The sequence below is a fragment of the Nonomuraea rubra genome, from assembly GCF_014207985.1.
GTDB classification, from domain to species: domain Bacteria; phylum Actinomycetota; class Actinomycetes; order Streptosporangiales; family Streptosporangiaceae; genus Nonomuraea; species Nonomuraea rubra.
This window is the reverse complement of record NZ_JACHMI010000001.1, coordinates 5,582,700-5,812,011: the sequence shown is the minus strand read 5'-3', so window position 1 is coordinate 5,812,011 and position 229,312 is coordinate 5,582,700. Positions and strand designations below refer to the sequence as shown.

Annotated in this window: 204 protein-coding genes and 2 pseudogenes (2 of these 206 only partly in view); 103 read left to right on the top strand and 103 right to left on the bottom strand. The window is 71.9% G+C overall.

All coding sequences use genetic code 11. From position 1 onward, the window contains the following. Positions 1-752, top strand: the 3' portion of a protein-coding gene (locus HD593_RS26330; protein ID WP_185104760.1) for a hypothetical protein. It extends 247 nt beyond the left edge of the window; 752 of the gene's 999 nt are visible here — the last part of the coding sequence; the start codon falls outside the window, past its left edge; the stop codon is at positions 750-752. 31 nt (positions 753-783) lie between these two features. Beyond that, positions 784-1,167: a RidA family protein gene (locus tag HD593_RS26325; RefSeq protein ID WP_246546734.1), complete on the top strand. Its 384-nt coding sequence runs from the start codon at positions 784-786 to the stop codon at positions 1,165-1,167. A 4-nt stretch (positions 1,168-1,171) separates the two neighbouring features. On the opposite strand, the gene HD593_RS26320 is transcribed toward HD593_RS26325, so the two are convergent. The 10 genes from HD593_RS26320 to HD593_RS26275 all read right to left on the bottom strand — a co-directional run bounded on the left by HD593_RS26320 (position 1,172) and on the right by HD593_RS26275 (position 9,207). Beyond that, positions 1,172-2,164 carry a DUF5937 family protein gene (locus HD593_RS26320; protein ID WP_185104758.1) on the bottom strand — a complete coding sequence of 331 codons (993 nt, stop codon included), beginning with the start codon at positions 2,162-2,164 and terminating at the stop codon, positions 1,172-1,174. Between the two features lie 219 nt (positions 2,165-2,383). Next, complete coding sequence (locus HD593_RS26315) at positions 2,384-2,983, bottom strand: HD domain-containing protein (RefSeq protein WP_185104757.1); 600 nt, start codon at positions 2,981-2,983, stop codon at positions 2,384-2,386. 285 nt (positions 2,984-3,268) lie between these two features. Continuing rightward, positions 3,269-3,610 (bottom strand): RICIN domain-containing protein, encoded by a 342-nt coding sequence (locus HD593_RS61800; protein WP_246546733.1) that lies wholly within the window; start codon positions 3,608-3,610, stop codon positions 3,269-3,271. Then, positions 3,555-4,034 (bottom strand): protein kinase family protein, encoded by a 480-nt coding sequence (locus tag HD593_RS26305; RefSeq protein ID WP_246546732.1) that lies wholly within the window; start codon positions 4,032-4,034, stop codon positions 3,555-3,557. The genes HD593_RS61800 and HD593_RS26305 overlap by 56 nt, the downstream gene beginning before the upstream one ends. Before the next feature lie 308 nt (positions 4,035-4,342). Further along, positions 4,343-4,774 (bottom strand): ATP-binding protein, encoded by a 432-nt coding sequence (locus tag HD593_RS26300; protein WP_185104756.1) that lies wholly within the window; start codon positions 4,772-4,774, stop codon positions 4,343-4,345. Positions 4,775-4,794: 20 nt separating this feature from the next. Then, a complete protein-coding gene (locus tag HD593_RS26295) occupies positions 4,795-5,073 on the bottom strand; it encodes a hypothetical protein (protein WP_185104755.1) in 279 nt (92 codons plus the stop codon). A gap of 443 nt (positions 5,074-5,516) precedes the next feature. Further along, a complete protein-coding gene (locus HD593_RS26290) occupies positions 5,517-6,023 on the bottom strand; it encodes a hypothetical protein (RefSeq protein WP_185104754.1) in 507 nt (168 codons plus the stop codon). 41 nt (positions 6,024-6,064) lie between these two features. Further along, positions 6,065-7,150, bottom strand: a complete 1,086-nt coding sequence (locus HD593_RS26285) for a serine hydrolase domain-containing protein (protein WP_185104753.1) — start codon at positions 7,148-7,150, stop codon at positions 6,065-6,067. A 177-nt stretch (positions 7,151-7,327) separates the two neighbouring features. Beyond that, positions 7,328-8,554 carry a sensor histidine kinase gene (locus HD593_RS26280; RefSeq protein WP_221524968.1) on the bottom strand — a complete coding sequence of 409 codons (1,227 nt, stop codon included), beginning with the start codon at positions 8,552-8,554 and terminating at the stop codon, positions 7,328-7,330. Beyond that, a complete protein-coding gene (locus HD593_RS26275; RefSeq protein WP_185104752.1) occupies positions 8,551-9,207 on the bottom strand; it encodes a response regulator transcription factor in 657 nt (218 codons plus the stop codon). The genes HD593_RS26280 and HD593_RS26275 overlap by 4 nt, the downstream gene beginning before the upstream one ends. 164 nt (positions 9,208-9,371) lie before the next feature. On the opposite strand from HD593_RS26275, the gene HD593_RS26270 reads away from it, so the two are divergent. Then, entirely contained in the window at positions 9,372-9,872 is a 501-nt protein-coding gene (locus HD593_RS26270) for a serine hydrolase domain-containing protein (protein ID WP_185104751.1), read from the top strand. Between the two features lie 179 nt (positions 9,873-10,051). Here the strand turns inward: HD593_RS26270 and HD593_RS26265 are convergent, their stop codons facing one another. After that, the gene (locus tag HD593_RS26265; protein WP_185104750.1) at positions 10,052-10,438 is read right to left on the bottom strand and encodes an STAS domain-containing protein; all 387 of its coding nucleotides are present in this window, start codon (positions 10,436-10,438) and stop codon (positions 10,052-10,054) included. A 1,127-nt stretch (positions 10,439-11,565) separates the two neighbouring features. Between HD593_RS26265 and HD593_RS65180 the strand changes: the two genes are divergently transcribed. Further along, positions 11,566-11,820 (top strand): MerR family transcriptional regulator, encoded by a 255-nt coding sequence (locus HD593_RS65180; protein WP_185112128.1) that lies wholly within the window; start codon positions 11,566-11,568, stop codon positions 11,818-11,820. 382 nt (positions 11,821-12,202) lie between these two features. Here HD593_RS65180 and HD593_RS26255 read toward each other — a convergent pair whose 3' ends face one another. From HD593_RS26255 to HD593_RS26245, 3 genes are all read right to left on the bottom strand, one after another. Further along, positions 12,203-13,012 carry a hypothetical protein gene (locus tag HD593_RS26255; RefSeq protein ID WP_185104749.1) on the bottom strand — a complete coding sequence of 270 codons (810 nt, stop codon included), beginning with the start codon at positions 13,010-13,012 and terminating at the stop codon, positions 12,203-12,205. A gap of 86 nt (positions 13,013-13,098) precedes the next feature. Continuing rightward, a complete protein-coding gene (locus HD593_RS26250; RefSeq protein ID WP_185104748.1) occupies positions 13,099-13,374 on the bottom strand; it encodes a hypothetical protein in 276 nt (91 codons plus the stop codon). A 378-nt stretch (positions 13,375-13,752) separates the two neighbouring features. Continuing rightward, the gene (locus HD593_RS26245; protein WP_185104747.1) at positions 13,753-14,121 is read right to left on the bottom strand and encodes an STAS domain-containing protein; all 369 of its coding nucleotides are present in this window, start codon (positions 14,119-14,121) and stop codon (positions 13,753-13,755) included. A gap of 192 nt (positions 14,122-14,313) precedes the next feature. Between HD593_RS26245 and HD593_RS26240 the strand changes: the two genes are divergently transcribed. After that, the gene (locus HD593_RS26240; protein WP_185104746.1) at positions 14,314-14,661 is read left to right on the top strand and encodes an ArsR/SmtB family transcription factor; all 348 of its coding nucleotides are present in this window, start codon (positions 14,314-14,316) and stop codon (positions 14,659-14,661) included. A gap of 82 nt (positions 14,662-14,743) precedes the next feature. Here the strand turns inward: HD593_RS26240 and HD593_RS26235 are convergent, their stop codons facing one another. Genes HD593_RS26235 through HD593_RS26225 form a run of 3 tightly spaced genes read right to left on the bottom strand, consistent with a single transcriptional unit; the run spans position 14,744 to position 17,677 of the window. Continuing rightward, a complete protein-coding gene (locus HD593_RS26235) occupies positions 14,744-16,069 on the bottom strand; it encodes an alpha/beta fold hydrolase (RefSeq protein WP_185104745.1) in 1,326 nt (441 codons plus the stop codon). A 2-nt stretch (positions 16,070-16,071) separates the two neighbouring features. After that, complete coding sequence (locus HD593_RS26230) at positions 16,072-16,404, bottom strand: ArsR/SmtB family transcription factor (RefSeq protein WP_221524967.1); 333 nt, start codon at positions 16,402-16,404, stop codon at positions 16,072-16,074. 46 nt (positions 16,405-16,450) lie between these two features. After that, a complete protein-coding gene (locus HD593_RS26225) occupies positions 16,451-17,677 on the bottom strand; it encodes an MFS transporter (protein WP_221524966.1) in 1,227 nt (408 codons plus the stop codon). A 56-nt stretch (positions 17,678-17,733) separates the two neighbouring features. On the opposite strand from HD593_RS26225, the gene HD593_RS26220 reads away from it, so the two are divergent. Beyond that, positions 17,734-18,096, top strand: a complete 363-nt coding sequence (locus HD593_RS26220; protein ID WP_185104743.1) for a winged helix-turn-helix transcriptional regulator — start codon at positions 17,734-17,736, stop codon at positions 18,094-18,096. 17 nt (positions 18,097-18,113) lie between these two features. On the opposite strand, the gene HD593_RS26215 is transcribed toward HD593_RS26220, so the two are convergent. Genes HD593_RS26215 through HD593_RS26185 form a run of 7 tightly spaced genes read right to left on the bottom strand, consistent with a single transcriptional unit; the run spans position 18,114 to position 30,080 of the window. Further along, positions 18,114-20,189, bottom strand: a complete 2,076-nt coding sequence (locus HD593_RS26215) for a hypothetical protein (protein ID WP_185104742.1) — start codon at positions 20,187-20,189, stop codon at positions 18,114-18,116. A gap of 3 nt (positions 20,190-20,192) precedes the next feature. Further along, positions 20,193-21,047, bottom strand: coding sequence for a carbohydrate ABC transporter permease (locus HD593_RS26210; RefSeq protein ID WP_185104741.1), 855 nt, complete (start codon positions 21,045-21,047; stop codon positions 20,193-20,195). Then, entirely contained in the window at positions 21,044-22,009 is a 966-nt protein-coding gene (locus HD593_RS26205) for an ABC transporter permease (RefSeq protein ID WP_185104740.1), read from the bottom strand. Before HD593_RS26205 ends, HD593_RS26210 begins: the two co-directional genes overlap by 4 nt. 3 nt (positions 22,010-22,012) lie before the next feature. Then, positions 22,013-23,620, bottom strand: a complete 1,608-nt coding sequence (locus HD593_RS26200) for an extracellular solute-binding protein (protein WP_185104739.1) — start codon at positions 23,618-23,620, stop codon at positions 22,013-22,015. A 24-nt stretch (positions 23,621-23,644) separates the two neighbouring features. Further along, positions 23,645-26,923: a glycoside hydrolase family 38 N-terminal domain-containing protein gene (locus HD593_RS26195; RefSeq protein ID WP_185104738.1), complete on the bottom strand. Its 3,279-nt coding sequence runs from the start codon at positions 26,921-26,923 to the stop codon at positions 23,645-23,647. Beyond that, a complete protein-coding gene (locus tag HD593_RS26190; RefSeq protein WP_185104737.1) occupies positions 26,920-28,437 on the bottom strand; it encodes an FAD-dependent oxidoreductase in 1,518 nt (505 codons plus the stop codon). Before HD593_RS26190 ends, HD593_RS26195 begins: the two co-directional genes overlap by 4 nt. Further along, positions 28,434-30,080 carry an FAD-dependent oxidoreductase gene (locus HD593_RS26185; protein WP_185104736.1) on the bottom strand — a complete coding sequence of 549 codons (1,647 nt, stop codon included), beginning with the start codon at positions 30,078-30,080 and terminating at the stop codon, positions 28,434-28,436. The genes HD593_RS26190 and HD593_RS26185 overlap by 4 nt, the downstream gene beginning before the upstream one ends. A 127-nt stretch (positions 30,081-30,207) precedes the next feature. Here HD593_RS26185 and HD593_RS26180 point away from each other — a divergent pair, with 127 nt between their 5' ends. Both HD593_RS26180 and HD593_RS26175 read left to right on the top strand, forming a co-directional pair. Then, on the top strand, positions 30,208-31,281 hold the full coding sequence (locus HD593_RS26180) for a LacI family DNA-binding transcriptional regulator (RefSeq protein ID WP_312903713.1): 1,074 nt from the start codon (positions 30,208-30,210) through the stop codon (positions 31,279-31,281). A 94-nt stretch (positions 31,282-31,375) separates the two neighbouring features. After that, a complete protein-coding gene (locus HD593_RS26175) occupies positions 31,376-32,152 on the top strand; it encodes a CPBP family intramembrane glutamic endopeptidase (RefSeq protein WP_185104734.1) in 777 nt (258 codons plus the stop codon). A 131-nt stretch (positions 32,153-32,283) separates the two neighbouring features. On the opposite strand, the gene HD593_RS26170 is transcribed toward HD593_RS26175, so the two are convergent. Next, positions 32,284-32,883: a TetR/AcrR family transcriptional regulator gene (locus HD593_RS26170; protein WP_185104733.1), complete on the bottom strand. Its 600-nt coding sequence runs from the start codon at positions 32,881-32,883 to the stop codon at positions 32,284-32,286. Positions 32,884-33,010: 127 nt separating this feature from the next. Between HD593_RS26170 and HD593_RS26165 the strand changes: the two genes are divergently transcribed. Together HD593_RS26165 and HD593_RS26160 are read left to right on the top strand one after the other, a co-directional pair. Then, positions 33,011-33,751, top strand: coding sequence for an SDR family NAD(P)-dependent oxidoreductase (locus HD593_RS26165; RefSeq protein ID WP_185104732.1), 741 nt, complete (start codon positions 33,011-33,013; stop codon positions 33,749-33,751). A 17-nt stretch (positions 33,752-33,768) separates the two neighbouring features. Further along, positions 33,769-34,518 (top strand): SDR family oxidoreductase, encoded by a 750-nt coding sequence (locus tag HD593_RS26160; RefSeq protein ID WP_185104731.1) that lies wholly within the window; start codon positions 33,769-33,771, stop codon positions 34,516-34,518. A gap of 25 nt (positions 34,519-34,543) precedes the next feature. On the opposite strand, the gene HD593_RS26155 is transcribed toward HD593_RS26160, so the two are convergent. Then, complete coding sequence (locus HD593_RS26155) at positions 34,544-35,002, bottom strand: DUF6632 domain-containing protein (RefSeq protein ID WP_185104730.1); 459 nt, start codon at positions 35,000-35,002, stop codon at positions 34,544-34,546. A gap of 107 nt (positions 35,003-35,109) precedes the next feature. Here HD593_RS26155 and HD593_RS26150 point away from each other — a divergent pair, with 107 nt between their 5' ends. The 6 genes and pseudogenes from HD593_RS26150 (at position 35,110) to HD593_RS26130 (ending at position 42,353) form a co-directional block, all read left to right on the top strand. Further along, positions 35,110-35,775 carry a winged helix-turn-helix transcriptional regulator gene (locus HD593_RS26150; RefSeq protein WP_185104729.1) on the top strand — a complete coding sequence of 222 codons (666 nt, stop codon included), beginning with the start codon at positions 35,110-35,112 and terminating at the stop codon, positions 35,773-35,775. Positions 35,776-36,027: 252 nt separating this feature from the next. Beyond that, positions 36,028-36,276: pseudogene (locus tag HD593_RS61790) on the top strand (Dabb family protein); the annotation flags it as partial. Between the two features lie 267 nt (positions 36,277-36,543). Beyond that, positions 36,544-37,008 (top strand): (2Fe-2S)-binding protein, encoded by a 465-nt coding sequence (locus HD593_RS61785; protein WP_312904449.1) that lies wholly within the window; start codon positions 36,544-36,546, stop codon positions 37,006-37,008. Beyond that, positions 37,005-37,988: an FAD binding domain-containing protein gene (locus HD593_RS26140; RefSeq protein ID WP_185104727.1), complete on the top strand. Its 984-nt coding sequence runs from the start codon at positions 37,005-37,007 to the stop codon at positions 37,986-37,988. The genes HD593_RS61785 and HD593_RS26140 overlap by 4 nt, the downstream gene beginning before the upstream one ends. Beyond that, positions 37,985-40,183, top strand: a complete 2,199-nt coding sequence (locus HD593_RS26135) for a xanthine dehydrogenase family protein molybdopterin-binding subunit (protein ID WP_185104726.1) — start codon at positions 37,985-37,987, stop codon at positions 40,181-40,183. Before HD593_RS26140 ends, HD593_RS26135 begins: the two co-directional genes overlap by 4 nt. Positions 40,184-40,277: 94 nt before the next feature. After that, entirely contained in the window at positions 40,278-42,353 is a 2,076-nt protein-coding gene (locus HD593_RS26130) for an ATP-binding protein (protein ID WP_185104725.1), read from the top strand. A gap of 38 nt (positions 42,354-42,391) precedes the next feature. Here HD593_RS26130 and HD593_RS26125 read toward each other — a convergent pair whose 3' ends face one another. Further along, a complete protein-coding gene (locus tag HD593_RS26125; protein ID WP_185104724.1) occupies positions 42,392-43,594 on the bottom strand; it encodes a hypothetical protein in 1,203 nt (400 codons plus the stop codon). A 190-nt stretch (positions 43,595-43,784) separates the two neighbouring features. On the opposite strand from HD593_RS26125, the gene HD593_RS26120 reads away from it, so the two are divergent. From HD593_RS26120 to HD593_RS26090, 7 genes are all read left to right on the top strand, one after another. Beyond that, the gene (locus HD593_RS26120; protein WP_246546729.1) at positions 43,785-44,363 is read left to right on the top strand and encodes a hemerythrin domain-containing protein; all 579 of its coding nucleotides are present in this window, start codon (positions 43,785-43,787) and stop codon (positions 44,361-44,363) included. A gap of 257 nt (positions 44,364-44,620) precedes the next feature. After that, positions 44,621-45,919 (top strand): hypothetical protein, encoded by a 1,299-nt coding sequence (locus HD593_RS26115; RefSeq protein WP_185104723.1) that lies wholly within the window; start codon positions 44,621-44,623, stop codon positions 45,917-45,919. A 132-nt stretch (positions 45,920-46,051) separates the two neighbouring features. After that, the gene (locus HD593_RS26110; protein ID WP_185104722.1) at positions 46,052-46,600 is read left to right on the top strand and encodes a YciI family protein; all 549 of its coding nucleotides are present in this window, start codon (positions 46,052-46,054) and stop codon (positions 46,598-46,600) included. An 80-nt stretch (positions 46,601-46,680) separates the two neighbouring features. Further along, positions 46,681-47,370, top strand: coding sequence for a carbonic anhydrase (locus tag HD593_RS26105; protein WP_185104721.1), 690 nt, complete (start codon positions 46,681-46,683; stop codon positions 47,368-47,370). Between the two features lie 165 nt (positions 47,371-47,535). Further along, a complete protein-coding gene (locus HD593_RS26100) occupies positions 47,536-48,270 on the top strand; it encodes an SDR family oxidoreductase (RefSeq protein WP_185104720.1) in 735 nt (244 codons plus the stop codon). A 323-nt stretch (positions 48,271-48,593) separates the two neighbouring features. After that, a complete protein-coding gene (locus tag HD593_RS26095) occupies positions 48,594-49,601 on the top strand; it encodes a PQQ-dependent sugar dehydrogenase (protein ID WP_221524965.1) in 1,008 nt (335 codons plus the stop codon). Positions 49,602-49,824: 223 nt separating this feature from the next. Further along, complete coding sequence (locus HD593_RS26090) at positions 49,825-50,277, top strand: LuxR C-terminal-related transcriptional regulator (RefSeq protein WP_221524964.1); 453 nt, start codon at positions 49,825-49,827, stop codon at positions 50,275-50,277. Between the two features lie 95 nt (positions 50,278-50,372). Here the strand turns inward: HD593_RS26090 and HD593_RS26085 are convergent, their stop codons facing one another. From HD593_RS26085 to HD593_RS26070, 4 genes are read right to left on the bottom strand one after another with little or no spacing between them, the layout of a single operon-like run. Then, positions 50,373-50,708: a DUF4387 domain-containing protein gene (locus HD593_RS26085; RefSeq protein WP_185104718.1), complete on the bottom strand. Its 336-nt coding sequence runs from the start codon at positions 50,706-50,708 to the stop codon at positions 50,373-50,375. Then, positions 50,701-52,083, bottom strand: coding sequence for an acyclic terpene utilization AtuA family protein (locus tag HD593_RS26080; protein ID WP_185104717.1), 1,383 nt, complete (start codon positions 52,081-52,083; stop codon positions 50,701-50,703). The genes HD593_RS26085 and HD593_RS26080 overlap by 8 nt, the downstream gene beginning before the upstream one ends. 19 nt (positions 52,084-52,102) lie before the next feature. After that, positions 52,103-53,038: an NAD(P)-dependent oxidoreductase gene (locus HD593_RS26075; protein WP_221524963.1), complete on the bottom strand. Its 936-nt coding sequence runs from the start codon at positions 53,036-53,038 to the stop codon at positions 52,103-52,105. Between the two features lie 11 nt (positions 53,039-53,049). Then, positions 53,050-54,330, bottom strand: a complete 1,281-nt coding sequence (locus tag HD593_RS26070; RefSeq protein WP_185104715.1) for an MFS transporter — start codon at positions 54,328-54,330, stop codon at positions 53,050-53,052. A gap of 109 nt (positions 54,331-54,439) precedes the next feature. On the opposite strand from HD593_RS26070, the gene HD593_RS26065 reads away from it, so the two are divergent. Then, the gene (locus HD593_RS26065) at positions 54,440-55,180 is read left to right on the top strand and encodes a GntR family transcriptional regulator (RefSeq protein ID WP_185104714.1); all 741 of its coding nucleotides are present in this window, start codon (positions 54,440-54,442) and stop codon (positions 55,178-55,180) included. Positions 55,181-55,197: 17 nt separating this feature from the next. On the opposite strand, the gene HD593_RS26060 is transcribed toward HD593_RS26065, so the two are convergent. Then, the gene (locus HD593_RS26060; protein WP_185104713.1) at positions 55,198-56,319 is read right to left on the bottom strand and encodes a tartrate dehydrogenase; all 1,122 of its coding nucleotides are present in this window, start codon (positions 56,317-56,319) and stop codon (positions 55,198-55,200) included. Between the two features lie 173 nt (positions 56,320-56,492). Here HD593_RS26060 and HD593_RS26055 point away from each other — a divergent pair, with 173 nt between their 5' ends. The 6 genes from HD593_RS26055 (at position 56,493) to HD593_RS26035 (ending at position 59,798) form a co-directional block, all read left to right on the top strand. Continuing rightward, complete coding sequence (locus HD593_RS26055; RefSeq protein ID WP_185104712.1) at positions 56,493-57,416, top strand: LysR family transcriptional regulator; 924 nt, start codon at positions 56,493-56,495, stop codon at positions 57,414-57,416. Positions 57,417-57,610: 194 nt separating this feature from the next. Next, a complete protein-coding gene (locus HD593_RS26050) occupies positions 57,611-57,802 on the top strand; it encodes a hypothetical protein (protein ID WP_185104711.1) in 192 nt (63 codons plus the stop codon). A 10-nt stretch (positions 57,803-57,812) separates the two neighbouring features. Beyond that, on the top strand, positions 57,813-57,938 hold the full coding sequence (locus HD593_RS63585) for a hypothetical protein (RefSeq protein ID WP_281402473.1): 126 nt from the start codon (positions 57,813-57,815) through the stop codon (positions 57,936-57,938). A gap of 489 nt (positions 57,939-58,427) precedes the next feature. Then, positions 58,428-58,799 (top strand): hypothetical protein, encoded by a 372-nt coding sequence (locus tag HD593_RS26045; RefSeq protein ID WP_185104710.1) that lies wholly within the window; start codon positions 58,428-58,430, stop codon positions 58,797-58,799. Between the two features lie 31 nt (positions 58,800-58,830). Further along, positions 58,831-59,409, top strand: a complete 579-nt coding sequence (locus tag HD593_RS26040) for a hypothetical protein (protein ID WP_185104709.1) — start codon at positions 58,831-58,833, stop codon at positions 59,407-59,409. 26 nt (positions 59,410-59,435) lie between these two features. Continuing rightward, on the top strand, positions 59,436-59,798 hold the full coding sequence (locus HD593_RS26035; protein WP_185104708.1) for a hypothetical protein: 363 nt from the start codon (positions 59,436-59,438) through the stop codon (positions 59,796-59,798). 73 nt (positions 59,799-59,871) lie between these two features. Here the strand turns inward: HD593_RS26035 and HD593_RS26030 are convergent, their stop codons facing one another. The 4 genes from HD593_RS26030 to HD593_RS26015 form a co-directional block, all read right to left on the bottom strand. Further along, the gene (locus HD593_RS26030; protein WP_185112124.1) at positions 59,872-61,119 is read right to left on the bottom strand and encodes an MFS transporter; all 1,248 of its coding nucleotides are present in this window, start codon (positions 61,117-61,119) and stop codon (positions 59,872-59,874) included. Positions 61,120-61,180: 61 nt separating this feature from the next. Continuing rightward, on the bottom strand, positions 61,181-62,161 hold the full coding sequence (locus HD593_RS26025; protein WP_185104707.1) for an ABC transporter substrate-binding protein: 981 nt from the start codon (positions 62,159-62,161) through the stop codon (positions 61,181-61,183). Then, a complete protein-coding gene (locus HD593_RS26020) occupies positions 62,158-62,955 on the bottom strand; it encodes an ABC transporter ATP-binding protein (RefSeq protein WP_185104706.1) in 798 nt (265 codons plus the stop codon). The genes HD593_RS26025 and HD593_RS26020 overlap by 4 nt, the downstream gene beginning before the upstream one ends. Further along, positions 62,955-63,992 (bottom strand): FecCD family ABC transporter permease, encoded by a 1,038-nt coding sequence (locus HD593_RS26015; protein ID WP_425262873.1) that lies wholly within the window; start codon positions 63,990-63,992, stop codon positions 62,955-62,957. The genes HD593_RS26020 and HD593_RS26015 overlap by 1 nt, the downstream gene beginning before the upstream one ends. 183 nt (positions 63,993-64,175) lie before the next feature. Between HD593_RS26015 and HD593_RS26010 the strand changes: the two genes are divergently transcribed. The 5 genes from HD593_RS26010 (at position 64,176) to HD593_RS25990 (ending at position 70,385) form a co-directional block, all read left to right on the top strand. Then, positions 64,176-65,159, top strand: coding sequence for a permease (locus HD593_RS26010; RefSeq protein WP_246546724.1), 984 nt, complete (start codon positions 64,176-64,178; stop codon positions 65,157-65,159). Then, complete coding sequence (locus HD593_RS26005) at positions 65,156-65,845, top strand: TIGR03943 family putative permease subunit (RefSeq protein ID WP_185104705.1); 690 nt, start codon at positions 65,156-65,158, stop codon at positions 65,843-65,845. The genes HD593_RS26010 and HD593_RS26005 overlap by 4 nt, the downstream gene beginning before the upstream one ends. 85 nt (positions 65,846-65,930) lie before the next feature. Beyond that, positions 65,931-67,736 carry an ABC transporter ATP-binding protein gene (locus HD593_RS26000; RefSeq protein ID WP_221524961.1) on the top strand — a complete coding sequence of 602 codons (1,806 nt, stop codon included), beginning with the start codon at positions 65,931-65,933 and terminating at the stop codon, positions 67,734-67,736. Next, positions 67,736-69,493 carry an ABC transporter ATP-binding protein gene (locus tag HD593_RS25995; RefSeq protein ID WP_185104704.1) on the top strand — a complete coding sequence of 586 codons (1,758 nt, stop codon included), beginning with the start codon at positions 67,736-67,738 and terminating at the stop codon, positions 69,491-69,493. The genes HD593_RS26000 and HD593_RS25995 overlap by 1 nt, the downstream gene beginning before the upstream one ends. 49 nt (positions 69,494-69,542) lie before the next feature. Further along, entirely contained in the window at positions 69,543-70,385 is an 843-nt protein-coding gene (locus HD593_RS25990) for a class I SAM-dependent methyltransferase (protein WP_185104703.1), read from the top strand. On the opposite strand, the gene rpmF is transcribed toward HD593_RS25990, so the two are convergent. The 4 genes from rpmF to rpmG all read right to left on the bottom strand — a co-directional run bounded on the left by rpmF (position 70,312) and on the right by rpmG (position 71,288). Then, complete coding sequence (rpmF, locus tag HD593_RS25985; protein ID WP_185112120.1) at positions 70,312-70,479, bottom strand: 50S ribosomal protein L32; 168 nt, start codon at positions 70,477-70,479, stop codon at positions 70,312-70,314. The two genes, HD593_RS25990 and rpmF, sit on opposite strands and share 74 nt — an antisense overlap. Before the next feature lie 2 nt (positions 70,480-70,481). Further along, on the bottom strand, positions 70,482-70,781 hold the full coding sequence (gene rpsN / locus HD593_RS25980) for a 30S ribosomal protein S14 (protein WP_185104702.1): 300 nt from the start codon (positions 70,779-70,781) through the stop codon (positions 70,482-70,484). Continuing rightward, complete coding sequence (rpmB, locus tag HD593_RS25975; protein WP_185104701.1) at positions 70,781-71,017, bottom strand: 50S ribosomal protein L28; 237 nt, start codon at positions 71,015-71,017, stop codon at positions 70,781-70,783. The genes rpsN and rpmB overlap by 1 nt, the downstream gene beginning before the upstream one ends. 106 nt (positions 71,018-71,123) lie before the next feature. Continuing rightward, on the bottom strand, positions 71,124-71,288 hold the full coding sequence (gene rpmG, locus HD593_RS25970; protein WP_185104700.1) for a 50S ribosomal protein L33: 165 nt from the start codon (positions 71,286-71,288) through the stop codon (positions 71,124-71,126). Positions 71,289-71,360: 72 nt separating this feature from the next. On the opposite strand from rpmG, the gene HD593_RS25965 reads away from it, so the two are divergent. The 7 genes from HD593_RS25965 to HD593_RS25935 all read left to right on the top strand — a co-directional run bounded on the left by HD593_RS25965 (position 71,361) and on the right by HD593_RS25935 (position 78,660). After that, complete coding sequence (locus HD593_RS25965; protein WP_221524960.1) at positions 71,361-72,503, top strand: CobW family GTP-binding protein; 1,143 nt, start codon at positions 71,361-71,363, stop codon at positions 72,501-72,503. Further along, positions 72,500-72,727 (top strand): 30S ribosomal protein S18, encoded by a 228-nt coding sequence (gene rpsR / locus HD593_RS25960; RefSeq protein WP_185104698.1) that lies wholly within the window; start codon positions 72,500-72,502, stop codon positions 72,725-72,727. The genes HD593_RS25965 and rpsR overlap by 4 nt, the downstream gene beginning before the upstream one ends. A 158-nt stretch (positions 72,728-72,885) precedes the next feature. Further along, entirely contained in the window at positions 72,886-73,266 is a 381-nt protein-coding gene (locus HD593_RS25955; protein ID WP_185104697.1) for a DoxX family protein, read from the top strand. Between the two features lie 35 nt (positions 73,267-73,301). Then, complete coding sequence (locus HD593_RS25950; protein ID WP_185104696.1) at positions 73,302-73,748, top strand: ester cyclase; 447 nt, start codon at positions 73,302-73,304, stop codon at positions 73,746-73,748. 37 nt (positions 73,749-73,785) lie between these two features. After that, positions 73,786-74,979, top strand: coding sequence for a cytochrome P450 (locus tag HD593_RS25945; protein ID WP_185104695.1), 1,194 nt, complete (start codon positions 73,786-73,788; stop codon positions 74,977-74,979). A 190-nt stretch (positions 74,980-75,169) separates the two neighbouring features. After that, complete coding sequence (locus HD593_RS25940) at positions 75,170-76,891, top strand: ABC transporter ATP-binding protein (protein WP_185104694.1); 1,722 nt, start codon at positions 75,170-75,172, stop codon at positions 76,889-76,891. Next, positions 76,888-78,660 carry an ABC transporter ATP-binding protein gene (locus tag HD593_RS25935; RefSeq protein ID WP_185104693.1) on the top strand — a complete coding sequence of 591 codons (1,773 nt, stop codon included), beginning with the start codon at positions 76,888-76,890 and terminating at the stop codon, positions 78,658-78,660. The genes HD593_RS25940 and HD593_RS25935 overlap by 4 nt, the downstream gene beginning before the upstream one ends. Positions 78,661-79,148: 488 nt before the next feature. On the opposite strand, the gene HD593_RS25930 is transcribed toward HD593_RS25935, so the two are convergent. Beyond that, positions 79,149-80,405, bottom strand: coding sequence for an extracellular catalytic domain type 1 short-chain-length polyhydroxyalkanoate depolymerase (locus tag HD593_RS25930; protein ID WP_379478742.1), 1,257 nt, complete (start codon positions 80,403-80,405; stop codon positions 79,149-79,151). A gap of 497 nt (positions 80,406-80,902) precedes the next feature. Here HD593_RS25930 and HD593_RS25925 point away from each other — a divergent pair, with 497 nt between their 5' ends. Next, positions 80,903-82,345, top strand: coding sequence for an endo-1,4-beta-xylanase (locus HD593_RS25925; RefSeq protein ID WP_185104692.1), 1,443 nt, complete (start codon positions 80,903-80,905; stop codon positions 82,343-82,345). Positions 82,346-82,475: 130 nt separating this feature from the next. On the opposite strand, the gene HD593_RS25920 is transcribed toward HD593_RS25925, so the two are convergent. The 6 genes from HD593_RS25920 to HD593_RS25895 all read right to left on the bottom strand — a co-directional run bounded on the left by HD593_RS25920 (position 82,476) and on the right by HD593_RS25895 (position 90,362). After that, on the bottom strand, positions 82,476-83,360 hold the full coding sequence (locus HD593_RS25920; RefSeq protein WP_185104691.1) for a carbohydrate ABC transporter permease: 885 nt from the start codon (positions 83,358-83,360) through the stop codon (positions 82,476-82,478). Then, a complete protein-coding gene (locus tag HD593_RS25915; RefSeq protein ID WP_185104690.1) occupies positions 83,357-84,286 on the bottom strand; it encodes a carbohydrate ABC transporter permease in 930 nt (309 codons plus the stop codon). Before HD593_RS25915 ends, HD593_RS25920 begins: the two co-directional genes overlap by 4 nt. A gap of 80 nt (positions 84,287-84,366) precedes the next feature. After that, on the bottom strand, positions 84,367-85,731 hold the full coding sequence (locus tag HD593_RS25910; protein ID WP_185104689.1) for an ABC transporter substrate-binding protein: 1,365 nt from the start codon (positions 85,729-85,731) through the stop codon (positions 84,367-84,369). A 153-nt stretch (positions 85,732-85,884) separates the two neighbouring features. Then, entirely contained in the window at positions 85,885-88,023 is a 2,139-nt protein-coding gene (locus HD593_RS25905; RefSeq protein WP_185104688.1) for an alpha/beta hydrolase, read from the bottom strand. A gap of 184 nt (positions 88,024-88,207) precedes the next feature. Continuing rightward, entirely contained in the window at positions 88,208-89,197 is a 990-nt protein-coding gene (locus tag HD593_RS25900; protein WP_185104687.1) for a LacI family DNA-binding transcriptional regulator, read from the bottom strand. Positions 89,198-89,351: 154 nt separating this feature from the next. After that, positions 89,352-90,362: a LacI family DNA-binding transcriptional regulator gene (locus HD593_RS25895; protein WP_246546722.1), complete on the bottom strand. Its 1,011-nt coding sequence runs from the start codon at positions 90,360-90,362 to the stop codon at positions 89,352-89,354. A gap of 208 nt (positions 90,363-90,570) precedes the next feature. Between HD593_RS25895 and HD593_RS25890 the strand changes: the two genes are divergently transcribed. Genes HD593_RS25890 through HD593_RS25875 form a run of 4 tightly spaced genes read left to right on the top strand, consistent with a single transcriptional unit; the run spans position 90,571 to position 95,319 of the window. Next, on the top strand, positions 90,571-91,896 hold the full coding sequence (locus HD593_RS25890) for an ABC transporter substrate-binding protein (protein ID WP_185104685.1): 1,326 nt from the start codon (positions 90,571-90,573) through the stop codon (positions 91,894-91,896). 3 nt (positions 91,897-91,899) lie between these two features. Further along, positions 91,900-92,787 carry a carbohydrate ABC transporter permease gene (locus HD593_RS25885; RefSeq protein ID WP_312903708.1) on the top strand — a complete coding sequence of 296 codons (888 nt, stop codon included), beginning with the start codon at positions 91,900-91,902 and terminating at the stop codon, positions 92,785-92,787. Beyond that, entirely contained in the window at positions 92,771-93,655 is an 885-nt protein-coding gene (locus HD593_RS25880; protein ID WP_185104684.1) for a carbohydrate ABC transporter permease, read from the top strand. The genes HD593_RS25885 and HD593_RS25880 overlap by 17 nt, the downstream gene beginning before the upstream one ends. Positions 93,656-93,693: 38 nt before the next feature. Further along, the gene (locus HD593_RS25875; RefSeq protein WP_185104683.1) at positions 93,694-95,319 is read left to right on the top strand and encodes a GH39 family glycosyl hydrolase; all 1,626 of its coding nucleotides are present in this window, start codon (positions 93,694-93,696) and stop codon (positions 95,317-95,319) included. Between the two features lie 44 nt (positions 95,320-95,363). On the opposite strand, the gene HD593_RS25870 is transcribed toward HD593_RS25875, so the two are convergent. Genes HD593_RS25870 through HD593_RS61780 form a run of 9 tightly spaced genes read right to left on the bottom strand, consistent with a single transcriptional unit; the run spans position 95,364 to position 111,324 of the window. Next, a complete protein-coding gene (locus HD593_RS25870) occupies positions 95,364-98,846 on the bottom strand; it encodes a lectin (RefSeq protein WP_185104682.1) in 3,483 nt (1,160 codons plus the stop codon). 32 nt (positions 98,847-98,878) lie between these two features. Further along, entirely contained in the window at positions 98,879-99,712 is an 834-nt protein-coding gene (locus HD593_RS25865; protein ID WP_185104681.1) for a sugar phosphate isomerase/epimerase family protein, read from the bottom strand. A gap of 38 nt (positions 99,713-99,750) precedes the next feature. Beyond that, a complete protein-coding gene (locus HD593_RS25860) occupies positions 99,751-100,956 on the bottom strand; it encodes a substrate-binding domain-containing protein (protein ID WP_185104680.1) in 1,206 nt (401 codons plus the stop codon). Next, on the bottom strand, positions 100,943-101,893 hold the full coding sequence (locus tag HD593_RS25855; protein WP_185104679.1) for an ABC transporter permease: 951 nt from the start codon (positions 101,891-101,893) through the stop codon (positions 100,943-100,945). The genes HD593_RS25860 and HD593_RS25855 overlap by 14 nt, the downstream gene beginning before the upstream one ends. Next, positions 101,890-102,897: an ABC transporter permease gene (locus tag HD593_RS25850; protein ID WP_221524959.1), complete on the bottom strand. Its 1,008-nt coding sequence runs from the start codon at positions 102,895-102,897 to the stop codon at positions 101,890-101,892. The genes HD593_RS25855 and HD593_RS25850 overlap by 4 nt, the downstream gene beginning before the upstream one ends. Next, positions 102,898-104,385, bottom strand: coding sequence for a sugar ABC transporter ATP-binding protein (locus HD593_RS25845; protein ID WP_379478743.1), 1,488 nt, complete (start codon positions 104,383-104,385; stop codon positions 102,898-102,900). After that, the gene (locus HD593_RS25840) at positions 104,378-106,105 is read right to left on the bottom strand and encodes a ThuA domain-containing protein (RefSeq protein WP_185104678.1); all 1,728 of its coding nucleotides are present in this window, start codon (positions 106,103-106,105) and stop codon (positions 104,378-104,380) included. Before HD593_RS25840 ends, HD593_RS25845 begins: the two co-directional genes overlap by 8 nt. Positions 106,106-106,116: 11 nt before the next feature. Then, entirely contained in the window at positions 106,117-108,927 is a 2,811-nt protein-coding gene (locus HD593_RS25835) for a PQQ-dependent sugar dehydrogenase (RefSeq protein WP_246546719.1), read from the bottom strand. 45 nt (positions 108,928-108,972) lie between these two features. Next, positions 108,973-111,324, bottom strand: a complete 2,352-nt coding sequence (locus HD593_RS61780; RefSeq protein ID WP_185104677.1) for an RICIN domain-containing protein — start codon at positions 111,322-111,324, stop codon at positions 108,973-108,975. A gap of 315 nt (positions 111,325-111,639) precedes the next feature. On the opposite strand from HD593_RS61780, the gene HD593_RS64510 reads away from it, so the two are divergent. After that, positions 111,640-112,380 carry a FadR/GntR family transcriptional regulator gene (locus HD593_RS64510; protein WP_185104676.1) on the top strand — a complete coding sequence of 247 codons (741 nt, stop codon included), beginning with the start codon at positions 111,640-111,642 and terminating at the stop codon, positions 112,378-112,380. A gap of 80 nt (positions 112,381-112,460) precedes the next feature. On the opposite strand, the gene HD593_RS25820 is transcribed toward HD593_RS64510, so the two are convergent. Genes HD593_RS25820 through HD593_RS25805 form a run of 4 tightly spaced genes read right to left on the bottom strand, consistent with a single transcriptional unit; the run spans position 112,461 to position 116,604 of the window. Then, positions 112,461-113,609 (bottom strand): mandelate racemase/muconate lactonizing enzyme family protein, encoded by a 1,149-nt coding sequence (locus tag HD593_RS25820; RefSeq protein ID WP_221524958.1) that lies wholly within the window; start codon positions 113,607-113,609, stop codon positions 112,461-112,463. A 25-nt stretch (positions 113,610-113,634) separates the two neighbouring features. Beyond that, on the bottom strand, positions 113,635-114,462 hold the full coding sequence (locus HD593_RS25815) for a carbohydrate ABC transporter permease (protein WP_185104674.1): 828 nt from the start codon (positions 114,460-114,462) through the stop codon (positions 113,635-113,637). Continuing rightward, the gene (locus HD593_RS25810; protein WP_185104673.1) at positions 114,462-115,352 is read right to left on the bottom strand and encodes a carbohydrate ABC transporter permease; all 891 of its coding nucleotides are present in this window, start codon (positions 115,350-115,352) and stop codon (positions 114,462-114,464) included. The genes HD593_RS25815 and HD593_RS25810 overlap by 1 nt, the downstream gene beginning before the upstream one ends. A gap of 4 nt (positions 115,353-115,356) precedes the next feature. Then, entirely contained in the window at positions 115,357-116,604 is a 1,248-nt protein-coding gene (locus HD593_RS25805) for an ABC transporter substrate-binding protein (RefSeq protein ID WP_221524957.1), read from the bottom strand. A gap of 150 nt (positions 116,605-116,754) precedes the next feature. Between HD593_RS25805 and HD593_RS25800 the strand changes: the two genes are divergently transcribed. After that, positions 116,755-117,525: a FadR/GntR family transcriptional regulator gene (locus HD593_RS25800; protein ID WP_185104671.1), complete on the top strand. Its 771-nt coding sequence runs from the start codon at positions 116,755-116,757 to the stop codon at positions 117,523-117,525. A gap of 773 nt (positions 117,526-118,298) precedes the next feature. Continuing rightward, the gene (locus HD593_RS25795; RefSeq protein ID WP_221524956.1) at positions 118,299-119,282 is read left to right on the top strand and encodes a lectin; all 984 of its coding nucleotides are present in this window, start codon (positions 118,299-118,301) and stop codon (positions 119,280-119,282) included. 63 nt (positions 119,283-119,345) lie between these two features. Here the strand turns inward: HD593_RS25795 and HD593_RS25790 are convergent, their stop codons facing one another. Continuing rightward, entirely contained in the window at positions 119,346-122,132 is a 2,787-nt protein-coding gene (locus HD593_RS25790; protein WP_246546717.1) for a glycosyl hydrolase family 95 catalytic domain-containing protein, read from the bottom strand. 889 nt (positions 122,133-123,021) lie between these two features. On the opposite strand from HD593_RS25790, the gene HD593_RS25785 reads away from it, so the two are divergent. From HD593_RS25785 to HD593_RS25720, 14 genes are all read left to right on the top strand, one after another. Then, the gene (locus HD593_RS25785) at positions 123,022-125,736 is read left to right on the top strand and encodes a beta-L-arabinofuranosidase domain-containing protein (protein WP_185104668.1); all 2,715 of its coding nucleotides are present in this window, start codon (positions 123,022-123,024) and stop codon (positions 125,734-125,736) included. Next, complete coding sequence (locus HD593_RS25780; RefSeq protein ID WP_221524955.1) at positions 125,733-127,748, top strand: family 43 glycosylhydrolase; 2,016 nt, start codon at positions 125,733-125,735, stop codon at positions 127,746-127,748. Before HD593_RS25785 ends, HD593_RS25780 begins: the two co-directional genes overlap by 4 nt. Positions 127,749-127,763: 15 nt before the next feature. After that, complete coding sequence (locus HD593_RS25775; protein WP_312903706.1) at positions 127,764-129,215, top strand: non-reducing end alpha-L-arabinofuranosidase family hydrolase; 1,452 nt, start codon at positions 127,764-127,766, stop codon at positions 129,213-129,215. 145 nt (positions 129,216-129,360) lie between these two features. Then, a complete protein-coding gene (locus tag HD593_RS25770) occupies positions 129,361-130,740 on the top strand; it encodes a serine hydrolase domain-containing protein (protein WP_185104667.1) in 1,380 nt (459 codons plus the stop codon). Between the two features lie 36 nt (positions 130,741-130,776). After that, entirely contained in the window at positions 130,777-132,378 is a 1,602-nt protein-coding gene (locus HD593_RS25765) for an ABC transporter substrate-binding protein (RefSeq protein WP_185104666.1), read from the top strand. A gap of 2 nt (positions 132,379-132,380) precedes the next feature. Beyond that, complete coding sequence (locus tag HD593_RS25760) at positions 132,381-133,385, top strand: ABC transporter permease (protein ID WP_185104665.1); 1,005 nt, start codon at positions 132,381-132,383, stop codon at positions 133,383-133,385. A gap of 1 nt (position 133,386) precedes the next feature. Then, positions 133,387-135,285, top strand: coding sequence for a dipeptide/oligopeptide/nickel ABC transporter permease/ATP-binding protein (locus HD593_RS25755; RefSeq protein ID WP_185104664.1), 1,899 nt, complete (start codon positions 133,387-133,389; stop codon positions 135,283-135,285). Next, complete coding sequence (locus HD593_RS25750) at positions 135,282-136,070, top strand: ABC transporter ATP-binding protein (protein ID WP_185104663.1); 789 nt, start codon at positions 135,282-135,284, stop codon at positions 136,068-136,070. Before HD593_RS25755 ends, HD593_RS25750 begins: the two co-directional genes overlap by 4 nt. After that, entirely contained in the window at positions 136,067-137,452 is a 1,386-nt protein-coding gene (locus HD593_RS25745) for a serine hydrolase domain-containing protein (RefSeq protein ID WP_185104662.1), read from the top strand. Before HD593_RS25750 ends, HD593_RS25745 begins: the two co-directional genes overlap by 4 nt. Positions 137,453-137,454: 2 nt before the next feature. Beyond that, positions 137,455-138,579, top strand: a complete 1,125-nt coding sequence (locus HD593_RS25740; protein WP_312903704.1) for a M20 family metallopeptidase — start codon at positions 137,455-137,457, stop codon at positions 138,577-138,579. Next, complete coding sequence (locus HD593_RS25735; RefSeq protein ID WP_221524954.1) at positions 138,576-139,424, top strand: GNAT family N-acetyltransferase; 849 nt, start codon at positions 138,576-138,578, stop codon at positions 139,422-139,424. Before HD593_RS25740 ends, HD593_RS25735 begins: the two co-directional genes overlap by 4 nt. Then, entirely contained in the window at positions 139,421-140,545 is a 1,125-nt protein-coding gene (gene menC / locus HD593_RS25730; protein ID WP_185104661.1) for an o-succinylbenzoate synthase, read from the top strand. Before HD593_RS25735 ends, menC begins: the two co-directional genes overlap by 4 nt. A gap of 47 nt (positions 140,546-140,592) precedes the next feature. Continuing rightward, complete coding sequence (locus tag HD593_RS64505; protein ID WP_221524953.1) at positions 140,593-142,242, top strand: PucR family transcriptional regulator; 1,650 nt, start codon at positions 140,593-140,595, stop codon at positions 142,240-142,242. Between the two features lie 46 nt (positions 142,243-142,288). Then, positions 142,289-142,765, top strand: a complete 477-nt coding sequence (locus HD593_RS25720) for a T6SS immunity protein Tdi1 domain-containing protein (protein ID WP_185104660.1) — start codon at positions 142,289-142,291, stop codon at positions 142,763-142,765. A 17-nt stretch (positions 142,766-142,782) separates the two neighbouring features. Here the strand turns inward: HD593_RS25720 and HD593_RS25715 are convergent, their stop codons facing one another. From HD593_RS25715 to HD593_RS25685, 7 genes are all read right to left on the bottom strand, one after another. Continuing rightward, positions 142,783-143,265, bottom strand: a complete 483-nt coding sequence (locus HD593_RS25715) for a GNAT family N-acetyltransferase (RefSeq protein ID WP_185104659.1) — start codon at positions 143,263-143,265, stop codon at positions 142,783-142,785. Between the two features lie 164 nt (positions 143,266-143,429). Then, a complete protein-coding gene (locus tag HD593_RS25710; RefSeq protein ID WP_185104658.1) occupies positions 143,430-144,182 on the bottom strand; it encodes an SDR family NAD(P)-dependent oxidoreductase in 753 nt (250 codons plus the stop codon). A 128-nt stretch (positions 144,183-144,310) separates the two neighbouring features. Continuing rightward, the gene (locus HD593_RS25705; protein ID WP_185104657.1) at positions 144,311-145,465 is read right to left on the bottom strand and encodes a M20 family metallopeptidase; all 1,155 of its coding nucleotides are present in this window, start codon (positions 145,463-145,465) and stop codon (positions 144,311-144,313) included. After that, complete coding sequence (locus tag HD593_RS25700; RefSeq protein WP_185104656.1) at positions 145,462-146,127, bottom strand: DUF1028 domain-containing protein; 666 nt, start codon at positions 146,125-146,127, stop codon at positions 145,462-145,464. The genes HD593_RS25705 and HD593_RS25700 overlap by 4 nt, the downstream gene beginning before the upstream one ends. Then, positions 146,124-148,160 (bottom strand): FAD-dependent oxidoreductase, encoded by a 2,037-nt coding sequence (locus HD593_RS25695; protein ID WP_185104655.1) that lies wholly within the window; start codon positions 148,158-148,160, stop codon positions 146,124-146,126. The genes HD593_RS25700 and HD593_RS25695 overlap by 4 nt, the downstream gene beginning before the upstream one ends. After that, complete coding sequence (locus HD593_RS25690; RefSeq protein WP_185104654.1) at positions 148,157-149,653, bottom strand: aldehyde dehydrogenase family protein; 1,497 nt, start codon at positions 149,651-149,653, stop codon at positions 148,157-148,159. The genes HD593_RS25695 and HD593_RS25690 overlap by 4 nt, the downstream gene beginning before the upstream one ends. Next, a complete protein-coding gene (locus tag HD593_RS25685) occupies positions 149,650-151,080 on the bottom strand; it encodes a purine-cytosine permease family protein (protein WP_185104653.1) in 1,431 nt (476 codons plus the stop codon). The genes HD593_RS25690 and HD593_RS25685 overlap by 4 nt, the downstream gene beginning before the upstream one ends. A gap of 199 nt (positions 151,081-151,279) precedes the next feature. Between HD593_RS25685 and HD593_RS25680 the strand changes: the two genes are divergently transcribed. After that, positions 151,280-152,122: a carbon-nitrogen hydrolase family protein gene (locus tag HD593_RS25680; protein ID WP_185104652.1), complete on the top strand. Its 843-nt coding sequence runs from the start codon at positions 151,280-151,282 to the stop codon at positions 152,120-152,122. Positions 152,123-152,139: 17 nt separating this feature from the next. Continuing rightward, entirely contained in the window at positions 152,140-153,792 is a 1,653-nt protein-coding gene (locus HD593_RS25675) for an amidohydrolase (RefSeq protein ID WP_185104651.1), read from the top strand. 48 nt (positions 153,793-153,840) lie between these two features. On the opposite strand, the gene HD593_RS25670 is transcribed toward HD593_RS25675, so the two are convergent. Next, positions 153,841-154,746 carry a LysR family transcriptional regulator gene (locus tag HD593_RS25670; RefSeq protein ID WP_185104650.1) on the bottom strand — a complete coding sequence of 302 codons (906 nt, stop codon included), beginning with the start codon at positions 154,744-154,746 and terminating at the stop codon, positions 153,841-153,843. Continuing rightward, positions 154,743-155,393 carry a TetR/AcrR family transcriptional regulator gene (locus tag HD593_RS25665; protein WP_185104649.1) on the bottom strand — a complete coding sequence of 217 codons (651 nt, stop codon included), beginning with the start codon at positions 155,391-155,393 and terminating at the stop codon, positions 154,743-154,745. Before HD593_RS25665 ends, HD593_RS25670 begins: the two co-directional genes overlap by 4 nt. A gap of 142 nt (positions 155,394-155,535) precedes the next feature. Here HD593_RS25665 and HD593_RS61770 point away from each other — a divergent pair, with 142 nt between their 5' ends. From HD593_RS61770 to HD593_RS25640, 5 genes are all read left to right on the top strand, one after another. Beyond that, the gene (locus tag HD593_RS61770; protein ID WP_185104648.1) at positions 155,536-157,062 is read left to right on the top strand and encodes an APC family permease; all 1,527 of its coding nucleotides are present in this window, start codon (positions 155,536-155,538) and stop codon (positions 157,060-157,062) included. Further along, positions 157,059-158,996, top strand: coding sequence for a primary-amine oxidase (locus HD593_RS25655; protein WP_185104647.1), 1,938 nt, complete (start codon positions 157,059-157,061; stop codon positions 158,994-158,996). Before HD593_RS61770 ends, HD593_RS25655 begins: the two co-directional genes overlap by 4 nt. Positions 158,997-159,077: 81 nt before the next feature. Further along, positions 159,078-160,331, top strand: coding sequence for a flavin-containing monooxygenase (locus HD593_RS25650; protein WP_185104646.1), 1,254 nt, complete (start codon positions 159,078-159,080; stop codon positions 160,329-160,331). A 128-nt stretch (positions 160,332-160,459) separates the two neighbouring features. Beyond that, positions 160,460-161,137 (top strand): DUF2306 domain-containing protein, encoded by a 678-nt coding sequence (locus tag HD593_RS25645; protein ID WP_185104645.1) that lies wholly within the window; start codon positions 160,460-160,462, stop codon positions 161,135-161,137. A gap of 2 nt (positions 161,138-161,139) precedes the next feature. Then, the gene (locus HD593_RS25640) at positions 161,140-162,300 is read left to right on the top strand and encodes a metallophosphoesterase (RefSeq protein ID WP_185104644.1); all 1,161 of its coding nucleotides are present in this window, start codon (positions 161,140-161,142) and stop codon (positions 162,298-162,300) included. A 33-nt stretch (positions 162,301-162,333) separates the two neighbouring features. Here the strand turns inward: HD593_RS25640 and HD593_RS25635 are convergent, their stop codons facing one another. The 5 genes from HD593_RS25635 to HD593_RS25610 form a co-directional block, all read right to left on the bottom strand. Then, positions 162,334-163,440: a hydroxymethylglutaryl-CoA lyase gene (locus HD593_RS25635; protein WP_312903702.1), complete on the bottom strand. Its 1,107-nt coding sequence runs from the start codon at positions 163,438-163,440 to the stop codon at positions 162,334-162,336. A gap of 79 nt (positions 163,441-163,519) precedes the next feature. Beyond that, a complete protein-coding gene (locus HD593_RS25625) occupies positions 163,520-163,954 on the bottom strand; it encodes a hydantoinase/oxoprolinase N-terminal domain-containing protein (protein ID WP_246546716.1) in 435 nt (144 codons plus the stop codon). A gap of 16 nt (positions 163,955-163,970) precedes the next feature. After that, positions 163,971-165,167 (bottom strand): CaiB/BaiF CoA transferase family protein, encoded by a 1,197-nt coding sequence (locus tag HD593_RS25620; protein WP_185104643.1) that lies wholly within the window; start codon positions 165,165-165,167, stop codon positions 163,971-163,973. Continuing rightward, positions 165,164-165,787 carry a GntR family transcriptional regulator gene (locus HD593_RS25615; RefSeq protein WP_185104642.1) on the bottom strand — a complete coding sequence of 208 codons (624 nt, stop codon included), beginning with the start codon at positions 165,785-165,787 and terminating at the stop codon, positions 165,164-165,166. Before HD593_RS25615 ends, HD593_RS25620 begins: the two co-directional genes overlap by 4 nt. 139 nt (positions 165,788-165,926) lie before the next feature. After that, positions 165,927-166,673 (bottom strand): SDR family NAD(P)-dependent oxidoreductase, encoded by a 747-nt coding sequence (locus HD593_RS25610; RefSeq protein WP_185104641.1) that lies wholly within the window; start codon positions 166,671-166,673, stop codon positions 165,927-165,929. A 92-nt stretch (positions 166,674-166,765) separates the two neighbouring features. Here HD593_RS25610 and HD593_RS25605 point away from each other — a divergent pair, with 92 nt between their 5' ends. Continuing rightward, positions 166,766-167,326, top strand: coding sequence for a TetR/AcrR family transcriptional regulator (locus HD593_RS25605; RefSeq protein ID WP_185104640.1), 561 nt, complete (start codon positions 166,766-166,768; stop codon positions 167,324-167,326). A gap of 58 nt (positions 167,327-167,384) precedes the next feature. Here the strand turns inward: HD593_RS25605 and HD593_RS25600 are convergent, their stop codons facing one another. Beyond that, positions 167,385-168,617: a DUF5685 family protein gene (locus HD593_RS25600; RefSeq protein ID WP_185104639.1), complete on the bottom strand. Its 1,233-nt coding sequence runs from the start codon at positions 168,615-168,617 to the stop codon at positions 167,385-167,387. A gap of 103 nt (positions 168,618-168,720) precedes the next feature. On the opposite strand from HD593_RS25600, the gene HD593_RS25595 reads away from it, so the two are divergent. Together HD593_RS25595 and HD593_RS25590 are read left to right on the top strand one after the other, a co-directional pair. After that, entirely contained in the window at positions 168,721-168,951 is a 231-nt protein-coding gene (locus HD593_RS25595) for a hypothetical protein (protein WP_185104638.1), read from the top strand. Then, complete coding sequence (locus HD593_RS25590; protein WP_185104637.1) at positions 168,951-169,313, top strand: hypothetical protein; 363 nt, start codon at positions 168,951-168,953, stop codon at positions 169,311-169,313. Before HD593_RS25595 ends, HD593_RS25590 begins: the two co-directional genes overlap by 1 nt. Positions 169,314-169,325: 12 nt before the next feature. Here the strand turns inward: HD593_RS25590 and HD593_RS25585 are convergent, their stop codons facing one another. From HD593_RS25585 to HD593_RS25565, 5 genes are all read right to left on the bottom strand, one after another. Further along, the gene (locus HD593_RS25585; RefSeq protein WP_185104636.1) at positions 169,326-170,786 is read right to left on the bottom strand and encodes an alpha/beta fold hydrolase; all 1,461 of its coding nucleotides are present in this window, start codon (positions 170,784-170,786) and stop codon (positions 169,326-169,328) included. 97 nt (positions 170,787-170,883) lie between these two features. After that, positions 170,884-171,189: an FAD-dependent oxidoreductase gene (locus HD593_RS25580; protein ID WP_312903700.1), complete on the bottom strand. Its 306-nt coding sequence runs from the start codon at positions 171,187-171,189 to the stop codon at positions 170,884-170,886. A gap of 45 nt (positions 171,190-171,234) precedes the next feature. After that, complete coding sequence (locus HD593_RS25575; RefSeq protein ID WP_185104635.1) at positions 171,235-171,675, bottom strand: spore-associated protein A; 441 nt, start codon at positions 171,673-171,675, stop codon at positions 171,235-171,237. Between the two features lie 132 nt (positions 171,676-171,807). Continuing rightward, a complete protein-coding gene (locus HD593_RS25570; RefSeq protein ID WP_185104634.1) occupies positions 171,808-173,097 on the bottom strand; it encodes a hypothetical protein in 1,290 nt (429 codons plus the stop codon). A 19-nt stretch (positions 173,098-173,116) separates the two neighbouring features. Beyond that, complete coding sequence (locus HD593_RS25565) at positions 173,117-174,511, bottom strand: AlkA N-terminal domain-containing protein (RefSeq protein WP_185104633.1); 1,395 nt, start codon at positions 174,509-174,511, stop codon at positions 173,117-173,119. Between the two features lie 111 nt (positions 174,512-174,622). Between HD593_RS25565 and HD593_RS25560 the strand changes: the two genes are divergently transcribed. Then, a complete protein-coding gene (locus tag HD593_RS25560) occupies positions 174,623-175,912 on the top strand; it encodes an MFS transporter (RefSeq protein ID WP_185104632.1) in 1,290 nt (429 codons plus the stop codon). Here the strand turns inward: HD593_RS25560 and HD593_RS25555 are convergent. Continuing rightward, complete coding sequence (locus HD593_RS25555; protein WP_185104631.1) at positions 175,868-177,268, bottom strand: alpha-amylase family glycosyl hydrolase; 1,401 nt, start codon at positions 177,266-177,268, stop codon at positions 175,868-175,870. The two genes, HD593_RS25560 and HD593_RS25555, sit on opposite strands and share 45 nt — an antisense overlap. Positions 177,269-177,643: 375 nt before the next feature. Between HD593_RS25555 and HD593_RS25550 the strand changes: the two genes are divergently transcribed. From HD593_RS25550 to HD593_RS25535, 4 genes are read left to right on the top strand one after another with little or no spacing between them, the layout of a single operon-like run. Next, on the top strand, positions 177,644-180,082 hold the full coding sequence (locus tag HD593_RS25550; RefSeq protein WP_185104630.1) for a tetratricopeptide repeat protein: 2,439 nt from the start codon (positions 177,644-177,646) through the stop codon (positions 180,080-180,082). Between the two features lie 33 nt (positions 180,083-180,115). Beyond that, positions 180,116-180,880 (top strand): cupin domain-containing protein, encoded by a 765-nt coding sequence (locus tag HD593_RS25545; protein WP_185104629.1) that lies wholly within the window; start codon positions 180,116-180,118, stop codon positions 180,878-180,880. Further along, entirely contained in the window at positions 180,877-181,545 is a 669-nt protein-coding gene (locus tag HD593_RS25540; protein WP_185104628.1) for a phosphoheptose isomerase family protein, read from the top strand. The genes HD593_RS25545 and HD593_RS25540 overlap by 4 nt, the downstream gene beginning before the upstream one ends. A 4-nt stretch (positions 181,546-181,549) precedes the next feature. Then, a complete protein-coding gene (locus HD593_RS25535; protein ID WP_185104627.1) occupies positions 181,550-182,911 on the top strand; it encodes a glycosyltransferase in 1,362 nt (453 codons plus the stop codon). Here HD593_RS25535 and HD593_RS25530 read toward each other — a convergent pair. Then, entirely contained in the window at positions 182,880-185,708 is a 2,829-nt protein-coding gene (locus HD593_RS25530) for an AfsR/SARP family transcriptional regulator (RefSeq protein WP_185104626.1), read from the bottom strand. The two genes, HD593_RS25535 and HD593_RS25530, sit on opposite strands and share 32 nt — an antisense overlap. 319 nt (positions 185,709-186,027) lie before the next feature. On the opposite strand from HD593_RS25530, the gene HD593_RS25525 reads away from it, so the two are divergent. Beyond that, positions 186,028-187,128: a HesA/MoeB/ThiF family protein gene (locus HD593_RS25525; RefSeq protein WP_185104625.1), complete on the top strand. Its 1,101-nt coding sequence runs from the start codon at positions 186,028-186,030 to the stop codon at positions 187,126-187,128. After that, positions 187,125-188,381: a hypothetical protein gene (locus HD593_RS25520; protein ID WP_185104624.1), complete on the top strand. Its 1,257-nt coding sequence runs from the start codon at positions 187,125-187,127 to the stop codon at positions 188,379-188,381. The genes HD593_RS25525 and HD593_RS25520 overlap by 4 nt, the downstream gene beginning before the upstream one ends. Here HD593_RS25520 and HD593_RS25515 read toward each other — a convergent pair. Beyond that, positions 188,378-188,569: a hypothetical protein gene (locus HD593_RS25515; RefSeq protein ID WP_185104623.1), complete on the bottom strand. Its 192-nt coding sequence runs from the start codon at positions 188,567-188,569 to the stop codon at positions 188,378-188,380. The two genes, HD593_RS25520 and HD593_RS25515, sit on opposite strands and share 4 nt — an antisense overlap. 143 nt (positions 188,570-188,712) lie before the next feature. Between HD593_RS25515 and HD593_RS25510 the strand changes: the two genes are divergently transcribed. From HD593_RS25510 to HD593_RS25500, 3 genes are read left to right on the top strand one after another with little or no spacing between them, the layout of a single operon-like run. Next, the gene (locus tag HD593_RS25510) at positions 188,713-189,639 is read left to right on the top strand and encodes a cucumopine synthase-related protein (RefSeq protein ID WP_312903698.1); all 927 of its coding nucleotides are present in this window, start codon (positions 188,713-188,715) and stop codon (positions 189,637-189,639) included. Next, the gene (locus HD593_RS25505; RefSeq protein WP_185104621.1) at positions 189,636-190,739 is read left to right on the top strand and encodes an NAD(P)/FAD-dependent oxidoreductase; all 1,104 of its coding nucleotides are present in this window, start codon (positions 189,636-189,638) and stop codon (positions 190,737-190,739) included. Before HD593_RS25510 ends, HD593_RS25505 begins: the two co-directional genes overlap by 4 nt. 5 nt (positions 190,740-190,744) lie before the next feature. Continuing rightward, entirely contained in the window at positions 190,745-192,049 is a 1,305-nt protein-coding gene (locus HD593_RS25500; protein ID WP_185104620.1) for a cytochrome P450 family protein, read from the top strand. Here the strand turns inward: HD593_RS25500 and HD593_RS25495 are convergent. Both HD593_RS25495 and HD593_RS63575 read right to left on the bottom strand, forming a co-directional pair. After that, positions 192,046-192,960 carry an ABC transporter ATP-binding protein gene (locus HD593_RS25495; RefSeq protein ID WP_185104619.1) on the bottom strand — a complete coding sequence of 305 codons (915 nt, stop codon included), beginning with the start codon at positions 192,958-192,960 and terminating at the stop codon, positions 192,046-192,048. The two genes, HD593_RS25500 and HD593_RS25495, sit on opposite strands and share 4 nt — an antisense overlap. Further along, positions 192,953-193,594 carry a TetR/AcrR family transcriptional regulator gene (locus HD593_RS63575; RefSeq protein WP_185104618.1) on the bottom strand — a complete coding sequence of 214 codons (642 nt, stop codon included), beginning with the start codon at positions 193,592-193,594 and terminating at the stop codon, positions 192,953-192,955. The genes HD593_RS25495 and HD593_RS63575 overlap by 8 nt, the downstream gene beginning before the upstream one ends. Positions 193,595-193,738: 144 nt before the next feature. Here HD593_RS63575 and manA point away from each other — a divergent pair, with 144 nt between their 5' ends. Then, the gene (manA, locus tag HD593_RS25485; RefSeq protein ID WP_312903696.1) at positions 193,739-194,911 is read left to right on the top strand and encodes a mannose-6-phosphate isomerase, class I; all 1,173 of its coding nucleotides are present in this window, start codon (positions 193,739-193,741) and stop codon (positions 194,909-194,911) included. Positions 194,912-194,971: 60 nt separating this feature from the next. Next, the gene (locus HD593_RS25480; protein WP_312903694.1) at positions 194,972-195,637 is read left to right on the top strand and encodes a flavin reductase family protein; all 666 of its coding nucleotides are present in this window, start codon (positions 194,972-194,974) and stop codon (positions 195,635-195,637) included. Here HD593_RS25480 and HD593_RS64500 read toward each other — a convergent pair. Then, positions 195,618-197,222, bottom strand: a complete 1,605-nt coding sequence (locus HD593_RS64500) for a bifunctional NAD(P)/FAD-dependent oxidoreductase/class I SAM-dependent methyltransferase (protein WP_185104617.1) — start codon at positions 197,220-197,222, stop codon at positions 195,618-195,620. The two genes, HD593_RS25480 and HD593_RS64500, sit on opposite strands and share 20 nt — an antisense overlap. A 94-nt stretch (positions 197,223-197,316) precedes the next feature. On the opposite strand from HD593_RS64500, the gene HD593_RS25470 reads away from it, so the two are divergent. After that, positions 197,317-197,895, top strand: coding sequence for a helix-turn-helix domain-containing protein (locus HD593_RS25470; protein WP_312903692.1), 579 nt, complete (start codon positions 197,317-197,319; stop codon positions 197,893-197,895). Between the two features lie 7 nt (positions 197,896-197,902). Here HD593_RS25470 and sigJ read toward each other — a convergent pair whose 3' ends face one another. The 4 genes from sigJ to HD593_RS25450 form a co-directional block, all read right to left on the bottom strand. After that, on the bottom strand, positions 197,903-198,787 hold the full coding sequence (sigJ, locus tag HD593_RS25465; protein ID WP_185104615.1) for an RNA polymerase sigma factor SigJ: 885 nt from the start codon (positions 198,785-198,787) through the stop codon (positions 197,903-197,905). 70 nt (positions 198,788-198,857) lie between these two features. Beyond that, positions 198,858-200,246: an amino acid permease gene (locus tag HD593_RS25460; RefSeq protein WP_185104614.1), complete on the bottom strand. Its 1,389-nt coding sequence runs from the start codon at positions 200,244-200,246 to the stop codon at positions 198,858-198,860. Between the two features lie 57 nt (positions 200,247-200,303). Beyond that, positions 200,304-201,830, bottom strand: a complete 1,527-nt coding sequence (locus HD593_RS25455; protein WP_185104613.1) for an AMP-binding protein — start codon at positions 201,828-201,830, stop codon at positions 200,304-200,306. Positions 201,831-201,934: 104 nt separating this feature from the next. After that, entirely contained in the window at positions 201,935-202,507 is a 573-nt protein-coding gene (locus HD593_RS25450; protein WP_185104612.1) for a CGNR zinc finger domain-containing protein, read from the bottom strand. 74 nt (positions 202,508-202,581) lie between these two features. Between HD593_RS25450 and HD593_RS25445 the strand changes: the two genes are divergently transcribed. The 5 genes from HD593_RS25445 (at position 202,582) to HD593_RS25425 (ending at position 207,368) form a co-directional block, all read left to right on the top strand. Beyond that, complete coding sequence (locus HD593_RS25445; protein WP_221524951.1) at positions 202,582-203,793, top strand: MFS transporter; 1,212 nt, start codon at positions 202,582-202,584, stop codon at positions 203,791-203,793. A gap of 60 nt (positions 203,794-203,853) precedes the next feature. Then, the gene (locus HD593_RS25440) at positions 203,854-204,450 is read left to right on the top strand and encodes a TetR/AcrR family transcriptional regulator (protein WP_185104611.1); all 597 of its coding nucleotides are present in this window, start codon (positions 203,854-203,856) and stop codon (positions 204,448-204,450) included. A 49-nt stretch (positions 204,451-204,499) separates the two neighbouring features. After that, positions 204,500-205,291, top strand: coding sequence for a maleylpyruvate isomerase family mycothiol-dependent enzyme (locus HD593_RS25435; RefSeq protein ID WP_185104610.1), 792 nt, complete (start codon positions 204,500-204,502; stop codon positions 205,289-205,291). A gap of 102 nt (positions 205,292-205,393) precedes the next feature. Then, on the top strand, positions 205,394-206,161 hold the full coding sequence (locus HD593_RS25430) for an alpha/beta hydrolase (protein ID WP_185104609.1): 768 nt from the start codon (positions 205,394-205,396) through the stop codon (positions 206,159-206,161). 76 nt (positions 206,162-206,237) lie between these two features. Next, positions 206,238-207,368, top strand: a complete 1,131-nt coding sequence (locus HD593_RS25425; protein WP_185104608.1) for a hypothetical protein — start codon at positions 206,238-206,240, stop codon at positions 207,366-207,368. Positions 207,369-207,384: 16 nt separating this feature from the next. On the opposite strand, the gene HD593_RS25420 is transcribed toward HD593_RS25425, so the two are convergent. Then, complete coding sequence (locus HD593_RS25420; protein WP_221524950.1) at positions 207,385-208,374, bottom strand: phospholipase D-like domain-containing protein; 990 nt, start codon at positions 208,372-208,374, stop codon at positions 207,385-207,387. Between HD593_RS25420 and HD593_RS64495 the strand changes: the two genes are divergently transcribed. Beyond that, entirely contained in the window at positions 208,367-208,663 is a 297-nt protein-coding gene (locus tag HD593_RS64495; RefSeq protein WP_221524949.1) for a hypothetical protein, read from the top strand. The genes HD593_RS25420 and HD593_RS64495 overlap by 8 nt on opposite strands. Positions 208,664-208,789: 126 nt before the next feature. Here the strand turns inward: HD593_RS64495 and HD593_RS25415 are convergent, their stop codons facing one another. Beyond that, the gene (locus HD593_RS25415) at positions 208,790-209,014 is read right to left on the bottom strand and encodes a hypothetical protein (protein ID WP_185104606.1); all 225 of its coding nucleotides are present in this window, start codon (positions 209,012-209,014) and stop codon (positions 208,790-208,792) included. A 77-nt stretch (positions 209,015-209,091) separates the two neighbouring features. Then, positions 209,092-209,892 (bottom strand): SDR family oxidoreductase, encoded by an 801-nt coding sequence (locus tag HD593_RS25410; protein WP_185104605.1) that lies wholly within the window; start codon positions 209,890-209,892, stop codon positions 209,092-209,094. Between the two features lie 146 nt (positions 209,893-210,038). On the opposite strand from HD593_RS25410, the gene HD593_RS25405 reads away from it, so the two are divergent. The 3 genes from HD593_RS25405 to HD593_RS64490 are packed head-to-tail and all read left to right on the top strand — an operon-like array spanning position 210,039 to position 213,503. Further along, positions 210,039-211,433 carry a family 2B encapsulin nanocompartment shell protein gene (locus tag HD593_RS25405; protein ID WP_185104604.1) on the top strand — a complete coding sequence of 465 codons (1,395 nt, stop codon included), beginning with the start codon at positions 210,039-210,041 and terminating at the stop codon, positions 211,431-211,433. Positions 211,434-211,460: 27 nt separating this feature from the next. After that, positions 211,461-212,606 (top strand): family 2 encapsulin nanocompartment cargo protein terpene cyclase, encoded by a 1,146-nt coding sequence (locus HD593_RS25400; protein WP_221524948.1) that lies wholly within the window; start codon positions 211,461-211,463, stop codon positions 212,604-212,606. A 39-nt stretch (positions 212,607-212,645) separates the two neighbouring features. Next, complete coding sequence (locus HD593_RS64490) at positions 212,646-213,503, top strand: geranyl diphosphate 2-C-methyltransferase (RefSeq protein ID WP_185104603.1); 858 nt, start codon at positions 212,646-212,648, stop codon at positions 213,501-213,503. Positions 213,504-213,559: 56 nt separating this feature from the next. On the opposite strand, the pseudogene HD593_RS25390 reads toward HD593_RS64490, so the two are convergent. Then, positions 213,560-214,960 (bottom strand): annotated as a pseudogene (locus HD593_RS25390) (MFS transporter); the annotation flags it as partial. A 37-nt stretch (positions 214,961-214,997) separates the two neighbouring features. After that, positions 214,998-215,867, bottom strand: coding sequence for an MBL fold metallo-hydrolase (locus HD593_RS25385; protein WP_185104602.1), 870 nt, complete (start codon positions 215,865-215,867; stop codon positions 214,998-215,000). A gap of 58 nt (positions 215,868-215,925) precedes the next feature. Here HD593_RS25385 and HD593_RS25380 point away from each other — a divergent pair, with 58 nt between their 5' ends. Further along, positions 215,926-216,702, top strand: a complete 777-nt coding sequence (locus HD593_RS25380; protein ID WP_185104601.1) for an SDR family oxidoreductase — start codon at positions 215,926-215,928, stop codon at positions 216,700-216,702. A gap of 70 nt (positions 216,703-216,772) precedes the next feature. On the opposite strand, the gene HD593_RS25375 is transcribed toward HD593_RS25380, so the two are convergent. Continuing rightward, positions 216,773-217,627: an alpha/beta fold hydrolase gene (locus HD593_RS25375; RefSeq protein ID WP_185104600.1), complete on the bottom strand. Its 855-nt coding sequence runs from the start codon at positions 217,625-217,627 to the stop codon at positions 216,773-216,775. A gap of 157 nt (positions 217,628-217,784) precedes the next feature. Between HD593_RS25375 and HD593_RS25370 the strand changes: the two genes are divergently transcribed. After that, the gene (locus HD593_RS25370; RefSeq protein WP_312903690.1) at positions 217,785-218,438 is read left to right on the top strand and encodes a Dps family protein; all 654 of its coding nucleotides are present in this window, start codon (positions 217,785-217,787) and stop codon (positions 218,436-218,438) included. Between the two features lie 64 nt (positions 218,439-218,502). Here the strand turns inward: HD593_RS25370 and HD593_RS25365 are convergent, their stop codons facing one another. Continuing rightward, positions 218,503-218,967: a VOC family protein gene (locus tag HD593_RS25365; protein ID WP_185104598.1), complete on the bottom strand. Its 465-nt coding sequence runs from the start codon at positions 218,965-218,967 to the stop codon at positions 218,503-218,505. Positions 218,968-219,127: 160 nt separating this feature from the next. On the opposite strand from HD593_RS25365, the gene HD593_RS25360 reads away from it, so the two are divergent. Further along, entirely contained in the window at positions 219,128-219,784 is a 657-nt protein-coding gene (locus HD593_RS25360; RefSeq protein WP_221524947.1) for a GNAT family N-acetyltransferase, read from the top strand. A gap of 157 nt (positions 219,785-219,941) precedes the next feature. Here HD593_RS25360 and HD593_RS25355 read toward each other — a convergent pair whose 3' ends face one another. After that, complete coding sequence (locus HD593_RS25355) at positions 219,942-221,216, bottom strand: serine hydrolase domain-containing protein (RefSeq protein ID WP_185104597.1); 1,275 nt, start codon at positions 221,214-221,216, stop codon at positions 219,942-219,944. Between the two features lie 239 nt (positions 221,217-221,455). Between HD593_RS25355 and HD593_RS25350 the strand changes: the two genes are divergently transcribed. The 3 genes from HD593_RS25350 to HD593_RS25340 all read left to right on the top strand — a co-directional run bounded on the left by HD593_RS25350 (position 221,456) and on the right by HD593_RS25340 (position 224,167). Beyond that, positions 221,456-221,866 carry a DUF7144 family membrane protein gene (locus tag HD593_RS25350; RefSeq protein WP_185104596.1) on the top strand — a complete coding sequence of 137 codons (411 nt, stop codon included), beginning with the start codon at positions 221,456-221,458 and terminating at the stop codon, positions 221,864-221,866. Positions 221,867-221,930: 64 nt separating this feature from the next. Further along, positions 221,931-223,115, top strand: a complete 1,185-nt coding sequence (locus tag HD593_RS25345; RefSeq protein ID WP_185104595.1) for a cytochrome P450 — start codon at positions 221,931-221,933, stop codon at positions 223,113-223,115. Between the two features lie 38 nt (positions 223,116-223,153). After that, complete coding sequence (locus HD593_RS25340; protein ID WP_185104594.1) at positions 223,154-224,167, top strand: NAD-dependent epimerase/dehydratase family protein; 1,014 nt, start codon at positions 223,154-223,156, stop codon at positions 224,165-224,167. On the opposite strand, the gene HD593_RS25335 is transcribed toward HD593_RS25340, so the two are convergent. The 4 genes from HD593_RS25335 to HD593_RS25320 all read right to left on the bottom strand — a co-directional run bounded on the left by HD593_RS25335 (position 224,157) and on the right by HD593_RS25320 (position 228,956). Continuing rightward, positions 224,157-225,371, bottom strand: a complete 1,215-nt coding sequence (locus HD593_RS25335) for a cytochrome P450 (RefSeq protein ID WP_221524946.1) — start codon at positions 225,369-225,371, stop codon at positions 224,157-224,159. The genes HD593_RS25340 and HD593_RS25335 overlap by 11 nt on opposite strands. After that, entirely contained in the window at positions 225,371-226,432 is a 1,062-nt protein-coding gene (locus HD593_RS25330) for a ketoacyl-ACP synthase III family protein (protein ID WP_185104593.1), read from the bottom strand. The genes HD593_RS25335 and HD593_RS25330 overlap by 1 nt, the downstream gene beginning before the upstream one ends. A gap of 26 nt (positions 226,433-226,458) precedes the next feature. After that, positions 226,459-227,322 carry a phytanoyl-CoA dioxygenase family protein gene (locus HD593_RS25325; RefSeq protein WP_185104592.1) on the bottom strand — a complete coding sequence of 288 codons (864 nt, stop codon included), beginning with the start codon at positions 227,320-227,322 and terminating at the stop codon, positions 226,459-226,461. A gap of 119 nt (positions 227,323-227,441) precedes the next feature. Next, on the bottom strand, positions 227,442-228,956 hold the full coding sequence (locus HD593_RS25320) for an FAD-dependent monooxygenase (protein WP_185104591.1): 1,515 nt from the start codon (positions 228,954-228,956) through the stop codon (positions 227,442-227,444). Positions 228,957-229,160: 204 nt separating this feature from the next. Here HD593_RS25320 and HD593_RS25315 point away from each other — a divergent pair, with 204 nt between their 5' ends. Beyond that, positions 229,161-229,312 carry the 5' end (the start) of a cytochrome P450 gene (locus HD593_RS25315; RefSeq protein ID WP_185104590.1) on the top strand. The gene runs 1,081 nt beyond the window's last position, so only the first 152 of its 1,233 coding nucleotides appear in the window; it begins with the start codon at positions 229,161-229,163; its stop codon lies off the right edge, out of view.

Here is a 229,312-nt window from a genome sequence, read left to right as displayed (position 1 = left end):
TGGCTCAGATAGGCCTCGGTGTCGCGCTGGCCTTCCGCCGTACCGCTCTGCTCGGCGCCGCGGGCACGGTGCCGCTGCTCGGTGGGATCGCCGTGCTCGACCTCTCGTACGCGATCGCCCTCGACGCCATGCTGATCGCCCTGATCGGCGCCGGCTGTGCCGCGTACGTGCTGTGGCGGCACCGGGCAGAACTGGCCGCGGTCTTCTGGAAGAACGGCCAGGACGCTTCCTGGAAGAACGGCCAGGACGGCGGCGCTCCCCCGCCGCCTCGCACGCGGCGCCGCTGGGTGCCTGCCGGTGTCCTGGTGCTTCTGCTCGCGCTGACGTCCTCGTGCTCGTTCTACGTCGCCAACTACAACAACCGCGTGCCCACGCCGCTCGACGGGACCTGGGACGTGACCGCGGGCAGTTTCCGGCCACCGGGACTGCCGGGCCCCGCCGAGCGCGTCTACTTCGAGCGCAATCGCGCCTTCCAGGCGGTGTTGCGCAGCGGCCAGACCTGGCAGACGTACCACTTCGAGGTCGATGCAGCCACCACCACGATCAGGCTCTGGCGGACCTGGTTGAGCAAGGGCGAGCAGCTCCTGTCCGGGACGTACTCGCTCGGCACGGGCCGGCTGACGATCACCGGGAACGACCTCGTGACGGGGCGGCCGCTGGTGCTGGAGCTGCGCAGCGTCCCCGTCGCTCGGCTCCGCCCGGTTCAGCTGGGCCACTCCGAACGATTTGATGAATCCTCGAAGTATTTGTGACCCGTGTGGCCGCGTCCCTATCGTCGCCGCCATGGAGATCTTGCCTCTCGATCCCGCGACGCTCCCGGACGCGATGGGTAACTACACGCATGGCACCTTGGTGGCCGATGTCCGGCGCACTGTGTTCGTCAGTGGCCAGGTGCCCTGGGCCAGGCAGGGCGTGGTTCCCGGAGACTTTGACTCCCAGTGCCGCTTGACGTGGCGGAACGTCTTCGCCGTGCTGGCCGAGGCCGGCATGGGCGTCCACAACCTCGCCAAGGTCACGACGTACCTCTCCGACCGCAGGTACCGGGAAGCCAACAGCCGCATCCGCCAGGAGATTCTCGGGGATCACCGTCCTGCTCTCACCATCATCATCACCGACATCTATGCCGAGGAGTGGCTGCTGGAGATCGAGGCGATCGCCGTCGAATGACCGGTCACCCGATGTGCGCGTCCAGCAGGTGCCGGCCCAGCGGAGTCAGCTCGTGCCGGGCCGTCCGTGCCGCCCGGGTAGTGACGACCAGCCCGGCACGTCGCAGGTTCGCCACATGTGTCGAGGCGGTCGCCGGCGTGACGCCCAACGCCGTGGCGAGGTCCGTGGTGCCGCAGCCGGGGCGATCGGCAAGAGCCCGCAAGGCCGCCGCGCGGCGCTCACCGATCACCCCGGCCAGACGCCCATCCGGCCAGCTGCGTCCACCGTTGTCACGCCAGAACGCCCCGGCCGTGCGCGCCGGGTAGAAGAGCATCGGCTGCTGCCGGTCGTTGAGCTGCCGGTGCACACCATCGGTCAGGAACATGCTCGGCACCAGAATCAGCCCGCGGCCGCCGAGGGCGAAATCGGGCGCGCCCGGCCCGTCGAATCCCAGATGCGGATACTCCCAACGCACATGTGGAGGGCACAAGGTGGCGAGCATGGCGTCCAGGCCATGCTGTGCCGCGAGCCGGGCACGATAGGCCACATCCGCCGCCAACTGGGCGTGCAGCCGTGGCCAATCGGGGGCCAGTACCGCGTGGTGGAACGCCGTGAAAGCGTGCCTCAACGTTCGCCGAGCACGGTCGGGATGGTGCAGCAGCGTGTCGATGACCACCGGAACGGTCTCCAGTACGCCGGCGAACGCAGCCGTGTCCTGTTGCACCGGCGCGGATGAGTCGTCGAGCGCCGCGTGAAGTTCGTCCTCGAACGACATCGAGTCGGCGGCGGGCTGCGGCGTCAGAAAGTCCGGCAGATGCCGGGTGTGCGCCGAGCACAGCGTCACCACCGGCCGAGCCATCGCGGGCAACACCGCACGGCTGGCACGACGCCACGCGGCCAGACCGGGCGGCGGCTTCGGCAGTCCGAGGCCACGCGCCGCTTTCAGCGTTTCCTGGAAGGGCAGGATGGCGAATCGGACACGACCGAGGTCCAATTCCGAGAACACCAGGCGCGGCATACGCCGAAGGCTAGCAACGTGCCCGCTCAGGTCGGCCCGTCATCGGCGCAGGCGCAGGCGGGCGCGTAGATCTCACCGCCTGACCTTGCTGTACTTCACCGGGCACGGGCTGAAGGACGACGCCGGGCGGCCGTACCCGGCGATGACCGGCACCCGGCGTGGCGGTCGCGCCGTCGGTGCTGACTGACCGGAGGCTCGTCCACGGATTCCGGGGTGGCGTCAGCGGCTGATGGGTGGTGGGCGGCTTTCGAGCGGATTGGCGGCGATCCGCCCCGCGACGTCGTTCCTGACCGATGCGGCGGCGGCGCTGTCCGGCTTGCGCCTCGTCTGGTCCTCGAAGCACGCCAGGAACTCCGCGCCGAATCCCAGCCGAGGGTAGCGGGCGAGCAGCTCGGTCCTGGCGTCCGGCGGGAACTCCTCCGGATGCCGGCCGACCACCTCCCAGCTTGAGGCGACCTGCAGCAGGTGGGACTCGGGGTCGGTGGCCGCAGACACGTCGTCGCGCATGTGCAGCGTGATGATCTCGGTGACCCTGGCGGCCCGCTCCACCGGCCAGCCGGCCGCCACGCCGAAGACCCAGGCCAGTTGCCCTCCCGCCTCCTCGAACGGCAGCCGATGGCTGTCGAAGGCCTCCGTCAGCCCGAGGTCGTGGAGCAGCGCAGAAACGTAGTAGAGCTCGTCGTCGAAGGCGATCCCGTGCGCCGCGGCGTACACCGTTCCCCACAGGTAGGAGCGGACGCAGTGGTTGAGCAGCGCCGGCGAGTAGAAGCGGGTGGCCACCGACAGCGCCGCCGCGGCGGCGGGAGTCTCCGGAAACATGCGTCCAGCCTTCCATCTGGGCGTACGGTCTCGATGTCCGATCTCGGCCGCGTTCCCGTGGTGGTACCCGACGCGGGGGTCGCGCTGGTCGAACCCGCGCCGCTGTGCCCAGCCGATGGCCCTGCCTTGGCGGATGGCCGACCTTCGTACCGGTGGTCATGCCCACGGGGCGAAGCCCTCGTGCCGGACCGTCCAGCCGCCGTCGCGAGGGAAGCCGGGGCAGTCGCCGTCGGCGCCGACGTCGAGCGCAAACGCGGCAAAATCAAGAACTCGCCCAGCACCAGGTCATCCGCTCCAGCGCTGGCCGGTGTAATTCCCGCAGGGCTTGAGCACCAGGGCGACGTAGTTGGCCGGGGTCCCGGCCGTGTCCAGACATAGGCCGCTTGTGAGGTTGGTGAGCCTGCCCGTGCTCGGGTTGTACCGCCATTGCTGGCCGCTGAAGTGGCCGCAGTCACGAACTTGCACCTGCACACCAGGCCCCTGGGGGCCGTCGGTGTCGATGCACAGTCCGCTGGCGGTGTTGGTGATCGGGCCTGGTCCCAGGGAAGGCGGTCGTGTGCTGGGTTGCGGGTCAGATGCCGGCGCGATGTAGCCGGGGGTGCCGATGACCGTCCCTGAACGCGTCAACTGCCCGGTGGCGTCCAGAGCGCGGACGATCCCGAAGTCGATGACCCGCGGGCCGACCGGTGACAGCAGCACGTTGGAGGGTTTGAGGGTCGCGATCTACCACCTTGGCCTGGTGGATGGCGGTCAGGGCCGTCGCGATGCCGACCGCGAGCGCGTCGAGATCGGCTCCACGCAGCGGGCCGTTGGCGGACACCGCCTCCTGCAGGCTCGGGCCGTCGATGAAGTCGGTGGCGACCCACAGCGGGTCCTGGTCCAGTCCGGCGTCCAGAACTGGCCCGGTGCAGAACCGCCGCACGCGCCGCGCCGCTGTCGCTTCCTGCCGGAACCGCTCCCGGAACTCGGGCTCACGCGCCAGTTCGGCGTTGATGACCTTCACCGCGACCCGCCGTCCGCCGCGGTCTTCGGCAAGCCACACCGTGCCCATCCCGCCGCGGCCAGCCGACGGACAACGCGATACGGCCCGATCATCTCGACCATGTCCACAGCATTGCAGAACATTCGTGTGAAGGAATGCTTGCCATCTTCGAAGGGCGAGCCGCTCCGGAGCTCTTGGGCTGGGGCCCGGGCCAGAGTGGCGCCGCTCGGCTCGGAGGAACGGATCTGGTGCGGGTGCAGGCGTGCGAGGCGGTGGTGGCGATGGTGTCGTTGCTGGAAGGCGAGGACGCCGATGCCGGCGTAACTCTGCAGGACGCTCCAGGCAGTCGGGACGAGGTGGCGCGACCGGCTCTTGCTTCACGCTGACACGCGACGACCGCCGTTCTGCCGGGCGCGAAGGTGGAAGCGCAGATGCAATCGCGTGCTGCCGTCGCTGTCGTCGAGGCGGATCTCGTCACACAGTCGCCGCAGCAGCCAGAAGCCGATGTCCTGGCCGCCGAGCAGGTCGGGGCCGGCGTCGACGGTCCAGTACGCCATGGTCAACGCGCCGGTCACGTCCACGATCTCCAGGCTCACGCCACCCGCGTCGCTCCAGGCGATCAAGGTGCCGCCTCCGCCGTGCTCCAGCACCTTGGTGGCGGCCTCGCTCGCCGCGATCATCAGGTCCATCAGCCGCTTGCCGGTCAGTCCGGCACCGGTGCCGAAGGCCCGCACTCCCGCACGCAGGGCGGCGACATCGTCCGTGATCGGCCATTCCAATCGGAAACCCGACAACACGTCGATCGCCACCCTTCGCCAGTGGGGTCTGCCTACGCAAACCCCTGCCCCGTCGGCAACGTGATACACGGAGGGGGCCAGTGACCTACGGCGATACCGGCGGCCGGAGCCTCAGGCGCGAAGCCGAGCACGGCTTCCACGGCGCACACGGCCGCGAGCGCGAAGACGATGAAGGTGATCACGGCGACGGCTCCGTGCGTCGCCATCCAGGCGTTGCCGATGAATTCACCGGCCCAAACCTGGATTCGCCTCTCGCGCCGATCCGGCCGCTCACCTCCGAGCAGAGCGCGGATGTTTGCCTTGCCCGTCAAGATCCTTTGCCCAGCGCGGGTCTACTCGGGGATGACGGCTGGGGGCAGCCTGCTGCCTTACGTGATATCTGCGCAGTCACAAGCCGTCACATCGCTGGCATGATCAACAGTCGCCGCGCATAGTCGCGATGCCGTCGGGTGGGCGGGCGGCCTCGGGATCGCGGGTCAAGGCGCGTACCCGCCGGCCCGCGCCCACCGGTCAGTCCCCCACGCGCCGGCCGATGTCGCCCGTCACGCCCGTCACCAGGATTGACCCTGTCCCTCCACCGCTTGCCGGATGGAGGCGACGGGCCGCCGCCGAGCATGCGGCGGTCGTGGTCGCTCAGCGCTGGGGTGCGGGCGACGAGGTCGAGGAACGCGGCGGCGTCCGAGACGGCGGTCGCCCGCAGGCGTGGGTCAGCAGCCAGCCCCGTCTGTCTTGCCGTCGATGGCGGCCATCGGCATCAAGAGCCTCCCGGGCCGGCGGCAGCCGACTCCTTCTGGCACTTCTGCTCGGCTGCCTTGAGATCGGGGTCCTCGGCGGCCTCCTGGGTGATGCGCATCATGCTGCCCTCTGGGTCGGGATAGGACTCCACGCCGTTGTCGCGCATGCATTGGGCGAGCTTGCGCAGGTTCTCGGCCATCTCGGGGTCGTTGCGGATCTGCTGCCCGCCGCTGGGGGCGTACTGCCGGCACGCTTCCTGCGCCGCCTGGACCTTCTCCTGCGGCCCGCCGAACGTCATGGTCATCTTGCCGCCGGCATCGGGGTCCGGCATGTCGACGCCGTTCTCGCGCATGCACTGGGCGAACTTCAGCGCCTTCTCCTGCGGGTCCGCGCTCGGCGGCGCGCCTGCCGTGGTCTGCTTGCCGGCGCCGCTGACCGAGGCCACGTCCGCCCCGCCTTCGTCGCCGGAGCCGCAGCCGGTCAGGACCAGGGTGAACGCGATCGCGCCGAGGATTCGTCGTCTCACGGAAGCTTTCCTTGTCTGTTGGAAGGGCGGATGGCCCGCGGTCACTGGCCGGGGCAGAGTACGGCCGCGGCGGCCTTCTTCATGGCGTCTCCGACGGCCATGGCCTTCTCGTTGTCGACCTTCAGCGTGGCGGCCAGCGCGAGCTGGGTCCGGCCGTCGGCCGAGGAGAAGGTGACGGAACTGATTCCGGGCAGGCCGCCCGATGCCGAGGAGACCGTTCCGCCGCACAGCTCGGGGAAGGGCCGCGGCAGCTGCTTCTGCAGCTCCGGTGGCACCAGCTTGCCCTGGTTGAACGCGCGGAAGAAGGCGCTGACGTCGTGCGCGGTGGAGATCGCCCCTTCGGCGCCGTAGCTGGTGGCGTTGAGCCGGTCGACGTCGCGCGGCCGGCCCTGGGCGTCGGGGTGGTAGCCGTGTCCGTGCGGGCCCTTGATCTGGTCGGACACCTTGGTGGCCAGATAGGTGCTCTTCATGCCGAGGGGGGCGAACAGCCGCCGCTGGAACTCGGCGGCCCGGTCGTGGCCGGTCACCCTCTCGATGATCATGCCGAGCAGCACGTAGTTGGTGGTGGAGTAGCGGTACTGCCCCAGCTCGCCCTGAGGCAGTGCGCGTGCGGCTCTGACCAGGTCGATCGGCTCGTAGGCGGTGGTGAAGTCGAAGACGTCGAACCTCCCGCCTTCGGCGAAGTCGGGGATGCCGGAGGTGTGCCGGATCAGATCCCGTACGGTGATCTTCCCGGCGCCCTCCACATGGTCGTGTCCGGCCACCCCGGGCAGGAGGCTGCTGAGCTTGTCGTCCAGGCCGAGCTTGCCCTCCCCCACCAGTTGCAGGACGACCGTGGCCTCCATCAGCTTGGTCTGGGACGCGATGCGGTAACGGGAAGCGGGGGGAATGCGCCCGCCCTTGCCGCCGAGCAGGCGCGTCCCCGCGCTTCCCTGCCCCTTGCGCCGGCCGTCCACGTACAACTCGCCGATGGCGCCCACCACGCCGTCGGTCCTGGCCAGGCTGTTGATCGCCTGCTGGACGTCTCCCGGCCCGACCTCGGCGGCCGCGGTCGCGGGTGCGTGGAGACCCAGCGCCAGCAAGGCCGATGCCAGCCCGGTCATGCCGGACGCTCGTGCACGGCTCATCTCCTGTGATCCTCCCTTTGGGAACGTCGAGGGTGATCACATTTACCGGCCGGCGCCTATCGGCAGGCGATCGGCGCACCATATGCGGGCCATAGGTGGGTGCCTGCGGTACTGCCCGGATGCGTGTGCACGGGCGGAGAACCGCTGGACCGCTCTACGAGATCGCCGGCATGACGATCACCGGGCTCGCCCCTCCCCCGCCACCCCTACGGACGCCGGCTGTGCGGTGATCTCAGCAGGTCGCGGTGCCGGCCGGGAGTGGTGCGGGAGATCGATGGTGATGTCGAGGCCGCCGCCCGGGCGGGCCGTGATCGCGAGGCGCCCCTGATGGGCATGGGTGATCGCGCGCACGATGGACAGCCCCAGGCCCAGCCCAGGGCTGTCGGTACGGACCCGGGTGCCCTGCCCGTGCACGAACGGTTCCAGCAGCGCCTGCGCTTCCTCGGGCACGATCTCGCGGCCGGTGTTGCGGATCCGCAGGACGGCGCGTGCACCCGCCGTGTACGTCTCGACGGTGAGCCGCCCGTCGGCGTGGTTGTAGCGGAGCGCGTTGTCGACCAGGTTACCGGCCAGGCGTTCCAGCAGGACGGGCTCGCCGGTGACCAGCGCGGGCCGCAGCCTTGCGCGGATGGCGATGCCGGCGGCTGCCGCTTGCTCCTCGGCCGTGTCCAGGGCGGCTGCCGCGATGGACGCCAGGTCGGCCGGCTCCCGCGTGCCGGTTCCGGCCTGGCTGCGGGCCAGCAGCAGGAGCCCGTTCAGGACGCGCTGCATGTGGGCGACGGCGTCGCGCACGTCGCCGGCCATCGCGAGCAGCTCGTCCCGGCTGGGGTGGCCGTCCAGGGTGACGTCGATCGCGGTACGCGCGGTGGTCAGCGGCGTGCGCAGCTCGTGGGCGGCGTTGGCGGTGAACAGCCGCTGGCTGTCCAGGATGCGGTCGCGCTCGGCGACGCCGCGCTGGATGCGGTCCAGCATGTCGTTGACCGTGCAGGCCAGCGCCGACAGCTCGTCGGCCGGGGTGGTGACCGGGACCCGCTCGGTGAGGTTCTCGGCCGACATCCGCCGGGCGGCCGAGGAGATCACGCGGATCGGCCGCAGCACCCGGCCGGCCACCAGCCAGGCCAGTACGGCGGCCAGAACGGTCACCACGACGAGCGCCAGACCGGCCTGGGGCAACAGCGCGGACAGGGTGTCGGCCTGTACCTGGTCGGCGAGATCGCGCAGGTCCTGCGGCTGCGGGATCGGCTGGAGCGTGCCCTCCGGGCCGGGGCCGTCCGGGTCCAGGTGGGTGACGAGCGCGGGGCGCCGCTGCATCAGCAGGTAGGTCAGCCCGGTCAGCGCGGCCCCGGCGGCCAGCACGAGGGCGGTCTGCAGGATGGCGAGCCGGGCGCGGGCGGTCAGCCTCACGGCCCGATCCGGTAGCCCGCGCCGATGACGGTCTCGATCACCGGCGGGTCACCGAGCTTGCGGCGCAGCGTGCCGACGGTGATCCGGACCGCGTTGGTGAACGGGTCGGCGTACTCGTCCCACACCTTCTCCAGCAGCGTCTCCGCGCTGACCACGTCACCGCCGGCGGCCAGCAGCTGCTCCAGCACCCCGAACTCCTTCGGCGTCAGGCGCAGCAGCCGGCCGTCCCGCTCGGCGCTGCGCCGGCCCGGATCCAGCACCACGCCGCCGCCGCGCAGCACCGGGGGGCGGGCCGGGGCGCTGCGCCGTACCAGGGCGTGCACGCGGGCGACCAGCTCGGAGAACGCGAACGGCTTGCCGAGGTAGTCGTCGGCGCCCAGCATCAGCCCGCCCACCCGGTCCTCCACGGCGTCGGACGCGGTCAGCATCAGCACCCTCGACTCGCCCCGCTGGACGAGCCGGCGGCACACGGCGTCGCCGTGCACCTCCGGCAGGTCCCGGTCCAGGACCACCACCTCGTACGGGGTGAGCGCACATTTGTCCAGCGCGCTCCGGCCGTCGAGGGCGACGTCGACGGTGAAACCGTGCTTGCGCAGCCCCGCCTCGATGTACCTGGCGAGGGGCTGCTCGTCTTCGACCAAGAGCACACGCATCCGCGCAGTATCGCAACGTCCGTATATGGACCACATATGGTCCGCCGATCGCCTGCCGACAGGCGCCGGCCGGTAGATGTGATCACCCTTGACAGCCCGACCCCGCCCCCTCTTGAAGGGAATATCTCCATGGTTGTCAGCCGTAGGGCCCGACGTGGACGTCCTTGACGCAGGAGATCGTCAAGCAGCCGCTGACGTCCGAGCCGGGCACGAGGATGCGGTACAGCAACGCCGGCTACATCGTCCTGGGCGCGACCATCGAGCAGGTGGGCAAGCAGGACTACGCCGGCTACGTCCGCAGGCACATCCTGACGCCCGCGCGGATGCGCGACACCTTCCTCGGCCCCTGGACGCCCGACGGGGGCTCGCCCGCCGGTGGCGCCGTCTCCACCGTGGGCGACATGCTCAGGTTCGCCCAGGCTCTGCAGGGGCACCGGCTGCTCAACGCCAAGCTGACCCGGACGGTCATGGAGGGCAAGGTACAGGGCCTGAACAAGGACAGCAGTGGCGGACGGGGCCGCATGACCGAGACGCTTCCCGGATGGTTGCTGCGGCTGCGCGCGGACGGCACCCGCCCGCGTCCCTGCCTGGCACCGTGGCCTTCGCCCGCGACAGCCTCGGGCAGGACCCCCTCGGGTGGGCGGTGGAGACGGCCGTGTGGATGACCCGGGAGGTCATCGAGCAGGTGCCGGCCTACGGCGGCGGGCGCAAGCCGTTCGGGACGCTGCGCCGCTCGGTGGAGGCTGGCGTGCTGGCGGCGCTGGTCGGGCTGCCGGTGGACGTGCGGCCGGCGACGGTCGCGGGGCGCGGATGTCGTGCGCGGTGGCGGTCTCGTGGCGCCGACCTACGGCCGGTGCTCCGGCAGGGGCGCCGGCGCGGTACCGGCGGCCGACAGCGCCGCGGCCACGCTGGCGTACAGGGGCAGGGCGGGCCCGCCGTGTCCGATCATCAGCGCGATCAGCCGGCGCAGGGCGGGCGGTGCCGCGGCGATGGCCAGGTGGCCGTTCACGGCCTGCAGGGCTCGGTGGGCGAGGGCGAGCTGGTGGAGTCCGCGCAGGTCGCAGAACCACAGGTCCTGCGCTGCGACGATGACGTGCCTGACCGGCGTCCGGGGCAGGGGGTCGAGAAGGGCGGCCAGCATGCGAGTGGTCGTCGCGTCCAGCTCGCCGGTCAAGGTGATCACGAGCGTGGCATCGCCGACGGGGACCAGGCGTACCGCGAGGTGCATCATCGTGAGCTCCACACGCCGGTGCGGGTCAGGGGCTCCTTGACGGTGTAGGCCAGTTTCAGCGTGATCGGCACCCACTGATACGGCACCTGTCCGGGCGAACCCAGCACGGCAGGCCTGACGCGAGCCGGCCGACGATGATCTGACATGAGTACACACTCCCAGGGGGCCGGAAATCGCCCCTTTCCTCGGTGGCGGTCGGCGCTGTTGCGCATGTCCGGTAACCGGACCGCTCACCCCTGAGACGGGTGTTCTCGAACGGCCAGCGGGAAGGCGCACCTCGTTACGCGACCCGCTCGCCGGAAGCGGCGGCACCTGTTGTGCCGCCCGGCTCCGGCCGGATCAACAAACACGTGGTCGAGCACGGTTGTCCCCCACGCTACCTCCCGGCGGGGATAGGCCCACCTCATCGGCACCCACCCCCGCCTCGCGGTTTCCCATCACGTCAGGGCGAGGACTGGTTCTTGCCCCCCGCAGGCAGAAAATCTGTTGCCGTCATGGTAGATATTCGCGCCGGATGGGGGTAGAGTCTCTGACATCGCAAGGATGGATCCACGAGGGCAGTGCAGTACGAGCACCATGACGAACTGCCCGGACGGACGTGGAGAGCAGTGCCGGAAACGATGAAAGGCAAGGAGGCAGAAGGTCGGACTGCCGCGGCCAGTGCAGTGGAAGAGGGCCGGGGCGGTGGACGCGCTGCCGTTGCACGAAGTCGACGCTCACTGTCGACGCAGGAAACCGGAAAGGAGTGTTGAACGCCATCAGGATCGCCCGTTGCCGGCTGGATGTCATCGCCGCACGGGTACCGCAGCTCCACGAAGAGGACGGTGGTCTACGGTCACGCTTACGCGATCCCCGCACCCCCGCCGGATCAGGCGGCTGGTGCGGAGCAGGTGAACCGGCCGGATGGCCGGTCGATGGTGTTAAACCTCATTCGGGCCCCGGCGCGTCCATGCGCCGGGGCCCCTGTTCGCGTTCAGGAAGGTTGAATGGATCAAACACACCAAGTGCCGCACTCCGGGCGAGACCGGCCCCGCAACACCCGCGACACGACGGCCGGCAAGACGACCGCCGCCTCGGCCGGCAGTCCCGGGCAACGGCTCGATGACGAGGACTACCCCGCCTACAGCATGGGCCGGGCCGCCGAGATCCTCGGCGTCAGCCCGGCGTTCCTGCGCAGTCTCGGCGCCGCCAAACTGATCGAGCCGCTGCGGTCGGAGGGCGGCCACCGGCGCTTCTCCCGCTACCAGCTGCGCCTGGCTGCCCGGGCCCGTGAACTCGTCGATGCCGGCACCGCTCTGGAGGCGGCCTGCCGCATCATCGTCCTGGAGGACCAGCTCGCCGAGGCGCTGCGCATCAACGAAGAACTGCGCCGGCGCGACTGACCGCTGTCTGCCGGCCCCGGCACCGCCCGGGGTCATCAGGACCCCGCCGCACAACGGGAACTGTTCAGCGCGGCAGCCTCGCGTGACGTGGGGCCTGGCACCGCGGCAGGCACTGATGCCGGCCGCTGTCTGCCCTCTTGTCGCGCATCGTGCCCGCGCCGACACGCCGACGGGACGCCGACGGCTAGGCTGGCGGCGTGGGTGAACTTCTGTTCCAGCCCTGTCCGGATCAGCAGTATGCGTCCTGCGCCCGGATCCGCATGCCCAGACCTGCACACAACGGGGCAGGGCCGACACGACGTCGTCCACACACCACCTGCCACGTCCACGTGGCTCACCGCGCGATTCCAGCCGGCACCTGTCGTCAGCCAGGCGACGCAGATCAGCACGCCGGCGCGTGACCGTCGGCGGGACGGCACTCCGGCGCCGGAGGCCGGTCGACCGGCGCGCTGTGCTGCGGCTCCGGCACCGTACCGACGGGGCTCGGGCTCCGCACTGGAGGTGGGACGTCGGCTTGGGGGGAGCCGGTAGCGCCGACCATGCCGGTGGGCGCAGGCGTGGGAGTGGACGCAGCAGGCGGCGTTGACGCCGAGGGTGCCGTGGTTGCGGACAGCGCCGGAGTGAGCGCCGGAGTCACGGGAGCGGTGGCGGAGGGGCTCGGGGACGGGCTTGCCGAGGGGCTCGCCGTGGTCCGCGTCGGGCGCGCGGTCGCGCCAGGTGCCGCGTGCTTGTCCCTCCCGGTCGCCGGCTTGGCGCGCATCTGCTTCCGTGTGGGCTTGCCGGTGAGCTGCTCGGCCACGGTCCGGTCTGCCACGGTCTGGTACGTCAGGATGCTGCCCATGCTGATGGCGAACACCAGCCCAGCGGCGGCGGCCACCCTGGTCCACCGCAGCCTCCTGCGTGGCTCCTCCCCCACGGCCGGCAGGGTGGACGATCCGCCGATCCCCGCCCCTTCACTGGCATGCCCGCGCCGGGCGTTCGCCGTGTGCTGCTTGACCTTCTCACCGGTGCGCTTGAGATAGTGCGCGCACACGGCGGTGCCCACCGTGGTGCCGACGCTCACCACCGCCGCGCCGAGCACGGTGCCGGCCACCCCGAGGTAGGACGCCGTGACCGCAGCGGTCGCCGCGGCCAGCGCGCCGCCACCGATCTGCGGCGCGGTCAACTCGAACTTCCGCTGAACGCCGCCCATGCCCGGCCCCAGTCCCCTTCTTGATCATTGGTCATGCCCATGAGATCGATGCAGGCAGGTCTCGTGCGAAGCCCGCCACCACTGCCCTACCGGCTGTGCGACTTCCACCGGCGCTGGACGGCGCCCCACGTGAGGGCTCCGCGTTGTCGCGCCTCCGCGGCCAGGTCGCGCATGCCGCCTACGGGACCTTGCGGATGCCGGCGCATGAACGCGCCGAGCTCCGCCCCGGCCAGGCCGCACAGAGCCAGGAGGAGAGTGATTTCCAGGGCCGAGACGGCCGCGATTCCGAAGACGATTGCCGTGATCACTGGGATGACTCCAGCCGCCAGCCAGGCGGCGTTATTGATGGGTTCAGCGGTCATCGAGGGGTTCGTAGGCATAAGTGTAGGTTCGTCACCTGCACTCATCCCGGCGGCCCGCCGCCGGTTGGACAGACCTTTGCCGTCCCGCGCATCACCGTTGCCCCCGGAGAGGTTTGCCGCGGTGATCTGCGTGCTCGTTCCGTCCGCCGGAGGCCGGCAGGCAGCGCCGCCGGGACCGGTGATGGACACGCAGCAGGCACCAGGAGGTGGCGACCGTATGGCGCGTACGCCCATGAGCACCGGCGTGGAGGCCACTCGGCGAGAAGACGCGTCCCATCCTAACGGAGCCCCAGGTGAACGCCCCACGCACCCCACGCCCCGGTCGCGGCTTGAGAAGCCATCACGTTCTCGAAGTAGGTTCCGGCCGCCGCCGGCGGTTCAGCTGGGGCGCTCGGCGGCGGCCGACAGCGCCGCGCGCAGCGCTTGGTCGACGCCGGCGTGAACCGGCAGGTGCCGGGCCATGCCCACGACCTCCAGCATGCGGGCCGGCACCGGGGCCGGTGCGGCCAAATGGACGGCACCGCCGTGTCGCACGCCGGCGGTGTGGGCGTCGAGCAGGACACGCAGCCCGCGGCTGTCGATGAACATGGTCTCCGACAGATCGAACACGATCTGATCGCCCGGCTGCTGGCGGACCTGCTCGATGTATGCCTGCAACCGGAGGTGGTTGGTGGCGTCCACGTCCCCCTCGATGCAGATCATGGTGACACCGGGCAGGTGCTGGTGCGTCAGCAGCAGCGCGGACATCGCCCCTCTCCCCTCCCTGTCGGCTTGGGGGTCACCCCGACGGTCGGACCGGGCACGGGGCCGGTAGCTATCGGCTACCCAGGAGCACTCTGCGTTAACATGAAATTGCGAAAGAACGCAATTAGTGAATAGCTGTATGGGACTGGTGATGACCTTGAACGGGACACGACCGGGCAGGCAGGCGATGCGCTGATGTCGGTGCCGTTGTCTCAGGCTCAGGCCGAGCTGTTCCGGCTGCTGGGCCATCCGGTACGGATCCGCGTGCTGGAGCTGCTGCAGAACGGGCCCAGACCGGTGCGAGACCTGCTGCCCGCTCTGGACGTCGAACCCCCCGGGCTGTCGCAGCATCTGGCGGCCCTGCGCCGCTCCGGCCTGGTCACCGCGCGACGCGAGGGAGCCACCGTGGTGTACGCCCTGGCCGGCAAGAAAGTGACCGACCTGCTCCGCGCCGCCCGCGAACTCCTGACCGAAACCTTGTCCGGCCAGAACGAACTCCTCAGCGAACTGCTACAGGCTCGGGCTCAGGACGACACCCCGTGACGCGGAGAAACCTCGTGCCGGACGACTGGGCGCTCGCCTTCTGCCGCGACCATCCGGGGTCCGGCCGCCTGCGCTGTGGCCGTCAGCCGAGGAGGAAAGCGCGCACCTGTTCCGCGACCGGCTCAGGGGCCATCCAGAAGGCGGAGTGATCCTGGCCGGCCAGCGTCAGCACGGTCACGTTCGGCAAGATCGCGGCCAGCGCCCCGGCCCCCGCGCGTATGAAGGCCTCACCGTTGCCGCCGACCGCCACCGCGATCGGCGCCTCGATCGACCAGCGGTCGGCGGGCAGCGGCTTGCCGTCCTGGAGCCCTCGCATGATCTGGCCGTCGTAGGCGTAGGTGTGGGCGTACTTGACCATGGTCTCCCAGGAAGGGTCCTGCTTCATCGCCGGGAGGTACTCGGCGGGGACACCGATCATCTCGGTCATGAAGTACTCGACGGCCTCGCTGCGCCTGCCCGCCGCGACCAGGGCCTCCTGGTGTTCGACGTAGCCGGCGGGCGCCGGGGAGCGGGAGTCGTCGACGATGAACGGCGGCTCGTACAGGTAGAGTCCCGTGACCTTGTCGCCCAGCGCGCTCGCCGCGTCCAAGGTCAGCCCGCACCCGCCGGAACCGCCGGCCAGGGCCGTGGAGCCGCCGGCGACCTCGATCAGCGCGGCGATGTCGTCGATCTCGCGCGCCGGGTCGTAGGGCTGCGGGTCGCCGCTGGCGCCGCGGCCGCGCCGGTCGAAACTGATCACGGTGAAGTCCTTGGACAGCGCCTCGGCCACGCCCGCGACGCCGGTGTGGTCCTCGGCGACGTTGCTGACCACGATGATGGCCGGGCCGGAGCCGGTCATCCTGTACGCGATCGTGGTGCCGTCGGCGGAGGTGACGGTGGAAAGTTCGGACATGAGGGTTTCTCCTTCGCTGGTTGAGGATGGGCCGTCCAGCAGGTTGCCGAGCCGGTCGAGGGCTTCGGCGTAGCCGTCGGCCATCTGGAGCTCGACGGCCCGTTGCAGTGCCTGGCCGTCGGGGAAGCGCGCGGCGACGGAGACGGTGCAGCCGTTGCCGGTGGAGGTGAAGGTGACCGAGGTCGGGAAGGTGCCCGAGCCGTCGGGCTGCCATGCCGCGTCGGCGAACACGTCGTCGTAGGCGAGCTCGCGATGATCGACGACGGTGGTGTAGGTGGCGATGCTGCGGACCGGCGCGGCCGAGGCGTCCGCTGGAGCGATCTCGAAGCGCCAGCGTCCTCCCGGGCGCACGTCCATCTCGTACACGGTCGCGGCCCATCCCTCCGGCCCCCACCAGCGAGTGATCGCCTCGGCGTCCGTCCAGGCCCGCCAAACGCGCTCGACGGCGGCCGGGTAGGTGCGGCTGATGTGGAGGGTGTTGGCCGACCTGTCGACCACGATCCCGTCTGGGGGCATGCTCAAGCTCCTTGCTGATTGGCTGTGTCGTCGAGAAAGGCGCCGAGGCGGTCCATCCGCTGCGACCACAGCGCGGCGAACCCCTGCGCCCAGTCGCTCAGCTCGCGCATCGCGTTCGGGTCCAGCCGGTAGATGCGCTGCTGTGCCCGCTTGGTCACCTCGACCACGCCCGCCTCGGAGAGCAGTCGCAGATGCCGGGACACCTGCGGCTGGCCCAGGCCCAGCGCGTCGACGATGTCGCCTACCGATCGCGGGCCGTCCCTGAGCAACTCGACGATGCGGAACCGGTTCGGCTCCGAGATCGCCGTCATTCGCAGTTGCACGCTGTTGACCACGCCCCCGAACATACACACTGATGTATATATGCGCAAGCGTATATAGCTAGCCGCCTCCGATGCGGCCCTGCGCCGCCGGCACCACTCTGCCGATCGCAGTGGCGAGCGCGGCTCCAAGGACGCTGACGCCGGCCAGGGTCAGCCAGATCGTGGCCGCCCCCGCGGACAGCAACCCGGAGAGCGCGGCGGGAGCGACCGCTCCCGCGACGGTCACGGCGAGCTGGTTGAGCGCCAGGTACCGGCCGCGGAGGGCCTCCGGGGCGCTCTCCGCGGCGACGGTCGACGTGATGGGGCCGCCGAGGATTTCACCGAGGGTGTAGCTGCCCGCACCGAGCACCACGACGCCGACCGCGAGGGCGGGCGCGGCCACGTGGCCGGCGGCGAGGAAGAGGAGGTATCCGGCCGCGAAGCAGGCGTGCCCGGCGACGAGGACGCGGCTGCGGATCCGCCCGCCGAGCCACCCGAGGACGAGGCCCTGGCCGAAGCCGACCATCAGGGTGTTGAGCGTGAAGACCATGCCGGCGGTCCAGCCGGGCAGCCCCAGCACGTCCACGGCGTAGACCGGTATCGCGACGTTGAGGGCGAACAGGGAGATCGCGAAGCACAGCTGATGCGCGACCAGTGACAGGTACCGCCGGTCCCGGAGCACGCGCCCCCAGCCTCCGGCAGCGTCCCGGCCCGCCCCGGGACGGGCATTCGGCACGGCGCGGATCAGTACGAAGGCGGCGACATAGGACAGGGCGTTGACGGTCACGATCCCGGCGTAGATTCCGTGAGTGCCGAAACCGACCGCGACGGCGGACAGGAGGCCGCCGAGTGCGTAGCCGAGGTTGCGTACCGACCCCAGAAGGCCGAACCAGCGCTCGCGCCGGCCGGGCGCGGCCAGCGCGGTGACGATCGCGCCGTAGCAGCTGAAGGACACCGCCCGCCCGGCACTGTTCAACCAGGCGCAGAGGGCGATCTGCCAGGTCTGGTCCACCAGGAGATACCCGGCGAAGCCGAGCGCCTGGGCCAGGTTCGCCGCCTGCAGTACCGGCTTGGCACCGTACCGGTCGACCAGCCCGCCGGCCAGCGGGCCCGCCGGGAGCGCCAGCAGCCCGGCCATCGTCAGTGCCGCGCCCGCCTGCACCAGCGTCAGCGGCGTCGTGGCCAGGAAATACAGCATCGAAACGGGGACGAAGACGCCGGTGCCGATCGAGTCGATGATGATCGCTGCGACGAAACGGCCGTGCCGGGCTCTTGAGGGACGGGCCGGGTTATCGGGAAGTGACACAACCCGGGACGGTATAGATTCTATACCGGTATATACAACGCTACCGGGAGTCGTGCATGGGTAAGGCCTACAACGTCATGGCCGCGACCTGCCCCAGTCGCACCGTTCTGCACCGGATCGGGGCGCGCTGGACGGTGTTCATCGTCAACGCGCTGGACACCAGGCCGATGCGATTCACCGAGCTCAAGGCGCACATCCGGGGGATCACACCGAAGGCGCTCACCGAGACGCTCCGCGCGATGGAGTACGACGGTCTGATCTCCCGCACGGAGATTCCGGCGAATCCCCCGCATGTCGAGTACGCCCTCACCGGCCTCGGCCGGTCACTGCTGGTACCGCTGCGCGCCGTCCGGGAATGGGCCGAGAGCCACGTCCCCGACATCGAACGCGCCCGCGCACAGGCCGACGCGCTGCGGTAACCCGTTCGCCGACGACGTCAGGCGATCACCTGGTATCCGAACTGCACGACCAGCCCGCCGGCTCCGGAGCTGCCCAGGACGCGTACCTGGAGGCGCTTGGCGGCCGAGGTGCCGTCCACCACGTACGGCGAGGTGAGCGTCGTGCTCTGGAAGGTCGTGGTGGCGGCGGTCGCCGGTCCTCCGGCGCTGTCGCCGTCGGCGTCCAGGCGCACCTGGCAGGTCCCCGCGCCGAGCTTCCTGGCGACCCGGACGATGCGGAGCCGCTGGCCATCGGCGTACAGCAGGTTGGACAGGTCGTGCAGGCCGTCGGCGACGGCGCCGTCGATGCGCGCGGTCAGCCAGCCGTCGATCTGCTGGACGCCCTTGTTGCCGGTGGCGCGGGTCTGCGCGGTCTGCGCGCCGGTCAGCGCGTACGCGCCCGCGTGGTTTCCGTTGAGGTCGTTGCCGCTGATGAGCACGTCGGGCGAGGCGCTGACGATGCCGTAGTCCTGCCGGTTGACGCCGTCGCCGGTGAAGCCGCCGATGGCGTTGCCGGTGACCACCACGCGGGTGGCCTGCGCGCGGATGTTGATGCCGGCACCGTGCCTGTAGACCTGGCCGGTGCCCGCGTACGTGCCGGGTTCGGCGCCCTCGAGGTCGAAGGCCGTCTCGCTGACCACCTGGATCGTCCAGGCGCGGTCCAGGCCGGTGATCCCGGTGACGGTGACGCGGTCGTCGCTCTCCCAGCCGTGCGGGGCGGAGGTGGTGACGCGGACGCCGCCCGCGCCGTTGCCGTCCACGGCGCTGATCTGCCGGGCGAAGTCGGGGTGCGCCATCCGGCCGTTGTTGCCGATCAGGCAGCCGGTCACGGTGGTCCGGGCGGAGGCGACGTCGATGCCGTTGCGGCCCGCGCCGCGGATGACGCAGCCGGTGAAGGTGACCCCGCCGACGAACTCGGGGCCGACCCGTACGTTGTCGAACTCGCCGTCGGCGGAGATGTAGGTGTTGGCGAACTGGGCCTGCGCCCCCGCCTCCAGCAGGACGGGCACGCCGTGGCCGTTCTCGAAGCCGCCGCCCTCGAAGTAGACGAACTTCGGCAGCGCCTTGGTGCCGGTGGTGTTGCGCATCCAGAGCCCGTGCCGCCCGAACAGGATGGCGGTCGCGATGAACTTGATGGATCCGCCGAGCCCGTCGATGACCACGTTGTCGGTGACCTTGTTGCCGCTGCCCGCGGCGATGCCGCACTGCACGAACTCGACCGGGTCGGCACGCTGGTCGTCGGCGACGCCGTTGAGCAGGATCACCTGGTCGCCGGTGAAGGTGTTCCAGACGCAGTTCTGGAACCTGACCGTGTTGCAGGCCCGCAGCACGAGCCCGTTGTGGCCGTCGCGGAAGCGGGCGTTGGTGAAGGCCAGCATGTAGTTGCCGTCCTCCTTGGCCGCCCCCGCCCGCTCGGTGCGGATCATCGCACCGCCCTTCAGCCCCAGGCCGCGGATCTGCAGGTTGCGGAAGCCGCCGCCGTGCACGCCGGTCAGCAGGAAGCCGTCGGCGGTCCCGGTCTCGAGCAGGAGCTGGGTGCCGTGGTCCAGGCTGTCGGTGTGGCCGGCGCCGTCGAAGGTGATGGGCACGCGCTTGACCGAGATCGTCCTCTTGATGAGCACCTTGCCGGGGCCGATCTCGATGGTGCCGCCGGCGGGCAGGGCGTTGACGGCGTTCTGCAGGCGCTGGGTGTCGTCGTCGGCTCCGGTGCCGCGCCAGCCGTACCAGGCGAGGTCCACGGTGGTGGCGACGGGCCGCTTCCACCGGCCGGTGGCCACGCCGGCGACGGCGAAGACGGTGCCGCCGTCGTCGGGCTCGGTGCTCGTCTCGTCCCAGTACAGGTCGCCGCCGCCGCGGCCGGGGGTGGCCGTCACGCCGGGCTCGGCCTGGTAGTAGCCGAGCAGGTAGATCTGCTCCCCCTGCTGGCCGGGGGTCTGGCGCAGGTCCGTGACGCCGGCGATCTGCCGGACGTCGCGCTTGGCGGCCTGCGCGGGGCCGGTGCTCAGCGCCATGGCGGCCGCGCCGCCCGCGCCTAACGCCGACAGGATCCGACGGCGGTCCTCGTTGATCTTCATGTGTCAGCCTTTCACCGCGCCGATGAGGATGCCCTTGGCAAAGTGCTTCTGGAGGAACGGGTAGACGATCGCGATGGGAACCAGGCTCAGCACCAGGATCGCCATCTGCATGGACTGGGGAGGGGGCAGGAAGCTGCCCGACAGATCCGCCGCGTCGACGCTGAGCGCGCTGTTGTCGACCACGTACGTGCGCAGGACCAGTTGCAGCGGCCACTTCTCGGTGTCGTTGAGGTAGAGCATGGCGTTGAAGAACGCGTTCCAGTACGCGACCGCGCTGAAGAGCCCGACGACGGCGATGACCGCCTTCGACAGCGGCAGCACGACCCGGAGCAGGATGCGCAGCTCGCCGGCGCCGTCGATGCGGGCAGCGTCGACCAGCTCACCCGGGATCTCCTGGAAGAAGGCCCGCATGATGATGATCTGGAACCCGCCGGCCAGCCCCGGCAGGATGAGCGACCAGTACGAGTCCAGCAGCCCGAGCTGCTTGACCGTCAGGTACATCGGGATCATGCCGGGCGCGAACAGCAGCGTGAACAGCACGGTCAGCAGGATCGGGCGGTGCAGCAGCGAGCCCGGCCGGCTCAGCGAGTACGCCAGCAGCGTGATGCACGTCAGGGACAGCAGCGTCCCGACGACGGTGACGCCGACGGACACCAGCAGCGCCCGGGTGACGACCCCGCCGGCCAGGATGGCCCGGTAGGCGTCGAGGCTGGGCCGCTCCGGCCACAGCACGTAGCCGCCGGTGGCGGTGACCTGCGCCTGGTCGGCCAGGCTGGTGGACAGGACCGCGAGGAACGGCAGGATCACCAGGGCGCAGCAGGCGGCCACGACCGCGCCCTTGAGCGTACGAACGATCATTTGGTGTAGAGCCCTCTCTCGCCCAGCAGGTGCGCGACCTTGTTGGCGCCGAGCACGAGCACCAGCCCGACCAGGCCCTTGACCAGGCCGACCGCGGCGGCCACGCCCCAGCTGCCGCCGACGACGCCGTAGGTGTAGACGTAGGTGTCCAGCACCTCCGACACCTCGGTGCCGACCATGCCCTGCTGCAGGATGATCTGCTCGAACCCGACGGTGAGCACGTCGCCGAGCTTGAGGATGAGCATCAGCACGATCACGCCGCGGATGCCGGGCAGCGTCACGTGCCAGAGCTGGCGGGTCTTGGAGGCGCCGTCCATGGCGCTGGCCTCGTACAGCTCGGGATCGACGCGGGAAAGCGCGGCCAGGAAGATGATCGTGCCCCAGCCGGCGTCCTTCCAGATCACCTGCGAGGTGATCAGGGCCAGGAACAGGTCGGGGTTGCCCAGGAGCGGCAGCGTGGCCAGGTCGTGCCCGCGCAGGAACGTGTTCAGCAGGCCCGCGTTGCCCAGCATGTGCTGGAAGATCGCGACGACGACCACCCACGACATGAAGTGCGGCAGGTAGAGGATCGACTGGGCCAGCCGCTTGAGCCGCACCCCGGCCAGGGAGTTGAGCAGCAACGCCAGCGCGATCGGCACGGGGAAGACGAAGACGATCTGCACGAGCGAGATGACGACCGTGTTGACCAGCGCGTTCAGGAACTCCGGGTCACCGTTGAAGATCACCCGGAAGTTCTCGAAGCCGGTCCACGGCGCCTCCCAGATGCCCAGGAAGGGCTGGTAGTCCTTGAAGGCGATCACGTTGCCGAGCATCGGCACGTAGTGGAACAGCAGGATCACGAGCAGGCCCGGGACGCCGAGCAGGAGCAGCAGCCCGTCCCTGCGCAGCCGGGAGACCTTCGGGGTGGCGCGCCGCGGCGGGGCGGCCGGGCGCGCGGGCGGGGATTTCACGTCGAGTGCCATCGCTCAGTCGCCCTTGGCCAGCGCGGTCTCGTAGTCGCGGCGGATCTGGTCGCCGCCCTGGGCGCGCCACTGCTTGACGACCTCGTCCCAGTGGCTGACGGGCTTGCGGCCGGAGACGATGTCCAGCTCGGCCTGGTCAATGATCTTGGTGAGGGTGCCGCCCTTGTTGACGGCGGTGTCGGAGTAGAGGGCGGCGGCCGGGTTGCGGACGATCGCGGGCACGACGCGCTCCTGGTAGGCGCGTTGCGCGTCCACCCGCTCGCGGGGGCGGGGGCCGAGCACGTGGGGGGCGTCGGCGACGTACTCCAGGGGGAGCTTGACCTCGGCCTTGCCGAGGCTGGTCGGCTCGGGCGCGCCGTCCTTCATCGTGTAGTGGGTGCCCTCGACGCCGAACTTGCGGAACATGTACTCGCTCGTGCCGAGCGGCGCGCTCAGCCAGTCGCAGACGCGCAGGAGCTTGGCCAGGCGGTCGCGGCCGGCCTTCTTGAACGCGGTGATGGCGAAGTGCGCCTGTCCCGCGCGGGCGGGGCCCGGTGAGACCAGCGCGCCGACGTCCACCTTGTAGGTGTCGGCGAGGATGTCCCAGGCGGCGTAGCCGTCGGAGTTGAGCGCGATGGTGCCGTTGCCGAACAGGTCGCGCAGGTTGAGCTTGCCGCCGATGGCGTCGGGGTGGAACAGGCCGGCCTTGACCATCTCGGCGGTCCTGGCGATGGCCTCCTTGCGGCCCTCCGCCTCGTGCTCCGAGGTGAACCTGCCGCCCTGCTCGGCCCACGTGTTGGGGACGCCGAGCATGGTGCCGACGTACGTGATGACGCCCTTGGCGCTGCCGAAGGCCCACCGGTTCTTCGCCGGGTCGGTCAGGCCCCTGGCCAGGGCGAGGAAGTCGTCGTAGCTCTTGAGCTCGCCGCTCAGGCCGCGTTCGGCGATGAGGTCGGAGCGGGCGAACATGATCGTGCCGACGATGGCGCGCGGGATGGGAATGGCGTAGACACCGCCCTGGTAGGCGGTGGCCAGCCAGGAGTCGCGCGGGATGTTGGCGAGGAACGGGTAGCTCTTGACGGCGTCGCCGGAGACGAGGTCGCTGAGGTCGGCGCACAGGCGGGTGAGGATCTGCGAGCGGTTGGCCAGGGTGGCAGACAACATGAGGATGTCGGGCAGGTCGCCGCTGGCGATGACGGTGGACAGCTTGCTCACGTAGGCGGACGCGGGCACGCCGGGCGCCATGGTGACGTTCAGCGTGGCGCCGAGCCGGGTGTTCAGCTCCTGCCAGAACCGGTTGGCGTCCGGGCCGGGTGGCACCGGGTTGAACATGTTGGTCAGCACCTTCACCTCGCCCAGCCCTTCGCCGGGCTTGCCGGTGAAGGCGGTGACGGGCTCGGCGGGGTAGGAGTAGTAGGCGGCCAGCACGCCCTCGGCGGTGGCCGGCAGGTCGGGTTTGACGAGGCCGGACGGGACGTACGCGGGCATGACCGCCTTGCGGGTCCCGGCCTGCGGGCTCGCCTGGGGTGAGGACGGGCCGCACGCCGTCAGCAGGCCGCCCGAGGCGGCCAGCAGAGCGGTGCTCCCGGTGAGCTGGAGGAACTGGCGCCTGCTGTGACGCGCGTCAGACATGGCCTTTCCTTTCCTGGAGAAGTCCTAGAGGAGCTTGAGGGTGATGACGGCCCAGGGGCCGAGGCGGACGGAGCCGTCGAGCTCGCCGACCTCCGTCTCGTCGGCACGGCACAGGACGATCCGGCCGGGGTGGCGCGGGCGTATCTCGCCGCCCTGGCCCGACAGGTCCTGGAGGCGGACGAGCAGTCCGGTGCGGTCGCGCGGCTCGGCGACGGTCGCGGCGGCCCAGCCGGGCAGGCCGAGGTCGAGCAGGCTACCGGCGGGGGCGTCGAGCGGGCGGGGCCCGGTGTCGAACTTGTCGAGCCTGGTCACCTCCGACACCATGGGCGCGGCGCGGACCTCGCGGCCCAGCCGGCCGGCGGCCACCGGGTCGAAGGCGGGCAGGGGGCGGAAGGCGTAGCGGAGGGTCAGCGTGCCGTCCTGCTCGGGTGGGGTGTTGGTGGGCCAGTAGTTGTTCATGACCCACGAGTAGAGTGCGCCGCTCGCGGGGGCGAAGCGTTCTGGCCAGGCGCCGCGCACGATGTCCCCGGCGGTGAACAGCGGCGCGTCGGCCGAGGTCCACGCCACGGCGCCGGACGGGGAGGCGACGACGACGCCGTGCTGGGTGGTGAACCACTCCTGGCATGCGCCGGGGGCGTGGTCGGCGGCGGGGTCGATCCAGCCCTGCTGGCGGTCGTAGCGGAAGCGGGGCTGCTCGTGCGCGAACGGGAAGGCGACGTAGACCGACTCCTTGGCGGGTTCCCGCTCCTTCTCCAGGCGCACCAGCACGTCCACGCGGTCGTCGGCGTCCCTGAGCAGGATGTCCACCTCGACGTGCGGCAGGCTGGGCGCGCTGCCCACCGCCCGCAGGCGCCAGCCGTCGTACGTGCGGCGCAGCCCGACGGGGCGCATGGCCGCCGGGAAGACGTCGAGGCCGGGCGGGCCGGCGTGCGGGCGGCGGCCGTCCAGGGAGGTTCGAGGGGCGGGCGGGTGGTGGTGCGGCTCGCCGCTGTGCCCGGTGACGACGCGGGTGGAGGGGCCGTTGCGGACGTAGAGGACCTGGCCGAGGGGGCCGTCGAGCAGCGGGCGGCCGGTGGGCCGGTGGGTGAGGGCGAGCAGCGCGCCGGTCCCGGGGTCGAGCGCGGCCTCCCATCGGGGGGTGAGCAGGCGCGGCGGCACCGGCTGCCAGTCCTCCTCGGGAGAGCGCCGGGTGGCGCGGCGGCCGTCCTCCTCACCCGGCGCGAGCGCGGCCGGGTCGGGCAGCGGGATCGTGCGGTAGCCGAAGGCGGGCACGCCGGACACCGTCATCCGGTAGCGGCGCAGGCCGGCGCAGTCGGACAGCACCTCAGCGGGCTGCGGAGGCGGCGCGGTGGACTCGTACTCGACCTCCACGTCTCGCGTCCAGCTCAGCGGGTTGTGCACGAGCAGCGCCGGGCCCCGGGTGGTGACCAGCTCGCCGAGCTGGCTCAGCGCCCGGCGGCCCTCGTCCACGGCGGTGCGCAGGGCGGTGTGCACCTGGTGGCGCTTCCAGTCGAGCTGGTCGCCGACCTGCTCGCCGTGGGGGTGGGCGAGCGCGTGCGACCAGGTCCAGGTGTGCTCGGCGCCGAACAGCGCGCCCTCCCAGGCGGCGTCCAGCGCCTCCCGGTGCGGGCGGTAGGCCGGTTCGGCCCGCGCGACCAGGGCGGCCAGCCCCTCGGCGGCGGGCAGCGCGCTCTGCGCCCGCCGGTGCTCGGCGACCACGGTGGCGCCGGTGCCGACGCCGTCCTCCCAGTAGCTGCCGCCGTCGCCGTGCCACACCGGCAGCCGGTCGGCCAGGGGGCGGACCGCGTCCAGGTAACCGGCCATCGTGGAGACGACGATGCGGGGGTGGGCGTAGACGGCGTTCCAGCGGGCGGCGAAGCCGGCGTCGCCGTCGACGAGGTCCTCGTTGTCGGCGTGGGTGCCGATGATCGCCAGGTCGTGCGGCAGATAGTCGGGACGTTCGTAGCGGGCCAGCAGGCGGCACAGGGAGTGGGCGCCGCCTTCGACGGTCTGCGGGTCGCCCACCATGAACCGCAACTGCGAGTAGGTGTCGGAGAAGTGCGTGAGCACGCGTGAGCCGTCCACGCCCTCCCACATGACGGGGCTGAGCAGGTGCTGCAGGTCGCTGTCGGCGTTGCCGCCGCGGTGGTGGTTCTCGATGCCGACGAAGCCGCCGATGCCGAGCGCGGCCAGGATCGAGGGCAGGGCCGCGCTGTAGGAGGGCACGTCGGTGAGGTTGGCGTACGTGACGGGCACGCCGTGCTCGTCGCGCAGCCGCGCCGCCAGGTAGGCCGCCCGGTAGATCTCCTCCAGCGAGGCCACCCCCGACAGGAAGAGGCTGTGGAAGGCGTTGACCGCGATGCGGCCGTCCCGCAGCGCCTGGAGCACGCGCCCGGCGCTCTTGTCCGAGCGGGTGGCAAGGTACTGGGCCAGCACCAGCGAGCCGTCCACGGAGAAGGCGAAGCCGGGGTCGCGGTCCAGGGCGGCCACCGCGCGGTCGAGGTTGCGGCTGTGCAGCTCCAGCACCTTGCCCTGGGTGTCGGTGTAGCCGACGTCGAGGTGCACGTGCGGGATGAGGTGCAGCGTCCACTTGCGGGCGGGGGTGAGGGTGAACGTCACGGGGTCGCCGCCGTCCACCGTCACCTCGGCCGGGCCGCGCGCCTCGGGAACGGGGAAGCGTACGCGGGCCTGGCCGAAGTCCCGTCCGGGCAGGTCGAAGGCGTGGGTACGGCCGGCGAGGCGCACCTGCGCGCGGCGGGCGGGCAGCGGCACGGTGAGCTCGGCCAGCTCGCGGCCGTCGTGCAGGTAGAGCGGCGTGACGCGCAGCACGGGCCCGGGCGGCGGCGCGGTCGCGGGTTCGAGCGTGATGGAGCGCCAGGTGAGGCCGCTGCCGAAGTGGTGCCCGAACTGCTCGCGGTGCCGGGCCGGCCCCGGCCCGGGGATCGTGACGGGGCCGGTGGCGGCCTCGCGGTCCAGGGTCGTGGTGATGGCCAGGACGTGCTCTCCTGGCGGGAGCATGGAACCGGGGATCGGCACGTCCAGCCGTACCTCGCCGGCGATGGGGCCGTGCCGGTAGACCTCTGCGCGGTCCTCGCGCCGCACCTCGGGGTGGACCAGCCCCCGGTACGCGCCGTCGATCTCGAGCTCCAGGTCGGGGCAGGGGCCGTGCCCGGCGGTGAACTCCAGCCGCAGCGACCACCGCTCGCGGGGCTCCCCCGCGTGCAGCGGCAGCTCGATCCGGTGCGGCCGCCGGCCGGCGGCGGCGTCGAGCGGTCCTGGCTGGAACGGCGGGTCGGGAATCATGGCGCGGGCTCCAGGCCGGGCAGGGAGAGCACGCTGCCGTGCTCTTCCAGGGCGGCGGCCAGGTCGGGGTAGCGGTAGTCCTGCACGGCCCGCCCGGTGCGCAGGGACTGGGCGGCCAGCTCGCCGGCGGCCTCGCCGAGCATGCCGTAGTTCGGCTCCATGCGGGCCGACAGGCAGGCGACGTGGCTGGCGGAGAAGCAGACGGGCACGGCCACGTTCTCGATGCCGCCGCGGGCGGGGAACAGGCACTCGGCGGGGATCTGGTAGAGGTCGGCCGGCTCGTTGTACTCGGTGCCGCTGGGCGGCCCCTCCCCCGCGATCGTGTGCTCCCCCTCCGGGTAGAGCTGGACGATGTGGCAGTCGATGCCGTACTTCCAGCAGCACACCGGGGTGGCCTTCGTGTTGCCGGGGATGCGCAGGTCGTGCTGGGTGAGGACGTACTGGCCGATCAGGCGGCGGCCCTCGCGGACGTACAGGGCGTGCGGGAAGCCGGCGCCGTACGGGCTGTCGGCGAACTCGTCGGCCGGCAGCCCGAAGGTGCGCGTGTCGGCGCGGAACGACTCCGGCAGCGACGGGTCGTTGGCCAGCCAGTAGAGCATGCCCTGGTGCCAGCGCACGTGCTCGGCTATGACCTCCTCGCGCCTGGCCCAGGTGCCGTCCGGGTAGTCCCACGACGCGCCCGGCAGGTCGAAGCCGATGAACAGGGCCTGGTTGGTCTGGTACTTGTCGCCGGGCGGCAGCAACGCCGTATGCGTGACGATGTCCGACAGGCCGGTGATGCCGCGCCGGGTGATGAGCTGGCCGAGCAGGCCGTACAGGGCCGGGTCGTACCCGTCGGGCCTGGGGAAGGGCAGCCGGTCGGCGGCCTTGGACAACACGCCGCGGAAGTTGTACGCCTGCGTCTTGGCGTCGCCCTCGCCCGGCGGCTCGGCCGGGGGCGGGCCGACCGGGTAGCCGGCGTTGGGCGCGAACTCGCTGCGGCGCAGCGCCCGGTGCGGCAGCACGCCGGCGAACGGCTCGTCGTAGCGGGAGCGCGGTTCCCGCCCGTACGTGTACGGCACGCCGGCCGCCGCCATGAGGTCGCCCTCGTAGGAGGCGTCGATGAAGAAGCGGGCCCGCCGGCCGAGCACCGCCTGGATGCGGCGGCCCCGCGTCTCGACGTCGGCCGGGCCGTGGATGCGGGCGCCGGTCACCACCTGCGCCCCCGCCTCGGCGAGCAGCCGCCGGGCGACCCGCTCGGCGACCTTGGGCTCGAAGCGGTAGCGAGGCTCCGCGGCGCCGTACTCGTGGCCGATGCCGCGGAAGAAGCGGTCGCGGGTGAGCCCGGCCAGGGCCTCGATGACGTTCGGCGGGTCGCTCTTGACCAGCCCGCCGGCGACGATGCCCCCGGCGTGCCCGGTCGGCTCCAGGATCAGGCTGCTCAGGCCGCGCAGGCGCAGCCGCAGCGCGGCCATGATGCCGGCGAGCGTCGCGCCGTAGATGAGAACGTCGTGCTGCTCCGTGGGCGGGCTCATGCGCGCCGCTCGGGCAGGACGTAGGTGGGGGTGGCGTGCTTGCGGGCCTGGGAGGGGCGCATGACGGCGATCTCCTCCGGCCAGGCCACGGGGACGCCGAGGGTGCCGGTGAGCAGCCGCTGCAGGTCTTCTGTCAGGGACGGGGAGCCGGCCACGGCGTGCGGCTCGGTGCCGCGGTTCAGGCAGAGCGCCGACAGCGCGCCGACGGCCTCGCCGATGCTCCACTCCACCGGGTGCAGCCGGTAGCTGCCGTTGGTGATGTGGGTGGTGCCGATGTTCTTGTTGGCCGGCAGCAGGTTGCGCATCCGGACCGGGACGAGCGCGCCCAGCGGGAGCTGGAAGGGGTAGACCTCCAGGTTGACGTAGTTGATGCCGGCCGTGCTCGGGTGCAGGTCGATGTTGTAGTGGCCGACGCCCACCGAGTCGGCGAACCGCTCGGCCCCCGCGCCCTCCGGGCGGTCCACGACCGCGATGTGCTGTTCCAGCACCGTGAAGCGGGCCTTGATGCGGCGCGACTCGCGGATGTAGGCGGCCTTCGCCATCCCGTCCGCCGTGCCGGTCAGGTCGGGACGCAGCCGCAGGCCCGGGTAGCCGTGCCCGCCGTCGGGCCGCGGCGCCTCGGTCTGCATCCAGTGCAGGTACGACAGCGACAGCTCCTTGCACCGCTGCAGCGCCTTCTCCCGGTCGGCGCCGGGGCCGAGCAGCGGCGCCTCCCAGTAGTCGATGTTGGGCCAGTTCACCAGCGTGATGTCGGTGTCGATGACGCCGCGGTCGAACTGGGTACGGGCCCGGATACGGCGGAAGTGCCACAGGTCGGCCAGGCTCACGGCGTCCAGGTCGCCTTCGAAGATGCGGTTGACCCGGCCCTTCATGGTGTGGATGTCGATCTTCTCCCAGGACAGCTGCGGGCCCGGCCAGAAGGGGTCGGCGTGGGTCTTCCAGTGGTCGTAGGAGGCGGGCTTGTCGATGACGTGCTCCTCCCCCGGCCGGTACTCCAGCGGGAAGCACCAGGTGATCGCCTGCTGGTCCGTGGGGTCGGCCACCGGGGCGGCGTACGGCTCGCCGGTCTCGTCCTGGGACTCCGCGCCGATGACGTGCTCGGTGCCGGTGAGCTCCAGCAGGTCGCCCAGCTCGGTGGCGTCGGCGATCAGCGGGGCGGTGACCGTGGTCAGCTCGCCGGTACGGGTGCCGCGCAGGGTCACGGAGGTCACCCGGTCCCCGTCGGTCTCGGCGCCGACGGGGACGGTGTCGAGCAGCACGGTGATCCGGCCCGCGGAGACGTACGGCATGAGCATCTCCTCCAGGGCCGCCAGCGCCACCCGCGGCTCGACGCAGAGCTTGCTCACGTTGCCCAGGCCGGGGTTGAGCACCTCCTGCGCCGCCACCTCGGGCAGCAGCGGGTAGTTGCGCCGGTAGTAGTCGCGGATGCGGTTGCGCAACTCCCGGTAGCCCGAGGAAACATGCGGCGTCTCGATCCACGGATGCTCGTCCGACGGCACGGCCTGCGCGGTGAGCTGGCCGCCCAGCCAGTCCGTCTCCTCGGTCAGCAGCACCCGGTGGCCCAGGCGGGCCGCCGTCAGCGCGGCCGCCACTCCCCCGAGCCCGCCACCTACCACCAGCAGATCAACATTCAGCTCAGTCATTGCTAATTTTTCAGCCTTCTCTTCGCCAGGCCTGTTAGGTTTCGCACATGTTAAGCCGGGTCCAAATCGGGGAGTCAATAGCTAATAGAAGTGCAAATATCAGCACTGGACAGTCCGGCTATTACTGATGCAGAATCGGGGCATGTCGCGATCAAGGGGGAGAGGGCCCAGCCAGGCGGACATCGCACGGGAGGCCGGCGTGTCGCAGTCGACCGTCTCGATGGTGCTGACCGGCTCGGGCGACCTCGGCCGCATCTCGGCCGAGACCCAGCGCAAGGTGCTCAGAGCAGCCCGGCAGCTCAAGTACGTCTCGGCCGGCCAGCAACGCGCGGCGGGCGGCCCGCGGCAGGCGCCGCTGCTGCTCGGCGTGCACACCTTCGAGCCGATCTTCCCGACCAGCGCCAGGGACTACTACTTCGAGTTCCTTCAGGGCATCGAGGAGCAGGCGGGGATCGAGGGCTGCAACCTCGTCCTGTTCACCGCGGCCCCGGACGAGGACGGCGTGCGCCGCCTCTACAGCGGCTCGGTGAACGGGCTGCGCCAGGCCAACGGCAGCCTGCTGCTCGGCCACCACACCCACCGGGAGGACCTGACCCGGCTGGCCGCCGACCGGCACCCGTTCGTCTACATCGGCCACCGCGAGGTCCCCGGCACGGAGATCTCCTACGTCGGCGGCGACTACCGCGCCGCCACCGGCCGGATCGTGGACGACCTGGTCGGCCTGGGCCACCGCACCTTCGCCTACCTCGGCGAGGCCAGGCGCGACGAGCCGCAGACCGACCGGTGGGAGGGCTTCCGCGCGGCCCTGGAGCGGTTCGGGCTGCCCGTGCCGGAGCCGCTGTTCACCCGTCCCGACGACCTGACCGCCCAGTGGCTGGACCGGGCCGTGCGCGACGGCGCCACCGCCGTCCTCGTCGAGGCGGTCAGCCTGGTCCGGGTGCTGGCCGCCATGGCGAGGCTGCGCGACCTCGACATCCCGGGCGACCTGTCGCTGGTGCTGCTCGTGGACGACCCCGGAGGCGAGTCGGGCCTCGACCCGATCGCCACGCTGCGCATCCCCCGCAACGCCATGGGCCGCCGCGCGGTCAGCCTCCTGACCTCGCAGATCACCGATCCGGTCGGCGACTACGAGCGGCAGATCCTGCTGCCGTGCACCCACACGCTCGACGGCACCGTAGCCCCTCCGCGCGGAGTGGCTTGACGGGACGAATCACCAGTCACCATGACCAACGTCATGGTGATCTCTATCTCCAGCCCGATGCGCGCCATGCCCGCGCCTTCATAGCGTTCCCGGCATGAGAACCCTCTGGTCCGTCGTCCTCGTCATGGTCGTCATGCTGGTCCAGGCCCTCGCCGGCTCCCTCCCCGCCGCGTTGCTCCTCGATCAGGCGAACCCGCTGCGAGAGTCTCTCGGCGCGCTCGGCATCACGCTCACCGCGCTGCTGCTCGTCCACCTCATCCGCCGCTTCCCCGGCAGGCGGCCGTGGCAGGCGCTGGGCTGGCGCAATCCCTCCGGCGTCCTGCTCGGCGTGCTCGCGGGCGCCGTGCCCGTCCTGGCCGCCAACGGGCTCGCCCTCGCCATGGGAGCGTCCACGTGGGTGCCGATCGACCCATCCGTCTATGCCTGGCTGCCGCTCGCCGCCGTCATCGTCCTGCTCGGCCAGGCGTTCCCGGAGGAACTGCTCTGGCGCGGCCACCTCTTCGAGACCCTCTCGACACGGCTGTCGCCACGGGCGGTCGTGTTCATCTCCTCTGCCGGATTCGGCGTTCTGCACATCTTCTCCCAGAGCGCGGCCGACACCGTGACGGAACGGCTGCTTTACGTGGTCATGGCCGTGGCGCTCGGCTTCGCGTGCACGGCGGCGCGGGTGCGCGGCGGCGGGCTCTGGATGGCGGTCGGCGTGCACCTGGGCTTCCACCTGGGCATGCGCGTGCTGCCCCTCCAACCGGTGGACTTCGGCGTCATGCTCGTGCTGCAGACCATCACGCTCACGCTGGTGGGAGCCGTACTGCTCAGGGGCCGGAGGCCGATCTCACCTGACCCGCAGGCGGGCGAGCGGGTGGCGGCCTGACAGAACCCCTGGCGCCGGCGTGCTCTGGACGCCGGAACACGCCCGCGGCACTCGTCCCCTGATTCTGCTGGGTCACGGCGGCGGCCGGCACAAGGCGGCGCCTGGCAACTCCGGCCGGCACGTTCGGCCCTCTAAGCGCGGAGGGCGTCGATCAGGGCGTCGACGGCGGCGAGTGCGGCGGCCGTGTCGAGTCCTGCGCGGGAGACCAGGGACAGGCCCTGGACGGTGAACAGCAGGAGCTGCGCCTGGGCCTCGGGGGTGGCGGCCCGCGTGACCTCGCCATCGGCCTGCGCGCGCCGCAGGGCGTCGGCGACGATCCGGGTGAAGCGGGCGTGCGAGCGGGCGACGATGTCGCGGGCCTCGGCATCGTGCGGGACCAGCTCGGCGGTGGTGTTGCCGATCATGCACCCTTGCGGGACACCGGCGTCGGAGGCGTATTCGTGTGCCCGGGCCGGGTTGGCGAGCACCTCGCGCAGCGCCGGCAGCACCGGCCCGGCCGCCAGCGCCGTGACCAGTTCGCGTTCGTAGGTGTCCCAGTACAGCTGGACCGCCGTCAGGTAGAACTGCCGCTTGTCGCCGAAGGCTGCGTACAGGCTGCCCCGCTCCAGGGCCAGCGCGTCGACCAGGTCCTGGATGGAGGTCTCTCCGTAGCCCCGGGACCAGAACAGCAGGAGCGCGCGCTCCAGGGCCTGCTCCTTGTCGAATGCGCGGGGGCGTCCTGTCCGTGCCATGTGCCCATCGTACGACTTTTTGACCGCTCGCACGAAAGTGCCGTACGGTGACGGGCGAGAACTTCTTGAACGACCGCATGAAAGTTGGCGGGCGCGGAAGCGCGCCCAACGGAGAAGGCAGCACGACATGGACTTCAACGGCAAGACGGCACTGGTCACCGGATCGGGCGCCATCGGCGGCCTCGGGCACGCGACAGCGAGGATCCTCGCCGCCCGCGGGGCTGACGTGATCATCACTGGCACGGACCCGGACCGCGGCGCCCAGGTCGTGGACGACGTGCGCGAGAGCGCGACCGGCACCGTGCGCTTCATCCCCGCCGACCTGGCCGACCCGCAGGCCGTGCGGCGGCTGGCCGAGGACGCCGGGGCGGTGGACGTCCTCGTCAACAACGCGGGCATCGTCCCGTTCAGCGCGACCGCCGACCAGGACCTCACCGCCTACGACGCCGCCTTCGCGGTCAACGTGCGCGCGCCGTTCATCCTGGTCGCGCAGCTCGCGCCGAAGATGGCCGCCGGCGGGGGCGGCAGCATCGTCAACGTCAGCTCCACCGCGGCCGGCCTGGGCATGCCGCCGATGGCGGTCTACGGCGCCACCAAGGCAGCGCTGGAGTCCCTGACCCGCACCTGGGCGGCCGAGTTCGCCGGGTCGAACGTGCGCGTCAACGCCGTGTCACCCGGCCCGATGACCACCGCCAAGGTGGTGGCGGCCATGGGGCCGGACCTGGGCGGCATGGGCCTGACGACCGCGCTCAAGCGCACCGCCGGCCCGGCCGAGGTCGCCCAGGTCATCGCCTTCCTCGCCGGCGACCAGGCCAGCTACGTCACCGGCGCCGTCGTGGCCGCCGACGGCGGCCGGACCGCGATCTGATGAGGAGTATGAGGTCAATGGGTCGTCTGACAGGAAAGCACGCACTCATCACAGGCGGGACGGGCGGCATCGGGCTGGAGACGGCCCGGCAGTTCCTCGCCGAGGGAGCGGCCGTCGCGATCACCGGCCGCTCGCGGGAACGGCTGGACGAGGCCGCCCGGCAGCTGGACGGCCCGGTGCTGCCCATCCTCAGCGACGCCGGCGACGTACCCGGCCAGGCGGCACTCCTGGCGCGGCTGCGCCAGGAGTGGCCGCGACTCGACATCGTGATGAGCAACGCCGCCGACGTCACCCATCTCCCGATCGAGCAGTGGACCGAGGAGGCGTTCGACAGGCTCGTCGCCACCAACCTCAAGGGACCGTTCTTCCTGATCAAGGCGTTGCTGCCGCTCCTGTCACGGCAGGCCTCGGTCATCCTCGTCGGCTCGGTCTCGGCCTTCGTCGGGCACGAGAACGCGGCCGTCTACGGTGCCGCCAAGGCGGGCCTGCTGTCCTTGTCCCGCGGGCTGACCTATGAGCTGAGGGACCGGGGCGTCAGGGTCAACGGGCTGAGCCCGGGGCCGACCCGTACGGACACGTTCAAGCCGCTCGGCCCCGAGCGGCAGGCCGCCATCTACGACGAACTCGAGAAGACCGTGCCCCTCCATCGCCTGGGGACCGCCACCGAGCTGGCGAAGGCAGCCGTCTATCTCGCCTCGGACGAGTCCGCCTACACCGCGGGCACCGTGCTGCGCGTCGACGGCGGCATCGGGGAGCTCGCGTACTGAGCGCCCGCACTGTCCGGACAGGCGGTCATCCGGCCGCCGCCCGGCGGGAGGGCCGGAGCAGGAAGATGCCGAGGGCCAGGATCAGGACGAACGGGATGTCGGTCAGGAACTTGCTCCAGTAACGATCCAGATCCATGGCCGCCTGTCCGGCCATGAGCAGCCCGTGCGCCAGGTTGGCCCACATCGTGAAGGACAGGAACGATCTGTTGGCGAGCGGATTCCGGGCCGCCACCAGGAGGAACACGCCCCACACGATGTAGATCGCGAACAGCATGGGCGGCACGTGGGCATGCTCGTGGCCGGAGCTGACGTCGTTCCAGATCGTCCAGTTCAGCGGGCCGCCGGCTTCCGCCAGGAGGGGCGTGCGCACCAGGAAGCCGAGGAAGAGCGGCACGAAGATCGCTAGTGACAGCACGCCGTAAACGCGCAGGAACGTGGCGAGGGCGCGCAGCTTGCGATCTTGTTTTGGGTCTTGGACGTCCATGTTGAATCTCCCGAGTCGCCATTGCATGGTCGGACACTACAACTCGCTAGTTGGAAAAAACAACTAGAAGGATGGATTGACGGATCTCCGCTGGTAAAGTGGGTGGCATGGTGGGCAAGCGGAGGTACGGCGACGGGTGCGCGATCGCGCACGCCCTCGAACTCGTGGGAGAGCGCTGGGCGCTCCTGGTGGTGCGGGAGCTGATCCTCGGGCCCAAACGTTTCACGGACCTGCGCGCCGGGCTGCCGGGGGTCAGCGCGGACGTCCTGACCCAGCGCCTGCGCGAGCTCGGGGAGGCGGGCATCGTGCAGCGCCGCAAGCTGTCCCCGCCCGCCGGCTCCTGGATCTACGAGCTCACCAGCTGGGGCGCCGAGCTGGAGCCCATCATCACCGACCTCGCCCGCTGGAGCAGCCGCTCCCCCGCACTGCCGGACGACCTGCCGCTCAGCGCGGATTCCGCCGCGCTGTCACTGAAGGCCCTGTACGCGTCCACCGACGGTGAAGCGCTCGACCTCACCGTCGGCTTGCGGCTCGGCGAGCACCATTTCCTGGTGCGGATGGACGCCGACCGTCTCCAGCTGACGCGCGTCGAGTCCATCCCGGAACAGCTGGACCTGGTCATCGAGACCAGCCCGCAGACCCTGGCCGCGGTGCTCGGCCGGGCCCGCTCCCTCGACGACGTTCTCGCCGGGGGCGACCTCACGCTGACCGGGTCGCGGGCCACCGCCGACCGCTTCCTTCGCCACTTCCCGGCCCCGGAGCCGGCCGTCTGACGTTCAGCACGTCAAGGACGAGCTGGGCGCGGCGTGCGGCTCGGCCGCCGCTGGCCTCGCGCAAGGAGATACGGCGGGCTCCGGGGCGGAAATAGGTGATTTTCACCGATGCGGACGTCATGCCCCCGACGCGAGCCTGATGGTCTGACCACATCTCCAGCGAACACCGCTATCACATCTTTGTTAGCACGCCTTGATTCGTGATTGCTGCTAACTAAATACTGTTAACAGCACTAGCGACGAGGGGACGCGATGATCTATCACGGCAGCCGGTTCACCTTCAGAGCGGACACGACCCCGCGACAGCGGACGGAGGCTCTCAAGAGCCTGCGTGACCAGGGCAAGGCCATCCCCTCGGTGAGATCCTTCGCCGTCGGCCGCGACCACGCCGGCGAGTACGAGTGGGCCGCCGTCTTCGCGATCGAGGACCTGGACGGCTACCGCGCGTTCCTCACGCACCCCGCCCGCCGCCGCGCCGACGAGATCGCGCTGCCGCTGGTCGCGGACGCCGTCTCGTCCATCGAGACCGACGACCCGGACCCGGAGGCGGGCGCGAAGATCACCGAACTGCGGCAACGACTCCTGGAGGTCCCGGTGGAACACGATCCCTTACCTGACAGGCCCGCGCACACCCGCCGCACGGTGCTCAAGGCCATCGCGGTGACCGCCGCGGGCACGGCCGCGGCCGGGACGGGCGTCGGCGCAGCTCCAGCCGCCGCCCGGACCGCCGCCACCGCCCAGGCGTTCGCCGTCGCTCCCGGGGCGTCGGTGGAGGTCGCTCTGACGGTCAACGGGCAGGCGCGCAAGGTCGTCCTGGAGCCGAGGGTGACGCTGCTGGACGCGTTGCGCGAGCGGCTCGGCCTGACCGGCACCAAGAAGGGCTGCGACCGGGGTGAGTGCGGGGCGTGCACGGTGCTGGCCGACGGCGAGCGGGTCAAGTCGTGCCTGACGCTGGCGGTGATGCGGCAGGGGGCCGAGATCACCACAGTGGAGGGGCTGGCGCGGGGCGAGGAGCTGCACCCGGTGCAGGAGGCGTTCATCCGGCACGACGCTTTCCAGTGCGGGATGTGCACGCCCGGCCAGATCATGTCCGCGGTGGCCTGCATCGACGAGGGGCACACGGGTTCCGAGGCGGAGATCCGCGAGTGGATGAGCGGGAATCTGTGCCGGTGCGCGGCGTACCAGAACATCGTCGCCGCCGTCGCCGACGCCGCGAAGGAGGTGCGGCGATGAGAACCTTCGGCTACACGGTCGCGGGCAGCCCGGCCGAGGCCGTGCGGGTCGCCGCGAGCACGCCCGCGTCGACGTTCGTGGCGGGCGGCACCGATCTGCTGAACCTCATGCGGGACGGCGCGGAGGCCCACGATCAGCTCGTGGACGTCAACCACCTCGGCCTCGACGAGGTCGCCTTCGACTCCAGGAGGCTGCGCGTCGGCGCGGCGGCCCGGATGCGGCAGGTCGCCGAGCACTCCAGGGTGCGGCGGGAGTTCCCCATGCTGTCGGAGGCGCTGCTGGCCTCGGCGTCCCCGCAGGTCCGCAACATGGCCTCGATCGGCGGGAACCTGTTGCAGCGTACGAGGTGCGGGTACTTCCGCGACCCGGCCTCGCCGTGCAACAAGCGGGAGCCGGGCAGCGGCTGCCCGGCGATCAACGGCCACCACCGCGGGCACGCGATCCTCGGCGGCAGCGACGCCTGCATCGCCACGCACCCCTCGGACCTGGCGGTGGCGCTGACCGCCCTGGACGCGACCGTGCACCTGCTCGGCCCCGGCGGCGAGCGCGCCGTCCCCATCGCCGGCTTCTACCTCCTGCCCGGGGCCACCCCGGACCAGGAGACCGCGATGCGCCCCGGCGAGCTGATCACCCGGGTGGACGTGCCGCGTACCGCCCTCGCCGGGCGGTCGCGCTACCTGAAGCTGCGCGACCGGGCCACGTTCGAGTTCGCGGTGGTGTCGGTGGCCGCCGCGCTGCGCACCAGCGGGCGCGTGGTGCGGGACGTACGGCTGGCGTTCGGCGGGGTGGGCACCCGCCCGTGGCGGGACACCCGCGTCGAGGCCGCGCTGCGCGGCCGGCCGCTGACCGCGCAGGCGATCGCCGAGGCGGGCCGGCTCCTGGTCGCGGACGCCGCGCCGCGCGAGGGGAACAGGTTCAAGGTCGAGCTCGTCCAGCGGGCGCTGACGAGCATCCTCAACGAGCTGGGAGGGCTCCGATGAGCATGCTGGTGGGGCAGGGCGTGGAACGGGTGGACGGCCGGGCGAAGGTCACCGGCGCCGCCCGCTACGCCGCGGACAACGAGGTGCCCGGCGCGCTGCACGGCTTCCTGGTGATGAGCACGATTGCCCGCGGCGAGGTCGTGGAGATCGACACCAGGGCGGCGCTGGCGCATCCCGGCGTCGTCGCGGTCTACACACACAGGGACATGCTGCGGTTGACAGTGCCGGATTTTCCGTACAACAGGCCTTTCATCCCCATGCAGGACGCGCGCGTGCACCACAGCGGGCAGCCGGTCGCGTACGTCGTGGCCCAGACCCTGGAGCAGGCGCAGGAGGCCGCGAACCTGGTGCGGGTGAGTTACCGGGCGGAGGCTCCGGTAGCCCGCATGGCGGACGTGCTCGACGAGGCGTTCCTGCCGGAGAAGTTCCGCAACAGGAACAACGAGGACGGCCGCGGCGACGCCGCCGCCGCGTTCGAACAGGCCGAGGTGCGCGTCGACCGGACGTACAGCAGCCCGATGCAGCACCACAACCCGATCGAGCCGCACACCACGACCGCCGTCTGGGAGGACGGCACGCTGACCCTGTACGAGAGCACCCAGGGCGTGGTCTTCACCCGCAACATGGTGACGCAGGCTTTCGCCGGCACCGACAGTCCTCCCAAGAGCGTCAGGGTCGTCTCGCCCTACCTGGGCGGCGGCTTCGGCGCCAAGGGCCCCACCTACCCGCACACGCTGCTCACCGCGGCGGCGGCACGCCTGGCCGGCCGGCCGGTGAAGCTGGTGCTGTCACGCGCGCAGATGTACACCTCCAACGGTCACCGCGCCGAGTACCGCCACCACCTCCGGCTCGGCGCCACCCGCCAGGGCCGCCTGACCGCCATCTCCGACACCTCCACGGCGCAGGTCACCCGCCTGGACGGCCGCATCTACAACGGCAGCGACTCCACGCTCCACCTGTACGCCTGCCCGAACGTCCGCGTGCGGCAGCTCGGCGTGCGGCTGGACCTGCCGACGTCCAGCTACATGCGCTCGCCGGAGACCACCGCGCACTTCGGCCTGGAGACCGCGATGGACGAGCTGAGCTACGAGCTCGGCCTCGACCCGGTGGAACTCCGGATCCGCAACCACACCGAGGTCGTCCAGCCGACCGACGCCAACGGGCAGACCGAGCGGCCCTACGGCGGCAAGCACCTGCTGGAGTGCTACCGGGCCGCGGCCGAGGCGTTCGGCTGGGCCCGGCGCAACCCCAGGCCGGGCACGATGAGGGACGGCGACGAGTACGTCGGCTGGGGCATGGCCACGGAGACCCACACCTATGGCCACATCCCGTCCACGGTCCGCCTCACCATCGGCCTCGACGGGCGGGCGACCGTGCGGGCGGCCACCCAGGAGATCGGCACCGGCACGTACACCGTGCTCAGCCAGGTCGCGGCCGACGAGCTCGGCCTGCCGCTCGGCCACGTCACGACGCTGCTCGGCGACACCGCGTACCCCGACGCGTCGCTGTCGGCGGGGTCGTCCACGATGCCCAGCGTGGTGGGCCCGGTGTCCGAGGCGGCGAAGAGCGCGAAGGCCGCCGTGATCGCGCTCGCCATCGCCGACCCGCGCTCCCCGCTGCACGGCGTGCCCGCCGCGGAGGTCGTGGCCGAGGGCGGCCGCCTGTTCCTCCGCGGCGACCGCGACCGCGCCGACACCTACCGCGAGGTCGTGACCCGCCATGGCCAGGAGGTCGACGTCACCGGACGCAAGCCCAACACGGGCGGGCACTCGTTCGGCGCGGTGTTCCTCGAGGTGCGGATCCAGCCGAGAGTGGGCAGGCTGCGCGTGACCCGCGTGGTGACCGCGCACGACCTGGGCCGCGTGCTCAACCACCGCACCGCGCGCGGGCAGGTCATCGGGGGCGTGACCTGGGGCATCGGGTTCGCGCTGATGGAGCACACGATGGTGGACCCGGTCACGGCGCGGGTCGTCAACCCCAACCTGTCCACCTACCTGGTCCCGGTCTGCGCCGACACGCCGTCGGTGGAGGCGTTGTTCGTGGACCAGCCGATCTCGGACAGCCAGGCACTCGGCGCCCGCGGCTTCGGCGAGACGCCGGGCACCGGCGTGCCCGCGGCCATCGGCAACGCGATCTACCACGCCATCGGCCGCCGGCTCCGGGACGTCCCCTTCACCCAGGACAAGCTGCTCTGACCCCTGCCGCACCTGTTGTGGACGCGTAGGACTTGCCGTGGTGTTCGGAGGGGGATCAGGGGAAATGTCATCGGGGAGCAGTAACCAGCCCGAATTGCTGGGATCACGCCTGGAAGCAGCCCGCGAACAGGCCTTCGTCGGACGCGAGGAAGAGATCGCACTGTTCAAAGCCGCACTGTACGGCGGCGGCTGCAACGTCCTCTACGTCCACGGCCCCGGCGGCATCGGCAAATCCGCCCTCCTCCGCCGCTTCGCCCACGAAGCCACCCTCGCCGGCCGGCCCGTCACCACCCTCGACGGCCGCACCCTCGAACCCTCCCCCACCGCCTTCGCCACCGCCTTCGCCACCGCCTTCGCCACCGCCTTCGCCACCCACGCCCAACCCGCACCCGGCCACCCCGACCCCATCCTGCTCATCGACAACTTCGAACGCATCCAAGCCCTCGAAAGCTGGCTCCGCGAACGCTTCCTGCCCCACCTGCCCCTGACCGCCCTCGTCGCCATCGCCGCACGCAACCCCCCCGACATCCGCTGGCAAGCCGACCCCGGCTGGACCACCGCCCTGACCATCCTCCCCCTGCACGACCTGCCCCCCACCGACGCCCAAGCCCTCCTGGACTCCTGCGCCGTCCCCCCCGACCTACGCGACCCCCTCCTCACCTTCGCCGGCGGCCACCCCCTCGCCCTCCTGCTCGGCGCCGCCGTCGCCATCAAAGACGGCCACGCCAGCACCCGCTGGACCCCCCACCACAACGTCGTCGCCACCCTCCTGGACCAACTCGTCGGCGAACTCCCCACCCCCGCCCACCAACACGCCCTCGAAATCTGCGCCCACGCCCACCTCACCACCGAAACCCTCCTCCGCGCCGCCCTCCCCCACGACGCCCCCCACCTGTTCCGCTGGCTCCGCCACCTGCCCTTCATCGAATCCAGCCCCCACGGCCTCCTCCCCCACGACCTCGTCCGCGAACTCCTCGACACCGACCTACGCTGGCGCGACCCCGACGGCTACACCACCATGCACAACCGCATCTACACCCACCTCGCCGACACCATCCGCACCACCACCGACACCGACGTCCTGCCCGCCGTCGCCTCCCTGCTCTACCTCCACCGCAACCACCACACCCCCACCCACCACCACCATCAGGAAGGCCATCAGGAAGGCCAATTCCAGGAAGACACCCTCCACCCCCACGACCTCGGCACACTCCTGCGCCTCGCCACAACAGCCGAAGGCCCCGCCTCCGCCCGCACCGCCGCCCACTGGGCCGCACACCACCCCGAAGCCTTCCGCCTCTACCGGCGCACCGAAACCGGCGAACTCGTCGCCTTCTCCACCTGGCTCCGCCTCACCGAACCCGACGACCACCACCTCACCGCCGACCCCATCGTGGCCGCGGCGTGGACGCACGCACGCGCCACCACCCCGCTGCGCGCCGGCGAACACCTCGCCATCAGCCGCCTGTGGGTCCTACCGCAACACCGCGACACCTCCCCCGTCCTCGACCTCATCCAATCGCGCATCATCGGCAACTGCCTCCGCGCCGAACGCATGGCCTGGTCCTACATCGCCATCCGCCGCCCCAACCGAGCCTGGACCGAACACCTCCAGCGCTACGGCATGCGCACCATCCCCGCCCAACCACGACTCGACAACACCCCCTACACCCTGTTCGTCCACGACTGGCGCGCAGTACCGGCACACACCTGGCTCGACCGCATGAACCGCCTGCTCCTCGGCCGCACCACCGACACCCCCGACCCCACCACCTCAGACCTGGCAGTCCTGTCCCAGACGGAATTCACCGAAGCCGTCCGCAAAGCACTCCGCCAGCTCCCACGACCCGGCGCCCTGGCCACCTCCCCCCTGGCCCGCACCCGCCTCATCGCCGACCAAGCACCGCAGGATCCGGGCACGGCACTCAGCGACCTGCTCCGCCAAGCCATCGACGACCTACGCGAAGACCCACGCTCAGCCAAACTCCACCGAGCCCTGTCCATCACCTTCCTGCACGGCACCCCCACCCAGGAACTCGCCGCAGAACAACTCGGCCTGCCCTTCACCACCTACCGCCGCCACCTCACCACCGGCATCGAACGCATCTGCACCGACCTCTGGCACCGGGAACTCCACGGCGCCGACGTGCCGGCGCACCAGTCAACCTGAATGGGGCGAAGGCACGCCGGCTCGAGGCAGCCGCACCGTCAGCGTTGCATCTGCAGGCTGTGAACGGGGTGCTCGCCCTCGGTCTGCAGCCGGTACTCCTCGCCGGACTTGGCGCGGTTGTCGTCGATGACCCGCTCGGAGGGCGCCTTCTCGCCGCCCATCAGCGCCTCCTGCATCTTCTCGAACCGCTCGTGGGCCTCCTGGACGTACCCGGTGCCCAGCGTGGTGTAGTCGATCTGGGTGGCGATCAGCTCGCGCAGGTAGGACTTGTTCGGCTCGAACGTCACCGGGGCGGGCAGCTCGGGCGCGCACACCTGCTCGGGGTCCCGGCCGTCGTGCTTCTTGAACAGTTCGGCGGCCAGCCGCAGGTGCTCCAGCTCCATGTTCAGGTGCAGCTCCCAGACGTTCTTCACCTTGGGGTCGGACTCGGTCTCCATGAACGAGTGGTACAGGTAGCACTCGTTGTACTCGTGGTTGAGCAGCATCTCCCACCAGCTCTCGCCCGGATCGACCAGCGACTCGTAGTGGGTGACGTGCTCCTCCTCGATGAGGCCGATCTCCTGGTAGAGCTGCCGGGCGATCGGCTCCATGTAGGTGGGGCCGACGTTCATGTAGAAGTTCATCGTCTGCTGCTCGGCCGACATGATCGTCAGGGCGTGCAGCTTGCTGATCGGCGCGGTGTTCTCGCGGTCGTAGGGCTCGCGCACGTTGTCCATCGGGTCGCGGTGGTGCAGGTACGTGGGGCGGCCCGGCATGACCTCGGTGAGCTGGTCGACGATCTTCTCGGCCTTGCGGTGCTCGATCATCTCGTACAGGTTGGCGTACCGGTAGAGGTGGTCGAAGTCCTCCAGGACGCCGAACTGGTAGGCCTGCTGCAGGTACCGGTCCGGCTCCATCCGCGCGACCCAGGCGGTCAGGTCCACCGCCACCTGCTCGTACGCGATCGTGGTCTCCAGGACGGAGGCCAGGCCGGGCAGCAGCCAGTTGACCGCCTTCTGCTGCTGCGCCTCGATGTAGCGCACCCGGGCGAGCTGCTGCTTGATCTCCAGGTCGGGGCAGTGGCGGGCGAGCTGGTGGCTGAACAGGATGGCCTCCACCTCGATCCCGTTCATGGTGATGATCCGGCAGCGCGTGTACGGATCGGCGTGGTCCGGATCGATCGGCGTGACGTTCAGCTCCCGCCAGTTCCGCAGTTGCTTGTCCAGCGGGATGCCCCGCTCACGCAGTGGATTGAAGGTCATGTGCGTCCGCTCCTTCGCGGTCGGAAACATGCGATGTGCCCGCCTACCCGAAGCTTCCCGGCCCAACCTCTGGCCGCCCCCGTGTGAAGGCCCGGACTCGGTAAGGATCCCGGCGGCCTTCACGCACCCCAGGCGTGTTCCAGGTTCTGCCGGGTAGGCCACGCCCGTACCCGGAGAAGGAGGAAGATCCATGACCAGAACCGCGCCGGAAACCATGGCCGAAACGGACGTCATCGACCTGCTGCTGGCCCAGCACGCGATGATCAGGGACCTGTTCGACGAGGTCGAGCAGGCGCCAGCCGGCCAGCGTGGGGAGGCGTTCACTCGCCTGGTACGGCTGCTCGCGGTCCACGAGACCGCCGAGGAGGAGATCGTCCACCCCTACGCCCGCCGCAAGATCGACGGCGGCGACGGCGTGGTCGACGACCGGCTCGAAGAGGAGAACCAGGCCAAGGAGCTGCTGTCGCGGATGGACCAGGCCGGCCCCGACGCGCCCGACTTCATGGACAACCTCCTGATGCTGCGCGCCGCCGTGGAGGCGCACGCCCGCAGCGAGGAGCGGTACGAGTTCACCCAGCTTCGCGGCCACACCACCGAGGCCGAGCGCCGCAGCATGGCCGTCGGGGTCAAGGCCGCCGAGGCCATGGCACCCACCCACCCGCACCCCGGCACCGAGTCGGCCACCAAGAACGTGCTGGTCGGCACCCCGGTCGCGATGATGGACCGGGCCCGCGACGTCATCCGCAAGGCCATGGGCAAGAACCCCTGAGGACCAGGGCAGCTCAGCCGACCGTCATCGTCCTGGACACGACCGCCGGGAACGGGGCGGGCGCGCCGGCACATGATCGGCTTGGCGCTGCGGGAGCAGGGGAGCGAAGGGGCCGTGGCAGACGACGTCATCACCCTCATCAAGGCCGATCATCGCAGGGCCGAGGAGTTCTTCGCCGAACTGGCCGTTCCTGACCGGCGGCACGCCGCGGTTCTCGGCCGCGCCCTGCCGTACGCATCCGGAGAGGACGTGATCCCGTGGCATCGGCCGAGCGGAGGCTGCTGGGCCTCTGGTGGCCCACGGCACTGGGCGCGTCGATGCTGGTCCTGGAGATCCCCATCGTCTACGCCGCCGCGGCGCGCTCGACCGGCGGCCCGCAGGTGCTGGCGGCGATGGGCATCTGCGTCGCGATCCTGGTCGTGGTCAACTCCCCCGGGCTGGCCATCACGCCGCTCGCCGTCACCGCGTACAGCCGCCATTCCTGGCAACGGCTGCGCCGCCAGGCGCTGCTGACGGGTCTGGCGGCCGCCCTCGTCCTGGTCGCGCTGGCCACCCTGCCGCCGCTGGTCGCACTCGTGCGGCTGGCCTTCGACCCCGACGCCGTGCTGCTGGGCCACATCCGCGCCGGACTGCTCGGCCTCGCGCCCAACGCCCTCGGCGTGGCCCTGCGCCGCTACCTGCACGGACGGTTGATCGTCACCGTACGGACCCGGCCGATCGCCTCGGCCACCGCCCTGCGCATCCTCGGCACCCTCGCCCTGGCCTGGGCGGGTACGGCGCTCTGGCCCCAGCACGGAGCGCTGGTCGCCGGGCTGGCGCTGTCGGCCGGAGCCTTCACCGAGGCCGCCTGCCTGGCTGTGATCGCCCGCGCGCTTCCCGGCGAGCCGCCACCCGGGCCGAGCCCGTACATCGAGCTGATCCGCCGCCATGCCGACGTGTCGGCGGCGCGCCTGCTCGTCATGGCCCCGATGCTCGTCACCACGATCGCCGTCGCGCACTCGGCCCGCTCGGCGGCCTCCCTGGTGGTCTGGCCCGCGCTGTACGAGCTGGCGATGCTCTTCGCCTCTCCCACCAGCGACTGGGAATCCGTGGCCGCCGGTGCGCTCCGCAAGCAGCCGCGCGGTAGCGCGGCCCGGCGCGTGACCGTCCGGCTCGCTGTCGCGTTCACCTGCGTGCTCGTCCTGGTGCTGGCGACCGGGCCGGCCCATGTCTACCTGCGCGGCCTGCTGGCGGTGCCGGCGGAGCTGGCGTCGTTCGCCCTGACCTGGTCGTGGCTGCTGGTTCCCGTCCCCGCGTTGTGGCTGGTACGCGGCTACCTGCGCGGTGCCGTCATGGCCGCCGTCGCCACCGGCTGGCTGACGGTGGCGAGCCTGGCCCATGGCGTCGCCCTCCTCGCCTGTGCCGCGGCGCTGGCGGCCACCACCATGCCGGGTCTGGCCGTCGCCGGTGCCGCCGTCGTGGCGGGACTCTTGATCGACGTGGCCATGACCGGCTACGGTGCGTTCCGCTCGTCCACGCCGGGCCGCGCCGTACTCCCCCTCCGCCGTCGCGCCTGACCCGGTCTGCCGTCCCTGCCCGCTGCGGCTCGACGCCCGCGCCATCGCCTCGACCAGCTCTTCCTTACGCATCTGGAGGATCGCCCATGGCTCGGAATGGAGCCGTGCTGCGGTGCATGGTAGGTACTCGGCATGGAGTTCTTCTGTTATCACCGCGATCGTCCTGGTTCCGCGAAGTTGCGTGACGAGCTGCTGGAAGAGCACTGGTCCTACATGGACCGGTACGCGGCGGAGCTGATCGCCCGTGGCCCGACCTTCGTCCGCGGTGGCGACACGGCCACCGGCAGCGTGCACATCGTCGACCTGCCCGATCTGGCCAGTGCGCGGGCGTTCGTCTTCGACGAGCCCAACTATCAGGCCGGTGTGTACCGGGACGTCGTGTTGCGCCGATGGCGCAACACGCTGGGGCGCACCATGTGGGATTTCCCCGGCGGCAGGGACGGCGGCCATCGTTATCTGGTGCTGGGCCTCGGCTCCGGGCAGGCCGCCGACCTGGTCCCGCCGCCCGACGGGGACGAGCTGATCGCGTACGGGCCGCTGCTGTCCGACGACGGCGGCACCTGGCTGGGTACGGCGGTGCTGGTGCGGGCGCCGGACCCGGATGCGGCACGGGCCGTCCTGACCCTGGACCGGTACGCCGACATCGAGGTCCACGATTGGGAGTTCGGCGGGCGACGGTAGCGAGCGGTTGGCAGCTAACCGCCCGGCTGACGGGTGAAGCAGGCGCTTGTCAGATCTGCAGAATACTGCATACTGCATACATGCCGAACAAGATCTACAGTCGCCGTACCATGTTGGGCGCCACCGGCCTGGCGGCCGGAGGGCTGCTCTTAGACGGCGGGGCGGCACACGGCCGGACGCGGGACGCCCGCCGCCCCGCCGCCCCCGACGAGGCCTGGGCCAAGCTCAGGGAAGGCAACCGGCGCTGGGCCGCCGGCGCCGCCGCCCACCCCCACCAGGACCAGGCCAGACGGGCCGAGGTCGCGCAGAAGCAGGACCCGTACGCGGTGGTCGTCTCCTGCATCGACTCCCGGGTAGGACCGGAACTCATCTTCGACGCCGGGCTCGGGGACCTGTTCAGCGTGCGGAGCGCCGCCCAGACGATCGACCCGCTCGTGTCGGGAGCCATCGAGTACGGACCGGTCGAGCTCGGCACCCCCTTGATCGTGGTACTCGGTCACCAGCGCTGCGGAGCGGTGACGGCCGCCGCGCACGCGCTGAGCGAGGGCACCAGGCTCCCCGGCGATCTCCAGCGCATCGTCGAGGACCTGCGCCCCGCCTACAAGAGCGCCCGCGGCGACGTGGACAGGATGATCAGGATCCACACCAGGCGTACCGTGGCCGAGTTGAAGGACGGCAAGCTGCTCGGCCCCCGCATCGCCCGTGGCCGGCTCAAGATCGTGGGCGCCTACTACTCCCTCGACACCGGGCTGGTCTCCCGAGTGGTCTGACGGCACCCCGGCGGCGCGCAAACACGCGGCCGGCCGGGACGGACTCCCGGCTGCGCGGCATGTCCTCCATCGGGTCACCTCCACACTGCTGCTAACAGATCCTTGTTAGCGTTGTATTTCCAATGCTAACGTAAGGCTGTTAGCAAGCAGTCGTGGAGGAAGTTCATGAGTACCGCATCGCGCATCGCCATCGTTACCGGAGGCTCGCGGGGAATCGGCCGCGCCGTCGCCTCCCGGCTCGCCGCCGCAGGGCAGGACGTCGCCGTCGTGTACGCGTCCAACGCCAAGGAGGCGGACGCCGCCGTCGGCGAGATCGAGGCGGCCGGCGCCCGAGGGATCGCGCTGCGGGCCGACGTGGCCGACGAGGGCGAGGTCGCCGCCGCGTTCGACGCCGTCGAGCAGCGCCTCGGGCCCGTGGACGTCGTGGTGAACGCGGCAGGTGTGATGGCGCTGCGGCCGATCCGCGAGCTGGACCTGACCGAGCTGGACCGGCAGTTGCGCGTCAACGTACGGGGCACGTTCGTCGTGGCCAAGGTGGCCGCGCGCCGCATCCGGCCGGGTGGCGCCATCGTCGCCTTCTCCACCAGCGTCACCCGCCTGCACCTGCCGGCCTACGGCGCGTACGCCGCGAGCAAGGGGGCGGTGGAGGCCCTCGTCCCGATCCTCGCCAAGGAACTGGGCGAGCGCGACATCACGGTCAACGCGGTGGCGCCGGGCCCGACGGCCACGGAGCTGTTCTTCGACGGCAAGTCGCAGCAACTCATCGACCGGATCGCCGGTCTGAGCCCGATGAACCGTCTCGGCACCCCGCAGGACATCGCGGAGCTCGTCACCTTCCTGGCCGGCCCCGGCCGCTGGGTCAACGGCCAGACCGTCTTCGCCAACGGCGCGGCCGCATGACCTCGCCTACGACGCCCGTACTGGACGACAGGCTCGTCCTGCCGGCGGTTGCAGCACCGATTCGCCAGGTAGCGGCACGAACCGGGGACGTCGAGCCGTTCCTCGCCCGGCGCGCCCGAACACCATGAAGGGACAGATCAGCCATGCTTCTCAGCTCCTGTACCGGCCGCCGCCTCGGTGTCGCCGCCGCCCTCGGCGTCCTGGTCTCGCTGCCGGGGTGCGCGCCACCGGAGCCCCGCGCGTCACAAGACCCCGCGTCACAGAACAGCGCGTCACAGAACAGCGCGTCACAGAGCAGCGCGTCACAGAGCAGCGCTGCCCAGGTGACGCGTGGCCTGGTCCCCGGGGAGGTCACCGAGATCGCCCGCGGTTTGGCCATGCCGTGGGGCCTGGCGTTCCTCCCGGACGGCTCGGCGCTGGTGTCCGAGCGGTCGTCGGCGCGGATCGTGCACATCCCGCAGGGCGGTGACCCCGTGCCGGTCGGCACGGTTCCCGGCGTCGAGGTGAGCGCCGAGGGCGGCCTGCTCGGGCTGGCCGCGTCACCGTCGTTCGACCGGGACCGCACCATCTACGCATACGTGTCGGCCTCGCCCACCAACCGCGTCGTGGCGCTGCGCCTGGCCGCCGATCTGCGTTCCCTGCGCCAGGACCGGGTCGTCCTGGAAGGGATCGAGACCGCCGACCGCCACCACGGCGGGCGCCTGCGCTTCGGGCCGGACGGCAACCTCTGGATCGGCACCGGTGACGCCTTCTCGCCCGAGAACGCGGCCGACGACAGGTCGCTGAACGGCAAGATCCTGCGGATCCGCCCCGACGGATCCATCCCGGCGGACAACCCCTCGGGAACCGCCATCTACTCCAGCGGCCATCGCAACGTGCAGGGCATCGCGTTCGGCCCGGACGGCACCGCCTACGCATCCGAGCTCGGCCACCGCGCCTGGGACGAGCTGAACGTCCTGCGCCCGGGACGCGACTACGGCTGGCCCGAGTCCGAAGGCCGCAACGGCGCGCACGGCGAGCGCCCGCTCTTCACCGTCCATCCCGACGACGCCTCGCCGTCCGGCATCGCCGTCGCGGGCGGGGCGGTCTGGATGGGGGCGCTCGGCGGGCAGCGGCTCTGGCGCCTGCCCGTCAACGGTCCGCAGGCGGACGGCGACCCGGTCGCGTACTTCTTCGAACGTTACGGACGGATTCGCACGGTGGAGCCGGCACCCGACGGCTCACTGTGGATCACGACCTCCAACACCGACGGAGCGACGTGGGGCGGCACCGCCGCCCGCCCCGGCGACGACCGGATCCTGCGCGTCGAGCTCGTCCGCCCCGCCTCCTGACCCGCCACCGCCCTTCCTCCGAACGGAGGGAGCACACCGTGGCCACCGTCCTCATCACCGGAGCGGCCACCGGCCTCGGCCACCGCTGTTCCGGCCTGTCCCCGCGAAACACACGGGGCTCCATGTGACATCTGTATCTGTTTGTCCTGGCCGCCAGAGGTGCAGGGTTGGATCTCACTCACCCACTCGACAGGGAGCCAACCATGACCCGGCCCACGCGAGCGTGCGGATCACGCGCACCTACCCGACCACCGCCGAGCACGTCTGGCAGTTGTGGACCACCCCCGGGGGCATCGCCTCCTGGTGGTCACCGGACGGCTTCACCGTCGAGGTCGGCAAGCTCGACCTGCGGCCCGGCGGCGATCTCGTCTACACGATGACCGCCACGGCGCCGGAGCAGATCGCGTTCATGGAGAGCCACGGGATGCCGCTGAGCACCGAGTCCCGCAAGAAGTTCGTCGCCGCCGCCCTGGAAACCGGCAGCAGCCCGCTCACCCCACGCGAGACCGAGGTCCCGCGCGCCGCCGCCACGGGCAACCGCGTCGCCCAGATGGCCAGCGATCTCTCGCTGTCGCACGCCACCGTACGCAACTACCTGTCGAACGCGATCAGCAAGGTGGGGGCCCGCAACCGCATCGACGCGATCCGCATCTCCCGCGATGCCGGCTGGCTCTGAATCCCGTCCCGCGAAGTCTGGCGCCGATGCGGCGTCCGGCAGGGCGGGCGGGTGCGCGGCGTACGCCGCACCGGCAAGGACACCCGCCGGGGTCGTCAGCGATCACGGCCTGACGGGCGCCCGACCGGCAGGCGCGCGAGCGGGACGTGGTGCTGGCCGGCGTGCATGTCGCGGTCCCGGAGCGAGCCCTGGCTGATGGGACGCGGAAAGGAGATCTTCACGACGTTCAGCGACGGGATCCGGAAGATCTGGACCGTGCTCTCCTCGACCCGGTAGAGCCCGGCGATCACCCGCTCGTTCAGGAAGGACTCGTCCGCGGCGATCCGGTAGCCGTCGGCGTCGCGCATGAAGAGCTCCATGGTGACCCAGAACGGGCCAGCGTTCTTGGACCGGACCTCGTGGGCGAGATCCGCCAGGGTGGTCTCAGACATCGGCGCCCTCTGCCATCTCGATGCGGAACAGGCTCGTCGGGTCGTCGCAGTCGACGACGTGGTTCAGCACGAACTCGTACGCCGCGCCGCGCTCGACCTCGGCCGGCGAGGACGCGAACGCGAGGCTCGGCAGGTAGTCCATCGCGGGCGTCGGCAGGTGCAGCATCAGCGGGTTGGCGACCTTGGCGATCGCCGTGGCCGTGGCCTGGTCGGGCGCGTTGACCAGCAGCATCACGCCCACCTCCCGCGGCGGCCCGGTCTCGGGCTCGAGGTCGCCCAGCACCGCGTTGTGGCCGTAGAGGCGCAGGTCGAAGGCGTACTCGTGGTCCGCCAGTTCGAGCGTCTGGCCCACCCGGTGCTTGATCATCGTGCGCATCAGGTCCGCCCAGGCGTCGAGGTCGGCGAGGATGAGCGGGTCCCGGATCGCGGTGAACGACATGGTCTCGTAGCCGGTGATCCGGGCGCCCTCCAGCTTGATCGTGTACTGGTCGGCGACGTGGAACCTCGACCCCTCGACGCGGACGATCCGGTCGTCGACCGCCGTGTACCGCGCGTCCCGGACGTCGAGGGTGCCGTCGGGCTCGCGCATCTCGAACGGGTTCGCGGTCTCGTAGAGCATGTGGGCGGCCACCGAGATCGGCGTGCACGACACCTTGGGGTCGAGCGGTTCGATGGTGAAGCCGTCCGCGTCGATGGTGGCCAGGACGCCGCCCGCGCGCGGGTTGCCGGTGCACTGGCCGCCGCACTCGACGATCTTGGCGGCGTGCCAGGCCGGCCCGGCGGGCAGGCCCTTCATGAGCGGGTAGGCGGCGGCCACCGCGGTGTCGGTGGCCCGGCCGGCGAGCACGACCTGGGCGCCGGCGCGGAGCGCCGCGACGATCGGTTCGTGGCCCATCGCGCCGACGATGTGGGTGCAGCTCTCGAGGGTCTCGGCGTGCAACGGCCCCAGCGGGGGCAGCGGGTGGATCCGGCCCGCGTCGAGGTGCTCCTTCAACCGGGCCGCGTTCTGCTCGCTGTAGATCCGGGCGACCTTCAGGTTCAGGCCCTCCTGCGCCATCACCTCGGCCGCGATGCCGGCGACCCAGTCGACGCCGCTGTCGGTCCCGCTCGTGCCGCAGGAGCCCACGATCACGGGGATGCCCGCGCCCGCCGCGGCCGTCAGCAGGCTGCGCAGGTCGCGTGCCACCGCCTTGGCCGTCGTCTTCGGGGTCGCGGAGCCGAGGTAGTAGGGGCCGGAGTCGGTCGATCCGGCGTCGATGCTGATGACGTCGGCGCCCAGCGCGAGGCCGCGCTCGATGGTCGCGTGGTCCCAGCCCGCGCCGAGCATGCCGCTCGGCGACAGGACCCGGACCGGCTTGACGGGTTGGCTGTCCATGTCCCTCTTTCTCTCGGTGTCAGTTCACCCGGAACCGTGCCCGGCCTTCGAGCGCCGCCACGAGCTCCTCGGCCCCCCGGCGCCCTGCGGCGGCGCGGGCTTCGGCGGTCTGCCCGGCCAGGTGGGAGTAGACGACGATGCCTTCGACGCCGCGCAACGGGCTGCCGGGCGGGAGCGGCTCCTCGCTCACGACGTCGAGTGCGGCGCCCGCGATCTGTCCCGCCCGCACGGCGGCGACGAGCGCGTCCTCGTCGACGATGGGGCCACGCGCCGTGTTGACCAGCAGCGCGGTCGGCTTCATCCGCTCGAACGCCGCCTCGCCGAGCAGTCCTCGGGTGCGTTCCGTGAGCGAGGTGTGCACCGAGACGTAGTCGGCGGTGGCGAGCAGTTCGTGCAGGCCGACGAACGCGACCGAGGGATCGTCGCGCAGCCGCGCCGGTACCCGGGTGGAGCAGATCACGCTCATGCCGAAGGCGCGGGCCAGCGGCACGAGCGCCCGCGCCGACGCGCCGTAGCCGATGAGCCCGAGGGTCGATCCACGCAGTTCGCGTCCGTCCGCACGCGGCCAGGCGCCCTGGGCCACGCCGTGTGCGGACTGCACGAGACGGCGGGCGCCCGCGAGCAGCAGGCCCATGGTGTACTCGGCGACGGCGTTGGCGTTGATGCCGGGCAGGTTGCTCACGCTGATCCCCAGCCGGGCCGCGGCGGCGACGTCGATCGAGTCGTAGCCGACGCCTGTCCGCACGATGGCCCTGAGCCCCGGCGCGCGGGCGAGGACGCCGGCTGTCAGCGGTTCGTTGGCCACCAGCGCGGCGTCGATCCCGGCGAGCGCCGCCACGAGCTGTTCGGGGTCGCGCCGGCCGGTCATGGGCAGGTGGTCGGTCTCCAGCCCGGAGAGCCTCAGGAACTCGTCGACCTCGTCGCCGGGGCGGAGGTAGTCCGTGGTGATCAGCACGCGGGCCGCCGTCACAGCGCACGTCCGGAGGAGGAGCGTCGCTGCAGGACGCTGACGCGCGCGACCGTCAGCACCGCGACGACCGCGATGATCGCGACGTGGATCATCAGCAGGGACCAGCTCGTCAGGTCGACCATGCCGCCGACCACCGCCGGGCCGAGGAAGCCGCCTCCCACCCATCCGACGGTGTAGAGCCCGGTGTAGGTCCCCACCACTCCGTCGGACGGGGAGAGGTTCCACAGCACGACGACCGCGTTGACCAGGAACGAGGACGCGCCCGCCGCCGCGACGCACAGGCCGGCCACCACGCCGGTGGGCGTCTGGATCACGGTGCCGAGCACCAGGCCGGCCGCGAACACCGCCATCCCGGCCATCATCACGCGCAGCCGGCCGAAGCGCTCCGCGAGCACCGCCACCGGGTAGGCCGCCACGATGAAGGCCACCCCGCTGGGCAGGGTCAGCCCGCCCGCCTCGCCGCGGGACAGGCCCAGCACCTCCATGCCGTACGGCGTGACGAGCGCCCGGGAGGCGGCCCACGCACCGCCGAACAGGAGGATGGACACGATGAGCAACAACCTGCTGCGGTCCGGGTCGCGCACGATGTCGAGCACGACGTCCCTGACCCGCACCCGCGCGTTCGCCGACGCCGTGCCCTGCCGCCGCCGGTCCTCCTCCAGTGCCGTCCGGTAGGCCGGGGACCGGCTGTCCCGCAGCTTCGCGGCGAGCAGGACCACGGACGCCACCATCAGGACGGAGGGAATCGCGAACGACAGTCTCGGGAAGTCGTCGATCAGGAAGATGCTGATCAGCGCCGCGGCCATCACCGTGAGGCTCGACGCGATCTTGACCGCCGCGTTGGCCCTGCTCCGGCGCTGCGGCGGGATGAAGTCGGGAAGCAGGGACTCGGCGATGGGCTTGAACGAGTTGGCGACCAGCGCGTAGGCGAACATCACCACGACCAGCAGGGGTAACGCGCCCGCGGCGTACGGGATGGCGAGGAACAGCAGCGCCGCCAGCGGCATCCCGGCGACGAGGTACGGGATCCGTCTCCCCCACGACGTGCGGGTGTTGTCCGACCGGTTGCCCATCCACGGCTGGATGAAGATGCCGAGCAGGTTGTCCATCCCCATGAGCAGGCCGATGAGCGCGGCGCTGCCGAGGTGCTCGCGGAGCAGCGGCGGCACCTGCGAGTCGTAGAGGTTCCAGGTCGACTCCTGCGCGAAGACCGCCAGGGAGACGAGGAAGGTGACGCGTCCCGCTCGCGTGGGCTGCCCGCTCATCGTCGTGGACATGGACACCTTCCCTTCAATCCGCCGTTGTGGCGCGCACCACAGTAGGTTTGCTATAGCAACACAGTCAATAGTTGCAATGGAGGTTTGCCATGGCAGATAGACTGATCACATGGCGGATGAGACGTTGAGGGGCCGGACGGCCGACACCCTGGCCGACCGCGCGTACCGCGCCATCCGCGACGCGATCACGATCGGAGAGCTGCGTCCCGGCCAGAAGGTCACCGAACGGGGGCTCGCCGAGCGGTTGTCGGTCAGCCCCACGCCGGTCCGCGAGGCCATCCGGCGCCTGGAGCAGGACGGCCTGCTCGAGCGGACGGGCCCGCGGACGGTGCAGGTGGCCACGTTCGGCGACGTCGCCATCCAGGACCTCGCCGAGGTCGAGGTGGCCCTGCGCGGGATGGTGGCCCGCTTCGCCGCCCGGCACGCGTCCCCAGAGCAGCTGGACCAGCTCGACGCCGTCCTCGACGAGGCCGACGACCTGCTGATCCTCATCAAGCAGCGCCAGAAGGCCGGGCAGGAGCTGTCACGGCACCTCGGCCGGCTGCTCGACGCCATGCAGCGCTTCAACGAGGTCGTCGAGTCGTGCGCCGGCAACCCGGTCCTCGTGCGCCTGCTCGACCAGACCAGGGTGTTCTCGTGGCCGGAGCGACGGGCCAGGCTGATCGAGCGGATCAGCCACGACGCCGAGTTCGGCCTGCACCGCTACACGAGCCATCGCGCGCTCGTCCGGGCGTTGCGGGCGCGCGACCCGGCGGCGGCCGAGGCGCTGGTGATCGAGGACGCACGTGGCGGGCTCGGGGACCTGCTCGCCGCACCCACGACCCCGGCGACGGCCCCCGCCCAGCCCTGAAGGACCGCGCCTACCGGTCAGGCCGGCGCGTCCTCCGGTCGCGGACCGCGTCCCCTGGATGCTCCGGTCGCGATCTCGGCGGCGATCGCCGTGCCGAGGCCCGCGGTCGTCCCGGAGCCGCCGAGGTCGGGGGTGAGCACCTCCGGCTGCTCGTCGAGCACGGTCTCGATCGCGGCCACGATCCGCGCCGCCGCGGCGGGCTCTCCCAGGTGGTCGAGCATCATGGCACCGCTCCAGATCTGGCCGACCGGGTTGGCGATCCCGCGTCCGGCGATGTCGGGAGCCGAGCCGTGGACCGGCTCGAACAGGCTCGGCCAGGTGCGGTCCGGGTTGATGTTGGCGCTCGGGGCGATCCCGATCGTCCCCGCGCACGCCGGCCCGAGGTCAGAGAGGATGTCCCCGAAGAGGTTGCTCGCGACGACGACGTCGTACTGCTCGGGGCGCAGGACGAACTTCGCCGCGAGGATGTCGACGTGGTCCTTGTCCGCGGCCACGTCCGGGTACCGCTCGGCCATCAGGGCCGCGCGCTCGTCCCAGTACGGCATCGTGATGGAGATGCCGTTGCTCTTGGTCGCCCACGTCAGGTGCCTGCGTGGCCGGGAGCGGGCCAGCTCGAACGCGTACCGCAGCACCCGGTCCACGCCGGTCCTGGTCATCACGGTCTCCTGCACGACCGTCTCGCGGTCGGTGCCCTCGAAGATCCGGCCCCCGATGTTCGAGTACTCGCCCTCGGTGTTCTCGCGGACGACCAGGAAGTCGATGTCGCCCGGCCGCCGGTCACGCAGCGGGCTGCGCACTCCGCGCAGCAGCCGTACCGGCCGCAGGTTGACGTACTGGTCGAACTCGCGGCGGAACTTCAGCAGGCTGCCCCACAGCGACACGTGGTCGGGCACGACCTCGGGCCACCCGACCGCGCCGAAGAAGATCGCGTCGAACCCGCCGAGCACCTCCCGCCAGTCCGGCGGCAGCATCTCGCCGTGCCGCACCCAGTAGTCGGCGCAGGCGAACCCGAACTCGACGGTCTCCAGCTCGAATCCGTGAGCCCGCGCGGCGGCGCGCAGGCACCGCAGCCCTTCCGGGACGACCTCACCTCCGATGCCGTCGCCCGGGATGACCGCGATGCGGTAACGGTGGGACACAGGCGCTCCTCCGGCCTCGTCGACAGTGCGCGCACCCGGCCCGGCGGGCGGGTGCGCCTCCACCTTCGACGGCGGAGAACGCCGCGGCAAGCACGTCTGGAGCAACCTATCCTTTCGCTCATGGAAAGACGACGGCGCCACGGCCGCCGTGCCGCGACGCGGTGACCACCTCGATGGACGACCTCCGCTTCTTCCAGGTGGTCGCCTCCAGCGAATCGCTCACCGCGGCCGCCCGCGAGCTGGGCTGCTCCCTGCCCGTGGTCAGCAAGCGCCTCGGCGCCCTGGAGCGCCGGCTCGACGTGCGTCTGGTGCACCGCGGCCCGCGCCGGCTCGCGCTGACCCCCGAGGGGGAGGTCTACGCCGCGCGCCTGGAGACGATCCTCGACCAGGTCCGCGAGCTCGAGGACCTGGTCACCCACCGCTCCGGCGACCTGCGGGGCTCCATCGTGGTCCAGGCGACCCTGGGCCTCGGACGCGCGCACGTCGCGCCGCTGCTCGGCGAGTTCACCGCCCGGCATCCCCGGCTGAACGTGCAGCTCCGTACGACGGCCCTGCCCCTGCGGCCGCACCGTCGCGAGTTCGACCTGGCCGTCCACGTCGGAACGCCCCCGGACTCCTCCCTGCGGATGCGCCGGCTGGCGGAGAACCGCCGGGTTCCCTGCGCCGCCCCCTCCTACCTGGAACGGAGCGGAACGCCCGAACGCGTGGAGGACCTGGCCGACCACGACTGCATCGTGCTCCGCGAGAACGAGGGCGACTTCGCCCTGTGGCGCTTCGGCGACGCCGGGAACCCGCGCCAGATCCGCGTGCACGGCCGGCTGTCCAGCAACGACGGGGACATCGTGACCGGCTGGGCACTGCAGGGCCGCGGGGTGATCATGCGATCGGAATGGCAGATCCGGTCCCACCTGCAGAGCGGCGCCCTGGTGCGCGTGCTGCCCGGGGTGCCGACCCCGCCCGCCGACATCTACGCGCTCCTGTCCGACGACGTCCACGTGCCCCGGCGGATCAGCGAGCTGGCCGACCACCTGGCCGCACGGCTCCCGGACCGGATCGCCGGCTCCACGCTTTCCCCTGATCTTCCAGAACTGCGGTGAACGATCAACGATGACCGGCGAAGCGCTCGATCACTACCGGGAACTGCTCGACACCCATGTCGAGCTACGCGGCGACACCTGTGCCTCCTGGACCCGGATTCCGGACGTCGCGGAGGTCGCTTCACGTTTCGGGAACCTGGTGGAGCCGGTGGGCCGCTGGACCTTCTCTGGCGCCGCCGAGTACCGGGACCGGCATGACCCGTCATCCGGCGAGGAGCAAGATCCGATCGTGCGGGCCGGGCGTACGCGTCCTGGGTTACCAGGCCGAGTACGCGGAGGAGCCCCCGGCGCTCTCGCCCACGTTCGAGCAGGTAACCGGAAGGAAGGGCCGGACGCTCGCGCCGTGGGCGGCCGATCACGCCGCTGAGCTGGCCCCGGACGCCTGACGGCGGGGCGGTGCAGCGGGGTCTCGGCCCGCCGCACCGCCCCTGCCACCACCGGTACGCCACCGTCCTGATCGGCGCCGAGACCGGCGAGCGGATCGACGTCCTGTCCGGCCGGCGCACAACCGGCCCGCCCTGACCGGAACAGCACACCGAGCGCGAGCCCGATCAGCCCGGCGACGATCGGCGCACCGGTCCACAGCTCGGGCACCGCGGGCAGACCTCCCCCAACGGCCGAGGCGACCCCGATGTAGAGCGTCCAGGTGCCGAACGCCGACCCGACAACACCGGCACGTCCCGGAAGCCCGTCTGCGCGACAGGCCTGGGGCACCACCCGGCGGCGCGACGGCCGGGCCCTGCCCCAGGGACAGCGCCTGGACGATGGGCCTGGGGCCGGAGCTGCAAGGCGCCGCCGTACGACAGGAACTGCGACACGAGCGTGGTCGCGAACGCGAGGCCGAGCAGCACCGTCACCAGATCCGTCCTGGGAGACACCCATCGGCGGGGCTCCCCCGTGTCCGCCGTGAATCGCGATCGCCGTGTACCAGAAATGTGCCGTCAATATTCCGGTCAGATTCATAATCAGGGCGCGGCAGAGCTCTTCAGACCCTCTGCTGGAAGGGAACCCATGAAACTCAGATCCGGTCTCATGGTGGTCGCGGTCGTCGGCGCGACGATAGCCGTGACTCCCGCCGCCGCGTACGCCGACTACTACACCACCTACAAGAACAGTGCGGCCAGGGGAGGCACCCTCTACCTCCATTCACTGATGGGCCCCAGGAAAGGCGGCCGGACCAGCATCGCCGGCAGCCTCTTCCGCATCTATGCGAACACCTACAACGGTGCTGACGGCGGCCTGTATGCCACCGCCAACAGCGTGAGCGGAACCGTCGTGCTCAGTCACCCGCGCTACAACTATGGCCGTAGCGGCTGCAAATGGATACTCGGCGGCTCGCGCGTAAACCACAACCTGAAATGCGAATCACGCGTCGCCGCGTAGCCGGGAAAGCAGGAGAGAGAGGATTTTCGTCATGAGAAAACCGTTGATCCTGACTGCCGCCGCCGCGGCCGGGGCCGCGGCGATCGGCCTTTTCCTCGTCGTCACGGCGCAGGCCGGCACCGCGACCTCGAAAGCCCCGATCGAGCAGCTGTCTCTCATGTCCCGGCAGCAGACCGAGGCCGATCACCTGCCGGCGTTCGTCTCCGCGGGGACCGAGGTCGGCGACCTGGTCGCCGCGGACACGACCCGGCGCCTCGGTTCCTCCGGCGCCAGTACGTACTGGTCCGGGGTCGACGCCAAGGGGCGGCTCTGCCTGATCACGGTCATCGGTGACCAGGAGGCCGACTTCGTCGCCGGCGCTTCGTGCGCGGAGGCGTCCGACTTCACCGGAAAGGGCGTGGGCCTCCAGGTGGCCGGCCCGCCCGGCGCGAGCGAGGCCTATCTCCTGCCGGACGGCGTGCCCGCCGCCCAACTGGGCGACGGATACACCGTGGTGTCACCGAACCTGGTGCTGTCCGACCCGGCCGCGGAGGCGGCCGACCCGCGAAGCGTTACCGGAACGAGCGGAACCTTCACCCTTTCCGACCTGTCGCCCACCGCGGCGCGATGACTTCTTCCGAGACGAGGAGCCAGGCCATGTCACTCCGGAAGAGGCCGCTGTCCCTCATTCTGGCGTTCCTTCTGTCGGTTCCGGTGTTCGCCGCCACGACCGGGACCGCGCACGCCGCCCTCATCACGTACTGCTACCGCGACCTCGGCTCCGGCCGGGAATGCGCCAGCGCTTCCTACCTGTCGCTCAGGGGAGGCACCGTCGAGAGCGCATCATGGACGGCCGTGCACCTCTATACCGACTCGAACGTCACGAACGCGTCGTACAGTTCGACGGGTACTTCCGGGCATACCACGATGACGCATCCACGACTCAGCCCGGCGTACAGCACCTGCAAGTGGACCGGTTTCAAGGGCACCTCACGCATCGTCTGCAAATACCGCACCTGAACGTTCCCGTCCCCGCTCGGCGCGTGGCCGGGCGGGGGCGTTCGCGTCCGAGCCGCCCGACGTGACCTCCGGTTCAGGGCCTCCCCGGCCGGGTGAAGCCGCGGCTGCCGGGCGCCAGGGCCGCGGCGGCCGGAGCGAGGAAGCACACCAGCGCGCACCCGGCCAGGACCGGCTGCCAGCCGAAGGCGTCGATGGCCGGGGCGAGGAAGGCGAGGCCGGCAGGGGCCAGGCCGTAGGAGACGAGGAAGTCGAGCGAGGAGACCCGGGCCAGCAGGCGCGGCTCCACCTCGCGCTGCGTGGCGGTGAACCAGGGCACGTTGAACACCTCGATGCCCAGCCCGGCCAGCGCGTACGCGGCGAACACCACCGCCGGGTGCACCGGGAGCAGCAGGCTGAGCGGCGCGAAGCCGTACAGGGCCAGGCCGGCGAGCGCGGTCCAGCCCTGGGCGCGCGGTGTCCAGCGGGCCACGAGCAGCGCGCCGGCGAGGGCGCCGAGGGTGTAGGCGGTGAGCGCCGCCGCCAGGACCGCCTCGCTGCCGTAGCGGTCGCGGCTGACCAGCGGGAGCGCCACGCCGGTGGCCGAGTAGCCGGTGAAGATGACGGCGGCCAGCGCGCCCAGCCCGGCGAGGAACCACGGGTGCCGGCGCGCCTCGCGCACGCCCTCGCCGAACTCCGTGAAGAACCGCACGCCCTCGCCGGACTCCGCGAAGAACCGCGCGCCGTCCGCCGCGCGGGCCGGGGCGGGCAGGCCCCGGGGCGGCAGTACGGCGGCGGCCAGCCACAGCAGCCCGGTGCCCATCAGCAGCCACCAGGTGTCCAGAACGGCGGCCAGCAACGCCGTGCCCGCCGGCGCGACGAGGGTGGTGACGCGCACGGCCAGGGTCATGGCGGCGTTGGCCTGCCGGCGGCGACCGGCGTCCACGACTTCGGCCGTGAGCGCCTGGAACGCGGGCCGGCACGCCCCCTGGCCCGCGCCGACGATCGCCGCGGCCACGGCCATGAGCGGGATCGACCGTCCCAGCCCGAGCGCGATGAACGGGGTGGCGAGCGCGGCGGCCAGCCCGGCCCACCACACGACGGCGCGGCGCGAGTACCGATCGGCCAGGACTCCGCTGATCGGCACCGCGAGGAGGAAGCCCACGGTGCGGGTGGCCAGCACGATCCCGAGCCCGGCGGCGGTGAGCCCGCGGTCCAGTACGGCGAGCCCCAGCACGAAGGGCAGCGCCCAGGTCGCCAGCCCCGAGGCGGTGGTGCCGCACCACAGCCGGACGAACGGCCTCTCGCGCAGGACGGACCGCGCCGCGGACGGCGAGGCGGGCATCGGTACGATCACAGGTGGGCTCCTCCGCAGGACCGGAACGGGTTCGCCGCCGCCCGGCCGTTCACGCCGGGAGTTCGCGCAGGTACTTCGCGAACCCTTCCAGGCCGTCGATGTTGCGCGGCCCGCTGATGCCCTCGTTGTAGTCCAGGACGTAGAAGCGGTCGTTGACCACGGCGGGCAGCTTGCTGGTGGTGGGGAACTCCTTCAAGAACCTGATCTTCTCGGCCGCGGGCTTGTCCCCGTAGTCCAGGATGATGATCACCTCCGGCTTGGCCTCGACCACGGCCTCCCAGGTGACCTCGCCCCAGCGCGCGTCCAGGTCGCCGAACACGTTCCGGCCGCCGGCGAAGCGGATGATGTCGGTGGGCGGCACCTGGCTGCCGGCGGTGAACGGCTTGTCGGTGCCGGAGTCGTAGAGGAAGACGGGGGCCGGGTCGCCCGCGGGCGCCTGGGCGCGGACGGCCTCGACGCGCTTGCGGTAACCGTCGATCAAGGTCCGGGCCCGGTCCTCGACGCCGAAGATCTTGCCGAGGCGTTCGAGGTCGGTGTAGAGGGCTTCGAACGGCGCCACCCGCTCGGGGTGGCCCGGGTAGTTGAAGCACGACTCGGTGTGCATGAAGCTCTGGATCTTCAGCCCGTCGAGGATCTCGGGGGTGATGCCGCGCTGGTCGCTGAAGCCGGAGCGCCAGCCGGCGACGACGAAGTCGGCCTTGGCGTCCACGACCAGCTCCCGGTTCAGCAGGTCGTCGCTGAGGAGCTTCACCTTCGCGTACTCGGCGGCCCAGGGCGACTCCGTGACCGGCGGGTTGGCCGGCGGCATGACGTAGCCGTGCACGTGCTCGGTGAGCCCGAGGGCGAACAGCTTGTCCGCGCTGCCGCCCTCGTAGGCGACGGCCCGGCGGGGCGTGGTGTACTGGACGTCCTCGCCGCACCTCTTGACCGTCACCGTGCGCGCGGCGGTGCCGCCGCCCTCGACCTGCGCGCCGCATCCGGCGAGCAGGAGCGTGCCCGCCAGGAGCACGGCGAGGGTAGGTCTCTTCACTCGGGGTTTCCTTTCGTGGTCGTGGCCGCGCCCAGGTCGTAGAGGACCTGCGGCACTCCGGTCAGCGGGTGGGGGACGACGCTCGCCTCGACGCCGAACGCCTCGCGCAGCAGGTCCTCGGTGAGGACCTCGGCGGGCGGGCCGCACGCGACGAGGGCGCCGCGCGACAGCACCGCCAGCCGGTCGCAGGCGGAGGCGGCGAGGTTGAGGTCGTGCAGGGTGACGAGCACGCTCAGCCCCGAGCCCTTGAGCATCGACAGCAGCCGGATCTGGTGGTGCAGGTCGAGGTGGTTGGTGGGCTCGTCGAGCACCAGCACCCGCGGCTCCTGGACGAGCGCCCGGGCGACGAGGACGCGCTGCCGTTCCCCGCCGGACAGCGACAGCACGCCGCGCCCGGCCAGGTGCAGCACCTCCATCCGGGCCATCGCCGCGCGGCACAGCTCCCGCTCGCGGGCGCTGAGGGCCTGATTGCCGCGCAGGTGGGGGGCGCGGCCGAGGGCGACGACCTCCTCCACCGTGAAGTCGAGGTCCGCCCGCCCCTCCTGGGTGAGCGCGGCGATCACACGGGCGCTGTCGCGCAGCGGCATCCGCGACAGCTCCTCGCCGTCGATCCGCACCGCGCCGCCCGTCGGCCGCAACGCCCGGTACACGCAGCGCAGGGCTGTCGTCTTGCCCGACCCGTTGGGCCCGACCAGCCCCACCACCTCCCCGTCCCCGACGGTGAGCGCCAGGTCCCTGACGATGGCGGCGCCGTCGATGGACACCGAGAGATCGTCCAGCAGCAGGCGGGCCATCAGCGTCCTCCGAACAGGTAGCCGCGGCGCCGCAGCAGGACGACGAAGACCGGCACGCCCACCAGCGCCGTGATCACACCCAGCGGCAGCTCGCGCGGCGCCACCAGCGTCCTGGACACCAGGTCCGCCCAGACCATGAAGATCGCCCCTGCCAGCGGGGCGATGGTGAGCACGCGTACGTGTGCCGCCCCCGCCCACAGCCGCACCAGGTGCGGCATGACCAGCCCGACGAAGCCGATCGCGCCGCTGACCGCGACCATCGCGCCGGTGGCCAGCGACGTCAGCACGAACAGGCCCTTGCGCAGCCTGACCGTGTCCACGCCGAGGCTCACCGACGTCTCATCGCCGAGGGCGAGCACGTCCAGGCCGCGTGAGAGGCGGCGCAGCACCACGACGGTGACGGCGGTGACGGCCGCCACGACCGGCAGCGCCCCCCACGTGGCCGCGCCGAAGCCGCCCATCGACCAGAACAGCACCGTGCTCGTCGACTCGCCGTCCGGGACGAAGTACACGATCAGGCTCATCACGGCCTGGAAGCCGAACGCCATCGCCACGCCGGTGAGCACCAGCCGCAGCGGCGTCAGGCCGCCCGCGCCGCGCGAGGCCAGGTAGACCAGGGCGGAGACGAGCAGCGCGCCGAGGAACGCGCCGGCCGAGACCGCGTAGATCCCCAGCGCGGTGAGCGCGCCGGTGGCGCTCACCAGGACCGCCCCGGCCGACGCCCCCGACGACACGCCCAGCACGAACGGGTCGGCCAGCGCGTTGCGCACCATCGCCTGGATCGCCACGCCGACCACGCTCAGCCCGGCCCCGACCAGCACCGCCAGCAGCACGCGCGGCGTCCGCACCTGCCAGATGATCTGGTACGCGGTGACCTCCTCGGCCGTGATGGAGCCGCCGGTCACGGCCGCCCACAGGAAGCGCAGCGTCTCCCCCGGCGGCACCGCGGCGGCGCCGAGCCCGATCGCGAGCAGCACCGACACCGCGAGGACGCCGGACAGCAGCACGACGATCAGCGGCACGGCCGCTCTGCGGATCGGTGGGTCTCCGGCTTCCGGGACCGCCGGTGACGAGGCCACGCCGGAGCCCGGGGAACGCGACTCGCGCAACGATCTCAAGGACACTCCAGAAAATGAGAATCATTTCCGGCAGACCGTATCATCATCAACAACTCGCGCACATCGGGGCGCTAGTCTGCCTGCGTGCGGATGGGGAGGGTGATGGCACAGCCGAGCACGGCGGACCGGCGGGCCCCGGGCGGGTTCCGGCTTCCGTGGGCGTTCCTCGTTCTCGCGGGTCTGCTGGTGGCGGGGCGGTTCCTGCTCGCGCCGCACCTGACGCATCCGGCGCTGCGGACGTGGGCGACCGTGTTCGTGGCGGTGTGCGTGCAGGCGCTGCCGTTCCTGGTGCTGGGGGTGGCGCTGTCGGCGGCCATCACCGCGTTCGTGCCCGCCTCTTTCTGGACGCGGGCGCTGCCCCGGCGTACCTACGCTGCGGTTCCGGTGGCGGGCCTGGCGGGAGCGGTGCTGCCCGGTTGCGAGTGCGCGTCGGTGCCGGTGGCCTCCGGGCTGATGGCGCGCGGGGTGGCGCCGCCGGCGGCGCTGGCGTTCCTGCTGGCCTCCCCGGCGATCAACCCGATCGTGCTGGTGGCCACCGCGGTGGCCTTTCCCGACGACCCGGCGATGGTGGTGGCCAGGTTCGGCGCCTCGCTGGCCGTGGCCGTGCTGGCGGGCTGGTTCTGGGCCCGGTTCGGGCGTGCCGCGTGGCTGCCGGTGCCCCGGCGGAGCGTCGAGGCCGGCCAGGGCAGGGCGGGCGCCTTCGTGGACACGATGCGTCACGACCTGCTGCACGCCGGCGGGTTCCTGGTGGTCGGCGCGCTGGCCGCGGCGACCCTGAACGTGGCCATCCCCCGCGACTGGCTGACCGCGGTGGCCGGGGTGCCGGTCGTGTCGGTGCTGGTGCTGGCACTTCTGGCGGTGCTGCTGTCGATCTGTTCGGAGGCCGACGCGTTCGTGGCGGCCTCGTTCACGGCCTTCTCCCCCACGGCCAAGCTGGTGTTCCTGGTGGTCGGGCCGATGGTGGACCTGAAGCTCATCTCCTTGCAGGCGGGCACGTTCGGCCGGGCCTTCGCCTGGCGTTTCGCGCCGCTCACGCTGGTCCTGGCGATCGCGGCCGGCTTCGTGGCGGGCTGGGTGCTGTTGTGAGCCGCCAGGCGCAGGGCGCCGTCCTGCTGATCCTGGGTGCGACGGTGCTGAGCATCTCCGCGTTCTCCACGACGTACGTCAACTACGTCAGGCCGGGCTTCCGGCCGCTGCTCGTGGGGGCCGGTGCGGTGCTGGTGGTTCTCGGCCTGCTGTCCTTCGCCGCCGGGCTGCTGGACCGGCCCGGCGCCCACCGGCACGGGCCGCGGGTGGCGTGGTTGCTGGCCGTGCCGGTGTTCGCCATCGTGCTGATCGCCCCGCCCGCGCTCGGCGCCTTCGCGGCCAGGCAGAGCGGCGGCTCGCCGGCGCCCGCCCGGACCGGGGGCTACGGCGCCTTGGCGGGAGGCGAGGTGACGGAGCTGACGCTGGGCGAGTTCATCGGCCGCGCCTATGCCCGGTCGGGGCCGCCGCTGGCCGGCAGGCAGGTCAGGCTGATCGGTTTCGCCGTCCCGGCCGAGGACGGCAGGGGCTGGCATCTGACGCGGATGCGGATCCGCTGCTGCGCCGCCGACGCGCTCGCGCTGGAGGTCGCCGTCCAGGGGGTGGCCGCGCCGGCGGAGGACACGTGGGTGGCGGTCACGGGCACCTGGGTTCCGTGGCGGGGCGGGGTGCCGGATGACTACGTGGTCCCGGCCCTGAACGCGACCGCTGTGACCGCCGTCGGGCGGCCGGCGGAGCCGTACGAATAGAGGTCACCTCCGGCGGGTTACGAAATCTTGCGACAATGATTATCATTTGCCTCACTTGTCGGACGTTGACCGCGAAGGGTGAGGCATGTCCGCTTCCACGGCCCCCTCGGTGCTGGCCCCCGCTCGCGCCACCTTGATCGGGTGTGCTGTTCTGACCGCCGTCAGCGCGCTGGCCGGGATGGCGCCGCTGATCGCGGTGGTCGAGATCAGCCGGCGCCTGCTCCACGGGGATACGGACGTGTGGCCGATCATCGTGGTCGCCCTCGCCGCCCTGGCCGTCAAGCAGCTCGGCACGTTCGGCGCGGGGGTGCTGACGCATCTGGCCGACATCCGGGTGTCGTTCAGGATCCGGCGGGAGCTGCTGGCCAAGCTGCGCAGGCTGCCGCTGGGCTGGTTCACCGACCGCAACTCGGGGATCGTGAAGAAGACGGTCGAGGACGACGTCGCCGCGCTGCACCAGCTCATCGCCCACTCCGTGGTGGAGGTGACGGCCGCCGCCGTCCCCGTGGTGGTCGCGATCGGCTACCTGCTCGCCGTGGACTGGCGGATGGCGCTGATCAGCCTGGTTCCGCTGGTCGCCGGGCTGGTCGTGTACCAGCGGGCGATGGCCGGGGCGGGGACGAAGTACCCGGAGTTCATGGCGTGGCTGACCCGGCTGAGCGGGGCGGCGGTCGAGTTCGTCAACGGCATCGGGGTGGTCAAGGCGTTCGGCACCCCGGGGGTGGCCAGCCGCCGCTTCCAGGAGGTGTCCCGAAATTTCGCCCGCTTCTTCCTCGACTGGGCGAGGGCGACGACCAGGGCCTCGGTCATCTCGGAGATCCTGCTGTCGCCGCCGAGCGTGCTCGTCGTCATGGTGGGCGCGGGCGGCGCCCTCACCGCCGCCGGGTGGTTGCCGCTGACGAGCCTCATCGCGTTCCTGGTGTTCGGGACCGTCACCACCGCGGGCCTGATGACCGTCATGATGTCGATCCACCCGCTGGTCACGGCGCTGAGCGTGGCGCGCGGCATCCGCGAGGTGCTCGCCGCCCCCGAGCTGCCCGTCCCGGCGAACCCGATCGTGCCCGACCCCGCCGCTCCAGGCCCGGTGGTACGGATGCGCGGGATCCGCTTCGCGTACGGTGACACGGTCGCGCTCGACGGCGTGGACCTGGACCTCGAACGGGGCACGGTCACCGCGCTGGTCGGCCCGTCCGGGTCCGGCAAGTCCACCCTGGCCAAGCTGCTGCCCCGGTTCGACGACCCCCAGCAGGGCTCGGTCGAGCTGTACGGGACCGACCTGCGCGACCTCGACCCGGCCGAGCTGTACCGGCACGTCGCGTTCGTCTTCCAGGACTCGGCGCTGCTGCGCATGAGCGTCCGCGACAACATCCGCCTGGCCCGCCCGGACGCCGGCGACGACGAGGTGCGCGCGGCGGCGGCCAAGGCGCAGATCCTCGACCGCCTGGACGCGCTGCCGCGCGGCCTGGACTCGGTGGCGGGCGAGGACGCGGAGCTGTCCGGGGGCGAGGAGCAGCGGGTGTGCGTCGCCCGCGCGATCCTCGCCGACCGGCCCATCCTCGTGCTCGACGAGGCGACCGCGAGCGCGGACCCGGAGAACGAGGCCCGCATCCAGGACGCGCTGAGCGAGGTCGCGCGGGGCCGTACCGTGCTGGTCATCGCGCACCGGCTGAGCACGATCCGCGGCGCCGACCGGATCGTCGTGCTGGACGAGGGCCGCGTCGCCGAGCAGGGACGGCACGAGGAGCTGCTCGCCCGGCAGGGCCTGTACGCCCGGCTGTGGGAGCACGACCAGCGCGCCCGCGAAGGCGGCACGCAGGGGCTGGAGGCCCCCGATGACCCCGCAGAGGCCGGAGTCCCGCCGATGACCGCACAGAGGCTGGAGGCCCGCTGATGATCGCCATGATCCGCTACCTGTCCGAGCTGCTCGACGGGCGCGGGCGGCGCCACCTGCGCGTCATGCTCGCCGCCCAGGCCGGGCAGGGCGTGCTGCAGGGGCTGGGCTTCGTGTCCGTGGCCCCGCTCGTGGCCGCCCTCACCACGGCGCCGGTGGACTGGAGCCGCTTCTGGCTCTGGGCGGGCGTGATCACCGCCGCGGTCGCCGCTCACCACGCGCTGCTCGCCTGGAGCACCTCCCTCGGGTACGTCGTCGGCACCGACGTGCTGACCGGCTTCCACGAGCGCCTCGGCAACCACCTCGCCGCGCTGCCGATCGGCTGGTTCCGCGGCGACCGTACCGGCCCCATCGGGCGGATGCTCGGCAAGGGCACCATGGACGTCGCCAACATCCCCGCCCACCTCCTGCGCCACGTCGTCATCGGCCTCACCGCCCCCGCCACCATGATCCTCGGCAGCTTCCTGCTCGACTGGCGGATCGGCCTGGCCTTCACCGCCGGCGCGGTGCTGTGCGCCCTGGCCCTGCGGCTGCTCATGGTGATCGTGCGGCGCAACGACGACGACTACGAGCACGACATCGGCGTCAGCGCCTCGCGCATCGTCGAGTACGCCCGCCGGCAGCCGGCCCTGCGCGCGTACGGCGTGCTCGACCGGCCCGAGCTCGGCACCCTGGAGGAGTCCCTGGTCCGCCAGCAGGGCTCCCAGTCGCGGCTCACCATCCGGGGAGCCTGGGGCCTGATCGTGTTCTTCGGCGCCCTGCAACTGGTGGTCACCGCCGTCATCGCGCTCACGGTCGTGTTCACCCTGCAGGGCACCATGACGCTCGCGGTCATGATCGGCCTGATGATCGTCACGCTGCGCCTGCTCGACCCGATCTCGCAGCTCGGCGAGCTGGCCGGCACCGTGCAGGTCAACGCCGACGCCATCGGCCGCGTACGGGCGCTGCTCGCGGTGCCGCCCCTGCCCGAGCCGGCCGAACCCGCCGAGCCGGCCGGCACCGGCATCGAGCTGCGCGGCGTGCGCTTCGGCTACGACGACGGGCCGGCCGTGCTCGACGGCATCGACGTGACGATCCCCGCCGGCAGCTTCACCGCCGTCGTGGGCCCGTCGGGCGCGGGCAAGAGCACCCTGCTCAAGCTGATCGGCCGCTTCTTCGACGTCACCGAAGGCACGATCCGCATCGGCGGCCTGGACGTCCGCGACCTCGGCAGCGCCGGCGTCTCCCGGCTGACCGCGCAGGTCTTCCAGGACGTCTACCTGTTCGAGGGCACGATCGCCGGCAACCTGCGCATGGCGGCACCGGACGCCACGGACGCCGACCTCGACCGGGTCGCCCGCGTCGCCCGCCTCGACGAGGTCGTCGAACGCCTGCCCGACGGCTGGCACACCCGCGTCGGCGAGGCCGGCTCCACCCTGTCCGGCGGCGAGAGACAGCGCGTCTCGATCGCCCGAGCCCTGCTCAAGGACGCCCCGATCGTGCTGCTGGACGAGGCCACCGCCGCCCTCGACCCGGCCAACGAGGCCGCCGTCGCCGACGCCATCGCCGAGCTCGCCCGCGAACGCACCGTCATCGTCGTCGCCCACCGCCTGTCCACCGTGGTCGCCGCCGACCGCATCCTCGTCCTCGACCGCGGCCGCATCACCGAACACGGCGACCACGACACCCTGCTCGCCGCCGGCGGCACGTACGCCCGCTTCTGGCACGAACGCGTCCGCGCCCGCGGCTGGCAGCTCACCTCGGAAGGCACCCTGTGACCGCCGGATCCGGGGCGCCGGCCGCAACCCCTTCCAGACGGAGGTTCCCATGACAGCCGCCGGCATCGGCACCGTCTTCGACAGCGCCGCCGTCCAGTACGCCGAGGTCTCACCGCTGCTGTGGGACCGCATCGGCGCGGCCACGGTCACAGCCGCGGCGATCGGAGCGGGCGAACGGGTGCTGGACGTGTGCTCCGGCGCGGGCTCCTCGGCCATCCCCGCCGCGCGGGCCGCCCAGCCGCACGGCCACGTGGACGCCATCGACCTCGCCGGCGAACTCCTCGCCCACGGCCGCCGCCGCGCCGCCGCCGAAGGGCTCCAGAACGTGCGCTTCGTGCAAGCCGACGCGACCGCCTGGGAGGGCCCCGCCTACGACGTGGTGCAGTGCGTCCACGGCGTCTTCTTCCTGCCCGACATGGACGCCTCCGTCTCCCGCCTGGCCGCTCTGCTGCGGCCCGGCGGGCGGCTGGTCATCACCACCTGGGCCCAGGGCGCCATGGAGGGCTTCGGCCGGCTGCTCGGCGAAGCCGTCGGGCACGTGCGGCGAGCCCAGGTGGAGCCGCCCTCCAGCAGGCAGGCGGCGTCCAGGATCGGCACCGAGGAGGACCTGCACGCCTGGCTCGCCGCCCGCGGGCTCACGCAGGTCACCGTGACCCGCTTCCCCCTGCGCATCCCGCTGGACGCCGCGCTCGCCTGGCGGGTGGTGCTCGGCAGCGGCTTCCGCGGCATGCTCGCCGGTGGGCCGGCGACGCCGGCACACCCGCGGGCAGATCGCCGCGCCCGGCCGTCCCCGGGCGCGGCGGGCCGGTCCTGTGGCCTCAGTCGGCGACGATCAGCCCGCGCTGGTAGGCGCGGACGAGGCGGCGCGGGACGAGCAGTTCCCTGCCGTTGACGGTGATCGGGACGAGGTCGGGGACGGTGGCCTTCCACTGGCTGCGGCGGTGGCGGGTGTTGCTGCGGGAGGTCTTGCGCTTGGGCACGGCCATGGTCACCAGCTCGCCTTCGTGATGCCGGGCAGCTCGCCGCGGTGCGCCATCTCGCGGAAGCGCACCCGGGAGAGCCCGAACTTGGTCAGGTGGCCGCGGGGGCGGCCGTCGACGGAGTCGCGGTTGCGCACCCGGGTGGCGCTGGCGTCGCGTGGCTGGCGGGCCAGCTCGCGGGCCGCGTCGATCCGTTCCTGCGGGGTGCCGGTGCGGATGCGCTCCTTCAGCTCGGCGCGCCGCTCGGCGTAGCGGGCGACGACGGCCTTGCGCCGCTCGTTCGCGGCGATCTTGCTCTTCTTCGCCATCAGACCTTCTCCCCTCTGGCCCGGATCCGCGCGACGGCAGCCTCGACGCCGATCTTGTCGACGGTCTTGATCGCGCGGGCACTGAGGGTGAGCCGGACGAAGCGGTCCTCGCTGGGCAGCCAGTAGCGGCGCTGCTGGATGTTGGGGTTCCAGCGGCGCCGGGTGCGGCGGTGGGAGTGGGAGACGTTGTTGCCGAAAACCGGCTTGAGGCCGGTGAGCTGGCAGTGGGCGGACATCAGTTCCTTCCGTGACGCTGGTCGAGCCGCTCGGCGCGGCGGTGAGTGGGGAACGCGCCCGGATCGCGGAGGACGACCGGGCGGTAGCCGGGGTGGACGCCCTTCTTCATCGCTCCTCCCTGAACAGGACGTGCCGGCGGATGGTCGGGTCGTACTTGCGCAGGGTGAGCCGGTCGGGGTCGTTCCGCCGGTTCTTGGTGGTCACGTACGTGTAGCCGGTGCCGGCCGTGGACTTGAGTTTGATCACGGGTCGCACCTCGTCTCTGGCCACGGGGTTCCTTTCTGCTTGCGAAGCTGTGCCATGATAACGAAAACGATTATCATCTCAACACCTGGAGGTTCGTTGGCCACCCCCGTCGTCCTCGTCGCGGGCCTGCACGCCACGGCCCGCACCACCACCGTCGAACGGCTCCTGGCCGAGCACCCGGGCTCGATCGCCGTCCACCACGACCTCGGCGAGGTCACCCGCGGCCTCGTCCGGCGGACCGTCCGTGACGCCGATCACGTGCTGGACACCGCCGACGTGCGCCTGGCCCACGGCTGCGTCACCTGCACCGTCCGCGAGGACCTGCTCCCCCAGCTCGTCCTGCTGGCACCCGGCGCGACGCTGCTGATCGTGGACCTGTGGGACGCGGTCGAGCCGCGTTCGGTCGCCGAGGCCGTCGACTGCGCGGAGGCCCGGGACCTCCTGCGGCTCACCGCCGTGCTCACGGCCCTGGACGCCGCCGCCATGCCGGACGACATCACCCGCGGCGAACGCCTCGCCGAGGTCGGCAGGCCCGCCGCGAACGGCGACCGGCGCTACCTCGCCGAGGTACTGGCCCGGCAGCTCGAATACCCCACCGGCCTGGTCCTGCACGGCGGCGACGACGACGATCGGGAGCTGTCCCGCGCCGTCCTCGCCCACCTCGCCCCCATCACCCCGGTCCACACCACCGACGCTCTCCCCCCGGTCACCGGCGCCGCCCTGTGCACCGCCGAGCTGGCCGAACGCGTGGACCCTTCCACCGCCCAGCTCCCCTGCGACGCGCGCACCGACGAGATCGTCACCACGGTCTGGCGCAGCCGCCGCCCCCTGCACCCTGCCCGGCTCTTCGAGGCCGTGGACGAGCTGGTCACCGAGTCGGTGCGCTCCCGCGGCCGGTTCTGGCTGGCCACCCGCCCCGGGCAGCTCCTCGCCTGGGACGCCGTCGCCGGCATCGTCTCGGCCGAGGACGCCGGCCCCTGGCTGGCCGCCCTGCCGGAAGCCGCCTGGGACCTGGTCTCCCCGGCCCGCCGCCTGACCGCCTCCCTCGACTGGGCCGACCCGTACGGCGACCGCGTCCAGCACCTGGTCTTCACCGGCCCCGACCTCGACCCCGCCCGCTTCCACGCCCTGCTCGGCTCCTGCCTGCTCACCGAGCAGGAGGAAGCGGCCGGCCCGGACGCCTGGGCCCGCTACGACGACCCGTTCGCCCCCATCCTCGCCATCAAGGAGAACGCATGAAGCCCCGCCGCGCCCCGCGCAAGAAGCCCAACCCGCTGCTGAACGCCGACCGCGTCGACTACAAGGACACCGCCCTGCTGCGCAAGTTCATCTCCGACCGGGGCAAGATCCGCAGCCGCCGCGTCACCGGCGTCACCGTCCAGCAGCAGCGCCAGATCGCCCGGGCCATCAAGACCGCCCGCGAGATGGCCCTGCTCCCCTACGCCTCCCGCCCCACCGCGTGAACGACTGAGCCGGGCGGCCCCCGGCTCGGACCGTTCCGCGTTCCCGGCTCCGAGGTGTCCCCCGGGAGGCCGCCCGTTCGTCGCCTGGATATGAGCGACAACTTTTCCGGCTCCCGCGCCGCCGCTTCGACCCCGGCCTCCAAGGGTGGGGCACCTCGATGAACGTGTTCCTGTGGATCGTGCAGGCGGTCCTGGCCGCCTCGTTCGCCGCGTCGGGCCTGGCGAAGCTCACCCGGCCGAAGGGCGAGCTGGCCGGCAGGTACTCGTGGATGGAGACGTACTCCCAGGGCACGCTGCGGAGCATCGGCGTGCTGGAGGTGCTGGGTGCGGCCGGGCTGATCGTGCCCGCTGCCACGGGGATCGTGCCCGTGCTGACGCCGATCGCCGCGGCCGGCCTGGCGGTGATGATGATCATGGCGGCTGCCGTGCATCTCCGCCGCGGGGAGCCGTCCGGGCTGCTGGTCACCGTCGTCCTCTTCGCGCTGGCCGCGCTCGCCGGCTGGGGCCGGTTCGGCCCCTACGCCGCCCTGGACCTGTAACCCCCGAACATCCCTATGAACCCAGGAGACACCACATGCCGATCATCACCACGGCGGAACACAACAAGGAGACACTCCGCCGCTTCCACGCCGCCGTCAGCAGCGGCGACGAAGAGATCATCTCCAGGACGATCGACGAGATCGTCCATCCGGACGTGCAGGTCGGCACGCCGCTGCCGCTCGAGGTGACGGGGACCGCGGCGATGAAGGAGGTGCTCGCGGTGCTGCGCCGGGCCTTCCCCGACCTCCGCATCCAGATCGAGGACGTGATCGCTGAAGGGGACAGGGTCGTCACCAGGAACACGGTCACCGGGACGCACCGGGGCGAGTACATGGGCATCCCGCCGACCGGCAGGTCCATCACGTACAAGGAGGTCATCATCGCCCGTTTCACGGACGGGCGGGTCGCCGAGACCTGGGCGGTCGTCGATGTCATGTCGCAGATGCGGCAGCTCGGTGTGTTCAAGGGACCGAACGCCTAGCCAGGCGTTCACACGGCACAGGACGGGTGGACGGACGATGACGCAAGCGAACGAGCCGCCGCTGCAGCTGCGGCGGAACGGGCTCGACCCGGCGGAGGAGCTGGCCCGGGCCCGCGACGGCGAGGGCGTGGTCCGGGTGGAGACGCCGTGGGGGCTGCCCGGGTACCTGGTCTGCCGCCACGCGGACGTCCGCCGGGTGCTGACGGATCCGGTCCGGTTCAGCAGCGCGCTGACCCCGCTCCGCGGAGCCGGCGCGCTCGATCCCGGCGAAGCGGCGAGGATGCGCGCCGGGCAGCTGATCGGGCTGGACCCGCCGGAGCACACCCGGCTGCGCCGGATGCTGACTCCGGAGTTCACGGCGCGCCGGATGCGCCGGCTCGAACCGCGGATCACCGAGATCGTCCAGTCAGCGCTGGACGATCTGGAACGGGCGGGCAGGCCGGCCGATCTGGTGGCGCACTTCGCGCTGCCGGTGCCGTCCCTGGTGATCTGCGAGCTGCTGGGTGTGCCGCGGGCCGACCGCGCCGCGTTCCAGGACCGTGCCACGCGCCTGCTCGACACGTCCTTGCCGGCGGAGGAGCTGGCCGCGGTGCGGCGGGAGGAGCGCGCGTACCTGGCCGATCTGGTTGCCCGCGCGCGGGCCGATCGGGGTGAGGACCTGCTGGGCACGCTCGTACGCGAGGACGGCGACGAGCTCGGCGCCGACGAGCTCGTCGGCGTCGCCGGGCAGCTGCTGCTGGCCGGGCACGAGACCACCTCGAACATGCTCGGCCTGGGCACCCTGGCCCTGCTCCGGCACCCGGACCAGCTCGCGATGATCCGCGAGGACCCGGCGCGGATCGAGCCCGCCGTCGAGGAGCTGCTGCGGTGGCTGTCCATCTCCCAGTCGCCTCCGCCCCGCACCACCACGGCCGAGGTGGAGGTCGCCGGGCAGGTCATCCCCGCGGGAGCGCTGGTGATCTGCTCGCTGCCCGCCGCCAACCGCGACCCCGCGTTCGCCGCCGACCCGGACCGGCTCGACGTCACCCGGGAGCCCGCCGGTCATGTCGCGTTCGGTCACGGCGTGCACCACTGTCTCGGGGCGCCGCTGGCCCGGATGGAGCTGCGCATCGCCTTCTCCCTCCTGCTCCGGCGGTTCCCCGGGCTCGCCCTGGCGGACCCGTACGAGCGGGTGGACTTCCGGGTCTTCAGCGTCGTGTTCGGGCTCAACGCGCTACGGGTGACGTGGTGAGCGCGCCGGACCGCGGCTGGCGAGAGAGCGGTCACGGCTGCTGAAGGCTCTTGTCACCCTGCCCACGAACCGTCATGCTTGCAAGCACTATGCTGTTGCAAACTGTGTGCAATAAGGACGTGGGGCGCTTGCCGGCCACGCCCTCCCCCGGGCCCAGGTCGTCGCGGCCGGTACGCGTTGAGGAGTTGACATGGTGAACCGGACCCTGCTGGGTCTGATCCGTCCGGGGCGCGGCTGGCTGGCGATCGCCGTGCTGGCGGGGGTGCTGGTGTCGGCCACCTACGCCGGGCAGAGCCTGCTGCTGACCGCGGCCGTGGCGCAGGGCCTGCGCGGCGAGCTCACGGCCGCGGTCCTGGCCTGCTGCGCGGCCCTGGCGCTGGTCGCGGTGCGGGCCGTGCTGGTGTGGGGCCGCGAGGTGGCGGCGGCCAGGGGTGCGGAGGAGGTGAAGGCGGCCCTGCGGGACCGGCTCTACCGGCACCTGCTCACGCTCGGCCCCGGCTACGTCGCCGAGGTGCGTACGGGCGGCGTGCTGACCACCCTGGTGGACAGCGTGGAGGCGATCGACCGGTATGTCGGGGTGTTCCTGCCGCAGGTGCTCATCTCGGTGCTCGGCGGGGTCGGCATCGTGGCGGTGCTGGCCTGGATCGACCCCGCCGTCGCCGTGCTCGTCGCCGTCACGGCCGTGCTGGCCGCCGCCGCGCCGCGGCTGATGCGCCGCCGGATGCGGGATGGCCTGACCGCGTTCTTCAAGGGGTGGAAGGGGCTGAGCGCCGACTACCTGGACGCGGTGCAGGGGCTGCCCACGCTGAAGGCGGTCGGCGCCGACGAGCGGTTCGGTGCGGGGCTGTCGGCCAAGGCGTGGGCGTTCTACCGGGACTCGCTGCGGTTCACGTTCGTCTCCACCGTCTCGGCGGGCTTCGTCGGGTTCTTCGCCGCGCTCGGCACGGCCGCCGCCGTCGGGCTCGGCGCCTGGCAGTACGCCTCGGGCGCGCTGTCGCTGACGGCGGTGTTCGCGGTGCTGCTGCTGTCGCGGGAGGCGTTCCGGCCGGTGACCGAGCTGATGGCGGCCTTCCACGCCGGCCAGGGCGCGCTGCCCGCCGCGCACGGCATCGCCGAGCTGCTCGCCGCCCGCCCGCCGGTCCCCGACACCGGCACGGCGAGCCTGCCGGGCACGCCGCCGGAGGTCGTCTTCGAGGACGTCACCTTCACCTACCCGGGCCGGGAACGCCCCGCCCTGGACGGGGTCTCGCTGCGGCTGGCCGCGGGCCGTACCACCGCGGTGGTCGGGCCGTCGGGAGCGGGCAAGAGCACGCTGATCCGGCTGCTGCTGCGGCACGCCGACCCGACCGGCGGCAGGGTGCTGTTCGACGGGGCGGACCTGCGGGACGTCTCACTCGCCGCGCTGCGGTCGCAGGTGGCCGTGGTGTCGCAGGAGGTGTACCTGTTCCACGGCACGGTCGCCGGGAACATCGCCTACGGGCGGGCCGGGGCGAGCCGTACCGAGATCGAGCAGGCGGCCAGGGCCGCGCACGCGCACGAGTTCATCGCCGAGCTGCCCGACGGCTACGACACCGTGATCGGCGAGCGGGGGCTGCGGCTGTCCGGCGGGCAGCGCCAGCGGCTGGCCATCGCCCGCGCGCTGCTGGCCGACGCGCCGCTGCTCATCCTGGACGAGGCCACCTCCAGCGTGGACATCGCCGCCGAGCGCGCCGTCGTCGAGGCGCTGGAGCGCGTACGCGCGGGCCGCACGGTGCTGCTGATCGCCCACCGGTTGTCCACCGTCGCCGACGCCGACCACGTCGTCGTCCTGGACGAAGGCCGGGTGGCCGAGGCGGCCGCCCCCGCCGCGCTGCTCGCCACCGGCGGCGCCTACGCCCGCCTGATCGCCCGCCAGCAGGAAGGAGCGGCATGACCGCCACCCACGACCACGCCTCCGCGCATCCGGAGATCGCGACCAGCGAGGGGGGCGGCGGGGTCCGGCGTGGTGCGCTGCTCACGCTGCTGCGTCCAGAGCGGGCCCGGCTCGCCGCCGCCATCGTCTGCGGGCTGCTCGACCAGGGGCTCGCGCTCGCGGCGGCGCTGCTCGGCGCGTCCCTCGTCGGCCGGGCGCTGAACGGCGATGCCCCCGCCGACCTGCTGCCCGGCCTCATCGTGCTCGCCGTGCTGGTGCTGCCGAAGGTGCTGGCCTCGTGGGCGGAGTCGTACATCGCGCACGACCTGGCCTTCCGCGTCCTGGCCGAGCTGCGCGACCGCTGCTACCGCAAGCTGGCCGCGCTGACCCCCGGCTACCTGCTGCGCCGCCGCTCCGGTGACCTCGGCGCGACCGCGATGGCCGACGTGGAGATCCTCGAGCTGTTCTTCGCCCACAGCCTCACCCCGCTGGTCGTGGCCGCCTCCGTGCCGCCCGCCTGCCTGGTGGCCGCGTTCTGGCTGCACCCGCTGGTCGGTGCGGCGCTGCTGCCCGCCGTCGTGGCCATGGCCACGGTGCCGTTCTGGCTGCGGCGGCGCTCGGCGGTGCAGGCCGGACGGATGCGGGAGGCGGCGGGCGAGGCCACGGCGGAGACCGTGGACGCCGTCCAGGGCCTGTCGGAGACGCTCGTCTTCGGCCGCCAGGAGCACCAGGCGGCCCGGCTCGGCGCCGCGACCGAACGCCTGAACGTGACCTCGCGGGCCCACCGGTCCCGCGGCGGCGTGGAGAAGGCCGCGGGCGACGCCATCGCCGCGGCCGGGCTGATCGCGGCCCTTCTGGTGGCGCTGCTCCTGGTCGACGCGGGCTCCCTGGCCGCCGGCCAGGTGGTGATCGTCGCCGTGCTCGGCGCGTTCGCCTTCCTGCCGCTGATGTCCCTGGTCGACACCTGGCGGGACCTGTCCACGATCCGCGCCGCCGCCGCGCGCCTGCTGCGCATCCTCGACGCCGTCCCGGACGTCACCGAACAGGCCACCGGGCCGGCCGGACGGATCGAGCCCGAGGTGGCGTTCGACCACGTCACCTTCCGCTACGGCGACGGCCTGCCCGAGGCCGTGCGCGACGTCTCCTTCACCGTCCCGGCCGGGACCACGGTGGCGCTGGCCGGGCACTCCGGCGCGGGCAAGAGCACCTGCGCCTCGCTGCTGCTGCGCCACTGGGACACCTCGGCGGGCACCGTACGCATCGGCGGCCACGACCTGCGCGACCTGCCCTTCGACCAACTCCGCTCGACCGTGGTGGCGGTGCCGCAGGACACGTACCTGTTCGCCATGAGCGTCCGCGACAACCTCCGCCTGGCCCGCCCCGACGCCACCGACGCCGAGGTGGAGCAGGCCGCCCGCACCGCCTGCGCGCACGACTTCATCGCCGCCCTGCCCGACGGCTACGACACCCTGGTCGGCGAGCGCGGCGCGCACCTGTCGGGCGGGCAGCGCCAGCGCCTGGCCATCGCCCGCGCCCTGCTCACCCACGCCCCGATCCTCGTCCTGGACGAGGCCGTCTCCAACCTGGACGCCGAGAGCGAGGCCGCCCTCGACCAGGCACTACGCGCGGCCAGGGGCGAGCACACCACCCTCGTCGTCGCCCACCGCCCCTCCACCCTGCGCTCCGCCGACACGGTCGTCCTGCTGAACGCGGGCCGGGTGGTGGACATCGGCCATCACCACGACCTGCTGTCCCGCTCCGCCGAATACCGCCGCCTGCTCGCCCGCTGACCCGGGCGGCGAGGCCCGCCACCGGTGCTGATCAGAACCCCAGCCCGATCAGCACCGTGTGCGTGCCTCGCCGGGGCCGCCCGCGTACCGGTGCTCGTGCTCGGCCACCGGCACCAGCCGCGCATCCTCACCGGCCACGTAGCGCGGGCGCCCGCGATCGCGGGCGCATCGGATCGCCGTCCCGTACCCGCGGCCACGGGTAGGCCGTGCCGATGACCCGCACTCCCTCCCCGCTCGCCACGAGCCGGGCCCCCACCGTACGCTGTCGTCCTCGACGCACCCTGCCACCGCGAGGTCGTCCCAGGCGAAGACCTGCCGCCGGCCGTGAACCCGGTGAACGACGCCGCTTCATGCGGGTCGAAGCGCTCGCCGAGGCGCTGCGACGCCATGGCGGTGAGCCTGATCCCGCCGATGGCGGCCAGGATCCCGATCGTCGCGGGCAGGTAGAGGATCACGGGAGGCTGCTCGTCCATCGGCAGGTTCCGGCTTCAGGTGACGGTCCAGCGCTGGTTGGCGCCGCCGTGGCAGGTGTAGAGCTGGAGCCGGGTGCCGTTGGCGGTGCCCTGGCCCACGGCGTCCAGGCACAAGCCCGACTGCACCCCGGTGATGGTGCCGTCGGAGTTCAGCCGCCATTTCTGGTTGTCGCCACCCCAGCAGGAGTAGATCTGGATCCTGGCGCCGGCGCCGGTGCCGGCCGCGTCGAGGCAGGTGCCGCCGTAGACCCTGAGCTCGCCGGCCGGGGTGGTGGCCCACTGCTGGTTGCCGCGCCCGTTGCAGTCCCACAACTGCACCTGCGTGCCGTCGGCGGTGGCGGCGCCGGGCACGTCCAGGCAGCGCCCGGAGCCGGCTCCCCTGATCTGCCCGGCAGATGATGTCGGGGTCGTGGTGGGCGAGCCGCCGTCCAGGCCGAAGAAGCGGATCGCGTACGCGGCCATCCCGGTGCGCGGCAGGTCGTGGCCGGCGCCGGTGATGGTGTACGCCTCGACCTGGCCCGAGCCGAAGACCCGCCGGGTCCAGCCCGCCTGCGGGCTGTCCGTGGAGGCCGGGGTCTGGCTCAGCCCGTGCACGTCGGTCCACTGATCGACCTCCTCCTGCAGCATCGTGTACGGCAGCACGGAGTCGGCGGTGCCGTGCCAGGCCATCACGCGCGGGCGGGGCCCGGTGTAGCCGGGGTAGGCGTTCCTGGCCAGGTCACCCCACTGCCGCGGCGTCTTGTCCCCGCACCCGGCGGGGCCGAGGCAACCGTACGGGACCCCGGCGAACGGCGCCCCGGCCTTGAACACGTCCGGGTAGGTGGCGAGCAGGTTGAGAGTCTGCATCGCGCCGGAGGAGAAGCCGGTGGCGTACACGCGCTGCGGGTCGCCGTTGAAGCGTTGCAGCACGTGATTCACCATGGAGACGATCGACCCCGGGTCGCTGCCGCCGCCGTGCCGCAGGGCTTCGTCCGACCACACGTCGAAGCAGTTGGACATGCCGTTGGCGCTCTTGTTGGCCTGCGGGTAGATGACGACGAAGCCGTGCCGGTCGGCCAGCGAGGCGAACTCGGTGCCCTGGTGGAAGGCCGTGGCCCAGCCGTTGCAGCCGTGCATGGCGACCAGGACGCCCGGCCGGGACGCCGGCCTGTCGGGGACGTACAGGTACATCCGCAGGCCGCCGGGATTGGCCCCGAAGCTCGTCACCTCGGTCAGTACCGCCGCCGACGCCTGCGGTGCGGCCGTCAGGAACACGGACACCACGGTGGCCACCGCCGTGATCAGAGCCGCCAGGGCGGCTGCGACGCCTGTGTACCTTCTCCGCGCTTGGCTTCGCTTTATGGTTCCGCCTCTCCGCTGTTAGCGCTAACAAGGCGCCGGATGGTCGAACCCTTCCCCGGGCCGGGGTGGAGGTGGTGGCGGGACGGAGCAAATACGAGGCGGAAACGTACTGTCAAGAGCGCCTTAGCTTGCGACCAGCCGGAAGGGCCGGCAGCCGAGCGCATTCACCTCGGGTTTTCGAGCCTTTTCCGGGGTGACCGGCGAGAGCGTCGCCGTGAAACTTTCATTCAAGCCACATCCCCGGCGTCACTCGCCGAAAGTTTCAAGAGCGGTGATTCCCTCGTTACGCCAGCACAAGGCGGCATGGCCGCGGCTGGGACTCTCGAAAGTTTTCACTACATCCTTGACAGTTTTCGGGGAGCTTCCCACACTCAGTGCCCGAGGTGATCTGCTCCACCGTCCCATGACTCGCCTATGGAGGCTCAAGCATGCGTGTCAACGCCATGTCCCCACCCACCGCCCGCCGCCGGGCGCTGATCGCCGGCGCGCTCGGCGCACTCGGCCTGGTCACGGCACTGGCGACGGCGATTCCCGCCGACGCCGCGGCGAGCACGCTCGGCGCGGCGGCCGCGCAGAGCGGCCGCTACTTCGGCACCGCCATCGCCTCGGGCAAGCTCGGCGACTCCGCCTACACGACGATCGCCGCCCGCGAGTTCGACATGGTGACGGCCGAGAACGAGATGAAGATCGACGCCACCGAGCCCAACCGGGGGCAGTTCAACTTCACCGCCGGGGACCGGGTCTACAACTGGGCCGTGCAGAACGGCAAGCGGGTGCGCGGGCACACCCTGGCCTGGCACAACCAGCAGCCCGGCTGGATGCAGCAACTGTCGGGCAGCACGCTGCGCCAGGCGATGATCAACCACATCAACGGCGTCATGGGCCACTACAAGGGCAAGATCTACGCCTGGGACGTGGTCAACGAGGCCTACGCCGACGGCAACTCCGGCGGCCGGCGCGACTCCAACCTCCAGCGCACCGGCAACGACTGGATCGAGGTGGCCTTCCGCACCGCGCGCGCCGCCGACCCGGCCGCCAAGCTCTGCTACAACGACTACAACATCGACAACTGGACCTGGGCCAAGACGCAGGGCGTCTACAACATGGTCAGGGACTTCAAGGCCCGCGGCGTGCCGATCGACTGCGTCGGCCTGCAGTCGCACTTCAACAGCAACAGCCCCTACAACAGCAACTACCGCACGACCATCCAGAGCTTCGCCGCGCTGGGGGTCGATGTGCAGATCACCGAGCTGGACATCCAGGGCGGCTCGGCCACCACGTACGCCAACGTCGTCAACGACTGCCTGGCGGTGCCGCGCTGCACCGGCATCTCCGTCTGGGGCGTCCGCGACACCGACTCCTGGCTCGGCTCGGGCGCCTCCGCGCTGCTCTTCGACGGCAACGGCAACAAGAAGGCCGCCTACACCGCCGTGCTCAACGCGCTCAACGGCGGCACCACGACGCCGACGCCCGGCGGCGACGCGGGCCAGATCAGGAGCACGGCCTCCGGCCGCTGCGTGGACGTGCCCAGCGCCGGCACCGCGGACGGCACCGCGGTGCAGCTGTGGGACTGCAACGGCCAGTCCAACCAGCAGTGGGCGCAGACCTCGGCAGGGGAGCTGCGGGTGTACGGCAACAAGTGCCTGGATGCCGGGGGCTCAGGCAACGGTGCCAGGATCCAGATCTACTCCTGCTGGGGCGGCGACAACCAGAAGTGGCGCGTCAACTCCGACGGCACGATCGTGGGCGTGCAGTCCGGGCTGTGCCTGGACGCCGTCGGCGGCGGCACCGGCAACGGCACGGGGCTGCAGCTCTACAGCTGCTGGGGCGGCAGCAACCAGAAGTGGACCTACAACCCGAGCACGACGTGAGCACCACGTGACCTCCACCGGCTGATCCCCCGGCGCCTGGTGGGGCGAGCCGCACCCTTCCGGAGCGGACGGGTGCGGCTCCCCAGCGTGTCGAACTCGAAGGCGACAACCCCGTCGGCCGGCGTCCCGGCTACCTCAGGCCGCCGACGGACAACCCGCCTCGCCAGTGTCGCTGGAGGCTGAAGAACGCGATGACGAGCGGAACGACCGACACGAGCGCGCCCAGGATGATGAGGCTCCAGAGGGAGGTGCTGCCCGCGTTGTTGGCCGAGGCGATGCCCTGCCAGAGGCCGAGCCCGACGGTGACGGGGAAGAGCCGGTTGTCGGACAGCATCGCGAGCGGCAGGAAGTAGTTGTTCCAGGAGGCCACGGCGGACAACAGCAGCACCGTCACCACCGCGGGCCGCATCAGCGGAAAGGCGACCTGGAGAAACGTCCGTATCTCGCCGGCGCCGTCGGCTCGCGCCGCGTCCAGGATCTCGTCGGGGACGGCGTCGCGCGCGTAGACGTGCATCAGGTAGACGCCGAACGGGTTGAGCAGGGAGGGCAGGATCACCGCCCAGATCGTGTTGGTCAGGCCGAACTCGGAGAACATCACGAAGGTGGGGATGACCAGGGCCGTCGCGGGCACCATCAGCGCGCCGAGCACGAGCGCGAAGCTGAAGCGCCGGGCGGCGAATCGGTACTTGGCGAACCCGTATCCGGCCATGACGGACAGGATGGTGGCGCCGATCCCGCCCGCGAACGCGTACAGCGTGGAGTTGAGTATCCACCTGCCGTAAATGCCGTTGTCGTAGGTGAACAGCTGCTGGAGGTTGCCGAGGTAGTCGATGCGGTCGGCGAACCACAGGGTGTTGCCGCCGCCGAACAGGCCGGGGGCGTCCTTGGAGCTGTTGACGATGACCCACCAGAACGGCACGAGGAAGTACACGACCAGGAAACCGAGCAGCACCTGCAGAGGCAGGTGGCGTTGCGGCCGGCGGCGGACGCCGGCGCGGGAGCGGGCACTCGTCACAGGAAGCTCCTCCGCTTGCGGGTGAAGAACAGGAAGGCGTAGACGCCGACGAAGACGATCCCGCCGAGAGCGAAGGAGATCGCTGATCCGTAGTTGAAGTTCGCCAGGGCGAACGCCTGCTGGTACGCGTACATGTTGGGGGTGAAGTCCGGTCCGATCGTGCCGGCCGCGAGGGAGCGCAGGATCTGCGGCTCGTTGAAGAACTGCAGGGTGCCGATGAGCGAGAAGACCAGGATCAGCAGCAGCGCGGGGGCGATCAGCGGGATCTTGATGCGGAGCGCGATCTGCCACTTGCCTGCGCCGTCCATGCGGGCCGCCTCGTAGAGCGCGGGGTCGATGCCCTGCAGCGCCGCGTACAGGATGATCATGTAGTAGCCGGCCCATTGCCAGGTGACGATGTTGACCAGGCCGTAGAAGATCAGGCTGCTGCCGAGGAAGTCGGGCGGAGTGGCACCGAACAGGCTGAACAGGTCGGAGAGCGGCCCGAAGCTCCTGCTGTAGAGAAATCCCCACATGACGGCCCCGATGACGGTGGGAATCGCGTACGGCAGGAAGATCATGAGGCGGGAGAAGCGGGCGAACAGGGAGGTCACGGCGTCCAGGATCAGGGCCATCGCGAGCGCGATGATGATCTGCAGCGGGATCGAGACCAGCGAGAAGCGGATGACGAACCATGACCCGGAAAGGAAACTCGGGTCGGTGAACGCTTTCACATAGTTGTCGAGGAAGACGAAACTGGTGCCGCCGATCAGCTTCTTCTGGAAGAGGCTGAGGTACAGCGCGTACGCGAGCGGCGCGATGAGCAGGGCGAGGAACACGATCCCGAACGGCCCGACGAAGAACCATCCCATCACGTGCTCGCGCAGGCGCACCTTGCCGCGCGTCGTGGGCTTGTCTCGGGCGCTCTGCGCGCCTTTTTCGATCATGAGGGTCAACCTGGACTCCGGGGTCGATGCTGGGGGGATCGCGGGTGGGCCGGCCGGTGGACGGCGGCCCACCCCGCGCGTCACTGAACGGTGAAGCCCTGCTCCTTCGCGTACTTCGCCACGTCCTCCTGCACCAGGTCGGCGGCCTGCGCACCGGTGACGGAGCCTTCGATGAGCGCGCTGACCTGCTTCGTCATGGCGTCGAAGTAGTACTGGCCGAACGGGCTGTAGGTGACGCCCTGGTAGGCGTTCGCCGCCGGGACGTAAACCTCCTTGTTCGCCTGCTGGCCGTCGAAGAAGGCGACCTTCAGGTTCACGAACTCGGGGTCGTTGAGCGCCTTGAGGTTCAGCGGGAAGATGATCTGGTTGGTCCAGCCGTGGGTGAGCGACTCCTTGTCGGCGTAGAGGCCGTAGGCCACCTTCGCGGCGAGTTCGGGGTTCTTGGCCTGGCTCGTCACGGAGAAGGCGGAGCCGCCCCAGTTCACCTGCACCGGGTTGGCGGGGTCCCACTGCGGGAGCGGCGCGACCGCGAACTTGCCGATGTCCTCGCCCTTGCCGACGCCGGCTCCGGTGAGGTAGCCGGGTGCCCAGGCGGCCGAGATGTACGTCGCGTACTTTCCGTTGATCACTCCGGAGATGTACTCGGGGGTGAACTGGTCCTGCGTCCCGACCAGCCCCTTCTTCGCCAGGCCACCCCAGTACTCGAGCACGTCCTTGGAGGCCTGGTCGTTCAGCTTGACGCCGATGGAGCTGCGCTGCGCCGGGTCGTAGGTGAACGGGGCCGCGCCCTTCTGGATCTGCAGCGCCATGGTGAGGGCCGACACGTTCGCGGCGAAGTCGCCGAACGCCGGGCCGCCCGCGTCCTTCATCTTCTGGGCCGCCTGCTCGTACTCGGCCCAGGTCTTCGGCGGCGTGATGTCGTACTTCTCGAAGAGGTCCTTGCGGTAGATCATCGCCATCGGGCCGCCGTCGACGGGCACGCCGTAGACGGCGCCGCCGACGGAGACGTCCTTCCACGCGCCCTCGCTGTAGTCGGCCTTGACGGCGTCGAAGCCGTGCTGCTTGATGTCGACGAGCGCGTTCTGGATCTGGAAGGTCGGGATCCGGTCCATCTCGATCATGATCACGTCGGGTGCGCCGGTGCCGGCCGAGATGGCGGTCTGGAACTTGTCGTACTCGTCGCTGCCCTGGCCGACGTTGGTCCAGCAGACCTGCACCTCGGCGTTCTGCTTGTTGAAGTTGTCGACCACGAGCTGCATGTTGGGGTACCAGCCCCACATCGTCACGACCGGCAGGTCCTTCTTGGGAATCGTGTTCGTGCAGTTGCTCGCGCCGCTGCCGCTCGTGGCGGTCGCGCCGCCTCCTCCTCCGCCAGAAGAGCAGGCCGTGAGCGCGGTCGCGGCGGCGAGCACGGCCGCCGCGGCAAGAAGCCGGTTCTTGTTCATGCGCATATTTCCCTTGAGAATCGCGGCGCACCAAGTGCGCCGCCGTGGAAACCGGGCGATCGGCCGGGACGGGACACGGGTGAGCACCGCCCGCGCCCCGTCCGTCGTGCCGATCCTCATGTGAGCGCTAACAGCGCGCCCGGACGATCTCGCTCAGCGCTTGAACAGGCGCGGCGCGAGGTCGATGAGGTTCTTCTGCCACACGTCCCAGCCGTGCGGCCCGGGGGTGACCCCGTCGAACTCGTAGCGGATACCGAGGGTGTTCAGGGTGTTCAGGGACGTCATGAACGACGGGTAGACGAAGTCCGTCTGGTCGCCGACGTACAGGCGCAGCAGCTTGGTGCCGTTGTTGATCGCCTGCGCGTCGACGCCGGCGCCGCTGCCGAACCCGGCCGAGAACGCCGCGACGTAGGCGAACCGGCCCGGGTTCGCCTTGAGCATGCCGAACGTCTGCCCGCCGCCCATCGACAGACCGGCCAGGGCCTGCTGCGACGGGTCGCTGGAGACGTGGTAGCGGTCCTGGGCCGCCGGAGCGAGGTTCTCCAGGAGCTCCCTGTTGAAGTCGGGCACGTTGCCGTTGCCCATCACGACCACCATCGGCACCAGGTTCCCGTCGAGGAAGTGGTGGTCGAGGATCTGCTTGGCCCGGCCCATCTCCACCCAGTCCGTGTAGCTCTGGCCACCGCCGTGCTGGAGGTAGAAGACGGGATACGGCTCCGCGCGATCCGGGTCGTAACCCGGCGGGGTCCAGACCAGCGCGGTCCGGTCCTGGTTCGCGACGGTGCTCCGGTACGTCAGGCTCTCGACCTTGCCGCCCTGGCCGGCGGGCACGTCCGTGAGCAGGCGGGCCTGCTCACCGGGGACGAGGAAGGTGCTCCACGTCGGCTCCGTGGTCACCTTCGTCGGGTTCGACACGTCCTTGACCGAGGTGCGGTCCACGATCAGCCGGTAGTAGTAGAACCACGGCCCGAGCGGGCCCACGGTCACGCGCCAGCGGTCGCCGGCGCGGGTCATCGGCACGCGCAGCCAGCTTCCGTTGGGCGCCCAGTTCGCCCAGACCTTGACGTTCTGCGCGTTCTGGAAGTCCGTCGTCGTCTCGAAGGTGACGAAGCCGTCCTCGGTCACGAACGGCGTCGGAGTCGTGCCCGGTGCCGGCGGGGTGAACTCGCCCTTCAGCCGCCCGTGGCCGGCGCTCGGGCCGTGGTCGCGTACCTTGCGGAACAGCCGCGGCGCGAAGTCGATGAGGTTCTCCTGCCAGGCGTTCCAGTTCGCCCCGGCGTCGGGGTTGACCCCGTCGAACTCGTAGCCGACACGGGCGCGGTCCAGCGCCTTCGTCAGGCGGATGGTCGCGTTGTACGCGGGGTCCGTCACGTTCCCCGTGTACAGGCGCACCAGCTTGACCTGGCGGTTGTCCGCCTTCACGTCCGTCAGCAGACCCGAGAACGACCCGGCGTAGGCGTAGCGGCCCGGGCGGGTCAGAGCGGCGCGCAGCGCCCGCGCCCCGCCCTCGGCCACTCCGGCGATCGCCTGGTGCGCCGGGTCGCGGTGGACGCGGTAGCGGTCGGCGAGCGCCTTCCGCAGCTCCTCGCCGCCCGCGGCGCCGCCGTCGCTGATCACGACCACCATCGGCTCCATGGCCCGCTGGATCGCCAGGTTGTCGAAGATCTGCTTGGCCCGGCCGAGGTCGAGCCAGTCGGTGGCTCTCACGCCGTCGCCCGGCTGCAGGAACAGCACGGGGTAGGTCCTCCTGGCCGTGTACCCCGGGGGCGTCCAGACCAGGGCCTTGCCGGCCGCCCCATAGGTCAGGGTCTCGACCTTGCCGCCCTGGCCCTGGGGCGCGTCCGCCAGCAGGCGCGCCGCGTCGCCCGCCACGAAGAAGGTGCTCCAGAGCGGCTTGGACGCCACGACGGTGCTGTTCGTCGGATCCTTGAGACCCTTGGTGTCATCGCCGGTGACCTGGTACGAGTACAGGCCGGGCTTGAGCGGGCCGAGGACGCCCGACCAGGCGTCGCCCCGCCGGGTCAGGCCGAACTCCGCCCAGGTGAACGACGGGCCGAAGTTGCCCTCGACGGCGATCTGCGACACGGAGCCCACGGCGGCCTCGACGGAGGCCACCGGAACGGTGAAGGAGGCGTAGCCGTCCTCGGAGACGGTCAGCCACGGCGTGTCCGCCGCCGCCGGCCGTGGTACGAGCAGCACTGCCGCGATCGCCATGACCGCGGCGGCGATCGCCGCCGCGAGCCTGCGCCCGCTCTGGGGGTGTGACCTGCCGTGATAAAGTAAAAATGGCATGCGAAAACTCCCTTAACCGTCGGCCACGGTTGATGCCCGGCTGGCCGACCGGATGTATGCGGTGGATCGTCAGTGGTCGGTGTTCGCACCTCCATTCCGTCGTCGGGGACTGCTTGCCCTCCTGACGTTCGTTGCCGCGAACGTCAGGTGTGACGAGACGCCGTACCTCACGGTGACGTCACCATCACGGGCACTTGCCCGGTGCGGCGGTGGAGCCGCGCACCACCAGGCGGGTCGGGAGCACGAGCCGGCCCGGGCCGTCCCAGTCGCCGCGCACCAGCGACTTGAGCATGCGCGCGGCCTCGTACCCGAGCCGGTACATCGACTGGTCCACGGTGGTCAGTCCCGGCTCTGCCAGCGCCGACTCGGGGATGTTGTCGAAGCCGGCCACCGACAGGTCGCCGGGAACGTCGAGCCCCAGCCCCTTGGCGACCTCCAGGGTCTTCAACGCCATCCCGTCGCTGGCGGCGAAGATGGCGGTCGGCCGGTCCGGCCGGTCCAGCAGCGCACGCGCGAGCGGCGCCGCGGACTCGGGATTGAAACTCCCTCTCGCGATCAGTCGCGGGTCGATCGGCACGCCGGCCTGGGCCAGCGCCGTACGGTAGCCCTCCTCGCGTGACCAGGCGGCCTCGAGGCTGGCGCGGCCCGCGATGAAGCCGATGCGCTGATGCCCCAGGCCGAGCAGGTGCTCGACCACCGCGGTGGCGCCGGCGAAGTTGTCGGCCGTCACCGACGGCACCGCCGAGCCCCGCGCCGGATCGATGACCACGACCGGGGTGCCGCTGCGCACCTCGCGCGAGGGTGTGACCACGATGCACCCGTCGGTGAGCGTGCCCGACAACCGGGCCAGGTGCCGCTGCTCCCAGCCGTCGGAGTAGGTGCCGTAAAGGTCGCTGTTGGCGTAGATGATCAGGTCGAAACCCGACTGGCTCAGGGCGTCCATGACTCCCTTGAGCACCTCGGCCGTGTAGGACTGGAAGCTGTGGGTCACCAGCCCCAGGACGTTGGTCCGGCTGCTGCGCAGGCTCGTGGCCACGAGACTCGACTCGTAGCCGAGCTGCTCGATGGCCGCGCGGACCTGCTCGATGGTGCTCGCGCTGACGCCGTAGCGCCGGTTGACCACCCGCGACACGGTCGCCGTCGAGACTCCCGCCAACCGTGCGACATCACTCATCGTCACCGGCGCACCGCCGTTGGCCATGCTGCCTCACAAGTTGCAATCGTTATCGGTTACGTTTGCAGCGGCAAAGGTAAGCGAAGTGGAACGCGGAAACAAGGCCTTTCCGGCCGGCCGTTCTTCAGGTAGAAACATGACCGGATCCTCGTGATCACGGCGAAGGGGCAGGGCCCGTCGAGTCGCGGACGCTGAGGGTCGTCGCCAGCTGGAGGTGCCGCGAAGCGGGCTGGACGCCGTCCGCCATGCCGAGAACGGTCTCCACGGCCATCCGGCCCATCCCGACGAGAGGCTGCCGGACGGACGTGAGCCGCGGCGTGGTCCACTCGGTCTGCGGCGTGTCGTCGAACCCCGTGACCGACAGCTCGCCCGGGACGGGGATGCCGAGCTCCTTGGCCGCGGCGAGAACTCCGACGGCGATCTCGTCGTTGCCCGCGACGATCGCGGTCGGCCGCTCGCCGGACGAGAGGAGATCACGGGCGTGCCGCTGCCCGGCCTCGACGGAGAACGCCTCGTGGCGGATCAGCGCGCGGTCCGGGGTGATGCCGGCCGAGTCGAGCGCGGCCTGGTAGCCGTGGAAGCGCTCCAGCGAGGGGGCGGAGCCGAGCGGCCCGCCGATCCAGCCGATCCTGCGGTGGCCGAGCTTGATGACGTGCTCGGTCGCCGAACGGCCGCCCGCCCAGTTGGTGGAGCCGATGCTGACCAGCCGTGACTCCGTCGTGTCGATGGGATCGATCGTCACGACGGGCAGCCGGAGATCCTCCGCGGCGCCGAGCACCGAATCGGGCACCGCGACGGCCAGCGCGATGAGGCCGACCACGCCGGACGCCTGCTGCTCCTCGATCCAGGCGCCCGCCGCCGGGCGGCTCTCGCTGATCGGCTCGCCGGGCGGCAGGCGGAGCAGGAGCTCGGCCCGCGCCGACGTCGCGGCCATGAGAATGCCCTGGAGCACCGTCCCGGCGTAACGGGACTCCACGATGTCGAGCACGGTGACGAGGGTGCGCTCCCGCGCCTGCTCGTGCCGCACCGCCGTCGGCTTGTAGCCGATCTCGGCCATGACTCCGAGCACCAGCTCGCGCGTCTTGGCGCCCACGTCGCTGCGCCCGTTGAGCACCTTCGACGCGGTCGTCGGCGAGACGCCGGCCAGCCGGGCGACGTCGGCCAAGGTGGCTCGATCGGAACGACCTCGCCGTCGCATCACCGCTCCCCTCTTCGCTACGAAATTATTTCGCAACCTACCACGAACGCTTCCCTCCAGGAGTTCTCCTACGTTCCCCCGTTGACACGGCGCGGAGGGGGCACCTAATGTCCTCGCAACACCGAACAAGTTGCGAAATATTTTCGTAACGGCTCAGGAACGAGAGGAGAGGCCCATGCGGCTCTCCCACAAGCTCAGGCTCCTTTCCGCGGCGCTGGCGCCGATGCTCGCGCTGACCGCCTGCTCGGGCGGCGGCTCCGGAAGCGGCTCCGGCGGGAGCAGCACCGGCGGTGGCGCCGAGCAGGCGAAGATCACGGTCTGGAGCTGGGACGGAACCGTCGAGAAGGCCGTCGCCGGCTTCCAGGCCGCGAATCCGAACATCACGGTCGAGGTCGTCAACGCGGGCTCATCCCAGGACGAGTACAAGGCGCTCGACAACGCCATCCAGGCCGGCTCGGGCGTCCCCGACCTCGTCATGTTCGAGTACTTCGCGGTGCCGTACTTCGCCGTCCCCGGCAAGCTCGCCGACCTCGGGGAACTCGGCGTCGACAAGCTCAAGCAGGACTTCGTCCCGGCCGCGTGGAGCGACGTGACGGTCAACGGCAAGGTCTACGCGGTGCCCTCCGACTACGGCCCGTCGGCGATGTTCTACAACATGTCCACGCTCAAGAAGGCCGGCATCGAGAAGCCCCCGGCCACCTGGGACGAGTACTACGAGGCCGCCAAGAAGATCCGCGCCCTCGGCGACGACTACTACATCGCGCAGGACACCGGCGACATCTTCTTCCTGCTCTCGCTCATCTGGCAGGCCGGCGGGCGTCCGTTCAAGGTGGACGGCACCAAGGTGCACATCGACTTCACGGACCCCGGCACGACCAGGGCCGTGGCCTTCTGGCAGAAGATGCTCGACGAGGGCCTGATCAACACCAAGATCACGGGCTGGTCCGACGACTGGAACCGGACGCTCAACGACGGCACCCTCGCCACCCAGACCATGGGCGGCTGGCTGACCTCCACGCTGCCCGAGCGCGCGCCGAAGGCCGCCGGTGACTTCCGGGTCGCGCTGATGCCGCAGTGGGAGCAGGGCGCCAAGACCGGCGCCGCGAACGGCGGCAGCTCCTTCGGCATCCCCGCCGCGGCCCAGCACAAGGAGGCGGCCTTCAAGTTCCTCGAGTACTTCGCGCACGGCGGCGGCCTGTCCACCCGCGTCGACGCCGGCGCCTTCGTGCCGAACATGTCGGTGCTGGAGAACGAGACGTTCCAGGGCAAGGCCAACCCGTACTTCGGCGGCCAGAAGGTCGGTGCCGTGCTGGCCGAGGCCTCGGAGATCGTCGGCAGTGGCTGGCAGTACCCGCCGTTCTTCGAGTGGGCCCGCTCGATCTACGGCGACCTGGCCTCCCCGTTCTACACCACCGGCCAGGGCTCTCTCGCCGAGGTCCTCGAACAGTGGCGTCAGCGCTGCATCCAGTACGGCAACGAGCAGGGTTTCGAGGTGAGCTAGCAGGTGGCGCCGACCCGCAAGCGCCGGAGGTCACCGATCGGGCTGGCGTTCATCGCGCCCTTCGGCGCGCTGTTCGCGCTCGTCTTCATCGTGCCCATCCTGTACGCCGCCTACCTGAGCCTCTTCCAGGACAAGCTCGTCGGCGGCAACACGTTCGTCGGATTCGCCAACTACGTCAAGCTGGTACAGGATCCGCAGTTCTGGGACGGTGTGGGACGCGTCTTCTGGTTCACCCTCGTCCAGGTGCCGATCATGCTGGTCCTCGCCATGGCCCTGGCGCTGGCGCTGGACTCCATGCGCCTGCACGGCGCCAGGTTCCTGCGAGTGACGATCTTCCTCCCCTACGCGGTGCCGGCGATCGTGTCGACGCTCATGTGGGGATTCCTCCTGGGCGTCAAGTACGGCCTGTTCGGCAGCCTCAACCGGGCCCTGGGCACGGACCTCGACCCCTTCGCCCCCGGCACCACGCTGATCTCCATCGGGGTGATGGTGACGTGGGCGTTCACCGGTTTCAACATGCTCATCTTCTACGCCGCGCTCAAGGCCGTCCCGCGCGAGCTGTACGAGGCGGCGGCGATCGACGGGGCCGGCGAGTTCCAGATCGTCCGGAGCATCAAGCTGCCGGCCCTGCGCGGGTCGCTGGTCGTCACGATCATCTTCTCGATCATCGGCACGTTCCAGATGTTCAACGAGCCGCAGATCCTGCCGTCGATGGTGGCCAACAGCGGCGTCACCACCTTCTACACGCCCAACCTGTACGCCTACAACCTGGCGTTCACCGGGTCGCAGCAGGGTTACGCGGCGGCGCTCGCGCTCGTCATGGCGGCGATCACGATCGCCGTCGCCTACGCCGTCCAGATCAGAGGGCTGAGGAATGCACCCGACCAGTAGCCGCCGGCTCTCCACGGTGGAGAACCCCAGGAAGAGCACGACCCTCACCGTGATGACGGGGCTGTTCACCCTGTACTGCCTGCTGCCGCTCGGCTGGCTGGTGATCAACGCCACCAAGTCGCAGGGCGACTTCGTGTCGACGTTCGGGCTCGCGCCCGGCCGCGAGTTCGCCCTGTGGGACAACATCGTGCAGGTGTTCACCTACCAGGACGGGATCTTCTCGCGGTGGCTGCTCAACACCGTGCTCTACGTCGTCGTGGGCGCGACCGTGTCCACCTTCCTGGCCGCCCTGGGCGGGTACGCCCTGGCGAAGCTGGACTTCCGCGGGAAGCGGACGTTCCTCCTGGTCGTGCTGGGGTCGATCTCGGTCCCCGGCATCGCCCTGGCGATCCCGCAGTTCCTGCTGTTCGCGCACCTCGGCATGACCAACACGCCGTGGGCGGTGCTCATCCCGTCCTTCATCAACCCGTTCGGGTTGTACCTGATGTGGGTGTTCACGGCCGAGGCGGTGCCGTCGGGCCTGCTGGAGGCCGCGAAGATCGACGGCGCCGGGGAGTTCAGGACCTTCCTGCAGATCGCGCTCCCGCTCCTCGCGCCGGCGGGCGTGACGGTCCTGCTGTTCTCGTTCGTGTCCATCTGGAACAACTACTTCCTGCCGTTGATCATGCTCAAGGACCCCGCCTGGTATCCGCTCACCGTGGGCATCAACCAGTGGAACAAGCTGGGTTCGACCGCCGGGAACGGCGCCCTCATCCAGAACCTCGTGATCACCTCCGCGCTGCTGACCATCGTCCCGTTGATCATCGCGTTCCTCGGCCTGCAGCGGTACTGGCAGTCCGGCCTCTCGCTGGGCGCCGTCAAGGGCTAGGCGCATCCCCGTTGAACTCCCCGAAGAGAAGTGAGGCCATGAAGAGCAAGCCCCGGTTCCGGATCGACGGCGAACTGCGCGAGGAGACCGCACTGCCGCACGTCTGGAGCAGGTGCATCGGCGCCGGTCGGGCCAACGAGGCGCTGCGCGCGGACTGGCAGCGGCAGTTCGCCGAGGTGGTCGCCGCGACGGGGGTCGAGTACCTCCGCTTCCACGGCGTCTTCCACGACGACATGTTCGTCTACCGGGACAGCTACGGCGGCGGCTTCGGCCCGGACGCGCCCCTCCCCTCCCCCGTGTACACCTTCGGCTACGTCGACAAGGTCTTCGACTTCCTCCTGGACCTCGGCGTCCGGCCCTTCGTCGAGCTGGGCTTCATGCCGCGCGCGCTGGCCACGCAGACCGAGACCGTGTTCTGGTGGGGCGCTCACTGCAGCCCGCCCAAGGACATGGCGCGCTGGGTCGAACTGGTCGAGAGAACGGTGGAGCACTGGATCGGCCGGTACGGGCCCGACGAGGTGCGGCAGTGGCGCTTCGAGGTGTGGAACGAGCCGAACCTCGTCCCCCACTTCTGGACGGGCACGAAGACCGAGTACTTCGAGCTCTACGAGCACACCGTGCGGGCGATCAAGGCGATCGATCCCGCCCTGAAGGTCGGCGGGCCGGCGACGAGCGTCTTCGTGCCCGACGACCGCTACAAGGGCGAGACGGAGGACCGCTCCGCGGCGCTCGCGACGGCCGCCGCGACCGACGTGGACGCGCTCGACTGGCGCCCGGTCTGGATCGAGGACTTCATCGCCTGGTGCGCCGGACGCCACCTGCCGATCGACTTCGTCTCGGCCCACCTCTACCCCACCGACTTCGCCTACGGCGCCAACGGCGAGGCCGTGCACATCACCCGCTACGCCGACGCCACGTACGACGACCTGACCCTCCTGCGCAAGCTCGTGCAGAACAGCCCGTATCCCGAGGCGGAGATCCACATCACCGAGTGGTCCACCTCGCCGTCGGCCCGCGACTTCATCCACGACACGCCGTTCGCGGCGACCTCCATCACCCGGTCGTACCTGAAGTGCGCCACGCTCGCCGACTCCATCTCCTACTGGACGTTCACGGACGTGTTCGAGGAGGGCGGCGCCGGGATCGGACCGTTCCACGGCGGGTTCGGGCTGGTGAACGAGGGCGGCATCCACAAGCCCACCTTTCACGCGTTCAGGATGCTGGGACGGCTCGGCGACCGGCTGCTCCTCTCGACGCCCGACGGGGTCGTCACCCGGGACAGCCGGACGTCGGCCGTGTCGGCGGTGTTCTTCAACTACCCCGAGGACATGGCGATGAAGGGCGTCGCCGCGCGCGGCTCGTACCCGGCGACCCGCGCGCTGGCCGAGCTGGGGCCGGCCCGGCGCATCCGCCACTCGATCGGCGGCCTGCGCCCGGGCGGCACGTTTCTCGTCGAGATCCTGGACTGGGAGCACGGCAACGCCGCCGAGGCCTGGTACCGGCTCGGCTCTCCGCTCAACCTGTCCCGGGCCGAGCACGACCATCTCGGCGGGGTCGCCGACGCGCTCCTGCGGTACACGCTGACCGTGCCCGATGACGGCGTGCTCGACCTGGACGTCGAGCTCGCGCCCTGGGCGGTGATGTCGCTGACGCAGGCGGCCTGACCATGGTGCGGGCCGTCACCGGCGACGGCCCGCACCCGCTGGGGTCAGGTACGGGACCAGCGCTGGTTGGCACCGCCGTTGCACGACCAGATGGTCAGCTTGGTGCCGTTGGCGGTGGCGTTGCCGGGCACGTCCAGGCACTTGTTCGCGCCGACGGCGGTGATGCTGCCGTCGGCGTTGAGGCGCCACTTCTGGTTGCTCTGGCCGTTGCAGTCCCAGATGATGACCGCGGTGCCGTCGGCCGTGCCGGCGCCGTTCACGTCCAGGCACTTGCCGCCGTAGACCCGCAGCTCGCCGGCGCCGGTCGAGGTCCACTGCTGGTTCGCCAGCCCGTTGCAGTCCCAGATCTGCGCCTGCGCGCCGTTGGCCTGCGAGGCGCCGGTGACGTCCAGGCACCGGCCGGATCCGGCCCCCCGCAGCACGCTCGTGGTGCCCGGGGACGAGCCGTCGTCCCGGCCTGCGCCCCTGCCGTTGAAGGTGATGGAGTCCAGGTCGAACGCGTTCGCGGACGGCGCCTTGAACACGACGTGGACGGTGCGCGTGCCGCCGGGGTCGGTGACCTGCACCGCGGGCAGGGACACGTAGGTGTTCCAGCCTCCGGTCGCCGGCACGGTGCTGGTGGCGAGGAGAGGCCCGGCCGGCGAGTCGGCGCGCAGTTCGATGGAGGCCCCGGTGCCGGACGGCGCCGAGACGCGGAAGGACACCGTGTCGATGCCGGACAGGCTGATCGGGGTGAAGGAGATCCAGTCGTTGTTGGAGATGTCGCCGATGCGCCTGCCGCCTTCGGCTCCGGACTCGTCGACGACGCGGATCCCGGACGAGCCGGTGAAGTGCTCGGCCTGCTTGTGCTTCGGCTGCAGGGTGATGCCGGCGGAGCCCTTCAGGCCGCCGGAGTCGGTGTAGTCGGCGGACAGGACGTAGTAGACGTTGGAGGCCTCGTCATGGCCGGAGGCGGTGGTCGTGACCGTCCCGGTGCACCCGGTGTACTGGCCGGTGTCGTGGGCGTGCTGGTCATGGCCGAGCGCGGTGATCACGTTGACCTTGGCGCAGTCGGCGGCACCGTCCTCGGCGTCGGTGACGTTGACCGTGTAGTCCACCTCGTCGCCGAAGTCGATGAACCCGCCGTCGGGCGGAGCCTGGAAGGCCACCGTGGGACGGGTGTTGCCGACGACGACGGGCACCGTGACGCTGGCCGTCCTGCCGGCCGCGTCCCGCACGGTCAGCTTGGCGGTGTAGCTGCCGTTGGCGGTGTAGGTGTGGGAGGGGTTGGCGCTGGTGGAGGTCGTGCCGTCGCCGAACTCCCAGGCGTAGGTGATGGCGTCGCCGTCGGGGTCGGCCGAGCCGGCCGAGGAGAAGGCCACCGTCAGCGGCGCCGTGCCCGAGTCGGGGCTGGCGCTCGCCTTGGCCAGGGGCGCTCGGTTCCCGGCCACGTAGTCGATGCGGTAGATGCTGTCGTCGGTGTTCGCGTGGCCGAAGCCGTTGCCCCAGTCGGCCATGTAGAGGGCGCCGTCCGGGCCGAACTTCATGTCGATCGGCGCCCGCGGGGCGAGCTGCGCCACGAAGGGGTTGATCTTCAGGAGGTTGCCCGAGGAGTCGAGGCGGAACTCCTTGACGAAGTTGCGGCTCCATTCGTAGAAGAACGGTGTGCCGTCGTAGTAGGCGGGGAACTCGCGGTCAGAGCCGCCGGTCGCGTCGTAGCGGTAGAAGGGGCCGCCCATCGGGGCGGCGCCGCCGCAGCAGTCGATCTCGGGGAACTGCGCCGAGGCGTGGTAGTCGTACCAGACGGTCGCGGGCTTGGCCGCGGGCAGGCTGGTCAGGCCGGTGTTGTTGGGCGAGTTGTTGACCGGCGCGGAGCAGTCGAACTTCGCGCCGGAGGTGCCGGTGGCGAAGTTGTAGTCGTTGAACGGCAGGTTGTTGCCGACGCAGTACGGCCAGCCGTAGAAGCCCGGCTGCTTGATCAGGTTCCACTCGACGGTGCCCTCGGGGCCGCGGCTGGGGTTCGCGGCGCCCGCGTCGGGGCCGTAGTCGCCCACCGAGATCCAGCCTGTCACCTTGTCGACCGAGAAGCGGAACGGGTTGCGGAAGCCCATCGCGTAGATCTCCGGCCGGGTTCTGGCGGTGCCGGGCGCGAACAGGTTGCCGGACGGGATCGTGTAGCTGCCGTCGGCCTCGGGGTGGATGCGCAGGATCTTGCCGCGCAGGTCGTTGGTGTTGGCCGAGGACCGCTGGGCGTCGTAGTGCTCCCGGCCCTGCCGCTCGTCGATGGGGGCGTAGCCGCTGGAGCCGTTGGGGTTGGTGTCGTCGCCGGGGCCGATGTACAGGTTCCCGCCGGGCCCGAACGCGAGGTAGCCGCCGGTGTGGCCGGGCTCGTCGACGTTGCGGTACGCCGGAACCTCGATGACCTTCTTCTCGCTCGCCAGGTCGAGGGCGGTGCCGTTGAAGGTGAACCTCGACACCCGGTTCACCTCGCCGCCGCCGGCGGGCGAGTAGTTGACGTAGATCCAGCCGTTGGTGGCGAAGCCCGGGTCCAGGGCCAGCCCGATGCCGCCGTCCTCGCCGCCGTCGTACACCGGCAGGGTGGCGATGACGCGCGTGCCGCCGCCGCCCGCGGGGATGAGGTTCACCTTGCCGGAGCGCGAGATGTAGAAGACCCTGCCGTCGGCGGCCACGTCCAGCTCCATCGGCTGGTCCGGCGCGCCGTCGAGGGTGACCTTCTGGAAGCGGGCCGCGACCGTGCCGCCGCAGTCGCCCGGCGCCGCGCCCGCCGCCCACTGCACCGCGCCCAGCAGGTGCTGCTGGAACAGCGGCTCCGCGTAGGAGGAGGTCTGGTGGCCCATCGCGGTGGCGAACACCCGGCCGCCCTCCGGGTTGTGGCACCAGGAGATCGGGTGGTCGGCGCCCATCCTGCTCGGCCCCGCGTCGTAGGTGGTCTCGTCGGCGGTCACCAGCACGTGGACCGAACCCCGCGTGTTCTTGTCGAAGTTGTACCACTCCTCCGAGCGCACCCACCGGTCCGGCAGCCCCTTCGTGGCGGGGTGGGCCTTGTCCGCCACCTTGGCGGTGCCCTGCAGGATCGACGAGTGGGCGGTCATGTGGGCGCCGGCCAGGACGACCTGGTCCCACCAGGGGAACTGCGCCTCGATGTTCATGTCGGTGGCGTTGTGGATCGCCACGACGCCGCGGCCGCTGCGCAGGTAGGCCTGGAAGGCCTGGCGCTGGGCGTCGTTGTCCCACACCATGCCGTTCGTCTGGAACATGATCACCGCGTCGTAGGTGCTCAGCGTCGCGGCGGTGAAGACGGAGGAGTTCTCGCTGTGGTCGAGCTGGAAGTCGTGGTCGGTCGCGAGCTGCTGGAACATCGCGACTCCGGCGGGGATGGAGTCGTGCCGGAAGGCGCCGCTCGCCGTCTCGGTGAACAGCAGCACCTTGAACTGTGGCGCGGCCGCGTGCGCGACCGGCGGAGACAAGGACAGCAGCAGCCCTGATAAGGCCGCGGCCAGGGCGCAGAACAGGCGTGATCTTCGCATGACGGATCTCCTGAGGGTTGCCGGCGTGAAGGTCAGAGGGTGCGCAGGTAGGCGAGGCCGTCCACGGCGAGCGCGTCCTGGCTTTCCGCGAGGGACCGCCAGACGGAGGCCGCGGTGGCGATGGTCCGGTTGTGCGCGGTGAACGACTCGATGACGAGCGGGCCTTCGTAGCCGGTGTCGCGCAGGGCCCGGGTGAAGCCGGGCCAGTCGAAGCGGTCGGCTCCCGGCGTGCCGCGGTCGGTGCCGCACACCTGCACGTGCGCGAGGCGGTGCGCCGCGGCCAGGACCGCCCGCGCGGGGTCCTTCTCCTCGATGTTCAGGTGGTAGACGTCGAGTGCCAGGTGGCAGTCCTCGGGCAGGGCGTCGAGCGCCTGCTCGACGGTGTTGAGGAGGCTGGTCTCGTACCGGTTGAGCGGCTCGACGGCGAGCTTCACCCCGTGCCCGGCCGCGTGGTCCAGGACAGGCCGCAGGTTCTCACGCAGCTCGGCGTAGACGTGCCGGCGTTCGTCCGGCGAGAGCCGCCACGTACGGCCGACCGAGGCGTACGCCGGCCCCGCGATCACCGGGGAGCCGACGGTCACCGCCACGTCCACGCAGTGCCGCAGGTAGTCCTGGGTGTCGCGGACGGTCCGCGGGGAGGCGGCCACGAGCTCGCGTCCCGGCGGCATGACCAGCACCACGGACGCGGCCAGCCCGTGCTCGTTCAGCACCGCCGCGGCCTGGTCCGGGTTCCAGTCACCGGGCTGCTCGACGGGCAGCTCGATGACGTCGAAGCCCCAACGGGCGACGCGCGGGGCGAGCCGCGCGAGGTCGTCGTCGGTCAGCGGGGAGACCCAGACCCAGGTGTTCACTCCGATGGAGAACATGGCGTCCCTGTTCGTCGTCGTTGGCGGGAAGGAGCCGATCAGCCCTTCCTTCCGCCCCAGGTCTCCGGGAAGCCGGGCAGCTCCTCGCACCCGCACAGCGCGTAGTGCAGCGGCGGCATGTTGGGCTTGAGGTAGGACGAAAGGTTCTCGGCGGTGACCTTGGGCTGCGGCAGGTTCCACGTCTCGGGCACCTCCTCGCCCTTGAGGATTCTCAGCGCGGCGATGACCGGGGTGCGCCACTGGTAGGTGGGGTACGTGGGCGCGACGGCGGTGAGGCCGGCGTCCTTCCACTTCTGCAGGAAGTCCTGCTGGTCCTCACCGTTGATCGGCGGCACCGGCAGGCCGGCGTCCTCGAACGCCTCGACCGCGGCCACCGCCGTGGCGCCCGCGTCCATCCAGACGCCGTCGATCCTGCCGTGCCGCTGGATGTAGTCGCTGACGATGCTCTTGGTCCTGGCGGCGTCGCCGTCGGTGAACTCCACCCCCACGACCTGCACGCGGCTCCTGTCGAAAATCACTTTTGCCGCCGACCAGCGGGTCTCCAGCACGTCCACGCCGGGCAGGATGCGCAGCGCCAGCACCTTCCCGCCCGCCGGTACCTTCGCGGCCAGGAACTCGGCGGCGTCGGCGCCGAAGGCGTAGCCGCCGATGGGCTTGATGAACGTCACCGGGCAGTCCGTCTCCACGCCCCGGTCGAACACGATGACGGGCACCTTCCCGCAGGCGGCCGTCACGGCGGGGGTGAGCGTCGCCGTGGTGTTCGGCGAGACGATCAGCGCGTCGCAGCCCTTGGCCTGCAGCTCGGCGATGTCGGAGATCTGCTTGTCGTCCTTGCCCTCGGCGTCCAGCGCGGTGAACTTCCCGATCTCCTCGTGCAGGCCCACCTCTGCCTGCATCGTCTTCCAGCCGACCTGGCGCCAGGGGTTGTTGACCGCCGCGTTGGAGAAGCACAGGTGGTACGGCCCGTCCTTCTTGTACCGCGCCGTGCCGGTCATCTTCGGCGCGATGGCCTGCTCCCATGGTCTGTCAACGGGGCCCTCGGGCGGCTGGGAACGCATGGCGAGCTGGGCGTCGAAGTCCGCCTGGACGAAGAACTTCGACTGCGCGCCCGTGCCGGAGCCCTGAGCGCTCGCGGCGGGCGCCGCGGACGGGGTGGTGGCCGCCGGCTTGTCGGTGGTGCAACCGGCGGCGACGAGTGCGCCGAGCACGGTGAGCACGGCGACTGCGGCCTTAGGACGCGGCATGTGCGTCTCCTCTTCGGGGGGTGGGCTTCCGGGGAAGCCGGACGGCTCCTGCCGCGACCGCGGCGATGATGATGACGCCCTGCACGGTGAACTCCAGCGCCCCCGAGATCCCGTACAGGTTGAGCAGGGTGAACAGGGCCTCCAGCGTGACCGCGCCGGCCATGGCGGCGAGCACCGAGCCGCGGCCGCCGCCGAGCACCACGCCGCCGAGGACGACCGCGGTGATGGCGGAGAACTCCAGCCCCTGGCCTGCCTGCGCCGAGACCCCGGCGAAGCCGCCGAGCAGGATCGCCGCGACGGCCGCGGACAGGCCGGAGAGCATGAAGGCGAAGATCTTGACCCGGTCGACCCGCACCCCGGACAGTGCCGCGGCGCGCTCGTTGTCGCCGGTGGCCATCAAAGTCCGACCGAAGTCGGCGCGCATGAGCCAGATCGCCGCCGCACCCACGGCCAGCAGGATCAGCACCGACCACGGCACGGGCCCGAGGCCGCCGCGGCCGAACGCCCGGAAGCCCTCCGACAGCGCGCCGCGCGGCGCGCCCCCGGTCCAGAGGAAGACCGCCCCGCTGAGGACGAGCAGCATGCCGAGCGTCACGATGAACGACGGCACCCGCAGCTTGGTGGTGAGCACGCCGTTGACGAGCCCGGCGAGCGGCCCGGCGACGATCAGCAGGGCGAGGACCGGCCAGGTGGCGGACTCGTCGCCGTCGATGAGCCGGGCGGCGATCACCACCTCGGCCGTCACCAGGGAGCCGACGGACAGGTCGAACTCGCCGGAGACGACGACGAAGTACTGTCCCGCGGCGAGGATCACCAGCGGCGCGGCCCGCTTGAGGAATGCCAGGAACCCGGCGGGCTCCAGGAAGAAGGGGTTGGCGATCGCGATCGCGGCCAGCAGCAGCACGAGGACCGCGAGGATGGGAAGCGCCCGTTTCATGCCGGCCGCCTCGTGCCGTGCCGGGCGTAGACGGCCACCGCGACGACGATGACCGCGCCGCGCACCACGTCCTTGACGAACGAGTTGACCTCGAGCTGGTTGAAGAGGGTGTCCAGGACGGCCAGCAGCAGGACTCCGCCCACGGTTCCGGCGACCCCGCCCCTGCCTCCGGCCAGCGCGGTCCCGCCGAGCACGACCGCGGCGATGGACTCCAGGTCGTATCCGCCGTCGGTGCCCACCGTGGGCGCCCCCGCCCCGAGCCTGGCGGCCAGCAGCAGGCCCGCGATGCCGGCGCAGACCGAGCAGAGCACGTGGGTGATCACGATGACGCGGGAGGTGCGGATCCCGGACAGCCGGGCGACCTCCTCGTTCCCGCCCACCGCGTAGATCCGGTATCCCAGCCGGGTCCTGCTCAGCAGGAACCAGGCCACGACGGCCACGCCCGCCCAGAGCATGGCGGAGACGGGGATCGGCCCGGCGCGCGAGTAGCCGAGGAGCTGGAACGACTCGGGCACCTTGCCCGCCGGGCCGTCGTACAGGTGGTCGACGACGCCCTTGATGATCAGGGCGACGCCGAGCGTGGCGATGAAGGCGTGGACCCGGAGCCGGGCGATGACCAGCCCGTTGACCAGTCCCACCAGCGCGCTGATGGCCAGCACCGCGGCGATCGCCGGCCCGATGTTCCCGTCCTGGCCCGCCATGATCTCCGCCGCGACCAGCGAGGCCAGGCTGATCAGGTACGCCACCGACAGGTCGAGTGACCCGGCCAGGATCGCCAGCGTCTGCCCGATCGCCACGATGCCGAGGGCCGCGGAACGCTGCTGGATCCCGACGACGCTCTCCAGGGTGAGGAACTGGCCGCCATCGAGCGCGACGAGGGCCCAGCCGGCCGCGACCAGGCCGGCCAGCGCGAGGAACACCACCCGCACGGGGTCGCGCAGGTGGGTCGCCGGGCCGCCGTGCGGCAGGCGGGCGGGACGGCGGGCGCGCGTGAGCAGGTCCACTCAGGCCACCTCTCCTGCGGCCAGGCCCATGACGGCCTCCTCCGAGGCCCCCGCCGGCAGCGTGCCCGCGATGCGGCCGTCGCGCAGGACGACGATGCGGTCGCTCATGCCGATGAGCTCGGGCAGCTCGGACGAGATCATCATGATGGCCGTGCCGTCGTTCGCCAGCTCGCGCATCAGGTCGTGGATCGCGGCCTTGGCCCCGACGTCGACGCCCCGGGTGGGTTCGTCGAACAGCAGCACCCGGGGCGCCATCGTCATCCACTTGACGAGCACGACCTTCTGCTGATTGCCGCCGGACAGGTAGCGGACCTCATGTTCCCCGCGCCCGGGCGACAGGCGCACCCGTTCCAGCAGGTCACCGACGCCACCGCGGTTCCCGGCGCCGACGGCGCGGGCGACGAGCAGGACGTTGTCGCGGACGGACTGGCGCAGCGCGAGCCCTTCGGCCTTGCGGTCCTCGGTCACGAGCCCGATGCCCAGGGCCACGCCTTCCCGGACCGAGCGTGGACGCGAGGGAGTCATCTCACCCGTGGTGAACGGCTCCGCGCCGAAGATCGCCTTGGCGAGCTCCGACCTGCCCGACCCCTGCAGGCCCGCGATGCCGACGATTTCCCCGGCGCGCAGCTCCAGATCGATGTCACGCAGCTTGTGGTTGCCGGCCGCGCGCAGGCTGAGCCGCACCTCGCCGGCCCCGGCCGAGCGGGGCGGGTAGTAGGTGCCGAGGTCGCGGCCCACCATCAGGCGGATCAGCTCGTCGGGGGTCACCTCGCCGATCGGGAGCGTGGTGACGCGCGCGCCGTCCTTGAGCACGGTGACCCGGTCGGCGACGTCGAACACCTCGCGTAATCGGTGGGAGATGTACACGACGGCGACGCCGCGGTCCCTCAGCCGCCCGATCAGCCGGTAGAGCAGCTCGACCTCGTGCTCGGCGAGCGCCGCGCTGGGCTCGTCCATGACGAGGAGCCGGGCGTTCACCGACAGCGCCTTGACGATCTCGACGATCTGCTGCTGGGCCACCGGCAGGCGCTTGACGGTGTCGCGGGGGCCGAAGGTGCTCTCGCCCAGCTCGTCGAGGAGCCTGGCGGTCGCCTTCTCCATGGCGGCGCGGTCGACCAGGCCGCGCCTGACGGGCTCGCGCCCGAGGAACACGTTCTCGGCGACGGTGCGCTCGGGCAGCAGGTTGAACTCCTGGTGGATGATCATGATGCCGGAGCGCTGCGCCTGGAGCGGATGGCCGAAGGCGACGGGCCTGCCGTCGAGCTCGATCGTGCCCTCGTCCGGCGCGTGCACCCCGCAGATGATCTTCATGAGGGTGGACTTGCCGGCGCCGTTCTCGCCGACGACGGCGTGGACCTCGCCGGCCGCCACCTCCAGGTCCACGCCGGACAGCACCCGCACACCCAGGAAGCTCTTGCCGATGCCGCGCATGCTCAGCACGTGGCCCGTCTTCCCGGGGTCGCTCGTGCTCCCGACGGCCTCAGACACGGGTCCAGCGCTGGTTGGTTCCGCCGTTGCAGGTCCAGACGCGCGCCCTGGTGCCGTTGGCGGTGCCGCCGACGTCCAGGCACTTGTTCGCGCCGACGGCGGTGATGGTGCCGTCGGTGTTCAGGCGCCACTTCTGGTTGTTCTGGCCGTTGCAGTCCCAGATGATGACCGCGGTGCCGTCGGCCGTGCCGGCGCCGTTCACGTCCAGGCACTTGCCGCCGTAGACCCGCAGCTCCTGGGCGCCGGTCGAGGTCCACTGCTGGTTGGCCTGGCCATGGCAGTCCCACAACTGCGCCGCCGCGCCGTTGGCCTGCGAGGCGCCGCTGATGTCCAGGCAGCGGTTCGACGCCACGCCGCGCAGCGCGCTCGTGCCGCCCGGGCTGCCGGCCAGCTCCTTGACGCGGATGTTGCGGAAGGCCGCCACGTCGCCGGACCCGTGGTTCTGGATGCCGATGTACCCCTGCTGGAGCGAGCGGGCCGGGTCGGTGTTGGTGAAGTCGTTGACCCGGGTGCCGTTCAGGAACACCTGCAGCCGTTCGCCCTCCACCAGCAGCTCGTAGGTGTTCCACTGCCCCGGCGGGTTCAGCGCCGCGTCGCGGGCGGCGAGGTCGGCGGACTTGAACCCGTAGATCGCGCCGGTCGTCCTGTCCGCGGTGTCGGTCGCGTCGATCTGCACCTCGTACCCGGTGTTGAGCGCCGCGCCGGGGTCGCTGGTGGCCGGGAATCCGACGATCACGCCGGAGTTGGAGTCGCCGGTCAGCTTCCAGTCGAGCTTGAGGGAGTAGGAGCGGAACTCCTTGGCGCTGTGCCACAGCATGCCCATGCCGCCCTGGGAGGTCAGCGTGGCGTCGCTGTTGGCGAACGACCCGGGCCCCGCCTGCGACCAGCCCGTCGTGGAGCCGTTGTACAACGTCGTGTACCCGGTCTCCGGGCGGCAGTCGGCGTTGACGGCTCCGGCCGCGTACCGGATCCCGCCGAGCAGCAGCGTGCGGAAGTTCGGATCGGCGTACGACGCCTGCGTGTGCCCGAGGCCGGTGTAGAACGCGCGGCCGGCGGACTGCGGGCGGCACCAGGTGATCGGGTGGTCGCCCATGCCGCCGCCGCTGTAGCTGCCCTCGTCCAGGCTCTGCAGCACCCGTACGTTCTGGCGGGGGTTGGTGCGGTAGTTGTACCACTCGTCGGTGCGCGACCAGGTCGCCCCGAGGTGCGCGGTCGCGGCGTGCGCCCGGTCCTCGTTCCGCACGGTGGCCTGCTGGATCGCCGGGTGGTTGCTGAACCAGGCGCCCATCAGCTGCCCGTAGTAGGGCCAGTTGTACTCGGTGTCCGCGGCCGAGTGCACGCCCACGTAACCGCCTCCGCCGTCCACGTACGTCTGGAAGGCGGTCTGCTGGGTGTCGTTGAGCACGTCGCCGGTCGTGTTGAGGAAGACGACCGCCTTGTACTGGGCCAGGTTGGCCGTGGTGAAGGCGGCGGAGTCCTCGGTGGCGTCGACCGCGAAGTCATGGGCGGTGCCCAGGTCGCGGATGGCCTGGATGCCGGCGGGGATCGCGTCGTGCCGGAACCCGGCCGTCTTGGAGAACACCAGCACCTTGAAGGCGGCGGCCCGGGCGGGGGCGGCGTGGATCATCGTCACCGTGGCGGTGATCGCCACCACCGCGGCCGACAGGCGTCTCAGCACGGAGGTCCGCCGGGGTGCACCGGGGGTCACATGTCGCAGCATGGGTGGTCCTTTCAGACGCGGGTCCAGCGCTGGCTGGATCCTGCGGTGCAGGTCCAGATGCGCGCCTTGGTGCCGTTGGCGGTGCCGCCGACGTCCAGGCACTTGTTCGCACCGACGGCGGTGATCGTGCCGTCGGCGTTGAGCCGCCACTTCTGGTTGTTCTGGCCGTTGCAGTCCCAGATGATCACCGCGGTGCCGTCGGCCGTGCCGGCGCCGTTCACGTCCAGGCACTTGCCGCCGTAGACCCGCAGCTCCTGGGCGCCGGTCGAGGTCCACTGCTGGTTCGCCTGGCCGTTGCAGTCCCACAGTTGGGCCGCCGCGCCGTTGGCCTGCGAGGCGCCGTTCACGTCCAGGCACCGGCCCGAGGCCGCGCCTTTCAGGGCGCCCGCGGTCGGGGTGCCGGTGTCGAGGGTGAAGGCGTCCACGTCGAACAGGTAGCCCTGCCCGGCCGGGCCGCGGAAGACCAGGTACAGCGTCGTGGTGCCGGCCGGCGCGCCGCTGAGAGTGGCCGAGACGTCGGTGAAGGTGTCCCAGCCGCCGGTGCTCGCCACGTTCACGGTGCCCAGCAGCGTGCCTGTCGCCGCGCCCGCCCGCACCTCGATCCTGCCGCCCGCGCCGGCCGAGGACACCCGGGCGGTGATCCTCGTCGCGTTCGCCAGGTGGTAGGGCTGGAAGGAGATCCAGTCGCCGTCGTCGGTGAAGCCGACCGTTCTGCCGCCCTCCGCGGTGGCGTGGTCGGCCGGCTGCACGCCCTGCTGGGCGCCGTAGTGCTCCGCCTGCCGGTGCCGCGGCTGGAGCGTGCGGGCGCTGGTGGAGGTCAGGCCGCCCCTGTCGGTGTACGACGCCTCGAAGACGCCGTAGATGTTGGCCGCGGCGTCGTGCTCGCCGTCCACGGGCACCGCGATGGAGCCCGAGCAGCCGGTCTTGGAGGTGATCTGGTGGCGGTGGCTGTCGTGGCCGAGGAAGTAGGCGACGGTGACCCCGGCGCAGTCGATCGTGCCGTCCTCCGGGTCGCTGACGGTGACCTGGAAGGGCACGGTGTCGCCGAAGGAGAAGGGCTGCCCGTCCGCCGGGGTGGTGAGGGTGACCGCGGGCGCGGTGTTGCCGACGGTCACGATCACGCTCGCCGTGCCGGTGAGACCCTGCGGATCCCGGACCGTGAGCGTCGCCGTGTAGGCGCCGTTCGCGGAGTAGGTCTTGCTCGGGTTCGCCGCCGTGGAGGTGGTGCCGTCGCCGAAGTTCCACGCGTACGTGAGCGCGCCGCCCTCCGGATCCGAGCTGCCCGCCGAGGAGAAGGCCACCGTGAGCGGAGCCGGTCCGGACGTCCTGTCGGCGGACGCCTTGGCGATCGGGTTGCGGTTGGCGCTGCCGATGTACTCGATGCGGTAGAGCGCCTGGTTGTTGCTCCCGGTGCCGTAGTCGAGGACGTACAGGGCGCCGTCGGGGCCGAAGGCCATGTCCATCACCTGCGTGCCCGACCAGGGGAACGCCGCGATCTCCCCGTACCCGCCGTCCTGCCTGACCTCGATCGCCTTGATCCAGCGCCGGCCGTACTCACCGGCGAAGTAGCGCCCGTCGAGCGACTGGGGGAACTTGACGGCCGAGTTCAGCCCGGGGTCGTAGCGGTAGACCGGCCCGCCCATCGGCGACTCCGACCCGGAGCCGAACTCTGGCGGGCTTCCCGCGTCCCCCGCGTACCGGATCCACGCCGGCTTCGCCGCCGGCAGCGTGCCCAGCCCGGTGTTGCGGAAGGAGTTGTTGACCGGGCCGCCCGCGCAGTTGTACTTCGCGCCGGTGGAGTTGGTGGCGAAGTTCCACTCGTTGTACGTCTCGGCGGTGGTGTTCGTGCCCGTGCAGTACGGCCATCCGTAGTTGCCGGGGCCGGTGATGCGGTTGAACTCCACCTGCCCGCTGGGCCCGCGGCTGGAGTTCGTCACGCCCGCGTCCGGCCCGTAGTCGCCGAGGTAGACGACGCCGGTCGCCTTGTCCACGCTCATCCGGAACGGGTTGCGGAAGCCCATCGCGTAGATCTCCGGCCGGGTGCCCGCCGCACCCGGCGGGAACAGGTTGCCGCTGGGGATCGTGTAGGTGCCGTCGGGCTGCGGTTTGATGCGCAGGAGCTTGCCACGCAGGTCGTTGGTGTTGGCGGACGAGCGCTGGGCGTCGTACTGCGGGTTGCGGTTGGTCCGCTCGTCCAGCGGTGAGTAGCCGCTGGACTCGAACGGGTTGGTGTCGTCGCCGGTGGTGAGATAGAGGTTGCCGGCGGCGTCGAAGTCGATGTCCCCGCCCACGTGACAGCACTGGCCGCGGTCGTTCTGCACCCGCAGGACCACCTTCTCGCTGGTCAGGTCGAGAGTGTCGTCCGTCTTGAGGGTGAAGCGGGACAGGTACAGCTCGCCCTTCCACTGGTCGAACTGGGCCTGCGTACCGGTGCTCGGCGCGTCGCCGGTCGGCGTGCTCAGCCGCGGGGAGTAGTAGACCCAGAGGTGCCGGTTGGAGGCGAAACCGGGGTCGGCCGCCACGCCCTGCAGGCCCTCCTCGTCGTGGGTGTAGACGTTGAGCCGGCCGGCCACCTTCGTGTTGCCGGCGGCGTCGGTGACGCGTAACGTGCCGTCGCGTGCCGTGTGCACCACCGACCGGTTCGGCAGCACGGCCAGCGACATCGCCTCGCCCAGCTCCGTGCCGCCCGACGCGAGGGACACCTGCTGGTAGTCGGACGGCGGGATGTCGAGGGCGCCGGCCGGGGAGGTGCCGAGCGCGAGTGTTCCGGGGATGAGCAGCGCCATGGTGGTCAGCACGGTGAGCCACGGACGTCGGGGCATGAGGGTTCCCTCCAGCGACAGGAAGACCAGACGGGACGGACGGTGTCAGGCGCGGGTCCACTTCTGGCCGGCTCCGCCGTTGCAGGTCCAGATGCGCGCCCTGGTGCCGTTGGCGGTGCCGCCGACGTCCAGGCACTTGTTCGCGCCGACGGCGGTGATCGTGCCGTCGGTGTTCAGGCGCCACTTCTGGTTGTTCTGGCCGTTGCAGTCCCAGATGATCAACGCGGTGCCGTCGGCCGTGCCGGCGCCGTTCACGTCCAGGCACTTGCCGCCGTAAACGCGCAGCTCCTGGGCGCCGGTCGAGGTCCACTGCTGGTTGGCCTGGCCATGGCAGTCCCACAGCAGCGCCGCCGCGCCGTTGGCCTGCGAGGCGCCGTTCACGTCCAGGCAGCGGTTCGAGGCCACGCCCCTCAACGCGCTCGTACTGCCGGAAGGCTGACCTTGGGGTCCGGCGGCGGCGATCACGGCCTGGGCCGCGGCCGGCCAGGCGCCGTTGGCGACGGTGACGTTGTTGTTCACCACGTTGCCGCGGTCGCCGTTGGTCACGTTGGTGCTGCCGTTGGTCGACCAGTTGCCGGTGACGGTGAAGTTGCCCATGTTCTCGCCGTACCAGTAGTTGGCGGTGGCCCAGGTGCCGGTGTTCGACAGCACGTTGTTCCTGACGGTGTAGTACCTGGAGCCCTCGTCGAAGTAGATGCCGAACCAGCCGTTCGTGCGCAGGCAGTGGTTGTCGCTGATCACCGCGCCCGGGTTCCACGACAGCGTGTAGATGCAGCCGCCGTCGGTCATCTGCTGCATGACGTCGTGCACGTAGTTGCCGACGAGCCGGTTGCCGGAGGCGGTGGTGGGAGTGGTGTAACGCGGCTGGAAGTCGTACAGGCCGCGGTCGGCGTAGTGGGTGCTGCCGCCCGGCTCGTTGGCGCCCCAGCCGTACCCGATCGACATGCCGGTGTAGGGCAGGTTGTAGACCTCGTTGTGGGACACGTCGGTGCCGGTGACGTAGGTGGTCAGGACCGAGACGATGCCCCGGTGGTCCAGGCCGAGGTCGTGGATGCGGTTGTGGCTGACGGTGATGTTCCGGTTGACCATCCGCTGGTCGCCCGGGTGGTGCGCGTCGGCGCGCACGCCGCCGACCACGACGCCGCCGGCCGAGCTGCGGGCGATCTCCGACCGGGTGACCGTGATGTCGGCCGCGCCCAGGCCCACCCCGCTGGCGTGCGCGTTGGCGTCGTTGCCGATGCCGATGGCCGTCTGTCCCAGGTTGAGGAAGCGCGAGTCGGTGAAGGTGATGGTGTTCGCCGCGGAGACCTGGACGGCGGCGGGCATCTGGTACCAGTTCGGCCGGGTCGCCTCGAACTGGCGGCAGCCCTGGTGGCAGGAGGTGAAGGCGGGCCAGCTCCAGTTGCCGGCGATGTAGGCGCCGGTCTGCTGGTCCACGTAGCCCTGGCCGCCGCCGGGGCCGAGCCAGCTCGTGCCGGTGAAGGTGATCCCGCTGAACACGATGTGGTGCGCGGGCGCGTCATAGGTGCCCCCGACCTGCACCAGCGACTGCTGCACCGGCAGCTCCACGCTGACGTCGCCCATGTTCTGCCCGGCGAGCGGGATGTAGGACAGGGTGCCGGTCGCGGGGTCGAGGTACCACTCCCCCGGCGTGTCGAGGAACTCGTAGGCGTTGACGAGGTAGAGCGGGCCCGCCCGGTGCGGGCTGGTGAAGGTGTCGTAGCCGAAGTTGTTGTTGTTCCAGGCGGGCTGCCGCATCGTGATGAGGTTTCCGCTGATGCTCTGCACCGGCGCGTACCGGTCGGTGAACGAGCCGATGCTCTCCATCTCGACCCGGCCCTGGTTGGCGAGGTTGTTCAGGTAGCCGAGCGCGCTGCTGGTGAACCGCATCCCGGTGCCGCTCGCGGTGAAGTCGGACCGGTTGACGGCGGTGCGCGCCCGGGTGGCGAGAGCGCCGTCGACGTACAGGTGCCGGGTGTCGATCCCGGCGCCGACGCCGGCGCGCCAGATGTTCCTGCCGGAGTCGGCCAGCGACCAGCCGGTGACCGCCCTGGCTCCGCTGATGACGGGGACGGCTCCCGCGGCGGCCTGCCACTTGACGGAGTAGCCGTTGCTGCCGGAGTCGGCGGCGGTCAGCCGGAGCGGCGCGGAGAGCCGGTACACCCCGCCGGCCAGCTCCACGACGATGTCACCGGACATCCCCGCGTTCAGCGAGCGGACCGCCGTCTGCGCCGCGGCCAGTGAGCACGGCTGGGTGGAGGTGCAGGCGGTGCCGGTGCCGGCGGGTGCGGCGTAGAGGGTCGTGGTGGCCGCGAGGGCCGGCGGGGCGGGGGCGATGAGGGCGAACGCCGCGGCCAGCACGGCGGCCACGAGCCCGATCAAGGTGGGTCTCGGCATCGTGACGGGCGAAGGTAAGGGCACAGTCGTTCCTTTGGGGGGGTAGGGGCGCCGGCCTGCCTACTCATTACCTTCGGATCATGGGGAGCCGTCAAGACATTAAGCGGGCCTATTTCACGATCCGTGTACCAAGAGTGTGATCAAAGCACATGAACTTCCGCATTTACCAGCGGGAATATCAGAACATGCGCATCCTGGCATCGATCAGTCACGGATGAACCGTTCATATAAGTCGTACTTATCGTCGGACGCGTGCCGCGGGGTGGCCCGGCCCATCAGTCATACTCATGCAGGGAACGGCGAGGAGGGAGAACGGTGACCGACACCCCGCGCGAGAGCGGATACCGGCCGGGCTACGAGGTGGCAGCCGAGCAGGTGCTGGAATTGATCGTCAAGCTCGGCCTGCGTCCGGGCGATCGCATGCCGACCGAGAACGAGCTGGCCCAGCAGCTCGGCACCAGCCGCACCGTGGTGCGCGAGGCGGTGAAGATCCTCTCCGCTCTGGGCCGGGTACGCGCCCAGAAGGGCCGCGGACTGTACGTGGCCGACGACGAGGGCATGTTCGGCTCCGGGCGCTGGGGGCCCTTCTTCCTCCCGACCGACCTCGACCACGTCTACATGCTGTTCGAGTTCCGCCGGGCGCAGGAGATGGAGACCAGCCGGCTGGCCGCGCGCCGCGCCACCCCGGCGGAGCTGAGGGCCATCGACGAAGCCGCCGGCCTGTGCCGCCAGGGCTTCGAGACCGGACGCGAGGACCTGTTCAACGAGGGCGACGACGCCTTCCACACCGCCATCGCCACGGCCTCGCACAACATGTTCCTCCAGGTCGCCGTGCGGGAGGCCCGCCGGCTGCAGGCGCAGTCGAGCCTCATCGGCCTGCGCGGCTCGGTGGGCGGGCACGCCGCCAAGGCGGTCGAGGAGCACGACGCCATCTACCAGGCCATTCGCGCCGGCGATCCCGAAGCGGCCGCGCAGGCCGCGGCCACGCACATCGACAACACCCTTGACGACTACCGCAGGGAGATCCAGCAGCGGCTCTTCTTCTCGTCCCACTGAGGCGGCCGTCCCGGACCGGCCCGGGTCGCGCGCGACCGGCGGAACGCGGCCGGGCGAGCGGGCGCGGGGCAGGCTTCGGCTCATCGCGGTGACCGCGTCGGGGAGGAGCGATTGGCGACCGGCAGAAGCCGCCGTCCGGCGTGCTCCGGCCGGATGTGGGGGCCCTCGGCTGCTCTGTAGGCCGGCCGGCGGAACGCGTTGATCGCCTGCTCGTCGATCGTGATGCCGAGACCCGGCGAGTCGCCGAGGACGAACGTGCCGTCCTCGACGTGCAGGTCGAGCGACAGCCCGAGCGGCGGCTGCAGATCCTGCAACTCGCTGGCCAGGTGGTTCGGCACCGACGTGGCTGCGTGCAGCAACGCGACGGGCGTGGCGCCGATCGGGCTGACCGGCAGGTCGTGGGCGTGCGCCAGCGCGGACACCCGCAGGAAGTGGGTCACTCCCCAGACGACGGCCGTCTGGACGATGTCCACGGCCCCCGCGGCCAGCAGCGGGCGGAACTGCTCCAGCCCGGTGAGGTTCTCTCCCGTGGCGACGGACGCGCGGATCCCGCGGCCGACGGTGGCCAGGCCCTCGGCGTCCCAACGCCGCACCGGCTCCTCGATCCACGTGAGATCCAGCGTGCGTTCGAGTTCGCCGACGTGCCGGACGGCCTGCTTGCGGGTCCAGGCCTCGTTCACGTCGAGCATCAGGCCCGGCCGCGCGCCGTGCCCGGCCGCGGTCAGTACGTCCCGGACCAGCGTCAGGCGGCGCCGGTCGCTCTCGATGTCGAGGCCGCCCTTGATCTTGGCCGCGCGGAGCCCGTACTGGGCGTAGACCTGGTAGACCGCGGCGAGTTCGTCGTCGGTCAGGCCGATGTCGAGGCCGGAGGCGTAGGCGGGCACCCCCCGATCGCGCCCGCCGAGCAGGCGCCAGAGCGGCTCATCGGCCGCCCGGGCCTTGATGTCCCACAGGGCGGTGTCGAGCGCGCCGATCGTGCCGAAGACGGCACCGGCGTGGCCCGCCTTGAAGGTCCGCCGCAGCATGCGGTCGTAGAGCGCCGTCACGCCGCGCGGGTCCTCACCCTCGATCGCGGCGAAGACGCTCTCGATCTCCACGTGCGGCCCGAGGCCGACGCCGGTGATCCCCTCGTCGGTGTCCACCAGGACGAGCGGCACCGGGACGGCTCCGTCGGCGAAGACGCCGTTGACGTCCCCGACGGGACGGCCCCATTCCTGGACCGTCGTCATGGTGCGATACCCCGTGATCCGCATGTCAGCCTTTCGTGGAACCGGCGGTGACGCCGTCGGTGATCTGGCGCTGGAGGAACAGATAGATCATCAGCACGGGCACCGCGGCGATCAGGACACCCGAGGCGAAGGTGGGGATGTCGTCGGAGTACTGCCCGCGCAGGGCGTTGACCCCGATCATGAGGGTGCGGTGCTCCGGCGACGGCATCATGAGCAGGGCGATGAGCACGTCGTTCCAGCAGAACAGAGCGTCGAGGATGCCGACCGACAGCAGTGCCGGCACGCCCAGCGGGAGCATGATCCGCCGGTAGACGCCGTACACCGTGTTGCCGTCGATCCTGGCCGCGTCGACGATCTCCGCCGGGATGGTCCGGTAGTGGCTGGTCATCAGGAAGACGGTGAACGGGAGGTACTGGGCGACGTAGGCCAGGATCAGCCCCGGATAGGTGTCGATGAGCCCGCTGTCGGCCATGACCCGGGTGAGCGGGACCATGATGACCTGGAACGGGATGAACAGCCCCGCGAGACAGCCCAGGAAGATCACCGAGGACCCGCGGAAGCGCAGCCGGGCCAGCGCGAAGCCCGCCATCGACCCCAGCAGGAGCAGCAGCGCCACGGCGCAGGCGACGACGACGAACGAGTTGACGAAGTACCGCGCCATCCCGGCACCGGTCCACGCCTCGGCGAGGTTGTCCCAGCGCAGGGAGCCCGCCGGGGAGAACCGGTCGAGGATGTAGTCGCGACGGGTCTTCATCGCGACGTTGGCGGTGAACACGAGGGGATAGATCGTCGCCAGCGCGAGACCGGCCATCGGAACGGCGGCCGCCCACCTGGCCAGGCGCGCCCCGGGCATCAGTCCTGCCTCCCCGCGCGGCGGAGCAGCGTGATCTGCAGGAGCCCCACCACGAGCATCACGACGAAGAGCACCGTCGAGGCGGCCGAGGCGAGCGCCGGCCGGTTCATCTGTCCCTGCTGGTGCCAGATGTAGTACTCCGGCAGGTAGGTGGACCCCTCCGGGCCTCCGCTGGTCATGACGAAGAGCAGGCCGAACATGGACGTCAGCATTCCGATCATCGTCGTCACGAAGACGAACTGGATGGTACGGGTCAGGCTCGGGATGATCACGTGCCAGATGGTCCGGCCGAGCGACGCGCCGTCCACGCGGGCGGCGTCCAGCAGCGAGGCGTCCAGGGTGCTGAATCCCGCGAGGAACACCACCAGGGCCATCCCGAACGTCGCCCAGACGTGCACGCCGACGACCGTGAACATGGCGATGCCCGGATCGCCGAGCCAGTCGACGGGGCCGGCGCCCATCGCCCCCAGGAGGGAGTTCAGCGGGCCGTCGTACCCGAGCATGAGGTTGAAGATCGCGCCGACGATCACCGGTGAGAGCACCGCCGGGAAGAAGTAGACACTGCGGTAGACCCGGTGGCCGGGCACGCGCAGGTAGATGAAGGTCGCGAGCAGGCCCGGGATCGCCACCGCCAGGGGCAGGAGCAGCACCAGCAGCCCGACGTTGCGCAGCGCGATGCGGAACAGCGGGTCGCCGGTCAGCTCCAGGTAGTTGGCCGGCCCGACGGGGGTGCCGTTGAGCTCGCCGTCGCCGGTGAAGGAGAAGTTGACGCCCAGGGCCAACGGCCACAGCCGCAGCGCCACGATGATCAGTACGGCAGGGGCGACCAGGACATAGGGCGCCAGGCGCTCGGCGCGCGCCTGGCGGATCGACGGCCCCGCGATCCGCACGCGGTCAGCCCTTCCGGTCGGAGGCGGCCAGCTGCTCCAGCGCCTTGTCCACGGTGGTCGACCCGCTGAGGAGCTGCTGGGACAGCCTGCCCATCACGTCGAGGGTCTTGGAGGACAGTGCCACGTGCAGGGCGGGCTTGCCGGTCTTGATCGCGGAGGCGATCGTGGCGACGGCCGGGCCGGCCTGCGAGACGTCGATCGTCGTGTCGGACGCGATCGCGCCGGCCTTGGCGTAGAACGCCGTCAGGGCGCCGGTCGAGGTCAGGGACCGCACCAGGTCGGCGGCCAGGTCGGGGGCCTTCGTCCACTTCGCGACCGCGTAGCCGATGCCGCCGTCGTACGGGAGGCCGGGGGTGGCCCCGTCGGTGACGACCGGAGCCTGCATGACGCCGATCTTGTCGGGCGGCAGGAACTCCTTGAAGTCGTTCCAGTGCCCGATGTCCGACATCAGGCCGATGATGTGAGCGGCCTTGCCGGTCTCGAAGACCCGGAACACGTCGGTGAACATCGCGGTGGAGTTGGCGCCGTCGTTGTTCAGCCCCTTGTCGCCGGCGTCCTTCCACAGCTCGAAGATCCGCTTCACGCCGGGGGAGGCCCAGTCGCGCTTGCCGGCGATCCAGTCGTCGTACTCCTGGGGTGTGAGGACGCCGGACCCGAGGCCCGACAGGAAGAACTGGATGCCGAAGCCCTCCTTGTTGCCGAGCGCGAAGCAGGCGGCCCCGGTCGCCTTCTTGATGGCGGCGCAGCCGCTGAGGAACTCGCTCCAGGTCCTGGGCGGGGTGGCCGGGTCGAGGCCGGCCTGCTCGTAGAGCGCCTTGTTGTAGTAGATCGGGTGCCCCTGCAGCGTCACCGGGGCGGCGTAGACCTTGCCGTCCTTGCTGAACGCGTCCCAGCCCGCCAGCCGGCTCCTGTCCTCGGCCACGTACCGGTCCAGCGGGAGGAGCGCGCCGGCCCGGTCGCGGATCTGGCCCCCTCCGTTGAAGAGCATGACGTCGGGCCCCTTGCCGGCCTGGATCGCCGTGCCGAGCAGGGTGTAGTACTGGTCGAACGGCTGGGCGACGAACTCGACGGTGACCCCCGGGTGCCGCCTGGCGAAGTCCGCCTTGGCCTGCTCGATGTAGGCCGCGGCGACCGGTTCACCGGACTTCCAGTCCCACACCACCAGCTTCTGCTGCTTCTGCTGCGCTTCCCCGGACGGGGACTCCGTCCGGGTGGCGCTCCCGCAGCCGGCCAGGGCCAGTGCCGCGATCATCAGAGCCGACCATAACGCTCGCTGCTTCATCGTTGCCCGCTTCCCGGGAGTGGCCGCCGGATCCGGCCGACTGCCCGCAAACGTAATTCGTATGACGTCTGACGGCAAGAGGGGGTCGCGTATACTGCTCGCCAGGTCACCGGAGGCGAAATGACGGCATCGCAGGAATCAGCCGGCAGTGTCCCGGCGCAACCGGCCTGGGTACGCCGCCCGGCGAGTCTCGCCCGAGCGGTGACGGCCGAGCTGGTGGAGCGCATCGTGCGCGGGGTGCACCCGCCGGGGACCGCGTTGCCTCCCGAGCCCGCCCTGTGCGAGGCGTTCTCCGTGAGCCGCACCGTCGTGCGGGAGGCCGTCAAGATCCTTCAGGAGAAGGGGCTGGTGCAGGTCCGCCAGGGCTCAGGCACCATGGTGACCCCGCCGGCGACGTGGGACATGCTCGACGAGCTCGTCCTCACCGCGACCATCGCCGAGGACGAGAGCCTGGCGATCCTGGACGACCTCGTCGTCACGCGGCGCGTGCTGGAGTCCGACATGGCCAACGTCGCCGCCCGCCTGGCCGGGCCCGACACCATCGAACGGCTGCGTGCCCTGGTGGACCAGATGGACGGCCTCGTGGACGACCCGGTCACGTACGCCGAGAGCGACCGCGCCTTCCACGACACGATCATGCGGGCATCGGACAACCGCATCGCGCGTGGCGTCGTGCGGTCGCTGGAAGGCCAGGTCGTCAACACCGCCCGGTACCTGGGCCGGACCGAGCGGGCCCTGTGCGTGGCGTCGAACCTGGGCCATCGCCGCATCTACGAGCGCATCGCCGCCCACGACCCCGAGGGTGCCGCCGAGGCGATGTTCCAGCACATCACCGAGGCCTGGATCGTGCGCCGCAGCGGAACGGCCGATCCCGTACGCCTGCAGCGTTAGCCCGATCGCTCCCCGTCCGAGGCCGGCCGCCGCTCCGGCATGAAAGTTTCATCGTCACCGGTCCGCGGCGGCCCCGGTGGCTTGTCCTGGTCAGGCGGAGGGGCGGCCACGTCCGCCCGGGCGGGGGCCCCGGACGCCGGGCGGGCCGGGCCTTGACAGCTCTTGTCACGATCGGATTTGCTCCGCTGCACCATCGCCATCAGCCGCCGGAAAGAAGGGAGAACCGACGGAGGCGGCCTTGAGTGAGCGTTAACACAGCGGCCCGGTAAATGCGCCGCCGAATGTGGCGATTCGATCGGAAGAACGCCGCGCGCCGCGCCCTCTCGACATCCCTGCTTCAGAGCCGGGCCAGGACGCCCTCAAGGCGATGGAAACGACTTCCCATTCACGTGTGTCACCACGACGACGGCAAAGGAATGTGCGTGATGTCACGGCTCAGATGGCTTTTCACCGCTGTCGCTTCGGCAGCCCTGCTCATCGCTCCAGCCGCAGGTCAGACGGCGCGGGCCGACAGTGCGCCCGCGCCACCTACCAGGCTGAGCGCGCTCGAGCCCACCGCGGGATGCGGCAACACCCCGACCCTGAGAAGCGGCTCTCAATCAATCACGACGAGTGGCAGGAACCGCACGTTCATCCTGCGAATTCCCGACAACTACTCCAACACGACCCGCTACCGGTTGATTTTCGGCTTCCACTGGAACGGCGGCACCGCAGGCGATGTCGATTCGGGCGGGACCAGCGGCTATCCGTGGTCCTATTACGGGCTCCGGGCATTGTCGAACAACACCGCCATCTTCGTCGCGCCTCAGGGCCTCAACAACGGCTGGGCCAATTCGGGCGGTGAGGACGTCACCTTCGTGGACGACGTGATCCGCAGGATCGAGGCGGACCTCTGTGTGGACACCGCACAGCGCTTCGCCCTGGGCTTCAGCTACGGCGGCGGCATGAGCTACGCGCTCGCCTGCGCCCGGGCGTCGGTCTTCCGCGCGGTGGCCGTCTACGCCGGCGCGCAGCTCAGCGGATGCAGCGGCGGCACGGAGCCCATCGCCTACATCGGCCTGCACGGCCTCAGGGATCCGGTGCTCAACATCTCGGCGGGCCGCTCGCTCCGTGACCGGTTCGTCAGGAACAACGGCTGCACGCCCCAGAACCCGCCGGAGCCCGCGCAGGGCAGCCTGACGCACATCGTCACCTCCTACTCGGGATGCCGGACCGGGTATCCGGTCGCGTGGGCGGCGTTCGACGCGGGCCACACCCCCGGCCCCGTGGACGGGCGGCCCGGCGACTTCGAGCCCGGCGAGAACTCCTGGACCAGGTCCGTGGTCTGGAACTTCTTCACCCAGCTGGGCGGCGGCGACCCGGACCCGCCGGACACGGGCGCGCTGCGTGGCACGGGATCGGGCCGGTGCCTGGACGTCAGCGGCGCCTCGCAGGCCAACGGCGCGCAGGCGCAGATCTGGGACTGCAACGGCCAGCCCAACCAGCAGTGGACCGCCACCAGCGCCGGTGAACTGCGGGTCTACGGCGGCAAGTGCCTGGACGTGAACGGCGCCGGCACGGCCGACGGCACCGCGGTCATCATCTGGGACTGCAACGGCCAGAACAACCAGAAGTGGCGCCTCAACGCCGACGGCACCATCACCGCCGTCGGCGCGAACAAGTGCCTGGACGTCAGCGGCTACGGCACCGCCAACGGCACCCGGGTACACATCTGGACGTGCCACGGCGGCACCAATCAGAAATGGACCCCGGCCTGACGTCCGTGCCCGCCATGGCGGACCCACCCGCCCCCCGGCACCGCTCGTCCCGGGGGGCGGCCGTCACACCGGCGTGATGGTCCATTGGTTGTTGGTGCTGCTGTTGGGCGCCCACATCGCCACGGTGGAGCCGGCGGTGCCGTTGCCCATCCCGTCCAGAGCGGTCCCCGTGCCCCGGTTGATGATCTGGTAACGCCCGCCGCTCACCGCGTTGAGGCGCCACTGCTGGTTGTCGCCGCCGTTCCACGCCGCCTGCCGGGCGACGGCGCCGTTGGCGGTGTTGCCCCAGCTGTCGATGACCATGCCGTTGGTGCGGTTGACCATGCGGTACCAGCCGCTGCCCAGGTCCACGAGCTGCCACTGCAGGTTGGTGCTGCCGTCCCAGTTCCACTGCTTGAGGTTCGAGCCGGAGGCGACGTTGCCTCCGCTGTCCAGGACGAGGCCGGTGGTGACGTTGGCGACGCGGACGTAGGTGGTGGCCGGTGGGGCGGAGACCGTGGTGCGGTAGGTGCGGCCGGCCTGGCCGGTCAGGGTGATGACGTCAGGCTCGGGTCTGGTGACGGTGACGGTGCCGCTGGTCGTGGTGTCGGTCACCTGGAGGGTCCCGGTGAACGAGCGGCTGCGGACGTTGACCGTCGCGTTGCGGTCGAAGGTGACGAGGACTTCGGTGGCCGCGCCGGATCTCCAGGTCACGTCCACGGTGTAACCGCCGCGTCCCCGGAGACCTTGCACCTTGCCGTTCGGCCAGGCGGGCGGCAGGGCCGGCAGCACGTGCAGCTCGCCGGTGTGGCTGTGCAGAAGCATCTCGGCGATGCCGGATGTGGCGCCGAAGTTGCCGTCGATCTGGAACGGGGGATGCAGGTCGAACAGGTTCGGCGCGAGCCGGTCCGTCCGCACCAGGAGGCGGAGCAGCGCGTGCGCCCGGCCGCCTTCCTCCAGGCGCGCCCAGTAGTTGATCTTCCAGGCGAGCGACCAGCCGGTGCCGTCGTCGCCGCGCAGTTCGAGGGTGCGCCGCGCGGCGTTGTACAGGGCCGGGGTGCCGCGTCTGGTGATCTGGTTGCTGGGGTGCAGGCCGTAGAGGTGGGAGACGTGCCGGTGGTTCGTCTCGGGCTCGATCCAGTCGTACAGCCACTCCTGGATGTTGCCGCGCGAGCCGGTCTTCATCGGGGGGAGCCGATCCCGGGCGGCCAGGACGCGCGTCCGGAGGTCGGCGTCGACGCCGAGCGCCTGAGCGGCCTTGGCGCAGCCGTCGAACAGGTCACGCAGGATCTGGTTGTCCATCGTGGGGCCGGCACAGACGCTGACACCCGCGTGGTGGGCCAGTTCGGGGGAGTTCGACGGGTTCGTGACCAGATAGCCGAGGCTCGGTTCCTGCACGAGGGTGTCGAGGAAGAACTGCGCGGCGCCCTTCATGGCCGGGTAGTGCCGCCGGAGGAACTCCAGGTCGCCGGTGAAGGTGTAGTGGTCCCAGACCAGGGTGGCCAGCCACGCGCCGCCGGTCTGCCACATGCCCCAGAACGCGCCGTCCACGACCGACGTCCCCCGCCAGGCGTCGGTGTTGTGGTGGGTCACCCAGCCACCGGCGTTGTACTGCACCCGGGCCGTACGGGCGCCGCTGACCGCGAGGTCGTCGATCATCCTGAACACCGGCTCGTAGCATTCCGCCAGGTTCGTGGTGTCGGCCGGCCAGTAGTTCATCGGCAGGTTGGCGTTGATGGTGTATTTGGAGTCCCACGCCGGCGTCAGCGAATCGTTCCAGATGCCCTGCAGGTTGGCCGGTTGGGTGCCCGGCCGCGAGGAGGAGATCAGCAGGTAGCGGCCGAACTGGAACAGCAGCGCCGAGAACTGCGGATCGTCGGTGCTCGCGTGCTGCGCGATCCGCACGTCGGTCGGCTGGTCGGCGGCCGCGGTGCGGCCGAGGTCGAGCGTCGTGCGCCCGAACAGCCGCTGGTAGTCGGCGAGGTGCCGGCCGCGCAGGTCGTCGTACGCCCGGCCGGCCGCGGCGTCGAGATGGCGCCGGGCGATGCCCTGGTAGTCGCCGCTGACATCGCGGAAGCCGAGGTAGCTGGAGCCGATGGAGATCAGCACCGTCACGCTGTCGGCGCCGCGCACCTGCAGCGTGCCGCCGGAGCTGGTGACAGTGCCGCCCTCGGCGACGGCCCGGGCCAGGGCGAGGAACCTGACGGAGCCGGCCACGCCTTCCATGTCGCCCGAGATGCCGTCGAGTGCCACGGTGGTCCCGTCCGGGCTGGTGCGCGTCGTCCGCTGCGGGCTGTCGAACGTCGCGGAGAAGGTGATCGAGCCGGGCCTGTCGGCGGTCAGGCGGATGGCGATCACCTGGTCCGGCGCGCTCGCCAGCGCCTCGCGCCGGTAGCGCACCCCGTTCTGCAGGTAGGACACGGCCGTGGTCGCCGTGGTGAGGTCCAGGTACCGGTTGTACTCCGAGACGCCGGTGGTGCTGCCGAAGGCGAGCCGCAGGTCACCGACGGTCTGGTAGGCGAGCTGGCCGGCGGGGGTGCCGCGCATGTTCTGGTCGATCAGCGCCTGCGCCTGGTCCCACTGGTTCTGGAAGACCAGTTGCCGGATCTGCCCCAGCGCCGCCGCCCCTCGGGGGTTGCTCTGATCGTAGGGGCCGCCCGCCCAGACGGTGTCCTCGTTGAGCTGCAGCCGCTCGGTGCCGGCGTTGCCGAACACCATGGCGCCCAGGCGGCCGTTGCCGATCGGCAGCGCTCTCAGCCAGTCCGTGCCGGCGCTCTCGTCGTACCACAGGGCCAGGTCGTTCGCGGCGCGCACCTCCGCGGGGGGCGCCGAGGCGGCCCGGGCGGCGGCCGTCCAGGGCAGCGGCACCATCGCGGCTCCGGCACCGGCCGCGCCGAATCTCAGTACTTGCCTTCGCGATAGATCGGACATCTCGCTTCTCGTTCCCTAGAGGGTCGCGGGCGGCCTCTGGCACGAGAGCGCTTCCGCTGTGACGGGGGTGGTGTGAACGAGGTCTCGGCCGACTTCCTGGAGGAAGGTAAGGGCCTCTGACGCGGCTCGTCAACCATTCGCCCGAAGAAACTTAACTAAGATCAACCCGTTCGTACGGCGACTGCGGCTCGGTGCCGCCGCCACCGCGGACGACGGCGAGCGGCGCCGCACGCTCCGCCGGCGTGTGCGTTTCACCAGATCAGAAACGGCGCGACACCGCCCGGACCGGCCTGGGCGAACGGGCGCGAATCGCCCTCAGCGACCAGGAGGACCTGCCGTCCGGGCAGTGCGGGCACATCACCGCATCCGCGACTCTCAGCAACTTAACCTCGGATCTCTCGCAAGTTATCTGTTGCCAAGCGGCGCCTTCTGTGAAACTTTCACAGGCACGGGCGGTGCGCCGTGATCTCCATGGAGACGAAACTCCAGGCGAGAAGGCGTTCCGGCGGCAGCGCCCGGGTCGGCAGGGGCTCCCCCTCGTTGACGCCAGGTCGAACCGTCGGATGTACTCCGCGACAACGCCCTCACCGCACCGCGATTGTTAGCGCTAACAATAAGCTCGTCGCCTCCGAAGGGAATCCCGTGGTCCTGAGCCGCAGGCAGTTCGCAAGGCCGTCCGGGCAACAGCCGCGCCGTCCGTCACCGGTGCGGCCGGTTCCCCGCGCATCCGGCTCGATCAGCTCCTCCGACCGGCGGGACGTGAGGTCCCCGGTGACGTCATCGACTGATTGTTATCGCTAACACCACCTAGGGAAGCCAAGGAGTCCACATGTCCTTGAGCCGTCGTCAGTTCCTTCAGGCCACTGGAGCCACCGCCGCGCTCTCGGTCACCGGCCAGGTGGCCGGCGCGTCCCCCGCCCTGGCCGCGCTCCCCTGGGCCAGGCCCGACCTCGGCGTGTCAGCCTACGAGTTCGACCTCGGCCAGGTCCGGCTGACCTCCGGCCGCTGGCTGGACAACCAGAACCGCACGCTGAGCTATCTGCGCTTCGTCGATGTCGACCGGCTGCTGTACGTCTTCCGGGCCAACCACCGCCTGTCCACCGGCGGCGCGGCGGCCAACGGCGGCTGGGACGCGCCGAGCTTCCCGTTCCGGTCCCACATGCAGGGCCACTTCCTGACGGCGTGGGCGCAGGCGTACGCGGTGCTCGGCGACACCACCTGCCGGGACAAGGCCACCTACATGGTGGCCGAGCTGGCCAAGTGCCAGGCCAACAACGGCGCCGCCGGGTTCAGCGGCGGATACCTGTCCGGTTTCCCGGAGTCGGACATCACGGCCGTGGAGAACCGCACGCTGAGCAACGGCAACGTGCCGTACTACTGCATCCACAAGACCCTGGCCGGGCTGCTGGACGTCTGGCGGCTGATCGGCGGCAACCAGGCCAGGACCGTCCTGCTGGCCCTGGCGGGGTGGGTGGACGCCCGCACGTCACGGCTGAGCACGAGCCAGATGCAGGCCATGCTCGGCACCGAGTTCGGCGGCATGAACGCCGTGCTGACGGACCTGTACCAGCTGACCGGCGACTCCCGCTGGCTGGCCACGGCCCAGCGGTTCGACCACGCCGCCGTGTTCGACCCGCTGGCCGCGAACCAGGACCGGCTCAACGGACTGCACGCCAACACGCAGGTGCCCAAGTGGATCGGGGCGGCCCGGGAGTACAAGGCGACGGGCACCACCCGTTACCGCGACATCGCCGCCAACGCCTGGTCCATCACGGTCGGCGCGCACACGTACGTCAACGGCTCCAACAGCCAGGCCGAGCACTTCCGCGCCCCCAACGCGATCGCCGCCCACCTGGCCAGGGACACCGGCGAGGCGTGCAACACCTACAACATGCTCAAGCTCACCCGGGAGCTGTGGCTGCTGTCGCCGTCGCGCGCCGACTACTTCGACTACTACGAGAACGCCCTGCTCAACCACCTCATCGGGCAGCAGAACCCGGCCGACGCGCGCGGGCACGTCACCTACTTCACCCCGCTCAACCCCGGCGGGCGGCGAGGGGTCGGCCCGGCCTGGGGCGGCGGCACCTGGAGCACCGACTACAACTCCTTCTGGTGCTGCCAGGGCACCGGGATCGAGACCAACACCAAGCTGATGGACTCGATCTACTTCCACAACGGCACCACGCTGTTCGTGAACCTGTTCGTGCCCTCCACCCTCGACTGGAGCCGGCGCGGCATCACCGTCACCCAGACCACCTCCTACCCGGTCGGCGACACCACCTCGCTCCAGGTCACCGGCAACGCGAGCGGATCGTGGACGATGCGCATCCGCATCCCGTCCTGGACCCAGGGCGCGACGATCAGCGTCAACGGAGCCCAGCAGGACCTCGCCACCACCCCCGGCACCTACGCCGACCTCACCCGATCGTGGACGCCGGGCGACACCGTGACCGTACGGCTGCCCATGCGGGTGGTCATGAGGGCCGCCAACGACAACCCCGGCGTGCAGGCCGTCACCTACGGCCCGGTCGTGCTGTCCGGCGACTACGGCGACACGAGCCTGTCCTCGGCCCCGACCCTGACCCCCTCCTCGATCACCCGGACCAGCACCTCGTCCCTGGCCTTCACCGCCACCGCGAGCGGCGCGTCCGTCAACCTGCGCCCGTTCTACGACGCCCACGGCCACAACTACGTCGTCTACTGGAACACCGGCGGCGGCGCGGCGAGCTTCCGGCTGGTCAACGCGGCCAGCGGGCTCGCCCTCGGCATCCGGGACATGTCCACCGCCGACGGCGGCCTGGCCCTGCAGTGGACCGACAACGGCACCGCCGACCACGACTGGATCCCGGTCGTGGACGGCACCGCCCTGCGCTTCCGCAACGTGCACAGCGGCAAGGTGCTCGGCGTCGAGAACATGTCCACGGCCGACGGCGCCCGGGTGCTCCAATGGGGCGACACCGGCACCGCCGACCACCGCTGGACGGTCACCGACGCCGGCGACGGCTCCGTCAAGATCCGCAACGTGCACAGCTCCAAGCTGCTCGGCGTCCAGAACGGTTCGACCGCCAACGGCGCCCAGGTGGTGCAGGACTCCGACAACGGCAGCCCGGACAACCAGTGGCGGTTCGTGCCGAACGGCACGCGGCGCATCCAGAACGCGGGCACCGGCATGGTGCTCGGCGTCACCGGCATGTCCACGGCCGACGGCGCGCTCGTCGTCCAGTGGGGCGACACCGGCACCGCCGACCACCTGTGGACGGCGATCGCCGACACGGGCGGCTACCTGCGGCTGCGCAACTCCCACAGCCAGAAGGTGCTGGGCGTGGAGAGCATGGGCACCGCGGCGGGGTCGCGCGTCGTGCAGTGGGCCGACAACGGCACCGCCGACCACCGCTGGCGCCTGCGCTACGGGCCGGGCGCCACCTTCCGCATCCAGTGCGCCAACGGCGGCCGCGTCCTCGGCCTGGCCGGCACCTCGCAGGGCGCGCAGGTCGTGCTCGCCGACGACAACGGCGCGAACGCCAACCTCTGGAGGTTCCTGTGAGACGCGTGCTCGCGGTCATCTCGTCCCTGCTGCTCGTGACCGTCTTCCTCACACCCCAGGCGTCGGCCGCGACCGTGGACACGAATGCCTGGTACGTGCTGGTCAACCGCAACAGCGGCAAGGCCCTGGACGTCTACAACCTCGCCACCAACGACGGCGCCCGCATCACCCAGTGGACCCGCAACAACCAGAACCAGCAGCAGTGGCAGTTCGTCGACTCCGGCGGCGGCTACTACCGCCTCAAGTCCCGCCACTCCGGCAAGGTCCTCGACGTCTCCGGCTTCTCCACCGCCAACGGCGGCGCCGTCGTGCAGTGGACCGACCTCAACGGCACCAACCAGCAATGGAGGCTCGCCGACTCCGACGGCGGCCACGTCCGCCTGATCAACCGCCACAGCAGCAAGGCCCTCGAAGTGCAGAACGCCTCCACCGCCGACGGCGCCAACATCGTCCAGTACGACGACTGGGGCGGCGCCAACCAGCAATGGCAGCTCGTCCCGGTCACCACCGGCACCGGCGGCTCCTACACCAACCCGGTCGTGTGGCAGGACTTCGCCGACGGCGACATCATCCGGGTCGGCGACGCCTACTACTACTCGGCCTCGACCATGCACTACTCCCCGGGCGCGCCGATCCTGCGCTCCTACAACCTGGTCGACTGGGAGTACGCCGGCCACTCGGTCCCGAGGCTCGACTTCGGCTCGGCCGCCTACGACCTCAGCGGCGGCCGGGCGTACGTCAAGGGCATCTGGGCCTCGACCCTGAACTACCGGCCCAGCAACAGCACCTACTACTGGATCGGCTGCGTCGAGTTCAACCGCACCTACGTCTACACCGCCTCCGCCGTGGACGGCACCTGGACCAAGCGCTCGCAGATCAACAACTGCTACTACGACGCCGGCCTGCTGATCGACACCGACGACACCATGTACGTCGCCTACGGCAACGGCACCATCAGCGTCGCCCAGCTCTCCGCCGACGGGCTCGGCCAGGTGCGCGCCCAGCAGGTGTTCCAGACCCCGAGCAGCGTCGGCACCCTGGAGGGCGCCCGCTTCTACAAGCGCAACGGCTACTACTACATCTGGCTGACCCGCCCCGCCAACGGCCAGTACGTGCTCCGCTCCACCTCGCCGTGGGGCCCGTACGAGATGCGCCAGGTCCTGCTCGACCTGCCCGGCCCCATCTCCGGCGGCGGTGTCCCCCACCAGGGCGGCCTCGTCCAGACCCAGAACGGCGACTGGTACTACATGTCGTTCGTCGACGCCTACCCCGGCGGCCGCGTCCCGGCGCTCGCGCCGATCACCTGGAGCGGCGACTGGCCGACCCTCCAGACCGTCAACGGCGCCTGGGGAGCCACCTACCCCAAGCCGAACATCCAGACCAGCCGCACCGTCGCGCCCATGATCGGCCCCGACGCCTTCACCTCGGGCAGCCTCGGCCACCGCTGGGAGTGGAACCACAACCCCGACACCAGCCGCTTCTCCACCGGCAACGGCCTGCGCCTGCAGACCGCGACCGTCACGAACGACCTCTACAACGCCCGCAACACGCTGACCCACCGCATCCAGGGCCCGTCCTCGACGGCGACGATCGAACTCGACTACTCCCAGCTGGCCGACGGCGACCGCGCCGGGCTGGCCATGCTCCGCGACCAGTCGGCGTGGATCGGCGTCAAACGCGACAACGGCGTCAACCGGGTCGTGATGACCAACGGCCTGACCATGAACAGCTCGTGGCAGACGACCGGCACCGGCACCGAGGCGGCAGGCGCGAACATCTCAGGAGGCCGCATCTGGCTGCGGGTCAACGCCGACATCCGCCCGGGCTCCGGCAGGCAGGCCCGCTTCTCCTACAGCACAGACGGCAGCACCTTCGTCGGCCTCGGCCCGGCGTTCACGCTCAACAACGCCTGGCAGTTCTTCATGGGCTACCGCTTCGGGATCTTCAACTACGCCACCCGGTCACTCGGCGGCGCGGTCACCGTGCGCCGCTTCGACCTCACCACTCCCTGATCGAAAGGCACCGATGTGAGATTCAGACCCCTGTCCGTCGTGGCGACGGTGGCCACCTTACTGGCGAGCCTGTTCGTCGCCACGCAGCCCGCCGGCGCGGCCACCGTCGACACCAACGCCTGGTACGTCCTGGTCAACCGCAACAGCGGCAAGGCCCTGGACGTCTACAACCTCGCCACCAACGACGGCGCCCGCATCACCCAGTGGACCCGCAACAACCAGAACCAGCAGCAGTGGCAGTTCGTCGACTCCGGCGGCGGCTACTACCGCCTCAAGTCCCGCCACTCCGGCAAGGTCCTCGACGTCTACAACTTCTCGACCGCCAACGGCGGCGCGATCGTCCAGTGGACCGACCTCAACGGCACCAACCAGCAATGGAGGCTCGCCGACAGCTCCGACGGCCACGTGCGGCTCATCTCGCGCCACAGCAACAAGGCCCTGGAGGTCCAGGGCGCCTCCACCAGCGACGGCGCCAACATCGTCCAGTACGACGACTGGGGCGGCAACAACCAGCAGTGGCAGCTCGTCCGGGTGGACGGCGGCACCGGTAACCCCGGCCAGTGCGACCTCCCCTCCTCCTACCGCTGGTCGTCGACCGGCGTGCTGGCGACCCCGAGGTCGGGCTGGGTCTCGCTCAAGGACTTCACCGTCGCCCCCTACAACGGCCGCCACCTCGTCTACGCCACCACGCACGACACGGGCACGAGGTGGGGCTCGATGAACTTCGGCCTCTTCTCCAACTGGTCGGAGATGGCCTCGGCCAGCCAGAACGCGATGACCAACTCCACGGTCGCCCCCACGCTGTTCTACTTCGCCCCGAGGAACATCTGGGTGCTGGCCTACCAGTGGGGCGGCACCGCCTTCTCCTACCGCACCTCCAGCGACCCGACCAACCCGAACGGCTGGTCCGCGCAGCAGGTGCTCTTCTCCGGCAGCATCTCCGGCTCCGGCACCGGCCCCATCGACCAGACGCTCATCGGTGACAGCACGAACATGTACCTGTTCTTCGCCGGCGACAACGGCAAGATCTACCGGGCGAGCATGCCGATCGGCAACTTCCCCGGCAGCTTCGGCAGCACCTCCACCGTGATCATGAGCGACACCACCAACAACCTGTTCGAGGCCGTCCAGGTCTACAAGCTCCAGGGCCAGAACAAGTACCTCATGATCGTCGAAGCGATCGGCTCCCAGGGCCGCTACTTCCGCTCCTTCACCGCCACCAGCCTGAACGGCTCGTGGACGCCCCAGGCCGCCACCGAGAGCAACCCGTTCGCCGGCAAGGCCAACAGCGGCGCCACCTGGACCAACGACATCAGCCACGGCGAGCTGATCCGCACCAGCGCGGACCAGACCTTCACCGTCGATCCCTGTAACCTGCAACTCCTCTACCAAGGACGCAGCCCCAGCTCCGGCGGCGACTACGGCCTGCTGCCCTACCGGCCGGGCCTGCTCACCCTGCAGCGCTGACGTTCAGGGGCGGCCCGGCGGTCCGGGCCGCCCTCCGTCAGAAGCTGCCGCCGGAGGGCCGTTGTCGGATCGAACAGCCTCCACCAGGCCGGGTTGTCCGATCGGCTGAGTACGGCGACCGGGGTCGCCTTCTAGCCTCAGCGGCATGATGTCGCCGGAAACCGTACAGAGCTGGCTTGACGAACACTTCGCACGGATCGTGGCCGAGCGCGGCGTACCGGGAGCCTCGGTCGCCGTTCTCACCCAGGGCCAGGTGCTCACCGCCGCCGGCGGTGTCCTCAGCAGGGCCACCGGCGTGGAGGCGACCACCGGCTCGGTCTTCCAGATCGGCTCGATCACCAAGCTCTGGACCAGCGCGCTGGTCATGCAGCTGGTCGACGAGGGCCTGGTCGGCCTCGACACGCCGCTGCGCGCGTATCTGCCGGAGTTCCGCGTCGGCGACGAGGCGGCGGCCGCCGCGATCACCATCCGGCAGCTGCTGTGCCACGTCGCGGGCTTCGAGGGCGACATCTTCACCGACACCGGCCGGGGCGAGGACGCGGTCGAGAAGTACCTCGCCTCGATCCACGACATCCCGCAGCTCTTCGCGCCGGGCGAGGTCTTCTCCTACAACAACACCGGCTTCGTGGTGCTCGGCCGCCTGGTCGAGGTGCTGCGCGGCAAGCCGTTCGACGAGGTGCTGACCGAGCGGCTGGTCGCGCCGCTCGGGCTCACGCACGTCGCGCCGAGCCCGTACGAGGCCATCCTGCACCGTGCCGCCGTCGGCCACGTGCCAGGTGAGGACGGCGCGGCGGTGCCGGCGCCGGCCTGGGCGCTCGCCCGTTCCAACGCGCCGGCGGGCTCGATGCTCGCCATGACCCCGCGCGACCTGCTCGCCTTCATCGCCATGCACCTGGCCGACGGCGCCGCGCCGGACGGCTCCGCCGTGCTCGGGCCCGGCACCGCGGCCGCCATGTGGCAGCCGCAGGTGAAGCTGCCCCGGCTCGCCGGCATGGGCACCGCGTGGGGGCTCGGCTGGGAGATCGAGGAGCACGACGGGCAGACCGTCGTCGGCCACGACGGCGGGACCATCGGCCAGGCGGCCTTCCTCCGGGTCGCGCCCGAGCACGGCGTCGCGATCGCGCTGCTGACCAACGGCGGCGACGTCTTCGGCATCTTCACCGACGTGCTGGCGCACCTGCTCAAGGAGCTCACCGGCGTCACCCTGCCGGGCCGCCCGGTGCCGCCGGCCGAGCCCAGGACGATCGACCCCACCCCCTACCTGGGCCGCTACTCCGACACGATCTACGACATCACCGTCAGCCAGGACGCCGGCGGCGCGATCTGGCTCGACCGGGTGCCCAAGGACATCATCGCCGAGATCGGCGAGAAGCCGATGCGCGCCCGGCTCGTGGCCTTCGAGGGCGACTCGCTGATCTCGCTCGAGCCGATCCGCGGCATCCACCCCGTCTTCGCCTTCATCGGCCGCGACGACACGGGCCTGGCGAAGTACATCCACTACGGCCGTGTGGTCGCCCGCGCCTGAGATCCACCGCTCACCCCTCCGGAATTAGGACCCCGCATGACCCCCACCCGCACGAGGGCCCTCGCGGCGCTCGCCCTGACGCTGACCGGTTCGGTCGGGCTGGCCGCCTGTGGCGGCGGCGCGCCCGATCCCGCCGCGCCGGGCGCCTCCACCGCCTACGCCAACGGCAAGACCTTCACGCTCAACCTGGCCTCGGACCCGGGCGCCCTCGACCCGCAGGGGTCGGCGACGAGCGCCCTGTTCGGCCTGACGCAGTACGCCTACGACAACCTGGTGGCCGTCGCCAAGGACGGCTCGATCCAGCCGCAGCTGGCCTCGTCGTGGACCGTCGACGGCACCACGGTCACCTTGCAGCTGAAGGACGGGATCACCTGCGCCGACGGCTCGGCGTTCACGGCGCAGACAGTGGTCGACAACATCACGTACGTGGTGAACCCGGACAACAAGAGCCCGTTCCTGGGGGTATTCATCCCGGCCGGGACGACCGCCACCGCCTCGGGTTCGGCGGTCACCCTCAAGCTCGCCGCGCCGGCCCCGTTCGTGCTGACCGCGCTGGCGAACCTGCCGATGGTGTGCGACGCCGGCATGAAGGACCGCTCCACCCTCAAGGCCGGGACGAACGGCACCGGCCCGTACGTCCTCACCGAGGCCGTCCCGTCAACCCGGTACACCTACGAGCTGCGCAAGGGGTACACGTGGGGCCCCGGCGGCGCCACCACGGCCGAGGCGGGCATGCCGGCCAAGGTGGTCGTCAAGATCGTCGCGAATGAGACCACGTCCGCCAACGAGCTGCTGGCCGGCACCATCAACGCCGTCCAGATCACCGGCCCGGACGCGGACCGCCTGGCCGGGGCGGGCCTGGAGTCCGTGGGCATGCAGGCGCTGATCGGCGAGCAGTGGTACAACCAGGGCGACGGCCACGCCACCGCCGACCCGGCCGTGCGCATGGCGCTGACCCAGGCGCTCGACCTCAAGCAGCTCCAGGTCGCGCTGACCTCCGGCAAGGGCGCGCCGCCGACCCAGCTGGCCGCGCTGGAGCCGCTCGGCTGCTCCGGCGACGCCGTGACCGGCCACGTGCCGTCCTTCGACGTCGCCGCCGCCGGGGCCGCCCTCGACGCCGCCGGCTGGACGAAGGGCCCGGACGGCATCCGCGCCAAGGACGGCAAGAAGCTCTCGCTCACCTTCATCTACCCGAACTCGCTCGGCACCGGCGGAGGGGCCGCCGCCGAGCTGGCGGTGGCGGCGTGGAAGGCGGTCGGGGTCGAGGTCACGGCCAAGCAGCAGACCCAGACCGAGGCGTCCGGCGCCGTCTTCGGCACCGGCGCCTGGGACATCGTCTGGCTGCCGCTCAACGTCAGCACCCCCGACCAGGTCATGCCGTTCGTCTCCGGCACCACCGCCCCGAAGGGCACGAACTTCGCCTCCATCGACAACGCCGGCTACCTCGCCGCCGCGACCAAGGCGATGAAGGCGAACGGCGCCGAGGGCTGCAAGGACTGGTTCGCCGCCGAGCAGGCGCTCTTCAAGGCGGCCGACGTGGTGCCGTTCGCCAACAACGTGGTCCCGACGTTCGTCAAGAGCGCGAAGCTCTCCATCATCGGCAGCATCGTCCCGACCAGCATCCGGATGCTCGGTTGACGATGAAGACCCCGACGACGGCCGCGCCCGGCCTCAGCGGCCGGGCGGCAGGGCTGTGGTCGCACCCGTGGTTCCGCTTCGCGCTCCGCCGGACGAGACGGCTGCTGCTGGGCCTCTGGGTCCTGGTGACCGCCTCGTTCCTGATGATCCACCTGATCCCGGGCGATCCGGTACGGGCCGCGCTCGGGCCGACCGCCCCCGCCGACCTGGTGCAGGCCACGAAGGAGGAGCTGGGCCTGCTCGACCCGCTCTGGCAGCAGTACGCCGGCTTCCTCGGGCGCCTGCTCCAGGGAGACCTGGGCGTCTCGATCACCAGCAGGCTCCCCGTGGGCGAGATGATCGGCCAGCGGCTGCCGGCCACGGTGGAGCTGGCCGTGGCCGCGTTCGTCCTGGCGCTGGTCGTCGCCGTGCCGGTGGGCGTTTTGATGGCGGTGATCACGCGGCGGGGGAAGGGCCGGCGCACGGAGCTGGCGTTCACGGGGACGAGCGTCCTGCTGAGCGCCATCCCCGACTTCCTGCTCGCCGTCGGGCTCGTCTACCTGCTGGCGGTGCAGACCAGGCTCTTCCCGGTGGCCGGCCTCGAAGGCCTCGACTCCTACGTGCTCCCCACGCTCGCGCTGGCGATCGGCCCCGCCGCGGTGCTCTCGCGCATCGTCCGCGTCGAGATGCTCGCCGTGATGGAGGCCGACTACATCCGGACGGCGCGGGCCAAGCGGCTCACCCCCGTACGGGTGCAGCTCGTGCACGCCCTGCCGAACGCCGTGACGGCGAGCCTGACGCTCGGCGGCATGCTGCTGAGCTCCCTCGTGGCCGGGACGGTGCTGGTGGAGAACGTCTTCGCCTGGCCAGGTCTCGGCTCCACGATCGTCTCCTCGATCGTCGCCAAGGACTATCCCCTGGTGCAGGGCACCGTCCTGGTCTACGGCGTCGGGGTCCTGCTCATCAACACCCTCGTGGACGTGCTGCTCGCGCTGCTCGACCCCCGTTCGACGATCGGAGCCGCCTGAGATGCGAGCGGCACACCTCCTGCGCCGTCCCGTGGGCCTGGCCGGCCTCGGCCTGCTGGTCATCGTGCTGTCGGTGGCCGTGCTCGGGCCGATCCTGTGGGGCGAGCGGGCCACGGTCGTCGACACGGGCAACCTGCTCGCCGGCCCGTCGGCCGAGCACTGGATCGGCACCGACAACCTCGGCCGGGACCTCTTCTACCGGGTGCTGGTGGCCACCCGGCTCTCGATCCTGCTGGCGCTCGGGGCGACGGCGATCAGCATCGTGCTGGGCCTCGTCCTGGGGGCGGCGCCGATGCTGGCCGGGCCGCGGCTGGGCCGCGTCGTCACCTGGGCCGTCAACGTGCTGGTGGCCTTCCCCGGGCTGCTGCTCGTGCTCTTCTTCGCCGTCGTCTTCGGCGTCGGCGAGCGCGGCGCGGCGCTCGCGGTGGGACTCGCCGGGGCGCCGTCGTTCGCGCGGCTGTGTCACACGCTCATCGCCGGCGTCTCGGAGCGGGACTACATCGCCGCGGCCCGGATCGCGGGCGTGAGCCGGCTGCGCATCCTGCGCCGCCACGTGCTGCCGAACATCGCCGAGCCGCTCATCGTCAACGCGACGATGGGCGCCGGCGGGGTGCTGCTGTCGTTCGCCGGGCTCTCGTTCCTGGGACTGGGCGTCCAGGCCCCGTCCTACGACTGGGGCAAGCTCATGCAGGACGGGCTCAACGGCATCTACACCAACCCCCTGGCCGCGCTCGGGCCCGGCTTCGCCGTCATCGTCGCGGGGCTGGCGTTCAACCTCACGGGCGAGGCCCTGGCGACCGCCTTCGGCCTCGGCGAGGTCACCGGCACCGCCCGCCGGGGACGGATCCGGGCCGCCGCCGCCGGGACCCGCGCGCCCGCCGCGACACAGCCCGCCGAGGGCGCGCTCCTGTCGGTGGACGACCTGCGGGTGACGATCCCCGGCGCCCGGCGGCCCATCCACGCGGTACGCGGCGTCACGTTCGCCGTCCGGGAAGGCGAGGCCGTCGGCGTCGTCGGCGAGTCCGGCTCGGGCAAGTCGATGACGGCCCTGGCGGTGGCCAGGCTCATCGAGGAGCCGATCCGCGTCGAAGCGGGCCACCTGGCCTTCGCCGGTGAGGACCTCCTGGCCGCCGGTGACACCGCGTCCCTGCGCAGGCGCCTCGGCACGTCGCTGGCCGTCGTGTTCCAGGACCCGATGACGTCCTTCAACCCGGCGCACCGGGTGGGGCCGCAGCTGGCCGAGGTGAGCCGCTTCCACCAGGGCCTGAGCCGCAGGGCGGCGTTCGCCCGGGCGGTCGACCGGCTGCGCGCGGTCAGGATCCGCGAGCCCGAACGGCGCGCCAGGCAGCACCCCTTCGAGTTCTCCGGGGGCATGCGCCAGCGGGCGATGATCGGCATGGGGCTGATGGGGACGCCTCGGCTCATCATCGCCGACGAGCCGACCACCGCGCTCGACGTCACGGTCCAGCAGCAGGTCCTCGGCCTGCTCGCCGAGGTGCGCCGCGACACCGGCGCCGCCCTCCTGCTCATCAGCCACGACGTCTCGGTCGTGACCGACGTGTGCGACCGGGTGCTCGTCATGTACGGGGGCCGCATCGTCGAGGAGCTGCCCGCGCAGGGCCTGCGGACGCTGGCCAGGCACCCGTACACGCGGGCGCTCGTCGCGGCCGTGCCGGACATGGAGACCGACCTGACCCGGCCGCTCGCCGTCATCCCCGGGCTGCCGGTCGATCCCGCGCACGTGCCGGCCGGGTGCGCCTTCGCGGCCCGCTGCCCGCTCGCCGACGACCACTGCAGGTCGGCCGAGCCCGTGCTGGAGGCCGACCCGGCGGGCAACCGGGTGGCGTGCCACAAGGCCGGGCAGCCCCTTCCCGCCCGCACCGAGGAGGTGACCGCATGAGCGTCCTCGGCTTCCACGACGTCCGCGTCCGGTACGGCTCGCACACCGTGCTGAAGGACGTCAGCCTGGAGGTCGGCGACGGCGAGATCGTGGGCCTCGTCGGCGAGTCCGGCTCCGGGAAGTCGACCATGGCCAGGGCGGCCGTCGGCCTGGCGCCCGTGACCGGCGGCCGGATCCTGCTGGACGGCCGGCCGGTGCCGGGCCGGGGCCGCGCGCGCCCGGTGCAGATGGTCTTCCAGGACCCGTACTCCTCGCTCGACCCCCGCATGACCGCTGGCGAGAGCATCGCGGAGGCCCTGCCGGAACGCCTCGGCAAGCAGGCCCGCCAGGAGGAGATCACGCGCCTGCTCGCGCTGGTCCACCTGGACGCGGCCCGGGCCGGCGACCTGCCCGGGCGCCTCTCCGGCGGGCAGCGTCAGCGCGTCGCGCTGGCCAGGGCGCTCGCCGCCCGGCCCGAGGTGATCCTCGCCGACGAGATCACCTCGGCGCTCGACGTCTCCGTCCAGGGCGCCGTGCTCAACCTCGTCCGCGACATGCGGCGCGACCTGGGCCTGTCCATGCTGTTCATCTCCCACAACCTGGCGGTCGTCCGGTACGTCGCCGACCGCGTGGCCGTGATGCACGACGGGGAGATCGTCGAGCACGGCCCCACCGCGCAGGTGCTCGGCGCGCCCCGGCACGAGTACACCCGCCACCTCCTCGCCGCGCTCCCCGGAGCGGGGCGCCGGACATCCAGCGACACAGGCACGACGCCTCCCACCTCGATCCTGAAGGAGCAGACATGACCAGCGCCATCGACCAGGCCCACTGGCAGAGCCGCCTCGACGAGCTCGTGCGGAAGCACGGCGTCCCCGGTGCCCAGCTGGGCATACTCCGGCTCGGCGCCGACGGCGGAGAGCTCGTCACCGCGGCGACGGGCGTGCTGCACGCCGGCACGGGCCAGCCGGCCGGCACCGACTCGGTCTGGCAGATCGGCTCCATCTCCAAGGTGTGGACCGCGACCGTGATCATGCAGCTGGTGGACGAGGGCAGGTTCGCCCTCGACACCCCCGTGGCGAAGATCGTCCCCGGGTTCGCGCTGCGCGACCCGGAGATCACCGCGGCCGTGACCGTCTGGCACCTGCTCACCCACACCAGCGGCATCGACGGCGACCTGTTCACCGACACCGGCCGGGGCGACGACACGCTGGAGAAGTACGTCGCGCTGCTGGCCGACACCGCGCAGAATCACCCGCTCGGCGCCACCTGGTCCTACTGCAACGCGGGCTACTCGCTCCTCGGCCGGATCATCGAGGTCGTCACCGGCAAGACCTGGGACCAGGCGATCAAGGACCAGCTCTTCGTCCCGCTCGGCCTGACCCACACCACGACCCTGCCGGAGGAGGCGATGGTCTTCGCGCACGCGATGGGTCACGTCAAGGGCGGCGAGGAGCCCGTGGTCGCGCCGGTGTGGGGGCTGCCGCGCTCGGTCGGCCCGGCGGGCCTGATCACCTCGACCGTCGCCGACGTGCTGGCCTTCGCCCGGATGCACCTGTCCGGCGGGCTCGCCGCCGACGGCACGCGCGTGCTGAGCGAGGAGAGCACCGCGGCGATGTCGGCGTACCAGACCGACTGCCCCGAGAAGCACCTGCTCGGCGACTCGTGGGGCCTCGGCTGGTTCCGCTGCGACTGGAACGGCCACCGGGCCTACGGCCACGACGGCAACACCATCGGCCAGGCGGCGTTCCTGCGCGTGCTGCCGGAGGCCGGCGTCGCGGTCGCGCTCCTCACCAACGGCGGCAGCACCCGCGATCTCTACGCCGGCCTCTACGACGAGATCTTCGGCGAGCTCACCGGGGTGCGGCTGCCCGCGCCGTTCGAGCCGCCGGCCGAGCCGGTGACGACGGACCTGGCGCCGTACGCGGGCACGTACGAGCGCGAGTCGGTGCGCATGGAGGTGTTCGAGCAGGACGGCAAGCCGACCCTGCGCACCACGCTGATGGGCCCGCTGGCGAAGCTCGAAGGCGAGCAGGTGGAGACGTACGAGCTGATCCCGGTCTCCCCGGGCATGTACGCCGTCCGCCCCGAGGGCATGGAGTCGTGGGCTCCGGTGACGTTCTACTCGCTGCCCAGCGGCGAGGAGTACGTCCACTACGGCGCCCGCGCGACCCCCAGGAAGCTCGGCTGACCGTGCCGGTTACCTCGCGCGGCTCCCTCAGCCTGCAGTCGCTCCTGTCCGACCTCAGAGAGCTGGTCGAGTGCGAGTCGCCCTCCTCCGATCACGCCGCGGTCGCCAGGTCGGCCGGCCTCGTGGCCAGGATCGGGTCGGCCCGGCTCGGCGCCGAACCGGAACGCATCACCATCGGCGGGTGCTCGCACCTGCGGTGGCGCTTCGGCGACGGCGACCGCCACGTGCTGCTCCTGGCCCACCACGACACGGTCTGGCCGCTCGGCACTCTGGCGGCCCGCCCGTACGAGCTGGCCGGCGGCGTGGTCCGCGGCCCCGGCTGCTTCGACATGCTCGCCGGGCTCGTCATGGCCGTCCACGCCGTCGCCGACCTGCCCGTGCGGACCGGCGTCACCCTGCTGGTGACCGGGGACGAGGAGATCGGCTCGCCCACCTCGCGCGCGCTGATCGAGGAGGAGGCCCGCCGCTCGCGGGCGGCGCTCGTGCTGGAGGCATCGGCCGACGGCGGCGCGCTCAAGGTGGGCCGCAAGGGCGTGTCGTTGTACGAGGTGCGCGTCACCGGCCGCGCGGCCCACGCCGGGCTGGAGCCGGAGAAGGGCGTCAACGCCACGATCGAGCTGTCCCGCCTCGCCCTCGCGGTGAACGCCCTGGGCGACCCGGCGGCCGGCACGACCGTCACCCCGACCGTGATGAGCGCGGGCACGACGTCGAACACGGTGTCCGCGTACGGCTCGTTCGCGGTCGACGTACGGGCCTGGACCCACGCCGAGCAGCTGCGGGTCGACCGGGCGCTGCACGCGCTGACGCCGGCCGCGCCCGGCGCCGTGATCGAGATCGCGGGCGGCGTCAACCGGCCGCCGCTGGAGGAGCCGGCGAGCCGGGCGCTCTTCGAGCGGGCGGCGGCCGTCGCGGCCCGGCTGGGCCTGCCGCCGGTCACCGGCACGGTCGTCGGCGGCGCCTCGGACGGCAACTTCACCGCCGGCGTGGGCACCCCGACGCTCGACGGCCTGGGCGCGGTGGGCGGCGGCGCGCACGCCGACCACGAGCACGTCCTCGCCGGCCGGCTGCTCGACCGCACGGTGCTGCTGCGCGAGCTGATCGCCGAACTCCTGGAGGCGCCGGCATGAGCATCGAGGCTGCTGGAGGGCCGGGCCTGAGCATCGAGGCCTCGGCCGTCGGCCTGGCGGCGCACGACGCGGCGCGATGGGCCGCGCAGGCGGGCGTGGCGGTCCGGGAGCTCAGGGACCTCGACGAGGCTCACGCCGTGATCGCCCTGCTCGTGGAGATCTGGGGCCGCCCCGAGAACCCCCTGATCACGGTGGAGTTCCTGCGGGCGCTGACGAAGGCCGGCAACTACGTCGCCGGCGCGTACGACGGCGACCGGCTGGTCGGGGTCTGCATCGGCTTCCACGAGGAGCCGGCGGCCCGCACCCTGCACAGCCACATCGCCGGGGTGGCGCCTGGGCTGGCCGGCCGCGGCATCGGGATGGCGCTCAAGCTCCACCAGCGCGCGTGGGCGCTCGCCCGCGGCATCGTCGCGGTCGAGTGGACCTTCGACCCGCTGGTCAGCCGCAACGCCTACTTCAACATCGTCAAGCTGGGCGCGCTGCCGGTGGAGTACCTCCCCAACTTCTACGGCGCGATGCACGACGCGATCAACGGCGGCGACGACACCGACCGGCTCCTGGTGCGCTGGGAACTGCTCTCGCCGCGGGTCCGCGCCGCCTGCTCGGGAACGCCCTGCGAACGGCCGGCCGGCGGCCCGTCGAGCAGGCGGGTCGCGGCGCCGGCCGACATCGAGGCACTGCGCGTCCACGACGCGGCCGCCGCCCGGAGCTGGCGCCCCCGGCTCCGCGACGAGCTGGAGCCGCTGATGGCCGCCGGTGGCCGCGTCGTCGACTACGACCGCGAGCTCGGCTACCTCGTCGAGCTCGCGGGCACCGATCTGGAACCCACCCGGAGACCCTCATGAAACTGCGGGGCATCGAACTTCGCCGCGTCTCGATGCCGCTCGTGTCGCCGTTCCGGACCTCGTTCGGCACGCAGACCGAGCGGGACATCCTCCTGCTCAAGGCCGTCACGGACGACGCCGAGGGCTGGGGCGAGTGCGTCGCCCTCACCGACCCGCTCTACTCCAGCGAGTACGTCGGCTCCCAGGTGGACGTGCTCCGCCACCACCTGCTCCCCAGGCTCTCCTCCCCCGAGGGCCAGGCGGCGATCGCCCGCTCGGGAGCCGCCGCGATCGCCGGCCTCACGCACCCGATCAAGGGGCACCGCATGGCCAAGGCCGCCCTGGAGATGGCGGTCCTCGACGCGGAGCTGCGCGCGCTCGGCCGCTCGTTCGCCCGCGAGCTCGGCGCCGTCCGCGACCGCGTCCCCAGCGGGGTGTCGGTCGGCATCCACGACTCGATCCCGCAGCTGCTGACCGTCGTCGAGGGCTACCTGGACGCCGGGTACGTGCGCGTCAAGCTGAAGATCCAGCCGGGCTGGGACCTGGCCCCGGTGGCCGCCGTGCGCGAGCGCTTCGGCGCGGACGTGCTGCTCCAGGTCGACGCCAACACCGCCTACACGCTCCGCGACGCCCGCCACCTGGCCAAGCTCGACGAGTTCGACCTGCTCCTGATCGAGCAGCCGCTGGAGGAGGAGGACGTCCTCGGCCATGCCACGCTGGCGCGGCGGCTGGCGACGCCGATCTGTCTCGACGAGTCCATCGTCTCGGCGCAGACCGCCGCCGCCGCGATCACGCTCGGCGCCTGCCAGATCATCAACATCAAGCCCGGCCGGGTCGGCGGCTACCTGGAGGCCCGGCGGATCCATGACCTGGCCGTGGCGAACGGGCTGCCGGTCTGGTGCGGCGGCATGCTGGAGACGGGCCTCGGCCGCGCCGCCAACGTCGCCCTGGCCGGCCTGCCCGGATTCACGCTGCCGGGCGACGTCTCGGCCTCCGACCGCTTCTACCGCACCGACATCACCGAGCCGATCGTCCTGGACGACGGCCACATCGCGGTGCCCACCGGCCCTGGGCTGGGGGTCACGCCGGTCCCGGAGGTGCTCGACTCGGTGACCAGGTCCGTCGAGTGGATCGTCCTCTGATCGTCGGACGATCGGACCGTACGGCTCGGCCTCCTATACTGCGGGGGGTGAGCCAGCGTCCCCGTGCCAGCCTGGGCCGGGTCTTGGACGACCTGGGGACCACCCTGCTCGAGTTGGTCGCCGGTGACGTCGACCAGCGTGAAGAGATCAGCGGACTCGTCATCTACGACCCGCTCGACGAACCCGTGCTCGGGCCGCGCTCGCTGGTGCTCGGCATCGGCGTCGACCCGTCCGGCGACACGCTCCCCCGGCTGCTCGGCACGCTCGGCGACCACGACGCGGTCGGGCTGGTCGTCCGGGCGCCGGTCGCCCTGACCCCGGAGGTGCGGGAGGCGGTCGGGAAGAGCGGCGTCGCGCTGATCGGCCTGCGCCGGGGCGCCACGTGGGCGCAGCTCACCGCGCTCATCCGGTCGATGCTCGCGGAGGGGGACGTCGGCGAGCACGAGCACGAGTCCCTGGGCGGGCTCCCGTCCGGCGACCTCTTCGCGGTGGCCAACGCCGTGGCCGCGCTCCTCGACGCCCCCATCACCATCGAGGACCGCAACTCCCGCGTGCTCGCCTTCTCCGGCCGCCAGGACGAGGCGGACGCCTCCCGCGTCGAGACGGTCATCGGCCGGCAGGTCCCGGAACGGTACGCCACCCGGCTGACGGAGCTGGGCGTCTTCCGCGACCTCTACCGCTCCCAGCGGCCGGTCGTCGTCACGCCGCAGGATCTCGGCTACGACGGGATGACGGTGCAGCGCGTGGCCATCGCGGTCCGCGCCGGCGACGAGATCCTCGGCTCGATCTGGGCCGCCATGGACGGCGACCTCGACAGCGAGCGTACGAACGCCCTGCTCGACGCCTCGAAACTGGTCGCGCTGCACCTGCTGCGCATCCGCGCCGGCGCCGACGTCCGGCGGCGGCTGCGCGCCGACCTGATGGCGACGGTCCTGGAAGGCGGCGCGGGCGCGCGGGACGCGCTCGCGCGCCTCGGCCTGTCCGGCCGGACCCTCGTCGTCGTGAGCGCGGCCCTGCTCACCGGCGACGACCATACCTGGGCCGACCACGCCTGGGCCGACCACGGCAGGGCCGCCGAGCTCGAACGGCTCGCGGACGCCCTGTCGGTCCACCTGTCGGCGGCGGTGCCGTCCGCCGCCGTGGCGGCCGTCGGCGGCACCGTGTACGGCCTGCTGCCCGTGATCGTCCCCACCAGCAGCCCGGAACAGCGGGCCGTACGCCTGGCCTCCGACTTCGTGGACCGGGTCGGCGGCAGCCTTCCCGCCATCGTCGCGGTCGCCGCCGCGGGGCCGGACATCAGCGGCATCGTCCACGGGAAGACGCAGGCCGACCGGGTACTCCGGGTGATGCGGGAGGGCCACACCGCTCTCCGGGTGGCCAGGCTCGACGACGTCCAGACGCTCGCCCTCGTCCTGGAACTGCGCGACCTCGCGGCGGCGCGCGGCGAGCGGCTGGTCGGCGCGATCGCCCGCCTGATGGAGTACGACGAGCGCAACAACGCCGGCCTCGTCCGGTCGCTGGAGGCCTGGCTGGACGCGCTCGGCGACGTGGGCAAGGCGGCCGCCGCGCTCTTCATCCACCCCAACACGCTGCGCTACCGGCTCAAGCGGGTCGCCGAGGTGGGCGAGATCGACCTGGAGGACCCGGAGCAGCGCTTCGCGGCGATGTTGCAACTGCGGATCCTGGCACCCCGTTAGGGCCGCCTGGTACGACGTCTGACCTGGCCAGATGGAAGGAAGTGCCATGCGGTTGGATGTCTGGATGGAATTGACGAAGGTCTTCACCGAGGAACAGTTCGAGCAGGCTCTGGAGTCGTGGCACTGGATCGGCCTGGAGGGCAAGGTGCCCGTGCTCGCGTCGCTGTTCGGGGACGTGATCCTCCGGGCGGAGGACGGCTTCTGGTGGCTCGACGCGATGGAGGGCAGCCTCACCCGGCCGTGGGAGGACGCCGACGCGGTGCAGGCGGAGCTGAACACCGTCGACGGCCAGGAGCGCTACCTGCTGGCGGGCCTCGCACGGGAGGCCGCGCAGCGCGGGCTGAGCCTGGCCGCCGATCAGGTGTACGACTTCACCCGCCCGCCGGTGCTCGGGGGCGAGGTGAGTGCGGACAACCTGGGGCAGATCGACTTCGTGGTCGGGCTGAACATCGCCGGCCAGATCCACGAGCAGGTACGCGACCTACCGCCCGGCTCCCCCATCACCGGGATCACGGTGAGCTGAGACCTCGAACCCGGCCATCAGAGCTGCCGGTAGTAGTAGGTGACCGGCAGCGCCGTGCATCCCAGTTTCTCGTACAGCGCCCTGGCGGGGGCGTGGAAGGGATCGCCTCCGGTGCCGATCTCGACTACTTCGGCCCCGCGGGCCCGCATGTCCGCGAAGGCGTGCTCGCACAGCGCCACGCCCGTGCCGTGCCGGCGGTGCTCCGCGGCGACGGCGAGGTGCGAGATGGCGCCGTTCCTACGCGCCGGGTCGACGCTCCAGGCCACGTAGCCGGCGATGGCGTGGTCCGTCTCCGCGACGGCGACGTACTGGTGCCCGGACGGGTCGTGCAGCCCGGCGACCTGCGCGCGATAGTCCTCGCGCCAGGCGCCGTGCTGGTTGGCGAAGATGACGTCGCCGACCAGCGGGCGGAAGTGATCCTCGTAGAACGGCCGGAACGTCTCGATGGTCAGCTCGACGAGCCGGGCGAGATCGGGCTGAACGAACGGGCGAATACGCATGGAGGTGCGCCTTTCAGGCTGAGAGCTGATGCCCGAGGGGGCATGAGGGCAGCGGTCGGCCTGCTCACGGCGATCGTGTCTGCGGTGAGCCGGCCCTCAGCTACGGGTACGCCCGGCGGCGAAGCACTCCATGCCCGCCACTCTAGCGCCACGACCCCTGGACGTCAGAGGTGCACTTCACCCCCGTCGACGACCAGGTCGGCGCCGAGGAAGAAGCTGCCCTGGTCGGAAGCGAGGAAGGCCACGACGTTGGCGACCTCGTCCGGGCGCCCGATCCGGCCGAGCGGGACCGCGGCGGCGAAATCCGCCTTGGTGACGGGGGTGTCCTCCGCCGCGACCACGCCGTCGAGGCCGGGGGTGTCGATGGTGCCCGGGGAGATCGCGTTCACCCGGATGTTGCGGTCCTTGAGCTCGTTGGCCCAGGTCCGGGCGAACGACCGGATCGCCGCCTTGGAGGCCGCGTACGTGCCGAACGCCGCGACGCCGTCACCGGCGCGCACGGAGCTGTTGAGGATCACCGAGGCGCCGTCGTTGAGCAGCGGCAGCGCCTTCTGCACGGTGAACAGGGTGCCCCGCACGTTGACGCCGAAGGTCTCGTCGAAGTGCTCCTCGGTGACCTGCTCCAGCGTCGCGAACGACGCGGCGGCGGCGTTGGCGAACAGCACGTCCAGGCCCCGGCCCCGCTCCCGGACCGCGGCGTAGAGCCGGTCCAGGTCGGCCGGGTCGGAAATGTCGCCCTGCACGGCCGTCGCCGCCGCCGGGCCGCCGATGCGCTCGACCGCCGCGTCGAGGACCGCCTTCCGGCGGCCGGTGATGAACACGTGCGCGCCCTCGTCCGCCAGCCGGATGGCGGTGGCCAGGCCGATCCCCGTTCCGCCGCCGGTGACTACGGCGGTCTTGCCTTCGAACTGTCCCATGCCTTCACCTCTATAGAAATCTGTACCGGTCGGTGCAGAACTCGACGATAGCAGTTCCGCACCGCTCGGTACAGAATTGGGCGTCGGGCTGCCGAAGGTGACGGCGGGCCAGGCCCGGTGATGGGCGGTCAGGGGCTCGCGGGGGCGGGGCGCTGACGTCGTTCCGCCACCACGTCGATCGCCGTCCACGCCAGCGCCGTCGCGGCGTCGCGGATCGCACGCTCGGCCGCCGCCCCCACGCAGTGGGCGGCGAACTCCGGCTGATGGTTCAGGGCGGGCAGCGAGCCGATCCCGATGTAGGGGTGGATGGCCGGCACCACCTGCGACACGTTCCCCATGTCGGTGGAGGCCCGGTTCATCCGCGCCGCCATCCCGCCCTGCGCGAACTCGCGTCCCAGGGCGACGGCGTTGCGGCGGTACGCCGCCAGCGCGGCCTCGTCCGCCCGGAACTCCGCGTACGGCTTGCTCTCCGGGACGATCTCCAGCTCGCACCCGGTCGCCAGCGCGCCGGCCTCGAAGCAGCGCCGCACCCTCGGCTCCAGCTCGGCCAGCTCCGCCAGCGTCTCGGCCCGGACGTACCAGCGGCCCTCCGTGCGCCCGGGGATCGCGTTCGGCGCCTCGCCGCCGCGGGTCACGACCCCGTGGACCCGCACCGTGTGCGGGAGCTGCTGGCGCAGCAGGCCGATCGCCACCTGTGCGATCGTGAAGGCGTCCGCCGCGTTCACGCCCTGCTCGGGGTACGCCGCGGCGTGAGCCGCCCTGCCCCGGTAGGACACGTGGCTGTGCGACACCGCGAACGGGCGGGCCTCGGCGACGTCCACCGGCGCGGGGTGCGCCATCATGGCCAGGTCGAGGCCGGCGAACGCGCCGCGGTCGAGCAGCTCGATCTTGCCGCCGCCGCCTTCCTCGGCGGGGGTGCCGTAGACCTCGACGGTCAGTCCCAGCTCGTCGGCGAGCGGTGCCAGCGCCGCCGCGGCGCCCACCGAGGCGGCCGCGATCAGGTTGTGCCCGCACGCGTGCCCGAGCCCGGGCAGGGCGTCGTACTCGGCGCAGAGGCCGAGCCGGAAGGGGCCGGACCCCGCCGTCGCGTGGAACGCGGTCTCCAGGCCCAGGTAGCCGGTCCGCACCTCGAAGCCCGCCTCTTCCAGGGCGTCCGGCACCCAGCGGGCCGCCTTGTGCTCCTCCCAGGCGGTCTCGGGGTGGGCGTGCAGCCGCTCCGACAGGGCCACCAGCCGGTCGTGCCGCCCGGCCACGGTGGCCGCGGCCGCCTGCTTGGCCCTCACTCGTCCCCCGGCACGCCGTAGCTCGGTGCTTCCCCGGGGCGCAGTGCCCGGGCCACGTAGTCGTCCCGCTGCGGCAGCCAGAGCTCGGCCAGGCGCCGCAGCTCGGCGATCGGCTCGTCGCGCCAGTCGACCCGCAGGTCGGTCTCGCGCCAGGGCGTCGCCCGGACCACGGACAGGCCCGCGGAATGGAGCGGGCCGGCCTCGCCGCCGGCCGCCAGCCCGGCTTCGAGCGCGGCGAGGAGCCGCAGTTCGAGCTCTCCCTCCGCCGACTCGAACCCCCGGGCCGCGGCGTCGATGACGTCTGGCGTGGCGAGCAGGTTTCCCGCCGAGACCACCGATCGGCCGCGGCGCTCGGCGACGACGCCGAGCGCGCGGGCCCCCGAGAACACGGCGGACTCGCCCGCGAGGTTCAGCACCGTGAGCTGCCGGTATTCGGCCTCCGGCGTCGCCGCGACGACCTCGGCCAGCGCCTTGTCCGGGGGCAGGCCGCGTTCGAGGGCGTCGAGGAGCGCGGTGCCCAGGCGGGGATCGGTGACGTTCTGGGACGCGGCCCCGCCGACCCCCGGCCGCAGGTGCACGCAGCGGGCGGCGACGGCGGGGCTGGAGGAGCTGATCGCGATGCCGACGGCGGTGCCGTCGGTGCCGAGTACGGAGAAGGTCACCGCTCCTCCTCGGGGATCACGGCGATGGCGTCCACCTCGACCAGCCATTCGGGGCGGGCGAGCGCGGAGACGACCAGACCTGTCGAGATCGGGTGCACCCCCCTCGTCCACCTGCCGATGGTGCGGTAGACGGCCTCCCGGTAGCGCGGGTCCACGAGGTAGATCGTGAGCTTGACCAGGTGCTCCATCCGGCTCCCCGCCTCTTTGAGCAGCAGGTCGATGTTGGCCATGGCCCGCTCGGTCTGGGCCTCGACGTCGCCGACGCCGACCGACTCGCTGGTGTCCAGGTCCTGCCCGATCTGGCCCCGGACGTACACCGTGTTGCCGGCCACGACGGCCTGGCACAGGTCGTTGTCCAGGTTCTGCTCGGGATAGGTGTCCTTCGTGTTGAACGGCCGGATGCGGACGTGCCCGCCCGCGACGACGCGGCGGCTCGGGTGGCTCATCGGAACCTCCTGGTGATCGTTGCCTGGGAGCGCCGGACGCCCGGCGGCACGGATCAGGTCGGCTGCCCGCTCGGCGACCAGCATGACCGTGACCACGGGATTGACCGAGGGAATGGTGGGGAACACGGACGCGTCGGCCACGCGCAGCCCTTCGACGCCCCGTACCCGCAGCCGCGGGTCCACGACGGCCATGGGGTCGTCGCCTGCCCCCATCCGGCAGGTGCCGCAGACGTGGTAGACGGTCTGGTGCGTCGCGCGGGCGACCTCGGAGAGCTGCTCGTCGGTGACGACGTCAGGGCCGGGGAACACCTCGCGCACCAGGTGCGAGCGGAACGGCTCCTCCTCGGCGACGCGCCGGGCGGCGCGGATGCCGGCGAGCAGCATGCGCTCGTCGTGGCCGTCCGGGTCGGTGAAGTAGCGCGGGTCGAGCAGCGGGGGCTCGCCGGGGTCGGCCGAGACGATCGCGACCCGGCCGCGGCTGGCCGGCTTGGCCACGTTGGGCGCGATGGAGACGATCTGCTCGGGCAGGTGCGCGCCGTGGTTCTCGGCGTGGACCGCCCATGCCTCGACGGGGAAGTGCATGAGCACGTCCGGCCGGCGCGGGTCGCCCTCGACGCTCAGCATGGCGCCGGCGTCCCACCCGCTCGCGCAGGTCGGAGGCGGCGAGCCGGCCGACTCCCACACGACGAGGCCCTCGGCGTGGTCCTGGAGGTTCTCCCCCACGCCCGGCAGGTCGACGACCACCTCGACGCCGGCCTCGCCGAGCACCCGCGCGGGACCGATCCCGGAGAGCTGCAGCAGCCGGGGCGAGTCGATGCCGCCGCAGCACACCACGACCTCGCGGTCACAGCGGATGATCATCGTCCCGCCGTGGGCGTCGCGGGCCTCCACGCCGGCCGCGCGGCCGTCCTCGATCAGGACGCGGACCACCCGCAGGCCCGTGAGCACCGACAGGTTCGGCCGGTCCATGGCCGGGTGCAGGTAGTGCAGGGACGTCGCGCCGCGCTGGTTGCTCTCAGGGGTGTAGCCGACCTCGAAGAAGCCCGCCCCCTGCGCCGCCTCGTGCAGCCGGCCGTCGTTCCACCGATCCTGTACGGGCACGCCCAGCGCCTTCGCCGCGGCGGCGACCACGTCGGCGACGTACGGGTTGCGATCCTGCGACGCCACCGGCTGGATCGGCACCTGGAGCCTGTCGTAGTACGGCAGCACCGTCGCCGCGTCCCAGCCGTCGGCGCCGAGCGCCACCCACTCCTCCAGGTCGGCGGGCAGGGGCCGCCAGGAGATCATCGTGTTGGCGTTCGAGCAGCCGCCCAGGATCCGCATCCGTGCATGCCGGATGTCGGAGTTGCCCCTTTCCTGCGCGACGCTGCGGTAGTCGAGGTCGTACTCGCCCTCCAGCATCTCCGCCCACCGCCGCAGCGACCGCGCGCGGGGCTCCCCCCGGTCGTCGGGGCCCCACTCCACCAGCGCGACGGTACGGTCACCGTCCTCCGACAGCCGCGCCGCGATCAGCGAGCCGGCGGTCCCGCCCCCGACGACGACGTAGTCGTAGCGGTCGTCGTTGTGATCGTCGTTGTGGTCGCTCACGCGTACCTCACCCAGGTGGTCTTCAGCGCCGTGAACTTGTCCATCGCGTGCGGGGACAGGTCACGGCCGAACCCGGACTCGCCGAAGCCGCCGAAGGGCGTCGTCACGTCCAGCGCGTCCACGGTGTTCACGGAGACCGTCCCGGCGCGCAGCCGGGCGGCGACCCGATGGGCCTGGCGCAGGTCGTCGCTCCACACCGACGCGGCGAGGCCGAAGGCGGAGTCGTTGGCGACGGCCACCGCCTCCTCCTCCGAGTCCACGCCGATCACGGCCAGGACCGGGCCGAAGATCTCCTCGCGCGCGATCCGGGCTGACGGCGCGACCTCGTCGAACACCACCGGCGCGACGTAGGCCGCGGTCGGCGCGCCCTCGACCGTGCCACCGCCGAGGCGGAGCACCCCTTCGCCACGGCCGGTCTCGACGTACGCCCGGACCCGGTCGGCCTGCTTCTCGCTGACCAGGGGGCCCATCGCGGTCGCCGGGTCGAGCGGGTCGCCGGGCCGGATCGCGGCGGCGCGGTCGAGCACCTTCTCCAGCAGTTCGTCCTTGACCGAGCGGTGCACGACCAGCCGGGAGTTGGCCGAGCAGACCTGGCCCGCGTTGGTGAAGACGCCGAAGCAGACCCCGTCGGCCACGGCGTCGAGGTCGGCGGTCCTGCCGAGCACCACGTTGGCGCTCTTGCCGCCGCACTCCAGCCAGACCTGTTTCATGTTGGAGGCGCCGGCGTACTGCAGGAACAGCTTGCCGACCGGGGTGGAGCCGGTGAAGGTGATCACGTCCACGTCGGGGTGCAGGCCGAGCGCCTTCCCGGCGACGGGGCCGTCGCCGGTGACCACGTTCAGCACCCCCGGCGGCAGCCCGGCCTCGGCGGCCAGCTCGGCCAGGCGCAGCGCGGACAGCGGCGACTCCTCGGCGGGCTTGAGCACCACCGAGTTGCCGGTGACCAGGGCCGGCGCGAGCTTCCACATGGCCATCTCGAGCGGGTAGTTCCAGGGCACGACGGCGCCGACCACGCCGAGCGGCTCGCGGGTGACCAGGGCCAGGTCGCCGGAGCCGGTCGGCGCGATCTCGCCGTAGGTCTTGTCGGCGGTCTCCGCGTACCACTGGAGGATGGCGGCGGTGCCGGGGACGTCGACGGCCGAGGTGTCGGTGACGAGCTTGCCGGCGTCCAGGCTGTCGAGCACGGCGAGCTCGTCGGCGTTCGCGCGGATGAGCTCCGCCAGGCGGAGCAGCACCTGCTTGCGTTCCGCCGGCGCCCGCCCGGCCCACCGGCGGTCGGCGAAGGCGCGCCGGGCGGCGGCCACCGCGCGGTCGACGTCGCGGGCGTCGCCGGCGGCGACCTCGGCGAGCACGCGGCCGGTCGCCGGGTCGGTGGTCGGGGTGCGCCGCCCGGAGAGGGCGTCGGTGAACTCGCCGTCGATCCAGAGCCTGTCGCGGGGCGTGATGGAGGCGGCGATCTTGCGCCAGTGTTCGGCCGTGGGCTGGTGGCTCACTTGGTCTCACCTCCGGCGAGCAGCGTGTCCGTCGCCGGGAACGGCGTGCGGGCCCGGGTCCTGCCCGCCTTGCGCATCCAGGCGTAGTAGAGGGGGCAGATCACGGCCAGCCCGACGATCCACGAGATGTCCACCGCGCCGATCCGCTCGGCGATCGGGCCGGTGTAGATCGTCGTGCTCAGGAACGGGATCTGCACGGCGATGCCGAGGAAGTAGCAGGCGATCGCGATGGGGTTGTACCGGCCGTAGACGCCGCCGTCGCGGCGGAAGAGCGAGTCGATGTCGTAGTGGCCGTGCCGGATCGCGTAGTAGTCGACCAGGTTCACCGCGGTCCACGGCACCAGCACGCACATCAGCAGGAGCATGAAGTTGGTGAAGTTGACCAGGAAGTTGTCCTTGCCCGCCAGCGCCATCGCCAGCGCGCACAGGAACAGCGCCGAGGCGACCAGCGCGCGGACGCCGGCGCGCGGGACCCAGCGCGGGAAGAGCGTCTGCCCGACGGTGATGGCCGACAGCGCGCCGCAGTAGAGGTTGAGCGAGTTCGTGCACGCGATGCCGATGCCGAACACCGCGATGACCAGGGCGCCGATGCCCTCGGTGATCGAGCCGAGGCCGGTGACGGTGTCGGCCTTGGGGAAGGCGGCGCCGACCAGGGCGCCGAGCACCATCGGCAGCACCGAGCCGAGCACCGCGCCCGAGTACGTCGCCCAGAACGCCGGCCGCACGCCCGTGTCACGCGGCATGTAACGGGTGTAGTCGGAGACGTACGGCGCGTACGCGATCTGCCACAGGGCGGCCAGCGACAGCGTGCCCATGAAGCCGAGCCAGCTGAACTCCCCCGACGACAGCGTGCCGGCGGGCAGGCCGTTGACGGCCAGCGCCCAGACGAAGGCCAGGGCGAGCGTGACGCCGGCGATCACGCTCATCAGCGAGGCGAGGCCGTGGATCAGCTTGTAGCCCACACTGGCGCCCGCCACGCTGAGCAGCCCGATCAGGGTGATCGCGAGCGTCTCCGGCAGGCCGAGGAGGGTGGAGATCGCCTGCCCGCCGAGGACCATGTTGGAGGCGAAGAAGCCGACGTACATGAGGACCACGAGCACGACCACCAGCAGGCTGCCGTACGAGCCGAACTGGGCACGCGTCTGCAACATCTGCGGCACGCCCATCTGCGGCCCCTGCGCCGCGTGCAGCGCCATCACCACGCCGCCGGCGATGTTCCCGAGCGCCAGCGACAGCAGCGCCGCCCACAGGGGCAGGCCGTAGACCGCGGTCGCGACGACGCCGGTGGCGACGGTCAGCAACATGATGTTCGAACCGAACCAGATCGTGAACAGGTTGCGCGCCCTGCCGTGCCGTTCGGTCACGGGTATGTGGTCGATCGTTCGTCGCTCGAACTGGAACGGTTCAACGGTCGTGGGCTCAGCCATGGAACGGTGGCCTCCTCGGGGCTAGCTGTCCGGCGTTCCAGCCGACTTCACAGCAGTCTCGACGTGGCCCTGACCACGGGACAAGCGCAGAATGCCGGCGTAGGTCATCAACAAAAGCGATGCAGCGGCCGTATACGTCCGTTCTGGCGCATGCCATTCTCGTACTTCCCACCACCCCAGCTCCGCGAAGGAGGAGCCGATGAGCGCCTGCCGGACGACCAGGATCGGGATCGCCCAGTGGCGTCCCGAGCCGGGGCGGCCCGCCGCCAACGAGGCCACCGCCGGGCGCCTGGTCGCCGCGCTGTCCGCACAGGGCGCCGACCTTGTGGTCCTGCCCGAGCTGTGGCCGTCCGGCTACGGCGCCCGCACGCTCGCCGCCGACGCCGAGACCGCAGCCGAACCGCTCGACGGGCCCCGCGACCGGCTGCTGCGTGACCTCGCCCGCGAGCACGGCCTGTGGCTCTTCGCCGGCAGCGTGCCCGAGCGCGCCGGAGGAACGCTCTACAACACCGCACCGGTCTACGCGCCGGACGGCGAGCGCGTCGCGGCGCACCGCAAGGCGCACCTCTACCCCACCACCGGCGAGGCCGCGGTCTTCGCGGCCGGCGGGACGGCCACCGTGATCGGCACCCCGTGGGGGCCGGTCGGGCTGGGCATCTGCTTCGACGGCGACCATCCCGGCTACGCGCGGGCCCTCCGCTCGCGCGGCGCCCGCGTCGTGGTGTCGGTCTCGGCGTACGAGACGGGTGCGGAGCGATGGTGGGACCTGCTGTATCCGGCGCAGGCGCTGGCGAACGGGCAGTGGTGGATCATGGCGAACCAGTGCGGCGGCGCGGGGCCGTCCGGCCTGCTCGGCGCGAGCCGGGTGATCGCCCCCGACGGCCGGATCGTCGCCGAGGCGCCGCGCGTCACGGCCGGCCAAGGCCCGGTCCCGGAGGAGCACCTGCTGGTCGCCGACCTCGACCTCGCGGCCGGGATCGCGGCGGCCGACCGGGACGCGGCTCCCCTGTGGGAGGGCGCCCGCCCCGAGGTCTACACGTGACGATCGAAGGAGGGCCCATGGCGGGCGGAGGAGCGGCGGACTGGATCTTCTACGGCGGCGCGATCCACCCGATGGACGGGACCGCGGCGACGTCCGCGCTGGCGGTCCGCTCGGGACGCGTCGTCGCGCTCGGCGGTGACGCCCACGACCTGCGCGGCCCCCGCACGCAGGCGGTGGACCTGCGGGGCGGCGCCCTGCTGCCGGGATTCCAGGATGCCCACGTCCACGCCGTGGCGGGCGGGCTGCAGCTGCTCGGCTGCGACCTGTCGGGCGTGCACGAGCGCGACGCCTACCGCGCTCTCGTGGCGGCCTACGCCGAGCGGCATCCCGGCCTGGAGTGGATCCAGGGATCGGGCTGGTACGGCGACGTCTTCCCCGGCGGCTTCCCGCACCGCGAGGACCTCGACACCGTGGTCCCCCACCGGCCGGTGGTGCTCACCAGCCACGACTTCCACGGGGTCTGGGTGAACTCCGAGGCCCTGCGGCGGGCCGGCGTCACCGCCGCGACCCCCGATCCGGAGGGCGGCCGGATCCACCGGGGAGCCGACGGCGAGCCCACGGGGCTGCTGGTCGAGGCGGCGGCCGGGCTGGTCACCTCGCTCGTCCCGCCGCCGGACGCCGCCCGGCTCGACGCGGCGCTGATGGCCGCCCAGTCGCACCTGCACCGGCTGGGCATCACCGCCTGGCAGGACGCGGCCGTGGGCCGGAGCGTGCTGTTCGACGACTCCTACGACACCTACCTCTCGGCGGCGGGGTCGGGGAGGCTGACGGCCAAGGTGACCGGCGCTCTGTGGTGGCGCGGCGACGAAGGGCTCGCCCAGCTCGGCTTCCTGCGCGAGCGTCGCCGCCGGGCGGGCGGCCGGTTCCGCGCCACCGCGGTCAAGATCATGCAGGACGGCGTGTGCGAGAACCACACGGCCGCGCTGCTGTCGCCGTACCGGGGGCTGGGGCAGGAGACGGGCCTGAGCTTCATCCCGCCCGGCGAGCTGGCCGAGGCCGCCGCGTGCCTGGTCGCCGACGGGTTCGACCTGCACCTGCACGCGGTCGGCGACCGCGCGGTACGCGAGTGTCTCGACGCCGTCGAGGCGGCCCTGCCGAATGCCGGAGGCCGGGCCGCCCGGCACCAGCTCGCCCACCTCGACCTGATCGACCGCGGCGACATCGACCGGATGAAGCGGCTCGGCGTGATCGCCAACGTGCAGCCCCTCTGGGCGCGCGAGGACAGGGTGCTGGTGGAGACGAAGCTGCCGTACCTGACCGACGACCAGCGGGCCCGCCACTTCGCGTTCGGCAGCCTGGCCCGGGCCGGGGTCGAGCTGGCGATGGGGTCGGACTGGCCGGTCTCCAGCCCGGACCCGCTGTGGGGCATCCACGTCGCGGTCAACCGGACCGCTCCCCCGGCGGACGTGCACGCCGGTGACGAGCACGCCCAGACGGTGCCGCTGCTCCCCGGCGAGGCGGTCGGCGTGCGTGCCGCCGTCCACGGCTACACCGCCGGGGCGGCGCTGGCGAACCGGATGGAGCACGACAGCGGCACGCTCACCGCCGGCAAGGCCGCGGACCTGGTGCTGCTGGACGGCGACCCGTTCGCGGTCGGCCCCCGGGACCTGTCGTCGCTGCGGGTGCGGGCCACGTTCGCCGACGGCGTGCCCGTGCACGAGGCCTGGTAGCGGCCGGGTAGCGGCCGGGCAGGGAAGCATGGCAGGCCCGCCGGCCGGTCAGCGGGCGCGGGCGTGCCTCGCGGACCTGATGAACGCCTGGGCGCGCCGGGTCAGGCGCACGCCTCTCATCGAGGCCAGGACGACGTCCAGCGGCTCCAGCGGATCGAGGATCTCCAGCTCGACGACCTCCTTGCCGTCGTACGTCGTGGGCGAGGCGGGCTTCTGGTTGAGCACCGACCAGCCGAGGCCGTTGGCCACCAGTGCCCGGACCGTCTCGAACCCGGTGGTGCGGTGGCGCACGTCCGGCGTGAACCCGGCCGACTCGACGAGATGCTCGAAGTAGTCCCGGCTGTGCGGCAGGTCGAGCAGCACCATCGGCTCCCCGGCGAGGTCGTCCAGCCGCACCTTCTTGCGGCGGGCGAGCGGGTGGTCCTTGGCGACCAGCACGTACGCCGGAGCCGTACCCATGCGCACCGACTCGATGTCGTCGTCGAGGTCGTAGCCGTACATCAGCGCGAGCTCGCAGCGGCCGGCGCGCAGCGCCTGCTTGAGCGTGGCGTGCTCGGCCTCGATGACCGACACCTGGATCTCGGGGTGGTCGCGCTCGCACGCGCTCAGCAGCCGCGGCAGCTCGAACGGCCCGAGCGTGGCGAAGCAGCCGATGGTCAGCCGGCCGATCAGGACCTGGCCGGCCGACCGGGCGGTCTCGGCCAGCTCCTCGGTGTGCGCGAGGTAGCCGCGCAGCTCGCGCAGGAACTCCGCGCCCGCCGCGGTCAGGCTGAGCCCGCGGGCGTGGTGCCGCAGCAGCAGCTGCACGCCGAGCTCCCTCTCCAGCTGCGCCACCGCCGTGGAGACCGCGGACTGGGACACCATCAGCTCGCGCGCCGCGCTGGTCATGCTGCCCAGCTCGGCCGCCGCCGCGAAGTAGCGCAACTGCACCAGCGTGAAACCGGGGTCGCTCATGCCTGCCTCTCCGCCCTTCCTGGCCCGGGCCGCTCCGCGTGCCACGCTTCGAGGTCGCAGCCTGTCACGACCGACAGGTAGGCGCGCACGAGCCGTCTGGCCTCCTGCGGCGCCACCGCGGGGTTGCGCCCGACGATGTGCAGGCCGTAGGCGTCCTCCAGGGCCACCGCGTTCATCGCGACGCCGCGCAGGTCGCCGATCGGGGCGAAGACGCCGCCGCTGACGCCGAACGCGAGGACGGTCGCGTAGAGCGAGACCTCGCGGTCGTAGAGGCCCGACATCAGCACGGCGTGCGCCTTGTCGCGGGAGGCGCTGAGGTGCAGCTCGTAGAGCACGAGCCCCATCTCGTCCGCGGCGTCGTCGGGGACTCCCTGCTCGACCAGGCCGAGGAGCTTGTCACGCGGGTCCTCGCACCTCTCGACCACCCGCATCCGCAGCCAGTAGTAACGATCGACGGCGTGGTGGTGCACGTCGAGCAGCAGATCGTCCAGATCGGGGAAGTAGTAGGACACCGAGCCCGGCGAGAGGCCCGCCGCCTCGGCGACGTCCCTGATCCGCAGGCCCGCCAGCCCCCGCTCGGCGATGACCCGGGCCGCGGCCTCCACGAGCTGGCGGCGGCGTTCGGTCTGGTTGCGTGGACGTGCCATGTCAGAAGATTTGATCCTGTCCATCAAAAAACGCCATGACTCGCCCTCTGGTCAGGGAGCACGGACCAGGACATTATTTCACGTCAATCGCAAAGAATAGGCCGGGCCCCGCGCCCGCCCCCCTGTGGAAGGCACCTCGCCCATGAGCGATCGCCGGCGCACCGAGCTGCTCGACGAGCAGACCGGCCGTCTCAAGAAGGCCCTGAAGCGGTTCGACATCCTGTTCCTGATCATCGCGGCCGTGATCGGCCTGGAGACCCTCGGCCAGGTCTCCGTCTTCGGGGGCGAGGCGCTCACCTGGCTGGTGATCCTCGCCGTCACCTTCCTGATCCCGTACGCGCTGATGTTCGCCGAGGTCGGCGCCGCCTTCAGCGAGGAGGGCGGCGCCTACACGTGGGTGCGCAACGCGTTCGGCCGGGTCGCCGGCGCGATCGCCTCGCTGCTCACCTGGGTCACCCAGCCGATCTGGGTCGGCGGCTCGATGGCGTTCCTGGCCGCGGAGACGGTGAACACCTACCTCCTGCACCTGCCGCACGGCTCGGCCGCCGACTACGTCTTCAAGATCGCCTTCATCTGGTGCACCGTGCTCGCCGCCATCGTGAGCCTGCGCAGGGGCAAGTGGCTGCCCACGAGCGGCGCGATGCTCAAGCTCGTCCTGCTGGCGTTCTTCGTGCTGACCACCGTGCTCTACGCCGCCGAGCACGGGGTCGAGGGTCTGGGCGGCGGCGACCTCAGCCCGACCCTGGCGGGCCTGTTCGGCCTGGCGCCGGTCCTGCTCTTCGCCTTCCTCGGCTTCGAGTCCTCCAACAGCGCCGCCGGGGAGATGGAGAACCCCGCCCGCGACGTGCCGATCTCCATCGCCCGCTCCTCGGCCGCCGCGGCGCTCTGCTACATCCTGCCGGTGCTCGCCATCCTGCTGGTGGTGCCGAAGGACGACATCACCGGCATCTCCGGGCTCCTGGAGGCGGTCGGCGTGGTGTTCTCCGTGTACGGCCCGGCCGCCGGCACCCTCCGCACCATCGCCGCGATCGGCTTCGTGTACATCCTGATGAGCCAGGGCGCCGCCTGGATGATCATCTCCGACCGCATGCAGGCGATCGCGGCGGCGGACGGGGCGTTCTTCGGCGGCTTCTTCGGCCGCTTCCACCCCCGGCTCGGTACCCCCGTCCGCGTCAACCTGCTGTCCGGGATCGTCTCGACCCTCTTCATGCTGGCGGCCATGCAGGTGACGGGAAGCAGTGCCGCGCTGTTCACGGTGGTTCTGACGATCTCGATCTCGACGTTCCTGCTCAGCTATCTGATCGTCATCCCCGCCGCGATCCGGCTGCGCACCCTGTACCCGGATGCCGAGCGGCCGTTCCGGGTGCCCCTGCCGGACCGCGGCTACGCCGTGCTCGGCGCCGTCGCCTTCGCGTGGGTGCTGCTCGGCTCCTGGGTCGCCGTCTTCCCCGGCACGCTCGAGGCGCTCTTCGGACTCCCGTACGACTTCGAGGAGACCTGGGGCGTCAGCCACCTGCAGTTCCAGGCGCTCACGCTGGGCACCCTGGCCGCGCTGCTCGTCCTCGGCGTCATCGGCTACGTGCGGGGCGCCGGGGTCCGCGCCGGCGGGCCCGGCCCGGCGGAAGCAGGCGCCACCCCGGTCATCACTCCAGAAGGGACCACCTCGTGACCGCTCACCCGCTCGACCGCCTCACCACGGAAGAGATCGCCCGCAACCGCGGCGTCCTCGACCGGGCCGGCCTGATCGGGCCCGCCACCCGCTTCCCCCTGGTCATGCTCGTGGAGCCGCCGAAGCGCGAGGTGCTCTCCTGGAAGGAGGGCGACCCGTGGGACCGGTGCGTGCGCACGACCCTGCTGGACCGGGACACCGGCGAGGTCTCGGAGGTCGTCGTCTCCCTCACCCACGACAAGGTCGTCTCGCGGCGCGAGGTGGACGTCACCGCCGAGGGGCAACCGCCGATCATGGGCGAGGAGTTCGGCCTCGTCGAGCAGATCCTGTGGCAGGACGAGTCCTGGTGCGCCGCGATGGCCCGGCGGGGCCTCGACGAGCCCTCGCGGATCCGGGTCTCGGCCCTCAGCGCCGGCTGCTTCGGCCTCCCGGGAGAGGAGGGCAGGCGGCTGGTGCGCTGCCTGTCCTTCCTGCAGCTCGACGACCGCGACAACGTGTGGGCGCATCCCATCGACGGCGTGGTGGCGTACGTCGACCTGGTCACCAGGGAGGTGGTCGAGCTCATCGACGACGGCCTCTTCCCGGTGCCGGCGGAGCGGGCCGACTTCGAGCTCAACGCCGGGGACCGCCCGGTTCGCGACACCCAGAGGCCGATCGAGATCACGCAGCCCGAGGGGCCCTCGTTCACCGTCGAGGGCAACGTCGTGCGCTGGGAGAAGTGGCGCTTCCGGATCGGCTTCGACCAGGTGGAGGGCCTGACCCTGCACCAGATCGGCTTCGAGGACGACGGCCGGCTCCGGCCGATCGTCTACCGGGCCTCGGTCGCCGAGATGGTGGTCCCGTACGGCGACCCCTCCCCCGTGCGGTTCTGGCAGAACTACTTCGACGCCGGGGAGTACTCGCTCGGCAAGGACGCCAACGCGCTGGAGCTGGGCTGCGACTGCCTGGGCGAGATCCACTACTTCGACGCGGCCATCGCCGACGACGACGGCGCCCCGCGGACGATCCGCAACGCGATCTGCATGCACGAGGAGGACGCCGGGGTGCTGTGGAAGCACACCGACCTGTACAACGGCAGCAGCTCCACGCGGCGGCAGCGCCGGCTGGTGATCTCGTTCTTCATCACCGTCGGGAACTACGACTACGGCTTCTACTGGTACCTCTACCTCGACGGGACGATCGAGCTGGAGTGCAAGGCGACCGGCGTCGTGTTCGCCTCGGCCTACCCCGGCCCGCGGGCCGACGGCTCGGCGTACCCGTGGGCCTCGGAGATCGCGCCCGGCGTGGGGGCGCCGTTCCACCAGCACCTGTTCTCGGCGCGGCTGGACATGATGGTCGACGGGGTGGGCAACGCCGTCGACGAGGTGGACGCCGTACGCGTCCCGGCCGGACCGGAGAACCCGTACGGCAACGCCTTCACCCGCAGGGCCACGCGCATCCGCCGCGAGCGCGAGGGAGCCCGGATGGCCGACGGCCACGCCGGCCGCACCTGGCACGTCGTCAACCCCGGGCGCCGGAACCGGATGGGGCAGCCGGTCGGCTACGCCCTCCACCCGGAGGGTCAGCCCACGCTCCTCGCCGACCCCTCCTCGTCGATCGCCAGGCGCGCGGCGTTCACCACCCGGCACCTGTGGGTCACGGCGCACGACGACGCCGAACGTTACCCGGCGGGCCGGTACGTCAACCAGAATCCCGGCAACAGCGGCATCGACACCTGGATCGGGGCGGACCGGGACCTCGACGGCCAGGACCTCGTGCTGTGGCACACCTTCGGGCTCACCCACTTCCCCCGGCCCGAGGACTGGCCGATCATGCCGGTGGACCGCACCGGCTTCGTGCTCAAGCCGGTCGGGTTCTTCGACCGGAACCCGGCCCTCGACGTGCCGGCGCCGAAGTCGGGGCACTGCCACGCTGCATCACCAGATCAGATCTAGAAGGACGACAACATCTGTTGGACAGAGGCACGCCGGCAGATGAGGATTTTGGCGCGTGACGTTCAGACAGGAGGCTGGGGAATGTCCCACGAAGAGATAGAGGTCCTCGTCGTCGGCGCGGGCCAGGCGGGCCTGGCGATGAGCGGGCACCTGAGCGAGGCCGGCGTGCCCCACCTCGTCCTGGAGAGGCACCGCATCGCCGAGCGCTGGCGCTCCGAGCGGTGGGACTCGCTGGTCGCCAACGGGCCCGCCTGGCACGACCGCTTCCCGGGGCTGGAGTTCCTCAACCTGGATCCCGACGCCTTCGCGTCGAAGGACGAGGTGGCGGACTACTTCGCCGCCTACGCCGAGAAGATCGCCGCGCCGGTCCGGTGCGGCGTGGAGGTGACCTCGGTGCGCAAGAACGCCGGCCGCCCCGGGTTCCGTGCCGAGACGTCCGCCGGAGTGGTGAACGCCCGCTTCGTCGTGGCCGCGACCGGACCGTTCCAGCGGCCCGTCATCCCGGACGTGGTCCCCGGCGACGCGGGGCTCGTGCAGCTCCACTCCAGCGGCTACCGCAACCCGGGGCAGCTGCCCGAGGGAGCCGTCCTGGTGGTCGGCGCCGGGTCGTCCGGGGTGCAGATCGCCGACGAGCTCCAGCGCTCGGGCCGGGCCGTCCACCTCTCCGTCGGCCCGCACGACCGGCCCCCGCGCAGCTACCGCGGCCGCGACTTCGTCTGGTGGCTCGGCGTCCTCGGCAAGTGGGACGCCGAGACGCCTCCCCGCGGCGCGGAGCACGTCACGATCGCGGTCAGCGGCGCCCGCGGCGGCCAGACCGTCGACTTCCGTGCCCTGGCCGCCCAGGGGGTCGAGCTGGTCGGCCGGACCGTCTCCTACGACGACGGCGTGCTGCGCTTCGCGCCGGACCTCGTCGAGAACATCGCCCACGGCGACGCGAGCTACCTGTCGCTGCTCGACGAGGCGGACGCCTACATCGCCCGCAACGGCCTCGACCTCCCGGAGGAGCCGGAGGCCCGCGTCCTGGGTCCGGACCCGGCGTGCATGACCGATCCGGCACGCGAGCTCGACCTCGCCGCGGCCGGTGTCGGCTCCATCATCTGGGCCACGGGCTTCGCGGTCGACTACGGCTGGCTGCAGGTCGACGCCTTCGACGAGGCCGGCAAGCCGAGGCACCGGCGCGGCGTCTCCTCGGAGCCGGGCGTCTACTTCCTCGGGCTGCCCTGGCTCTCGCGCCGCGGATCCAGCTTCATCTGGGGAGTCTGGCACGACGCCAGGTACCTGGCCGACCACATCGCGACCCAGCGGGCCTACCTCACCTACGGGGCACCCGCGTAGTCGCAGCCGGACCTCGCCCATGTACGCCGATTTGCGTAGCCGAGGTCGCGCTCCCGGGCTGATGCCGGACGAACCGCCGCACCCCATGATGGGCGGTCGTCGGGCCAGTGAAGGAGAGGGAGCCGCACATGAAAGCCGTGGTGAGCCGCCACCGTCAGGGCGGGCCGGCGCGAGCCCGCAGGATCTGGCTGATGCTCGTCGTCGCGGCCGGGTTCGGTGCCGTGCTCGTCACGCCGTACCTCGGGCTCGACAGCGGCAGCAGCCGCATCGACGTCACCGGTGAGTGGTACTACTACCTGCTCGTCGCGCACATCTTCACCGCGCTGGTCGCGCTCGTGCTGGGCCCGCTGCAGTTCGTACCCGCGATCCGGGCGCGCCGGCGGGTGCACCGGACGATCGGCCGCTGCTACCTCCTGGCGGGGGTGCTGCCCTCCGCGCTGGCCGCCGTGCCGGTGGCGCTGCTGTCCGGACGGGTCGTCACCCAGGTCGGCCTGACCGTCCCCGCCGTGCTGTGGCTGGTCACCGGGTGGCTCGCCGTCCGGGCCGCCCGCCGCCGGGACTTCGCGCGCCACCGGCACTGGATGATGCGCAACTACGCGCTCACCTTCCTCGCCGTCACCTCGCGGATCCTGGTGCCGCTCTTCCTGCTGGCCCAGCTCCCGTTCAGTGGAGCGGCCTCGATCGCCGACAGCGCCGAGTCCATGATCCCGATCGGGCAGGCGCTCGGGTGGGTCGTCAACCTCGTCGTGGTGGAGATCCTCATCAGGAGGCCCAACGCCACCGCACGCGTGCAGGCTGGAGGGTGATCATGTCGATTCCCTCCTGGGTCTGGGGCCAGTCGGTGATGTGGCTGCTGGCCCACCTCTACCTGTGGGCCCGCCTCGTACGGGGCACCACGCCCGCCCGGTCCCGGGCCCGCCGCGCGGGCACCGCGGCCGCCGCGGCGCTGGCGACGTTCGTCCCGGCCGCGCTCATCACGCCGTTCTACCTGGACCTCGCCGTGTCCCGATGGATCGCCTGGCCGACCACCATCTGGTACGGGCTGGCCATCTACCTGCTGATCCTGCTCCTCATCGCCGAGCCCGTACGCCTGGCCGCCGCGCTGATCCGCAGGCGCCGCGCCGCCAGGGCGCGGCCCGAGCCTCCGGACGACGCGTCACGGCGGGTGTTCCTGGCCCGCTCGATCGCGGTGACGGCGGGGGCCGCCGCGACGGGCATCGTCGGGTACGGCATGGTGAACGCCCTGGGCCCGCCCCGGCTCGACCGCGTCACCGTACGGCTGCGCCGCGGCGGCCCCCAGGCGAACGGCCTGCGGATCGCCCTGGTCGGCGACATCCACCTGGGGCCGATGCTGGGGCGGGCGCACACCCGGCGGATCGTGGACCTGATCAACGGCACCGGCGCCGACCTCGTCGCGATCGTCGGGGACCTGGTGGACGGCACCGTCGAGCAGCTCGCCCCCGCCGCCGCTCCCCTGCGCGACCTGCGCAGCCGGCACGGCACGTTCTTCGTCACCGGCAACCACGAGTACCTCTCGGGTGCGACCGAGTGGATCGAGGAGCTGCGCGAGCTGGGCGTCCGGCCGCTGCTGAACGAACGCGTGGAGCTGCCCGGCCTCGACCTGGCCGGGGTGAACGACGTGACCGGCGCCCTCCAGGACGACGGGCCCGACTACGCCCGGGCGCTCGGCGACCGCGACCCGGCCCGTCCGGTCGTCCTGCTGGCCCACCAGCCGGTGCAGGTGAACGAGGCCAGGCGCCACGGCGTCGACCTGCAGTTGTCCGGGCACACCCACGGCGGCCAGCTGATGCCGCTGGACCTGATCACCTCCTGGGCGCAACCGACGCTCGCCGGGTACGAGCGCTTCGGCGACACGCAGCTCTACGTGACCAAGGGAGCGGGGTTCTGGGGCCCGCCGGTCCGGGTCGGCGCGCCCCCGGACATCACGATCGTGGAACTCGCCATCTGACGGCCGATCCTCGCGGGCGGCCCTGGCCCGGCCTCAAGGGGGCGGGAAGTCGCCCGCCCGCCCGAGCAGGGCGGGCACCGGCGAGCCCAGCCGCTCGCCGATGAACGCCGCGGCCTCGGTCAGCCGGCGCAGGTCGGCTCCCGTACGGATGCGCGACCTGCGCAGCGCGTACGCCAGGTCCTCGGTGGCGATGTTGCCCGTCGCCGCCGGGGCGAACGGGCAGCCGCCGATCCCGCCGCTGCTGGCGTCCAGGGCGCTCGCGCCGGCCTCGACGGCGGCCAGCGCGTTGGCGTACCCGGTGTTGCGGGTGTTGTGGAAGTGGAAGCGCAGCGGCAGGTCCGTGACCGCCCGCACCGCCTCGGTCAGGTGGCGTACGTCGGCGGGCACGCCGACGCCGATGGTGTCCGCCAGCGCGATCTCGTCCGCGCCCGCCTCGGCGCAGCGCCGGACGATCGCGGCCACCTGGCCCGGCGGCACCTCGCCCTCGAAGGGGCAGCCGAACGCGGCGCCGACCGTCGCCGTCACCCGCAGCCCGGCGGCGTGCGCGCGGGCGGAGACGGCGGCGAAGGAGCCGAGCGCGCCGGCGACGCTCATGCGCTGGTTGCGCCGGGAAAGGGTCTCGGTGGCGACCACGGTCACGTTGACCTCGTCCACCCCGGAGTCCAGGGCGCGCTCCAGGCCGCGCTCGTTGACGATCAGGCCGATGTAGCTCAGCCCGTCGCGCCTCGGCACCCTGGCCATCACCTGCTCGGCGTCGGCCATCTGCGGGACCAGGCGCGGGTGGACGAAGCTGACCGCCTCGATGCGGGTCAGCCCGGCGCCGGCCAGCGCCGCGATGTAGGCGACCTTGTCGTCGGTACCCACCAGGACGGGCTCGTTCTGGAGCCCGTCCCGGGGGCCGACCTCGACGAGGTCCACCTCGGAGGCATGCGGGGACAGCCGGCGCAGCACCGCCTCCTCGTCCCGGACCTCGCCGTACTTGGCCTGGACGTCGAACAGGCTCGCCTCGTGCGGCCCCGGGCCGCGGTCGCCGACCGCCTGGCGGACCACCACCGGGGCGAAGCCGTGCTGCACCGCGTCCACGGCGCTGGCCCGTACGCAGCCGCTGGTGGACACGCCCGCGATGAGCAGCGTGTCCACCCCCAGCGCGGTCAGCGTGGAGGCGAGTGGGGTGCCGAAGAACGCGCTCGCGTACTACTTGACGATCACCACCTCGCCCTCAACGGGCGCCGTCGAGCGGCGTCACCACCGTACCGTCGGCGGCGACCCGCTCGACGGCCTCCACGGTGTCCTCCAGCGCGGCGAGCGGCTCCGGTTTGGGCCAGATGATCCATCCCGCCAGGCCGCCCGGCACGAACGAGCGGGCGATCTGCAGCACCTGGCGGAAGCCCGCCGTGGTGACCAGGCCCACCCTTTCGCCCTTGCCCTCCAGGATGGCGTTGGTGGCGATCGTCGTGCCGTGCAGGATCTCCCCGATCTCGTCCGGGGAGACGCCTGCCGCCGCGCACGCCTTCTCGACGCCGGCCAGGACACCGATCGACTGGTCGTGGGGAGTGGACGGAGTCTTGGCGCGGAAGGTCCGGCCTGACTCCTGGTCGATGAGAAGGATGTCGGTGAACGTCCCTCCGACGTCCACCCCGAGCCGGTAGCGCATGGGGGGTTCCTCGCTTCTAGATGACTCCGGCCGTGGACAGGCCGGTGATCTCCTCGGGGGAGAGCCCGAGCAGGCCGCCGTACACCTCCTCGTTGTGCTGGCCGAGCGCGGGCCCGGCGGTGCGGACCCGGCCGGGCGTGCTCGACAGCTTCGGCGCCACGTTCTGCATGGCCACCTCGCCGAAGTCCGGGTGCGGGACGCGGACGATGGCCTCGCGGGCGGCGAAGTGCGGGTCGGCGAACATGTCCTTGGCCGTGTAGATCCGCCCGGCCGGGACGCCGCCCTCGTGCAGCAGCCGGAGCAGCTCGTCGGCCGGGTGCCCGGCGGTCCAGGCGGCGATGATCCCGTCCAGCTCGTCCATGTTCGCGCCGCGGGCGCCGTGCGTGGCGTACCTCTCGTCCTCGGCCAGCGCCTCGGCGCCCATGACGCGGGCCAGGCGGGCGAAGACGCTGTCCTGGTTGGCGGCGATGAGGATCGCCTCGCCGTCCCCGGTGGGGTAGACGTTGCTGGGCGAGACGTTCGGCAGGACGGGGCCGGTGCGCTCGCGCTGGTAGCCGGCCTGCTGCCATTCGGGCAGCAACGACTCCATCATCGCCAGCACGGCCTCGTAGATGGCCGAGTCGACCACCTGCCCGCGGCCGCTTCGCCCCCGCTCGTGCAGCGCCACCAGCGTGCCGACGCAGGCGTGGGTCGTGGCCAGCGAGTCACCGAGCGAGATCCCGGCCCGCGACGGCGGCCGGCCGGGGTCGCCGGTGACGTGGCGGATGCCGCCCATGGCCTCCCCGATCGACCCGTAGCCGGCGCGCGGCGCGTACGGGCCGGTCTGCCCGAACCCGGTCACCCGCGTGATGACCAGCCCGGGGTTGATCGCGTGCAGCTCGTCCGGCGACAGGCCCCAGCGCTCCAGCGTGCCGGGCCGGAAGTTCTCCAGCAGCACGTCGGCCTCGGCGATCAGCCTCCTGAGCAGGTCCTGGCCGCGCGGGTCGCGCAGGTCGCAGGTGACGGACTTCTTGTTGCGCGCCACGACCGGCCACCACAGCGACTGGCCGTGCGGTTTCTCCCTGCCCCACTGCCGCATCGGGTCGCCGCGGCCCGGATCCTCCACCTTGATCACCTCTGCGCCGAAGTCACCGAGCAGCTGCCCGCAGAACGGCCCCGCCAGTAACTGGCCGAGCTCGATGACGCGGACGTCGTCCAACGGGAGGTGTGTCATGCCCTCTTCCTCGGTCCGAGCAGGGAAGCGCGGGCCGAGAACAGGTGCGCCCGCATGACCGCCTCCGCCCATTCGGGGTCCCCGGCCCGCACGGCCGCCGCGATCTCGATGTGGTGGTTGACGCTGCGCCGCATCGCCTCCTCGTCGAAGGCGCTGTACGTGCGCAGCAGGATGGGCGAGTGGACCAGCGCGCTGATCGACTGGGCGAGCACGGGGCTGCCGCCCAGCCGTACCAGCTCCTGGTGGAACTCGGCGTTCAGCCGGTAGACCGCGTCGATGTCGTGCCGCCCGGCGTGCTCGCCGAGCGACACGGCCACCCGGTGCAGCCGCGCCACGTCCTCGTCGGTGGCGGTCACGGCGGCCTGCCGGGCGGCCAGGCCCTCGATCCTGGCGCGCAGCTCGAAGATGGTCTCCAGGTCCGCCGCCGGATACTCGACGACCCTGGCGCCCCTGTTGGCGGTGATCTCGACCAGGCCCTCGGCCTGCAGGTGGCGCAGGGCCTCGCGTACCGGGGTGCGGCTCACCTGGAGCTGCTGGGCGAGCTCGACCTCGCCCAGCCGGTCGCCGGGGGCGTAGCGGCCGGCGAGGATCAGGGTTCTGAGGTCATCGATGACGGACATGCATACATCCTCACGCCGAATGCCCCGATTATGGGGATTTATTGGCTTAGAGGCGAGACTTATGCATACATGTCACGGCGGACAGGCCGCAGCTCGGTGGTCGCCCGCCCCTGCGCCGTGCCGCGGCCGCGCGTCGTTCTCAGGCCGCGGACCAGCCGCCGTCCACCGGGACGATCGCGCCGTTGATGAAGGAGGCGGCGTCGGAGGCGAGGTAGAGGGCGGCGTCGGCCATCTGCTCGGGCTGGGCGAGGCGTTCGCCGAGGGCGAGGACGGGGCCGAGGCGGGCGGCGCCGACGGGGTCGAAGGAGGCGCCGGTGGCGATGTTGGTCATGGTGGGGCCGGGCAGGATGGCGTTGCAGCGGATGCCGTCCTTGGCGTAGGCCCAGGCGACGCTCTTGGTGAGGCCGACGACGCCGTGCTTGGAGGCGGTGTAGGCGGCGCCGGCCGCGCCGCCGCGGATGCCGGCCTCGGAGGCGGTGTTGACGATGGCGCCGCCGCCCTGGCCGAGCATGTGCGGCAGGACCGCGTGGGTGACCAGGAAGGTGCCGGTGAGGTTCACGCGCAGGACGCGTTCCCACTGGTCGAGGGGGATGTCGGCGGGCAGGGCCATCGTGTCCATGATGCCGGCGTTGTTGCACAGCACGTCGATCCGCCCGTACGTGCTGATCGCGGTCTCGACCAGGGCCTCGACCGAGGACGCGTCGCCGATGTCGGCCGTGGCGGCGACGGCAGAGTCCCCGATCTCGCGGGCCACGTCGCCGGCGGTGCCGGCGTCGATGTCGCAGGCCACCACGCGGGCGCCCGCCTTGGCGAAGGCGACGGCCATCGCCCGGCCGATCCCGGAGCCCGCGCCCGTGACGAGGGCGACACGGTCGTCGAAGGTCATGCTCACGGAGGGTCCCTTTCGGTCGGAGGAGGGCGCGCGGGTCCTGCGGCCAGCCAACCGGACTTGAGCGTCCGGTTGGTACGATAGCCGGTGTGACCGCCACCCGTCGACCCAACAGAGGCCCGAAGGCCGCGGCGCACAACCGGGCGGCGCTCATCGCCGCCGCCCGCGAAGCGTTCGCCACCGCCGGCTACGACGCCTCGCTCACCGACGTGGCGCGGGCGGCCGGGGTCGGCCAGGGCAGCCTCTACCGGCACTTCCCCGACCGGCTCAGCCTCGCGCTGGCCGTCTTCGACAGCAGCATCGCCGAGCTGGAGGCGCTGGCGGCCAAGCCGGGCACCACCCTGGAGGAGGTGCTGGCCCTGGTCACCGAGCAGGCCATCGCCTCGACCACGTTCATCCGGCTGGTCACCATGCCGCCCCAGCCCGACCCGCGCATCCTCACCCTGCGCGAGCGCGTGGGCAGGCTGCTCGCGACCGGCCTCGCCGAGGCCCAGCGTGCCGGTCGCGTGCGTGCCGGGGTGACGACCCACGATCTGCTGCTGGCCATCGGCATGCTGGCGCTCCTGCTCGCCGAGATCCCCGACGAGGCCGAGCGCACGCAGGCCGCCGAGCGGATCTGGCAGATGCTCCGGCACGGCATCGAAGCCTGACCCGGGCTGCGGCGGGCGGGCGGGCCAGGTCGCCGCGTAACCGCTGTGCCCGCGGAGATCAGTCGCAGCCGCAGCTGCAGCCGTCGCAGCAGCAGCCGTCCTCTCCCGGGCAGCAGGAGGTGCAGTTGCCGCAGTTGCCGCAGCAGTCCCAGCCGGAGCAGTCGAAGCGCCCGCAGCAGGAGCTGTCCCGCTCCTCGTCCCAGGCGGGCCGGTACAGGCCGCACGTGCAGCAGGTCAGCGTGGTGCACACCAGCGACAGCAGCCCGCCGGGATCCTGCTTCCGCGGCCGCCGCGGCGGCGCGCCGGGTTCGCCGGGCGGGTGACCAGTGCCGGGAGGGTGACCGGTGCCGGGAGGGTGACCGGTGCCGGGCGTCCCGGCGAAGGTGCCGGCGGTCCCGGTGCCGGGCGGGGCGGTGGCGGTGGCGGTGGCGGTGGCGGTGGCGGTGGCGGTGGTGAAGGCTCGGGAGACGGCGTGTCCGGTCTCCCGCACCAGCAGGGCGCGCGTCAGGGCGGGGCGGGGCAGGTCCAGCTCGTCCACGGCGGCGCGCAGCTCCGCGTGCGCGGCGTCGCAGTGGCGGCGCGCCTCCTCCAGGCCGGTGCCGGTGGCGGCCAGCGGGTTGTACGCCCCGGACGCCCGGTCACCGGCCAGGTCCTCCACCGCGTCGATCAGGTGTGCCAGCCTGCCGAACCCGCGACCGGCCGCCTCCAGGGCCTCCCGGTTGTGCGGCTTCCCCGCGAGCACCGCCGTATGCCCGAACGCGGCGGCCACGGCGTCCTGCGTAGGCCCCGTCAGCTCTCGTAACCCCGGGGCGGGAGCACGTTCCAGGAGGGCCTGGCGGCCGGCCGCCGACGTCAGCGGGGCGGGGTCGAAGCCCAGCGTGCCGGCCATGGCCGTACCGGCGGAGGACCAGCGGCCCGCCAGGCGGGCGGCGCCGGCGGCCACCGGGCGCCGGGCGTACACGCCGTCCCCGTCCGCCACGTGGTCGCTCACCTTGCCGGCCGCCAGGAGCAGCGACACCGAGGCCGCCAGCCGGACCCCCTCGGACTGCGCCACGTCGGCGCTCTTGAACCCGCGCAGCGCGCACGGGGCCGCCCTCCGCCGCGACGTGGACGCGGGCGACTGGCCCTCGGTGAGGACGGACACGAGCAGGCCGTCGTAGTTGGTCACCAGCCGGGACAGGTGCCCGTGCTCGTCACGCAGCGCCAGGCAGAGCCCGCACAGATGGCCCAGCCAGTCCGCGTAGAGCCCCTTGCACAGGACGTGCCGACATGGGCGGACAATGCCGAACATACGTCCCCTTATGCGCACAGTAGACAGCCAACCGTAACACCGCGAGCGCGACGGTCAGGCGTCCGCCTTGTCCCACGCGGTGGGGCAATTTAAAATGATATTGGTGCGCGCGTGGGCCTGGGTGCGCATCCCCGACGGCGCCAGGGTGCCGGTCCACTGGGGAGTGCCGCGCGGCGCCGGGTTCCGGCTCGGTGACAAGAGCGAGGCACTGCTCATGCCTCCGCTGCTCATGCTGGCGATCGCCGTGACGTTCGCGGTGCTGCTGCCGCTGCTGCGACGGCTTCGCGGCCTCCGCGCCCGCGTGGAACGCTCGGCCTCGGCCTGCTGGCACTGATGACGTGCACGCACGCGGGCATGGCCGTGGACGCGGCCGTCGGCGGTGGGCCCATCGCGCGCTTCGCGGCCACCGGCACCGCGGTGCTCCTCATCGCCCTCGGGATCGCCGCCCCCTCGATCCGCCAGGACTCGGCCTTCTGGATGCGCGGCGTCCTGGGGATGCCGGGCGACGCAGACACCCGCATGCGTGCACTGCGGTTCGCGAGCAGGCTGCTGCTCGGGTCGGGCGCGGTCGTGCTGATCGCCGCCCTCATCGCGCCCGAGCCTGCCCTGCTGCCCGTGATGCTCGCCGCCGCGGTGCTGCCGGGGCCGGTCGCCTACGCCTACGCCTGGCGCACCGCGGGCGTGTACGGCCGCTGACGGGCATCCAGGTCACTCGGCGGGGCAGGTGGTGCCCGGCTCGGGCAGGGTCAGGCGGGTCAGGTACTCGGTGGCGTGCCGGATGGGGCATTTCCTGCCCGACAGGTACGCCACATGGCCGGGCCCCTCGTAGGCGACGGTCACCGATCCCGGGATCATCCTGGTGAAGCTCTCGGTGATGACGTAGTCGTTCCACGTGCTGCCGGCTCCCAGGAACGGCGGCAGGCCGCGGACCGGCAACGGGCGGGACGGGTTGGCGACCGGGAGCGGCCATCCGGCGCAGCCGAGCGCGTCGAAGGCCGCTCCCCCGAAGTTCGGGGAGATCCTCTCCGCCTGGCGGCGGACCTTCCGCAGCTGGGCGTAGCCGGTGTAGCCGCGGTCGTCCGCGCAGGTCATCGCCAGCGCTCCGGGCATGGCCCAGACGCGCGCGTTGCCGAGGACGGAGTCGGCGAAACCGGAGCCGTCCCCGTTCCTGGCCTTGTCCACCGCGTCGGCGAAGGACAGCCACCGCGCGTGCTCCGGTCCTGGATCGGTGCTGAAGGCGAAGGTTCTCAGGTGCCATCCGGTCAGCTCGCCCTTGCCGAACTCGGACGAGGTGACGGGGATCGGCCGGCGATCGGCGTCCCGGGTGAGCTTGCGCCAGATCGCCCCTGCGTCCTCACCGTGCAACGCGCACGCCGGGGTGCCGGCACACCACGTGGTGAACCGGGTGAACACCCGCTCCCGGACGGGCAGGCTCCGCAACGCCTGGTCAGGCCAGCCGTTGACCTGGTTGGCCGTCCCGTCGAGGTACATGGCCCGGATGCGCTGCGGGAACAGCCGGGCGTACGCGGCGGCGGGCACCCCGCCGTAGGAGTTGGCCATGAAGCTCAGCCGTTCCTCGCCGAGGGCCTGGCGGACCGCGTCCATGTCCCTGGCCACCGACAGGGAGTCCAGGTGGGAGAACAGGCCGGTGCTGTCCGCGTTCCTGCACTGCTCGAAGGCCCTGGCCATCGCCGCGGCCAGCGTCTCGTACTGCCTGCGGTCGCGCGGGTCGGACAGGACCGTTCCCGGCCGCATGCAGGACGGCGGCACGTGATCGCGCCAGGCGACGTTGCGCGGCCGGTAGGCGACGAGGTCGAAGCCGCGCCGCAGTTCGGTGAGGTCGGCCGCGGCGTGCTTCAGGTCCTCGATCCCGTCGGCGCCCGGGCCGCCGGGGACTCCCAGCACGCTGCCGATCCGGCGGGCGGGCTCACTGGCGGGCAGCCGGGCGAGCTTCAGCGTCAGCTTCGGCCCATCCGGCTCGGCCCAGTCCACCGGGACCTCGATCGCGGCGCACTGCATCCCGGCGGGCAGGTCCTGGCCCGCGCAGTCGCGCCAGGCCGGCTGCGGGACCCGAGCGGCCGAGGCCGGCGGGGTGATGCCTGCCAGCGTCGCCACCGCTACCCCGATGACCAGCCCTCCAGCCCTGGTTCTCTGCTTGGTCGTCGTCATGGTGCCCACTCTGGCGTCGCCGGCCGGGCGGCCACCACCGGGACGTCCTCCGTCATGACCGCGGGCTGTCCCCCCGTGGACGGCAGGAACGAGGACGTCAGTGGCCGCCGGCGGTGGCGAAGTCGGGCAGCTCGGTGGAGAGCAGTTCGGCGGCGGCGCCGTCGAGGAGCCGGGCCATCTCCGTGGAGCGCGGCAGCATGGTCTGCTCGTAGGCGTGGACGGCCTCGTCGAGGGTGTCGTGGCGGGCGATGGCCAGGGCGAGTTCGCAGGCGTCCAGCAGGGCGAGGTTGACGCCGACGCCGAGCGGGGGCATGAGGTGCGCGGCGTCGCCGAGCAGGGTCACCGTGGGGTCGTGCTCCCAGGTGTGCGGGACGGGCAGGGCGCCTTCGACCTCCTGGAGCACGGCTGGGACGCCCTCACCCGAAACAGGCCGTGAGCGGAAGCGGTGTCATCCGCAGTGGACGCTTCTCTTGGACACGAAACCCGTTCCGCGGGTGCCCCTGACGTGCGCGGCGACATTGATGCACGTGTTTCTGGCGGAGACGTAAACGGGACCGGCGTAGTACTTGTAGTCCCCCCAGTCGGTGTCGGCCCAGCGGGTCGAGCCGGTCGTCTCGATCCGCACCGACTTGTAGTCGGCCCGGCCGTAGTTCGCTCCGAAGCCGTAGGCCAGCGCGCAGTTCTTGCCGGTGGCGGCGCTCCACCGGACCTCGAGAGTGCCGTACTTCGTGCCGTCCTTGGCGATGGTGTAGGAGCCGACGAGCTTGTAGCCGCTCCCGCACGGGTTGGCCGCGCCGGACGCGCCCGCCGGGGTGGCGGTCAGCGTGACCGCGCAGGCCGCGAGGGCCACGACGCTCGCCAGGGTGGCCGGCATTCGGTGAATGCGCATGTTCATCCTCTTCGGTTTCGACAAGACGGGTAACGCCTGCTCAATGAGGCGCCCGCGAGCCTATTTCCGGCAGCGGGGAAAGTCCCTGGCACAGCGTCCACACCCCTTGACGCTGCCTCCACTCGCGAGCGGTCAGGCGACCGGGGCGAGCCTGTCCAGCGTGCGCTTCAGTGCCGACTCGCCGCGCTCGAACACCGGCTCCGGATCCACCCCCGCCGGGCCCTGCCAGCGCAGGTAGACGGCGATCGCACCCTTCCGTACGGCGACCGCCACATGAGCGTAGGAGTCGCGGTAGCCGGAGGCGGCGGTCGCCTTCGGGTGACGCGCGGCGAACCGCTCGACCTCCCCCGCCCACTCCCCGTGCCGGAACGCCGTGACCGACGGCGCGACCCGCTTGGCTTCGGTCTCGTCGCTGTGCGCGAAGCCCGGGTCGGAGTACCCGCAGGGATCCGGCGCCGGGGATCCGGCCTGGTCGTGCAGCCAGGCCCGCCGTACCTGCTCGGCCTGCTGCTCGTCACCGGCCACGGACACCAGCTCGTGCACGGCGACCTCGCCGAGCAGCGAGCGCTCCACGGACGGCAGGAACTCGGGAAGGTGCTCCCGGGACGACAGCGCGCCGCAGGACAGGTCGTTGCTCATCGGGGGCCCGTCCCCCTGCTCCCGGGACTGGCGCGGCTCGAAGGGCCGCGGCCAGACCTTCAGCCGCTCGCCGTAGGCGCCGGGATCGGGCAGGGCGTCGACCAGGCGGGTCATCAGGTCCTGAGCCCGCGGCGCGGTCACGGCGCCGTCGGCCACGGCCAGCACGGACTCGGAGACCTTCAGCCCCGTCTCGGCCCAGTCAGCGCCGGGCGAGCCGAAGCCGCCCCGGATGTTCCACCCCAGGTCGACGACCCACGCGCCCTTGTTCACCACCAGCTGCCCCGTGGTGAACGGCTTGTAGAAGAACGGGTCATCGGTGTCGCTCCCGGCCCGCCCGCTGGTGATGACCTGCGTGCCCGACCAGCCGTCACGGCCGAACGCGGACACGGTCGTCTCCGCGTCCATCCCCTCGCCCAGGGTGCCGCTCGCCGGTCCCGCGCAGCCGCGAGCCGCCTGCGCGGCCTGGGCCACCAGGCGGGCCGCCTGCTCCGTACCGGGCATCAGCATGAACCGCGCGTGGACCGGCGGATCGGTCTTGAGATGAGCGACCAGGACGGGAAAGCCCTGCGGCTCGGCGGGAGCCCGCGGGTCGAAGGTGCCCTGGCACAGCTGGAACACATCGCCCGCCGCGGGGTAGGGATGCTCCCCGCGCAGCTCGAACGGGCGCAACCGGCGCGCGACCTCCTCGACCGAGCGGGCGGGCTCGGGGAAACCCGGCAGCTCCACCGGGCTGCCGCACCCGGCCAGGACCAGCAGCACGACGATGACCAAGATCCGCCTCATACCGGTGAGACGGCGCCCATCACCGGAAGGTTCGGCCGCCTGGCAGGTGTGCCAGGTGCTGGGTGGCGTAGGAACGCCAGGGTCGCCACCGCTCCGGCCGGCCCGGCAGGCGGTGGAGGGCGCGGCGTACCGGCAGGTGCGGCGGGAGGACGTCGGGGTCGCCGAGCGCCCTCATGCGGATGTACGCGACCGCCCACCGGCTCATCCCGGGCAGCTCCGCCAGCTGCTTGCGCGCCTGGTACGGGTCGCAGCCGTCGTCCAGCACGACGGCTCCCCCGGCGAGCGCCCTGGCCAGCGGGCGCTGGGCCGTGCAGACCGGCTCGGCCTCGGCCAGGACGGCCGGGTGCGGGAACACGTGGGTAACGCCGCCGGCCGGGCGGGCGAGCGGCCTGCCGTACCTGGTGACGAGGCCGGCGAGCACGCGGCGGGCGGCCTCGGCGCGCCTGCGGCGGCTCACCACGGCGCGGATCGCCAGCTCGCCGGGGTCGGCGCAGCCGGGCACCCGCAGGCCGGGGCGGGCCGCGACGAGCGGCGCGAGCGCCGGGTCCGCGCGGAGGGCGGCGTCGATGGCCTCCTGGTCGGCGTCCAGGTCGAGCAGCCGCCTGCACCGCCGCACGGCCGCGGTGAGGTCTCTGAGGTCTTCCAGGTGGAGTTCGCAGGAGATGTACGCGGGTCCGGGCCGCAGCGTGACGACGCCCGCGCCGTGCGGCAGGGCCAGCGACCTGCTGTAGGCGCCGCCGGCGTAGTGTTCCAGGCCGGGGACGGCTCGCGCGCCCAGGTAGCCCAGGAGGGCGGGGACGTCCATGGGCGGCCGGTAGGCGAGCCGCACCGTGAGGGCGCCCGGCGCCGGGGCGGGACCGGCGGCCAGGCGGAGCCGGCTGGGCGTCGTCGCGTACACCTGCCGGATGGTCTCGTTGAACTGCCTGATGCTGGCGAACCCGGCGGCGAACGCCACGTCGCTGACCGGCAGCGAGCCGGACTCCAGCAGGATCCGCGCGGTCTGCGCCCGCTGCGTCCTGGCCAGGGCCTGCGGTCCTGCGCCGACCTCGGCCACGAGCAGGCGATGCAACTGGCGGGGGCTGTAGCCGAGGCGGGCGGCCAGCCCGGGCACGCCCTCCCGGTCGATGATCCCGTCGGCGATCAGCCGCATCGCCCGGCCGGCCAGGTCCGTGCGCGTGTTCCACTCCGGCGAGGCGGGAGCGGCGTCGGGACGGCACCTCTTGCACGCCCGGAACCCGTTCACCTGCGCCGCTGCCGCCGTGGGGAACAGCCGGACGTGCTGCGGCTTCGGCATGACGGCCGGGCAGCTCGGGCGGCAGTAGATGCGGGTGGTGGTGACGGCGACGTAGAACCAGCCGTCGAAGCGTGGGTCCCGGCTCTCCATGGCCGCGAACGCGACCTCGTCCTCGATCACCCTCCTTATCGTGCCATTTCCAGACAGACGGGACTGGCGGGCATCGGCCGCGGACGTCGGTGGCCGATGCCCGCCAGCATCCTGCCGCGGCTGCCGCCACGCTGGGCCACCATGACAGTCAACGATCTTCTCCGGGGCAGGACGGCCGGCTACCGGCGGGTGTTGTCACGGCGCGACTTCCGCCTGTTGTGGCTGGGCTCGTCCGTTTCGCTCGTGGGGGACGGGATGACCTTCGTCGCCCTGACGTGGCTGGTGCTGTCCCAGCCGGACGGCGTGCGGCGGCTCGGGTTGCTGACGGTCTGCTACACGCTGCCGGTGTTCGCCGGGGGGCTGCTCAGCGGTCCGGTCCTGGACCGGTTCGACAAGCGGTACGTGCTCGCCGCCGACAGCGTGATCCGGGGCGCGGCGATGGCCTCGATCCCGGTCATGTCCGCGCTGGGGGAGGTGCCCGCGGCGCTGCCGTTCGTGGTGGCGGCGGTGTACGGGCTGTTCAAGATGGTGCCGCTGGCGGGGTTCCCGGCGGCGATCCCCGACCTGGTCCCCGAGGAGGACCTGGACGTGGCCAACGCGCTGGAGAGCCTCGGCTTCAGCCTCGCCGGGGTCGCGGGGCCCGCGCTCGGCGGGCTGCTCATCGCCGGCTTCGGGGGCGAGGCGGTGCTCGCCTTCGACGCGGTCTCCTTCGCGCTGTTCGCCGCCGCCGCGCTCGCCGTCCGCCGCCCCCTGACGCCGGGCGCACATGACGGCACGGCGGCGCCGGGCGCGCGTGAGGGCGCTGCCCGGCCGAGCGGTCTGCGGACGTTGCGGGACCGGGCTCTGGTGGCGACCACGCTCGCGTTCATGGCGTTCAACGTCGCCACGGGCATGCTGCTCGTCGCCGGGCCGTGGCTGGCGGCGACCCGGCTGCCCGGCGGCCCGCAGACCCTGGGCCTGCTGCTGGCCGCGCTGGCCGCCGGCGAGCTCGCCGGGGCGGCGCTGGCGGGGACCGGTGCCGGGCGGCGGCGCCCGGTCAGGGCCATCGCCGTGGTGCAGCTCGCCGCCGCCACCGGTTTCCTGGGACTCCTGGCGGCGCCGCACCTGCTCGGGGTCGCCGCGGGCTACCTCGTCATCGGGATGTTCAGCGCCCCGATGACCATCTGGGCGCAGTCGCTGCGGATGGCGCGCATCCCGGCACCCCTGCGCGGCCGGGGCTTCGCCCTGCTGAGAACGCTCATGCAGGCGACACCCCCGCTCGGCGCCGCCATCGTCACCCCGCTCCTCGCCGCCGGCGCCCTGGCGCCGCCGGTCCTGGCCATGACTCTCGTCGCGGGTGTACCGGCGCTGGTCCTGCTGGCCATGACCGGCCGCGTCCGAGCGCGATCACGACCGGACGATCACACCGGTGTCAGGAGGGAGGAGATCTGAGGAGAGCCGCCCGGTGGAGAACCGGACGTCACCCTCGACGCGGCGGACCGGGCCGGCTCCGAAGTTCAGCTGCGCCGTCTCGGAACCCCGGCGGTAGATCAGCTCGCCCGCGGACGCCTCGATCACTTCGACCGGCCCGCTCAGCTGCCGCCTGAAGGAGATCAGCGCCCGGTAGAGCTCGATCATCGAATGCGGATCTCCCAGCTGATCGGCGACGTTGCAGTCGGCCGGGTCGATCATGGGCAGCCAGGGCGCGGCCGTGCTGAACCCGCCGGTGGCATCCCACTGCATCGGATGGCGTACGGCGTCACGCCCGCTCCGGTCGAACGCGACCGGCCCGCCGGGCCCGTCGATCATCCCGATCTCGTCGCCCTGGTAGATGAAGGCCCAGCCGGGGAGGGTCAGGAGCAGCATCGCGGCGATGCCGGCCCGGGGCCGCCCCCACCGGCTCACCATCCGCGGCAGGTCATGGTTGGACAGGGCCCAGGCCGGCCGGCCGTGGATCCCCGCGCCGTCGATGATCGGCGCGATCGCGGCGCCGTCCAGGCGGGCCCGGAAGAACTCGAAGGAGAACGCGCTGTCGGCGATCTCGAGATAGGGCTTGAGAGCGGTACGCGGCAGGTCGGCCTCCACGAGGAAGGACGTCCCGGGAAAGGCCGCCTTGAGCCTGGCGAGCTCGTCCAGCACCTGCGGCAGGTTGGTGGTGTGGAGATGCTCCAGCTGCCAGTAGTCCGCCCAGTTGTCATTCTCCCGGCCGGCGATGCCGGTGCCGGTCGCACGTGGTTCGTCGCGCAGTTGCGGGTCCACGGCGAGCCCGTCGATCGAATCCAGCCGGAAACCGTCCACCCCGCGATCGACCCAGAAGGCGATGACGTCATGCATGGCGTGACGGACGTCGGGATTACTCCAGTCGAGGTGCGGCTGTTCGGGATAATAGCGGTGATAGTAGTATTTGCTCGTTTTCTCGTCGAACTGCCAGGCCGAGCCGCCGAAGGCCGAGAGCCAGTTGTTCGGCCTCTCCTCGGACCAGAGATAGCGCTCCGGATGCGCGCGGAACCACGGATGCTCAATGGACGTGTGCGAGAGGATCATGTCGAGAATGACCGCGATATTCCGCGCGTGCGCTTCCCTGAGCAGCTCGTCCATATCGCCGATGGTGCCGAATTCGTGGTGGATCTCGCGGTAGTCCGATACGTCGTATCCGAAATCGAACTGCGGCGAGGCGAAGACGGGGGTCAGCCAGATGCCGTCCACTCCGAGGGCGGCGAGGTGGTCGAGACGGGAGATTATTCCTTGGATATCGCCTACGCCGTCGCCGTTGGCGTCCGCGAAAGACCGGACATAGATTTGGTACATCACCGGATCGTCAGGGATCCGTCGTGAGCTCACTGTCGCTCCCCGTCCTTTGGCCGGCGACCTCCGGTAGTTTCGCTGCCCCGCAGCCTAGCGCATGCCGAGTCACCCTCCGAGCGCTCGGGCAGGAACGCATATCTAGCCTTCCGGATAGCAAACGATAAGGCCGTATTGAGACGCCGAGGTCGCCGAATGGTATGTTATTTCCCGTCATCTGAGGCCGTTCGGGGAAAACGTGACACGTCCGTAAGATCGTGAACGCGAGGCGGTGGATGCGCTGATGAGACGCCGCGGAGCCGGGTAGTGTCAAAGCTCAAACAAGCCGGATTACTCACCTTATGGCTTGGCGCGGCGGGGGCAGGCGCCGTTCTCGCAGGGATGCAGGACCAGTCGTGGTGGGTGCTGGCGGCCACCGGCATCACCGGGGTCGTCATCCAGACCTTCTCCTCGCTGGTCGACGTCGGCCGGCTGACGGGACGCCAGGACACCACCCGGGCGATCACCGCTCCCGTGCCGCGCCAGCTTCCCGCCGACCTTCCGGATTTCGTCGGTCGGGATCGGGAGATCGCCGTGCTGCGAGCCCCGCCCGCGCGGCGGAAGGACGCCGCCACCACCGACATCCGGCTGGTGTACGGGCAGGGCGGCGTGGGGAAGACCTCGCTCGTCGTGCACGCCCTGGAACTCGGCTCCGCCGGCTTCCCCGACGGCCAGCTCTACGTCGACCTGCAAGGGTACGGCCCCAATCCGCTCTCCCCCGCCGAGGCGCTGAGCGGCTGGCTGCTGGACCTGGGCGTCGACGAGCGGCTCATCCCCGCCACGCTGACCGAGCGCAGCAGGGCGTTCAGATCCCGGATGGCCGGGCGGCGCGCCGCCGTCTTCCTCGACAACGCGGGGTCGGAGGAGCAGGTGCGCCCCCTGCTGGTCGCGGGCGGCGGCTGCGTCACCTACATCACCAGCCGCGAGGCGCTGGGCGGCCTGGCCGCGACGGTCCGGATCCCCCTGGACGGCCTGTCCGTGTCGGAGTCGGTGGAGCTGCTGTCCCGCATTCTCGGCAGGGACCGGATCCAGCAGGAGGAGCAGCCCGCGCAGCAGCTGGCGAGCGCGTTCGGCGGCCTTCCCCTGGCGTTGCGGGTGCTCTCCGGGAGGCTCGTGAGCGAGCCCCGGCCGCTGGCCACGTTCCTGGCGCGGCTCGACCGCAGGCGCGCAGCAGGACAGCTGCTGTCCGAGCTGACGTTCGGCGACCTCAGCGTGGCCGCGAGCCTCGCGCTGAGCAGGGAACACCTGCCGCTCCCCACCCAGACGGCCTTCGACCTGCTGGGCCTGCACCCGGCGGACGAGTGGTCGGACTGGTCGGTGGCGGCGCTGTGCGAGTGCTCGCTGCTGGACGCGCAACGGCTGCTCGAACGGCTCACCGGCGCCCAGCTCGTGAAGACCCGGACGGTCGCCGGCACCGACGAACCCCGCTACTACCTCCACGACCTGGTGCGTGAATTCGCCAGAAACCAGGCGGTCCTGAACATGCCGGAGGAGTCGCGCGAGCAGGCCGTCCGCCGGATCGCCTCCGCCTACCTGGCGATGACGGACCTCGCCGACGAGGCGATCCACCCCGGCGGCGTCCGCCATCAGGGCCGCACGCAGGCGCCGCGCTACCCCCTGGACCCGGACCTCACCGGCCGCCCCGTCTCCGATCCCTTCGGCTGGTGCCGCCTGGAGCGCGATTCGATCGCCGCCCTCGTGGCCGCGTGCCATCGCATCGGCGCGTGGTCGTTGTGCTGGGAGCTGTCGGACGCGGCCAGCGTCGCGCTGGAGAACCTCCGGAGCTGGGACACCGGGATCCGCTGCGCGGAACTCGCGCTCGACGCCGTCCGGCACCTGGACTCCGACCAGGCCCGCGCGGCGATCCTCAGGAACCTCGGCGAGGTCGACCGGGAGATCGGGGAACGAGATCGCGCGATCGCCAGGCTGGAGGAGTCGGTACGGCTGTTCGACAAGGTCGGCGACGAGTACGGCGTGATCGACGCGAGCTGCAACCTCGGCCTGGTGCAACTGCGGTGGGGAGACCCGAACGCGGCGGAGCAGATCTTCCTGACGGCTCTCGACCGCGCCCGCAAGATCGCCGACGTCCGGGGCGAGGCGTGGACCCTGGAGATACTCGGCGAGTGCGCGATGATCCTCGGCCGGCGCACTGCCGGTGTCCGTTACCTCCAGGACGCCACCGAGCTGTTCGCGGCGGCGGGTGAGCGGCGGGGTGAGGCGTTCGCCCTGTCGAACGAGGCCCTGCTGATCATCGACGACCTCGGCTGGCTGCCGCTGCCCGCCCTCGCCAGGGACGCCCTGCCGCCCGCCGCCGAGCAGGACGCGCACCACGCGAGCGCCCTGCTGGACAGGGCCGAGAAGATCTTCGACGTCCTGGGCGACGCCCGGAACTCGGCACTGGTCGCCGTCGCGCGCATCCGCATCAAGATCCTCTCGGGCAGGGACCGGGAGGCCGCGAAGGACGCGCGGAGAACCGAATCGATGGAGGGCTTCGACCTGGACTGGCGCCTGCGGGGGCTGCTGCTGCACTGCGAGGCGGTGCTCGCCCACCGGTCCGGCTCGGTCAGGTCGGCGCTGGCCAAGTGCGAGGAGGCGCTCTCGCTCGTCCAGCCGTTCGGCGACAGACCGGCGACGGCGAGCATGACGCTGCACGCCGGCCTCCTCAGGAAGACCATGGGCGAGCAGGATGCCGAGACGCGGGTGCGGAAGGCACAGGGGATCTTCCGGGAGATCGGGAGAACCGACGGCGCCCAGCTGTGCGACCGGATACTCGCCGGATGACCGACGTCGGAGCAGAGCCGATCAGGAGGACGCGTGCCGCCAGTCCAGACCCGAGATCTCGTTGACGGCCTCACCGAACGCCGTTACCTCTTCGTCGAGCACCGCCTGGAGACCGCCGCCGGCACACCGATGCTGACGCATCCCGGCGACTACCGGACCTTCCTCGTCATCGGCGGCGCGGTGCTCCTGGAGCACCAGGACCGGCTCGGCCGGGTCCGGTCGCGCGTCTGCCACCGCCTCCAGGGCTGGCACGCCGTCCCCGCCAGCGTCTACCGCTTCGAGAACGCGACCGCGGAGCCCGCGATCGTGCTGGAGGCGGGTTCGGTGACGGGTGGCGGCGGAGAGGCCGGCGCCGCCGCGGAATGCCTCGATCTCAGCGGCTACCGGGTCAACAAGCCCTGGGGGTACGAGATCTGGTACACGGAGAACCTGCCGGAACGCAGGTACGCGCTCAAGCAGATCCACATGACGGCCGGCCACCGCTCCTCACTGCAGTCGCACCGGCACAAGGCGGAGACGAACTACGTCATCGAGGGCAGCGCGACCGTGCTCAACGGTGCGCCGGCACCGGACGACCCGGACACCGGCATCGACATGGCGGCCCTGCCCGCCGCCGTCCACGCGGCGGGAACCGGCTGGTCCTCGGCGCCGAACGTGCTGCACCGGGTCATCGCCGACTCCGCCTACACCTCCATCGAGGTCTCCACCCCCGAACTGGACGACGTCATCCGATGGGCCGACGACACCGGCCGCTCGCACGGGAGAATCACCTCCGAGCACGCCGGAGGCGGCGCATGAGCCCCCGCCTGGTCGACGACATCCGCCTCTATCTCGCCGAGCAGCGGGCCATCCTGGACGCCTTCCCCGTGGCGGCGGTGGCCGCCGTCGCCGACGCGCTGTTCGCCGCCTACGACCGCGGCGGAACGGTGTACGCCCTGGGCAACGGCGGCAACGCGGGCACGATCGACCACGCCTGCTGCGACTTCAAGCTCCACCCGTTCGTGTCGGAGGACAAGACGAGGCCGCTGCCTGCGCACATCCGGCGGCTCTCCTTCGTCAACCTCTGCGGCTCGCCTGCGGAGCTGACCGCCGCCGTCAACGACCTGGGCCCGGAGAACATGTACGCCGCCCTGCTGGAGCCGGTCGTCGGCGCCGGCGACCTGGTCATGGCCTATTCCGGCAGCGGCGACTCGCCGAACGTCGTACGGGCCCTGGAGGTGGCCGCCGCGGCGGGCGCCACGACCTTCGCCATGACCAAGGGCGACGGCGGGCGCTGCCGCGCGCTGGCGGACATCTGCCTCATCGTCCCCGGCAGCTCCCGCTTCCCCGGCCAGACCGGCCGCAACGACAACAATTTCCACTTCGAGGACAACATCCTCTCCCTCAACCACATGCTCGTCGGGCTGCTCAAGCAACGCGTCGCGGCCTCGACATCAGCAGCGGCGGCGGACCGGGAAGGGTGAGGCGATGCTCACGCCCGGGGTCACTCCGACGACGTTCGAGCTGCCCCGGTTCGAGGCCCTGCTCGGCCCGGACCGGACCGCGGAACTGCACGCCGCCGCCGCGGTGATCCGCGAAGCCCTCGACGGCCGCACCCTCTGGCACGTCAACTCGACCGGGAAAGGCGGCGGCGTCGCCGAGATGCTGCACACCCTCCTGCCGCTCTACGCCGAGCTCGGCGTCCGGGTGCGCTGGATGGTCATCGGCGGCGACGAGCGATTCTTCGCCCTCACCAAGCGGCTGGGGCTGGGCCTGTACGGCATCGACACCGGCGACGGGCCCCTGCGCGCCGCGGAGAGGGACGCCTACCTGGACGGGCTCGGCCCCGCCGGGGACAGGCTGCTGGAGCTGGTCGAGGCCGGGGACGTCGTCGTCCTCCACGACCACCAGACGGCGGGTCTCGTACCGAGGCTGGCCGGCCAAAGCGTCGAGGTCTACTGGCGGTGCCACGTCGGCGTCGACGAGCCGACCGAGGCGTCCGAGCGGGCCTGGGAGCTGATCGCGCCGCTGCTGGACGGCGCGCACCGGCTGCTGTTCTCGGTGCCCTGGCACATCCCGGAGCGGTTCCGCGACCGGCCGGCGTCCGTGCTGCCACCGTTCATCTCCCCGTTCTCGCCCAAGAACCGGGAGCTGGAGCCGGAGAGCGTGACGGCCGCTCTGATCCGTTGCGGGCTGCGCCGGGCGGGCGGGAACGGCGGGCCCCCGGTCACCGTGATCGCCGAGACCGCTCCCGGCCCTGACGAGAAGCTGCTCACCCAGGTCTCGCGGTGGGACCGGCTCAAGGACATGGAGGGTGTGCTGGCGGCGGTGACGGAGTTCGTCCCCGAGGGGTTCCTGGCTCTGGTGGGGCCGGACCCGGCGGGCATCGCCGACGACATCGAGCAGGCCATGGTGTTCGACCGCTGCCACGAGGCCTGGCGCCGGCTGCCGCCCGGCCGGCGGCGGCGCGTCGCGCTCGTCTGCCTGCCCATGACGGACCCCGGGGAGAACGCGCTGCTGGTCAACGCGATCCAGCGTGCCTCGCAGGTGGTGATGCAGAAGAGCCTCGCCGAAGGGTTCGGGCTGACCGTCACCGAGGCCATGTGGAAGTCCAGGCCCGTGGTGGCGGCCGGTGTCGGGGGCATCCGGGCGCAGATCGACCACGGGCGCACGGGGCTGCTGGTCGGCGACCCGCACGACCTGGGCGGCTTCGGCGCGCTCGTGACGAGCGTGGCGGGCGGAGGGGCGGACGCGGAGCTGATGGGTGCCAGGGCGCGCGACCGCGTCCGGCGGGACTTCCTGCCCGACCAGGACGTGATCAGGATGGCCCGGCTGCTCCGCGCGCGTTGACCCCTCCTTGCGGCGCGAGCCCGCGGATCCTGGTGCGCAGGGCGTCGGCGTCGCCCGGGGCCAGCTCGGCGACCAGGTCGAGGGCGCGCCCCAGCGTCTGCCGCCCTTCCGCGACCCGGCCGGCCGCCACCTGGGCCTCCCCCAGCCGCTGCAACGTCCGGGCGCCCAGCGCGCGCTTGCCGCCCCGCAACGACAACGACCGCAGGTAGTAGGCGATCGCCTGCTCGTACCGGCCGAGCAGGTGGTGGATGTAGCCCATGCTGTCGAGGGTGGCCGACTCGCCCGGCCTGTCGTCCAGCTCGCGGTGGATGAGCAGGGCCTCCTCGCAGCGGCGCAGCGCCTCGCCGTACGCGCCGAGCCGGGCGTGGAACCAGCCGATGTTGTTGAGCACCCGGCCCTCGCCGGCGCGGTCGCCGGCCGACCGGTGCAGCCGCAGCGCCTCCTCGCTCAGCGCCAGGCCCTCGGCGTACCGGTTCCTGCGGTCCTCCAGGAGGCTGAGGTAGGTGAGGCAGACGCCCTGCCCGACCTGGTCGCCGAGGGTGCGGAACAGGGTGAGGGCCTGCCGCAGGTGGGTGCCGCTCGTCCCGTCCCGGCCGAGGCGGATGAGGGCCTGGGCGAGCCCGACGCGGACGTGGGCCTGCGCGGCCTGGTCGTCCAGCCGCTGGGCGGCCTCCAGCGCGATCCGGTACATGGCCACCTGGTCGTCCGAGCGGCTCTCCTGCGACAGGAAGCCCCAGCAGGCGCAGGCGAGCTGCCAGGCGTGCGCGTCGAATCCGGCCCGGGCGGCGTGCCTGATCGCCGCCAGCAGCGTCCGGTGTTCGCGGCCGAACCAGGCCAGGCTCTGCTCGCGGTCGCCGATGCGGGCCACGACCACGCCCGGCCCCGGCTCAGGCAGGTTCAGCGGGACGCGGTGCAGCAGCTCCAGCAGGCCGTCGCCGAGGTGGGCGCTGTGCAGGTAGTGGTCGAGCAGCCGGTGCAGGGCCTGGCGGCGCTCGTCCCCGGAGTCGTGCAGCAGCGTCAGCTCCTCGGCGTACGCGCGGAGCAGGTCGTGCCAGCCGTAGCGCCCGGGGGCGGGCTCGGCCGCCAGGTTCGCGCGGGTCAGCTCGGCCAGCAGGCGGCGGGCCTCCCGTACGGTGATCCCGGCGAGGCTGGCGGCGGCCGGGGCGGAGAGCTCCGGCGCGGGCAGCAGGCTCCGCAGCCGGAACAGGCGCGCGGCCTGCGGGCTGAGCGCCCGGTAGGACCAGGAGAACACGGTACGCAGGTTCGTCCCGGTGTCGCCGCCGTCGAAGACGTCGAGGCCGCCCGGCTCGTCCGGGCCGTCCGCCTCCTCCAGCTCGGTGATCAGCGCGCGGAGCGGGAACGCCGGGCGGGCGTGGGCGCGGGCGGCCACGATGGACAGGGCCAGCGGCAGCCCCGCGCACCGGGAGACGAGGTCGTCCACCGCCTGCGGCTCGGCGCCGACCTTGGCCGCGCCGAGCCTGCGCGTCAGCAGCTCGCGGGATTCGGCGGGCGAGAACAGCCCCAGCGTCAGCGTGCGGCCGCCCTCCGCCGCGACCAGGCCGGTCAGCTCGGCCCGGCTGGTGATCAGCGCCAGGCAGCCGGGCGCGCTGGGCAGCAGCGGGCGTACCTGGTCGGAGTCGAGGGCGTTGTCGAGCAGGATGAGCATGCGGCGCCCGGCCAGCAGGCTGCGGTAGAGCCCTGCCTGCGCCTCCAGCGTGGCGGGGATCAGCTCGGGCGGCACCTGGAGGGCGTCCAGGAACAGCCGTACCGCCTCGGCGGGAGATCGGGCGGCGTGCGTGGGCCCGTAGCCCTGGAGGTTGACGTAGAGCTGGCCGTCGGGGAAGCGGTCGCGGGCGCGGTGTGCCCAGTGCACGGCCAGGGTGGTCTTGCCGACGCCGCCCGTGCCGGTGACGACGCACGGCGGCGGCGCCTGGCCCGGTCTGGGGGCGGTCAGCCGGTCCAGGGTGGCCAGTTCGTCCTCGCGGGCGGTGAACGGCTCGGTGTCCGGCGGGAGGTGGCGGGGCACGGCGAGGCTCGCCGCGGGGGTCGTGCCGTTCACCGCCGGTTCGTCGCGGCCGGCCAGGATCGCCTGGTGCAGGCGTTGCAGCTCCTCGCCCGGCTCGATGCCGAGCTCGTCGGCGAAGCGGCGCCTGACGCCGCGGAAGACGGCCAGCGCCTCGGTGCGGTGGCCGCCGCGTGACAGCGCCGTCATCAGCAGCCAGGCGAGCCGTTCCCGCAGCGGGTTCTCCCCCACCAGGGGCGCCAGCTCGGCGGCGATCTCCTGGTGCCTGCCCTGGCGCAGGTCGAGCGCGGCCCGCCGTTCCAGCGCCGTCAGCCGTTCCTCCTCCAGGCCGGGCACCACGACGTCGGGCAGCCACCGGCCCGCCACGTCCGTCAGGGGCGGGCCCTGCCAGAGCGCCAGGGCGGCGCGCAGCAGGCCGGCGGCGCGTTCCGGGTCCGGCTCGCCGCCTGCGTCGCGGACCAGCTCCCGGAAGCGGTGCAGGTCGACGCGGTCGCGCCCGGCCGTCAGGCAGTAGCCGCGCGCCGACGTCGTCAGCGCCGCCTCGGGGAACGGTGCCAGCAGGCGGCGGAGCCGGGAGATGTGCCCCTGGACGGCGTTGCGGGAGGACTCGGGTGGTTCGCTCCCCCACAGGGCCGTCTCCAGCCGGGCCACGGGCACCGGCCGTCCCGGTTCGAGCAGCAACATCGCCAGGATGGTCCGCTGCTGCGGCGTGGACGGGCCCAGCCGCCGCCCGGCGTGCCACGCTCCCACCGCCCCCAGCAGACGGAACTCCACGCCCTCGACGGTCACGTCGTCCCAAGCCTCCAGCCGCTGACTAAGTGATCAACGTTGGCAGCCTAACCGCGCATTCAGCGGAAAATCAGCGCTATTTCAGTGTCACGTCGCACTCTGGTCACAGCTGGCATCCAGCGCCACACAACCCATGAGGAGGCACATCATGGAGATCAAGGTCAAGAAGGTCGAGTCCGTCAAGGCTACTCAGAACCCCGCCACGTGAGGCGCTGACACCGCCTGACGATTTCCCCCGCGGGCAGGAGCACCACGCTCCTGCCCGCGGGGTTCAGCATCCGTACTGGCCGGCGCGGGAGGCACGATGCGTGTGGCGTTGAAGGAATGCGAGTGGGAGACGATCGGCGCGGATCTCCTGGTGATCTTCGACGCTCGCGAGGCGATCACCCTGGACGACCCCGACGGGCACGTGGCCGCGCTCCTGACCGAGCTGCGCCGGGCCCCGCAGACCGCGGCCGAGCTGAGCGGCTCGCTCCAGCGGCGCGGCATCCCGCTCTCGGAGGAGGACGTCAGCGGCGGCCTGAGCGGGCTCGACTCCCTGGGCCTGGTGGAGGACGCCGGCGGCCGGACCCTCGGCGACCCCGACGAGGACGAGCGCCACTTCTCCAACCTCAGCTTCTACGGCACCTACGCGAGCCTGGAGCGGCGCCGGGCCGCATTCCACCGGCCGATGAGCCAGGCCCACGTCCTCGTGCTCGGGGTCGGCGGCGGCGGCTCCTCCCTCGTCCAGTGCCTGGCCGGCCTCGGCGTCGGCGAGATGACCCTGGTCGACCAGGACCGCGTCGAGTCCCGCAACTTCGCCCGGCAGTTCCTCTACCACCACGCCGACCTCGGCCGGTCGAAGGCCGAACGGGCCGCCGCGTGGGTACGCGACTACGACCCGCGCATCAAGGTGCACGCCGCCGACCGCTGGGTCTCCGCCCCCGAGGACCTGGAGGACCTCATCCAGGGCGTCGACCTCGTGGCGGGCGGCCTCGACGGGCATCCGCACGCCAACCTCTGGGCGAACGAGGCCGCGGTCCGCAACGGCGTCCCGTACGTGCTGGGGGGAGCCAACCGCAGCCAGCTCATGTACCTGTCCGTGGACCCGGGCCGCACGGCCTGCCTGGCCTGCGACTACGCCGACCGGCCGACCGGGGACGGCCCGGACGCGGTCGCGTACCGGATCGTGGAGAACATGAAGCTGAGCAACCCGCTCACCGGGCCGATGGCGATGCAGGTCGGCTCGCTGCTGGCCCTCGAGGCGCAGCGCTACCTCACCGGGTACGAGCCGCCCCGCGCGGCCGGCCATCGCGTCACCCTGGACCTGCGCAACGGGCTGGTGCCCGAGTGGCAGCCCCTCCCCCGCAACCCGGACTGCAAGGTGTGCGCCCTGGCCCCGGCACGCGAGGGTGAGCGCGGATGAGCGCCCCCGGCGCCGCTCCGGTCAGGCTCAAGCCGCTCAGCGTCGTCCCCGAGGGCGACGACGAGGTGCTGGTGGGCGATCCCGCCAGCGGCACGTTCGTGACGATCCCGGCGGTCGGCGGAGTGGTGATCGCCGCTCTCCAGCGCGGGGCGAGCGTGGAGGAGGCGGCGGCCGAGGCCGAGGCGTTCGCGGGCGAGCCGGTCAACGTCCCGTCCTTCGTGGAGACCCTCGGCGAGCTGGGCTTCCTCGCCTCCGACGACGCTGACGGGGACGACGGCGGGGACGCTGCGGAGCCCGTCCGTACGGCGCCGATCCAGGCCCGCCGATGGATGACCGGCGTCCGCCCGGAGCTGGTCCGCCCGTTCTTCGGCCGGGTGGCGTGGGCCTGCTACGCCGCCTGCCTGCTCTACGCGCTGGCCGTCTTCGCCCTGCGGCCCGGCCTGCTGCCCGATCCGGCGGTGGACGCGTTCCCGTTCGACGACATCGGGCTGAGCGCGCTGGCCTGGCTGCCGTTCGTGTGGTTCGCGGCGGCCAGCCACGAGTGCGGGCACTGGCTGGGCGCGCGGGCCCTGGGCATCCAGACCCGCTTCGGCGTGGACCGCCGCCTGTGGATGCTCGTCTTCGAGACCGACCTCACCCAGCTCTGGACGCTCCCCCGCCGCCGGCGCTACGGCCCGCTGCTGGCCGGCCTGGCCGTGGACTCCGTCCTGCTGGCCGTGCTGCTCACCGGCCGGCTGCTGATCGACACCGGCCTCTGGCAGGCCCCTGAGCCGGTCGGGTCGCTGCTGGCGGCCTGGGTGTTCATCAAGGTCATGCAGATGCTCTGGCAGAGCCTGGTCTTCCTGCGCACCGACCTCTACGCGGTGCTGGTCAACGCCCTGGGCTGCCGCAACCTGTGGCGCGTGAAGTCCCTGATGCTCAAGCGCGCCTTCTCGCGGCTGACGGCCGATGAGGAGTCGGAGCTGGCCGACGCGACGGACACCGACCTGCGCGTGGGCCGCTGGTTCCGCTGGGTCTGGCTGGCGGGCTTCGCCGGCGTGATCGTCTGGTTCTGCGTCCTGCTGCTGCCGGTCTTCGCGCAGACGCTGAGCTGGGCCGCCGAAGGGCTCGCCGAGGGGCCGCTGACGGCCGCCTTCTGGTACCGGCTGCTCTGCGTCACCCTGCTGCTGGGCCCCGAGGCCCTGGCCCTCGTCCTGACGGTCAAGGAGTACGCGGCCCGCCTCACCCGCCGCCGCTCGGCGGGCGTGGCCTAGTCCGCGGACCGCAGCAGCATCGCCTCCACCTCGGGGCCCGCGTCGGCCGTGCAGATGTAGGTGGAGCTTCCGGTCGCCGGATCGACGAAGTACAGGGTCGCCCGCTTGCCGCACTTCGCGCACCAGGCGGAAGGCCCGCCGCCGAGCTCCGCCAGGCCGACCTTGATCTCTGGGATGAGGAACGCCATGCGGGAAGCGTAGATCAGCCTGGTGGGACGCCCGTGATGACACGTGCGTTACCGAAGTCATCTCCCGGTAAATACGCCAGCCCCACCCCCTATCGCCACATAGCGTGACGTTAGAGTGACGTACTGTGAACGATACTAAGCATGTGGAAATCACCTGGCCCGGCATCGGCATCACCGTGGCCGCCGAACTCGACCAGCGCAACCCCTCCCTGGCCCAGGCCCTCTGGGACGGGCTGCCCTACCAGAGCCTCCAGGGACACGCCCTCGTGGCCGGGTACCACCTGTACCACGTGGCTCCGGTGCACTCGTTGCTGCACACCCCGGCCGAGTACAAGGTGGACCGGCGCACGGTGCCCGACGGCACCCTGTTCTGCTCCCGCCTGCAGCACCTGGGCATCAAGTACGGCGAGCTCACCGAGCCCATGCAGGCCACCCCGATCGGCAGGGTCCTCGACTCCGACCTCGACGCCCTCGTCCAGGCCGGCCGCGAGGTGTGGCGTTCGGTCTACGAGACCAAGCAGCCCGTCATCGCCGAGGTGCGCCGCGCCGGCGAGCGCGGCGGCCACGTGCTGCCCCGCCTGCCCGTCGGCGACCCGGAGCTCAACCGGCTCGCCACCGAGGTGCACGCCGAGACCGAGCGCATCTGGCTCGACCCGCCGCAGGAGCTGCTCGACCTGCACCAGGGCCGCATCCCCTCGGGCGCGGGCAGCTACGAGACGGTCCTGACCACGCTGCTGTTCGTCAACGGCGAGACCCGCCCGCTCGGCTACAGCTGCTACGGCGGCCTCGTCCGCGCCGCCCTGGACGGCATGCCCATGCCGTGGCTGCGCCAGATGACCAGGCAGCTCGCCCACACGCCCGCGGAATTCCTCGGCTACTGCGGCCTCGACCGCCTGTGGGACTTCACGCAGCGGCTGCTGTCCGGCCTGGAACGGCTCGACGACCACGAGGACTTCGTCGCGATCATGGCCCACATGGCGCTCTACTGCAACTGCCTCGGCGGCTGGAACTCGCACCTGTTCCCGTGGCAGGCGGGCGCCCACCTGCGCAGAACGGTGCCGGCCACATGAGCGCGGGCTCGCGGGTGGTGGTGATCGGCGGCGGCGTCATCGGGCTGTCGATCGCCTTCCACCTGGCCGAGGCCGGGGTGGACGTGACCCTGCTGGAGCGCGGCACGCTCGGCTCCGGCGCCTCCCGCGCCACCGCCGACGTGGTCCGCTCGTACTTCGCCGGCAACCCGGTCAGCTCGTCGCTGGCCGTACGCAGCCTGGAAGCCTACCGGGACTTTCCCACCAGGCCGGGCACCGAGCTGCCGCTGCGGCAGGTCGGCTACCTGGTGCTGTTCACCGAGCCCGCCCAGCTCGCCGCCTTCAACGCCGACCTGGCGGCCCAGCGTGCCGCCGGCGTGGACGTCGAGCTGATCAGCGCCGAGGCGGCCAGGGAGCACAACCCGCTCATCGGCGACCTGCCGCTGCTCGGCGCCGCGTACTCGCCCGACGCCTACATCTCCGACACCGCCGCCATCGTCACCGCCTACGCGCGGGCCGCCGAGCAGGCGGGGGCGGCGCTGCGCACCGGCTGCCCGGTCACCGCCATCGACCCGGAGGCCGGGCGCGTGCAGACCGCAGACGGGGAGCTGTCCGCCGACGCGATCGTGTGCGCCGCCGGCGCCTGGTCGGCCTCGCTGGTGCGCTGCGCGGGCGTGGACATGCCGCTCACCGAGCCGATCGAGCAGGAGCTGCTCACCACCGACCCGCTGCCGCCCGGCACGCCGGAGGTACCGGTCACGCTGCACGCCGCCAGCGGCCTGCTGATCCGCAACCGCGGCGACCGGCTGCTCATCGGCATGGGCTACCCGGGCCCCGACCGCGAGTCCTGGCGGCGGGACGTGGCCGCGCGGCTCGCCGAGACGTACCCGAGCCTGGCCGGGATCGGCCTGCACACCGCCGTCACCGGCCTGCGCGACGCCAGCCCCGACAAGACCGCCTTCATCGGCCACCAGCCGGGCCCGCCGGCCTTCCTGTACGCCACCGGCTTCTCCGGCCACGGCCTGTGCAACGCGCCCGCCGCCGGCGAGCTGGTCCGCGACCTCTACCTCGACCGGGACCCCGGCATGGACGTGGCCGCGCTGGCGGTCGGCCCCGGACGGACGACCCAACGGACGGGATGATCACCATGACCGACCAACGCTCCGGCCACGCCGACCGGCTCGACCCTACCGGCGGGCTCGACCACACCGACCGGCTCGGCCAGGCCGGCCGCTCCGTGAACGGGGAGCGGTTCGTGCTCGACCCGGCCACCGCCGACCTGCACGGCGACAACGACCGCCTGCGCCGGGCCGGCCCGCTCGTGCCCGTCACCGCCGAGGGCGTGCCCGCCTGGGCCGCCACCCAGTACGCGACGCTGCTGACCGTCCTGACCCACCCGGACCTGTCCAGGGAGCTGCACCACTGGACCACCCGGCACGCCATGCCGCCCGGCACGGCCATCGATCGCATCGTCACCGACACGTCCCTGCTCAACGCCGAGGGAGAACGCCACCGCCGGCTGCGCATGCCGCTGACCACCGCGTTCTCCCAGCGGCGCCTGAACGGCCTGCGCCCGCGCATCGAGGAGCTCACCGCCCGCCTGATCGACCGGCTCGCCGAAATGCCGCCCGACGAGCCGGTGGACCTGCGGCTGGAGTTCGCCTACCCGCTGCCCCGCGAGGTCATCTCCGAGCTGATCGGCATCCCGCCCGGGCACCAGGACGAGCTGCACCGCCTCACCGACGCCGTCGCCCAGGTCGGCGACCTGGAGGACTCGCCCGGCCTGCGCAAGGAGCTGCGCGAGCTGCTCGACCAGATCATCGAGGAGCGCCACGACACGCCCGGCGAGGACCTCATCAGCGACCTGTTCGCGCTGCACGAGAAGGACGGCGGCCGCCTGTCGGAGGACGAGCTGTTCGCCACCATCGAGCTGCTGTTCATCGCCGGCCACGTCACCACCGTCAACCTGATCACCAACGCCATCGGCGCCCTGCTCACCGAGCGGGGGCAGCTCGACCTGCTGCGCTCCGGGCAGTGCCCCTACAGCGCCGCGGTCGAGGAGACGCTGCGCTGGGACTCGCCGATCGCCTACTTCCCGATGCGGTACGCCACCCGCGACATCGAGATCGACGGCGTGCACCTGCGCGGCGGCGAGCCCGTCCTGGCCTGCTTCGCCTCCGCCGGGCGCGACCCGCACCAGTACGGCGACGACGCCCACGTCTTCGACGTCACCCGGCCGCAGTTCACGCACCTGGCCTTCGGGCACGGGCCGCACTTCTGCCTGGGCGCGCCGCTGGCCAGGCTGGAGGGCGAGATCGCGATCAAGGCGCTGTTCGAGGCGTTCCCCGGCATGGCGCTGGCCCGGCCGGTGGACGAGCTGCCGCCGCTGGACACGCTGCTGGGCAACAGCACGCGGACGATGCCGGTCCTGCTCGGCCCGCGCGCCCGCTAGGCGGTCCTGTCGTAGCGACTGTCGTGGTGGCCGTCGTAGTGACGCAGGAACAGCTCCTCCAGCGTCGGCGGCCGGCTCACCAGGCCGCGCACACCCGCGGCCGTGAGCCGGCGCAGCACCGGGTCCAGCTCCGCCGTGTCCACGGTGAACCGGACCCGGCTGCCCGCCGCGCTCAGGTCGTGCACGCCCGGCAGCTCCGCCAGCCCGTCGGCCGGCCCGGCCAGGTCCGCCTCGATCGAGGTGCGGGTCAGGTGGCGCAGCCCGGCCAGCGTGCCGGTCTCCACCGTGCGGCCGTCGCGCACGATCGTCACCCGGTCGCACAGCGCCTCGACCTCGGCCAGGATGTGGCTCGACAGCAGCACCGTACGGTCACCGCGACGCTGCTCCTGCCTGACGCAGTCCATGAACACCTCCTCCATCAGCGGGTCGAGCCCGGAGGTCGGCTCGTCCAGGATCAGCAGCTCCGCGTCGGAGGCCAGCGCCGCCACCAGCGCCACCTTCTGCCGGTTGCCCTTGGAGTAGGCGCGCCCCTTCTTGCGCGGGTCGAGGTCGAACCGCTCCAGCAGCTCCGCCCTGCGCCGCCTGTCCAGCCCGCCCCGCAGCCGGCCGAGCAGGTCGATGGTCTCGCCGCCGGTCAGGCCCGGCCACAGCGTCACGTCGCCCGGCACGTACGCCAGGCGCCGGTGCAGCTCGGCCGCCCCCGTCCACGGGTCGCCGCCGAGCAGCCTGGCGGTACCGCCGTCGGCGCGGACCAGGCCCAGCAGGATCCGGATCGTGGTGCTCTTGCCCGCGCCGTTCGGGCCCAGGAAGCCGTGCACCTCGCCCGCGCGCACGGTGAGGTCGAGCCCGTCGAGCGCCCTGGTCCGCCCGAACCGCTTGCGCAGCCCGGCGACGGCGACGGCATCAGTCATGGGAACTCCTGTGATCGAGGTTCTGGTGGTCGAGGGCCGCGCGGATCGCGGCGGCGTCCTCGGGGCTGAGCAGCGGGTGGGAGTAGACGTACAGCAGGGCCCGCAGCAGCTCGTGCTGCCCGTCGGCGGTCTCCAGCGACACGCCCAGGCCACGCTCGACGTGCTTGGTCAGCACGCTGAACGACAGCGCCATCGCCGCGACCACGGTCGCGCGCGCCCGCGGATCGACGTCCGGCGGATCCGGCAGGCGCCGGTCGGCCTCCTCGAACCAGCCCACGCCGATCCGCACCATCTCGTCGAAGAACGGCGCCGCCGACCCCTCGGTCAGCGCCCGCGCCAGGTAGTCGCGGTACGGCCCCATGGCCGCGACGGGGTTGAGCCCGCCCAGAGGCCGGCTCGCGGCCTCCTCGTGCAGCCGGTGCATGACCTTCATCAGGTGCTCGTCGCACGCCTCGCGCAGCGCCTGCTTGGAGCCGAAGTGGTGGCGCACGAGGCCCAGGGACACGCCCGCGGTCTCGGCGATGCCGCGGATCGTGGCCCGCTCGAAGCCGTGCTCGCCGAAGTGGCGCAGCGCCGCGTCCCTGATGCGGGCGCGGGCCGTGAGGTCCTCGGGATCCGGCGCGGTCGTCGTCACCCCACCCCTCCTGTTCGCTCGTATAGCCAACTGTTCGGACGAAAAGCAGACTATACCCGCGTATAGTCACTCGTCCAGCACCCGGCCACACGCACGTCACCTTCACGCTCTACGCTCCACACGACGACGATTGGAGCCACCGCCGTGCCACACGCCACGCCCATGCGCCTGGCCACCACCATCCGGCCCTACGACTGGGGTTCGGTCACCGCCCTGCCCGAGCTGTTCGGCACGGAGCCGACCGGCGAACCGCAGGCCGAGCTCTGGATGGGCGCCCATCCAGGAGCGCCCTCGACCGCCGGCGGCGTCCCGCTGAACGAGCTCATCGCCCGCGATCCCGCCGCCACGCTAGGCGAGCGCTGCGCCGAGCGGTTCGGCCCCGTCCTGCCCTACCTGCTGAAGGTGCTGGCCATCAAGCGGCCGCTCTCCCTCCAGGTCCATCCCACGACCGCGCAGGCCGAGGCCGGCTACGCCGCCGAGAACGCCCGCGGGATCCCCCTGGACGACTTCGCCCGCACCTACAAGGACGCCTCGCACAAGCCGGAGATGGTCTGCGCGCTCACCCCGTTCCACGGGCTGTGCGGCTTCCGCTCCCCCGGGGCCGCCGCCGGCCTGCTCGACCGGCTCGGCGTCCCCGGCCTGCGCCCCTGGATCGAGACGCTGCGCACCGGCGAGCCCGGCCAGGCGCTGCGCACCGTGTTCGCCGCGATGCTGGACGACGCCGCGCGGCCGCTGCGCGCCGAGGCCGAGGCGGCCCTGCTGGAGTCGCCGGACGCCGGCCTGGCCGCCTACGCCGGCATCGCCCGCGCCTACCCCGGCGACCCCGGCCTCGTGGCCGCCCTCCTGCTGAACCACGTCACCCTCCGCCCCGGCGAGGCCCTCTACCTGGGCGCCGGCGTGCCGCACGCCTACCTCGGCGGCATCGGCGTGGAGATCATGGCCAACTCCGACAACGTGCTGCGCTGCGGGCTCACCTCCAAGCACGTGGACGTGCCCGAGCTCATGCGCGTCGTGGACTTCACCCCGTCCGCCCCGCATCTCGTCGAGCCGGTGGCCGGCGGCTCGGGCGCCCACGACTACCGGCCGCCCGCCCCCGAGTTCGCCCTCACCCGGTACGAGCTGACCGGGGCCGGCGCCCACCCGCTGCCCGGCGGCGTGCCGGGGATCGTGCTCTGCACCGAGGGCGAGGCCAGGCTCGGCGACGACCTGACGCTGCGGCCCGGTCAGTCCGCCTTCGTCCCGGCCGCCGCCGCGTCGCCGCGGGTTTCCGGGAAGGGCACGGCCTACCTCGCCCGGCCCGGCGCCTTTACAAAGTAGATCACGGGGGCGGGAACGTTTCGACCGCCGGTTGAACGTCCCGTCCCTAGGCTGCGGCCCGTGACCGACCCTGTGACCGACCCTGTGACCGACCACGTGACCATCGAGCCCAGCATTCTCTACTTCGGCACCCCCGTCGTGCTGCTCTCCACCGAGAACCCGGACGGCTCCTTCAACCTCGCCCCCATGTCGTCCGCGTGGGCGCTGGGCAAGGTGATCGTGCTCGGGCTGGGCGAGGAGGGGCAGAGCGCCCGCAACCTCGCCGAGCGGCCCGAGCTGGTGATCAACCTGCCCGCCCCGCACCAGTGGGAGGCTGTGGAGCGCCTGGCGCCGCTGACCGGCCGCGACCCCGTACCGGCGACGAAGCATGCGGGCTGCCGGTTCGAGCCCGACAAGTTCGGCGCCGCCGGCCTGCGTCCCGAGCCGTCCGAGGAGGTGCGGCCGCCGCGGGTGGCCGAGTGCCCGCTGCAGTTCGAGGCGCGGGCCGGGCGTGTGAGCCTGGACGTCTCCGCCTCGTTCGTCATCGTCGAGGCCGTCGTCACCCGCGTGCACGCCGACCCCCGCCTCGTCGTGCCGGGCACCCAGCACGTGGACCCGGCCGCGTGGAGCCCGCTCATCTACAACTTCCGCCACTACTTCGGCCTCGGCCCTCAGCTCGGCCACTCCTACCGCAGCCAGACCCCGTCCCCCGCGCTCGGCACGGTGCTCAACGCCGCCGGATCATGAGCACGTTGTCCCTGCGGGTCGTCGGCCGGCCGTCGGGGTCGTTCTGGGTGCGCTCGAACTCCTCGCTGCGCAGCACCTCCCACTCCCCCTCCGCCGGCTCCAGGGAGTCGAACACCTCCTGCGGCGTGGGGAAGTGCACGTCCGGGTGGTCGTGCTGCTGCCAGGCCGGCCAGCCGGCGTGCCCGGCGACCAGCAGCACCCCGCCGGGCGCGACCGCGGCGGCGGCCCTGCGCAGGATCCGCTCGCGCGGCATGTCCTTGCTGGAGTGCAGGTAGCAGGCGGTGACGAGGTCGTAGGTGCCCTCGGGGAACGACTCGCCGAGGTCGTGGCGCTGCCAGTCGATCTGCTTGCCCACCCCCGCCTCCTCGGCGTGGCGGGCGGCGCGGCGCAGGGCGACGCCGGAGATGTCGGCGGCGGTGACGCGCCAGCCCTTGCGGGCCAGCCAGATGGCGTCGCCGCCCTCGCCGCTGCCCAGGTCGAGCGCGGTGCCCGGCGGCAGGTCGGTGACCTCGCGGACCAGCGCGGCATTGGGGTCGCCGCTCCAGATCCGCCGGCTCTGGCGGTAGCGGCCGTCCCAGAACTCCTCGTCCGTCACCTCGCCGGGGATGTGCCCGGGCGGAGCGGCGGCGATCGCGGCCCGGCGGGCGGCCACGGCGGCGGCGGCCTCCTCGGCGACCAGGTCGGCGTTGATGGCCGCGCCGGCCCGCACGCCCGCCGCCGAGGCGCTGACGACCTGGTCGACCACGTTGTGCACGTTGCCCGCCACGTACACCCCGGGCACGGCGGTCTTGCCCATGGCGTCGGCGGGCAGGTACGTGCCGATGACGAACCCGTTCATCTCCTGCTCGGCGGTCTCCAGCCCGAGTCCGTCGAGGCCGTCGAGCCGGGCGTCCAGGCGGGTGCCGACGGCCAGCGCCTGCCGGGGCACCTCCCGGCCGCCGGCCAGCCGTACGCCGGTGAGGCGGTCGCCGGTCACCACGATCCCGGTCAGCTCGCCCTCGACCACGGTGATCCCCCTGGCGGCGAGCTGCTCGCGGGCCTCCTCCCCCGGCTCGGGCGCTGTGTGCAGGAAGAGGATCACGTCGTCGCTCCACTGCCGCCACAGCAGGGCCTGGTGCACGGCCAGCGGGCTGGTGGCCACGACGCCGATGGCCTGGTCGCGGACCTCCCAGCCGTGGCAGTACGGGCAGTGCAGCACCTCGCGGCCCCACCGCCCGGCCAGCCCCGGCACCGGCGGCAGCTCGTCGACCAGGCCGGTGGCCACCAGCAGCCGGGCCGCCTCCACCGCGGAGCCGTCCGCCAGGACGACGCGGAAGCGCCCGCCGTCGAGCCGCTCCGCCGCGGTGACGGTGCCCGTCACGATCTCGCCGCCGTAGCCGGTCACCTCCGCGCGGCCGGCGGCCAGCAGCTCGCGGGGCGGCACGCCCTCGTGGCCCAGGAGCACGTGCACGCCCTGCGCGGGGGCGTTCCTGGGCTGTCCCGAGTCGATCACCAGCACCTTGCGGCGCGCCCGGGACAGCGCGAGGGCCCCGCTCAGCCCGGCGGCCCCGCCGCCGATCACCACCACGTCGTACGTCGCGTCCATGCGCGGCTCCTCTCGCTCGTTCACTGCTGCGCCACTGTGCGTCACCCGCCCGCCGGTTGACAAACTTCCTTGCCAAAATGGCAAAGTAGGGCGGGTGGAACTCGATGAGGTGCTGCAGGCGGTCGGCCCGCGGTTGCGGGCGATGCGCCAGGAGCGGGGCACGACGCTGGCGGAGCTGTCGAAGAGCACCGGCATCTCGGTCAGCACCCTGTCGCGGCTGGAGTCCGGCGGGCGCAAGCCGACGCTGGAGCTGATGCTGCTGCTGGCCGACGCCTTCCAGGTGCAGCTCGACGAGCTGATCGACGCGCCGGTGACGGGTGATCCGCGGGTGCACATGCGGCCGATCAAGCGGCACGGCATGACGTACGTGCCGCTGAGCCGGCGGCCCGGCGGGCTGCAGGCGTTCAAGCAGATCTACCCGCCGGGGTGGCCGGGCTACGAGCCGGAGCAGCAGGTCCACGAGGGGTACGAGTGGCTGTACGTGCTTTCCGGGCGGTTGCGGCTGCTGCTGGGCAAGCATCATGTGGTGCTGTCGGCGGGTGAGGTGGCCGAGTTCGACACCCGGACGCCGCACGCGTTCGTCAACGAGGCCGACGAGCCGACCGAGGTGCTGGCCCTGTTCGGCCCGCAGGGCGAGCGCATGCACGTGCGCGCCCGCCCCGCGGCCAAGTGATGACGGTTCAGTCGCCGAGTACGGCCAGGTCGAGCGCGGCCAGCCGCTCCGGGTCGGCGAGGATGTCGATCTCGACGATGCGGCCGTCCGTGATCGTGAAGCTCATGACCGCCGACGGCCTGCCGTCCACGGTGTTGACCACCCCGGCCAGGCCATTGACCAGCGCCGAGTGCGCGGTGGACGGCGAGTAGCGGCGGAACGTGAGCGCCTGCCCGGCCACGTTCTCCGCCCCGCGGACCTCTGCCAGGCCGCCGGTCAGCGCGCCGGCGTCGGCCCGCAGCACCACGTCGGGGTCGAGCACGGCCACCAGCGCCGCGAAGTCGCCGCGGTGCGCGGCCGCGATGAACGCCTCGACGATCTCCCGCTGCCTGGACAGGTCGGGGTCGGCCACCGGCGTGGCGCCGCGTACCCGCCGCCTGGCCCTGCTGGCGAGCTGTCTGGCGGTGGCCGGGGAGCGCCCGACGAGCGGCGCGATCTCCTCGAACGGCACCGCGAACATGTCGTGCAGCACGAACGCCAGCCGTTCGGCCGGGGTGAGCGACTCCAGCACCACCAGCAGCGCCAGCCCGACGGAGTCGGCCAGCAGCGCCGCCTGCTCGGGGTCGGGCCCGGAGGCGGGGCTCACCACGGGGTCGGGCATGCGCGCCTCCAGCGACTCCTCGCGGCGTGAGGTGCGGGCGCGCAGCATGTCGAGGCACACCCGGCCGACGACCGTGGTCAGCCAGCCGCCCAGGTTCTCCACGTCGCCGGGGCCGGTACGGCTCAGCCGCAGCCACGCCTCCTGCACGGCGTCCTCGGCCTCGCTGAGCGAGCCCAGCATCCGGTACGCCACCGCTTTCAGGTGCCCCCGGTGCGCCTCGAACCCGGCTGCCAGGAATTCACGATCGTTCATCGGGCCTCGTCTCGCTGTCGTGCGTCCGTCACCACACTGACGTTCGCGGGCGGCCCGATGTGACGCGCGCTCACTCCAGTACGGAGTGCCGCTTGCTGTAGGCGAAGTAGACGATCAGCCCGAGCACGAACCAGGCGGCGAAGCGCAGCCACGTCACCGGCGCGAGGAAGGTGATCAGCCAGATCGAGAACAGCACCCCCACCGCCGGCACCACGGGCATCCACGGCGTGCGGAACGAGCGCGGCAGGTCCGGCTGCCGGTACCGCAGCACGATCACCGCCACGCACACCACCACGAACGCCAGCAGGATGCCGATGTTCGTCAGCTCGGCCGCCTCCTGGATGGGCAGGAACCCGGCGATCAGCGCCGAGGCGACGCCGACGATCCACGTGACCCGCGTGGGCACCCTGCGTACGGGGTGCAGCCTGGCGAACCAGGCCGGCAGCAGCCCGTCCCTGCTCATCGAGAACCAGACCCGGGTGACGCCGAGCATGAACGTGAACATGACGGTGAGGATGCCGACGATGGCCCCCACCGCGATGACCGTCGCCAGGCCCGACAGCCCGGCGGCGGCGAAGGCCGAGGAGAAGCCGCTCTCGGGGTCGATCTCCCGGTAGTTCTGCATGCCGGTCAGCACGAGGCAGGCCAGCACGTACAGGACCATGGAGATGACCAGCGAGTAGATGATCGCCTTGGGCATGTGCCGCGTGGCGTCGCGCGACTCCTCGGCCGCGGTGCTCATCGCGTCGTAGCCGAAGACGGCGAAGAAGACGGTGGCGGCGCCGGTGATGGCGCCGCCGATCCCGAACGGGAAGAACGGCGTGTAGTTGGCGGTGCTGATGTGGAAGAAGCCGACCACGATGACCAGCAGCACGACCGCGACCTTGATGGCCACCACGATCGTCTCGAACCTGGCGGCCGCGCGGATCCCGAGGTTCAGCAGCGCCGCGATGAGCAGGCACAGCACCACCGCGAACAGGTCCACCACGTGCCCCGGCCCGGTGCCGGGCGCGCCGAGCGACCAGGCGGGCAGCGTGATGCCGAGGTGCTGGAGCAGGAAGCCGAAGTAGCCGGAGATGCCGATCGCCACGACGGCCACGATCGCGGTGTACTCCAGCAGCAGGTCCCAGCCGATGAACCAGCCGACGATCTCCCCCAGGACCGCGTACCCGTAGGTGTAGGCCGAGCCGGCCTTCGGGATCAGGCCGGCGAACTCGGCGTAGGAGAGCGCGGCGGCGGCGCTGGCGACGCCCGCGATGAGGAACGACACGACCACGGCCGGGCCCGCGCTCTCGTGGGCGACCGCGCCGGCCAGGGCGAAGATGCCCGCGCCGATGATGCCGCCCACGCCGATGGCGGTGAGCTGCCACAGCCCGAGCGACCTGGACAGCTCGCCCTCGTGCTCCGTGGCGATCTGCGCCACCGGCTTGCGCCGGAAGACGCTGCGCGAAGTGACCATGACGCCCCCACTGCCGATGTCCGCTCCGTGGGTGCGACCTTCCCCTCTGGACGGCGGTTAACCTGCGGCGCGCTGCCTGAGGACGTTCTTTTGGATCTTGCCGGTGGAGGTCTTGGGCAGCTCGCCGAAGATCACCGCCTTGGGGGCCTTGAAGTGGGCCAGGCGGGCGCGTACGTGCTCGATCAGCTCGGCCTCGGTGGCCCGCGCCCCGGTGGCGAGCGTCACGTACGCGACGGGCACCTCGCCCCAGTGCGCGTCCGGCCGGGCCACGACCGCGGCCTCCAGCACGCCGGGATGGCTCAACAGCACGTTCTCCACCTCGACGGAGGCGATGTTCTCGCCCCCGGAGATGATCACGTCCTTGGCCCGGTCGACGATCTGCACGTACCCGTCGGCGTGCACCACCCCCAGGTCGCCGGTGCGGAACCAGCCGTCGGGCGCGGCCTTCCCGGTGGCCGCCGGGTCGCGGTGGTAGCCGATCATGACGTCGTTGCCGCGTACGGCGATCTCGCCGACCGTGGCGGCGTCGGCGGGCACGTCGCGCCCGTCGTCGGCGACGACGCGGATGCGCTGGGCGATCACGTTGCCCACGCCCTGGCGGGCGGTCAGCGCGGCCGACTCCCCGATCGGCAGGTCCCGCCATTCCGGCTGGGGCTGGCAGATGACGGCGGGCCCGTACGTCTCGGTGAGCCCGTACAGGTGGATCATGTCGATGCCGGCCTGCAGCGCCCGTTCCAGCAGGGCGGGGCTCGGCGGCGCGCCGCCGACGCAGGCGAGCAGGCGGGGGTCGAGGGCCCGGGCGGGGGCGTCCTCGTGGGCGAGCAGCGAGGTCAGGACGGTCGGGGCGCCGCACAGGTGGGTGACGCGGTGCTCGCGGATCAGCCGCCACGCCTGGCCGGGCTCCACCTTGGGCAGGCAGACGTGCCGGGCGCCGGCCAGCGTGACCGCCCAGGGGAAGCACCAGCCGTGGCAGTGGAACATCGGCAGCGTCCACAGGTAGGAGCTCGCGGTGTCCAGCTTGGTGTGCAGCGCCATGGCCAGCGCCTGGAGGTAGGCGCCGCGGTGGTGGTAGACGACTCCCTTGGGGCGCCCGGTGGTGCCGCTGGTGTAGTTGATCGACAGCGGGGTCAGCTCGTCCTCGACCCTGACCAGCATCGGGTCGGCCGCGGCCAGCAGCGGCTCGTACTCGGTGGCGGGGATCAGCCGCACGGTGGCGCCGGCCGCCTCGGTCGCCAGGCCGGTGAGGGCGTCGTCGTGCAGGAGCAGCGACACCTCGGCGTGGTCGAGGATGTAGGCCAGCTCGGCGGCGGACAGGCGGATGTTCATCGGCACCAGCACCGCGCCCGCCGCCGGCACGCCGAACGTGGACTCCAGCAGCAGGTGACCGTTGTGCGCCAGCACCGCCACCCGGTCGCCGGGCCGCACCCCGGCCGCGGCCAGCGCGCCCGCCAGCCGCTGGGCGCGTTCCCACAGCTCGGCGTAGGTGAGCTCCAGCCCGCCGTCCACGACCGCGAGCCGCGAGCCGAAGACGGAGGCGGATCGTTCGAGGAAGCTGGTGGGGGTCAGGGGCTCGTACGACAACATCCGCGATCTCCTCCGCCGGGGGTTGTGACTGCGCACTACGAATGGTGCCGCCTTCGCCCCGAGCAGGCGAGACCTCGGCAGGCAAGACCTCGGCGGGCGAGACCTCAGCGGGCGGCTCTCCCGGCGGAGCGGGCGCGGAAGGCCGCCGCCTTCATGCGGCTCTGGCAGGAGCGGGAGCAGAACTGGCGCACCCCGTTGCGGGAGGTGTCCACGTACACGCGGTCGCACTGCCTGGCCTGGCAGACCCCGAGGCGCCCGCCGAGGTCGCTGCCGATGGCCAGGGTCAGCGCGGAGGCGATGCCGGCGCTCCAGCCCACGGCGATGGTGTCGTCGGCGCCGTGGAAGTGCACCTGCCACGGCTCTCCGGGTACGCGGTCGAGCTGGGGCCGCGCGCCCGTGCTGACGACGAGCGCGTTGACGACGGCGGCGGCGTCGTCCTCCCGCCCGGCGTCCATGGCCTCGAACACGCGCCGGACCTTCAGCGTGGTCCCGGCCAGGTAGAGGGCCTCCTCCATGGAGACCGTCACGTTGCCCGGCAGCACGGCGCGGATCACGTCGGGCAGCGAGTCGCCCTTGGGCGCCACGTAGGGCTTGCCGCGGTCGCCGCCGTCGGTCAGCACGTTCACGAGCGATACCGCGGTGTCGAGCAGGATCGCCACGTGACTATCGAACAACACTTGACTGGTCACTCCTCTCGCCTTAGGGTCCGTGACTGACGTTATCAGCTTCGTCGGTCACGCGGGAGGTGAACGTGCCGGTCATCGGAGGTGCGGGGCGGTTGCCGCGTACGGTGTGGTGGCTCGTCCTGGCGCGGGCGGTCAACCGGCTGGGAGCCTTCTCCCTCGGGTTCCTCACCGTCCTGATCACCACCGACTTCGGGGTGAGCCTGGTGGCCGCGGGCGTGATCTCGGCCGCGTTCGGCCTGGCCACGATCCCCTCGCGGCTGCTGGGCGGCGTGCTGGCCGACCGGCTCGGCCGTCGCCGGACGATCGTCGCCGGGCTGGTGGGGTGCGCGCTGGCGCAGGCCGGCATCGCGGTCTCCGGATCCGTGGCGATGGTCGCGGCGTTCGCCGTCCTGCTCGGGCTGGTCTTCGAGATCTACGAGCCGCCGTCGCAGGCGATGATCGCCGACGCCGTACGGCCGGAGCAGCAGGCGCAGGCGTTCAGCCTGTTCAACACGGCCCTGGCGGTGGGCGGCATGGGCGCCGGCCTGATCGCCGCGGGCCTGGGCCGGTGGGACCTGCGCTGGCTGTTCGTCGCGGACGCCGTGAGCTGCCTGATCTGCGCGGCCGTGATCCGCCTTGCGCTGCCCGCCGACCCGCCGCCCGCCACCCGCCGGCCCGCGAGCGCGGCGGCCGGCGACCGGTCGGCCTGGCGCGATCACCGGCTCCTCGTGCTCCTCTTCTCCGGCACGCTCTTCGCCGTGATCTTCATGCAGGTCGGGATGGCCATGCCGCTGGCCCTGGTGCGGCGCGGGCTGGAGGCGGCCGACGCCGGGTTGCTCTCGGCCGTCTCGGCCGTCGTGATGGTGGCCTGCCAGCCGCTGCTGCGGTGGACGGCGGGGCTGTCCCACCATGCGGCGATGACGTCCGGCTACCTGCTGCTCGCCGCGGGGCTGGCCGGCTACGCCATGGCGGACGGGCTGCCGGGGCACCTCGCCGCCACGGTGGTGTGGAGCGCCGGGGACGTGCTGATGTTCGGGCGCAGCTACGCCCTGGTCGTCGATCTCGCACCGCCGGACGCGCGGGGGCGTTACCTGGCGGTCTTCGGCACCTGCTGGGGTTTCGCCACCGTCCTGGCGCCGCTGTGCGGCACGCGGCTCCTGGAGCACGCCGGTCCGGCGGGCCTGTGGGGCGGCCTGGCCGCCGCGTGCCTGCTGCTGGCCGCGGCGCAGCTCACGGTGATCAGGCCCTTGCTCCGGAGACAGGGCTCCTACGCTATAGTGGGCGCGGGCCCACCATAGTGGGCAAGCGCCCGTTCGTCAAGGCGGGCGGCGGCGTCCAGGGATGGGTGAGGATCGACCATGCCGACAGGGGTGCACCTGCGCGACCCGCGGGACCAGCTCTTCACCGCCGCCGAGCAGGTCCTGCGCCAGGCCGGCCCGGACGCGCTGACCAGCCGGGCGGTGACCGAGCAGGCGGGCTGCGCCAAGGGCGTCCTGCACCGGCACTTCGAGTCCTTCGACGCCTTCCTCGCGGAGTTCGTGCTCGACCGCATCGGCCTGATGCAGGCCCAGGGCGCCGTCCTGCGGGACTCCGCCGGGATGGGCACCGTGGTCGACAACCTCTCCGACGCCCTGATCAAGATCTTCGACCCCGTCGCCGTGTCGATCGTCGCCCTGGTCACCTTCCACAACCAGCTGCGCGTCCGGCTGCGCGAGGCCCGGCCGGTCCGGGGCGTCCCGGTCCTGACGGAGATGGGGATCATCCTGTCCGGCTATCTCGCCGCCGAGCAGGAGCTGGGCCGGATCGCGGCCGGCGCCGACGTCGGCCGGCTCGCTCCCACGCTGGTCGGCGCCGCGCACCTGCTGTTCGCCGGCCTGGACGGTCTGCCGCCCTGGCCCGAGGACGTGCGGTCGGTCGTCGCCTCCGTCCTCGGCGGTACGGTGACTGCGCGCTGATCTTCCGGCGTACCGTACTCACCCTTCGGCCTCACCCTTTGGAGAACAGATGACCAGCCCCGACGCGGTGATCACCGCACTTCGCACCGGGCACGACTCCCTGGCCGTGGCCGTGTCCTCGTTCGGCGACGACGACCTGGCCCGGCGCTCGGGATCGGCCGAATGGGACGTCTCGGAGGTGCTGAGCCACCTCGGCAGCGGCTCCGAGATCGCGAGCGCCACCCTCCGCGCCGCCCTCGACGGCAAGCCGGCTCCCGGCCGCGACTTCATGCAGTCGGTCTGGGACCGGTGGAACGCCATGACGCGAGGGGAACGCGCCGCCGGTTTCCTCCGGTCGAGCCAGGCCCTGACCGAGCTGTACGAGTCCCTCGACCGCGACACCCGTACGAACCTGCGCATCGACCTGGGCTTCCTGCCGCAGCCGGTCGACGTGGCCACGGCCGGGCGGATGCGCCTCAGCGAGCTGACCCTGCACGCGTGGGACGTACGCGTCGCCTTCGACGAGCACGCCACCCTGGCGCCGGAGGCCACCCGCGAGCTGCTGCACGGTGCGCCCGGCCTCCTCGGCTGGGCCGCCAAGCCGGAACAGCTCGCGGGCGAGCGCGCGGTTCTGCACGTCACCACGACGGAGCCGGCGTCGGAGTTCGCGCTGCGGCTGGGCGAGCGGGTCAGCGTGGACTTCGACGTCGCGGGTCAGCCTGACGGCACGCTGCTGCTGCCCGCGGAGTCGTGGCTGCGGCTCGTGGCGGGCCGCCTCGCGCCGGGCCACACGCCCGAGGGCGTCGCCACGACCGGCGCCGCCGACCTCGGCCTGCTGCGCCGGGTCTTCCCCGGCTACTGAGGCCACCGCCGGGTCTTCCCCGGCTACTGAGGCCACCGCCGGCGAGGCGCCCCGGCCGCGCCCGCTAGCATCCGTGCTCGATCGACACGAAAGGCACGGAGCATGAGCGAGCACCCCCTGTGGCCCACGACCGGCGAGGTCACCCTCACGGCCTTCCCCGTGGCGGGCGGCGGCCCCGCGCCGGCGATCGTCGTCTGCCCCGGCGGCGCGTACCACCACCTGGCCGATCACGAGGGCGCGCCGGTCGCGCGGTGGCTGAACTCGCTCGGGGTGGCGGCGTTCGTGCTGCGTTACCGGCTCGCGCCGCACCGCCATCCGCTCCCCCTCCTGGACGCCGCCAGGGCGGTGCGCTGGGTGCGGCACCACGCGGCGGGCACCGGCGTGGATCCGGCCAGGGTGGGGGTGCTCGGGTTCTCGGCGGGCGGTCACCTGGCGGGGCTGCTCGCCACGGGGACGGGCCCGATGCTGCCGGAGTGCCCGCACGACGCCGTGGACGAGGCCGACCCCCGGCCCGGGCTGGCCGTGCTGTGCTACCCGGTGACCGCGCTGACCGGCCCGGCCGCGCACCGGGGCTCGGCCGGCAACCTGCTCGGCGCGGACGCCCCCGAGTCCGTACGCGAGGAGCTCTCGCTCGCCGGCCGGGTGACCGGGGACACCCCGCCCATGTTCCTGTGGCACACCGCCGACGACGAGTCCGTGCCCGTCGCCGGCACCCTGGCGCTCTCCCAGGCGCTGGCCCGCCACGGCGTCCCGCAGGAGGTGCACGTGTATCGCAGCGGCAGGCACGGCCTCGGGCTGGCGGAGGAGAATCCGGTCGTGGCCGACTGGACCGCGCGGTGCGCCGCCTTCCTGCGCGGCAGGGGCTGGTGAGCCGCGTCCCTTCGAAAAACCTCTAAGCGTGACCAGGTCAGCGGCGGGGGCCGTTACTGTAAGGTCGCGTTCCATCATGGTTGACAGCACGTGTTCACAATTCGTCAAGCGCCATCGGGGAAAGGCGTCGATCGTGGCGCTGGCCGCCGTGCTGAGCGGCTGCGGCATGCCCGCGAGCCTGCTGCCGCGGAACGCCCAGCCGACGGCCACCGGCGAGACCCCCACCGGCGGCCCCAGCGCGGACCAGGAGAAGAAGACCGGCGGGAGCGACCTCACCGCCCACTTCGCGCGCGTACGCGCGGCGGACCCCTGCGATCTGGTCCCGCACGCCTCACTCGAGAAGTACGGCCCGGAACAGCTCACGGTGCGCGGCTCGGGAATCACCGAATGCCAATACCTGACGGGTTATTCCGACCCGGCCAGGAGCGTCTACAGTTTCAAAATCGATATGCACGCGCATTTCACGGAACGGGACGCGCGGGACGCCGAGAGCGAGCGGCTCGGCGACCGCACGATCTACCGCGAGGAGTACTCCACCGACAGCGCGAGCCACCGCAGCTGCCACTACAAGGTGCCCTACGACGGCGTGGAGGGCAGCGCGATGGCGCTCGACGTCGTGCAGACCCCGCCGCGCGGCCAGGAGAGCCGCGAGTGGCCGCAGCGCTGCACCGCCGCCAAGGAGTACCTCGCCAAGGTGGTGGACGAGGTCCTGGCGCTGCCGCCGCGCGAGGGGAACGCCGTGGGCGTGCTCGGCAAGGACCCGTGCGCGCGCAAGGCGGCGATCCTGAGCACCCTGGGCAGGGCGTACCGGCTCACCGGCTCGTCCTACAGCGGCCCGTACCGCTGCGACCTGACGCTGGAGAACGCGGGCAAGGGCCAGGAGCTGACGGTCACGGTCGCGTACGCCTTCCACGAGCGGCAGAAACCCGGCGTGCCCACCGCGCGGATCAAGGGCCGCCGGACGACCATCGACGGCCTGTACGCCGTGCGCAGCACGAGCGAGCTGGACATCACCCGCTCGTGCGGGAACGCCGTGGAGCTGCGCCGCGCCACGAACAGCCGCAAGAACGACGCCCACTACGTGAGCGTCGGGCTGTCCAGCGCCAAGCTGGAGGTGAAGGACGAGGACGACGACTTCGGCGCCCCGCCCGTGTCGTGCGCCCTCGCCGACAGGCTCACCAGGATCGTGCTGGCCGGCGTGCGCTGAGCCCGCGCACCCGCCGTCAGGTCTGGGAGGCGGCCGCGGCGCGCATGCGCTCGAAGTTGGAAACGTACTGCCGGTAGACGTTCTTGTCGTTGAGCAGCAGCAGCGTCTCGTCGTTGCGGCGCAGCGAGGTCTCGTTGTAGTTGTGGCTGCCGGTGAGGACGCGGCGCGCGTCGTGGTCTCCGTCGTAGGAGCCCTCGATGAGCAGGTATTTGGAGTGGATGCGGCCGGGCAGCGTGCTGCCGGAGCCGAGGGTGCTCAGCTCGATGCGCGGCTGCGCGGCCAGGACGGCCTTGACCTGGTCGTCGAGGATGCCGGCCACGATCTGCACGCGGCACCCCTCGCCGGCCAGGTCGCGCAGCCGCTCGGCGATGGCGACGCGGTAGGCGTCCCACTCCGACATGCCGGCCCTGATCGTGGTGCCGCGCCGGCAGGAGACCTTGCCGAGCTGGTCCACGATCGGGTCGCCGTCCGCCTTGGGGAAGAAGTGCGCCCGGGCGCTGCGGGTCTGCACGACGCGGTAGTAGTCGAGGTTCTTCCGCTCGGCGGCCAGGTCGGCGAAGTAGGCGTCGTACGCGGCGTACAGGCGCCTGTCGCCGGTCAGGACGACGGCGTTGTTCCAGTACGTGGTGGAGTTCAGGTCGGTCAGGTTGGCCGAGGACTGCACCACCACGTCGGACGCCCGGCCGGCCCGCGAGAACAGGTAGAACTTGTTGTGCTGCCCCTTGTTCCCGATGCAGGCCGCGGTGCCGCCGGACATCGGGCCGGTGCACACGTGCAGCCACGAGCCGCCCGTGAGATCGGTGCCGAGCCCGGCCGCGAGCTGGGCGGCCACGGCCGCGCCCCGCTGGTCGCCGTCGAGCACCACCCGGACCTGGACGCCGCGCCGGTGCGCCGCGAGCAGTTCTGCGGCGAACTCGGTGCCGGCCGTGCCGGACATGACGAAGTGGGCGATCTGGATGCTCGCTCCGGCGGGCGTCTGCCTGACCAGGCCGCAGAGGGTGCGCACGATCGCGACCGGGTCCCCGCCGACCGGCTCGCTGAACACCGCGCCGGTCGCCACCGGTCCGGCGGGAGCCGCGGCGCACGTGGACGCTCCGGACGACGATCCGGACGACGATCCGGACGACGAGGCGGACGACGAGGCGGACGGCGATGCGGACGGCGATGCGGACGGGGCAGCGGCGGCCGGGCTCGCTCCGGCGAGCGCGGCGGCGGCCACGGCGGCTCCGGCGGCCAGGACGGACAGGGGCTTGCTCGGCATGCGGGGGCTCCTCCAGCGTTACGGCCAGCCGTGATCATCGCTTTGGGACTGGTCCGAAACGAGGGTGGAGCGCCTGGTTGCGATCATGGTGACGGGGCGCGGTCAGCGTACTGAACGGTCGATGAACATCATCCACCCCGCCGAGCGGGCGGGGGCGGGATCAGCCTTCCCGTTCCGGCCTCGGGCGCCGGCCGCGTGCGGGCCGCTCGGACTTGGGTCCCTCGGCGCGGTCGCCGCCGACCTTGCGTGCCTGCTTGCCCGGCTCGGCCTGCAGCTTCTTGTTGACGCTGGCCTTCAGCTCCTGCTCGCTCGCCCCCTTGCGCTCCATGTCCTTGCGCAGGCGGGCGCGCTTGGCGTCGTAGGCGTTGCTCCCCGGTCGAGGCATGACGGATCACTTCCTTCCCCGTCACGGCCGCTACCCGCCGCGCCCGCCCGCACACCTGCCCTGACCTGCGAGGACGGCTAGATCGTGCGCCACTCGCCGGAGCCCAGGGCCGAGGCGCCCTGCGGGCCCATGAGCGTCATGCCGCCGTCAACGAACACCGTCGCGCCCGTGACGTACGAGGCGGCGGGCCCGGCCAGGAAGGCCACGACGGCCGCGACCTCGCGGGCGTCGCCCGGCCTGGGGATCGGGTTGCCCGGCCGGCTGCCCTCCTTCGGCGGCAGGTCCTCCTGTCCCGTCATGGGGGTGGCGATCTCGCCGGGCGCCACCGTGTTGACGGTGATGCCGTGGCCGGCCAGCTCCAGCGCCAGCACCCGGCTGAGCATGCGCAGCCCGCCCTTGGCCGCGCAGTACGGCCCCGAGCCCATCTTCGGGTACTCCTCGTGCACGCTGGTGACGTTGACCACCCGGCCGCCGCGCCCGGTGGCCACCATGCGCCTGGCCGCCCGCTGGGCGCACAGGAACGCGCCGTCGAGGTCCACCGCCAGGACTTCCCGCCAGCGCTCGTACCCCATCTCCAGCAGCGGCTCGTGGCTGCCGGTGCCCGCGTTGTTCACCAGCACGCCGAGCCCGCCCAGCTCGCCGGCCAGCTCGTCCACGACCGCGGCGGCCCGTACGGGGTCGGTCAGGTCGTGCTGCCGGATCGCGGGCGCCCGCCCGCGGTCGCGGACGAGGCGGGCGGTCTCCTCCGCGCCGTCGCGGTCGGAGCGGTAGGTGATGCCGACGTCGAAGCCCTGCTCGGCCAGCGCCACGGCGGTGGCCTTGCCGATGCCGGAGTCGGCTCCCGTGACGATGGCCACCCGGTCGTACGCGTCGTTCATGGTTCCTCCCGTTGCCACAGGTGCTGACCTTCAAGCCAGATCGGGCTCACCCGGCGGACAGCATTCCTATCGATCAAGAGACTCTACGCTGCGTGTCCATATAACTACTTTTAGTAGCGACTGCCTGCCCGACCCCCGGAGGAAAAATGCCCACGGACCCGACGGAAACCCGGCTCAGCCTGGACACCCGGGCCGCGCGCAACCTGGCCACCACTACCAAGACCCGGCCGCAGATGCAGGCCATCAGCTCCCGCTGGCTGCTGCGCATGCTGCCCTGGGTCGACGTGCGCGGCGGGACGTACCGGGTCAACCGTCGGCTGACGCACCGGCCGGGGCGCGGGCGCGTCGGCGTGCTGCCGGGCGGGGACGGCGACGCGCGGATCGTGCCCGCGACGCTGGCGGAGATCCCCGCGCTGCGCGGCTTCGGCGACGACGGCGTGCTGACGGCCATCGCCGGCGAGTTCGCGCCGCGCGAGCTGCGGCCGGGCGACGTCGTGGCCGAGGAGGGCGATCCCGTCACCGGCGCCTGGGTGATCGCGCACGGCCGGGTCGAGCGCCTGGCCACCGGCCGGTACGGCGCCACGCAGTTCCTCGGCGTCATCGCCGACGGCGACCAGTTCGGCGACGAGGTGCTGGTCGAGGAGGAGGCCCGCTGGCCGTGCACGTACCGGGCCGCCACGCCGTGCACGGTGCTGTTCGCCCCGCGCGACGGCCTGCGGCGCGTGACGGACCGGTCGGCGGCGCTGCGCGAGCACCTCGCCGGCTACCTCGACACGCTGCGCAGGCCGGTCAACCGCCGCGGCGAGGCGGCCGTGCGCCTGTCGGCCGGGCACACCGGCGAGCCGGTCATCGACAGCACGTTCGTGGACTACGACCTGCACCCCCGCGAGTACGAGCTGAGCGTCGCCCAGACCATCCTGCGGGTTCATACCCGGGTCGCCGACCTGTTCAACGACCCGATGAACCAGATCGAGCAGCAGCTCCGCCTGACCATCCACGAGCTGCGCGAGCGCCAGGAGTCGGAGCTGCTCAACAACCGCGAGTTCGGGCTGCTCCACCACACCGACTACGACCAGCGCATCTACACCTGGTCGGGCCCGCCGACCCCCGACGACCTCGACGAGCTGATCAGCATGCGGCGCAAGACCCGGCTGCTGCTGGCCCATCCCAAGGCGATCGCCGCGTTCTTCCGCGAGTGCAACAAGCGCGGGCTGGTCGTGGGCAGCACCGAGGTGAACGGGCACGAGGTGCCGTCGTGGCGGGGCATCCCGATCTTCCCCTGCGGCAAGATCCCGATCTCGCCGCACCGCACCACGTCGATCCTGGCGCTGCGGACGGGCGAGGACGACCAGGGCGTCGTCGGGCTCTACCAGACGGGCATCCCCGAGGAGTTCGAGCCGGGGCTGAACGTGCGCTTCATGGGCATCAACTCCCAGGCCGTGATGTCGTACCTGGTCAGCGCCTACTACTCGGTGGCGATCCTGGTGCCCGACGCGATCGGGATCCTCGAGGACGTCGACGTCGCCGCCCCGCGCTCGTGACCCGCCGACCCGAGGAGGAGTCGCGTGATGTCTGACATTCCCGCCGGGCCGACGGGCCTGGGCTCGTACACGCTCAGCCTGCGCTCGGCGCTGCGGCCGTACCGGCACACGTTCGAGGAGGGCGACGGGCACGAGCCGCCCTCCCGCGCCGGGTCCGGCGGGCGCGGCGGCCCCAGCCTGGCGCCGCTGCCGTACCGGGAGCGGGAGTGGGGCGACGGCACGTACCCGCCGCTGTACTGTCCCGAGGCCGACCGCGTGGACGACGTGCTGGGCGCGGAGGTGGACCGGCGGCTGGTGGCGTGGGCGGAGCGGATCGGGCTGCACGAGGGGCGGATGGAGGAGTTCGCCGCGACGGGGTTCGGGCGGCTGGCCATGCTCACCCACACCGACACCGACGACCCCGACCTGCTGCTGATCGCGGCGCAGATGAACAGCGCCTGGTGGGCGGCCGACGACTACTACGCCGACGAGACCGACCTGGGCGCCACGCCCACCGAGCTGCCGCCGCGGCTGGCGCTGGTCATGTCGGCCATGGACCCGCCGCCGGACGCCGGCGGCTACACCGAGCAGCTCGAGGAGGCGATCAGGAGCGACCCCGTGCTGGTGTCGCTGCGCTCGGCCACCAGCCACGCCGCCCGCCACTCCACCTCGGCGCAGGTCATGCGGCTGTGCAACATCACCAGCCAGATGTACGTGAGCTGGACGGCCTACGCCGCCTGGCGGTTCCTGGAGACGCCGCCGCCCGTGTGGCGTTACCTGGCGGCCCGCCAGCACGACAGCTTCTACACCTCCATGGTGCTCATCGACATCGTCGGCGGTTACGAGCTGTCGCCGCACCTGTTCGCCGAGCGGCGCTTCCACACCGCTCTCATGCAGGCGGGCACCGCCGCCGTGCTGGTCAACGACCTGCACTCGGCGGAGAGGGAGGCGGCCGACGAGCTGCCCGACTCCAACGTGGTGCTGCTCATCGCCGCCGAGGAGGGCTGCTCGACCCGCGAGGCCGTCGAGCGCACGGTGTGCCTGCACAACGAGTTCGTCCGCGGGTTCGAGCAGAGCCAGCGGGAGCTGTCGGCCCTGCCGTCCCCCGAGCTGAAGCGGTTCCTGCGCGGCGCGCAGGCGTGGATGGCCGGGGGCATCGAGTGGCACGGCAGTACGAGCCGCTACCAGTCCTGACCCGATGACCGTCCGACCGTAACAGGAAAGGAGCCCGAGGTGACCGTCACCCCGAACGCCGTCCCCGTTCTGAGCAGCCTCTACCAGCAGTCCGTCGCCGACTACTGGAACGCCGAGGAGAACCCCGTCAACCTCCGTCTGGGGGAGGTGGACGGCCTGTACCACCACCACTACGGCATCGGCGAGGTGGACTGGTCGGTCCTCGACGGCCCCGCCGAGACCAGGGAGCGGCGCGTCGTCAACGAGCTGCACCGGCTGGAGAGCGCGCAGGCGGAGACGCTCATCGCGCAGCTCGGCCCGCTCCGCCCGGAGCACCGCGTGATGGACGCCGGGTCGGGCCGCGGCGGCTCCAGCTTCCTGGCCAACCTGCGCACCGGCTGCCAGGTGGACGGCGTGTCGATCTCCGAGTCCCAGGTCGCCTTCGCCAACCAGCAGGCCAAGGAGCGCGGCGTGGACGACAAGGTGCGCTTCCACTTCCGCAACATGCTCGAGACCGGCTTCCCCACCGGCGGCTTCCAGGCCATCTGGAACAACGAGAGCACGATGTACGTCGAGCTGTCGCTGCTGTTCGCCGAGCACTCCAGGCTGCTGCGCCGCGGCGGCCGCTACGTCTGCATCACCGGCTGCTACAACGACGCCTACGGCCTGCCCTCGCGCGCCATCAGCCAGATCAACGCCCACTACATCTGCGACATCCACTCCCGCAGCACCTACTTCAAGGAGCTGGCCGCCCACCGCCTCGTGCCGGTGAGCGTGGTGGACCTCACGGCGGCGACCATCCCGTACTGGGAGCTGCGGGCCAGGACACATCTGGCCACCGGGATCGAGGACGCCTTCCTGGAGGCGTACAAGAGCGGCAGCTTCCAGTACCTGCTGATCGCGGCCGACCGCGTCTGACGGTCCGGCCTCTCCCCCTCCCCTCTGGCCTTCCCCTCGCCCGGCAGCCCTCCACGCGGTGACGCGCCCCTGCCGGGCCGCCGGTGTGCCGGCAGGAACGCGGCGACCGCGAAGGCGACCAGGGACGCGCCGCAGCCGATGGCCATCACCAGGCGGAAGCCGCCGGGCGACGGCGCGGTGAACGTGCCGAGATCGACCGTGAGCCGGGCGAGCACGACCCCGGCGACGGCGCTGGAGACCGAGGTGCCGATGGCCCGCGAGAGCGTGTTGAGGCTGTTGGCGGCGGCCGTCTCCGCGATCGGCACGGCGGACATGATGAGCGCGGGCATGGCCCCGTACGCCAGGCCGATGCCGGCTCCGATCACCGACGAGACCAGCACGAGCTGCCACACCGCCGACATCAGCGCCACGCCGAGGCCGTAGCCGGCGGCGACCACGAGAGCGCCCGCCATGAGCGTCACCTTGGGGCCGCGGGCGCGTGACAGCCGGGCCGACACCGGCGCCATGGCCATCATGACCAGCCCGGACGGCGCCAGCACCAGGCCCACGCCGAGCATCGTGGCGCCCAGCCCGTAGCCGGTGGACGTGGGCAGCTGCAGCAGTTGCGGCAGCACCAGCGACATGGCGAACATCGCGAACCCGAACACGACCGAGGCCAGGTTGGTCAGCAGCACCTGGCGGCGGGCGGTGGTGCGCAGGTCGACCAGCGGCTGCCGGGCGCGCAGCTCCCACCTCCCCCACAGCCCGAGCACGGCGGCCGACCCGCAGAGCAGGCTCACCGTGACCGCGCTCCCCCACCCCCAGTCGGCGCCCTTGGAGACCGCCAGCAGCAGGCAGGTCAGCCCGGCCGACAGCCCGGCGGCGCCGGCCAGGTCGAAGCGCCCGCCGCTGCGCACCTCCGACTCCGGCACGAGGGCCAGCACGAGGGCGGCGGCCAGGGCGCCGAGCGCGGCCGACGTCCAGAACAGCATGTGCCAGTCGGTCCGCTCGGCCAGCAGGGCCGCCGCGGGCAGGCCGAGGGCGCCGCCCACGCCGAGCGAGGCGCTCATCAGGGCGGTCGCCGAGCCGAGCCGTTCGGCGGGCAGCTCGTCGCGCATGATGCTGATGCCCAGCGCGATGACGCCGGAGGCGGCGCCCTGCAGTGCCCTGCCCGCCACCATGGGGGCCAGCGTGTCGCTGAGGCCGCAGACGGCCGAGCCGGTCACCAGGAGGGCGAGGCTGATGAGCAGCATGCGGCGCTTGCCGTACATGTCGCCCAGGCGGCCCACGACGGGCGTCGCGACGGCGCCGGCGAGCAGCGTGACGGTGATCGCCCAGGTGGCGTCGTTGGGGGTGGCGTTCAGGAGACTCGGGAGCTGCGGGATGAGCGGGATCACCACGGTCTGCATGAGCGCGACGACGATCCCGGCGAAGGCCAGCACCGGCACGACGGCCCGCGGTTTCCGGATGGAGGGCATGAGAGCAGCTTCCGGTGGGCGATCTTTCCCGTCAATGTCATGATCCGGCGGCGATCGGCCTCCAGGCGAAGGCGCCCGCCCGGCGCTCGATCCGGCCGAGGCCGGGGAAGGGCAGGTGGTAGGCGTGCACGAGCAGGCTCTCGTCGGCCGCCCAGGCCAGCAGCCGGCGGCGGCTGGCGACCGAGCGGGCGGCGTCGTGGTCCCAGGGGGTGCGCCACGCGGGGTGGGCGAGCTGGAGCGGGTCGTAGAAGGTGTCGCCGAGGCAGAGCAGCCGTTCGCCGCGCGAGCGCAGCAGGACGGCCGTGTGCCCCGGGGTGTGACCGGCGGCGTCCACGGTGTGCACGGAGGGCAGGAGCTCGATGCCGTACTCGGCGGGGCGCAGCCGCTCGCCGAAGAGCCTGATCGCCTCCCGCGCGGGCCGGTGCTGCTGGCCGGTGAGCTCCCCCGCCCGGCCGGACCAGAACGCCACCTCGGCGGCGTGCGCGTACGCGACCGCCTCTGGAAAGGCGAGCTCGCCCGCCCGGGTGGCGCCCCTGACGTGGTCCTCGTGCAGGTGGGTGAAGACGACGGCGGCAAGGTCGGACGGCGCGAACCCGGCCTCCGCCAGGCCGTCGCCGAGCCGGCCGACCAGCGGCTCGATGGCGGGCCCGTACCCGAGGAAGCCCTGACCGAGCCCGGCGTCGATCATCGCCAGGCCGCCGGAGGTCCGCACGCAGAGGCAGTTGTACGCGCAGGTCAGCGTGGTCCTGCCGAGCCCTTCCCGCGCCACGGCGGCCCGGAGCTCGTGCTCCGGCACCCCCGTGGCGGGGGTGTAGAACTCGGTGAGCGGCGGTACCCAGGGCGGCTCGGGCTGGCCGTCGCTGATGACCGCGCAGGCCAGGTCGCCGACGGTGAAGCGGTGGATCATCGTGCCTCCCTGAAATCCGGTTGCCGAGGGGACGCCGCGCCTTCCAGGATCATGCCGTGTGACCACTGCACATGAGACCGATGTTCCCCGCCCGCTGGCACTGGTGACCGGCGTCGGCCGTACTGCCGGGATCGGCGCGGGCATCGCGAGCCGGCTCGCGGCCGACGGCTGGAACGTCGCCTTCACCTTCTGGACCCCGTACGACGAGCGCATGACCTGGGGCGTCGAGCCCGGGGCGACCGGCGCCATCACCGAGGCGCTGGCCGCGCACGGAGCCGCCACCGCCGCCGTCGAGGCGGACCTGTCCGACCCGGACGCCCCCGCGTCCGTCTTCGACGAGGTCGAACGCCGCCTCGGCGCGGTCACGGCCCTGGTGATGTGCCACTGCGAGTCGGTCGACTCCGGCCTGCTCGACACCACCGTGGAGAGCTTCGACCGGCACTTCGCGGTCAACGCGCGGGCCACGTGGCTGCTGATCCGCGAGTACGGCCGCCGCTTCACCGGCGCGCACGGCACCGGCCGGATCGTCGCGCTGACCAGCGACCACACGGTCGGCAACCTGCCCTACGGCGCCAGCAAGGGCGCGCTGGACCGGATCACGCTGGCCGCCGCGCACGAGCTCTCCCACCTGGGCGTCACCGCCAACGCCGTCAACCCGGGGCCAGTGGACACCGGCTGGATGTCGGCGGAGCTGCGCGAGCGGATGGTGGGCCTCACCCCGCTCGGCCGCCTCGGCACCCCCCACGACACCGCGAACCTGGTGTCGTTCCTGTGCTCGCCACAGGGCCAGTGGATCAACGGGCAGCTGCTGATGAGCAACGGCGGCCTGGGGTAGCGGGCGGCTGCCGGTGAGCAGCGGCGGGCTGGGTCAGCGGGCAGGTGCCGATGAGCGGCGGCGGCCTGGGTCAGCGGGAGGCGTCCCCGTCCAGGAAGGCGGCGAGCGCCGCCGTGAACGGGCCGGCGTCGTCGATCCACGGCGAGTGACCCGCTCCCGGCTGCACGACGAGCTCGGCGCGGGGGAACAGCGCGGCGTACTCGGCGGCGAGGCCGGGGGGCGTGTTGAGGTCGAGCTCCCCGGCCAGCAGCAGCACCGGCGCGCCGAACCCGGCCAGCGCCGCGCGCGTCGCCTCCGGGTCGTAGGCGCCCTCGGCCCCGTACGCGGCGGCGGCCTCGTCGTTCCTGCGCCGTTCGCAGAGCTCGTGGAACTCCCGCGCCGCCTCGTCCCACCGCCCGGACATGAAGGGAGCGACGGCCGCCCACGTCTCGTCCGTGGCGTTGCCGGCCTGGATCTCCTGGAGGGCGGCGAACGCCTCGGGGAACCAGGACTCGCCGGCGCGCAGCCGGGCGGTCTCGAGCCTGGCCTGCGGGGTGGGTTCCAGGCCGATGGCCCTGGTGCTGGGGCCGATCAGGAGGAGCCGGGCGACGCGGTGGGGGTGCCGGGTGGCGTACAGGACGGCGAGGTTCGCGCCGGCGGAGTGGCCGAGGACGTCCATCCGGTCGAGGCCGAGGTGCCGGCGCAGGGCCTCGACGTCGTCGACGAGCCGGTCGCAGCGGTACGTGGCGGGATCGTCGGGTTTGCCGGACTCGCCGGTGCCCCGGGGGTCCAGCAGGACGAGCCGCCGGTGCGCGGACAGGCCGCCGAGGTCGCCCAGGTAGAGGGAGTCCTGCATGGGCCCGCCGGGCAGGCAGATCAGCGGGTCCCCCTCGCCTGACTCGTGGTAGGCCAGGCGGGTCCCGTCGTGGGCTGAGTAGAAGGGCATGGCGGAGATCCTCGCAACGACGCCCCCCGCCGGGCAATCGAGTATCGCGGCTGTGCGAACCTTTGCCAGGCCCTGGTCCGGGCTGAGGGTCGTTCGGCGGGCGTACGGGAAGGTTCGAGGTCGGATCGGCTCAAACCTCACCGGACCGGAGATGATCGTGCCCGCCAAACCCAGAAGCAGCACCAGAGCGACGACGAAGAAGCAGTCGAGCAGCCAGCCGTGGCTGCACGTGGACGGCAGCGAGATCCAGGAGTTCGGCACCGTCAGGACGTGGCCGCTGGGCATGTCGGACGAGGCCCGCGAGTACTCCTGCGAGCGGCTGAACCAGATCCTGGCCGACACGCAGATCCTCTACGCGCTCTACAAGAAGCACCACTGGCTGATGCGCGGCCCCACCTTCTACCAGCTCCACCTGCTGCTGGACAAGCACGCCGACGAGCAGCTCAAGCTGGTCGACCTGATCGCCGAGCGGGTGCAGACGCTGGGCGGCATCGCGGTGGGCGACCCGCGGCACGTCGCGGAGATCACCGTGGTGCCGCGCCCGCCGAACGGCGCCGAGGAGGTGCCGGCGATGTTGTCGAGGCTGATCGAGGCGCACGAGACGATCCTGCTCGCCTCGCACGACGCCGCCTCCCGCGCCCAGGAGCTCGGCGACGACGGCACCAACGACCTGCTGGTCTCCGACGTGATCAGGACCGGGGAGCTGCAGACCTGGTTCCTGGTCGAGCACCTGGTGGACACGCCGCTGGTGGAGGCGCCGCACAACGGGCACGGGCGCGCGCCGCGCCGCGGCGCCCGCTCGTCCAAGTAGCCCCGGGCCCCGGGTTCGGCAGGCGCCGGGCCCGGCCGCGCGGGCGATCGCCCGGGCGTTGTGGTCAGCTCTCCTTGCCGAACCCGTCGAGCGAGGCGCGTTCCTCCTGGGTGAGCAGTTCCTGGAAGACCGTGATGTGCAGCCCGGCGGGCGCGTCGAGGCGGGCGTTCAGCGACTCCCACGGTGTGACGGTGGGCGGGGCCACCTCCGTCGCGCCCGCCGAGACCAGCCGCTCGGTGGTGGCCCTGGTGTCGTCCACCTCGAACGCGACCCGGATCTTGGGCGCCACCTGCCGCCCCACCTCGACCTCGTCGATCATGACCTTCTGCGCCGGGTTGGCGATCTCCAGCGTGGCGCGGCCCGCGTCGAGGATCGTCACGCGGGCGCCGTCCCCGCTGGAGAACGCCGCCTGCTCGGGCAGGCCCAGCACGTCGCGGTAGAAGGCCAGCGCGGCCTCGTAGTCCTCCGCCTCGACGACCAGCCTGAGCTGGCGGACCGGGCCGTCCGGGGAGGTGGGGTGCGTGGTCATGGACCGGATCTCCTTCACGGGGTGACGTTTCTTCACCGGTTGCAACCCGGCGGCCCCGTCACTTCATCCGTCAGTGCAGCACGCCGTAGCTGCCGTGCTCGACGTAGGCGGCGGAGGTGCGGGCCCCTGCTCCGGCTGCGAGCGCGCCTACGATCTTGGGATGGTCACCTTGCATGACATCCTGACCGGCGCGGAGGGCGGGCGTACGCCCGAGCCGGGCGCCTTCCCCACGATCGTCCCGCAGCCCTCCTCTCGTGACGCGGGAGTGATCGCCTTCACCGGCCACAACGTGATCTTCGCCGATGTCGGCGAGGACTGGATCAGGTCCCGGATCCCCGAGGGCGACCTGTCGGCGCCGCTCAACCCGCCCTTCCTCCGGGACCTGGAGGAACGGACGGGGCGGCGGGTCGGCACCATCGACCTGCTCGCCGTGGCCGCCCCCTGCGCCGGCGACCCGCCGATCGAGCTGGCCGAGGTCACGGACGTGGCGCATCCCCGCGTGCGGCGGGCCCATCGCCATCGTGCGGATGTACGGGTCTGGACCTGCCCGGGTGGGCTGCTGGTCGTGGGACGCGGTGTCGCCGGGCGGTGGGAGGTCGCGGTCGAGGTCGAGCCGGCCGGGCGGGGACGCGGGCTGGGCCGGGCCCTCGCCCGCGCGGCCAGGCATCTCGTCGCGCGCCCGCTCTGGGCCCAGATCGCCCCGGGCAACGCGGCGAGCGTCCGGGCGTTCCTCGCCGCCGGCTACGCCCCCATCGCGGCCGAGGCGCTGCTCGTCCCGGCCCGCACACCCGCCCGGGACGAGCAGCGGCCGGGGTGAGCAGCGGCCGGGGTGACAGGCACGCCGGAGCCGGCGGGTCACCGCGCCCGCCCACGGGCCGGGGTGACGTGCCACCGCGACACCGGCGGTCACGGCCGGCGGGCGTGCCTCGCCGGGATCGGCGGTCGGCGCATCGTGCGCCCGGCTGGGTGGCGGCTCAGAGGTAGCGGGGGAACAGGTCCGTCGTCGGCCAGGTGGTCACCTTGCCGATCTGGGCGTTCATGCGCGGGCTGAGCTCGTCGAAGTCCGGGGCCCCGCTCTCCTGGTTGCGGTTGAACAGGGCGGCGTAGGTGAAGCCGTTCTGGAGCCGGGCGGTGTAGGTGTAGGTGCCCGGCAGCCCGCCGCTGTGCCAGGTGTTGAGGTGCCCCGTGACCTGCCGGACCCACAGGCCGGCGCCGTACCAGGAGCCGCTCTCCGTGACGCCGATCTCCGGCTTGGCCACCATCCGGCCGATGGAGGTCGCGTTCAGCACCGTGCCGGGGGCGTCGAGGACGCGGGCGAAGCGTACGAGGTCCACCGCCGAGGCCAGCCAGCCGCCGCCGGGCCCGCGGTTCTCCATGCTGAACCCGCCGTAGGGGGCGGGCACGATCGCGCCGGACGCGTCCGTGACGGTCCTGCTCGTCTGCGCCGACTCGTAGACGATCTCGCCGGGCGCGGCCTGCGCCTTGAGCGTACGGCCGAGCCGCATGCGGGTGACGCCGGCGGGCGCGAGGATCTTCTGCTTGACGTACGACTCGTACGCCATGCCCGACGCCTTCTCGACGATCAGGCCGAGCAGCAGGTAGCCGTAGTTGCTGTAGGCGTACCTGCTGCCGGGCGCGAAGTCGAGGGGGCGGCCACCGGCGTACTCGATGATGTGGTCCCGCGTGATCGGCAGGGTGACACCGAGCGACCGCGAGATGGTGTGGTCCAGGTACAGGTAGTCGCCCGAGAGGTCGCGGTCCCACCCGCCCGTGTGCTGCAGCAGCCGCCAGACCGTCACGTTCTTCAGCCGGGAGTCGGCCGCGGTGGACAGCCCGAGCAGGGTGGCGACGGACGTGCCGAGGCTCAGCTTGCCGTCCTGCGCCAGCCTCATGATCGCCACGGCGGTGATGTGCTTGCTCAGGCTCGCGATGCGGAACAGCGAGGTGGGGGTGAGCGTCGGCACGGCGGGGTCGTCGCTGTAGCGGTAGGCCCTGGCCAGCACGAGCTTGCCGTTCTTGGTGATGGCGAGCTGCGCGCAGGAGATCGCGCGCTCCACGATGTAGGTCTTCATCACGTTGTCGAAGCCGGCCAGCGCGGCCGGGGCCACGCCCGCGGTCTGCACCGTCGCGGCGAACGCCGGACGGGAGGTTCCCAGCGCGAGGGCGGGCACGGTGGCGGCGCCCGCCGCCAGGAAACGCCGCCTGCTCAGGCCGTTCGACACGGGGGGACGCGGCTGGTTGATCGTCATGGTCAGATATCTAGTGGATCACCGCCCGGGATGTGCCGGTTCGGCAAATCACACCCCAACCCACGCCCGATTTATGCCTATTTATCCGCTTATGTCGTGTTTTGCGTGGTTGGTGGGGGAAGCACCTGGGAGGCGGCCCGAGCGGGGCGGGACCGGGCGCACTGACGGCGCACCGGCCGCCGCATCGCCGAGCCGTCGTCCGCAGCGGACGAACCAGCGCCTCAGGAGGGAGCGTTCCGATGATCTACCACACCCACCACACACGGCAGATGACCGGCTGGGTGGGCTGGATCTGGTTCGGCGGCATGATGATGGTCCTGGCCGGGCTGTTCAACGTCATCACCGGCCTCACCGCCGTCTTCGCCAACCGCGTCTACGTGCAGACACCCAACCGGCTCCTGCTCTTCGACCTGACCACCTGGGGCTGGGTGCACTTCGCCCTCGGCCTGCTCCTCCTGGCCACCGGCATCGCCATCACCATCGGCCAGGCCTGGGCCCGGATGGTCGGCGTCGTCCTGGTGATGCTGAACGCCCTGACCCAGCTCACCTGGATCGCGGTGAACCCGTGGTGGTCGCTCGCCGTCATCGCCGTCGACGTGCTCGTGCTGTACGCGCTCATCGTCCACGGCCGCGAAACCGAACCCGGGTGAGGCCGGCGGGGAACCAGGATGACGGGTCTGTTCGGCGTCCCGCTTCCTGGTTACCGTCCGAGCCATGGCCGATTTCGAGCAATACCCGTTCGGGCCGGGCCCACGAGGGGCTCTGGCCGACGCGTACGCCGTGCGCAGGGACAAGGACCCGCTGGGCAAGGTGCGCCTGCCCAGCGGCTGCACGGCCTACCTCACCACGACGTACCAGGACACGCTCGCCGTGCTGAGCGACCCGCGCTTCGGCAGCGACCTGAGCCGGCCGGGCTCGCCCCGGATGTTCAGCGGGTTCTCCCTGTTCAACACGCCGGGGATGCTCTCCAGCATGGACCCGCCCGAGCACACCAGGCTGCGCAGGCTGCTGTCCGGGGTGTTCACGCCGCGCCAGGTCGGCGCGTGGCGGCCGAGGTTGCGGGCGCTCACCGCCGAGCTGGTGGACGCCCTCCCGGCCGAGTTCGACTTCGTGCACGACTTCGCGTTCCCGCTGCCCGTCCAGGTCATCTGCGACGTCATGGGCGTGCCCGGCATCGACACCGTGCGGGTCAGGGCCTGGTCGGACGCGATGTTGTCCACCTCCAGCCTGTCGCCGGAGGAGCAGATGGGCGCCGCGATGGAGTTCGCCGCGTACATCGGCGAGGTGATCGCCGCGCACCGGGACAAGCCGGGCGACGGCCTGCTGGCCACGATGATCCACGCCCGCGACGGCGAGGACCGGCTGAGCGAGGAGGAGCTGGTGACGAACACGCTCGTCCTGTTCCTCGCCGGGCACGAGACGACCGGGACCGCGCTGTCCAGGTCGATGCTGCGGCTGCTCAACCCGCGAGACGGGTACGAGAGCCTGGTCCGCGAGCCAGGGCTGATCCCGGCCACCGTGGAGGAGCTGCTCAGGCTGGAGCTGGTCGGCGACAGCCCGTTCCTGCGGGTGGCCAGGCAGGACGTCGAGCTGCCCTCCGGCACCGTACGCGAGGGCGAGGCCGTGATCCCCTCCGTCTCCTCCGCCAACGTCGACCCGTCGGTCTTCCCCGACCCGGACGTGGTGCGGCCGGAGCGGCAGGCCCAGCACCTGACCTTCGGCCGGGGCGCGCACTTCTGCCTGGGCGCGAACCTGGCGCGGATGGAGCTGCAGGAGATCCTGGGCGTGCTGGTGACGCGGCTCCCGGACCTCAGGCTGGCCGGGCCGGCCGAGGACGTGCCGTGGACCGAGGGTGTGCTGACCGTACGGCCGGAGCGGCTGGACGTGCGTAAAGAATGATCTTCAGGAAGGCGAAGGCGGCGGGTTAAGATCGGCGGGTGACGGTTCACGGCCGGAGAGCCTTCATCATCGGCGGCACCGGGCAGATCGGCCGGGCCACCGCCGCCCGCCTCCTCTCGGCCGGTTACGCGGTGACCCTCGGCCACCGGCGGCCCCGTCCGGACGCCGCGGTGCCCGATGGAGCGGCGTCGGTGCGGGTCGACCGGGCCGACACCGGCGCGCTGCTCAAGGCCCTCGACGGCCACGACGTGGTCGTGGACACGGTCGCGTTCTCCCCGTACCACGGCGCGCAGCTCTCCCGGCTGGCCGGGCGCGTCGGCTCGCTGGTGGTCATCTCGACAGGAGCGGTCTACCGGGCTCCCGGGCTGCCGGTGCCGATCCCGGAGACGTGGCCGACGGTCGAGCGTGACGCCCACGACTATCCGGCGGGCAAGGCGGCGCTGGAGCGAGGCCTGCTGGCGACGCCCGGCCTGCCGGTCAGCATCCTGCGTACGGGCGTGCTGCACGGCCCGCACGGCAGGTCGCTGGATCACTGGACGTTCATCAAGCGAGCGCTGGACAAGCGGCCGCACGTGGTGCTCGCCCAGGACGGGCGGAGCCGGTTCCCCACCTCGGCGGTGGCGAACGTCGCCGAGCTGATCGCCCTGTGCGCGCGGCACCCGGCGGCCCGGGTGCTCAACATCGCCGACGACCCGCTGACCGTCGCCGAGATCGGCGCCAGGATCTTCGCCGTCATGGGCCACGAGGCGGAGATCGTCACCTTCGCGGGCCCGTCACACCCGGACGGCCTGGGCTTCCATCCGTGGAACGTCCCGGAGCCGATCGTGTTCAGCATGGACAGGGCCAGGGCCGAGCTCGGGTACAGCCCCGCCGTCTCCTACGACGACGCGCTGCGCCAGGACATCGGGTGGGCCGCCGCCGCCGTGTCCGAGGCGGAGTCGGCCGGCGGCGGCTGGCAGGACGTCTTCCCCGACCTGGTCGCCCGCCACGGCACCGAGGTCTGGTTCCCCTACGCGGCCGAGGACGCCTACGTCGCCGGCGCTACCAGGTGACGGGCATCGCGTGCAGCCCGAAGAACGGGGCGTCGTAGGCGAAGGGCAGCTCCTCGAAGCCGGCGGCCAGGCGTAGCGAGGGCAGCCGGGCGAGCAGCGCGCCGACGGCGATCCGCAGTTCGGCGCGGGCGAGGTTGCGGCCGACGCACTGGTGCACGCCGTGGCCGAAGGCCAGGTGGTGGTTGGCGGTCCGGTGGATGTCGAAGTCGTCGGGGTTCGTGAACGCCCGCGCGTCCCGGTTGGCGGACGCGGCCAGCACCGTCAGGCGGTCACCGGCGCGGATCCGCGCCGGGCCGACCTCGATGTCGCCGGTCGCGACGCGGTCGAAGCTGACCCAGTCCTGCACGGAGTGGAAGCGCAGCAGCTCCTCGACCGCGCCCGGCAGCAGGCCGGGGTCGGCGCGCAGCGCGGCGAGCTGCGCCGGGTGCCGCAGCAGCGTGAGCACGCCCATGGAGATCGTGTTCGCCGGCGAGTCGTAGCCCGCGAGCAGCAGGAGGAAGCCGATGTTGATCAGCTCGTCGGTGGTCAGCTCGCCGGTGGGCAGGTGCCGGGCGGCCAGCCGCCGGATCAGGCCGCGGTGCGGCTCGCGCCCGGCGTCGCCGATGAGCTCGCGCAGGTAGCCGCGGACGTCGCTGGACGCCCGGGCCGCCACGCTCGGGTCCATGCTGGTCACCGACAACCTGCGCAGCCGCGTCTCGAAGAACTCGTGGTCGGCGGCGGGGACGCCGAACAGCTCGCACAGGACCCGCGCGGGGACCCGGCGCGCGTACGAGGCGACGAGGTCGGCGGGCGGCCCGGCCGCCAGCAGCTCGTCGATCGCCGTGCCGGCGATGCGCTGGAGGGCCGGCCGCATCGCCTCCATCGGGCGGGCGCCGAGCTCGGGGATCAGCAGCCGCCGGAACCGGGTGTGCTCCGGTGGGTCCAGGTCCACGAAGAAGCCGTCGTCGGGGCGGTCGTCGTCGGGGCCGCGCGGCCGTTCAGGGCGTCCGGTGTTCGAGCTGATCCTCGGGTCGCTGAGGAGCCGCCGCGCCTCGGCGTAGCGGGTGACCGCCCAGACCGGCGCGCCGTTGGGCAGGGCGGCGCGGACGACCGGCGCGGTGTCGCGCATCCGCCGGTACTCGTCCGGCGGTGCGAACGGGCAGGTCCGCCGCATCGGGAAGGCCGGGGCGTGCTCCGAGGTGCCCGCGCCGGAAGGCCGGTCCATCACGCGTCTCCTCCGCGCGCCGCCGCCCACGCGGGCGTCTCGAGGATCTCGACGACGGCCGCCGAGATCGTCACGCCGGGGCCGTAGGCGAACATCAGGAGATGGTCGCCGGGCCCGAGGGCGCCGCCGCGGACCAGGTGTTCCAGGGCGAGAACCTGGTCGCTGGCCCCGCAGTGGCCGATGGTGCGGCCGAAGTCCCAGGTCGAGCGGGACGCCGGGATGCCCAGCCGGTGCTCGCAGATCTGCTCGGCGATCTCCTGGGAGGTGTTCATGCAGGTCAGCCTGGTCACGTCGGCCGCCTTGAGGCCCGCCTCCGACAGGGCGCGGTCGATCACCTCGATCATGCGTTCGTCCAGCGTCACCAGCACCATGGTGCCTTCGCCGGAGGTGACCGCGCGGCGCCTGAACGTGTCGTTGTGGGCGGCGAAGTCCACCGTCCGGCCCTCGGTGACGCCGGGCGGGAACAGCGGCTCGGCACACCGGTGCATCTCCTCGGCCTGCGAGACCGACATCGTGACCACCGAGGCCAGCCTGGCGAACCCCGGCGCGGTGTCGAGCACGACGGCGCCGGCCGCGTCGCCGGCGACGGCCCCGGGCAGCATCCGCCAGCGGTCGGCCAGCGGGGTGCCGTAGTTGTCGGCGGCGACCAGCAGCGCGGCCTGGCGCCCCGGGTCGGCCCGCAGGTAGCTGGCGGCCAGCTCCAGGGCCGCGAACATGCCGTTGCAGCCCTGCTTGAGCTGGGTCGACAGGACGCCGTCGCCGACCAGATGGCGCTGCACGTACGCCTGCGGCGGCCAGCCCTCGGGGCCCTGGTGCCAGGTGGAGGTGTAGAGGAGCAGGTCCAGCTCGGCGGGAGGGCGGCCGCTGCGGGCCAGCGCGGCGCGTGCCGCCCGCAACGCCATCTCCGGCGCCGGGACGTCACCCGCCACCGCGACGGAGACGAGCCCGTGCAGCTCTGCCTCCTCGGCCGGGTACCAGCCCGCCGCCACCGCGTCCTCCACCGGTACGGTGCCGGGCAGGTACGACCCGACGCCGCTGAGGTACGTGTCCGCCGTCTCCATCTCGCCTCCTGGCTCGCTCGAACAGGTCAGCCCTGCCCGTCGCGGAGCAGCAGCATGGGGTCGCTCAGCTCGTACAGCCCGCACATCGGCGGGCAGGCCTCGTAGCCGAGGAGCCGCTGGATGTCCTCGGGGTAGCCGCGGACCACGTCCAAGGGGATGGACAGGTACTGGTTCTCCTCCTGGCGGAGGTTGCCGAGGTCGTAGGCGTACGACAGGCCGGTGCGCGGCTCGCCGGAGGTGTTGGCGCCGGCCCCGTGGTAGGTGCTGCCGAGCCACAGCAGCGCGGACCCGGCCCGCATCTCGGCGGGCACGGCCTCGTCGTCGCGGGGCCCGCGCTCGTCGTCCCAGCGGTGGCTGCCCGGGATCACGCGGGTGGCGCCGTTGCGTGCGGTGAACTCGCTGGCGGCCACCATGACCTGGACGCGGCTCTCCGGGCCCGGGTGGGTGCGCAGGTGGGCCGTGTCGTCGCGGTGCAGGCCCTGGGGGGCCACGCCGGGCTGGATCTGGATCGCCCGCGAGATGCCGAGCTGGATCGTCGGGACGAACTCGATGCGCTGCTCGCCGAGCCACGCGCGCACCGGGCGCTGCAGGAAGTGCCGGGCGAGGCCGAGGAGGTGCGGCTGCCGCATGACGGTCACCGACCGCGCGCTGCGGCGGACCAGGCCCGGCAGGATCCGGGTCTTCTCGCCCACCAGCCGCCCGTCGCCGTCCGCCTGGCCGGCCAGGGCCGGGCCCAGGTCCTCCCACAGGCCGTCGAGCGTGGCGGAGTCGATGAAATCCTCGATGATCACTGCTCCGGCCGCCTCGACCACCGCGATCGTCTCCTCGATCGCGGCCGAGGCGGGCAGCGTGGTCAGGGTCGTCAGGGTCGTCGGCGTGGAATCGGTCATCCCGGCCTCCGGGAGGGCTGTGGCTGGCGAGGTGGTCGGTCAGGCGGCTCGGGCGGGAGGCTGCGGCTTGGCGAGCTGGTCAGGCGGCTCGGGCGGGAGGGCTGTGGCTGGTGAGCTGGTCAGGCGGCTCGGGCGGGAGGGCCGAACCAGCGGGTGAGGGCACCGGTCAGCGACGCCTCGCCGGCGGGGGTGCTCCAGGCGACGAAGCCGTCCGGGCGGATCAGCAGGGCGTCCGCCGGAGCGTCGGCGCAGCCGGCGGTGACCACGTCGACCCGGCCGGACCACGGTCCGGCGAGCGCGCGCAGTGCGGGGCCGGCGCCGAGGTCGAGCAGCAGCGGCCGCCCGGTGCGCTGCAGCTCGGCCAGCCGTACGGTGCCGCCGGCGGTCTTCAGCCGCAGGTCGGGGCAGTACCGGCCGACCAGCGGGCCGGTCAGCGACGGGTCCCCCATGTCGTAGGCGATGTGCAGGTCGTCGACCAGGGCGGTCAGCCGGCGGTTCGTGTCCTCGTCGAGCAGCAGGCTGGTGAGCAGGCGGCGCAGCGCGTCCACGTGCGGGCCAGGGCGCATCAGCGCGATGGAGGCCCGCTGGATCTCCAGCGTCTGCGCGCCGACCGGGTGCCGTTCGGAGGTGTAGGTGTCGAGCAGGTCCTCGGGGCACTGACCGCGCGCGACCGCGGCGAGCTTCCAGCCGGCGTTGACGGCGTCGCCCAGCCCGAGGCGCAGGCCCGGGCCGCTCCACTGCGACTGCACGTGGGCGGCGTCGCCGACGAGCAGGACCCGTCCCTGGCGGTAGGTCGCGGCCTGCCGCTCGTTGTCGGTGAACCGGTTGATCTTGTGCACCCTGGTGACCGTCACGTCGGTGCCGCTGAGCCGGCGCAGCGACTCCTGGAACTCCTCGCGGGTGATCGGCGCGTCCCGGTTCGCCGGCGGGCCGATGAACTCCAGGGTGATGAAGCGGGGTGGCCCCTCCTCGTACACCAGGAGGCCGTTGTCCTTGCGGAACCAGCCGGGCAGGTGGAAGGCGGGGTCGTCGATCTCGGCGAAGGCGCGGTAGCCGGTCGTGATGCCGTCCGTCCCCGGGAAGGGGATGCCGGCCAGCTTCCTGATCGTGCTGCGGCCGCCGTCGCATCCGGCGAGCCAGCCGGCCCGCATCCGGTACGGCCCGGCGGGGCCGTCCACGTCGAGCCGTACGCCGTCAGCGTCCTGGGTGAATCCGGTGACCGTGTGGCCGCGGCGTACGTCGACGCCGAGGTCGGCGGCGCGCCGGGCGAGGTCCTGCTCCAGCAGTTGCTGAGGCACCAGCAGGTCGGGAGATTCCGGGCGGAGCACGAACATGGTGGCGAAGTGCCGGGCGCCGGGGAAGGCCTTGGGCTGCAGGCTGTCCGGCCGCCGCTCGCCCTGGGCGATGCGGGCCCGCTGCTCGGCCGTCGGCTGGGCGGGGGTTCCGTCGACTCCGATCATGAGGCCGCGCCGGTCCAGGATGTCGATGGCGCGGCCGGTGATGCCCTCGGCCTTCGGGTGGGTCTCGATCTCCGGCAACCGTTCGAGCACCACCACCGGCACCTCGTGCAGGGCCACCTCGCACGCGAGCATGAGCCCGATCGGGCCACCACCGACTACCGCGACCTGTGCCATATCCACCTCTGCTGGGGGAACCGCTGGGATCGCCGACCGCGGGGCCGGCGGTGGCCGGGCGCGGTCCTGCTTCTCGTGTGTTGGCAGATGTGTCTGTTCAGGTAGTGCCGATGCTAAATCGGGTGGATCAAAGATTACTAGTGGTGGCATTTACCGGATTTGTCATTCATAATCCCCTTCGGTGTTGATCGATGGAGGTCGCCCATGAGCGACGGCCAACCTGCCCTGCCCCTGGAAACCGACCGGCCCACCCCCTTCGACCCGCCGCTCGGGCTGCGGCGCCGAGCGCCGCTGAGCAGGCTGGCCTACCCCGACGGGCACCTCGGCTGGGTGGCCACCGGCTACGACGTCACCCG

Bases quoted from the DNA above. Each gene is read 5' to 3' on its own strand.
- HD593_RS25925 (WP_185104692.1), top strand. From the start codon at position 80,903: ATGCGTGTCAACGCCATGTCCCCACCCACCGCCCGCCGCCGGGCGCTG.
- HD593_RS25945 (WP_185104695.1), top strand. From the start codon at position 73,786: ATGACGCAAGCGAACGAGCCGCCGCTGCAGCTGCGGCGGAACGGGCTC.
- HD593_RS26105 (WP_185104721.1), top strand. From the start codon at position 46,681: ATGCCGAACAAGATCTACAGTCGCCGTACCATGTTGGGCGCCACCGGC.
- HD593_RS25855 (WP_185104679.1), bottom strand. From the start codon at position 101,893: ATGAAACGGGCGCTTCCCATCCTCGCGGTCCTCGTGCTGCTGCTGGCC.
- HD593_RS25910 (WP_185104689.1), bottom strand. From the start codon at position 85,731: ATGAACAAGAACCGGCTTCTTGCCGCGGCGGCCGTGCTCGCCGCCGCG.
- HD593_RS25410 (WP_185104605.1), bottom strand. From the start codon at position 209,892: ATGAACGACGCGTACGACCGGGTGGCCATCGTCACGGGAGCCGACTCC.
- HD593_RS25425 (WP_185104608.1), top strand. From the start codon at position 206,238: ATGGTTGACAGCACGTGTTCACAATTCGTCAAGCGCCATCGGGGAAAG.
- HD593_RS26070 (WP_185104715.1), bottom strand. From the start codon at position 54,330: ATGTCCACGACGATGAGCGGGCAGCCCACGCGAGCGGGACGCGTCACC.
- HD593_RS26010 (WP_246546724.1), top strand. From the start codon at position 64,176: ATGGCACAGCCGAGCACGGCGGACCGGCGGGCCCCGGGCGGGTTCCGG.
- HD593_RS25915 (WP_185104690.1), bottom strand. From the start codon at position 84,286: ATGATCGAAAAAGGCGCGCAGAGCGCCCGAGACAAGCCCACGACGCGC.
- HD593_RS25320 (WP_185104591.1), bottom strand. From the start codon at position 228,956: ATGGCACAGGTCGCGGTAGTCGGTGGTGGCCCGATCGGGCTCATGCTC.
- HD593_RS25550 (WP_185104630.1), top strand. From the start codon at position 177,644: ATGCAGGACCAGTCGTGGTGGGTGCTGGCGGCCACCGGCATCACCGGG.
- HD593_RS25935 (WP_185104693.1), top strand. From the start codon at position 76,888: ATGACCGCCACCCACGACCACGCCTCCGCGCATCCGGAGATCGCGACC.
- HD593_RS26055 (WP_185104712.1), top strand. From the start codon at position 56,493: ATGGACGACCTCCGCTTCTTCCAGGTGGTCGCCTCCAGCGAATCGCTC.
- sigJ (WP_185104615.1), bottom strand. From the start codon at position 198,787: ATGAACGATCGTGAATTCCTGGCAGCCGGGTTCGAGGCGCACCGGGGG.
- HD593_RS25715 (WP_185104659.1), bottom strand. From the start codon at position 143,265: ATGCGTATTCGCCCGTTCGTTCAGCCCGATCTCGCCCGGCTCGTCGAG.
- HD593_RS26175 (WP_185104734.1), top strand. From the start codon at position 31,376: ATGAGAACCCTCTGGTCCGTCGTCCTCGTCATGGTCGTCATGCTGGTC.
- HD593_RS26150 (WP_185104729.1), top strand. From the start codon at position 35,110: ATGGTGGGCAAGCGGAGGTACGGCGACGGGTGCGCGATCGCGCACGCC.
- HD593_RS26285 (WP_185104753.1), bottom strand. From the start codon at position 7,150: ATGAGCCGTGCACGAGCGTCCGGCATGACCGGGCTGGCATCGGCCTTG.
- HD593_RS26065 (WP_185104714.1), top strand. From the start codon at position 54,440: ATGGCGGATGAGACGTTGAGGGGCCGGACGGCCGACACCCTGGCCGAC.
- HD593_RS25755 (WP_185104664.1), top strand. From the start codon at position 133,387: ATGCGAGCGGCACACCTCCTGCGCCGTCCCGTGGGCCTGGCCGGCCTC.
- HD593_RS25860 (WP_185104680.1), bottom strand. From the start codon at position 100,956: ATGCCGCGTCCTAAGGCCGCAGTCGCCGTGCTCACCGTGCTCGGCGCA.
- HD593_RS25820 (WP_221524958.1), bottom strand. From the start codon at position 113,609: ATGACGACGGTCCAGGAATGGGGCCGTCCCGTCGGGGACGTCAACGGC.
- HD593_RS25520 (WP_185104624.1), top strand. From the start codon at position 187,125: ATGAGCGCCCCCGGCGCCGCTCCGGTCAGGCTCAAGCCGCTCAGCGTC.
- HD593_RS25495 (WP_185104619.1), bottom strand. From the start codon at position 192,960: ATGACTGATGCCGTCGCCGTCGCCGGGCTGCGCAAGCGGTTCGGGCGG.
- HD593_RS26135 (WP_185104726.1), top strand. From the start codon at position 37,985: ATGAGCATGCTGGTGGGGCAGGGCGTGGAACGGGTGGACGGCCGGGCG.
- HD593_RS25685 (WP_185104653.1), bottom strand. From the start codon at position 151,080: ATGGCTGAGCCCACGACCGTTGAACCGTTCCAGTTCGAGCGACGAACG.
- HD593_RS25720 (WP_185104660.1), top strand. From the start codon at position 142,289: ATGCGGTTGGATGTCTGGATGGAATTGACGAAGGTCTTCACCGAGGAA.
- HD593_RS26265 (WP_185104750.1), bottom strand. From the start codon at position 10,438: ATGATGCACCTCGCGGTACGCCTGGTCCCCGTCGGCGATGCCACGCTC.
- HD593_RS25330 (WP_185104593.1), bottom strand. From the start codon at position 226,432: ATGGAGACGGCGGACACGTACCTCAGCGGCGTCGGGTCGTACCTGCCC.
- HD593_RS25625 (WP_246546716.1), bottom strand. From the start codon at position 163,954: ATGCGCTACCGGCTCGGGGTGGACGTCGGAGGGACGTTCACCGACATC.
- HD593_RS26020 (WP_185104706.1), bottom strand. From the start codon at position 62,955: ATGGCCCGCCTGCTGCTGGACGATCTCTCGGTGTCCATCGACGGCGCC.
- HD593_RS25610 (WP_185104641.1), bottom strand. From the start codon at position 166,673: ATGACCTTCGACGACCGTGTCGCCCTCGTCACGGGCGCGGGCTCCGGG.
- HD593_RS25360 (WP_221524947.1), top strand. From the start codon at position 219,128: ATGGTCACCTTGCATGACATCCTGACCGGCGCGGAGGGCGGGCGTACG.
- HD593_RS25670 (WP_185104650.1), bottom strand. From the start codon at position 154,746: ATGAGCGACCCCGGTTTCACGCTGGTGCAGTTGCGCTACTTCGCGGCG.
- HD593_RS26255 (WP_185104749.1), bottom strand. From the start codon at position 13,012: ATGGGCGGCGTTCAGCGGAAGTTCGAGTTGACCGCGCCGCAGATCGGT.
- HD593_RS26235 (WP_185104745.1), bottom strand. From the start codon at position 16,069: ATGCCCCCAGACGGGATCGTGGTCGACAGGTCGGCCAACACCCTCCAC.
- HD593_RS26100 (WP_185104720.1), top strand. From the start codon at position 47,536: ATGAGTACCGCATCGCGCATCGCCATCGTTACCGGAGGCTCGCGGGGA.
- HD593_RS25990 (WP_185104703.1), top strand. From the start codon at position 69,543: ATGACAGCCGCCGGCATCGGCACCGTCTTCGACAGCGCCGCCGTCCAG.
- HD593_RS26220 (WP_185104743.1), top strand. From the start codon at position 17,734: ATGGGTAAGGCCTACAACGTCATGGCCGCGACCTGCCCCAGTCGCACC.
- HD593_RS65180 (WP_185112128.1), top strand. From the start codon at position 11,566: ATGGGCCGGGCCGCCGAGATCCTCGGCGTCAGCCCGGCGTTCCTGCGC.
- HD593_RS26190 (WP_185104737.1), bottom strand. From the start codon at position 28,437: ATGAGCCCGCCCACGGAGCAGCACGACGTTCTCATCTACGGCGCGACG.
- HD593_RS25350 (WP_185104596.1), top strand. From the start codon at position 221,456: ATGATCTACCACACCCACCACACACGGCAGATGACCGGCTGGGTGGGC.
- HD593_RS25805 (WP_221524957.1), bottom strand. From the start codon at position 116,604: ATGATCGCGGCACTGGCCCTGGCCGGCTGCGGGAGCGCCACCCGGACG.
- HD593_RS26215 (WP_185104742.1), bottom strand. From the start codon at position 20,189: ATGAAGATCAACGAGGACCGCCGTCGGATCCTGTCGGCGTTAGGCGCG.
- HD593_RS25415 (WP_185104606.1), bottom strand. From the start codon at position 209,014: ATGCCTCGACCGGGGAGCAACGCCTACGACGCCAAGCGCGCCCGCCTG.
- HD593_RS25600 (WP_185104639.1), bottom strand. From the start codon at position 168,617: ATGTTCGGCATTGTCCGCCCATGTCGGCACGTCCTGTGCAAGGGGCTC.
- HD593_RS26125 (WP_185104724.1), bottom strand. From the start codon at position 43,594: ATGACCTTCAATCCACTGCGTGAGCGGGGCATCCCGCTGGACAAGCAA.
- HD593_RS25800 (WP_185104671.1), top strand. From the start codon at position 116,755: ATGACGGCATCGCAGGAATCAGCCGGCAGTGTCCCGGCGCAACCGGCC.
- HD593_RS26160 (WP_185104731.1), top strand. From the start codon at position 33,769: ATGGGTCGTCTGACAGGAAAGCACGCACTCATCACAGGCGGGACGGGC.
- HD593_RS26080 (WP_185104717.1), bottom strand. From the start codon at position 52,083: ATGGACAGCCAACCCGTCAAGCCGGTCCGGGTCCTGTCGCCGAGCGGC.
- HD593_RS26140 (WP_185104727.1), top strand. From the start codon at position 37,005: ATGAGAACCTTCGGCTACACGGTCGCGGGCAGCCCGGCCGAGGCCGTG.
- HD593_RS25750 (WP_185104663.1), top strand. From the start codon at position 135,282: ATGAGCGTCCTCGGCTTCCACGACGTCCGCGTCCGGTACGGCTCGCAC.
- HD593_RS26170 (WP_185104733.1), bottom strand. From the start codon at position 32,883: ATGGCACGGACAGGACGCCCCCGCGCATTCGACAAGGAGCAGGCCCTG.
- HD593_RS25385 (WP_185104602.1), bottom strand. From the start codon at position 215,867: ATGATCCACCGCTTCACCGTCGGCGACCTGGCCTGCGCGGTCATCAGC.
- HD593_RS26250 (WP_185104748.1), bottom strand. From the start codon at position 13,374: ATGACCGCTGAACCCATCAATAACGCCGCCTGGCTGGCGGCTGGAGTC.
- HD593_RS61780 (WP_185104677.1), bottom strand. From the start codon at position 111,324: ATGCCGAGACCCACCTTGATCGGGCTCGTGGCCGCCGTGCTGGCCGCG.
- HD593_RS26245 (WP_185104747.1), bottom strand. From the start codon at position 14,121: ATGTCCGCGCTGCTGCTGACGCACCAGCACCTGCCCGGTGTCACCATG.
- HD593_RS26155 (WP_185104730.1), bottom strand. From the start codon at position 35,002: ATGGACGTCCAAGACCCAAAACAAGATCGCAAGCTGCGCGCCCTCGCC.
- HD593_RS25710 (WP_185104658.1), bottom strand. From the start codon at position 144,182: ATGGGACAGTTCGAAGGCAAGACCGCCGTAGTCACCGGCGGCGGAACG.
- HD593_RS25865 (WP_185104681.1), bottom strand. From the start codon at position 99,712: ATGTTCTCCATCGGAGTGAACACCTGGGTCTGGGTCTCCCCGCTGACC.
- rpsN (WP_185104702.1), bottom strand. From the start codon at position 70,781: ATGGCGAAGAAGAGCAAGATCGCCGCGAACGAGCGGCGCAAGGCCGTC.
- HD593_RS25840 (WP_185104678.1), bottom strand. From the start codon at position 106,105: ATGCTGCGACATGTGACCCCCGGTGCACCCCGGCGGACCTCCGTGCTG.
- HD593_RS26180 (WP_312903713.1), top strand. From the start codon at position 30,208: ATGCAGAATCGGGGCATGTCGCGATCAAGGGGGAGAGGGCCCAGCCAG.
- HD593_RS26210 (WP_185104741.1), bottom strand. From the start codon at position 21,047: ATGATCGTTCGTACGCTCAAGGGCGCGGTCGTGGCCGCCTGCTGCGCC.
- HD593_RS25525 (WP_185104625.1), top strand. From the start codon at position 186,028: ATGCGTGTGGCGTTGAAGGAATGCGAGTGGGAGACGATCGGCGCGGAT.
- rpmB (WP_185104701.1), bottom strand. From the start codon at position 71,017: ATGTCCGCCCACTGCCAGCTCACCGGCCTCAAGCCGGTTTTCGGCAAC.
- HD593_RS25435 (WP_185104610.1), top strand. From the start codon at position 204,500: ATGACCAGCCCCGACGCGGTGATCACCGCACTTCGCACCGGGCACGAC.
- HD593_RS26040 (WP_185104709.1), top strand. From the start codon at position 58,831: ATGAGAAAACCGTTGATCCTGACTGCCGCCGCCGCGGCCGGGGCCGCG.
- HD593_RS25890 (WP_185104685.1), top strand. From the start codon at position 90,571: ATGCGGCTCTCCCACAAGCTCAGGCTCCTTTCCGCGGCGCTGGCGCCG.
- HD593_RS26305 (WP_246546732.1), bottom strand. From the start codon at position 4,034: ATGGGCACGGTGTGGCTTGCCGAAGACCGCGGCGGACGGCGGGTCGCG.
- HD593_RS25875 (WP_185104683.1), top strand. From the start codon at position 93,694: ATGAAGAGCAAGCCCCGGTTCCGGATCGACGGCGAACTGCGCGAGGAG.
- HD593_RS25745 (WP_185104662.1), top strand. From the start codon at position 136,067: ATGACCAGCGCCATCGACCAGGCCCACTGGCAGAGCCGCCTCGACGAG.
- HD593_RS26120 (WP_246546729.1), top strand. From the start codon at position 43,785: ATGACCAGAACCGCGCCGGAAACCATGGCCGAAACGGACGTCATCGAC.
- HD593_RS26200 (WP_185104739.1), bottom strand. From the start codon at position 23,620: ATGTCTGACGCGCGTCACAGCAGGCGCCAGTTCCTCCAGCTCACCGGG.
- HD593_RS25585 (WP_185104636.1), bottom strand. From the start codon at position 170,786: ATGACGACGACCAAGCAGAGAACCAGGGCTGGAGGGCTGGTCATCGGG.
- HD593_RS25405 (WP_185104604.1), top strand. From the start codon at position 210,039: ATGCCCACGGACCCGACGGAAACCCGGCTCAGCCTGGACACCCGGGCC.
- HD593_RS25620 (WP_185104643.1), bottom strand. From the start codon at position 165,167: ATGACACACCTCCCGTTGGACGACGTCCGCGTCATCGAGCTCGGCCAG.
- HD593_RS26035 (WP_185104708.1), top strand. From the start codon at position 59,436: ATGTCACTCCGGAAGAGGCCGCTGTCCCTCATTCTGGCGTTCCTTCTG.
- HD593_RS25955 (WP_185104697.1), top strand. From the start codon at position 72,886: ATGAACGTGTTCCTGTGGATCGTGCAGGCGGTCCTGGCCGCCTCGTTC.
- HD593_RS25765 (WP_185104666.1), top strand. From the start codon at position 130,777: ATGACCCCCACCCGCACGAGGGCCCTCGCGGCGCTCGCCCTGACGCTG.
- HD593_RS25880 (WP_185104684.1), top strand. From the start codon at position 92,771: ATGCACCCGACCAGTAGCCGCCGGCTCTCCACGGTGGAGAACCCCAGG.
- HD593_RS25665 (WP_185104649.1), bottom strand. From the start codon at position 155,393: ATGGCACGTCCACGCAACCAGACCGAACGCCGCCGCCAGCTCGTGGAG.
- HD593_RS25790 (WP_246546717.1), bottom strand. From the start codon at position 122,132: ATGGTGCCGCTGCCCTGGACGGCCGCCGCCCGGGCCGCCTCGGCGCCC.
- HD593_RS26240 (WP_185104746.1), top strand. From the start codon at position 14,314: ATGTCGGTGCCGTTGTCTCAGGCTCAGGCCGAGCTGTTCCGGCTGCTG.
- HD593_RS25570 (WP_185104634.1), bottom strand. From the start codon at position 173,097: ATGAGGCGGATCTTGGTCATCGTCGTGCTGCTGGTCCTGGCCGGGTGC.
- HD593_RS25815 (WP_185104674.1), bottom strand. From the start codon at position 114,462: ATGCCCGGGGCGCGCCTGGCCAGGTGGGCGGCCGCCGTTCCGATGGCC.
- HD593_RS25515 (WP_185104623.1), bottom strand. From the start codon at position 188,569: ATGGCGTTCCTCATCCCAGAGATCAAGGTCGGCCTGGCGGAGCTCGGC.
- HD593_RS25735 (WP_221524954.1), top strand. From the start codon at position 138,576: ATGAGCATCGAGGCTGCTGGAGGGCCGGGCCTGAGCATCGAGGCCTCG.
- HD593_RS25770 (WP_185104667.1), top strand. From the start codon at position 129,361: ATGATGTCGCCGGAAACCGTACAGAGCTGGCTTGACGAACACTTCGCA.
- HD593_RS25640 (WP_185104644.1), top strand. From the start codon at position 161,140: ATGTCGATTCCCTCCTGGGTCTGGGGCCAGTCGGTGATGTGGCTGCTG.
- HD593_RS25430 (WP_185104609.1), top strand. From the start codon at position 205,394: ATGAGCGAGCACCCCCTGTGGCCCACGACCGGCGAGGTCACCCTCACG.
- HD593_RS25505 (WP_185104621.1), top strand. From the start codon at position 189,636: ATGAGCGCGGGCTCGCGGGTGGTGGTGATCGGCGGCGGCGTCATCGGG.
- HD593_RS25940 (WP_185104694.1), top strand. From the start codon at position 75,170: ATGGTGAACCGGACCCTGCTGGGTCTGATCCGTCCGGGGCGCGGCTGG.
- rpmF (WP_185112120.1), bottom strand. From the start codon at position 70,479: ATGGCCGTGCCCAAGCGCAAGACCTCCCGCAGCAACACCCGCCACCGC.
- HD593_RS26315 (WP_185104757.1), bottom strand. From the start codon at position 2,983: ATGTTTCCGGAGACTCCCGCCGCCGCGGCGGCGCTGTCGGTGGCCACC.
- HD593_RS26325 (WP_246546734.1), top strand. From the start codon at position 784: ATGGAGATCTTGCCTCTCGATCCCGCGACGCTCCCGGACGCGATGGGT.
- HD593_RS25650 (WP_185104646.1), top strand. From the start codon at position 159,078: ATGTCCCACGAAGAGATAGAGGTCCTCGTCGTCGGCGCGGGCCAGGCG.
- HD593_RS26195 (WP_185104738.1), bottom strand. From the start codon at position 26,923: ATGATTCCCGACCCGCCGTTCCAGCCAGGACCGCTCGACGCCGCCGCC.
- HD593_RS25345 (WP_185104595.1), top strand. From the start codon at position 221,931: ATGGCCGATTTCGAGCAATACCCGTTCGGGCCGGGCCCACGAGGGGCT.
- menC (WP_185104661.1), top strand. From the start codon at position 139,421: ATGAAACTGCGGGGCATCGAACTTCGCCGCGTCTCGATGCCGCTCGTG.
- HD593_RS25555 (WP_185104631.1), bottom strand. From the start codon at position 177,268: ATGTACCAAATCTATGTCCGGTCTTTCGCGGACGCCAACGGCGACGGC.
- HD593_RS25440 (WP_185104611.1), top strand. From the start codon at position 203,854: ATGCCGACAGGGGTGCACCTGCGCGACCCGCGGGACCAGCTCTTCACC.
- HD593_RS25335 (WP_221524946.1), bottom strand. From the start codon at position 225,371: ATGGACCGGCCTTCCGGCGCGGGCACCTCGGAGCACGCCCCGGCCTTC.
- HD593_RS25400 (WP_221524948.1), top strand. From the start codon at position 211,461: ATGTCTGACATTCCCGCCGGGCCGACGGGCCTGGGCTCGTACACGCTC.
- HD593_RS25680 (WP_185104652.1), top strand. From the start codon at position 151,280: ATGAGCGCCTGCCGGACGACCAGGATCGGGATCGCCCAGTGGCGTCCC.
- HD593_RS25995 (WP_185104704.1), top strand. From the start codon at position 67,736: ATGATCGCCATGATCCGCTACCTGTCCGAGCTGCTCGACGGGCGCGGG.
- HD593_RS26320 (WP_185104758.1), bottom strand. From the start codon at position 2,164: ATGCCGCGCCTGGTGTTCTCGGAATTGGACCTCGGTCGTGTCCGATTC.
- HD593_RS25325 (WP_185104592.1), bottom strand. From the start codon at position 227,322: ATGACCGATTCCACGCCGACGACCCTGACGACCCTGACCACGCTGCCC.
- HD593_RS25645 (WP_185104645.1), top strand. From the start codon at position 160,460: ATGAAAGCCGTGGTGAGCCGCCACCGTCAGGGCGGGCCGGCGCGAGCC.
- HD593_RS26165 (WP_185104732.1), top strand. From the start codon at position 33,011: ATGGACTTCAACGGCAAGACGGCACTGGTCACCGGATCGGGCGCCATC.
- HD593_RS61770 (WP_185104648.1), top strand. From the start codon at position 155,536: ATGAGCGATCGCCGGCGCACCGAGCTGCTCGACGAGCAGACCGGCCGT.
- HD593_RS25575 (WP_185104635.1), bottom strand. From the start codon at position 171,675: ATGCGCATTCACCGAATGCCGGCCACCCTGGCGAGCGTCGTGGCCCTC.
- HD593_RS26045 (WP_185104710.1), top strand. From the start codon at position 58,428: ATGAAACTCAGATCCGGTCTCATGGTGGTCGCGGTCGTCGGCGCGACG.
- HD593_RS26185 (WP_185104736.1), bottom strand. From the start codon at position 30,080: ATGACTGAGCTGAATGTTGATCTGCTGGTGGTAGGTGGCGGGCTCGGG.
- HD593_RS26205 (WP_185104740.1), bottom strand. From the start codon at position 22,009: ATGGCACTCGACGTGAAATCCCCGCCCGCGCGCCCGGCCGCCCCGCCG.
- HD593_RS25785 (WP_185104668.1), top strand. From the start codon at position 123,022: ATGTCCTTGAGCCGTCGTCAGTTCCTTCAGGCCACTGGAGCCACCGCC.
- HD593_RS25950 (WP_185104696.1), top strand. From the start codon at position 73,302: ATGCCGATCATCACCACGGCGGAACACAACAAGGAGACACTCCGCCGC.
- HD593_RS25590 (WP_185104637.1), top strand. From the start codon at position 168,951: ATGACGTGCACGCACGCGGGCATGGCCGTGGACGCGGCCGTCGGCGGT.
- HD593_RS26085 (WP_185104718.1), bottom strand. From the start codon at position 50,708: ATGTCTGAGACCACCCTGGCGGATCTCGCCCACGAGGTCCGGTCCAAG.
- HD593_RS25540 (WP_185104628.1), top strand. From the start codon at position 180,877: ATGAGCCCCCGCCTGGTCGACGACATCCGCCTCTATCTCGCCGAGCAG.
- HD593_RS25460 (WP_185104614.1), bottom strand. From the start codon at position 200,246: ATGGTCACTTCGCGCAGCGTCTTCCGGCGCAAGCCGGTGGCGCAGATC.
- HD593_RS25500 (WP_185104620.1), top strand. From the start codon at position 190,745: ATGACCGACCAACGCTCCGGCCACGCCGACCGGCTCGACCCTACCGGC.
- HD593_RS25455 (WP_185104613.1), bottom strand. From the start codon at position 201,830: ATGTTGTCGTACGAGCCCCTGACCCCCACCAGCTTCCTCGAACGATCC.
- HD593_RS25905 (WP_185104688.1), bottom strand. From the start codon at position 88,023: ATGCCATTTTTACTTTATCACGGCAGGTCACACCCCCAGAGCGGGCGC.
- HD593_RS25355 (WP_185104597.1), bottom strand. From the start codon at position 221,216: ATGACGATCAACCAGCCGCGTCCCCCCGTGTCGAACGGCCTGAGCAGG.
- HD593_RS25835 (WP_246546719.1), bottom strand. From the start codon at position 108,927: ATGCCCCGACGTCCGTGGCTCACCGTGCTGACCACCATGGCGCTGCTC.
- HD593_RS26030 (WP_185112124.1), bottom strand. From the start codon at position 61,119: ATGCCCGCCTCGCCGTCCGCGGCGCGGTCCGTCCTGCGCGAGAGGCCG.
- HD593_RS25560 (WP_185104632.1), top strand. From the start codon at position 174,623: ATGACAGTCAACGATCTTCTCCGGGGCAGGACGGCCGGCTACCGGCGG.
- HD593_RS25375 (WP_185104600.1), bottom strand. From the start codon at position 217,627: ATGCCCTTCTACTCAGCCCACGACGGGACCCGCCTGGCCTACCACGAG.
- HD593_RS25760 (WP_185104665.1), top strand. From the start codon at position 132,381: ATGAAGACCCCGACGACGGCCGCGCCCGGCCTCAGCGGCCGGGCGGCA.
- HD593_RS25900 (WP_185104687.1), bottom strand. From the start codon at position 89,197: ATGAGTGATGTCGCACGGTTGGCGGGAGTCTCGACGGCGACCGTGTCG.
- HD593_RS26110 (WP_185104722.1), top strand. From the start codon at position 46,052: ATGGAGTTCTTCTGTTATCACCGCGATCGTCCTGGTTCCGCGAAGTTG.
- HD593_RS25615 (WP_185104642.1), bottom strand. From the start codon at position 165,787: ATGTCCGTCATCGATGACCTCAGAACCCTGATCCTCGCCGGCCGCTAC.
- rpsR (WP_185104698.1), top strand. From the start codon at position 72,500: ATGAAGCCCCGCCGCGCCCCGCGCAAGAAGCCCAACCCGCTGCTGAAC.
- HD593_RS25675 (WP_185104651.1), top strand. From the start codon at position 152,140: ATGGCGGGCGGAGGAGCGGCGGACTGGATCTTCTACGGCGGCGCGATC.
- HD593_RS26275 (WP_185104752.1), bottom strand. From the start codon at position 9,207: ATGCGTGTGCTCTTGGTCGAAGACGAGCAGCCCCTCGCCAGGTACATC.
- HD593_RS26000 (WP_221524961.1), top strand. From the start codon at position 65,931: ATGTCCGCTTCCACGGCCCCCTCGGTGCTGGCCCCCGCTCGCGCCACC.
- HD593_RS25870 (WP_185104682.1), bottom strand. From the start codon at position 98,846: ATGCGAAGATCACGCCTGTTCTGCGCCCTGGCCGCGGCCTTATCAGGG.
- HD593_RS64500 (WP_185104617.1), bottom strand. From the start codon at position 197,222: ATGGACGCGACGTACGACGTGGTGGTGATCGGCGGCGGGGCCGCCGGG.
- HD593_RS25535 (WP_185104627.1), top strand. From the start codon at position 181,550: ATGCTCACGCCCGGGGTCACTCCGACGACGTTCGAGCTGCCCCGGTTC.
- HD593_RS25365 (WP_185104598.1), bottom strand. From the start codon at position 218,967: ATGACCACGCACCCCACCTCCCCGGACGGCCCGGTCCGCCAGCTCAGG.
- HD593_RS26050 (WP_185104711.1), top strand. From the start codon at position 57,611: ATGACCCGTCATCCGGCGAGGAGCAAGATCCGATCGTGCGGGCCGGGC.